Raw genomic sequence first — 230,686 nt, 5'->3', positions numbered from 1 at the left:
GAGTTCGGCGCCGACACCCATTCGGCGCCCCACAGCCACCCCTGGGGCCAGCTCAACTACGCCTCCCACGGGGTGATGCAGCTGGACGTCGGCGGCCAGCGCTTCCTCTCGCCGCCGCAGTACGCGGTGTGGGTACCGCCGGGCGTGGAGCACGGCTGCTACAACCGCGAGGCGATCGTCTACCGCTCGCTGTACGTCAGCGCCGAGTTGTCCCGCCAGCTGCCGGCGGCGCCCTGCACGTTGCAGATCGGCGACATCCTCAAGGCCATCCTTTCGGATTTCGCCGCGCGCGGGGTGAACATCCCCGAGAGCGCGGCCGACAAGCGCCTGGCCCAGGTGGTGCTGGACCAGCTGCAAGCCTCGCCGCGCCACGAGGACTACCTGCCGTTCGCCCAGAGCGAGCTGCTGGGCGAACTGCTCGCCGCGCTGCAGGCCGAGCCCGGCGACAACCGTTCCCTCGCCGACTGGGCCAGGCAGGTGCACAGCACCGAGCGCACCCTGGCGCGCATGTGCCAGCGCGAGCTGGGCATGAGCTTCGGCGAGTGGCGCCAGCGCCTGCGCTTCCTCGCCGCCATCGAGGCGCTGGAGGCCGGGCGCGGGGTGCAGGAAATCGCCTTCGACCTGGGCTACAGCAGCGCCTCGGCCTTCATCGCCATGTTCCGCCGCCAGGCCGGCACCACGCCGGAGCAGTACCGCCTGGCGAGCCGGGGGTGAGAGCAGGGCCTGCCTTCTCTTGTAGGAGCGAGCTTGCTCGCGAACAGATTCCGCAGCGGGGCCCGTTCGCGAGCAAGCTCGCTCCTACAAAAGCCGGGGGGTGATGGGTATCGCTTCGCTCAACGCCATCCTACGGGGTGTTTCGTGCCGCCGCAGGAGGAGCGCGCCCTGCCCGCGAATCGCGCGCAGGGCGCGCTCCTACAGGTGGCGATGGGCGGTTCAGCGCGCTGCGGTCACCGGTTGCGCGCCCGGCACCGCGGCCTGCACGGCCTTTTCCTCGCGCGGGGTGCCTTCCGGTACCCAGCTGTAGTCCACCGGCAGGGCGCGGTACACCCAGTTGCTCACGGCATCGCCCAGCGGCGCCTTGCCGAAGTAGGGGCTGACGTATTCCCAGACGATCTCGCCGCCCGGGGTGACCTGGAAGAAGCGGCCGTTCTGCCCCTCGTCGATCAGGGTGTTGCCGTTGGGCAGGCGCCGGGCGCTGCTGATGAACGAGCTGAAGAAGGCCCAGCCCGGCTGCTTCGAGCTTTCCGCGGTGTACTGCCAGACGATCTCGTTCTTCTGCGGATCGATCTCCAGCACCCGCGAGCCGGAGATCACCCCGCGTTGCACCGAGGGGTAGCCGGCGTCGCCCTGGTTGTCGAACACCAGCAGGTTGCCGGCGCCGGGCAGGCCCTCGGGGATGAGGTGCGCGTCGTGCTGGCCGCTGATCTGGTCCACCGGGCGCGGCAGCTTCTGCGCGTTGCGCGGGTCGATCGGCGGCAGGTTCGGGCCCAGGCGCCAGACCACCTTGCCGCTGGCCTTGTCGATGATGGCGATGAAGTTGGCGTTGCGCGAATCGAACAGCAGGTTGTCCGGGGCGAAGCGCTTATCGCCGGCGGCGTGCCAGCGGTTCGGGCCCAGCGGCGCCAGGTTGTTGATGTGCAGGTAGTCCGGGTTCTTGGTCGCGTGCACCAGCTTGAGCTGTTCGGCGCCGAAGCCGAACTCGTGCAGGTGCTCGGAGGCGGTCCAGCGCCAGGCCACCTGGCCCTGCGGGGTGACCTCGTAGATCACATCGTCGATCACCTCCGGCACCTGGAAGCCCTTCACCGCATGCACGCGGTTGGCCAGCACCAGGGTGTTGCCGTTGGCCAGCCGGCGCAGGTCGTGGTGCTGGCGGGCGGCGCCGCCGGGGGCCTGGTCGCCCCATTGCCAGACGGTCTTGCCGGCCCAGTCCAGCTCGCCCACGGCCTGGTTGCGCAGGCCGTTGCCGGCGGAGGACAGCTTGCCCGGCTCGGCCAGGTCGGCGGTCTGCAGCAGCACGTGGCCGCGCTCGCCATTGGCGAGTTTCGGGTCGAGGATGGCCGAGGGGAAGCCGGGGCGGTCCCAGCGCTTGACCTCGTTGCCGTTCATGTCGATCAGGTGCGTCCTGTTGTCGGCGCCGCTGAAGATCACGTACTGGTTGAAGGCCTTCTGCGGGTCGTAGCGCGTCACCCCGGTGGGGTAGACGCTGGGCGCGGCGCTGACGGCGGCGGCCAGCAGCGGGGCGGAGAAGGCGAGCAGGGCGGTGGCGCGGGCATGCTTCATGGCAGTGGTCCTCGGGTCAGAAGTCGTAGCGGGCGGTCACGCCCAGGGTGCGCGGGGTGCCCAGCACGCCGGCGTAGCCGCCGTTGGCCGAGTTCCACAGGCTGGTGTAGTAGGTCTTGTCGAAGGCGTTCTTCAGCCACAGCGACAGGTCCCAGCGGCCGTCGCCGTAGTCGCCGCGCAGGCCCAGGGCGGTGTTGACGATGGCGTAGCTGGGGATCTGCCCGTAGTCGGAGTCGTCGATGGTGCCCACGGCCTTGGAGCGGAAGGCGTAGCTGGCGGTGACGTAGGGCTCCAGGTTGTCTTCCAGGCGCCACTTGTATTCGCCGTTGGCGTTGAAGATGTACTTGGAGGCGCCCACCACCTGGTGCCCGCTGAGGTCGCAGGAGGCCGGCGCGCCGCTCTGGAAGGAGACTTCCGGCGGGCAGGGCGCGTTCTTGTACGACAGGTAGCGCACGTCGTTGTACGAGCCGTTGAGGTTCAGCGTCAGCCCGCGGACGGGCAGGGCGGTGGCCTCGAACTCCACCCCGCGCGAGCGCACGTCGCCGGCGTTGGTCAGGTAGGAGGTGCGGGTGGCCTCGTCGTAGGCGTTGGCCTGGTAGCCGTGGACCACGGTGGCGAACAGGTTGGCGTTGAGGATCAGGCGGTGGTCGAACAGCGTGCTCTTGATCCCCAGTTCGGCGTCGTTGGCCCGCTCGCTGCCCACCAGCAGGGAATCGGCGCCGGCGGTGGGGGCGCTGGCCACGGTCAGGTTCACCCCGCCGGACTTCTCGCCGTGGGACAGCGAGGCGTAGCCCATCAGGTTGTCGTTGAAGTGGTAGTTCAGGCTGAGCAGGCCCGAGGGCGAGAAGCTGTACACCGAGAGGTCGCCGGAATCGTAGGCGCCGGCCCGGCCGTTGCGCGCGGCCAGGGCTGCTCCGCTGACGGCGGCCCCGCCGAGGGGCGCGTCGCGGCTGACCCAGGCGGATTTCTCCTCGTAGGTGCCGCGCAGGCCGGCGGTGAAGTCGAGCCTGTCGGTGAGGTGCCAGGTGCCCTGGGCGAACAGCGCGTAGCTGTCGGTGTCGATGTGGCCGTCGCCCAGGCTGGTGACGTTGGCCAGCGCGCCGCTGGCGGTGCCGTTCCAGATGTCCGCCTGCGGGCCGTAGAGGTTGAAGGAGTGGTTGTCCAGGTCCTGGCCGAAGTAGTAGGCGCCCAGCACGTAGTCGAAGAAGCCGCCGGTGGGCGAGGCCAGGCGCAGCTCCTGCGACCACTGCTTGTCGCGCACCGAGACGCCGGCGTTGTAGGACGCCGCCACGTTCAGGCCGTCGTCGTTGCGCGGGGTGAAGTCCCACCAGCGGTAGGAACTGATGGAGGTCAGCGAGAAGTCGTTGGCCAGCTTCCAGTTGGCTTCCAGCGAAGTGCCGCCCTGGAACACGGTGACGCGCTGGGCGGCGTCGAAGTTGACCTTGCGGTCGTCGCCGTACACCAGCGTGGCGCCGGCGGCGCGGGCGCGCTGCTCGTAGCGGTTGACGCCATTGATGGTCGGCCCGGTGCTGAACAGGGTGAGGATGCCGTTGCTGGAGTTCTCCTCGTTGTAGTCGCCGATCCAGCGCAGGCTGAAGTCCTCGTCGGGCTTGTACAGCAGCTGGCCGCGGAAGCCCTGGCGGGCGCCGCCGTTGAGGGTGTTGCCGTCGAAGACGTTCTTCACGTAGCCGTCGTCGCGGGTGCGGTAGGCCGAGAAGCGCCCGGCCAGCTCGTCGGTGAGCGGCCCGGAGACCGTGGCCTTGCCCTGGAAGTAGCCGTCCTCGCCGCCGGACACCTCGACGCTGCGCTCGGGGGTGAAGCTGGGCAGGCGGGTGGAGATGTTGATCACCCCGGCGGTGGTGTTCTTGCCGAACAGCGTGCCCTGGGGCCCGCGCAGCACCTCCAGTTGCTCGATGTCCAGCAGGTCGAAGGAGGCCATGCCGGGGCGGCCCAGGTAGACGTTGTCCAGGTACAGCCCGACGCTGCCTTCCAGGCCGTCGCTGGCCGGGTTGTTGCCCAGGCCGCGGATGGACACGCTGGACTGCCGCGCGTGGACGTAGGCGACGTTGGTGCTGGGCACCAGCTGCTGCAGGTCCTGCACGCGGTAGATGCGCTGGCTTTCCAGCGTCTCGCCGCCGAGCACGCTCATGGCGGTGGGCACGTCCTGGGAGTTCTCCTCGCGGCGCCGCGAGGTCACGGTGACGGTGCCCAGGGTGCTGGCCTCGCCCTGGGCTTGGGCGGCGGCCTCCTGCGGGGTGGCTTCCTCGGCGTGCAGGGCGCCCATGGCCAGGCCGCCGGTGGCCAGCAGGATGGACAGCGGCAACAGCCGGCGGCGGAAACGGGGCGCGGAATCTCGGTGGTGCATGGAAAGGTCCTGGAGAAGAGGTCGTGTCGCGCAGGACCGGTTTGGCCTGCAATCTTTTTATTCCGTATCGATCTTTATTTATGTATTTCGATTTATTTACGGAATAAGAGATTGCCTTTATAAGAAGGCCGTCCACCTTCGGACAATTGCATTTGCCCAATATTTTTTATGTAGAAAATGCATATAGACCTTCGCCAGCTCCGCCACTTCATCGCCCTTGCCGAGCACCGCAGCTTCGTCGCCGCGGCCGACGCCGTGTGCCTGTCGCAATCGGCCTTCAGCCGCAGCATCCAGGCCCTGGAACACAGCGCCGGCTGCCGCCTGGTGGACCGTGCGAGCAAGGAACTCAACCCCACCAAGCAGGGCCTGATCGTCCTGGAGCACGCGCGCCGGCTGGTCAGCGGCGCGCACAAGCTGGCCAACGAAATCGCCCTGTTCAACGGCCTGGAAGCGGGCGAACTGCGCTTCGGCGCGGGCCCCGCGCCGGCGGCCTGGCTGGTGCCGCGGGCCATCGCCGCGTTCAACGGGCGCTACCCCAAGGCGCGGGTGGCCTTCCAGGTGGAGCACTGGCAGGTGCTGGGCAAGCGCCTGCAGGCCGAGGACTTCGAATTCTTCGTCGCCGACACCCGCCATTTCGAGGCCAACCCCGAGTACCGCACCCTGCGCCTGAAGCCGCGCAAGTGGCACTTCTGCTGCCGCCCCGGCCACCCGCTGGCTGGCCAAGAGCAGGTGAGCGCGGCGCAGCTGCTGAGCTATCCCATTGCCACCAACCTCAGCCCGCCGAATATCCGCAAGGTGCTGGTGGACCTCAGCGGCCGCCCCGACTTCCGCCCGGACATCGAATGCGAGAACGGCCACGGCCTGAACGCCGTGGTGCTGGCCTCCAACGCCATCGGCATCGCCAGCGGCCCGGGCCAGGGCACCGGCGAGCCGCTGGTGGCGCTGACGGTGGCGGAGCTGCCGGAGGACCTGGAGGAGCTGCACACCCGCTACGGCATCGTGCACCGCGCGGGGTACAGCCTGTCGCCGCTGGCGGAGGCGATGATCGGGGAGTTGCGGCGGATCGATGAGGAGACGGTTTAGGGCTTTGCGGCTTTTTGTCTTTTCGTAGGAGCGAGCTTGCTCGCGAACAGAGTTTACCGGCGGCTATGGCGTATTGGGTTTACTCCGCCCCCTCTCCCCAGCCCTCGGCTGCGCGCCCCGCCCTGAAGGGAGAGGGGGCTTGTCCGTGCCGAGATAAGGAATGGTTCCAGCTGGAAACCGCCGTGCTAGCCGGCTGACTCAGGAAAACCAAACCGCGCCGAACGGTCCCCTCTCCCTTCAGGGAGAGGGTTAGGGAGAGGGCGCTCTCAACCCCAACACCAGCTCAACCGGGAAACTCCATTCGCGACCAAGCCCGCCCCCACACCACCCCCCCCATGCATTCCACGCATGCAAATCTTGCTGCAAATGCGTTTGCCAGAACGCCCCCGCGCCCCGCGAAATGACCGCTCCATCCGTCAACCCGAACGCCCCATGAGCCAGCCCCAGCCCATCCGCAACGTCCTCTACATCATGTGCGACCAGCTGCGTCGCGATTACCTGTCCTGCTACGGCCACCCGCACCTGCACACGCCGAACATCGACCGCCTGGCCGCCGAGGGCGTGCGTTTCGCCCGGGCCTATACCCAGGGCACCATCTGCGGGCCTTCGCGCATGTCCTCGTATACCGGGCGCTACGTCAGCAGCCACCAGGTGAGCTGGAACGCCGTGCCGCTGCCGCTGGAGGAGCTGACCCTCGGCGACTACCTGCGCCCGGCCGGCATCCGCACCGCGCTGGTGGGCAAGACCCACGCCACCGCCAACCTCGAAGGCATGCAGGCGCTCGGGGTGGACCCGCAGAGCGAGCGCGGCCAGCAGCTGGCCGAGGCCGGCTTCGAGCCCTATGACCGCAACGACGGCATCTACCCCGACGGCGAGCTGTTCGCCGACAAGCGCGAAAGCGCGCCCTACACCCATTACCTGCGCGGCCTCGGCTATACCGGCGACAACCCCTGGCACGACTGGGCCAACGCCGCCGAAGGCGCCAACGGCGAGGTGCTCAGCGGCTGGCAGATGCGCAACGCCGGGCTGCCCACGCGCCTGCCGGAGCCGCACAGCGAAACGGTCTACGCCACCAGCCGCGCCATCGACTTCATGCGCGAGCAGGGCGATAGGCCCTGGTGCCTGCACCTGTCGTACATCAAGCCGCACTGGCCCTATATCGCGCCCGCCCCGTACCACGCGCTGTACGGCCCCGGGCAGGTGCTGCCGGCCCTGCGCGCGGCGCCGGGGGAGGAGAGCGAACACCCGGTGTACAAGGCCTTCCAGCAGCACCAGGAGAGCCTGAACTTCTCCCGCGAGGACGTGCGCAACACCGTGATCCCCACCTACATGGGGCTCATCAGGCAGATCGACGACCAGCTCGGCCGGCTGTTCGACCACATGCAGTCCAGCGGCCGCTGGGACGACACCCTGATCGTCTTCACCAGCGACCATGGCGACTACCTGGGCGACCACGGCCTGGGCGAGAAGGAGTTCCTGCTGGAACCGGCGGTGGGCGTTCCGCTGCTGATCCGCGACCCGCGCGCGGCGGCCGACGCCAGCCGCGGCACGGTGGAGCAGGCCCTGGTGCAATCCATCGACGTGCTGCCGACTCTGCTCGACGCCTTCGCGGTACCGCTGGCGGCGCACCGCGTCGAGGGCCGCTCGCTGCAGCCGCTGCTGCATGGGCAAAGGCCGGCGGACTGGCGCGACTACGCCATCGCCGAATACGACTACGCCTTCCAGGCCCCGGCCCGCGAGCGCCTGGGTCGGCCCATCGACGCCTGCCGCATGTACATGGTGCGCAGCGAGCGCTGGAAGTACCTGGCCTACGACGGCTTCCGCCCGCAGCTGTTCGACCTGCAGGCGGACCCGGGCGAGCTGCGCGACCTGGGCGCCGACCCGGCCTGCGCGAACGTCCGCGAGCAGCACCAGCGCTACCTGTTCGACTGGCTGCGCGGCCTGAAGCGGCGCACCACCATCAGCCACGAGGAGATCGACCTGCGCGGCCAGGCCTTCCGCTATGGCGAGCCGGAAGGCGGCAAGCTGGTGCGCATCGGCGAGTGGTAGCGGCTCAACCCAGTTCGCGCAGGTACGCCCAGGGGTAGATGCCGCGTTCGTGGCCGTCGTCGAACACCAACTGCACGCCGTAGCCCTGCGGGTTCACGGCGCGCAGTCCGACCTCGGCGCCGACCACCGTGATGCGTCCCTGCAGGCGCGCCGCGCGGCACTGCGAGCAGGGGCAGGCGCCGCGTAGGCGGGCGAAGGCGATGCGCTGCACTTCGCCTTCGCCCCAGTCGATGCGCAGCTCGCGCTCGCTGCTGGAACGGTGCAGGGCGCGGGGCGCGTTCATGCCGGCGCGCCCAGTTGGGTGAGGGCGATGCGCACGGCCTTGCGCACCTCCGGGTCGCCGTCGGCCTGGGCTGCCTGGAGCGCGGGCAGGGCGCGGATGTCGCCCAGCTCGCCCAGGGCCAGGGCGGCTTCCTTGCGCAGGTTGCTGATGGCGTGGCCGAGCAGGCCCTGCAAGGCTTCGCGGGCGGCCTGGTAGCGCAGGTTGCCGAGGGCCCGCGCGGCGCGCAGGCGCACCTGCCAGAAGTCGTCTTCCAACGCTTGCAGCAACGCCTCGCCGGCCTCCTGCAGGCCCAGCTTGCCGAGGGTGGCGGCGGCTTCCTCGCGGACCTTCCAGGCCTTGTCGCGCAATGCCGCGCCCAGCGCCGGCAGCACGCTGGCGTCGCTGGCCAGGCCGAGGGCGCCGGCGGCGGCGCGGCGCACTTCGCTGTCGGCATCGTCGCTGGCCAGGGCGGCCAGGCGCGGCAGGGCCTCGATGCGCTTGAGCCAGCCGAGGATGCCCACCGCCTCGCGGCGCACGCCGGCATCGGCGTCGTCCAGGGCGGCCAGGGCCGGGGTCACGCTTTCTTCCAGGCGCAGTTCGCGCAGGGCGCGCAATGCGCTGCGGCGCACGAAGGTGTCGGCGTGGGCCGCCCAGGGCAGCAGCAGGCGCCCGGCCCCGGCGGTCTTCAGTTCGCTGAGGCTTTGCGCGGCGGCTTCGCGCACGCTTTCGTCGCTGTCGGCCAGGGCCTGGCACAGGGCCTGGACCACTTCGGGTTCCTCCCAGGCTTCCAGCAGGCGCGCGGCCTCGGCGCGCACGGCGGCGGCCGGATCAATGGTCAGCGCCCGGGCCAGCCAGGGCAGGGCCTCGGGATCCTCCAGGTCGGCCAGTTCGATCAGGGCGATGCGGCGCACGCCGGGGTCGGCGTGCTGCAGGCGCGGTTGCAGGTCGAGGATGTCGGGGTTGTCTGTGCTGAGTTCGGTCATATGGCGAATCGCGGTCGGTTGTGTTCGTCGTTCGGCAGGCCCAGGGGCGTCAGGCGCGGCAGTTGGCGGCCGTCCTCGTGGCGCAGCAGTTCCAGGCAGTGGCGTTTGAGGCGGGCGAAGCTGGCGCTGGTCAGCAGCTCGGCGTGGCGCGGGCGCGGGAAGTCCAGGCGGATTTCCTCGAGGATGCGCCCCGGCCGCGGGCTCATCACCAGGATGCGGTCGGCGAGGAACAGCGCTTCGTCGATGTCGTGGGTGATGAACAGCACGCTGGTGCGCAGGCGCGTCCAGATGTCCAGCAGCAGCTCCTGCATCATCATCCGCGTCTGCGCGTCGAGGGCACCGAAGGGTTCGTCCATCAGCAGCAGGCGCGGCTGGTTGATCAGCACCCGGGCGATCTCCACGCGCTGCTGCATGCCGCCGGAAAGCTGCGACGGCCAGCGGTTGGCGAAGCCCTCCAGGCCCACCAGCTGGAGCATTTCCTCGGCCCGGGCGTGGCGTTCGGCGCGTGGCACGCCGCGCATCTTCAGGCCGAAGGCGACGTTGTCGCGCACCCGCCGCCAGGGCAGCAGGGTGTGCTGCTGGAACACCATGCCGCGCTGCGGCGAGGGGCCGCCCACCGGCTGGCCGTCCACTTCCAGGCGCCCGCCGCTGGGGCGCAGGTGCCCGGCCAGGGCGCCGAGCAGGGTGGACTTGCCGCAGCCGGAGGGGCCGAGCACGCAGACGAACTCCCCAGGCTCGATGGCGAAGCTCAGCGAGTGCACCGCTTCGAAGGCATCGTGGCCGCTGCCCAGGTGGATCGACAGGCCCTCGACGCGCACGTGCCCGGCGGGCAATTGTTCGGGCAGGCTCATGACTTGCCTCCGGCCTGGCGCTGCCAGGGGGTGGCCAGGGCGCCGAGCTGGCGCACCAGCAGGCTGCTGGCCATGCCGAGCACGCCGATGAGCAGCATGCCGACGACGATGTCGGGGTAGTTCTGCAAGGTGTAGGACTCCCAGGTGTAGTAGCCGATGCCCCATTGCCCGGAGATCATCTCGGCGGTCACCAGGCAGAACCACGAGGTGCCCATGCCGATGGCAAGGCCGGTGACGATGCTCGGCAGGGCGCCGGGCAGCACCACCTCGCGCAGCAGCGCCAGGCGGTTGGCGCCGAGGCTGCGGGCCGAGGCGAGCAGGCGCGGGTCCACCGCCTCGACGCCGTGGATGGTGTTGAGCAGGATAGGGAAGAGCGCGCCGGTGAAGGTGATGAAGATCATCGACAGCTCGGCGCTGGGGAACATCAGGATCGCCAGCGGGATCCAGGCCACCGCCGGGATCGGCCGCAGCACTTCCAGCGGCGGCAGCAGGCCGTCGCGGGCCCAGCGGCCGCGGCCGATGGCCAGGCCCAGGAGCACGCCGGCGACGGCCGCCAGCAGGTAGCCGGCGAGCACCCGCGCCAGGCTCGCGCCCAGGTGCCGGCCGAGCTTGCTGGACTGCGCCAGTTGCACGGCGGCGTCCAGCACCTCGCCGGGGCCGGGGACGTTGGCGAAGGTGACCAGGCCGAGGTTCAGGTGCCGGGCGCTGGCCAGCTGCCAGAGCGCCAGGCAGGCCAGCAGCGAGGCCAGGCGCAGGCTCCAGCGGGACAGGGTTGTGAGGTTCATTTTCGTGGCTCCGCAAGGGCCCGGCGCGCAGGGCGCCGGGCGTGGACGTCAGCGGCTGGCGACGGCCTGCTGGCTGGCACCGGCGAAGTCGCGCACTTCGCCGCCGTTGCTCTGCGCGTAGCGCTCGGCCTGCTCCTTGAGCAGGAAGGCGTCCAGCGCGCCGTCCTTGCCCTGGACGAACCAGGCCTGGCTGGCCAGCAGCTTGATGCCGCTGTCGCTGGCCTGGGCGTAGACGGCGCGGATGTCCTTGCCCTGCTGCTTCAGCTTGGCCGTTTCGCCCAGGGCTTCCCGCGCCGAGGCGTAGCTGCGCACCTTGGGTTCGCCGCGCACCCAGACCTGCGCCACGTGGCGCGGGTCGGCGATGGCCTTGCCGGTCAGCGCGTCCGTGGCCGTTAGCGGCTGCTGGGCATAGTTCTTCAACGCGGCGTCGTAGTCGGCGCCGGCGGCCTTGAAGGCGACGCGGATGTAGCGGTCGTCGACGAACTGCTCGACGTTCAGCCCGCGGTCGGCCTTCTTCAGCAGCTTCAGGGTGTCGATGGCGGTGGTCACGGCCTGGCGGTACTCCGGCTTCCAGGTCAGGTCGCGGGTCTGCAGGCCGAGCGGGCCGTGGAACAGGTAGTTCACCTCGGCGGGGATGCCGGCGACCTTCTCGATCAGCTCGCTGTACTTCTCCGGTTCCGCGGCCAGCAGCTGGTTGGCCTCGTAGGTGGCGCGCAGGTAGGCCTCGACGATCTCCGGGTACTTCTGCGCGTAGTCCGCCTCCACCAGCGCGCCGTGGAAGGTCGGCGCCTTGGCCTGCGAGCCGTCGTAGATCTTGCGGGCGATGCCGCGGCTCTCGAACAGCTCGGCGAAGGGCACGAAGTCGGCATGGGCGGCGATCTTGTTGGCCTGCAGCGCGGAGCCGGCGACTTCCGGCGGCTGCGCGATGATGGTCACGTCCTTGTCCGGGTCCCAGCCCTGGGCGGCGATGGCGCGCAGCAGCAGACCGTGGGCGGTGGAGGCGAAGGGCACGGAGATGGTCTGGCCCTTCAGCTCGGCCAGCGACTGCACCTTGGAAGAGGCCGGCACCACGATGCCGTTGCCGCTGCCCTCGATGCTGCCGGAGAGCACGCTGATGAACAGGCTGCGCTTGCCGGCGGCTTCATGGGCCACGCCGTTGAGCGAGCCGGGGAAGTCGGCCATGGCGCCGAAGTCCAGCTTGCCGGCGACCATCTCGTTGGTCAGCGGCGCGCCGCTGGTGAAGTTCTTCCACTGGATGTCGTACTGCGCGTCCTTGTACTTGCCGTCGTGGGGCAGGTACTTGGGCAGCAGGTTCAGCTCGCGGACCAGCAGGCCGCCGGCGGCGCAGTTGATGGTGGTGTCCTGGGTGCCGATGGCCACGCGGAGGGTCTCCGAATGGGCGGAAAGGCTGGCGATGGCCAGCGCGAGGCCGGCCAGGGTGGTGCGCAAGGTCATGGGTGTTCCCCTCGAATCATGAGTGTTGGAATCGTCTCCGCCGCCGGTGTGCGGTGGGAAACGAGGGGCGTTGCATCAGGCGTCCGGTGGCGTGTCCGGTGGCTTTTCGTAGGAGCGAGCTTGCTCGCGAATCGCGGGCAGGGCCCGCTCCTACAGGAAGCTGTCGTAGCCAAGGCACTGGGCTCCCGCGTTCGCGGGAGTGACGGGATGAAATTCGGTGTGTTGATCGTCATCCCCGCGAACGCGGGGAACCAGCGACTTCAGCGGTTCAACGCAGCAGGTAGGGAATCTCCACCTTCACCGCGCCGGTCGGGCAGTCCTTCTCGCAGGGCATGCAGTACCAGCATTCGTCGAAGGCCATGTAGGCCTTCCGGGTGGCCGGGTTGATCGCCAGCAGGTCCATCGGGCAGACCTCGACGCAGACGGTGCAGCCCTTGTCGGCGATGCACTTGTCCTCGTCCACGGTGACCGGGGCGCTGGAGCGGAAGAAGATTTCCTGGGGTTGGTGGGGCATGGCACGGTTCCTCGTGGTGTTGCTGGCCGGTCTTGGTGCCGGTGGTTTGGTGGTTCCGGGGAGGATTCGGCGCTGGGCTCGGCACCCTCTCCCTTAAGGGAGAGGGGACTGTCCTGAGCGATGAAGAGTCCAGTGCCTACCGGCGGGCTCCGTTATCGCGACTCGCGCCGAACAGCTCCCTCTCCCGCTTGCGGGAGAGGGCGGGGGGAGAGGGGCTCCTAGGGCTCTCAGGCCGCCTCGTTCTTCACCCGCAACCGCTCATAGGCCTTCTGCTCCTCGTCGTCCAGGGCGATCAGGTACGGCTCCACCGGCTTCTTGAAACTGGTCATCTCGCCGTTCCCGTCCTTCTTCAGGTGCGCATGGCAGAACCACTCGGCATCGTTGCGCTGCGGATAGTCCACGCGGTGGTGGTACAGGCCCCAGCGGCTCTCGGTGCGGAACAGCGAGGCGCGGGCGGCCATCTCGGCGCAGTCGCGGATCACGCTGACCTCCATGGCGCGCATCAGCTCGTGGGCGTTGTTCGCCTTCAGCTGCTCCAGGTCGCGGCTGATCTCGGCGAAGCGCTGCAGGCCGATCTCCATCTTCTTCGTCACCTTCGGCGGCTGCAGGTAGTCGTTGACCATGCGCCGCAGCTTGTACTCCACCTGGGCCGGCGGCAGGCCGTGCTTGCGCCTGAGCGGGGCGAAGACGCGTTCGCGCTCGCGCTCCACCTGGGCCTGGTCGACTTCGCTGAAGCCCCGCTCGGCCACGTACTGCGCGGCGTTGCTGCCGGCGAACCAGCCGTAGGTGAAGGCGCCGAGCATGTAGTTGTGCGGCACCGCGGCCATGTCGCCGGCGGCGTACAGGCCCTTGACGCTGGTCTCGGCCTTCTCGTTGACCCACACCCCCGAGGCCGAGTGGCCGGAGCAGAAACCGATCTCGGAGATGTGCATCTCGACCATCTGGCTGCGGTAGTCGGTGCCGCGGTTGGCGTGGAATTGGCCGCGGCTGGGGCGCTCGTTGCCGTGGAGGATTTCCTCGATGGTCTGGATGGTCTCCTCGGCCAGGTGGTCCAGCTTGAGGAACACCGGGCCGTTGCCGCCTTCCAGCTCCTGGTGGAACTCCCACATCATCTGCCCGCTCCAGTAGTCGCACTCGATGAAGCGCTCGCCCTTGGAGTTGGCCGTGTAGCCGCCCAGTGGCCCGGTGACGTAGGCGCAGGCAGGGCCGTTGTAGTCCTTGATCAGCGGGTTGATCTGGAAGCATTCCAGGTTCGAAAGCTCCGCGCCGGCGTGGTAGGCCATGGCGTAGCCGTCGCCGGCGTTGGTCGGGTTCTCGTAGGTGCCCATCAGGTAGCCGGAGGCGGGCAGGCCCAAGCGCCCGGCGGCGCCGCAGGCGAGGATCACCGCCTTGGCGCGGATCACCTGGAACTGCGCGGTGCGGCAGTCGAAGCCGAGCACGCCGTTGACCGCGCCCTCGGCGTCGGTGAGCAGGCGCGTGGCGACCAGGCGGTTGGTGATCTCCACCCGCGTGCGCTTGAGCTGGCGGTAGAGCACCTTCTTGATGTCGTGGCCCTCGGGCATCGGCAGCACGTAGGCACCCATGTGATGGACCTTCTTCACCGCGTAGTCGCCCACCTCGTCCTTCTCGAACTTCACGCCCCAGCGGTCGAGCTGCTCGATGGTCTCGAAGCTGTGGGTGGCATAGGCGTAGACGGCGGCCTGGTTGACGATGCCGTCGTTGGCCACGGTGATTTCCTTGGTGTACTGCTCGGGCGTGGCGTGGCCGGGGATGACGGCGTTGTTCAGGCCGTCCATGCCCATGCTGATGGCGCCGCTGCGCTTGACGTTGGCCTTGTCCACCAGCAGCACGCGCAGCTCGCGGTTGGCTTCCTTGGCCTTGATCGCCGCCATGGGGCCGGCGGTGCCGCCGCCGATGACGACGATGTCGTAGGCGCTTTCTTTGTCTTCGGGGAGGTCGCTGTGGCTCATGCTCGGGGGCCCTTGTGACGGTCGATGCGCAGGCGGTACTGGAAGGCGTCGCCGCGGTAGTAGAGGTGTTCGTAGTCCAGCGGCTGGCCGTCGGCGCCGTGGGTGAGGCGTTCGATGCGCATCACCGGCGAGCCTTCCTCCACCTCCAGGGCGGCGGCCAGCTCGGCGTCGGCGAGGATGGCGTCGATGGCCAGGTCGGCATGACCCAGGGGCAGGCCGCAGTCGTTCTCGAGGATCAGGAAGATGTCGCGGCTCACCAGGTCGGCCTTCTCCAGCCGGCGGCCGACGGCCTCGGGCAGGTAGGTGACCTCCAGCGACACCAGCTCGCGGTTGACCAGGCGCGCGCGCTTGATCTGCGCCACGCTGTCGCCCTCGGCCACCTGCAGGCGCGCGGCCACCTGGGCGTCGGCCGGCACGAAGCGGAAGCTGCGCAGGCGGTTGATCACCTCGTAGCCGCGCTCGCCCATGGACTCGGCCAGGCCCTGCAGGGTGCTGACGTTCTGGAACGCCTTGGGCCGGGCGACGAAGGTGCCCTTGCCGTGGATCTTGAAGATCAGGCCTTCCTTCTGCAGGTCGCCCAGGGCCTGGCGCACGGTGATGCGGCTGACGCCATGGGCCTTGCCCAGCTCGGCCTCGGAGGGCATGCGGCTGAGCGGCGGGTAGCTGCCGTCGAGGATGCGCGTGCGCAGCAGCTCCTTGAGCTGGCTGTACAGCGGGACGGGGGAGAGGGGGAGCAGTTCGGTCATGGCTATGACTTGTTATGACGAGTTGTGGGGCGACTATAGAGGAATAAGAATCCGGGTGTGAAAGACCGGATTTGCATATGGATATGCGCGGGGCAGGGGGAGTTCGCTCCCAGCATACCCGCGGGCACGGCTTCTCGTAGGAGCGAGCTTGCTCGCGAACGGATTTCGCAGCGGGGCTTGTTCGCGAGCAAGCTCGCTCCTACGAAAAGCGCCTCGGCGCAGGAGAGTAGGGCGTCTTGGCGCCATGCCCCACTATTCGTCCAACGAATGGAAATGACGCCGTCACACCCGTACTGCTAGCGTCCCGACAAAACCCCGGAGATTCCCCATGCCCTCCATCGAGCGACGCCTGCTGCCGGTCAACGGCATCCACCTGTGCGTACACATCGCCGGCCCCGCCGATGGCCGCCCGGTCTGGCTGCTGCACGGTTTCCCCGAATGCTGGCACTCCTGGCGCGCGCAGATTCCGGCGCTGGTGCAGGCCGGCTACCGCGTGCACGTGCCGGAGATGCGCGGCTACGGCCGCAGCGACGCCCCCGAGCCCATCGAGGCCTACGACCTGCAGAGCCTGTGCGGCGACGTCCTCGGCGCCATGGACGCCCTCGGCCAGGGCCGCGCGGCGGTGCTCGGGCATGACTGGGGCGCCCTGGTGGCCTGGCACCTGGCGCTGCTGGCCCCGGAGCGGGTGGCGGCCCTGGCCGCGCTGTCGGTGCCCTATGCCGGGCGGCCCAAGCGGCCGGCCACGGAGATCCTCCGCGAGGTCTTCGCCGGGCGCTTCAACTACATCCTCTACTTCCAGCAGCCGGGCGTGGCCGAGGCCGAACTGGACGCCGACATCGAGCGCAGCCTGCGCCTGTTCTTCCGCGATGCCGGCGACAACGACCCCTTCCTCCAGGACAAGCCCGCTGACGCCCGTCTGTTCGAAGGCCAGCCCACGCCTCGGCAACTGCCGGCCTGGTGCAGCGAGGCGGACCTGGCCTACTACATCGAGACCTTCGCCGGCCGCGGCTTCCGCGGGGCGCTCAACTGGTACCGCAACTTCGAGCGCAACTGGCGCTTCAGCGAGCCCCTGGCCGGCCGCCAGGTCGGCCAGCCGACGCTGTTCCTGGTGGGCGACCGCGACCCGGTGGCGAGCCTGGAGGCCTATACCCTCAAGCGCATGCCCGAGGTGGTGGCGGACCTCGAACAGCACCGCCTGGAAGGCTGCGGCCACTGGGTCCAGAACGAGCGCCCGGCCGAGGTCAACGCCTTGCTGCTGGACTTCCTGGCGCGCCGCTACCCGGCCTGAACGGTGTCGGCGGCGGGCTCCGGCCACAGCGCCACCAGCACCAGCAGGGCGCCGACCAACAGGTACGGCAGGCGCGGCTCGACGCCATAGAGCAGGCTGCCGGCCAGCGGCCCGAGCACCACGCCCAGGCCCTGGGCTGCGCCCATGGAGCCGGCGGTGGAGCCTTGCTCGTCGGCGTTCACCGCGTTGGCCGCCAGCGCCGAGAAGGCCGGGAACACCCAGCCCATGCCCGCCGCGGCGACGAAGAAGGCCAGCCACAACTGCCAGGCCTGCAGCGCCAGGCTGGTGCCGGCGAAGCCGATGCCGGCCACCAGCGCGCCAACGCGGATCAGCCGCTGCGGCGCCCAGTCCAGGCGGCGCACCAGCAACTGGGCGAGGATCAGCGCCACGCCCACGGTGGTCAGCGCCACCCCGGCGGCCTGGGCCGCCGCGCCCGGCGCCAGGCCCAGGCGGTCGAGGGCGAAGAAGCCCACGGTGATCTGCGCCACCGCCACGCAGAACATGGCGACGAAGGCCACCAGCATCGGCCGGCGCAGGCGCGCATCGCCCAGGCGGATGCTCTGCGCGACGCGCTGCAGGTGGTGCTCCTGGCGCTGCAGGCGGGTGAGCAGCGCCAGGAACCCCAGTAGCGGCAGCACGCTCATGGCGTACAGCGGCAGGCTCAGGCTGTGCCGGGCGAGCAGGGCGGCGATGGCCGGGCCCAGCACCATGCCCACGGCATTGGCCGCGCCCAGGCTGGCCAGGGCGGCGGCGCGCTGGCGCGGCGGGTAGTTGTCGGCGATCAGCGCCTGCCCGGCGGCCGGCAGCGCGGCGTAGAAGGCGCCCACCGCGCCACGCCCGAGCAGCAGGCCGAGGAACGACAGCGCGGCGATAGGCTGCAAGCGCAGCGCGGTATCGACGAAGACCGCCAACAGCACGTAGGACAAGGTCACCCCGGCGCTGCCCAGCAGCAGGATGCGCCGTCGCCCCAGGCGGTCGCTGGCATTGCCCCAGGGCCGCGCCAGCAGCAGCCAGAGCACGCCGGACACGGTGACCGCCGCGCCGGCCTGCCAGGCCTGCAGGCCGAGCAGCCGGGCGATGGGCCCGACCAGCGAGACGAAGGCCATCATCGCCATGGTCCCGGCCATGGTGGAGAACAGCAGCGGGCGCAGGTCGAAGGGCGTGCCGGCGGAGGCCTGGGCGGCTTCGGGGGTTTCGGACATGGGGGGACTCCTGGGGGTGGTGGAAAGTGGGATCAGGGCCGCAGGCGGCCCTCGACCAGCAACAGGTTGCGGCCGCGTACCCGTTCGACGCTGCCATGCACGCCGTACACCTCGCGCAGCAGGCGTGCGTCTATCACCTCGGCGGGCGGCCCGGCGGCGGCCAGGCCGCCCTGGTGCAGGACCAGCACCTGGTCGGCGCAGGCCAGCGCCAGGTTGATGTCGTGCACCACCATCAGGCTGATCAGCCCGCGCGCCCGGGTGACTTCGACTATGGCCTCGGCCACCTGGCACTGATGGTACAGGTCCAGGGCGCTGGTCGGCTCGTCGAGCAGCAGCACCCGCGGCTGGCGCACCAGCGCCTGGGCCAGGCCGACCAGTTGGCGCTGGCCGCCGGACAGGGCATCGATGGGACGGTCCGCCAGCGCCGACAGGTCCAGCGCTTCCAGCACCTGCTCGATGCCGCGCAGGGTCTGCGCGTCGGGGTGGCCTCCGCCCAGCAGCGACAGGCTGCGCCCGGCCATGGCCGCGGCGAGTACCGCTTCGAAGGCGCACAGGCGGGTGTGCTGCGGCAGGCTCTGCGGCAGGTACACCACCTGGCGCGCGCGCTCGGCCAGGGGCAGGCGGCCGAGGTCGACGCCATCCAGCAGCACCCGCCCGGCGATCGGCTGCAGGCCGGCGATGCCCCGCAGCAGGGTGGACTTGCCGGCGCCGTTCGGGCCGATCAGGGCGGTCAGGCTGCCCGGCGGCAATGCCGGCAGGTCCAGCTCGCGCAGGATGCGCCGGGCGCCGTAGCCCATGCTCAGCCGTTCGATGCCCAGTCCGTCGATGCGCGGGGCGTTCATCGCAGGCCTCCGCGCTGGCGCAGGACGATGGCCATGAAGAAGGGAATGCCGACCAGCGCCGTGACTATGCCCACCGGCACCAGCACGCCCGGCACCAGGGTCTTGCTGGCCACCGAGGACAACGACAGGATCAGCGCGCCGGCCAGGGCGCTGGCGGGGATGAACAGGCGATGGTCCTCGCCCACCAGCAGGCGCGCGATATGCGGCGCCACCAGGCCGATGAAGCCGATGGTGCCGACGAAGGACACCGCCAGCGCCGCCAGCAGGCTGATGCGCAGCAGGCTGAACAGGCGCAGGCGGCCGACGTCCACGCCGAAGCTGCGGGCGCGCTCCTCGCCCAGGCTCAGGGCGGTCAGCGCCCAGCTCTGGCGCAGGGCGAAGGGCAGGCACAGCAGCAGCGCCAGGGCCATGGCGGCGAGCTTCTCCCAACTGGCCCGGGCCAGGCTGCCGAGGGTCCAGAACACCAGCTGCTGCAGGCTGTCCTGGCTGGCGACGAACTGCAGCAGCGCCACCAGGGCGTTGAAGGCGAACACCAGCGCAATGCCGAACAGCACCAGGCTCTCCACGCCGAAGCCGCGCCAGCGCGCCAGGGCATAGAGCAGGGCCACCGAGGCGAGGGCGAAGACGAAGGCGTTGGCGGAGATCAGGTACTGCGCCGGCACGCCCGGAATGCCCATTTGCAGGACGATGGCCAGGGCCGCGCCGAACGAGGCCGCCGCCGACACGCCCAGGGTGAAGGGGCTGGCCAGCGGGTTGTCGAGCACCGTCTGCATCTCCGCGCCGGCCAGCGCCAGGCCGGCGCCGACCAGCACCGCCATGAGCGCGTAGGGCAGGCGCACCGACCAGACGATCACCGCTTCCACCCTGGGCACCGACTCCGGCGCCCAGAGAATCTGCAGCAGGCGCGACAGCGGCAGCGCCGAGGGGCCGCTGGCGATGTCCAGGGCCAGGCTGGCGAGCAGCGCCAGGCCCAGGAGCAGCAGCGCCAGGCGGCGCCGGGCGAAGCGGCGCCGGTAGCCGGCCGCGGCGCCTTCGTGGGCAAGCGGCAGGCTCATGGCTGCAGGCTGACGGTGAACACGCCGCTGGCGGGGATCGGCATGAAGCGCCGGTACAGCTCGGCGCGGGTGCGTTCGGGGTCGAGGTCGGCGAACAGTTCCGGGTGCAGCCACTTGGCCAGGGCCTGGACGGCGACCAGGTGTTCCGGCGAGTCGTAGAAGATGTGCCACATGGCGTGCACGTGGCCTTCGCGCACCGCGCGCAGTTCGTTCAGCGGCGCCCGTCGGGCGATCTGCGCCAGGCTGTCGCGGGCCTGCTGCGGGGTGGCCGTGTAGCCCAGGGTGACGCCGCCGCGGCCGGCGCCGAAGACGCCGGTGGCCACGTATTGCTGCGGGTCGCTGGCGAGGATGTATTCGGGGTTGAGGGTGCCGATGGCGCCGGGGATGCGCCCGGCGCCGATGTTCTGCCCGCCGGCCAGCTCGATCAGCTCGCCGAAGTTGCCGCGCCCGGGCGAGCCGCAGCAGTCCTGCAGGCCGGCGAGCATGTCGACGAACAGCCTCGGGCGCTCCAGTTCGCCGCGCGCCTCGGCGCCGGCCAATGGCTCGCGCACTGCCTCGATGGCCTGCTGGTAGAAGTCGATGAACTCGGCGGCGCGCTGCTGGCGCCCCAGGGCCTCGCCGAGCAGGCGCATGCTGGGCACGGTGTTGAGCAGCGGGTGCTCGCTGAAGTCGACGAACAGCACCGCCACCCCGGCCGCTTCCAGCTGGCGCAGCGCCTCGCTGCCCGGCCCCGGGCCGTGGCCGCCGCTGAGCGCCAGCAGCACCAGGTCCGGGTGAACGGCCAGGGCCTTCTCGACGCTGAAGGTGTCGGCCGAGGTGCCGCCCACCAGGGGCACCTGGTCGGCCTGCGGGAAGCGCGCCCGGTAGGCCGCGTAGCCCTGCACGTCGAGGCCGCGGAAGTCCCCCTGCCAGCCGGCGACCCGGGCGAAGGGATCGGCGCCTTCGAGCAGCGACAGCGAGTAGATCATGCGGCCTTCGCCAAGCAGCACGCGCTTGACCTGGGCCGGCACCTCGACCTTGCGCCCGGCGAGGTCGGTGAGCGGCGCGGCCAGCGCCGGCGCGCACAGGAGGAACAGCAGCAGGCCGCGGCAGGCCTGTTTCAGGAGGCTAGTCATGGGACGGGTTTCCTTGCGTGGAGGGGAGGGCCTGGCGGGCCGGGCGGCGGCGCCACCACAGCAGCAGGCCGGTGATGTAGAGCGCGGGCAGGGCCAGCCCGGCGAGGAAGGCGACGGCCATGCCCGCGATGCCGAGGCCCAGCCGTCCGTGCAGGGCCGAAAGCAGCGCCTTGGCTGGCGCGGCGCCGGCGAGCCCGGGCGGCAGCGCCAGCCAGGTGCCGGTCAGGGCGATCAGCAGCAGCGGCAGGTACAGCCAGCTGGCGCACAGGTTGTGCCATTCCCGCAGTCGTCGCGTGCCCTGGCTGCCGCGCCGCAGGCTGGCCGCGGCCCACCAGTTGCGGCGGCCCGGCCACCACAGGTACAGGCCGCTGAGCAGCGACAGGCAGAGCGCCGCGCCACACGCCGCCAGCAAAGGCACGCCGAGTGGCGGCGGCAGCAACAGGCTGCGGTGCAGCGCGACCACCTTGGCCAGCCACAGGTCGTCGAAGACGAAGAAGGCCCGTGGCTCGCCGTCGTAAGGGTCGAGCATGGCCACCGCGGTGCCCGCGCGGTCGCCCAGGGTGCCGAAGACCAGGGCGTTGTCGCTGGTCAGGAAGCCCTGGCGTGGCCCCGCGCTGCCGAGGATGCGGGCGAAGCGCGGGTAGGCTTGCCGGGCGCGTTCGCGCAGTGCCGCGTCGTCCAGGGCGACGGCGTCGGCGGCATGGGGCTTGGCGCTGAGCGCGGCGGCGCCCAGCTCCCAGCGCAGGATGGGCCCGCGCAGCTCCAGCAGCGCGCCGCTGGCGCCCAGCAGCGCCAGCGGCAGGCCGACCAGCAGCGCCAGCCAGCGGTGCAGGGCCAGCCAGGCGCGACGCCGGCCGGCCCAGGTCGATGCAACCCGACAGGTCATCGGCGGCCTACCAGCGGTAGCTCAGGCTGGCGATCAGGCTGCGGTCCTCGCCGATGGTGCAACTGCTCGCGCTGCAGCCGTTGTAGTAGTGCTTGTCGGTCAGGTTGCTGGCGTTGAGCGACAGGCGCAGCCCCTTGGCCTCGCGGAACAGCTGGCCCAGCTCGTAGTGCACGGCGGCGTCCAGCAGGGTGTAGGAGGGCACCGTGATGGTATTGGCCGCGTCTGCCTCGGTGCGCCCGAGGTAGCGCACCCCGGCGCCGAAGCCCAGGCCGGCGAGGGGGCCGTCGGGCTGGGTGTAGTCCAGCCACAGCGAGGCCATCTTGCGCGGCGTGTTGGTCGGCCGGTGGCCCTTCTCCACGGGGTTGTTGCTCCTGGTCACCTCGGCGTCGTTGTAGGTGGCGCTGCCGATCAGGTCCAGGCCCCGGGCCAGGCTGGCCTTGCCCTCCAGTTCCAGGCCGCGCACCCGCACCTCGCCGGTCTGCACCTGGTTGAGGTTGTTGTTGGGGTCGGTGGTCAGCACGTTCTCCTGGGTCAGCTCGTAGGCGGCCAGGGTGACGAAACCGTCGTAGCCCTTGGGCTGGTATTTCACGCCGACCTCCGACTGCTTGGCGGTCAGCGGCTTGTAGGCGTTGCCGTAGAAGTCGGTGCCCAGGGAGGGGTTGAACGAGGTGGAGTAGCTGAGGTAGGGCGCCAGGCCGTTGTCCGCCAGGTAGACCAGGCCGGCGCGGTAGGTGAACTTCTCGTCGCGCTGCTTGCTGCCGCTGTCCGCCAGGCGATTGTCGGTGCGCGCGCTGGAGCTGTCCTGGCGGCCGCCGAGGCTGAGCACCCAGTGCTTGTCGAAGGTGAACTGTTGCTGGGCGTAGACGCCGACCTGGTCGGCGCGTTGCTGGGTCTGCGCCATGGGCCGGTCGATGGGGCCGAAGCCCTGGCCGTACACCGGGTTGAAGATGTCGATGGAGGCGACCTTGCCGGCGCGCAGGTAGTAGTCCTCGCGGGTGCGCCGGTAGTCCAGGCCCAGCAGCGAGGTCATCTCGGTGTCGCCGATGTTCCAGCGCGCCTGGGCGTTGTTGTCCAGGGCATAGACGTCGCCGATGATGCGGAAGCGGTAGGCGCTGCGCATCAGGGTGCGCTGGTCCGCGGCCAGGCCCATGCCGCTGGCGGTATTGGTGAGCAGGTTGACGTGGCTGTAGCGCGCGCTGGAGTGCAGGCTCCAGACGTCGTTCAGGCGGTGGTCCAGCAGGTAGCCGAGGGCGTACTGGGTGCGGTGGTTGTCCAGCCCGGGCTCGTCGAGGAACTGGTTGTGCTTGATCTTGCCGTTGGGGTTGGACAGCAGGCTGCCGCGCAGCGGCACGAACACCCTTGGCGCGCCGAACTCGTCCTCGGCGTACTCGGCCAGCACGGTCAGGTCGGTGTCCTCGTTGGGGCGCCAGGTGAAGGCCGGGGCGACGAAGGTCTTGCGGTCGACGATGTGGTCGGTCTGGGTGTCGCTGTCGCGGCCCAGGCCGGTGAGCCGGTAGAGGAACTTGCCTTCGTCGTCCAGCGGGCCGCTGAAGTCGAACTGGCCCTGGCGTCGGTCGTGGTTGCCGCCGACCACTTCCACCTCGTGGAAGGGTTGGTCCAGCGGGCGCTTGCTGACCTGGTTGACCACCCCGCCGGGGGCGTTCTGCCCGTAGAGCACCGAGGCCGGACCCTTGAGTACCTCGACCCGCTCCAGGCCGTAGGGCTCGACCTTCGGCCAGGCCTGGGTGGTGGTGCCGCGCAAGCCGTCGCGCAGCATGCCGGTGCTGGAGACATCGAAGCCACGGATCTTGATCGAGTCGAAGCGCTGCGAGGCGGCGCCGGTGCTGTCCTGCACGCCGGCGGTGTAGCGCAGCGCCTCGGCCACCGACTGCGCCTTCTGTTCGTCCATCTCCTTGCGCGTGACCACCGACAGGGCCTGCGGCACCTCGCGGATCGGCGTGTCGGTCTTGGTGCCGCTGAGGCTGCGCTGGGCCACCACGCCGGGCACCGGGCCCACCGGGCTCTCGCCGGCTCCGAGCACGGTGCTGCTGTCCAGCGACAGCACGTCCAGCTCCTGGCGCTCGTCGTCCGCGGCCTGGGCCTGGCCTGGCAGGCTCGCCAGGCCGATGCCCAGGGCCAGGGCGTGTATCGCCCCGGCCAGGCGCAGGCCGCGCGGCAGCAGGTGGGAAGGGAAGTGTAGGGGGCTGATCTGCCTGGGGCCGGTTGCCATGTTTCGCTCCATGCTGAGAGGGGTTCAAAAATGCGAATGCGAACTTATCTCAACAAGCATTCATGGCGCCGGGGGAAAACATTGGATTGCGCGACCATTTCTTTCGATCGGGAAAAACCGCGGAACCTGCGCTCCGCCACGGGCTCAGCGCAGCTCCCGGGGCGACACCCCGAAGCGCTTGCGGAAAGCGATGGAGAAGTGCGCCGGGCTGTAGCCGACGCGGTAGGCGGCGCTGGAGACGTTGCTCTCGCCGCTGGCCAGCAGGCGGTAGGCCTCGCTCAGGCGGACCTCCTGCAGGTAGGCATAGACGCTGCTGCCGAACAGCTGGCGGAAGCCTTCGGTGAGCTTGCGCGCGTTCAGCCCCACCTGGCGCGCCAGCGTGGCCAGCGGCGGCGAATGCTGCAGGTCGCGGCACAGCAGCTCGCGGGCAGCCTGCACCCGCTCCAGGTCGGCGGAGTTCAGGCGTGCCTCGGCGGCGCTGCCCGGGGGCTGGTCGGCGAGCAGGTCCTCCAGGCCCAGGGCGGTCATCTCCAGCGCCTTGCCGCCGAGGTAGAAGGCGCGGGAAGGGCCGTGCAGCGGGCAGGTGGCGATCTGCCGGGCCAGGGCCAGCAGCGAGCGCGAGGCGGGGCGGCAGAACAGCACCGGCCCGCCGTCGTGGCGCTGGCGGAACAGCCGCTCGGGCTCCAGGCCGACACTGCGGATCGCCGGGAAATCCAGCTGCACCGTGGTGTAGCGCACCGGCACGCCGCTGGCGAACAGGTGGTCGCCGCAGAACTCGCCCTGGTTGGCCACCGCGCACAGGGTGGGGCCGCGGATCTCCACCGGGGGCAGGCCCTCGACGCGGCAGTCGAGGCGGCCGCTGAGCACCAGGATCAGCTTCAGGCCCTTCCATAGCGGCTCCTGCATCCAGCCCTGGGTCTGGACCACCACGGTGCCGGCGGACAGGGTGATGTCCGCCGCGGCCTCGCCCGCCGGAGTGGCGCCGCAGCCGGGCACGCTCAGGGTGAAGTCGCTGGGCACGCTGCGCTGCATGGCCTTGCTGCTGGACATCCTTCTCTCCTTGCCTGGCGGATGGAGGCCCCAGGCTAGCACGGCGAAGTCGATCCATGAATGAGAATTATTATTGTTTGTGCCGGGCCAGGCCGTCATGTCCCGGCCCGCGGGCCCTGCGCGCGCCGTGGCGGTGGGCGCGGGTTCCACGATCCAAAGAAAAAGGCGCGGGATCGAAGGCGGCGGTCCTTGCCGCTGGCGGATCGCCGGGATATTGATAATCACTCGCAACAATCGGAGAGGGACCTCCCCGCAGCATTGCCCGGGTGCGCCCGGCGCACCGAAGCGGCACGCCTTGCCGCCACCCATACCCCGCAGACGCCCTGTACGGCCTTCCCCGCAAGGCCGCAGGCCCGCTCATGCCCGCAACCAGCGAGGAAGCAAGATGACCACCCGCGACGACCGCATCGACTGCCCCGATTGGCCCGAGGCCTATGTCCAGCGCTACCGGGATGCCGGCTACTGGCGCGAGGAGACCTTCTCCGGCCTGCTGCGCGAGGCCGCCCGGCGTTTCGCCGAACGCGAAGCGCTGGTGGAAGGGGAGCGGCGCCTGAGCTACCGCGAGCTGGACGCGCGGGTCGACCGCCTGGCCGCCGGCCTGCACGGCCTGGGCCTGCGCGCCGGGGACAACGTGCTGCTGCAATTGCCCAACGGCATCGCCTTCGTCGAGGCCTGCTTCGCCCTGTACCGCCTTGGCGCGCGGCCGATCTTCGCCCTGCCGGCGCACCGCGAGCTGGAGCTTTCCAGCTTCTGCCGCTTCGCCGGGGCCCGCGCCTACATCTGCGCCGACCGCGCCGCTGACTTCGACTTCCGCGCGCTGGCCCGGCGGCTGCAGGCGGAGCAGCCGCAGCTGCGCCACGTGCTGGTGGCCGGCGAGGCGCAGGAGTTCGTCGCCCTGGCCGACCTCTATCGCGCCGAGCCCCTGGCGTTGCCCGAGCCGGCGCCGGAGGCGGTGGCCTGCTTCCAGCTGTCCGGCGGCTCCACCTGCGTGCCCAAGCTGATTCCGCGGCGGCACCGGGAATACCTCTACAACCTGCGCGCCAGCGCCGAGCTGTGCGGCCTGGGGCCGGACAGCACCTACCTGGCGGCGCTGCCCATGGCGCACAACTTCCCCATGTGCTGCCCGGGGTTCATGGGCACCCTGTACAGCGGCGGGCGGGTGGTGACCGCCGCGCAGCCGACGCCGGAATGCTGCTTCCCGCTGGTCGAAGCCGAGGGCGTGAGCCATACCGCCCTGGTGCCGCCGCTGGCCCTGGTGTGGATGGAGGCCGCCGAGCTTCGCGGGCGCGGCCTGCCCGGCCTGCTGCTGCAGGTGGGCGGCGCGCGGCTGAGCGAGGCGGCGGCGCGGCGCGTCGGGCCGACCCTGGGCTGCCGCCTGCAGCAGGTGTTCGGCATGGCCGAAGGGCTGATCTGCTACACCCGCCCGGACGACGACGCCGAGCACCTGCTGCGCACCCAGGGCCGGCCGTTGTCGCCGGCGGACGAGGTGCGGGTGGTGGACGAGCAGGGCAACGACCTGCCGCCCGGGCAGGTGGGCCTGCTGCTGACCCGCGGGCCCTACACCATCCGCGGCTACTACCGGAACCCCGGGCAGGACGCCGAGTGCTTCACGGCCGACGGCTTCTACCGCTCCGGCGACCGCGTGGCGCTGACCGCCGACGGCTACCTGGTGGTGGAAGGGCGCGACAAGGACCTGATCAACCGCGGTGGCGAGAAGATCGCCGCGGAGGAGGTGGAGAACCTGCTGCTGGCGCACCCCGCGGTGCTGGACGCGGCGCTGGTGGCGATGCCCGACGGTTTCCTCGGCGAACGCAGCTGCGCCTTCGTGATCCGCCGCTCGGCGGCCGCCGCCGCTGAACTCAAGGCCTACCTGCGCGGCTGCGGGCTGGCGGCGTTCAAGCTGCCGGACCGCTTCGAGTTCCTCGAGGCCTTCCCGCAGACCGGCGTCGGCAAGGTCAGCCGCCGGCACCTGCGCGAGACCCTCCAGCGGCAGTACTTCACCCCGCAGGAGGCGAGCGCGCGTGGCTGAGGCGGGCTTCTCCCTGGCGGCGCTGCTGCGCCCCGTGCGCGGCCGCCTGCTGCTGGCGGTGGCGTTGCAGGCCGTGTCGGCGCTGGCCGGCATCCTGCCCTTCGTGGCCCTGGCCGAACTGGCGCCGGCGCTGCTCGCCGGGCACCTCGATGACGGCCGGGCGCCGCTCCTGGCCCTGGCCGGCGCCGCCGCGCTGCTGCTGCGCCTGCTGGGCCTGAGCTGCGCGCTGCACATGACCCACCTGGCCGACAGCGACCTGCAGCTGCACCTGCGCCGCCGCCTGGCCGCCCATCTCGGGCGCCTGCCCCTGGGCTGGTACGCCGGGCGCAACCTGGCGCGGCTGAACCGGGTGCTGGTGGACGACGTCGGCGCCCTGCATCACCTGGTGGCGCACCTGCCCAACAACCTGGCCGCGGCGCTGGTGGCGCCGGCTGCCTGCCTGGCCTACCTGGCGCTGAAGGACTGGCGCATGACCCTGGTGGTGTTGCTGCCGCCGCTGCTGGCGCTGTGGCGCCTCGCCGCGCTGCGCTCGGCCGCCTACCGTGCCGACCGCCAGGCCCTGGGGGCCGCCATCGGCGGCCTGTCCCAGGCGACCCTGGGCTTCGTCCAGGGCATCGCCATGGTCAAGTCCTTCGGCCGTTCCGGGCAGGTGCAGGGCGCCTTCTTCGCCGCCGTGGAAGACTTCGCCCGCTTCTTCTCCGCCTGGGTCGGACGCTGGGCCGGGCTGGGCGCCAGCGTCGAGGTACTGCTCTCGCCACTGCTGATGATCGCCCTGGTGCTGCTGGCCGGCAGCGGCCTGGTGCTGGCCGGCGAACTGCAACCGGTGCAGCTGCTGCCCTTCGCCTTGCTCGGCCCGGCGCTGGCCGCGCCCGTGGCGGCGCTGGGGCACGGCGGCGACGCCATCGTCCAGGGCCGCGAGGCCGCGCGGCGCATTGGCGAATTGCTGGCCACCGCGCCCTTGCCGCAACCGGCGCGGCCGCGCCAGCCCCAGGGCAGCGAAGTGCGCTTCGATGCGGTGAGCCTGAGGCGCGCCGACGGCAGCCTGGCCCTGGACGGCATCGACCTGGTGCTGGCGCCGGGCACGCTGACCGCCCTGGTGGGCGAGTCCGGCGCCGGCAAGTCGACGCTGGCCAGCCTGCTGCCGCGCTTCGCCGACGTCAGCGGCGGTGCCATCCGCATCGGCGGCGTGGACCTGCGCGAGATGGACGCCGCCACCCTGTACCGGCAGGTCGCCTTCGTTTTCCAGGAAGTCCGCCTGCTGCGCGCCAGCGTGCTGGACAACCTGCGCCTGGCGCGGCCCGAGGCCACCCTCGACGAGGTCAGGGCCGCGGCGCGGGCCGCGCAGATCGACGCGCGCATCGAACAATTGCCCCAGGGCTACGCCACCGTGCTGGACGGCAGCCAGGCGTTGTCCGGCGGCGAGCGGCAGCGCCTGGCCATCGCCCGCGCGCTGCTGGCCGATGCCCCTATCCTGGTGCTGGACGAAGCCACCGCCGCGGCCGACCCGGAATCCGAGGCGGCCATCCAGCAGGCCCTGTCGGTGCTGGCGGCCGGCCGCACGCTGCTGGTGATCGCGCACCGCCTGGCCAGCCTGCGCGACGCCGAGCAGATCGTCGTGCTCGGTGGCGGCCGGGTGCTTGAGCGGGGGCGCCACGAGGCGCTGCTGCAGCAGGGCGGGACCTACGCCCGGCTGTGGGCGGCGGAGCAGGGGGGCGGCGCATGATCGTCGAACTGCTGCGCTGCCTGCAGCCGGCCCAGGCCCGGCGCCTGCGCCTGGCGGTGCTGGCCATGGCCGCCGCGGCTGGCGCCCAGGGGCTGGCCCTGGGCTTGCTGCCGCTGGCCTTCGGCGAGCTGTTCGGCGACGCGCCGGCGTGGCACTGGCCGCCGGCCTTCGCCGGGCTGGCCATGCTCTGCCTGTGGCTGCGCCGGCACGCCCAGTTGCTCGGCTACCGCGCCGGCGCCGAAGCCGCCCGCGGGCTGAACCGGCGCCTCGGGCAGCACCTGGCGCGGCTGCCCCTGGAGTGGTTCGTCGAGCGCCGCGCCGCCGAGCTCAACCGCCTGGTCACCTACAACGTCCTGCAGGTGATGAGCGTCCCGGCGCACCTGTTGCAGCCGCTGCTCAACGCGGTGCTGACGCCGCTCGCGCTGCTCGGCGTGCTGGCCTTGCAGATGCCGCGCCTGGCCCTGGCAGGATTGGCCGCGGCGCTGCCGCTGTGGCTGTTCTACCGCTGGGGCGTGCGCTGGGGCGGCGAGGCCGAGGAGGGTGGCGAGCGGGCGGGCACCGAGGCGGCGGCGCGGGTCCTGGAGTTCGTTCGCCAGCAGGCGTTGCTGCGCGTCAGCGGGCGCACCGAGGCCGGCTTCGCCCTGCTCGAACAGGCCCTGGAGGAACAGCGCCGCGCCCAGCGCCGCGCCCATTGGCGCACCTTCCCGGCCGCGCTGGGCCTGGCCGGCGCGTTGCAGGCGCTGTACACGTTTTTGTTGCTGGGCGGGCTGCACGCGGTGCTCGGCGGGCAGCTGGCGGCCACCGAGTTCCTCGCCCTGGGGCTGCTGGCGACCTGCCTGGTGGAGCCCATGGGCACGCTGGTGAACCTGGGCGCCACCTTGCGCCAGACGCGCCACGGCCTGCGCCAGTTGCGCCAGGTGCTGCAGGTGCCGCCGTTGCCCGAGCCCGCCCGGCCGCGGCTGCCCGCCGACCCGCGTCTGCAGGCCCACGGCCTGGGCCTGGTGCGCCAGGAACGGCGGGTGCTGGACGGCATCGAACTCGACCTGGCGCCCGGCTCGCTCAACCTGCTGGTGGGCGCCTCCGGGGCTGGCAAGTCGAGCCTGCTGCGCCTGCTGGCGCGTTGCGCCGACCCGGATGCGGGCAGGGTGCTGCTGGGCGGCGTCGACCTGCGCGAGGTGGCCGCCGCCGAACGCGATCGCTACCTGGCGTTGCTGCCGCAGGACTGCGGGGTCCTGCCCGGCAGCCTGCTGGACAACCTGCGCCTGGGCGACCCCGCGGCCAGCGATGCGACCCTGCTGGCGACGGCCCGCGCCTGTGGCCTGGAAAGCCTCGCGGCACGCCTGGCCGAGGGCTGGCATGGCCCCCTGGGCGAGGCCGGGGCCGGCCTGTCCGGCGGCGAGCGGCAGCGCCTGGCCCTGGCCCGCCTGCTGCTCAAGGGCGCCCCCGTGCTGCTGCTGGACGAACCCACCGCGGCCCTGGACCCGGCCAGCGAGGCGCGCATCAACCGCCTGCTGCTCGGCCTCGCCGGCCGCCACACGCTGCTGCTGGCCACCCATCGGCCGAGCCTCGCCGAACACGCCGCGCAGATCCTCGTGCTCGACCAGGGCCGCCTGGTGCAGCGCGGCACCCACCGTCAGCTTCTGGCCCTGCCGGGCCGTTACCGAGAGCTGTTCCACGAGCGCGAAGCGGTCAACCGCTGGCGCCTGCGCGGCCCCATCCACCCCGCTTCCGCAAGGATTGCCCACCATGAACGATGACCCAGCACTGGCATGCGCTCATTCACCCCGGGCGCGCCCCGGCGATTGCCTCGCCGGCACCGATCCACACAGCCTGCGCGACTGGCTCGCGCCGGCCCTGGGCTGCGACGCCGCCGACATCGACGCCGAACTGTCGCTGATCGAACAGGGCCTGGACTCCATCAACCTCATGCGCCTGCCCACGCTGCTGGCCCGCCACGGCGTGCGCGTCGGCGTTGCCGAACTGATGGAGCGGCCGACCCTGCAGGCCTGGCTGCGCCTGTTCGCCGAGCGCGCCGGCGAGGTGGCCGGGCCGTCGCCGGTTGTGCCCGAGACGGGCGAGGGGTTCGAACTGACAGCCCTGCAGCAGGCCTACTGGCTGGGCCGCGACGAGCAGCGCAGCCTTGGCGGGGTGGCCTGCCAGCTGTACCAGGAACTGGACGCCGGCGAGCTCGACCCGCCGCGCCTGGAAGCCGCGGTACGCGCGCTGTGCCAGCGGCACGCCATGCTGCGTGCGCAGTTCCTCGCCGACGGGCGCCAGCGCATCCGCGGCGAACCGGCCTGGGCCGGCCTGCGCGTGCATGACCTGCGCCGCCTCGAGCGGGCCGAGCGCGAAGCGCGCCTGGCGCAACTGCGCGAAGCGCTGGCGCACCGCTGCCTGGACGTCGCCAGCGGGCAGGTCTTCGACCTGCAACTGAGCCTGCTGCCCGATGGCCGCAGCCGGCTGCACCTGAACCTGGACCTGCTGGTCGCCGACGTGCTCAGCTTCGCCATCCTGCTGCGCGACCTGGCAGCCTTCTACCGGGGCGAGGGCGAGACGCTGCCGATGCTGGGCATGGACTTCCCGGCCTACCTGGCGGCCCAGCGCGAGCTGCGCCGGCCGCAGCTGGCCAGTGCGCGCGAATACTGGCGTGCGCGCCTGGACACGCTGCCCGGCCCGCCGCAACTGCCCCTGGCCCAGGCCCCCGAGTCACTGGGCCGGCCGCGCTTCCGCCGCCTCCAGTTCCTGCTGCGGAAGCCGCGCCTGGCGCGCCTGGAAGCCCGTGCCCGGGCGCACGGCCTGACACTGGCCAGCATGCTGGCCTGCGCCTACGCCCAGGTCCTGGCGCGCTGGAGCGCCAGCCAGCGTTTCCTCCTCAACCTGCCGTTGTTCGACCGCCAGCCGCTGGACAGCGGCGTGGCGCACATGGTCGCGGACTTCTCCAACCTGGTGCTGCTGGAGGTGGACCTTTCCCGCGCGGGCAGCTTCGCCGGGCAGGCCGCCGCCCTGCAGGCGCAACTGCACCGGGACCTGGGCCACGCGGCCTGGTCGGGCATGGAGGTGCTGCGCGAGCTGGCCCAGCGCCAGGACGGCGAAGGCCTGGGCGCCCCCGTGGTGTTCGCCTGCAACCTCGGCGAGCCGCTGGTGGACGCGCGTTGCCGCGAAACCCTTGGCCGTCCCGGCTGGGCGCTGTCGCAGACGCCCCAGGTCTGGCTCGACCACCAGACCTACCCGCTGGAGGAGGGCCTGTTGCTGAACTGGGATGCGGTCGAGGGACTGTTTCCCGACGGCCTGCTGGAAGCCATGTTCGCCGCCTATGAGCGCCTGCTCGAAGGTTTGGCCGAGCAGGACTGGGGCCAACCCGTGTCGCTGGAACTGCCGGCGGCGCAAGCGCAGGTGCGCTACCAGGTCAACGACACCCGCGCGGACCTGGAGCCCGGCGTGCTGCACCAGGGCTTCTTCGCCCAGGCGCGGAACAACCCCCATAACCTGGCCCTGGTGGCCCACGACGAGCAGGAACGCCAGTACAGCTACGCCGAACTGGCCGAGGCCGCCCTGCGCCTGGCCGCGGCGCTGCGCGAATGGGGCGTGGCGGCCGGCGACGGCGTGGCCATCACGCTGCCCAAGGGGGCGGCCCAGGTGATTGCCGTGCTGGGCGCGCTTGCCGCCGGCGCGTGCTACGTCCCGGTGGGGATCGAACAGCCGCCGGCGCGGCGCGCGGCCATCCTGCGCCAGGCCGGCGTGCGCCTGGTGCTGACCGACGCCGAGCGGGCCGGGGAGGACGCCTGGCCAGCCGGCACGGTAGTGCGCGAGCTGGCCGCCAGCCAGGCCTACGAGCCCCTGGCCAAGCCCTTGCCGGTGGAACCCTCGGCTGTCGCCTATGTGATCTTCACCTCCGGCAGCAGCGGCGAGCCCAAGGGCGTCGAAGTGAGCCACGGCGCCGCGCAGAACACCCTGGATGCGCTGCGCCGGCGCTACCGGTTGGCGGCCAGCGACCGCCTGCTCGGAGTTTCGGCGCTGGATTTCGACCTCTCGGTATTCGACCTTTTCGCCGTGCTCGGCGTCGGCGGCACCCTGGTCCTGCCGGCCGAGGCCCTGCGCAAGGAACCGACGCACTGGCTGCAGCTGCTGCGCCGGCACGGCGTCACCCTGTGGAATTCGGTGCCGGCGCTGCTCGACATGCTGCTGCTGCGCAACCGCGGCGGCCTCGGCCTGGGCGGCCTGCGCCTGGCCCTGGTCTCCGGCGACTGGATCGGCCTGGACCTGCCGCCGCGTCTGCGCCAGGTCGCCCCCGGCTGCCGCTTCGTGGCCCTGGGCGGGGCCACCGAGGCGGCGATCTGGTCGAATGCCCAGGAAGTCGCGGAGGTGCCGCCGCAGTGGCGTTCGATCCCCTACGGGCGGCCGCTGGAAAACCAGCGCTACCGGGTGGTCGACGGCCTTGGCCGGGACTGCCCGGACTGGGTCCCCGGCGAGCTGTGGATCGGCGGCGCCGGCGTCGCCCTGGGCTATCGCGGGCAAGCGGCGCTGACCCGCCAGCGCTTCGTCGAACAGGGCGGCGAACGCTGGTACCGCACCGGCGACCTGGGCCGCTACTGGCCCGACGGCACCCTGGAATTCCTCGGCCGCCTGGACCAGCAGGTGAAGCTGCGCGGCCACCGGGTGGAACTCGCCGAAGTCGAGGCGGTGCTCGAACGCCACCCGGCGCTGGCGCGCGCCGTTGCGTTGGTGCTGCCCGGCGCCCGGGCCAGCCTGGTCGCCGCGGTGGTGCCGGCCGGCGGCCGCGAGACGCCCGCGGAAGAACAGCTGCGTGGCTGGGCCGCTGACTGGCTGCCGCCCCACATGCTGCCCGAACGCATGCTCGCCTTGCCCCGGCTGCCCCTGAGCGGCAACGGCAAGGTGGACCGCAAGGCCCTGGCCTGGCTGCTGCAGGAGCAGCTCCAGGGCAGCGCCCTGGCGCCGGACGAGGAGCCGCAGGGCGAACTGGAAAGCGCGGTCGCCCGGCACTGGCAGGCGCTGCTGGAGGTGCCGCGGGTGGGCCGCCACCAGGGCTTCTTCGCCCTGGGCGGCAACAGCCTGCTGGCCACCCGCCTGATCGAGCGCCTGGTCAGTGGCTTCGGCGTGGAACTGACACTCAAGGACTTTTTCGGCGCCGCCAGCGTCGCCGCCCAGGCCGCCCTGGTGGCGGCCCGGCAGGCGCAGCGGCGGGCGGGCGCCAACCCACTGGAGGAAGGGGCACTATGAATATCCACGCATTGCGCAACGAGCTCGACATGCTGGGCGTCGAGCTATGGGAAGAGCACGGCCTGCTGCGTTACCGGGCCCCGGCCGGGGCCCTGGACGAGGCGCTGCTGCAGCGCCTGCGCCAGGCCCGCGACGAATTGCTGCGCGCCCTGGCGGCGGAACGCGAGCAGGCCTTGCAGGGCGATCCGGCGGAGCAGGGCGAGCCCTTCCCGCTGACCGACGTGCAGGCCGCCTACCTGCTCGGCCGCAGCACGGCCTTCGCCCACGGCGGCGTCGCCTGCCACGGCTACCTGGAGTTCGCCTTCCCCGGCCTCGAGGTCGCGCGCCTGGAACGGGCCTGGAACCAACTGATCGAACGCCATCCCATGCTCCGCGCCGTGGTCAGCGCCGAGGGCCACCAGCGCATCCTGGCCGAGGTGCCTTGCTACCGGCTGGCGGAGCACAGGCTGGATGCCGAAGGGCGCCGCCTGGCCGAACTGCGCGAACGCATGGAGCTGCGCCGCGCCGGCCCGGACTGCTGGCCGCTGGTGGAGCTGTGCGTCAGCCACGGCGCTGCCGGCGACTTCCTGCACCTGTCGGTGGACCTGCTGGTGTGCGACTACCAGAGCGTGCGCATGCTGCTCGGCGAACTGCACCAGCTGTACCACGGCGGCACCCTGGCGGAGCCGGCGCGGATCAGCTTCCGCGACTACGTCCTGGCCGAGCGCCGCCTGCGCGAAGGGCCGCGCTACGGCCGCGACCGCGACTACTGGCTGGCCCGCATCGACGGCCTGCCCGGCGCGCCCGAGCTGCCCCTGGCCGACGCGCAGCCGGGGGCGCGCTTCCGCCGCCTGGCTTTGCAGGTGGACGAGCGCGACTACCGCGCCCTCGGCCTCAACGCCGCCGGCGCCGGCATCGGCGTCTCCGCCGCGGTGCTCGCCGCCTATGCGGAAACCCTGGGGCGCTGGAGCCGGCGCGGCGACTTCTGCCTGAGCCTGACGTTGCTCAATCGCCTGGCGCTGCATCCCCAGGTGGAGCGCCTGGTGGGCGACTTCAGCTCGGTGGAGGTGCTGCAGGTGGACACCCGCCAGGCCGGCAGCTTCGCCGAGCGCGCCGCGCAACTGCAGGCGCGCCTGTGGGAGGACATGGACCACCGCTTGTTCTCCGGCATCGAGGTGCTGCGCGAGCTGGCGCGCCGCCGGGGGCGCGACGCCGCGCTGCTGCCCTACGCCTTCACCAGCACGCTGGGCGCCGGCGGCGAGGCCGGCCGCGGCCCGTTCATGCCCGGCGCCGAGCTGGTCCATGGCATCAGCCAGACGCCCCAGGTGCTGATCGACTGCCAGGTCTCCGAGCGCGACGGCGGCCTGTGGCTGAACTGGGACTACCGCGAAGGCGCCTTCGCCGAGCCCGTGCTGCGCGCCATGTTCGATGCCTTCTGCGCGCTGCTGCTGCGCCTGGCGCGCGAACCCTCGGCCTGGGCGCTGGACGACTGCCTGGAGCTGCCCGCCACCCAGCGCCTGGCGCGCGAACTGGCCAACCAGACCGATGCGCCGCTGCCCGAGGGCCTGCTGCACGAGCCGGTGTTCGCCCGGGCGCGCCTGGCGCCCCGGCACCCGGCCCTGGTGCAGGGCGGGCGGAGCCTGGACTTCGCCGAACTGGCCGCGCGCGCCGAGGCCGTCGCCGCCACCTTGCTCGACGCCGGCTGCCAGCGCGGCGAGCGCGTCGCGGTGTGCATGGACAAGGGCATCGAGCAGATCATCGCCGTGCTCGGCATCCTGCGGGCCGGCGCCGCCTACCTGCCGCTGGACACCAGCCAGCCCGAGGCGCGCCGCGAGCTGATCCTGGAGAATGCCGGGGTGTGGCGGGTGGCCACCCATTCGGCGCTGGAGGGCCGCCTGGCCTGGCCGGCGCGGATCGTCCAGGCGCTCGCCGTGGACCGCCTGCAGCCTTATGCCGGCGCGCCGCTGCCGGCCTCGCCCGCGCAGCCGGGGGAGCTGGCGTACGTCATCTACACCTCCGGCTCCACTGGCGTCCCCAAGGGCGTGATGATCAGCCACCAGGCGGCATTGAACACCCTGGCGGACATCAACGAGCGCTTCCAGGTCGACGCCGACGACCGCATCCTGGGCCTGGCCAGCCTGGGCTTCGACCTGTCGGTCTACGACATCTTCGGCGCGCTGGCCGCCGGCGCCACCCTGGTGCTGCCCGACGCGCAACGGCGCGGCGATCCCTCCCACTGGGCGGCCTGCGCCCGCGAGCAGGGCGTGACCCTGTGGAACTCGGTGCCGGCGCAACTGCAGATGCTCCTGCACTACCTGCGCTCGGAGCCCGGTGCGGCGCCGCAGCGCCTGCGCCTGGCGCTGCTCTCCGGCGACTGGATTCCGCTCAACCTGGCGGCGGAGAGCGCCGCGTCGCTGCCGCGCCTGCGCCTGGTGGGCCTGGGCGGCGCCACCGAGGCGGCGATCTGGTCGATCATCCAGCCACTGGACGAGGTGCCGCCGCACTGGCGCAGCGTTCCCTACGGCCGGCCGCTGGCCAACCAGCGCTTCCATGTGCTCGACGAGCGCCTGCGCGACCGCCCGGACGGCGTGGCCGGCGAACTCTACATCGCCGGCGAGGGCCTGGCCCTGGGCTACCTGGGCGATGCGCAGAAGACCGCGGAGCGTTTCATCCGCCACCCCGTCAGCGGCGAGCGCCTGTACCGCACCGGCGACCTGGGGCGCTACCTGGCGGATGGCAGCATCGAGTTCCTCGGCCGCGAGGACTTCCAGGTGAAGGTGCGCGGCCACCGCATAGAACTGGCCGAGGTCGAGAGCGCCTTGCTCGACTACCCGGGCGTGCAGTCCGCGGTGGTGGTGGCCCAGGGCGAGGAGGCCCTGGAGCGGCGCCTGGTGGCCTTCCTCTGCGCCGCGCCCGCAACGACTCCGGCGGCCTGGCCCGGGGACCTGGCCGGGCAGGCGCGGGCGGCCGGGCAGGGCGTCGGCGCCGGGCTGGACCCAGGGCATATCCGCGAGATGTCGGAGCAGGTCGAGCGCGCCGCGCTGCTGGCCATGGCCGCCGCGTTGAAGCGGCCGGGGCTGTTCGACGACGACGGCCGCGGGCACTCCCTGGACGACATCTGCCAGGCCTGCGAGGTGGCGCCGCGCAACCGCCGGCTGATCCGCCGCTGGCTGCGCGCCCTGGTGGAGGAGGGCCTGCTGGCCTTCGACGAGGCCCGTGGCGGCTACTGCCGCCTGCAGGTCCGCGAGGACGCGTTGCGCCAGGCCTGGGCCCGCATCGACGAGCTGGAGCCGAAGGTAGGCTGGGGGACCGAGGTGCTGCGCTACCTGCGCGAGAGCCAGGAGCGCCTGCCCGAGCTGATGAGCGACCGGCTGGACCCGCTGCACCTGCTGTTCCCCGAAGGGCGCACCGAGGTGGCCGACGGCGCCTACCGGCGCAACCTCATCAGCCAGTACCTGAACCGCGCGGTGTGCGCCGCGCTGCGCCGCATCGCCGCCGACTTCGACGCCGAACGGCCGCTGCGCCTGCTGGAGATAGGCGCCGGCGTCGGCGGCACCAGCTGCGACCTGATCCCGGCGCTGGCGGGGCTGCCGGTGGACTACCAGTTCACCGACCTCTCGCAGTATTTCCTCAACGAGGCCCGCGAACGCTTCGCCGACTATCCCTGGGTGCGCTACGGCCTGTTCGACCTCAACCAGGAGCCCTGGCGCCAGGGCATCGCCGACAACTCGCTGGACGTGATCCTCTGCGCCAACGTGCTGCACAACGCCCGCGATGCCGGCCGGGTGCTGGCGCGCCTGCGGCGCATGCTGGCGCCGGGCGGCTGGCTGGTGTTCATCGAGGCCACCCGCGACACCTACCAGATCATGGCGTCGATGGAGTTCAAGGAAGGCCTCACCGAGTTCGAGGACCTGCGCCGCGAGCTGGACACCACCTTTCTGCGCCGCGAGCAATGGCAGGCCCTGCTGGCCGAGGCCGGGGCCGAAGCGCCGCTCTGCCTGCCGGAGGCCGGGGAGGCCATGTCCTGCATCGGCCAGCACCTGTTCATCGCCCGCTTCAAGGCCGACCGCCAGCGCCTGGAGCCGGCGGCGCTGCGCGAGCACCTGGCCCTGCGCCTGCCGCAGTACATGCTGCCGGCGGAGCTGCTGGTGCTCGACGAACTGCCGCTGACCGCCAACGGCAAGGTCGACCGCCAGGCCCTGGCCTCGCTGCGCACCCGCGGCGCCGAGCAGTCCGCCGCCAGCGGTGAACCGCCGCGGGACGAGCTGGAGCGCGCCATCGCCGAGGTCTGGCAGGAAACCCTGCGGGTGCCGGCGGTAGGCCGCGAGCAGGGTTTCTTCGAACTGGGCGGCGACTCGCTGCTGGTGGCCCAGGTGGTCGGCCGCCTGCGCGAACGGCTGCCGGCATTGCGCAGCGTGCAGTGGGACCAGTTGCTGCGCCAGTTGATCAACCAGCCGACGGTGGCCGCGCTGGCCGATTTCGTCCGCGCCCGCGACGAGCTGCGGCCGGGTTCGCCGCTGGTCTCGATCCGCGAACAGGCGGCAGGCCACAAGCGCATCTTCGTCCACGACGGCAGCGGCACCCTGGCGCCCTACCGCGCGCTGTTCGGCGCCCTGGAAGGCGGCGCCGACGGGCTGGTGCTGGCCGACGTGGCCGGCTACCTGGCGCTGGAGCCCGAGCAGGCCATCCGCCGACTGGCCGAAAGCTATGCCGACACCCTGCAAGCCGCCGGGCTGCGTAGCCTGAGCATCGTCGGCTACTGCCTGGGCGGCCTGCTGGCCAGCGAGCTGGCGAGCTGCCTGAAGGCGCGGGGCGTGGCGGTCGAGGCGCTGACGGTGATCAGCAGCTACCGCGTGCCGTTCCTGATCGAGGACGACCTGCTGGCTGAATACGTGTTCGCCCGGGTGATGCAGGCCGACCCACGCGCCTTGGGCTACCCGCTGGACGAAGCCGGCCTGGAGCAGGCCATCGCCGAGGCCCTGCAGCGCACCCCGGGGCGGGTGACGCGGGGCGTATGGCAGGAACTGGAGGAGCGCCCGCAGACCCGCGACGCCCTGGCGGCCATGCGCCGGCTGGCGGCGCGCTCGCCCGGGCAGCGCCTGCAGGCCATCGCCCTGGCCATGCGCCATGCCGGCTCGCAACTCAGCGACCTGGACTGGCTCGGCGAGCAGCTGCGCGTGTTGCGCCACAGCCTGGCGGCGGTGGCGTTGCACCAGGCCACGCCCTACGACGGCGACATGCTGTTCGTGCGCCAGACCGGCGAGGTCCAGGTGTTGCCGGGCATGCATCGCGACATGAGCGCCTACTGGCGCGAGCTGTGCCTGGGCCGCCTGCAGGTGGTCGACGTGCCCGGCGACCACTTCAGCTGCATGCAGGCGCCCCACGTCCAGGCGGTGGCGCGGGCCTGCGGCCAACGGCAGGAGACACCGGCATGAATGACGCACCCATAGGCCTGCTGGGCGCCAGCGGCAGCGTTGGTCGCGAGGTCGTCCGGCTGTTGCGGCCGGGCCACCGGCTGCGCATCGGCGGGCGCGACCCGCAGGCATTGCAGCGCCTGGCCGGGGAACCAGGGACCGTGCAGGCGCAGCCCCTCGACCTGAACGACGAAGGCGCGCTGCGCGGTTTCGTCGCCGGCTGCCGCCTGGTGGTCAACTGCGCCGGCCCCAGCTACCGGGTGCTCGACCGCGTGGCGCGGGCGGCCCTGGCGGCAGGCGCCGACTACCTGGACGTCGGCGGCGACGACCTGCTCTGGCAGCGCCTCGAAGGCCAGGTGCCCGCGGGCCGTCGCGCGCTGCTCTCGGCCGGCATGTTGCCGGGGCTGTCCGGGCTGCTGCCGCGCTACCTGGCCGCCGGCCTGCAACGCATCGACGAGATGCGCTGCTACGCCGGCGGATTGGGGGCGCTTTCCGCCAGCGCCGCCGAGGACTTCCTGCTCAGCCTCGACCCGGCCTACGGTTTCGGGCGGGCCCGCCAGGCCTGGTGCGACGGGCGCGCAGTGGCCTGGAGCGGTGCGCCCGTCGAGGCGTTGCGGCGCCCATGGAGCGGCAACCGCGACTTGCTGGCCACGGCCTACCTGGGCGCGGAGGGGCAGCGGCTGTTCGCCTCGCTGGGCGTGGCCCGCGGCAGTGCCTTCAATCTGTTCGAGGACGGCCAGTTGCTGGCCTGCCTGCGGCGCATCCAGGGGCGCGGAGCGGCGGAAAGCGACAGGGCCGGGAGGGTTGCCGAACTGGTCGCCGCCAGCCGCCTGGACGCCGCCGGGCGCACGCCCTACCAGTTGCTGGCCGTGGAGCTGAGCGGCTGCAGCGGCGGGCGCGAGGTGCAGCGCAGCGCCTGGTTGCGCGCTGGCGACGGCTCGCGCCTGACGGCGGCCATGGCGGCCTTCGCCGTGGAGTGCCTGGATCGATTGCCGCCCGGGTTGCATTTCGCCGCCGAGGTATTGCCGCCAAGTAGCTGCCTGGAGCGCTTGCAGGCCTGGCTGCCCGAGCTGCGCCTGGGCCTGGGCGAGGCCGCCGCGGAGCGCGGCCAGGCAGTGGAGGGCGCATTGTGAGAGGGATGCCGGAAAGTCCCTGGCTGCGCCGCTTTCCCGGATTGCCGAGCCCCGGCTTCCGCCTGCTGTGCCTGCCCCATGCCGGCGGCAGCGCGAGCTTCTTCCGCGACTGGCGCAAGCACCTGGAGCCGGACGTGGAACTGCTGGCCGTCCAGTACCCGGGGCGGGAAGAGCGCCACGGCGAGGCGCCGGCGGCCAGCCTGGAGGCCATGGCCGCCTGCATCGCCGAAGCCTGCGCCGGCCTCGACGAGCGCCCGCTGGCGCTGTTCGGCCACAGCATGGGGGCGGCCGTGGCCTACGAGGTCGCCCTGGCCCTGCAGGGGCGCGGGCGGGCGCCCCTGCACCTGTTCGTCTCCGCGCACCCGCCGCCCCATCGCCAGCGTGGCGGCAGCCTGCACCGGCAGGCGGACGCGGCGCTGCTGGCGGACGTGCGCCGGCAGTCCGACGGCCTGCCCTGGGCACTGGACGAGCCGGCCGTGCGCGAGCTGTTCCTGCCGGCATTGCGGGCGGACTACCGGCTGATCGAGCGCTACCGGCGCGAGCGCGTCGAGCCGCTGGATTGCCCGGTTTCGCTGCTGCTGGGGGAGGACGACGACGAAGTGAACGATGACGAGGCCCTGGCCTGGGCCGCCGCCAGCCGCTGTGGGCTGGATGTGCGGCATTTCGCCGGCGGCCATTTCTACCTGCGCGCCCAGCGCCGCGCCGTGCTCGACCACCTCGGCGGCTGGCTCGCCAGTTACCGCGAGCCGGCCTGGCAACTGTGGCCCTGAGACCCTCGCAAGGAGCGAACGCAATGAAAACCCCGGAACAATGCAGCAGCCTCGACGATGTGCGCCTGGGCATTGACAACCTCGACCGCGAGATCATCGCCGCCCTCGGGCGGCGCCTGGCCTACGTCAAGGCGGCGGCCGGCTTCAAGCCGGACGAGGCGAGCATCGCCGCGCCGCAGCGGGTCGCCGCGATGCTGCCCGAGCGCCGCGCCTGGGCCAGCGCCGCCGGGCTGGACCCGGCGTTCATCGGCCCGCTGTATGCGCAGATCATCCAGTGGAACATCGACCAGCAGGTGCGCCACTGGCGCCATCGGCACGGGCAGCAGGAGGGCGGGCAGGCATGAGCACGGAGCCCTTCGACGAACTGCGGGCGAGCTTCAGCGCGGCCGCGAGCCAGGCCCGCGAACAGGGCCGCCCGGTGCTGGCGGTGAGCAGCACGGCCTGCGCGGAACTCGACCCCGTCCGGCTGTTCGCCGCCAACCGCCAGGTGTTCGGCCAGAGCCTGCTGTGGCGGGTCGGGGAGGGCGCCGAGGCGATGGCCGGCTTCGGTTGCACCCAGGAGATCAGCCCGCCGCCGGCCGGGCGCTTCGCCGCCAGCGCCGAGGCCTGGCGCGAGCTGCTGGCGCGCGCGAGCTGGCGCGGCGCCTGCCCGCCGCGCCTGTGCGGCGGCTTCGCCTTCGACGCCCGGGCGCCGGCTGCGCCGCACTGGCGCGCCTTCGCCAGCACCTCGCTGGTGCTGCCGCGCATCCTCTACCTGCGCCGGGCCGGACGCTCTTTCCTGGCGTTCAGCCGCTGGCTGGAGCCGGGCGCCGACGTCGACGCCGCCGTCCGTGAGCTGCGCGCCGACTGGAGCACCTTGCTGGCGCGCTACCTCCACCGCCCGCGCTGCCCGGCAGCGCTGGAGGAGGCTGAGTCGAGCGAGGCGCTGGACGCCGGGGACTGGCAGGCGCGGGTGGCGGCGGCGGTGGCGCGCATCGTCCAGGGCGAGCTGCGCAAGGTGGTGCTGGCCCGCGAAGTGCGTCTGCACGCGGCGGGCGGCTTCCCCTGCGGGCAGGTCCTGGAGCGCCTGGCCCAGGCCGGCCCTTCGGCCTGCCTGTTCGCCTTCGACCGCGGCGGCAGCTGTTTCCTCGGGGCGACCCCGGAGCGCCTGCTGCGAGTCGCCGCGGGCGAGCTGGACACCGTGGCCCTGGCCGGCACCCTGGCGCGTGGCGCCACGCCCCAGGAGGACGCCCGCCTGGGCGCCGCGTTGCTCAACAGCGCCAAGGACCGCCACGAACATGCGCTGGTGGTCGAATGCCTGCGCGAGGCGCTGTCGCCCTATTGCGAGCGCCTGCACATCGAGGCGCAGCCGCGCCTGCACCGCCTGGCGCGGGTGCAGCACCTGCTGACGCCGGTGCGTGGGCGGCTGCGCCCGGGCGTGGACGTCCTCGACCTGGTCGCCGCCCTGCACCCCACGCCGGCGGTGGGCGGCCTGCCGCGGGAGGCTGCGCTGGAACACATCCGCCGCCACGAGGGCATGGAGCGCGGCTGGTACGCCGCGCCGGTGGGCTGGCTGGATGCCGCGGGTGACGCCGAGTTCTGCGTGGCGCTGCGCTCGGCCCTGGTGCGCGGCGACACGGCGCACCTGTTCGCCGGCTGCGGAATAGTCGCGGCCTCCGAGCCGCAGGCCGAGTACCGGGAAACCTGCCTGAAGTTGCGCACCATGCAGGACGCGCTGGCGCCGCTGGCGCAGGCGCCTCAGCGCCGGCTGTCCTGATCGCGGCCGCGCCGGTACGCCCCCGGCTGCTGCCCGGTGCTCTTGTGGAAGGCGCGGGTGAAGGCCGCCACCGACTGGTAGCCGACCGCCGCGGCCACCTCGGCCACGCTCTGGTCGGCCTTGAGCAGGCGGCAGGCCTGGCCCATGCGCAAGGCCAGCAGCACCTGGCCGGGGGACTGCCCGCAGGTTTCGTTGAAGCGCTTGAAGAAGGCCGAGCGCGACAGCCCGGCGCAGGCCGCCATGTCCTCCAGCGTCCAGGGCAGTTGCGGCTGCTCGATCATGCGTTCCAGCAGGCCGGCGAACTGCGGCTGCCGGGCCAGCGCCACCAGGCCGCCAAGGCCGGGGTTGTCCAGCACCTGCTGGCGCAGCACGTAGAGGAACAGCAGGTGGCTCAGGCGTTCCAGCAACTGCTGCGAGGGTGCCGGCTGGCGCGCGCATTCCTCCAGGATGAGTTCGAACAGGCTGCGCGCGGCGCGTTGCGAGGGTTCCTCGGCGCGCAGCACCAGGTAGGCGGGCAGCGCCTCGATGATCAGCGCCGAGAGCCCGGAGTGGAAGTGGAAGAAGCCGCAGACCAGGCCGACACCGTCCTCGGCCTGCAGCTCCAGGGCGCTCATGGCCTGGCGCGGCTGGCAGGCGGCGGCCTCGGCGCTGGCGGCGTCGGACAGCCGGTAGGGCAGGTCGCGCAGCAGGAACACGGCGTCGCCGCCCTCCAGGCGCACCGGCGCCTCGCCCTCCAGGTGCAGCCAGCAATGGCCCTGCACCACCAGGTGGAAGCTGGCCCGCGCCAGGCCCTGGGTGGAGGCGTGCCAGCCGCCGCAGTAGCGGCCCACGTGGAACAGGCTGGCGTCCAGCTCCAGGCTGTCTAATAACCAATCGACAAGGGGGCTCGACGAAATCATCTAATGAAAAGACTCAGGAGCAAGTGATAGCGACTTTAGAATATTGAACGGTTTTCTTATTACCAACAGACTTTTTCGACACCTACCGCACACGGAGTCGAACCCATGTCCCGCCTGCCCATCCAGACCCTCGACAGCGCCCCGGAAGCGGCAAAGCCGTTCCTGCAGAACGCGCTGAAGAACTCCGGCTTCATTCCCAACCTGCTCGGCGTGCTGGCCAACGCCCCGGCCGCGCTGGAGACCTACGTCACCGTCTCCGGCCTCAACGGCAAGGCCGAGCTGGGCCTGGCCGAGCGCGAGGTGGTCCAGCTGATCGCCGCCACCACCCACGGCTGCGACTTCTGCGTGGCCGGGCACACCGCGGTGGCGGCCAACAAGGCCAGGCTCCCTGAGGAAGTGATAGCCGCCCTGCGCGAACAACGCGAACTGCCGGAGCCGCGCCTGGAAGCCCTGGCCGCCTTCGCCCGCGAGGCCATCGCCAGCCGCGGCGCGGTCAGCGACGCGGGGCTCGCGGCCTTCCGCGCCGCCGGCTTCAGCGACGGCAATGCCCTGGAAGTGTTGCTGGGCATCAGCCTGGCGACCCTCTGCAACTTCGCCAACGTGCTGGCGCAAACGCCGCTCAACCCCGAGCTGGGCAAGTACCGCTGGGAAAAGGCCTGAGTTGCGCATGACCGGGTGGCTGCCCCGCGGCTGCCCGCCAAAAGGAGAGCGACCATGCTCGATCCGACCCTGAGCCACTGGCTCGACGCCCAGGCCGAGGCTCTCGACCTCGGCCATGCCGACCCGCAGTCGGTGCTGCCGCAACTGGCCAGCGCCGGGCTGTTCGGCATCGGCGTGCCCGAGGCGCGCGGCGGCGCCGGCGGCAGCCTGCTCGACGCGGTGGAGGCCATCGCTGCGGTGGCCGGCCATTCGCTGACCGCCGCCTTCGTCTTCTGGGGCCAGCGCGCCTTCATCGAATACCTGCTGCAGAGCCCCAACCAGGCGCTGGGCGAGCGCCTGCTCGGCGAGCTGCTGGACGGCCGCCTGGCCGGCGCCACCGGGTTGTCCAACGCCATGAAGTTCCTCTCCGGCATCGAGAGCCTGCAGGTGCGGGCCACCCCGGCCGACGACGGCTGGACCCTGGACGGCCGCCTGCCCTGGGTGACCAACCTGCGCAAGGGCCACTTCGTGGTGGCCGCGGCCATCGAGCGCGAGGGCGCGGCGCCGCTGGTGGCGGCCATTCCTTCGGCCAGCGCCGGCCTGGAACGCTCCGACGACCTGCAACTGCTCGGCCTGCAGTCGAGCAACACCGCCGCCCTGGACTTCGACGGCGTGGCGCTGCCCCGCGAGTGGTTGCTGCACGACGACGCCCGGCGCTACCTGCCGCAGGTGCGCCCGGCCTTCCTCGGCCTGCAGTGCGCCATGACCATCGGCCTCGCGCGCCGGGCCCTGGAAGCGGTGCGCGAGCACCTGGGCGGCAGCCGCTCGGTGCTGCGCGAGGAAGAGGAACGCCTGCGCGGCGAACTGGACGGCCTGGTCGAGCGCCTGCGCGCGGGGCTTTCCAGCGGTGAGTTCGCCAGCGAGCCGGCGCGGCTGTTCCGCATCCGCATCGGCCTGGCCGAGGGCGCCGCCGCGGCGGTGCAGCTGGAGCTGCAGGCCAGCGGCGGCAAGGCCTACCTCAGCCGCCACGGCGCGGCCTTCGCCCGGCGCTGGCGCGAGTCGGCCTTCGTGCCCATCGTCACGCCCAGCCTGGTGCAACTGCGCGCCGAGCTGCAGCGCCAGGAGGCGCGGGCATGAGCGAGGTGCTGCTGCAGGCCGCCGGCGTCGCCCTGGGCTACCCCGAGGGCAAGGGCTGGCGCAGCGTGCTGGAAGGCTTCGAACTGAGCCTGGCGCCGGGGGAGGTGGTGTCCATCCTCGGCCCCAGCGGCGTCGGCAAGTCCAGCCTGCTGCGCGTGCTGGCCGGGTTGCAGAAGCCGGCGGCGGGCAGCGTGCGCCTGCTCGGCGAGGCCATCGACGGCCCGCACCCGCGCGTCGCCGTGGCCTTCCAGGACCCGAGCCTGCTGCCCTGGCTGAGCCTGGAGAAGAACGTCGCCTTCGGCCTGGACTTCGCCCGCCAGCCGAAGCTGGACAAGGCCACGCTGCACCAGCGCGTCGACCAGGCGATCGCCGCGGTCGGCCTGCAACAGGCGCGCGGCTACCTGCCGGCGCAGCTTTCCGGCGGCATGGCCCAGCGCGCCGCGCTGGCCCGCTGCCTGGCGCGCCAGCCGCAGGTGCTGCTGCTGGACGAACCCTTCGGCGCGCTGGACGAAGTGACCCGCGCCGACATGCAGCAACTGCTGCTGCAGGTGATCCACGAACGGCGCACCGCCGCCGTGCTCATCACCCACGACATCGACGAGGCCCTGCTGCTCTCCGAACGCATCCTGCTACTGGGCGACACCCCGGCGCGGACGTTGGGCGAATGGCGCATCGACCTGCCGCAACCCCGTGCGGAACTGGTCGAGGAACTGGGCGCGCTGCGGGTCGAGATCCTCAAAACCCTACGGCGGGCGAGCCGATCCCACGCGAATTCCCACCCTGCGCCGGAGGCTGCCCATGTGCCTGGACGATCCCACTCATTCTCGACGTGACATTCTCAAACTCGCTGCGCTGCTCTCCGCGGCCGGCGCGCTGCCGCTGCTGACCAGCCTGCGCGCCCGCGCCGCCGCCGAACCGGACGCCCCGGTGCGCATCGGCTACCTGCCGATCACCGACGCCACGCCGCTGCTGGTGGCCCACGCCAACGGCCTGTTCGAGGCCGAGGGCATCAAGGCCGAGCGCCCGGTGCTGCTGCGCAGTTGGGCGCAGGTGATCGAGGCCTTCATTTCCGGCCAGGTCAACGTCATCCACCTGCTGTCGCCAATGACCGTCTGGGCCCGCTACGGCAGCAAGGTGCCGGCCAAGGTGGTGGCCTGGAACCACGTCGGCGGCTCGGGCCTGACCGTGGCGCCGGACGTGACCGAGGTGAAGCAGCTGGGCGGGCGCACCCTGGCCATCCCGTTCTGGTACTCGATCCACAACGTGGTGCTGCAGCAACTGCTGCGCGACAACGGCCTGGCGGCGGTGAGCAAGCCGGCCGACGCGGCGCTGGCGGCCAACGAGGTCAACCTGGTGGTACTGCCGCCCTCGGACATGCCGCCGGCCCTGGCCAGCGGGCGCATCGCCGGCTACATCGTCGCCGAGCCGTTCAACGCCCTGGCGGAGAACCTCAAGGTCGGGCGCATCCAGCGCTTCACCGGCGACGTCTGGCGCAACCACGCCTGCTGCGTGGTGTTCATGCACGAGCACGACCTGAACGGCCGTCCGGAGTGGTCGCAGAAGGTGGTCAACGCCATCGTCAAGGCCCAGCTGTGGACCCGCGACAACCGCGCCGAGGCGGCGAAGCTGCTGTCCAAGGACGGCGCCAACCGCTACACCCCGCACGCGCCGGAAGTGCTCGGCCGGGTGCTGGCCCCGGCGCCCGGCGAGCGCGAACGCTACCTGGCCGACGGCGCCATCCGCCATGCCGACTGGCACGAGGAGCGCATCGACTTCCAGCCGTACCCGTTCCCCAGCTACACCGAGGAGCTGGTGAAGCGCCTGAAGGACACCCTGATCCAGGGCGACAAGGGCTTCCTCGCCGCGCTGGACCCGGCGCACACCGCGCAGGACCTGGTGGACGACCGCTTCGTGCGCAACGCCCTGGCCCAGGTCGGCGGCCTCGGCGCCTTCGGCCTGCCCGAGGGCTTCGCGCGCAGCGAGGAGATCGCCACGTGACGGCGCCGGCACTCTCCGGCCGCCGCCACTGGCTGCTGGGCCTGGCCGGGCTGCTGGCGCTGCTCGGCCTGTGGTGGAGCGGCGTGCGCCTGTTCGGCGGCGACGGCCTGGGCCAGCTGTTCTCGCCCCAGGCGACCCTGGCCAGCCTGGGCGAGCTGCTGGGCCGCGCGGAGCTGTACCAGCACGTGCTGGTGAGCCTCAGGCGCGTGCTGCTCGGCCTGCTCCTGGCGCTGGCGGTGGGCGTGCCCCTGGGGTTGCTGGTGGGCGCCTCGCGCAACCTGGAGGCGGCCACCACGCCGGCCTTCCAGTTCCTGCGGATGATCTCGCCGCTGTCGTGGATGCCCATCGCGGTGATGCTGATGGGCGTGGGCGACCAGCCGATCTACTTCCTGCTGGCCTTCGCCGCGGTCTGGCCGATCCTGCTCAACACCGCCGCCGGCGTGCGCCAGCTCGACCCGCGCTGGCTGCAGCTCTCCCGCAGCCTCAGCGCCACGCCCTGGGAGACGCTGCGCAAGGTGATCCTGCCCGGCGTGCTCGGCCACGTGCTGACCGGCGTGCGCCTGGCCATCGGCATCCTCTGGATCGTCCTGGTGCCCTGCGAGATGCTCGGCGTCAGCGCCGGGCTGGGCTACTACATCCTCGACACCCGCGACCGCCTGGCCTACTCGGAACTGATGGCCATGGTCCTGCTGATCGGCGCCCTGGGCTTCGCCCTCGACGCCCTGGCGCGCAGCCTGTACCGCCGGCGGACGGGCTAGGCCATGCATTTTCCCGGCACTGCGTCTATATACAGGCAATGAGCCGGCGCCATCGCGCCGGGCAGCCGAGGAGGGTGGGCCATGCGCATTCTGGTGGTCGGGGCGGGTTCCACGGGTGGTTTCTTCGGCGCGAGCCTGGCCCGGGCCGGGCGCGACGTGACCTTCCTGGTGCGCGCCGGGCGGGCGCACCAACTGCAGCAGGAAGGCCTGCAGGTGTTCAGCCCCCACGGCGATTTCGTGCTGACGCCGCAACTGGTCGGCGCCGGGCACCTGGACGGGCCCTACGACCTCATCCTGCTGACGGTGAAGGCCTATGCCCTGGAGGCGGCGCTGCGCGACATCGCCCCGGCGGTGGGGCCGGGCACGATGATCCTGCCGGTGCTCAACGGCATGCACCAGGTCGATGCCATCGTCGATCACTTCGGCCGCGGGCCGTTGCTGGGCGGCGTGTGCAAGATCGCCAGCACCCTGGACGAGCGCGGCCGCATCGTCCAGTACGGCACCCTCAACGAACTGTCCTACGGCGAAATGGACGGCGCCCGCAGCGAGCGCATCCTGCGCCTGGATGTGCTGCTGCAGGACGCCGGCTTCGACGCCCGCCTGAGCCCCGATATCCACCGCGAGATGTGGGAGAAGTGGGTGCTGCTGGCCGCCCTGGGCGGCATCACCTGCCTGATGCGCGGCAACGTCGGCTCGGTGGTCGCCGCGCCCCAGGGCGAGGCCTTCGTCAACCGCCTGCTGGACGAGGTGGTGGCGGTGGTCCGCGCGGTGGGACTGGAACCACGCGAAGCCTTCCTCGCCGAGGCGCGCCGGCAACTGACCCTGCACGGCTCGCCGCAGACCTCGTCGATGTACCGCGACCTGGTCGGCGGCCGCCCGGTGGAGGCCGAGCAGATCATCGGCGACCTGCTCGGCCGCGGCCAGGCGGCCGGGCTGGACCTGCCGCTGCTGCAGGCGGCCTTCGTGCACCTGGCGGTGTACGAGCAGGGGATGGGGTGATTGGCGTAGTCGGGGTGGCGATTTCCTGCACTTGGATTGGCCGGGAAGCTAACCCAGTCATCAGGCCGCATCACGGGCTATAAGCGCTCTTCCAGGCTGTTGGCTGCGCTCAGCGCGGGTTCGTTGGCCAGTAACTTGGCGTGCCAGGCGGGTATCTCGCTGTCCTCGACATCCAGGCGCTTGAGCCACTGATCGGCGGACCAGCCGACCAGGCGCAACTCGCCGTCGTGCGAACCGCCGTGCAGCGAACCCACGGTTTCGTAGCGGATGCCTTTGAGCAGGTGATTGAGCACAACGTAGGTGGCGGGTCTTGGGTCTTCGGCATCACCGCCGAGATAGGGGTAGGCACCGGCCTGGATCACTACGCCGCCATCGTAGTCGTAGAAAGCGAAATGACTGGGTGGTAATTGCGAACGCAAAGCCTCCAGGCCACCAACCAGCTCCAGGCGTGCCTGATCGAGCACGGTCAACCAACTCACGGTCTTGATCTTGGTGGGTCTGAACTCGGGAATATTGGCCAACAGTGCGGCTGTTCCCACATCCAGACCTGGCATGCGCGCAGCCATAAAGGCTTCGGTCGGCTCATTGTTGTCTCGGTTGGTCGGCGACAGATTGTAGGCGTGCCCGGCATAGCCCTGCGTCGGAGCCAATCGACGTGCGAAGTCGAGGAACAGGCGCAGGAAATTCAGCGGATTCTGCTCTTGGTACAGCAGCGGCACGGAGAAATCTAGAACGCTAAGATCACGCCCCTTCTTGGCCTGCCAGCCTCGCTTGCCAAAAACATCGAAGAGCCAGGCGCTGGCATCTCGAGATTGCTTGCCGCTGGTGTAGCAGAAGCTGAGATGGTCGTCTTCATCCATTACCCCCATCATCTCGCGCAGCGACTTGGTGTCAGCGTAAGCGGTCAGTGGTTTTCCCTGCGGGGGTTCCTCGCGCCAGAGCCAGGTCAGGTGGGGCTCAGCCAGTCGCTTGAACTCGTCGAAGCACTGGCACAGCGCTTCGCGTACCAGAGGGGTATGGGCCTCCTTGAAATAGAGAGTGCCGCGCAGGCAGAGCACGGCGCCGATATAGTCCTCGGGACCGCCTTTCATCAGCAGATTGCCGGGCACCGGCGGCGGCTCTACGTACTTTGCCTGCATGCTCTCACCTTGCCTTGCAAGGCACTCAAGCAGTTGATCCGCCAAACGCTGCCGCTCGTTCATAGACGCTCCGGCAAGGTGTTGGCCGTGCTCAGAGCGGGTTCGTTGGCCAGCAACTTGGCGCGCCAGGCCGGTATCTCGCTGTCCTCGACATCCAGGCGCTTGAGCCATTGATCGGCGGACCAGCCGACCAGGCGCAACTCGCCATCATGGGAGCCGCCGTGCAGCGAACCCACGGTTTCGTAGCGGATGCCTTTGATCAGGTGATTGAGCAGCACGTAGGTGGCGGGTTTTGGGTCTTCGGCATCACCGCCGAGATAGGGGTAGGCACCGGCCTGGATCACCACGCCGCCAGCGTAGTCGTAGAAAGCGAAATGACTGGGTGGTAGTTGCGCACGTAAAGCTTCCAGGCCTCCGGCCAGGTCCAGGCGCTGCTGATCGAGCAAGGTCAGCCAACTGACGGTCTTGATCTTGACGTGTTTGAACTTCGGGCGGTTAGCCAGCAAACCAGCCGTTCCCACATCCAAACCTGGCATACGCGCAGCCATAAAGGCTTCGGTCGGCTCGTTGTCGTCCCGGCTCGTTACCGAAAGGTTGAAGGCATGTCCTGCATAGCCCTGCTCCGGAATCAGTCGACGTGCGAAGTCGAGGAACAGGCGTAGGAAGTTCAGAGGGTTCTGCTCCTGGTACAGCAGTGGTACGGAAAACTCCAACACACTCAGGTCATCTCCTATTCTTGCCTCCCAAGCTGATCTTCCAAAAATCTTGAAAAGCCAAGAGCTAGCATCGTTAGGTTGCTTACCGCTGATGTAGTAGAAGCTCAGTGGATAGTCCTCATCCATACCCGCCAGCATCACACGCAATGGCTTTGCATCACTGTACGCAGTCAGCGGCTTGCCCTCTGGCGGTTCCTCGCGCCAGAGCCAGGTGAGATGGGGCTCGGCCAAACGCTTGAACTCGTCAAAGCACTGACACAGCGCCTCGCGCACCAAAGGGGTATGGGCCTCCTTGAAGTAGAGCGTGCCCCGCAGGCAGAGCACGGCGCCGATATAATCCTCGGGGCCACCCTTCATTAGCAGGTTGCCGGGCACCTCCAGCAGATGCGGCTGCTTGGCCAATTCATCAGCCAGGTTGAATTCTGGTTCCATAAGATGTTTCTCCGAATCAGTAGGCTGGAATCATTGGTCGAGGAGAGCGGCCGCGGGTCAGGATAAGCATCACGCCACTGGCGATAGCTGCGGCCCACCCCAGTTGCTCCACCGGAACCTTGGACTGCTGATTTTCCTGGCCACAGTCGCAGTCAGTGGACTTCATCTCAACGACCTTGCGCTCATCTCCAGCGATCTTCTCGTAGGCAAGTACCTGGGTTTCGTTGTGCGGATCCGGTGGAAACTTCATCTCGACCACCTGCTTGATATTGTCCTGGGACGGCGGCTTGGTCGGGTCTTGGACGATCACCACGTCAGGCCGACGAATCATGCCTCGGCCTGGCTTGAACGGCGGATGCTCCGGGTCTTCGTCCCAGTATTTACTGATCCAGCCCGGTATCCAGCCGTGTGCGCCGGTGCCCGTCTGACTGTCGAGAATCGGCTGCGGCGGGTTCTTGGTCATGTCGTAACTGACCTCGGGCTTGTACGGGCTACGGCCTTGCAGGATTTCGTCCAGCTCGCCCAGGCGCTGGGCCACGCAGGTCTGCTTGAGGTTCTTGCCATCCTGGCTGACGTTGGGCGTGCTGCTGCAATAGCAGATCGCCGAGCACAATACCTTCTTGTCCTGCGGGGCGAGTTTGGGTTCCAGGATGTTCAGCGGATTGTTCTGGCCTTCCGGGCTCATGCCGCCCTGGGCGAGGCTGGGCTGATCGCTCATGCTTCGCCCCTGGGCAGCAGGTCGATGTAGATGTTTTCCGCCGTCTCGTGCCTGACCCATGACGTCATGCCTTCGGCATCCGTGGTGTCGATGGCGGACCAGCCGGCGCTGGACCAGAGCTTGACCCTGCGGCCGGCGACGGGCCTGCCCGTTTCCTGGTCGATCAGCTGAAAGCGCCCGGAGTACGGCGCGGTGCTGCCAGGGAACGGCGCCACGGGAGTAACCGGCGCGGGGGTGAACGTATCGCCGATGATGACGGTGCCCGAGCCTCCGATGATGACGTTGCCGTGCGCACCCAGGCTGCCCAGTGTGGCGGCGGGCTTGCCATTGATGAACACGCTCGATGAAACGCCGGAGACGATCGGGCTGCCGCAGGCGCTGACATCGCCTTGTCGCGCCGCGGACAGGCCGTCGAAGATAACGTCAGGCGAGCCGCTGACGATGGGGTTGGTGCCGTGGCCTGGTAGTGGACAGGCCGTTGGATCGGTGACGCGGGCTGCGGGTTTCCCACTCATGTGCGATTCCTTGCGATAGCCAGAGATGGAGGACGAAACGCTGTCGGCTAGTCAGGCTTTACAACCTGGTAGTCCGGCTGAAGCAGGCCGGGGATGCCGTCATCGTCGGCGTATTCGCGAATCTGCCCGGAGCTTTGCAAGCTGTTGACGATGGTGTCGCCGTTGTCGGTGGCGCTGCCCACGATGGCCATCGGTTGGCCGTTGTGAGAGAGCGCCGCACCGGCACCGGAGACGATCCTGCTTTCGCTGTTGTCCGGATAGCGCACCAGGTCGCCCACGCAGGCAATCGGGTAGCCATGGATTTTCACGCTGGTGCTGGCCGTAGCGACTTCACCGCCCAAACGGGTACGGGCGCCCAGCGTGGCAAGGTCATAGGTGGCCTTCACGGGCCGTGCGGCGAGCTTCGCCATGGACTCGGAAACCAGACGTCGTGCTTCCTCTACGGTGTAATTCACGGCACATCCTTCCTGTGGGGCGAGCGCACTTTCGTGCGCAAATATAGGGAGTGCGAAAGTAACAAAGCTAAAGTGCGCAACTTCTTGCGCGCCTCCCCTCTAGCTCGCATGGATAGGATGCAAGAGAAATTTGTAACTCTTTATTCATGCCTGGCCGGCGTGGGCGGATCGCACTTTTGAGCGTCCCGGCAACCTTCCCGCACCAGAAAAGGGGTTAGCCGTTCTTACAGGAGCAGCCTGTTCGCGAACCCGCCCCTCCGATAGTTCACGAATCTCTGAACTGATTATTTGCCCGCCGCTATTTTTCCCCCGCCCCCTACCTGCGACAACTGCACCGACGCCAGGCCAGCCCTGGCGCCGGCGCAGCGGAGCCCCCACAACATCCGCGCGCCGCGCTGTTCCTTACTGCCCAAGCACGCCCGGCCCCAGGCCAGGCGCACAACAACAATCGGCGGGCACCAGCCCGTCAATGCTGCCGGTCTGTCAGAGGAATACCACCGTGTCCATGCTTGCGCGCTTTTCCCGCTTCCCCGCTTCGCCGCCACTCCCTGGACCGGCAACCGTCTCCATACCCCTGAATTCCGTCCTGTCGCGCTAAGACGCGGCTCGCCTTTCGCCATGCCCGACGGCGCGGCTCATCCTGCCCGGAGTTCGTCCATGCGACTCGATATCTTCCGCACCCTGTGGGGCTACGCCCATGGCTGGCCGCAGGCCATCGCCGAACTGCGCGAGGCCGGTTTCGATGGCCTGGAGGCGCGCCTGCCGCTCGACCCCGCCGTGCGCGCCGACTACGCGCGGCTGCTGGCGGAGGAGGGCGTGCCCTACATCTGCACGCTGTTCACCGCCCACGACGTGCTGCCCGACCAGGCGGCCACGCCGCAGGTCCACCTCGACGACCTGCAGCGCAAGCTGGGCCTGGCCGCGGAGCTGGCGCCGCGTTTCGTCAACGTGCTCGGCGGCAACGACCGCTGGCCGCTGGCGGCCCAGGTGGAGTTCTTCGGCCGCGCCCTGGAGCTGGCCGCGAGCCAGGCGCTGACCTGCTGCTTCGAGATTCACCGCGCCCGCTCGCTGTACAGCCCCTGGGTGACCCTGGAGCTGATCCGCCAGGTGCCCGGGCTGCGCTTCACCAGCGACATCAGCCATTGGGTGGTGGTCTGCGAGCGCCTGCTGGACGACGCGGCCGATGACCTCGGCCCCTTCGTCGAGCGCGTGCACCACATCCAGGCACGCGTCGGCTACGACCAGGGCCCGCAGGTGCCGCACCCGGGCGCGCCGGAATACGCCGCCGCGCTGGCGTTCCACCAGCGCCACTGGGAAGCCGTGTGGCGCGCCCAGCAGGCGCGCGGCCTGCAGGTGACCACCCTGACCCCGGAGTTCGGCCCGGACGGCTATTTGCATCGGCTTCCCTTCACCGGGGCGCCGATCGCCGACCTGTGGGACCTCAACCGCTGGATGGCCACGGAAGAACGCCGCCATTTCCAGACCTTCCTCGAATCCTGAGCCGGAGCACGACCCATGCAGGAGCATGCAAGCAAGGCCTTCCAATCCATCCCCGTCGTCGACATTGCCGGGCTGTTCAGCGCCAGGCTGGAGGACCGCCGGGCGGTGGCCGCCGAACTGGGCAAGGCGGCCCGCGAGGTGGGCTTCCTGTACATCCGCAACCACGGCCTGGACCCGGCGCTGATCGAGGGCCTGCAGGCCGCCGCGCGGGACTACTTCGCCCAGCCGCTGGAAGCCAAGATGCGCCACTACATCGGTGCCTCGGAAAGCCACAAGGGCTTCGTCCCGGAAGGCGAGGAGGTCTATTCCAAGGGCAAGCCGGACCACAAGGAAGCCTTCGACGTCGGTTTCGAAGTGCCTGCCGACGACCCGCTGGTGCTGGCCGGCACGCCGCTGCTGGGGCCCAACCGCTGGCCCGAGGTGCCCGGCTTCCAGGCGCGGGTCAGCGCCTACTACCAGGCGGTGTTCGCCCTCGGCCGCAAGCTGTTCGACGGCTTCGCCCTGGCCCTGGGCCTGGAGGAGGGCTACTTCGACCCGCTGGTGAGCCGCCCGCCGTCCAAGCTGCGGCTGATCCACTACCCGTTCGACGGGCAGGCCCAGGACGCCCCGGGCATCGGCGCGCACACCGACTACGAGTGCTTCACCATCCTCCACGCCACCGAGCCGGGCCTGGAAGTGATGAACGAGGACGGCCAGTGGATCGACGCGCCGCCGGTGCCGGGCGCCTTCGTGGTGAACATCGGCGACATGCTGGAGGTGATGAGCAACGGCGCCTTCGTCGCCACCGCCCACCGCGTGCGCACGGTGCGCGAGGAGCGCTATTCCTTCCCGCTGTTCTATGCCTGCGACTACCACACGCAGATCCGCCCGCTGCCGCAGTTCGACGACGGCGGCCAGGGCTACGAAACCATCGCCATCGGCGAGCACATGTGGAGCCAGGCGCTGCAGACCTACAGCTACCTGCGCCGCAAGGTGGCCGACGGCGAGCTGAAACTGCCGGAGCGGGCGCGCAAGCCGTCCAGCTTCGGCCACCTGAAAAAGCAGACGCAGCCTTCCTGAACTGCGCATTCCCCCTCGACCCTGGAGCAATCACGATGAAGACCCCCCGCACCCTCCTGGCCGCCGGCGCGCTCGGCGCGGCCCTGCTGGGCACCGTGCACGGTGCCTGCGCCGCCGTCACCGCCACGCCCGGCCAACTGAAGATCGGCATGGAAATCACCTACCCGCCGTTCGAGTCCTACGACGGCGACAAGGTGGTGGGTTCCGACCCCGAGCTGGCCGCGGCCCTGGCCCGGCACATGGACCTGGAGCCCAGCTACCTGAACACCAAGTTCTCCGGGCTGATCCTCGGCCTCAACGCCGGGCACTTCGACGCGGTGATCTCCGGCATGTACATCACCCCCGAGCGCACCGCCCAGGCCATGGCCATCCCCTACGCGCAGACCGGCGCGGCCATCATGGTGCCGGCCGGCAGCGAGCTGAAGCCGGAGAAACCCGAGGACCTCTGCGGCCTGAAGGTCGGCCTGGAGCAGGGCACCACCTGGGTGGCCAAGTTCGCCGAGCTGTCGAAGAGCTACTGCGAACCCAACGGCAAGGGCGCCATCACGGTGAGCGAATACCCGTCCGCCCCGGAAGTGACCCAGGCCCTGCTGTCCCGGCACGTGCAGGCCCAGGTGGAGATTTCCGGCGCCGCGCACATGATCGCCGAGCGCTCCAAGGGCCGCGTGGTGGTCACTTCCAAGGAGCTGATCTACAAGCAGACCCTGGGCATGTACGTGAAGAAGGGCAACCAGGCGCTGTACGACGCGCTCAAGGTCGCCTTCCAGAAGACCAAGGACAGCGGCGAGTTCGCCGCCATCCTGCAGAAGTACGCCCTGGAAGAAGCCGCGGCCGAGTAATCCGTTTCAACGCAAGATGAGAGACGGGCCCGGCGCCGGGCCCGTCCGCCGAGGTGCCCATGCAGTTCGACTGGTCCTATTTCTTTTCCCTGTTCTCCCTCCCGGATTTCTGGAAGGCCTGCGTCACGGTGGTCGAGCTGAGCGCCCTGGCCTGGCTGATCGGCATGCTCCTGGGCTTCCTCCTGGCCAGCGCCAAGCTCGCCGAGTCGCGCTGGCTGCGGGTGCCGGCGGGGCTGTACATCTGGTTCTTCCGCAGCGTGCCGCTGCTGGTGCTGGTGGTGTTCGTCTACAACCTGCCGCAGTTGTTCCCCAGCACCGGGGCGCTGCTGTCCAACCCGTTCATCTCCGGGCTGCTGGCCCTGGTGCTGACCGAGGCCGCGTACATGGCCGAGATCCACCGCGGCGGCCTGCTTTCGGTGAGCAAGGGGCAGAAGGAGGCCGGTCGCGCGCTGGCCGTCGGCGCCCTCGGCATCCAGCGCCTGATCGTGATTCCCCAGGCCTTCCGCATCGCCCTGCCGACGCTGATCAACGAATACGTCACGGTGGTCAAGCTGACCTCGCTGGTCTCGGTGATCTCTCTCACCGAGCTGCTGATGGTCGGGCAGAAGCTCTACGCGCAGAACTTCCTGGTGATGGAAACCCTGTCGGCGGTGGCCATCTACTACGTGCTGATCGTCACCCTGTTCGGCTGGTTGCTGCAGTACCTGGAACACCGCCTGGACCTCAACGCGCGCAAGCCGGAGACCCTCGGCGAGGCCGCCGTCGGGCGACTGCGCGCCAGCCTGGCGCAGCCGGCCGCCGCGCGCCGCGAGGCGCCCGCGCCGGGCATGCCGCCGGCGCTGCACCTGCGCGACATCCGCAAGAGCTACGGCGCCCACCCGGTGCTCAAGGGCGTGTTCCTCCAGGTGGCCAGCGGCGAGGTGGTGTCGATCATCGGCCCCTCGGGTTCCGGCAAGACCTCGCTGATCCGCACGGTCAACGGCCTGGAGGGCATCGACGGCGGCGAGGTCGTGCTGTTCGGCGAGTCCTACATCAAGGCCGGCCAGCCGGACCCGGCGCGCCTGCGCCGCGGCGTGCGGCACATCGGCATGGTGTTCCAGGGCTTCAACCTGTTCCCGCACCGGACCATCCTCGACAACGTCACCCTGGCGCCGCGCTTCCACGGCCTGGACGGCCGCGAGGTCTGCGAGCAGCGGGCCCTGGCGCTGCTCGACAAGGTCGGCCTGCTGGCCCACGCGCACAAGTACCCGCACCAGCTCTCCGGCGGCCAGCAGCAGCGCGTGGCCATCGCCCGCGCGCTGGCCATGGAGCCGGACATCATGCTGTTCGACGAACCCACCTCGGCGCTCGACCCGGAGCTGGTGGGCGACGTGCTCAACGTCATCCGCGACCTGGCGAAGGAGGGTATGACCATGGTCATCGTCACCCACGAGATGGACTTCGCCCTGTCGATCTCCGACCGCGTGGTGTTCATGGAGCACGGCCAGGTGCAGGTGGACGCGGCGCCCGCGGCCATCCGCAACGGCGAATGCGGCGAGCGGGTGATGCGCTTCATCGGCCTGGAGCGCTCGTCGAGCCCGGCCCAGGGGCAGGCCCAGGCGACCGCCGCCGGCTGAGCCGGGCACTTCCCGCTCGGCAGGCGGGCGCGCATCGGGTAAGGTGCGCGCTCGCCTTGTCGTCCGGGAGGGACCATGTCGTCAGACCCCGCGCAGCCACGCCTGCGCCGCGCCGATAATGATTCCCGCCGCGCCGCCCAGGTCCTCGGCCTGTGCCTGCCCGGCGACGTGGTGCTCTACCTGCTGCTGCCCATGTACGCCGCCGACTTCGGCGTCAGCCTGGCCCAGGCGGGCATCCTGCTGGCGGCCAACCGCCTGGTGCGCATCGTCGGCTACGGCTGGGTGGTGCGCTTCTACGCCCGCCACGGCGACCGCGCCACCTGCAGCCTGGCGGCCTGCGCCTCGGCGCTGTGCGCGCTGGGCTATGCGACGCTCTCCGGCGTCGCCGCGTTGCTGGTGCTGCGCCTGATGTGGGGCCTGAGCTACGCCAGCTTCAACCTCAGCACCCAGACACTGGCCACCGCCGAGGCCCAGGGCGCCGCGCGCCGCGCCGGGCGTTCGCGGGCGACCATCTCCATCGGGCCGATGCTGGCGCTGCCGCTGGCGGCGCTCATGGCCCAGGCCTGGGGACCACGCAGCGTGTTCTTCGTGCTCTGCGCCAGCGCGCTGCTGGGCCTGTGGCGCGCGCGCTCGCTGCCGGCCCAGGGGCACGACCTGCACACCCCGAGCGGGCGCCGCCTGCGCCTGCCGGACAGCATCGCCACCTGGTCCTTCATCGAGGGCGTGACCCTCGACGGCCTGTTCATCTTCGGCCTGTCGCTGTACGCGGAAAGCCACCTGGGCGGCACCGGCGTGCTGGTGGCGGGCATTCTGATGGCGGTGCGCTACCTCAGCGAGATGCTCTTCAGCCCCTTCGGCGGGCGCCTGGCCGACCACTTCGGCGCGCTGCGCATGCTGGTGACGCTGTCCCTGGCGACCTCGCTGGCGCTGCTGATCTTCGGCAGCCACTGGCTGTTCGCCGGCGCCTTCCTGGTCCTGCTGCTGCGCGCCCTGCAACTGCCGCTGGTGATGACCCTGGTGGCCCAGCGCAACCCGCAGAACCGCATCCAGGCCCTGGCCGGCAACGCCATCTGGCGCGACATAGGCGCAGGCCTGGGGCCGATGCTGGCCGGCGTGCTGCTGCCGGTGGTGCCGGCCTTCTGGGCCTACGCCGGCGCCGCGGCGGTGCTGGCGCTCAGCGCGCTGGGGTGTGCCTGGCGGCGTTGATCGTGTGGGTTCGATCGCGGACGGAGTCCGCTTCTGCGCATGCCTCACGACAATTGTAGGAGCGCGCCCTGTGCGCGATTCGCGGGCAGGGCCCGCTCCTACAGGGAATGGTGCGGGTGGGGCGGCGTAGGAGCGGATCTCATCCGCGAATCGCACCGGAATCTCCGGCTATCGCGGACAGAGTCCGCTCCTACGATCGTGTTTCCCTGGAACCGTAGGAGCGGACTCCGTCCGCGATGCTCTAAGGGCTGGCCTCGATATTGACCGTGGCGGTCATGCCGGCGCTGAGGTGGATGTCCTTCGGCACCTCCAGCAGCTCGATGCGCACCGGGATGCGCTGGGCCAGGCGCACCCAGTTGAAGGTCGGCTCGACGTTGGCCAGCAGCTGGGTGTCGGGCAGGGCGTTGCGGTCGGTGATGCCGCTGCTGATGCTCTGCACCCGGCCCTTGAGCACGCGTTCGCCGCTCATCAGCGTTACCCGCGCGCGCTGGCCGACGTGGATGCCGGGCAGCTTGGTTTCCTCGAAGTAGGCGGTGACGTAGAACGAGCCCTGGTCCACCAGGGCCATGGCGGCCTGGCCGGTCTGCGCGTAGTTGCCCTGGGCCAGGCGCAGGTTGGTCACCTGGCCGTCGCGCGGGGCGCGCACCTCGCTGCGCTGCAGGTTGATCTCGGCCAGGTGCGCCGCGGCCAGGGCTTCCTGGTACTGGCTGTTGGCGATGTTGGCGTTGAGTTGCGCGGTCTCGCGGTCCTCGGCGCTGATCGCCGCGCTGGTCAGGCGCTTGCGGCGGTTGGCCTCGCTCTGTCGCAGCAGGTATTCCTGCTTGCGCGTCTCGGCCAGGGCGCGGGCCTGGTCGAGGTTGGCCTGGTAGCGGTCGCGGTCGATGCGCATCAACAGGTCGCCGGCCTTGACCTTCTGGTTGTCGACGACGGGCAGCTCGGTGACCCAGCCGGACACGTCCGGGGCGATCACCACCACGTCGGCACGCACCCGGGCGTCCCGCGTCCAGGGCGAGAGCATGTAGTAGCGCCACAGCCAGAGCCCCGCCAGCACGGCGGCGGCGACCACCAGCAGGGTGGTCAGCACTCGCAGGAAGCCTCGCACGCAACGCTCCTCTTTATCCGTTGACGACGCCGGCGCACCAGGTGACGGCGGCCAGCAGCAGGGTGAACAGGGCGCAGTCGAACAGCGCCTCGTGCCAGATCCAGCGCCCCGCCGGCGTGGCCTGCAACAGCTTGCGCAGCACGATGGTCAGGGCCAGGGCGAGCAGCGCGTAGAGGAACATCGGGCTGATGTAGACGCCGCCCAGGGGCAGCTCAACCAGGTCCATGCTCGTCCTCCAGGTGGCACCAGGTGCGCCAGGTGTTGCTCAGCTGGCGCAGCGCGGCGCGGGCCAGGCGGTTGTTCTCGGCCTGGTGGCCAGGGTCGCTGCGCAGGGCGGCGTCCAGGTCGTCGCAGAGTGCGTCCAGGCGCGCCTCGCGCCCCGGGGCCGGGCCGGCCTGGAACAGGTCGCCCAGGCTGCCGAGGAAGACCTGCCGGCGCTTGCGCAGCACGCCGCGGGCGCCGGCCAGGCAGTGGCGCAGGTGCAGCAGCTCGCTGCCCATGTCCAGCGCCAGCAGGCCGTCGAGCCAGCGCCGCTGCATGGCCTGGGGCAGCAGCGCGTAGTGCCGCGCCAGGCGTATCAGGCGGTCGGCCATGCGCCCGCCGAACCAGCTTTCCGCCTGGTCCAGCGGGTAGCGGGTGAGGCGCCCCAGGTCCAGCGCCATGGCCTGGCCCAGGCGGCGGATCACCCAGTCCGGCGGCAGCGCCAGCAGGCGGAACACCATGGCGGCGAAGCCCACGCCGATGACCGTGGCCTGGGCCGAGTTGAGCAGGCTGGCGAAGTCGTAGTGCATGTCGTTGCGCGGCGCGATGAAGGTGATGAACTGGATGGCGAAGGTGGTGGCGGTGCCGATCAGCGCCGGCGGCCCTGCCATGCCCAGGGCGGCGAAGAACAGCGGCACGCCCAGGGCCATGCACAGCAGGGGGAAGCCGTTCCACTGCGGCAGCAGCCACTGGTCCACCACTATGGCGGCCAGCAGCGCGTAGAGGATGCCGCGCAGGAAGCTCATGCTCAGCTCCACGGCGTTGTCGCGGTTGGCGAACAGGCTGCAGAGGATGCCGGCCATGAGCATGCCGCCCACCGCCGCCGGCCAGGCGCTGGCCAGCCAGAAGGCGGCGATGCCCAGCAGCGCCAGGGCGCTGCGCAGACCGTAGAACAGCGCCATCAGCCAGTCGCGGTGCCAGGACAGGCCGCTGCTGGCGGCGCCGCTGAACTCGCCGCTGGCCACTCCGGCGGCGGCCGTTTCGGCGGCTTCGACCTTGATCAGCAGCACCGCGCAGCGCGCCAGGCAGTAGCGCAGGTCGTTGTCCAGGGCCTCGTCGGCGCTGGCCTGCAGCAGGCGGTCGCGCAGCGCCTGCAACTGTTCGGGGGCGTGGCGCGGCAGCAGCGCCAGCAGTTCATCGAGCCAGGGTTGCAGCTGCGCCTGCGCTTCGGGCGACAGCACCTGCCGCTGGCGCGACGCCCCGCGGGCGGTGCGCAGCAGGCTCAGCACGTCGCGCGACAGGGTGCGCAAGGCCAACGCGCGGCGCTGGCCCTGGTGGCCTTCGAACCAGGCGTGGTCGCGCTGGGCGTCGGCGGCGACGATCCGGCCGAGCAACTGGAGAATGCCCTCCGGCTCGCGGGCCTGGCCGCGCAGCGCGTTGGCCGCCGCCTGTAGCGCCGCGTCGAGGGTTTCGCAGGCGACCCGCGCGAGGTTTTCCTCGACCCGCTGCGGCCACAGGGTGGCGCTGACCACCGAGGCGCAGACGATGCCCAGGCAGATTTCCGTGCAGCGCGCCACGGCTTGGTCGAACACCTGCAGCGGCACGTTGATCGCCGGCAGGGCGATGATCGCCACCGTGTAGCCGGACAGCACGAAGGCATAGGAGACGTGGTTGCGCAGCAGGGTCGAGGCGGCGGTGCACAGGCCCATCCACAGCGCGACCACCAGCAGGAACAGCCAGGGCGTCTGGGCGAACAGGGCCATGATGAGCACCGCCATGCTGGTCCCCACCAGGGTGCCGAGCAGGCGGAACAGGCCCTTGGCGACGACCATCCCGGACAGCGGCTGGGACACGATGAACACCGTCATCAGCGCCCATTGCGGTTGTTCCAGGTCCAGGCGGAAGGACAGCCAGAGGGCGATGCCGCCGGCCAGCAGGGTCTTGCCGGCGAAGCGCAGGGCAGGGCCGCTGGGGGCGATGAAAGCGGTCAGGGCAGGGCTGGCTAACACGGCGTCGACAGGCTCCGGCTGAGGCTTGCGGCCCGCTCAGGTGGCGCGGCCCCGTTATCGGGAAGCATAGTCGATGGGGGCGGTTCGCTCGGTGCATGGGGGTTCAGAGGGCGGGTTCGGTAGTGGTGTGTCGGCGGAGTCCGTTGCCCTCACCCCAGCCCTCTCCCGGAGGGAGAGGGAGCCGTTCGGAGTGGCTGGCGAGGACGGAGTTGTCCTGGGGCGCCTGTGCGCCCTGCGGGGCACCATTCCCATGTAGGAGCGCGCCCTGCGCGCGATTCGCAGGCCGCACCGGGGGGCTCTTCGTAGGAGCGAGCTTGCTCGCGAACAAACGCGCTGCCATGCGGTTCGCGAGCAAGCTCGCTCCTACGAAAAGCGTTGATAGCCGGCGGCGCGGATCACAGCAATAGCGTTCGGATGTCTCCCAGCAGTTCGCCCAGGCGTTTGGTGAAGCGCGCCGCGGCGGCGCCGTTGATCACGCGGTGATCGTAGGATAGCGACAGCGGCAGCATCAGGCGCGGCTGGAAGGCCTTGCCGTCCCACACCGGCTGCAGGGTGGCCTTGCTCACGCCCAGGATCGCCACTTCCGGCGCATTGACGATCGGCGTGAAGCCGGTGCCGCCGATGTGGCCGAGGCTGGAGATGGTGAAGCAGGCGCCCTGCATGGCGTCGGCCGAGAGCTTCTTGGTGCGTGCCTTCTCCGCCAGTTCGGCGGCTTCGGCGGCCAACTGCAGCAGGCTCTTGCGGTCGACGTCGCGGATCACCGGCACCAGCAGGCCGTCCGGGGTGTCCACGGCGAAGCCGAGGTGCACGTACTTTTTGCGGATCAGCGCCTTGCCGCTGGGGGCCAGGGAGCTGTTGAAGTCCGGCAGTTCCCTGAGCAGGTGCGCGCAGGCCTTGAGCAGGATCGGCAGGATGGTCAGCTTGGTGCCGGCCTTTTCCGCCACCGCCTTCTGCGCCACGCGGAAGGCTTCCACCTCGGTGATGTCGGCCGACTCGAACTGGGTCACGTGGGGCACGTTCAGCCAGCTGCGGTGCAGGTTGGCGGCGCCGACCTGCATCAGGCGGGTCATGGCCACTTCTTCCACTTCGCCGAACTTGCTGAAGTCGACTTCCGGGATCGGCGGGATGCCCGCGCCTGCCGACGCCGCGCCTTTCGGCCGTTGCAGCTGCTGCTTGACGAAGAGCTGCACGTCTTCCTTGAGGATGCGGCCTTTCGGGCCGGTGGCCTGCACTTCGGCCAGCTCGACGCCGAACTCGCGGGCCAGCATGCGCACAGCCGGGCCGGCGTGGACCTTGGTGCCGTCGCGGCTGGGCGCGCCCACCGGTGGCGGCGTCTCGGCCTTCGCCGGCGCGGCGGCGGGCTTGGCTTCCGCCGCAGGTGCCGCCGATGGGGCTGGTGCCGAGGGTGCTGGCGCCGGGGCCGCATCGCCCTCGGCTTCCAGTTCGAGGATTTCATCGCCTTCCTTCAGGGTGTCGCCGAGCTTCACCTTGAGGGCCTTGACCACGCCAGCGGCGGGCGAGGGGATTTCCATGCTGGCCTTGTCGGATTCCAGGGTCAGCAGGCTCTGGTCGGCCTCGATGCGCTCGCCGACCTTGACCATCAGCTCGATGATCTCTCCCTGGCCGTTGCCGATGTCCGGCACGCGCACCGTCTGCACGCCGCCACCACTTGCCCGCGGCGCCGGCTCGGACGCTGCGGCCGGCGCCGCCTTGGGTTCCTCGGCGGCAGGGGCGGGGGCCTCGGCCTGGGTTTCGGCGGCGCCTCCCTCGGCCTCCAGTTCGAGGATTTCGTCGCCTTCCTTCAGGGTGTCGCCCACCTTGACCTTGATGCTTTTCACCACCCCGGCCTTGGGCGCGGGGATTTCCATGCTGGCCTTGTCGGATTCGAGGGTCAGCAGGCTCTGCTCGGCCTCGACCTTGTCGCCGACCTTGACCAGCAACTCGATGACTTCACCCTGGCCGTTGCCGATGTCGGGTACGCGGATCAGCTCACTCACGATGCTTCTCCTCAGCAGTCCAGGGGGTTGCGCTTGTTCGGGTCGAGGCCGAGCTTGACGATGGTCTCGGCGACCACCTTGGGCTCGATGTCGCCGCGGTCGGCCAGGGACTCCAGCGCGGCCAGGACGATCCAGCGGCGGTCCACCTCGAAGAAGTCGCGCAGCTTGCGGCGGCTGTCGCTGCGGCCGAAGCCGTCGGTGCCCAGCACCTTGTATTCCTTGCCCGGCACCCACTGGCGGATCTGCTCGGCGTACAGCTTCATGTAGTCGGTGGAGGCGATGACCGGGCCCTTGCGACCTTCCAGGCATTGCTCGACGTAGCTCAACCTGGGCTTCTGCTCCGGGTGCAGGCGGTTCCAGCGTTCGGTGGCCAGGCCGTCGCGGCGCAGCTCGTTGAAGCTGGGCACCGACCAGACGTCGGCGCCGATGCCGAAGTCCTCGCGCAAAATCTTCGCCGCGGCTTCCACCTCGCGCAGGATGGTGCCCGAGCCCAGCAGTTGCACATGGTGAGCGGCGTCCTTCCTGTCCTCCTCCAGCAGGTACATGCCGCGGATGATGCCTTCCTCCGCGCCGGCGGGCATCGCCGGGTGCGGGTAGTTCTCGTTCATCACGGTGATGTAGTAGAAGATGTTTTCCTGCTCCTGCAGCATGCGCCGCGCGCCGTCGTGGATGATCACCGCCAGCTCGTAGGCGTAGGTCGGGTCGTAGGTGCGGATGTTCGGGATCACCCCGGCGAGCACGTGGCTCTGCCCGTCCTCGTGCTGCAGGCCTTCGCCGTTCAGGGTGGTGCGCCCGGCCGTGCCGCCGAGCAGGAAGCCGCGGACCATGGCGTCGCCGGCGGCCCAGGCCAGGTCGCCGATGCGCTGGAAGCCGAACATCGAATAGAAGATGTAGAACGGCAGCATCGGCTGGCGGTAGTTGCTGTAGGCGTTGCCGGCGGCGATGAACGAGGACATGGCGCCGGCCTCGGTGATGCCTTCCTCGAGTATCTGGCCCTTCTTGTCCTCGCGGTAGAACATCAGCTGTTCCTTGTCGACCGGCTCGTACAGCTGGCCCACCGAGGAGTAGATGCCGAGCTGGCGGAACATGCCTTCCATGCCGAAGGTGCGCGCCTCGTCGGGGATGATGGGGACGATGCGCGGGCCCATCTCCTTGTCCTTGATCAGCTGCGAGATGATCCGCACGAAGGCCATGGTGGTGGAGATTTCGCGGTCGCCGGTGCTGTCGAGCAGGGCCTTGAGGGTGTCCAGCGGCGGCACCGGCACGCTGAAGGCGTTGCCCGGGCGGTGCGGCACCGAGCCGCCGAGCGTGGCGCGGCGTTCGGCCAGGTACTTGGCCTCGGCGCTGCCGGGCTCGGGCCGGTAGAAGGGCACCTTCTCCAGGTCGGCATCCTTGACCGGGATGTCGAAGCGGTCGCGGAAAGCGCGCAGGCTGGCCACGTCGATCTCGTGGATGTTGTGGGCGATGTTCTTCGCCTCGCCGGTGCCGGTGCCGTAGCCCTTGATGGTCTTGGCCAGGATCACGCTCGGCTGGCCCTTGTGGTTCACCGCCGCGTGGTAGGCCGCGTAGACCTTGTAGGGGTCGTGGCCGCCGCGATTGAGGTTCCAGATTTCCTCGTCGGAGAGGTCCTTGACCATCTCCAGCAGCTCCGGGCGGGCGCCGAAGAAGTGTTCGCGCACGTAGGCGCCGTCTTTCGCCTTGTAGTTCTGGTAGTCGCCATCCACCGCCTCGTCCATGCGCGCCTGTAGCAGGCCGGCGGTGTCCTTGGCGAACAGCGGGTCCCAGAAGCGGCCCCAGATGACCTTGATGACGTTCCAGCTGGCGCCGCGGAACACGCCTTCGAGTTCCTGGATGATCTTGCCGTTGCCGCGCACCGGGCCGTCCAGGCGCTGCAGGTTGCAGTTGACCACGAAGATCAGGTTGTCCAGCTTCTCGCGCCCGGCCAGGGAGATGGCGCCGAGGGATTCGGGCTCGTCGGTCTCGCCGTCGCCGAGGAAGCACCACACGCGCTGCTGGCCCGCAGGGATGAAGCCGCGGCTTTCCAGGTACTTCATGAAACGCGCCTGGTAGATCGCCTGGATCGGCCCCAGGCCCATGGAGACGGTGGGGAACTGCCAGAAGTCCGGCATCAGCCACGGGTGCGGGTAGGACGACAGGCCGTGGCCGTCCACCTCCTGGCGGAAGTTCTCCAGCTGCTCCTCGCTCAGGCGCCCCTCGATGAAGGCGCGGGCGTAGATGCCGGGGGAGGCGTGGCCCTGGAAGTAGATGAGGTCGCCGCCGTGTTCCTCGGTGGGGGCGCGGAAGAAGTAGTTGAAGCCGATGTCGTAGAGCGTCGCCGAGGAGGCGAAGGTGGAGATGTGCCCACCCAGGGACGGGTCCTTGTGGTTGGCGCGCATCACCATGGCCAGGGCGTTCCAGCGCACCAGCGAGCGGATGCGCCGTTCCATGAACAGGTCGCCGGGCATGCGCGCTTCGTGGGTCACCGGGATGGTGTTGCGGTACGGGGTGGTGATGGCGTAGGGCAACTGGGTGCCGGTGCGGCTGGCCAGCTCGCCCATGCGCGTCATCAGGTAGTGGGCGCGCTCTTCGCCTTCGCGGTCGAGCACCGACTCCAGGGCGTCCAGCCACTCCTGGGTTTCAACGGGATCGATATCGTGCATTGCGGAATACCTTGCCGGTTGCGATAGGTCCACGCTTGTTCAGCGCCCCGGGGCAATCCCCCGGCCGAAGGGGCCGGAAAGCCGCTGGACCAATCGCCGGCAGGGCCGACGTCCCGGCTTGCGGGAGGCTGCTGGTCGCTGCGAAAGAAACCCGGGTGGTCGCTATAGCCTAGCTGGCAAGACGCGGGGCGCCACCGGCAATAAGTCGCAGAAGGCCCTTCAGGACGCGCCCGGCGCTTCGTCGCGCAGCGCCAGGCTCAGCTCCTGCAGGCGCTGTTGCAGGGCCTGCAATTGCCGGGACTGCTCGCGGCCGTGCTGTTCCAGGCGCGCCAGTTCCTCGCCCTGGGCCAGGTTGCGCTGCTCCAGCACCGAGCGGGCGCCTTCGGCCTGGGCCCGCTCCTGGCGCAGGGCTTCCATCGCCAGGGTGTGGCGGGCCAGTTGTTGCTGCTGTTCCTGCTGCTGGTCGCGCAGCAGGCGCGCCTCGGTGAGCAGGCGCTCGTTGTCGCGGTTCAGCCGCGTCAGCTCGTCCTGGCGCGCGGCCAGGTGCTGCTGCGACTGGCGCAGTTCTTCCGTCAGTTGCTGCAGTTGGGCCTGGTGCTGGCGTTGCTCCTGCTCCTGCTGTTCCTTCATGGCCTGGCGCTGCTGCTCCAGGGCGAAGCGGGCGTGGTTGTGCTTTTCCTCCAGCGAGGCGATCTGCGCGTCACGTTCGCGCAGGCGGGTTTCCAGGTCGCCGGCGGCCTGGCGCAGGCGCGCGCTGGTCAGCTCGCCCTGGTGCTTCTGCTGGCGCGTCTGTTCCAGCTGCTCGCGGGTTTCCCGCAGTTGCACCTCCAATGCCTGGTTCTGTGCCTGCAACTGCTCGATGCGCGCCTGGGCGCTGCGGACCTGCTGCTGGTAGTCCAGGCGCTCGCGGGACAGCCGGGCGCGGTCCTCGGCCACCGAGTCACGGGCTTCCTGTTGCAGGCGCTCGGCCAGCTGCGCCACCAGGTTGCCCAACTCTTCGCTGAAGGCGAGGGGATGCCCGGCCGTGCCGCCGGCCTCGGCTTCCAGTTCCTTCAGGTAGCGATGGATGGTGGTCTTGGAGCCGGTGTTGCCCAGCTCGACGCGCAGGGCATCGATGCTCGGGTTTTCCCCGCGGGCCAGTATGGCCATGCGTGCTTTCTGTACCAGCGCCTTGTTGATTCCGCCCCGTGCCATGGCCGCTCCGCTCGTTTCGTACCGTACTATGTAGTATGTAATTACATACTAAAAATGCGCAATGCGAAAGCGCCCAATGCGCCGCCCGTGAGGACGGCGCGCAGGGGATGGGCTTCGAAGGGCGATGAGTAGCGTGGGCGGGCGTGGCGCCGGTTCAGCGCCGGCGGCTCACCAGGCAGACGGCGGCCAGCGCTCCGCAGGTGGCGGCGAGGATGAGCGCGACCTGCCAGGGATGCTCGCTGGCATAGTCGCCGCCGCGGCGCAGAGCGCGCCGGCCCTGGTAGGCCAGGCGGTCGCCGATGGCCTGGCAGTCGTCGGTCAGGTGGCGCAGGCGTGCCTTGAACGCGGGGATGTCCTTGGCGGCCAGCTCGCGGCCGCCATCGAGCAGCTCCGTCAGCTCGTCGACCAGGCTCTGCAATTCGGCCACGCTGTCGTGCCGGCGGGAGGGAAACCATCGATGCGGGGTCATGGGGTTCTCCTGTGTCTTCATGGGCCTGCTCCGGACCTTCTTGCACTGCCCGGAGCCATCGTCCCCTGTAGGTGTAGCCGGTTTCGTCCGATGGCGGCCGGCGCTCGACGAGGATTCGGCGATACGCCACTCAGCCGTCGCCATGGGCCTCGGCCAGCTGGCGGGCCATCTGCAGGTGCAGGCGCAACACCGCCAGGTTGTTCTGGGCGAATTGCCGCAGGTCCTCGTCCGCGGTCTGTTGCGCCGCTTCGCTGAACAGCTGCAGCGCCTCTTCCTGGGCGCGGACCTGGCTGCTGGCGAAGGCCGCGTCGAAGTCGTCCTGGCGCGCCTCCAGGTCCTTCAGCCTGGCGCGGCTGGCCTCGTCGGGCCCATCCGCCAGTTGCAGCTGGCGGCTTTCGGCCAGGGTCTTGAGCTGGACCTGGGCCTTGGTGTTGTCGTCGATGAGGTGGACTGCGAAGGTCTTCACGTCCGCCGAGCGGCTCTTGCTCAGCGCCATTTTCGCCGCGTCTATGGTGGCCAGGCCGGTGGCCGAGGCCCGGCTGACGAAGTCCTGCACCCCGGTATCGGCCGCCAGCAGCGGTGCGGATACCAGCAGGGCGCCCCAGAGCAGGACGCCGCGGAGGATGCCAGTGCCTTTCATGTTCGATGCTCCTTCCTCGTTGCGTTGTGACTACTGGGTTGACGGGCGCAGGCGCCCTGGGGTTCCGGAGGCTTGCCGGGGAAATGCCGCGGGAAGTCGCCGGGCGGAGATTGCAAGTGGAAAACAGGAAGCATTACCATTTGCTGATTCTTCGCGTTTATTCCTCCCATGCCCGCCAAACCCCCGCGCAAGCCTGGCCTCTTCGAACACTACGAGGAGCTCATCGGAGCCTGGACCCGCCGCCTGCGCAATCGGCACGAGGCGGAGGACCTGGCCCACGACACCTACCTGCGCCTGCTGGAAACCCCGCAGGCCACGGTGGCGCAGCCGCGCGCCTACCTGCACCGCACGGCGCGCAACCTGGCCATCGACGCCTTCCGCCGCGAGCAGGCGCACCCGCCGGTGGGCATGGAGCACCTGGACGAGCACGAAGCGCCCGACGGCGACCCGGAGACCACCATGCACGCGGTACAGCTGGCCAGTTCCATCGAACGCGCCCTGGCCGAGCTGCCGGCCAATTGCCGCAAGGTATTCGTCTGGCAGAAGCTGGAGGGGCTGTCCCAGGCGGAAATCGCCGAGCGCCTGGGGTTGAGCAAGAACATGGTGGAAAAATATATGATCCGTACCCTGCGCCACCTCAGGGACCGCCTGGGCGACACACCGTGATGAAGGACCAGCCAGTGAAACCGAGCCCAAGCACCTCGCCGGGGAGCGCCCCATGGCGTTGACCGAACAACCGCGCGACGCCGCCGCCCGCTGGTTCGCGCGGGTGCAGGACGGCGCCCTGGACGCCGCCGAGCAGGCTGCCTTCGACGCCTGGCTGGCGACGCCGGAACACCGCCACGAATTCGAGCAACTGCAGCGCCTGTGGGGCGCCGCCGACCTGATTCCGGCGCAGCGCCTGCGCGAGCTGGCCGCCGACGAGCCGGTCGCCTTGCGTCCGCAAAAGACCCGGCGGCGCTGGCCGGCGTTCGCCGCGGCGGCCTGCGTGGCCGGGCTGGCCGCCGGCGTCGCGCTGTTCAGCGGCTGGGGCCGCGACTACAGTGCCGAGTTCCACACCGCCCTGGGCGAACGCCGCCAGGTGGAGCTGCCCGACGGCAGCCAGCTGGAACTCAACGGCAATACCCGCCTGCAGGTGCGCTTCCACGACCAGCGCCGCGACGTGACCCTGGAACGCGGCGAGGCCATGTTCAGCGTCGCCCATGCCGCCGACAGGCCCTTCGTGGTCGATGCCGGCCTGGGCGCGGTGACCGTCACCGGCACGCGCTTCGACGTGCGCCGCGACGCCGACGAGGTGCGGGTGGCGGTGGAGGAGGGCAAGGTACGGGTCGCCGGGCGTGAAGCGGCCAGCGCCGAGCAACTGCTGACCGCGGGCCTGGGCACGCACATCGACGCCCAAGGCCGGGTGGCGCCGGCCGCGGCCACCGACGTCGCCGCGCAGACCGCCTGGCGCGACGGGCGCCTGGTGTTCAATGGCGCGAGCCTGGCCGAAGTGGCCCGCGAGGTTTCCCGCTACCGCGCCCAGCCGCTGCGCGTCGGTAGCCCGGAAGTGGCGAAGATGCGCCTGACCAGCGTGTTCCGCGTGGACGACACCAACGCCTTGCTGATGGCGCTGCCGCACCTGTTGCCGGTCAAGGTACAGACCTTGGCCGACGGCTCAAGCGAAATAATTCTCCGTTAGATTCAGGTTTTCATCGCCCTGTTTCGTCTTCCCCGGCAAAGGCTCGCAAGGCCCGTTTCCTGCGAGCCGCCATTGGGACCTCAAGGAACAGGAACATCGTGACTAACCCTTCGCTCCGCCGCTCCAACCGCACCGCCCGCCACCTGCTGCCGCTGGCCCTGAGCCTGGCCATCGCCGCCGCCATCGGCCAGGCCCAGGCCGCCCAGGTGGACATCCGCCCGATGCCGCTGAACGACGCGCTCAAGCAACTGGGCCAGCAGACTTCGCTGCAACTGTTCTTCACCCCCGACCTGGTGGAAGGCAAGCAGGCCCCGGCGGTCAGCGGCGAGCTGACTCCGGAACAGGCCCTGGAACGCCTGCTGCAGGGCAGCGGCCTGGACTACGAAGTTGTCGGCAACGGCATCGTCCTGCGCAAGCGCGCGGCCGGCGCCGACGAACCGCTGCAGATGGAATCCTCCGAGGTGAAGGTGGTCGGCGACTGGCTGGCCGACGCCCAGGAGCGCGACGTGCAGAACCACCCCGGCGCGCGCACCGTGGTGCGCCGCGAGGCCATGCAGGAGAAGGGCGTGGTCAGCGTGCGTGAAGCCTTGCGCGGCATTCCCGGCGTGCAGGTGCAGGACAACAACGGCACCGGCGGCAGCGACGTCTCCCTCAACGTCGGCGTGCGCGGCCTGACCTCGCGCCTGTCGCCGCGTTCGACCATCCTCATCGACGGCGTGCCGGCCGCGGTGGCGCCCTACGGCCAGCCGCAGTTGTCGATGTTCCCCGGCGTGGCCGGCAGCTACGACAGCATCGACGTGGTCCGCGGCGCCGGCTCCGTGCGCTACGGCCCGCAGAACGTCGGCGGGGTGATCAACTTCGTCACCCGCGCCATCCCCGAGAAGTTCTCCGGCGAAGTCGGCACCACCGTCGAGCACGCCGGCCACGGCGGCTGGAAGCAGATGCAGAACGCCTTCATCGGCGGCACCGCGGACAACGGCATCGGCATGGCCCTGCTGTATTCCGGGGTGAAGGGCGACGGCTACCGCGACAGCAACAACCATAACGACATCGACGACGTCACCCTGAAGACCCACTGGGCGCCCACCGACGCCGACGATTTCGCCCTGAACCTGCACTACTACGACGGCACCGCCGACATGCCCGGCGGCCTGACCCAGGCCCAGTACGACCACGACCCGTACCAGTCGGTGCGCGACTACGACAACTTCCGCGGCCGCCGCAGCGACGGCTCGTTCAAGTGGACGCGCAAGATCGACGACCTGACCCAGCTGGAAGTGCTGACCTACTACAGCGACAGCTTCCGCGGCAGCGACATCGCCAACCGCGACCTCAAGACCCTCGCGTCCTATCCGCGCGACTACCACACTTTCGGCTTCGAGCCGCGCCTGTCGCGAATCTTCTTCGTCGGCCCGACCACCCAGGAGGCGAGCATCGGCTACCGCTACCTGAAGGAAGACATGGAAGAGCGCGCCTCCCAGGTGGCCCTGGTGAACAACGTGCCGACGCCGCAGCCCGGCGCCGACGGCCACATCTACCAGGACCGCACCGGCGGCACCGAGGCCAACTCGCTGTACATCGACGACAAGATCGACGTCGGCAACTGGACGGTCACCCCCGGCATCCGCTTCGAGCGCATCTCCACCGACTGGCAGGACCGCCCGGTGCTGGACAACAAGGGCAAGCCGGTGCAGGCGAAGAACCGCAGCAAGGACTACAACGAGCCGCTGCCGGCGCTGAGCGTGATGTACCACGTCTCCGACGCCTGGAAGCTGTTCGCCAACTACGAGACCTCCTTCGGCAGCCTGCAGTACTTCCAGCTCGGCCAGGGCGGCCGCGGCGACCAGACCGCCGACGGCCTGGAGCCGGAGAAGGCGCGCACCTACGAGATCGGCACGCGCTACGACGACGGCGCCTTCGGCGGCGAGGTGACGCTGTTCTACATCGACTTCGACGACGAGCTGCAGTACATCAGCAACGACGTGGGCTGGACCAACCTGGGCGCCACCAAGCACCAGGGCATCGAGACCTCCGCGCACTACGACCTGGCCGCGCTGGACCCGCGCCTGGAAGGCCTGACCGCCTACGGCACCCTGACCTACACCCGCGCCACCTACGAAGGCGAGATTCCCGGCTTCAAGGGCCGCGACCTACCGTTCTACTCGCGCCAGGTGGCGACCCTGGGCCTGCGCTATGTGCGCGACCGCTGGACCTACAACGTCGACGCCTTCGCCCAGTCCGCCCAACGCGCCCCCGGCCCGAGCACCAATGCCGACGGCAGCTTCACCCACAACTACATCACCGAGCCGACCGCCGACGGCCAGTACGGCGACATCCCCGGCTACGCCCTGTGGAACGCCCGGGTGGGCTACGACTTCGGCCCGCAACTGTCCAACCTCAAGCTCGGCGCAGGGGTGAAGAACCTCTTCGACAAGGAGAGCTTCACCCGCTCCAGCGACAACAACGCCGGCATCTACGTCGGCCAGCCGCGGACGTTCTTCGTGCAGGCTAGTGTGGGGTTCTGAGGGGACAGTTCGGCGTCAGCCGGAAACTCCGATGTTGCCGGCTGGCACGGCGTTTCGCCTGAGCACGGAAGCCCCCTCTCCCTTCAGGGAGAGGGCTGGGGAGAGGGAGCGGAGCTTGATCCGAGGCATGGTGTTTCTCCTGACGCCATGTTTCCCCCTCCCTAACCCTCCCCCGCAAGCGGGAGAGGGGACCGTCCGGTGTGAACAGGAAGTCCTGAGTCAGCCGTATAGGTCTGCACCGCGCTTGCGCTCCGTAGGATGGGTTGCTGTCCTTGGCTCCGGTGCTCGGGCCAACGGCGTATAACCGCGAACGGTTATACGCCCTACGTTCGCGGAAATGGCGGAGGTCCGTAGGATGGGTTGAGTTTGCGAAACCCATGCGGTCATGGCGATGGGTATCGCTCCGCTCAACCCATCCTACGCCGGGGTTTCGGCTAGCACGGCTTCTCGTAGGAGCGAGCTTGCTCGCGAATGAGCCCCCGCTGCGGAGATGTGTTCGCGAGCAAGCTCGCTCCTACGAAGAGCACCCTCGGCACGGCATGCAAGACAGTTGTTCCTCCGGCCGTGCCTCCCTGGCGGAATACTATTGCCAGGTCCGTAGGATGGGTTGAGTTTGCGAAACCCATGCGGTCATGGCGATGGGTATCGCTCCGCTCAACCCATCCTACGCCGGGGTTCCGGCTAGCACGGCTTTTCGTAGGAGCGAGCTTGCTCGCGAATGAACCCCCGCTGCGGAGTTTGTTCGCGAGCAAGCTCGCTCCTACGAAGAGCACCTTCGGCACGGCATGCAAGACAGTTGCTCCTACACGCTGAACCGTCGAATCGCCTCCAGCACCGTATCGCGATCACCACGCAAGGGCTGCCTGCCCAGGTATTCGACGAACCGCGGATCATCCAGCAGGGCCAGGAAACGCTTGCCATCTTCGGTCAGGCGTTCGCCGTCGCTGGGAGTGCCGACCTCGTTGCCGTGGTACAGACCCTCCAGCAGCCCCAGGCGGCGCAGCAGGTCGGTGAGGATCAGGGCGTTGGCGATGACCACGTCGGCATCCGGCGTTTCCGCGCCCAGGCGGCGGTGCAGTTCGGCGTGGTAGTGGCGGGCGATGGCCTCCACCGGGAAGGGCCCGCCGTCGGCGCGAAGGGCGCCGTCGAGCAGGCGCCGGGTCAGTTCCAGGTCGATCATGGCTTGGCCTCCGTCACTGCGCGCGGTCTCCTCGCGTGGGTGTTTCAGTGGCTCCGCGGCTCCCTGGAACGGCGGGCCGGCCCTGCTCGTAGTAAAGCAGGCGCCAGGGTGGCCGTCAGCGCAGGTGCCGGCGGCGCCGGGCTGCGGTAGGCTGGCGAACCGTCATCGCCCGAAGAACCCCCGCCATGCCGACGCCACCCGTGGAGTACCGTCTGACGACCCGCGACGCCGTGCTGGTGCGCCCCAGCCTGGCGCTCTGCGAGCCCTTGCGCCGGGCGTTGCAGGACAGCTACGCGGAGCACGCGCCCTTCCTCGACTGGGTGACCCCGCAGGTGAGCGCCGAGCAGGTGCTGCGCTCGCTCAAGGGCGCCATCGCCAACTACGCCGCGCCATTGGCGGAGAAGCGCCTGTTCCTGCTGTCCGCCGACCGCGCCGAGGTGATCGGCTGCATCGGCCTGCAGCCGCGGGGCAGGGGCGACAGCTACGTGATCGGCTACTGGGCCAGTTCGCGCTTCGCCGGCCAGGGCTACCTGAGCGCGGCGCTGCGCGAAGTCTGCGGGCAGTTGCCGCGGGCCCGGCTGTACCTCACCACGTCCTCGGCCAACCCGCGCAGCCAGCGCCTGGCCGAGGCCGCCGGCTTCCGCCTGGTGCGCACCCTGCGCGGGGTGCGCCGCGATGCCTGGCACGGCACCCAGGACACCCTCATCTACCGCCGCGAGCCGCCGGCCTGACGCACGCAGGCGGCGAACAGCGGGTCCTGCAGGTAAGCGACGTTCAGGCGCATCCAGGGGTTGGCCTGACCGCGGTCGGTGCTGAAGATCGCGCCCGGCGCCAGGGCCAGGCCCTGGGGCAGCGCATCGCGGGTGAAGGCCTCGGCGTCGTCGATGTGCGGGAAGCGCGCCCATAGGTACAGGCTCTGCTGCGGGCGGCACAGCACTTCGGCGCCCAGAGCGTCCAGCACCGCCAGCCCGGTATGGGTGGCGGCGGCGACCTGGGCCTGCAGGCGGGTGAGGTGGCGCAGGAAGTAGCCTTCGCCCAGCGCCACGTCCACCGTGCGCTCGCACAGCTCCGAGCAACTGGTGTGCAGCAGCATCTTCAGGTCCGCCAGTTCCTCGATGCGCTCGCGGCTGCCGGCGATGAAGCCGACCCGCAGCGAGGCCGAGATCGACTTGGAGAAGCTGCCGACGTAGAGCGTGCGGCGTAGCTGGTCGAGGGTGGCGACCTTGATCGCCGAGCTGGGCTTGAAGTCGGCCATGGCGTCGTCCTCGACCAGCAGCAGGTCGTGCTCGTCGGCCAGTTTCAGCAACTGGTGCGCCTTCACCGGCGAGATGTCCGAGCCGGTGGGGTTGTGCCCCACCGACTGCAGGAAGAACAGCTTCGGCCGCTCGCGGCGCAGCAGTTGCTCCAGCGCTTGCAGGTCCGGCCCGTCGGCCAGGCGCGGCACGCTGAGCATGCGCGCGCCCTGCAGTTGCAGCTTGCCGAACAGCGGGTAGTAGCCGGGGTTCTCCACCAGCACCGCGTCGCCGGGGGCGACGAAGCGCCGGACGATCAGGTCCAGCGCATGGTTGGCGCCGTGGGTGGTGAGGATCTGCCGCGGGTTGCCGTCGATGGCGTAGCCGGCCAGGCGGCGCACCAGGCTCTGGCGCAGGGCCGGGTTGCCCAGGCGGTTGCCGTAGCGGAACAGCGAATTGGCGTCGGTGCGCAGCACCTGGCGGGTGAAGCGGTCCAGGCGCATGTCCTGCAGCCAGGCCACCGGCGGGAAGCCTTCGCCCAGCGGCGCCCGGGCCGGCTCGCGGACGAACTGCTGGCGCATCATCCAGATGGTGTCCAGGGCGCGGGTGTAGGGCAGGGGCTCCTCGGCCTCGCTGTTGCGCGGGGCGCTGGCGCGGACGAAGAAGCCCTTGCCGTGGCGCGCCTCCACCAGGCCCTGGGCGGCCAGCAGCTCGTAGGCGGTGATCACGGTGTTCTTCGAGTGGCCGTGCAGGCGCATGTATTCGCGCAGCGAGGGCAGGCGGTCGCCGCGCTGCAGCGCGCCTTCGCGGATCTGCCGGGCGAGGGACTGGGCGACCTGTTCGGCGAGGGTCTGGCGGGGCACGGCGGTCTCCGGGCTGTCATGGGTACAGTGTGGGTACTGTTGGGGCGAACTGTACCTTCAACGGCGGGACCAGTCATAGCACCTTGGGGCCTCGGGCGGCCCGTCGCCGCCCGCATCCCACAAGAGCGACGCACAAGAATGACAATGGACGCCCCGATGCTCATCGATTCCCGCCTTCCCGAATTCCGCAACCTGTCGCCACGCCAGCGCCTCGACCACCTCGAGGCCCTGCTGCAGCTGCCCGAGCTGCAGCACCTGGGCACACCCGGCGCACTGCCGCTGGCGGTGGCCAACGGCATGATCGAGAACGTGCTCGGCACCTTCGAGCTGCCCTACGCGGTGGCCAGCAACTTCGTGGTCAACGGCCGCGAGCTGCTGGTGCCGATGGTGGTGGAGGAGCCGTCGATCGTCGCCGCCGCCTCCTACATGGCCAAGCTGGCCCGCGCCGGCGGCGGCTTCCAGACTTCCAGCAGCGCGCCGCTGATGCGCGCCCAGGTCCAGCTGGTGGGCCTGGGCGACCCGTTCAACGCGCGCCTGGCGCTGCTGCGGCACAAGGACGAGATCGTCGAGCTGGCCAACCGCAAGGACCAGTTGCTCAACAGCCTGGGCGGCGGCTGCCGCGACCTGGAAGTGCACTGCTTCGCCGACGGCCCGCGTGGGCCGATGCTGGTGGCGCACCTGATCGTCGACGTGCGCGACGCCATGGGCGCCAACACGGTGAACACCATGGCCGAGGCCGTGGCCCCGCTGATGGAACGCATCACCGGCGGCCAGGCGCGCCTGCGCATCCTCTCCAACCTCGCCGACCTGCGCCTGGCCCGGGCCCAGGTCCGTATCGCCCCACAGCAGTTGCAGTCGCCGGACTACAGCGGCGAGGCGGTGATCGAGGGCATCCTCGACGCCTACTGCTTCGCCGCCGTCGACCCCTACCGCGCGGCCACACACAACAAGGGCATCATGAACGGTATCGACCCCCTGATCGTCGCCACCGGCAACGACTGGCGCGCCGTGGAGGCGGGCGCCCACGCCTACGCCTGCCGCAACGGCCACTACGGCTCGCTGAGCACCTGGGAGAAGGACGCCGAAGGACACCTGGTGGGCAGCATCGAGATGCCCATGCCGGTGGGCCTGGTCGGCGGCGCCACCCGCACCCATCCGCTGGCCCAGCTGTCGCTGCGCATCCTCGCCGTGCGCAGCGCCCAGGAACTGGCCGAGATCGCCGTGGCCGTGGGCCTGGCACAGAACCTCGGGGCCCTGCGCGCCCTGGCCTGCGAAGGCATCCAGCGCGGCCACATGGCCCTGCACGCGCGCAACATCGCCCTGGTGGCCGGCGCCCGCGGCGAGGAAGTGGACTGGCTGGCGCGGCGCCTGGTGGAAGCCGGCGACGTGCGCGCCGACCGCGCCGTGGAACTGCTGCGCGAAAGGCGCGGCGCATGAGCGGCTTCGTCAGGATCGTCGAGGTCGGCCCGCGCGACGGTCTGCAGAACGAGCCGCAGGTGCTGCCGGTGGAGGCGCGCATCGATCTGGTCCGGCAACTGGCGGACGCCGGGCTGCGGCACATCGAGGCCGGTGCCTTCGTCTCGCCGCGCTGGGTGCCGCAGATGGCCGGCAGCGACGAGGTGCTGCGGCGCCTCGGGCACCGGCCCGGGGTGCGCTTCAGCGCCCTGGTGCCCAACCTGGTGGGCCTGGAGGCGGCGCTGGCGGCGGGCTGCGAGGAGGTGGCGGTGTTCGCCGCCGCCTCCGAGGCCTTCTCCCAGCGCAACATCAACTGCTCCATCGACGACAGCCTGCTCCGCTTCGAGCCGGTGCTGGCCCTGGCCCGCGAGCGGGGCGTGCGGGTGCGCGGCTACGTGTCCTGCGTGCTCGACTGCCCCTACAGCGGCCCGGTGGCGCCGCAGCAGGCCGGCGAGGTGGCCGAGCGCCTGCATGCCCTGGGCTGCTACGAGATCAGCCTGGGCGACACCCTTGGCAAGGGCACCCCGGACGCCACCGCGCGGCTGCTGGAGCATTGCGCCCAGCGCCTGCCGCTGACGGCGCTCGCCGGGCACTTCCACGACACCTTCGGCATGGCCCTGGCCAACCTGCTCGCGGCGCTGCAGGCCGGGGTGCGCACCTTCGACAGTTCCCTGGCCGGCCTCGGCGGTTGCCCCTATTCGCCGGGGGCCGGCGGCAACGTCGCCACCGAGGACGTGCTGCACCTGCTGCACGGCATGGGCTACGCCACCGGTATCGACCTGCCGGCCGTGGCCCGCCTGGGCACCCTCATCAGCCGCCGCCTGGGCCGGCCCAACGCCTCGCGGGCCGGCCGCGCCCTGGTGGCCGCCGAGCGGCAGCCGCGAACCTGCGCGACCGCACCATAACAACAAGAGCCCGGCAGGGCAGGAGCCACACCATGAACATCCACGAAACGGCGCCGCTGCCAGCGCCGAACCCCCAATCCGACTCCCGGCTCTACGAAGTCTGGGGCGACACCGTCGACAGCCGCCACCTGGCCGGCGCCATCGCCATTGGCGCGCTGGTCAGCCTGGGCGCCTTCCTGCTCGCCGAGCGGCTGTTCCTCGGCGTCGTCGAATCGGCGCAGATGGCCCGCGCCTACGCCATGCTGGTGGGCATCCTCGGCTGCCTGGCCGGCGGGGCGATCAGCGCCGTGCTGTTCAAGCCCAAGCGCCGGGTGGTCGAACACGTGGCCGACGCCGCCTGGCGCGAGCGCGCCCTGCGCGAGCTGGAGGCCGAATACGGCGGCCTCGGCGAGCTGGGCGACCTGCCGCCGGAAGTGCTGGCGGAGCTGAAGGAAGTCCAGCTGTACGAGCTGTTCGCCCAGGCGAGCGCGCCCCGGGAGAAGCCCGCGCCCGCCGTGGCGCCGGCAACGGGAGGGGCGGCCTGATGGAGCTTTTCATCGAGCAGTTGCCCATCGCCCTGCTGATGGCCGTGACCGGGGCGCTGCTGTTCGCCGCCATCGGCCTGGTCTCCGGCAGCGACGAAACCACCACCCTGGCGCCGCTGACCCTGCTGGTGGTGCTGCTGGGCGTGGCGCCGGCCGGGGTGTTCGCCTTCTTCCTCGCCGGCGCGGTGGCCAAGCACATGACCCATGCGGTGCCCACGGCGCTGCTGGGCATCCCCGGCGACACCATGGCCACGCCGCTGATGCGCGAGGCGAACTTCCTGCGCAACCTCGGCGTGCCGCACATCGCCCTGCGCAAGATGATCTCCGGCGCGGTGCTGGCGGCGTTCATCGCCGTGCCCCTGGCGGTGTTCTTCGCGGTGCTGCTGGCGCCCTTCGGCGCGGCCATCAAGCAGGCGGCGCCCTGGGTGTTCCTCTGCGCGGCCCTGGCCATCGCCTGGTTCTCCGCCGGGCGCTGGGCGGCGCTGCTGGCCCTGGGGCCCTTCGTGCTGCTGATCGTGGCGCTGCAGACGCTGACCGCCCAGCACGGGGTGAAGCTGGCGGTCAGCTACTTCCTCGGCATCGCCGTGGGGCCGCTGATCGTCTCGCTGTTCGCCCTGCTGGCGCCCGCCGAGCGCCAGCGCATGCGCCGCAGCGAACCGCGCACCTTCGCCCTGGCGCCGGACGTGAAGGGCTGGGACGGCTACTTCCCCAACCCGCTGAAAGTGCTCGACCGCCGCCAGACCGGCTGGACCCTCGGCACCGCCGCGCTGTCCAGCGCCACCTTCGTGTTCAGCCCGGTGGCCATGACGGTGATCCTCGGCGAGGTCGTCGGTTCGCGCATCCGCCACGCCTACCACCGCCTGACCTCGGTGCTGGCCGTGCGCAACGGGGTGACCGAATCCACCTACATCGCCGAGGCGATGATCCCGCTGATCGCCTTCGGCCTGCCGCTCAGCCCGGTGGCCGCGGGCCCGGCGGCGCCGCTGTTCAACGCGCCGCCGCGCTTCCACGTGGACGCCGCCAGTGGCCAGGTGCACAACCTGCACAGCCTGATGGGCCCCTGGGAGTTCCTCGTGGTCGGCCTGCTGGCGGTGCTGGTGGCAGCGCTCGTCGCCTATCCCTTCGCGATGAACTTCACCCACCGCGCCGCCGCGTTCGTCTCGCGGCGCGTCAGCCACGAGGCGGTGATCGCCACCTTCGTCGGCCTGATCCTGGTGGTCGGCCTGTGGGAGGGTGGGCTGCTGGGCCTGCTGGTGATCCTCAGCATGGGCCTGGTCGGCGGCTTGCTCGGGCGCTTCCTCGGCTTCAACATCGGCGTGCAGTTCATGGGCTTCTACACCGCCGTCCTCAGCGTGCCGGCGCTGCTCGTGCTGGCCGGCTGACGCCCCTGGTCGGCCCGCTGCCCGCGCCGGGGCGGCGGCGCTAGACTGGAGCAAACGGGGGCGGGAAGCCTCCGCCAGCCGGCCGCGCCGGCGCCACGGGGCAGTGGGGCGGCGCCGCTTCCCGGAGGTGAGCCATGAGCATGTCCAGTCGCTTGCAGAATTGCCTGTCGCAGCACCGCAGCCGCTACGACCTGTTGCCCCACGCCACGTCCATGACCACCCGCGAGGCCGCCCGCCGCGCCGGCGTGCCGCCGCAGCAGATGGCCAAGCCGGTGATCCTCGACGACTTCCAGGGCCACTGGCTGATGGCCGTGGTGCCGGCCAGCCGCCAGGTCGACCTGCACAAGGTGCACAAGCTCACCCGGCGCAACTGGCGCCTGGCCCGCGAGGGTGACTTCTCCTCGCGCTTCGAGGACTGCGCGCCCGGCGCCATCCCGGCGGTGGGCAGCCTGTTCGGCCTGGAAACCCTGATCGATGAATCCCTGGGCGAGCAGGCGGACATCTACTTCGAGGCCGGTGACCACAACGCCGTGGTGCACATGAGCGGCCGCCAGTACCTGGAGCTGATGCCCGAGGCGCGGCAAGGGCGCTTCTGCGAATAGCGGGATGGCGGGCGCCTGCGCCGCTAGGCCCCGGGCGTCAGGCCATGTCGCTGTGGGCGAAGCCCTGGCCGAGGAAGTCCAGCAAGCCGCGCACCGACGGCAGCAGGCCGCGCCGGGAAGGGTAGACGGCATGCACGATGCCGGTGCGCGGCGCCCAGTCCGGCAGCAGGTTGAGCAGGCTGCCGCCGGCCAGTTGCTCGCGCACCACCACCGAGGGCAGGTGCACGGCGCCCACCCCGGCCAGCGCCGCCTGGCGCAGCGCCATCAGGTCATCGGTGATCAGCCGTGGCTGGTAGCGGGCCTGGGCGCGTACCCCCTCGGGGCCGTCCAGCTGCCATTGGTACTCACGTTGCGGCGAGCCCCAGTGCAGCGTCGGCAGTGCCGCCACCTCGGTGGGCGAGGGGCGCTCGCCCAGGCGCTGGCGCAGGGCCGGCGCGCCCACCACCATCTGCCGGCTCTCGCCCAGCACCTTCATCACCAGCTCGCTGCCTTCCAGCGGCGGGAAGCGCACGCGCAGGGCGATGTCGAAGCCTTCCTGGATCAGGTCCACCTGGCGGTTGGTGGCCTCCACCTGCAGCTCCACCAGCGGGTAGCGCAGCATGAACTCGGCCAGCATCGGGCCGACCCAGAAGTTCAGCAGCGCCGTGGGGCAGCTCAGCCGCACCCGGCCCTGGGGCTCGGCGCGGTGGCGCTCGATGACCTCGGCGGCGCCCTCGGCCTCCACCAGCATGGCCAGGCAGTGGCGGTGGTAGTCCTGGCCGATCTCGGTCACCGAGAAGTGCCGGGTGGAACGCTGGATCAGGCGCACGCCCAGGCGTTCCTCCAGGGCGGCGATGCGCCGGCTGAGCTTCGACTTGGGCTCACCCAGGGCCCGTCCGGCGGGAGCGAAGCCGCCATGCTCGACCACCTGGGCGAAGTAGTAGAGGTCGTTGAGGTCTTCCACGGCGCTGTTCTCCATATGGAACGCTGAAGGTGATTTTCGCAGTCTACCGGCTGTAGCGTTGCAGTCCTAAGGTGTCTCCATGCACTCAGGAGGCACCCCATGAAAGACATCCTCGGCATCTACAGCGCCCCGCGTCCGCACTGGGTCGGCGACGGCTTCCCGGTCCGCACCCTGTTCTCCTACGACCGCCTGGGCGACCAGCTCAGCCCCTTCCTGCTGCTCGACCACGCCGGGCCGCAGGACTTCCCCGGCGACGGCGCCCGGCGCGGCGTCGGCCAGCACCCGCACCGCGGCTTCGAGACCGTCACCCTGGTCTACCAGGGCGAACTGGAGCACCGCGACTCCAGCGGCGCCGGTGGACGCATCGGCCCCGGCGACGTGCAATGGATGACCGCCGGTGCCGGCATCCTCCACGAGGAATACCACGCCCCGGCCTTCAGCCGCAGCGGCGGCACCCTGCACATGGTGCAGCTGTGGGTGAACCTGCCGGCCCGCGACAAGCTCGCCGCGCCGGCCTACCAGACCCTGCTGGACGCCAGCATCCCCCGCGCCGAGCTGCCCGGCGGCGCCGGCCAGCTGCGGGTGATCGCCGGCGACTACCGCGGCCATCGCGGCCCGGCCCACAGCTTCAGCCCGCTGGATGTCTGGGACCTGCGCCTGAACGCCGGCAAGGCCTTCGAGCTGCGCGTCGAGCCGGGCCGCAACACGGCGCTGGTGGTGCTGCGCGGCAGCCTGCGGCTGAACGGCGGGCAACGGGCGGAGGAGGGCCAGCTGGTGCTGTTCGAGCGCCGCGGCGATGCCATCCACATCGAGACCGAAAGCGACGCCCTGGCGCTGCTGCTGTCCGGCGAACCGCTGGACGAACCCATCGTCGGCTACGGCCCCTTCGTCATGAACAGCCGCGAGCAGATCGAGCAGGCCCTCGACGACTTCCGCCACGGGCGTTTCGGACAGATGGCCGGCTGAGCGTCACGTGCCGGACTCGGCCAGCGCCTAGTCTGGTTGGACGCCCGCCCGGGACGCGCGGGCCATTGGGGCAGGACGCCCACTTGCGAGGAAACGAAAATGAGCCGATTCGACAACGTCGCCAACTTCAACGGCCAGCGCCCGGTGATCGACCCCGACGACACCGCCATGCTGCTGATCGACCACCAGAGCGGGCTGTTCCAGACGGTCAAGGACATGCCCATGACCGAACTGCGCGCCAACGCCATCACCCTGGCGAAGATCGCGAGCCTGGCGAAGATCCCGCTGATCACCACCGCCTCGGTGCCCCAGGGCCCCAACGGCCCGCTGATCCCCGAGATCCACGAGGCCGCGCCGCATGCGCAGTACGTGGCGCGCAAGGGCGAGATCAACGCCTGGGACAACCCCGACTTCGTCGCCGCAGTGGAGAGGACCGGCAAGAAGACCCTGGTCATCGCCGGCACCATCACCAGCGTGTGCATGGCCTTCCCGGCGATCGCCGCGGTCAACGCCGGCTACCGGGTGTTCGCGGTGATCGACGCCTCCGGCACCTACTCCAAGGCCGCCCAGGAAATCACCCTGGCCCGTGTGGTGCAGGCCGGCGTGGTGCCCATGGACACCGCCGCGGTGTGCTCGGAGATCCAGCGCACCTGGAACCGCCCCGATGCCGCCGACTGGGCCGAGGCCTACAGCCACATCTTCCCGCACTACCGCCTGCTGATCGAAAGCTACACCAAGGCCCAGGCGGTGGTGAGCAACCACGAAGCGCTGGATTCGCAGCGCTGACGACACCCCTTGCCCGGCGCAGGCCGGGCGTTCCCCCAGCAAGAGGAAAGCGCAATGAGCAAGCCCTATGTTCGCCTCGACAAGACCCAGGCCGCCGTGCTGCTGGTCGACCACCAGGCCGGACTGCTGTCCCTGGTGCGCGACATCGAACCGGACAAGTTCAAGAACAACGTGTTGGCCCTGGCGGACCTGGCCAAGTACTTCAAGCTGCCGACCATCCTCACCACCAGCTTCGAGAGCGGCCCCAACGGCCCGCTGGTGCCGGAACTGAAGGAACTCTTCCCCGACGCCCCGTACATCGCCCGCCCGGGCAACATCAACGCCTGGGACAACGAGGACTTCGTCAAGGCGGTGAAGGCCACCGGCAAGAAGCAACTGATCATCGCCGGCGTAGTCACCGAAGTCTGCGTGGCCTTCCCGGCGCTGTCGGCCCTGGAGGAAGGCTTCGACGTCTTCGTGGTGGCCGACGCCTCCGGCACCTTCAACGAAGTCACCCGCGACGCCGCCTGGCGCCGCATGGAAGCCGCCGGCGCGCAACTGATGACCTGGTTCGGCGTGGCCTGCGAATTGCACCGCGACTGGCGCAACGACATCGAAGGTCTGGCGGCGCTGTTCTCCAGCCATATCCCGGACTACCGCAACCTGATCACCAGCTACAGCACGTTGACTGCTGGGAAGTGAGTCTGGGGCGCGCCGGTGTAGCGGTACGTGCTCCAATCGGCCGCCGGCTGGGGACGCCCGGCTGGCGGTTCGAGGGCAAAGTCCATAACCCTCTCCCTGAAGGGAGAGGGCACCGTTCGTACCACCGGGGCGTCCGGCGTGGCCGGAGAATCCAATCGCGGACAAAGTCCGCTCCTACGCCCGTGCTTCCCAGTAACCGTAGGAGCGGACTCCGTCCGCGATTCGGCGGATAACGCCGTAGGTGTTATGCGCCCTACGGATTTCCAGAGAAACCTCCGCGCGCACCGAAACGCCCCTTCAGAAGGCCGAGCGAAACCTCCGCTCAGGAGGTCATGCGACATGGATGTCGCGAGAGCCCCGCGGGCTACAGGGACGTACCCTCGGGGCGGGCCTCCGTGGCGGGGGAGTTCGCGAGGGTAGCCCGGCTTTATCGGGCCCGTATGTCGGGGCAAGCCTTTTTGGTTCCTTTTTGCGGGGGTGGCCTTCCACCGTTTGACAAAAGGGACTCGCCCGAGGGGGCGAAACCAGAGACATCAACGCACTCGGAGCGGCGCGCTACACCCAAACAAGAAGTCTCTGGGTTCCCGCGTTCGCGGGAATGACGGGTTGGAAGGATGGTGCCTGACTTCCAGGCCACTCCGAACAGCCCCCTCTCCCTTCAGGGAGAGGGCTGGGGAGAGGGCGCTCTCAAACCAAACACCCAAGCCCCCGGCAAACCCCATTCACAAACAGCACTCCCCCCCATCCCCCACCCGCCGCAGCAACTCCACCAACGTCCGCGCACACCCCGGCAGCGCCTCGCGCTCACGCATCAACACACTGCGCTCCCGCACCACCCAGGGCTCGTCCAGCTGCAGGATGCTCAACCCCATGCTGCGCTGGTGTCGACGCGCCGCGGTTTCCGGGAGCACGCCGATGCCCACCCCGGCCTCGATCATCCGGCAGGCCGCCTCGAAGCTGGCCACCTGGATGCGCAGGTTGAGGGTGCCGCCCAGGCGCTCCACCTGTTCGCGCAGGAAGCTCTGCAGGGTGCTGCCCTCGTGCAGGCCGACGTGGAAATAGCCGAGGGTGTCGGCCAGGGTAGGGCGGCCCAGGCGTTCCAGGGCATGGCCCGGCGGCACCACCAGCACCAGGTGGTCGGTGCTGAAATGGAGGATCTCCAGGCCCTCGGCGCGCACCGGGCCGGCGACTATGCCCAGGTCCGCCGAGCCGTCGAGGATGGCGCGGACGATGTCGCGGTTCAGGCGCTCCTGCAGGTCCACGGTGACGGCGGGGCGCTCGGCGAGGAAGCCGGCCAGCACCTCCGGGAGGAACTCGGTGACCGCCGTGGTGTTGGCGAAGATGCGGATGTGCCCGGCCTGGTCGCCGCCCTGTTCGCCGAAGTCGTCCTTGAGCCGCTCCACCTGGCGCAGGATCAGGCGCGCGTGCTGCAACAGGCGCTGGCCGCTGGGGGTCAGTTCCACGCCACGGTTGTCGCGGTACAGCAGGCGGCTGTCGAGCTGGCTTTCCAAGGCCTTGATGCGGGCGCTGGCGGCGGCCGCCGAGAGGTGCGCGCGGCGGGCGCCCTGGGTCAGGCTGGGGGATTCGGCGATGTGCACGAAGAGGCGCAGGTCGGCCAGGTCGAAATGCATGATGAGGGCGTCCGGGTGGCGTTCGGTTTCGGTTAACGCCGGATTATGAAAATGCGGATTCTCGGAACGCAAGCCCCTCGGCATCCTGTTCGGAAACTTCCACGGAAGAGAAACCATGAGTGAAATGTCCTACGCAGCCTGGATAGGCCGCACCCAGGAAAGCCAGGAAGAACTGAGCACGCTGCTGGTCAGCCGCCTGGCCGCCACCCTCGGCGAGCCGGCCCCCGCCGCCGGCGAGGCGCTGCCGCCGCTATGGCACTGGGCGTTCTTCCAGGATGCCGTGCCCGAGGCCGGCCTGGGCGCCGACGGCCATCCCGCGCGCGGCGGCTTCCTGCCGCCGGCGGATGGGCGCAACCGCATGTGGGCCGGCGGCCGCCTGGAGTTTCACGAGCCGCTGCGTGTTGGCCGCGAAGCCAGCCGGGTGACCACCATCCTCAAGGTCGAGGAAAAGCACGGGCGCACCGGCGCGCTGCTGTTCGTCACCCTGCGCCACGACTACCTGCAGGACGGCCACCTGGCCCTGCGCGAAGAGCAGGACATCGTCTACCGCGAACCCAGCCCGCCCAAGCTCGGCGGCACCGAGGCGCTGCCCGAAGGCGCCTGGCGCGAGGCGGTCGAGCCCAGCCCGGTGCTGCTGTTCCGCTATTCCGCAGTGACCTTCAACGGCCACCGCATCCACTACGACTGGCCCTACGTCACCGGCGCCGAAGGCTACCCCGGCCTGGTGGTGCACGGCCCACTGATCGCCACCCTGAACCTGCGCGCCTTCTGCCGCGCCAACCCCCAGGCGCGCCTGCGTCGCTTCGCCTACCGCGGCCTGCGCCCGCTGATCAGCCCCGAGCCGTTCGAGCTGGGCGGCCGCCCCAGCGGCCCCGGCAAGGCCGAGGTCTGGGCCGGCAACGCAGCCGGCATCGCCCAGCGCGGCGAAGTGGAATTCGACTGAACCCCCATCGAGGAACCCCCATGAGCAGCACCCCGGAAGAACTGCAGGCCATCCGCGAAGGCGTGCGCGCCCTGTGCGCGGAATTCCCCGCCGAGTACTGGCGCAAGATCGATGAAGTGAAAGGCTTCCCCGAAGCCTTCGTCAAAGCCATGACCGAGGCCGGCTGGCTGTCGGCGATGATCCCCGAGGAATACGGCGGCTCCGGCCTGGGCCTGGCCGAGGCCTCGGTGATACTCGAGGAAGTGAACCACTGCGGCGGCAACTCCGGGACCATCCACGGGCAGATGTACAACATGTTCACCCTGCTGCGCAGCGGCAGCGAGGAACAGAAGCGCTACTACCTGCCGAAGCTGGCCAGCGGCGAGCTGCGCCTGCAGTCCATGGGCGTCACCGAGCCGACCACCGGCACCGACACCACCAAGATCAAGACCACCGCCGTGCGCCAGGGCGACAAGTACGTGGTCAACGGCCAGAAGGTGTGGATCTCCCGCGTGCAGCACTCCGACCTGATGATCCTGCTGGCGCGCACCACGCCGCTGGCCGAGGTGAAGAAGAAGGCCGACGGCATGTCGATCTTCCTGGTCGACCTGCACGAGGCCATCGGCAACGGCCTGACCGTGCAACCGATTGCCAACCTGGTCAACCACGAGACCAACGAGCTGTTCTTCGACAACCTGGAGATTCCCGCCAGCAGCCTGATCGGCGAGGAGGGCAAGGGCTTCCGCTACATCCTCGACGGGCTCAACGCCGAGCGCACGCTGATCGCCGCCGAGTGCATCGGCGACGGCCGCTGGTTCATCGAGAAGGCCAGCCAGTATGCCCGCGACCGCGTGGTGTTCGGCCGCCCGATCGGGCAGAACCAGGGCGTGCAGTTCCCCATCGCCGAGGCGCACATCGAGGTGGAAGCGGCCGACCTGATGCGCTGGAAGGCCTGCGCGGAATACGACGCCGGGCGCAACGCCGGGGCGGCGGCGAACATGGCCAAGTACCTGGCGGCCAAGGCCAGCTGGGAGGCGGCCAACGCCTGCCTGCAGACCCACGGCGGCTTCGGCTTCGCCAACGAATACGACGTCGAGCGCAAGTTCCGCGAGACGCGCCTGTACCAGGTGGCGCCGATCTCCACCAACCTGATTCTGTCCTACGTGGCCGAGCACCTGCTCGAACTGCCGCGCTCCTTCTGACCTGCGAGCCCAAGGACGACAAGCGATGAACAATACCCACGCCCTGGCCGAATTCCTCGCCGGCCTGCGCTACGAAGACCTGCCCGCCGCGGTGGTCGCGCGCACCGAAGACCTGTTCCTCGACTGGCTGGGCTCGGCCCTGGCCAGCCAGGGCCGTCACCCGATCCCACTGTTCCAGCGCCATGCACAACGCATGGGGCCGGCGGACGGGCGCAGCCGCGTGCTGGTCGACGGTTCATCGACTTCGGCGTACTTCGCCGCGCTGGTCAATGGCGCCAGTTCGCACCTGGTGGAACAGGACGACCTGCACAACAGCTCGGTGTTGCACCCGGCCACGGTGGTATTCCCGGCGGCCCTGGCCGCCGCCCAGGACCTGGGCAAGTCCGGCCGCGAACTGATCCTCGCGGCGGTCGCCGGCTACGAGGCGGGCATCCGCATCGGCGAGTTCCTCGGCCGTTCGCATTACCGCATCTTCCACACCACCGCCACGGTCGGCACCCTGGCCGCGGCGGTGGCGGTCGGCAAGCTGCTGGGCCTGGACGCCCGCCAGTTCGTGAACTGCCTGGGCAGCGCCGGGACCCAGGCTGCCGGGCTCTGGGAGTTCCTCCGCGACGCCGCCGACTCCAAGCAGCTGCACACCGCCAAGGCCGCCGCCGATGGCCTGCTCGCCGCCTACCTGACCGCCGATGGCCTCAGCGGCGCGCAGAACATCCTCGAAGGCGAGCAGGGCATGGCCGCCGGCATGTCCAGCGACGCCGACCCGCGCTGGCTGGTGGACGGCCTGGGCAGCCGCTGGGCGCTGGTCGAGACTTCGTTCAAGTTCCACGCCTCCTGCCGCCACACCCATCCCGCGGCCGACGCCCTGCTGGCGCTGATGCAGCGCGAGGGGCTGCAGGCCGAGGACATCGCCCGCGTCACCACCCGCGTGCACCAGGGCGCCATCGACGTGCTCGGCCGTGTGGTCGTGCCGCAGACGGTGCACCAGGCGAAGTTCTCCATGGGCACGGTGCTGGGCCTGATCGCCGTGCACGGCAAGGCCGGGCTGGTGGAGTTCGAGCAGTTCGCCCTGCAGGACCCGCGCGTGGCCGCCTTCCGCGACAAGGTGGGCATGCAACTGGATGCCGAGGTGGACGGCGCCTACCCGCAGCGCTGGCTGGGCCGCGTCGAGGTGCTCACCAGCGATGGCCGCCAGTTGCAAGGCGCTATCGACGAGCCCAAGGGCGACCCGGGCAACAGCCTCAGCCGCGCCGAGCTGGAAGACAAGTTCCGCCGCCTGCTGGCCTTCGCCGGCGCCCGCGGCGAAGCCGAGGCCACCCGGCTGATCGACGCCAGCTGGCGCCTGCACGACCTGCCAGGCCTGGCAGCCTTTGCCTGAGTAGCCCACGGCCCGGGCGGGCGGCCTCCGGAACCCGGGGGTTCACAGAGCGCGGGGCGCCGCCCGCCCGGATCGTGGATACACACCGACAGCGCCGCGCCGTCCATGGCGGCGGCGCACGAGACACTTGGAGCACCCATGAACCCGCGTCCCCTCGACGGCATCACCGTCATCAGCCTGGAACACGCCATCGCCGCGCCGTTCTGCACCCGCCAGCTGGCCGACCTCGGCGCCCGCGTCATCAAGGTCGAGCGCCCCGGCGTCGGCGACTTCGCCCGCGGCTATGACGAGCGCGTGCGCGGCATGGCCTCGCACTTCGTCTGGACCAACCGCTCCAAGCAAAGCCTGGCCCTGGACCTCAAGCAGGGCGAGGCCCACGCCGTGCTGGAGCAACTGCTGGAACAGGCCGACGTGCTGGTGCAGAACCTCGCGCCCGGCGCCGCCGCGCGCCTGGGGCTGTCGTTCGAGGCGCTGCACGAACGCTTCCCGCGCCTGATCGTCTGCGACATCTCCGGCTATGGCGAAGGCGGCCCCTACGAGCAGAAGAAGGCCTACGACCTGCTGATCCAGAGCGAGAGCGGCTTCCTCTCGGTCACCGGCGGCCCCGGCCCGGACGAGATGGCCAAGGCCGGCTGCTCCATCGCCGACATCTCCGCCGGTATGTACGCCTACAGCGGCATCCTCTCGGCGCTACTGCTGCGCGGGCGCACGGGGGAGGGCAGCCGGGTGGAGGTCTCCATGCTCGAAGGCATGGCCGAGTGGATGGGCTTCCCCATGTACTACGCCTTCGAAGGCCAGGCGCAACCGCCGCGCGCCGGCGCGGCCCACGCCACCATCTACCCCTATGGACCATTCCCCGCTGGCGACGGCAAGAACGTGATGCTCGGCGTGCAGAACGAGCGCGAGTGGAAGCTGTTCTGCGAAGTGGTGCTGCAGCGCCCGGAACTGGCGGCGGACCCGCGCTTCACCGCCACCAGCCTGCGGGTGGCCAACCGCGACGCCCTGCGCGCATTGATAATCGAGGCCTTTGCCGGGTTGAGCGCGGCGGAAGTGGTGGCGCGCCTGGAGCAGGCGCAGATCGCCAACGCCCACGTCAACGACATGCAGGGCCTGTGGAACCACCCGCAACTGCAGGCCCGCGACGCCTGGCGCGAGATCGACAGCCCGGTGGGCCGCCTGCCGGCGCTGCTGCCGCCGGCCCGCAGCAATGCCTATGCGCCGCGCATGGACGCGGTGCCGGGTCTCGGTGAACATACCGACGGCCTGCTCGCCGAGCTGGGCTACAGCGCCGCCGACATCCAGCGCCTGCACGAGCAGGGCGCGGTGTGAGCCGAACCTGACCAAGGACCCCGCATGACTCCGATCGTCCGTTCCGCCCTGTTCGTCCCCGGCAGCCGCCCGGAGCGCTTCGCCAAGGCCCTGGCCAGCGGCGCCGACGCCGTGATCGTCGACCTGGAAGACGCCGTCGAGCCCGCGCTCAAGGCCCGCGCCCGCGACGACCTGGCGGCCTTCCTCGAAGCCAACCCGCAGGCCCGCGTGCGGGTGCGGGTGAACGCCGCCGGGCACCCCGAGCACGCCGCGGACCTGGAACTGTGCCGACGCCAGCCCGGAGTGGCGGGCATCCTCTTGCCCAAGGTCGAATGCGCCGACGACCTGCGCGAAGCGGCGGCCTGCGGCAAGCCGATCTGGCCGTTGATCGAGAGCGCCCGCGGCTTGCTGGCAGTGACGGAGATCGCCGCCGGCGCCGGCGTCGAGCGCCTGACCTTCGGCGGCCTCGACCTGGCCCTGGACATCGGCATGAGCAGCGGCACCGCGGCGGCGGCCACGGTCTACGACCAGGTGCGCCTGAGCCTGCTGCTGCATTCGCGGGTCAACGGCCTGCAGGCGCCGCTGGACACCGTCTACCCGGCCTTCGACGACGCCGAAGGCTTCGCCGCGACCCTCCGCCACGGCCGCGACCTGGGCCTGGTGGGCACGCTGTGCATCCACCCGAAGCAGGTCGCCGTGCTCCATGCCGCGCTGGCCCCCAGCGCCGAGGAACTGGCCTGGGCGCGCCGGGTGCTGGCCGCGGCCGAAAGCGGCGCAGCGGCCTTCCAGGTGGACGGCCAGATGGTCGACGCCCCGGTCCTGGCCCGCGCCCGCCGGCTGCTGGCCAATGCAGGCGAGTCGTAGGGCGCATAACCGTTCGCGGTTATCCGCCGTTGGCCGGAACACTGGCGTTGCCGAGGGCCATCGCGGACGAAGTCCGCTCCTACGTCCGTGCTTCTCTGGAACCGTAGGAGCGGACTCCGTCCGCGATTGGCGGATAACGCCATAGGCGTTAGGCAAACACGAAATACTTGCGCACCGTCTCCACCACTTCCCAGGTGCCCTTGAGCCCTGGCTCGATGACGAACACGTCGCCTGCCTTCAGGTGCACCGGCTGCTCGCCCTCGGGGGTGATGATGCAGTAGCCGTCGAGGAAGTGGCAGTACTCCCACTTCTCGTAGTTCACCTCGAACTTGCCGGGGGTGCAGATCCAGGTGCCCATGATCTTGCTGCCGTCCGCCGAGGTGTAGGCGTTGAGGTTGACGGTGTGCGGGTCGCCGCCGATGCGCTTCCACTTGGTGGCATCCAGCACGGGGGTGGGGCAGGTTTCGCGCAGTACGGTGATGAAGTCGGACATGACAGTTCCAGGTCGGTGGGATGTGGCCCGTCACCATAGGGGCAACGGCCACGCCGGAGTTGCCTGGATTCGACGCCGATGTGCCTGGAAGCGCTGCGCGGTAGCGGTCAACGTCAGTTGCGCAATGGCTCCAACCCGCAATGAGCCCAGATAACGGCAGCGAGTGTGGCCATCGACAAAACGGCATGCCAGACGCCTACCCGAAGGGTCGAATCGGGTTTGATCGCCTGGATCATGGGCAACAACTCATCGGGTACGCCGATCTTCGATGCGTAGTCCTTGACGCACCTTGCTGCGATCAGGAGTTCCTCTTGGGATTCCACTACCAAGCGCCAGTTCAATATGGCGAAGACTGCGAAAGCCGCTGCGAGAGGTAACAGCAACTGGCCGTTTTCGAATCTATCGCGGGACCAGGCGAAAGCTGCGGTAGCCGAGGCTACCAACTGGAAGTAGCCCCAGAACTTATGGTTCTTGTCCAAGGTTGCGCGATAGTGCGACAAAGCATCGGGCAGTGTGAATGACATCTTTGCTCCCCCCTGTGGCGTTGCTTCCTGCGCTGCCCAAGCCCGCATAGGCTTCCCGCAGCATCAAAGCTCTCCACAGACATATTCGCTTGCCTTGCGGGTTTTTCCAGCTGCTGTCGTTGCGGAGTACACCTGTGGGACGGATTTCGCAGCGCATCGTCGATCGAGGTTCCGCCTCGATAAGTCGGCCATATGTTTTCGATATCGCGAATTCTCCATGCAAATACCGACCGGCCGAAGTTTGAAACCTGGCCATTCCTTGCCTAAACCTAAAGTCGAGCCAGGCTGTTCCAGCCGTGCTGGGCAGCGAAGGGGTAGGGCACGCCAACCACGTCAAACGACCAAGGAACGACATCCATGACAAGCAAACTGCTCGGCAAGAGTGCGATCTTCGCGGTTCTCGGCGCCGCCAGCCTGTTCGCCCAGGCGGACCAGGCCGGGGGCAATGGCTGCGGTTGGGGCAACATGCTGTTCGAAGGGCAGCGCGGGTTGTTCCCGCACCTGCTGGCCACTACCACCAACGGGACTTCGGGTAACGCCACCTTCGGCCTGACTTCCGGCACCAACGGCTGCAACTCCGATGCGCGGCTGGGCTATGGCGGTCGTTCGATCTTTGCCATGAACGGCATGCTCGACAACATTGCCGAGGATATGGCCAAGGGGCATGGGGATGCGTTGGATGCCTATGCCACCCTGCTGGGGGTGCAGGCTCAGGATCGTGCGCATTTCGCGCAGGTTACTCAGCGGCACTTTGGGGAGATTTTTGCCAGTAAGGATGCGACTGGGGAGCAGGTTTATGCCAATACTCTGGCGGTGATGCAGCGTGATCCGACGCTGGCGCGCTATGCCAAGCAGCCTGCCTGAGGTTCGCGTAACGAGGCTGTTCACTTAAGAAAGAATGCCGTTTCTCTTCATGAGAGAAACGGCATTTTCATGTGGGGTGGGGCTAGGGCTTCGTTTGCGGCTCTTGGGCCTGCGCTCCGACCTCAACCCCGTCATTCCCGCGAACGCGGGACGCGGCTCCATCGCGAACAGCGCTTGCGCTGGCCCGAAGGGGAATAACCCAGAGACTTGGGGGCTTGGTGTACCGCGCCGCTCCGAGTGCTCGGATGTCTCTTGTTTCGCCCCCTCGGGCGAGTCCCTTTTGTCAAACGGTGGAAGGCCACCCCCGCAAAAAGGAACCAAAAAGGCTTGCCCCAACATACGGGCCCGATAAAGCCGGGCTACCCTCGCGAACTCCCCCGCCACGGAGGCCCGCCCCGAGGGTACGTCCCTGTAGCCCGCGGGGCTCTCGCGACATCCATGTCGCATGACCTCCTGAGCGGGGGCTTCGTTCGGCCTTCTGAAGGGGCGTTCCGGAGTGCGCGGAGGTTTCTCTGGAAATCCGAATCGCGGACAGAGTCCGCTCCGGTTCCAGGAAGCACAGCTTTTCGTAGGATGGCGTTGAGCGAAGCGATACCCATCGCCGTGACCGCATGGGTTTCGCAAGCTCAACCCATCCTACGAAGAGCGGCACAAGACAGTTGCTCCTACGGTTACAGGGAAGCACGGGCGTAGGAGCGGACTTTGTCCGCGATTGGACTCACCGGCCACGCCGGACACCCCGGTGGCACGAATGGCCCCCTCTCCCGCTTGCGGGAGAGGGCTGGGGAGAGGGCGCTCTTTGCAGAGCCCCAACCTCTGCCGCAACCCCGTCGGAAATCCGTAGGGCGCATAACGCCTACGGCGTTATCCGCCGAATCGCGGACAGAGTCCGCTCCTACGGTTCCAGGGAGGCACAGGCGTAGGAGCGGACTCCGTCCGCGATTGGACTCACCGCCCCTCAGGACGGATGTGGCTGCGCCACGCCAGCCGGCCGCTCATCCGCCACCATGACGCGGTTGCGGCCGGCCTGCTTGGCCTGGTAGAGCAGGGCGTCGGCGGTCGCTAGCACCGCGCCGACGTCTGTCCGCCCCTCGCTGCTGAAGGCCACGCCCAGCGACAGGGTGACTTGGCCCACCTGCGGGAAGTCCGTGCGTTCCGTCGTCAGGCGGATGCGCTCGGCGACTTCCGCCGCCACGCCGAGCGAGGTGCCCGGCAGCAGCAGGATGAACTCCTCGCCGCCGGCGCGGCACGGCAGGTCGCCGCTGCGCGAGTTGCACCGCAGCACCTCGGCGAAGGCCTGCAGCACCTGGTCGCCGGCGGCATGGCCGAAGGTGTCGTTGACCTGCTTGAAATGGTCGATGTCCATGCTGATCACCGCGAAGGGCTCGCCGCGCGCCACCCAGCTCGCCAGGGTGGCCTCCAGCGCCCGGCGGTTCGCCAGGCCGGTCAGCGGGTCGCTCTGGGCCTGGCGGTTGAGCTGGCCGATGCGCTCCTGGGTCATCTGCCCGCCGATGATCAGCGCCCGGCGGATGCGCCAGGCCTCGAAGTACCAGGCGCGCACCCCCTCGATGCGCTCGGTGTTGTCCAGCTGCGCCGCGTAGTCGGCCAGCCGGCGCAGGGGATGGCTGATCCGCGCGGCTATCCACCACAGCAGCGGGAAGCCGAGCAGGATCATCGGCACGATCCCCGCCAGCACCTGCAGCATCAGCGCGCGCACGGCGCCGAGGGTGACGCTCAGCGGCTGCTGCGAGACCACGCCCCAGCCGCTGTCCGATACCGCCGCGTAGCCCGCGAGCATCTCCAGGCCCTCGTGATTGGTGACCTGCATGGCGCCGCTTTCGCCGCGCAGCGCGGCGTCCACCGCGGCGTTGACGCCGATCGTCTGGCCGATGCGTTCGCGTTCGGGGTGGTAGAGCAACTGGCGCTGTTCGTCCACCAGGTAGACGAAGGAGGTGTCCTCCTGGAAGTGCCGGCTGACGATGTGGTTCAGCGAATTGGCGCGGTTCAGGTAGATGGTCCCGCCGACCAGGCCGAGGTAGTCGCCGCGGGCGTTCCAGACCGGGTGGGAGACGAATACCACCCGTTCGCCGGACTGCGAATGGAAGGCCGGGCTGATCATCGCCTGGCGCATTTCCAGGGGGCGCTTGGAGAGGATCTTGCGGCCATTGGCGCTGAGCCATTGGGGAATGGCGCTGAGGATCCGCCCGGTCGCGTCGACGATGACCACGGTGTTGAAGCTGCCGTCCTGGCGGACCAGGCGTTCCACCTCGGCGCCTCGGACCGCCGCATCGGCGAAGTCGCGCCCGAGGACGGCCGCGCTGTAGGCCAGGCGGTCCAGGGACGAGGCGAGGCTCTGGTTGATGCTCAGCGCAACCTTGGCCGCATAGGCCCGGTTGTGCTCCAGCGCACTGAGGACCAGCGTCTCCCGCTGGATCCGGTAGGTGGCGAACAGGTCGTTGGCCAGGGTCGCGATGGCCGCCAGCGAGGCGAACAGAAGGATCAAGGTGCGCAGGTTGAGCCTGGGCATGGGCCCCAAGGACATGGTGGATTCCGTCGATACTGTGGAGATCGCCTCGCCATCCACCCGGCCGGACATGCCTGGCGCGAGTGCGCGTTCGAGGGACTCGACGCCATGGCTGGATGCGGGTGGATTGCGGACGTTAGGGCGCCATTATGGACAAGGCCGGGCGCCGCGCCGGGGGTATTGGCGGAGATTCAGGGGCGGGGGTGGTAAAGCGGGAAGATTCCGTCGGGAGTATGGGACGCGCCAGGGACGGCGGCCCCTTGCCCCGGCGATGCACGGCATCCGGCACCGGGGCGCAAGGGGCTTCAGGCGCGGCGGGCGGGCTGTTCGTCCTTGGCCACGCTGGCGCAGCAATGCAGCAGGGCATCGCGGATCATGAAATTGACCAGAGTCGGGGAAACCCCCAGCTCGCGGGCGATCTCCTTCTGCTGCACGCCGTGCAGGCGGTACATCTCGAAGGCGTAGCGGGTGCGCTCGGGCAGCTGGCTCAGGGCTTCGTCGATCTGCTCGAGGGTGTCGAAGTTGATGTGCAGGGTTTCCGGCGTGCCGCCGTAGGCCGCCTCGGCCTCCATCAGTTCCTGGGGCGCGCCGGTGTGGCGCTGCTCCAGCGCCTGCTTGCGGTAGTGGTCGATGGCCAGGTTGCGCACCACCTGGAACAGGTAGCTCATCTGCGCCTTCAGCGGAATGGAGGCGCCGGAGGCGTTCTGCAGGCGGAAGAAGGTGTCCTGCACCACGTCCTCGGCATGGGAACGGCAACCGAGGAAGCGCGAGGCGAACTTGACCAGGATGGAGCGATTCTCGATGAAGGTCGCGACCAACGGCGAGGCATAACGGGAGGTGGGCAGTTCATCCAGCATGAGAATCACCTAGCGGCAGTGTGGGTGGGCAATTCGCTAGTCAGGTACGCATCCAGCGAGCCGAGCCGGAAAGTATTTGAAATGAGAATCATTGTCAACAATTGTAAATGAATGTTCTTCCAGGCCGGAAAGCCCCATGCAGACTGGCTTTGTGCCATCTGCGCGAGCTCGCCGGCCTAGCTGAGAACACTAATTATTTCGAATGATCGTCCGTACACCTCTGAGAGAACCGGCTGAAGGCCCATGTGGGCTTTTTCCGGTCGATGACCAGTCGCGGTGCACTCAGCAGGAAACACACAATGGACGCGTTCGAACATCCCATCTCCATGGCCCAGGCCCTGCGCGAGCGCGCCGGCGCCCAACCCGACCGGCTGGCCCTGCGCTTCCTGGCCGAAGACGGCGCCGGCGACGTGGTGCTCAGTTACGCCGAGCTGGACCGCCGCGCCCGCTGTATCGCCTCCGCGCTGCAGGCCCGGGCGGGGCAGGGCGAGCGCGCGGTGCTGCTGTTCCCCAGCGGCCCGGACTACGTCGCCGCCTTCTTCGGCTGCCTGTACGCCGGCATCGTCGCGGTGCCCGCCTACCCGCCGGAGTCGGCGCGCCGCCACCACCAGGAGCGCCTGCTGTCGATCATCGATGACTGCGCGCCGCGCCTGGTGCTGACCCAGGCCGAACTGCGCGGGGCGCTGCTGGAAGGCTGCCCGGCGCTGTCCGGCGCCGCCGCGCCGCAACTGCTGTGCGTCGACGAACTGGACCTGGCCGGCGCCGAGGCCTGGGTGGAGACTGAGGTCCGCCCCGAGCACATCGCCTTCCTGCAGTACACCTCCGGCTCCACCGCGCTGCCCAAGGGCGTGCAGGTCAGCCACGGCAACCTGGTGGCCAACGAGCGGCTGATCCGCGGCGGCTTCGGCATCGGCGCCGACGATGTGATCGTCAGCTGGCTGCCGCTGTACCATGACATGGGCCTGATCGGCGGCCTGCTGCAGCCGGTCTACAGTGGCGTGCCCTGCGTGCTGATGTCGCCGCGCTACTTCCTCGAACGCCCGCTGCGCTGGCTGGAAGCCATCAGCCAGCACGGCGGCACCGTCAGCGGCGGGCCGGACTTCGCCTACCGCCTGTGCACCGAGCGTGTCAGCGAGTCGGCCCTGGCCGGGCTGGACCTGAGCCGCTGGCGCGTGGCCTTCTCCGGTTCCGAACCGATCCGCCAGGACAGCCTGGATAATTTCGCCGCCAAGTTCGCCGCCAGCCGCTTCGAGGCCTCCAGCTTCTTCGCCTGCTACGGCCTGGCCGAGGCCACCCTGTTCGTCAGCGGCGGCCAGCGCGGCCAGGGCATCGCCGCCCTGGGCGTGGACGAGGCGGCCCTGGCGCAGAACCGCATCGAAGCGGGCAGCGACAGCGTGCTCATGTGCTGTGGCCGCAGCCAGCCGGAACATGCGGTGATGATCGTCGACCCACAGAGCGGCGCAACCCTGGGCGAGAACCAGGTAGGCGAGGTCTGGGCCGCCGGGCCGAGCATCGCCCACGGCTACTGGCGCAACCCCGAGGCCACGGCCAAGGCCTTCGTCGAACGCGACGGCCGCACCTGGCTGCGCACCGGCGACCTGGGCTGCCTGCGCGACGGCGAGTTGTACGTCACCGGGCGCCTGAAGGACATGCTCATCATCCGCGGCCACAATCTCTACCCGCAGGACATCGAACGTGCCGTGGAAACCGAGGTGGACGCGGTGCGCAAGGGCCGCGTGGCCGCCTTCGCCGTGCAGGTCGATGGCGAGGAGGGCATCGGCATCGCCGCCGAGGTCGGCCGCGCGCTGCAGAAGCGCATCCCGGCCGACGCCCTGATCGACGCGATCCGCCAGGCGGTGGCCGAGGCCTGCCAGGAAGCACCGAAGGTGGTGGCGCTGCTCAACCCCGGCGCGCTGCCGCGCACCTCCAGCGGCAAGCTGCAACGCTCGGCCTGCCGCACGCGCCTGGCCGACGGCAGCCTGGACGCCTACGCCGTCTACCCCGGCCAGGCATCCCGGGCTGAAGCCGCGCCGGAGCAAGGCGCCGATGCCTTGCAGGCGCGCATCGCCGAACTCTGGCGCGAGCACCTGGGCGTCGAGCGCGTAGGCGCGGACGACAACTTCTTCCTGCTCGGCGGCAACTCCATCGCCGCCGCCCAGGTCATGGCCGCGCTGCGCGAGGCTTTGGGCGTCAACCTGAACCTGCGTCTGCTGTTCGAGGCGCCGAGCCTGGCCGCCTTCAGCGCCGCCGTGGCCGCTCGCCTGGCCAATGGCGCCGCGGCGGAAGCGCCCATGGCCCAGCTGTCGCGCGGCGGCGACCTGCCGCAATCCGCGGCCCAGCGCCGCCTGTGGCTGAACTGGCAGATCGAGCCCCGCGGCTGCGCCTACAACATCCCCGGCGGCCTGCTGCTGCGCGGCGAACTGGACGAAGACGCGGTCTACGGCAGCTTCGCCCGCCTGGTGCAGCGCCACGAATCGCTGCGCACGCGCTTCCTCGAACGCGACGGCCAGGCGCTGCAGCGCATCGAGCCGCGCGGCGAATTCCACTGGCAGGTGCTGCAACTGGACGCCAGCGAAGCCGAACAACGCCGCGAGGCCGAGGCCCGCGAGCCGTTCGACCTGGAGAAGGGCCCGCTGCTGCGGGTGAGCCTGGTGCGCCTGGACGACGACCTGCACCAGCTGTGGGTGACCCTGCACCACATCGTGGCCGACGGCTGGTCGCTGAACCTGCTGCTGGACGAATTCGCCCGCCTGTACGCCGAAGCGCAGGGCGGCCAGGCCGCCGAACTGGCGCCGCTGCCGGTCGGCTATGCCGAGTTCGCCAGCTGGCAGCGCCAGTGGCTGGAGGCGGGCGAGGGCGCCCGCCAACTGGCCTACTGGCGCGAACAGCTGGGCGAGGAAGCCCCGGTACTGGAACTGCCCACCGATCACCCGCGCGGCAACGCCGCCTCGCCGGCGGCGCGCCTGAGCCTGCGCCTGGACGACAAGCTCGGCCAGGCCCTGCGCGAAGCGGCCCAGGCCAACCAGGCCAGCGTCTTCATGTGGCTGCTGGCGGCCTTCCAGGCCCTGCTGCACCGCCACAGCGGGCAGGCCGACATCCGCGTCGGCGTGCCCAGCGCCAACCGCCAGCGCCAGGAAGTCCAGGGGCTGGTGGGCTTCTTCATCAACACCCTGGTGCTGCGCGCCACGCCTGCCCCGCGGCAGGCCTTCGGGCAGTTGCTGGCCCAGGTGCGCGAAGCCACCCTGGGCGCCCAGGAACACCAGGACCTGCCTTTCGACAGCCTGCTGGAAGCCCTGCCGGGCCACGGCGGCCAGCCGTTCCAGGTGCTGTTCAACCACCAGCAGCGCGACCTTTCCGCCCTGCGCCGGCTGCCCGGCCTGCTGGCCGAGGAACTGCCCTGGCACAGCCGCGAGGCCAAGTTCGACCTGCAATTGCAGACCGAGGAAGACGCCCGCGGCCGCCTGCGCCTGAACTTCGACTACGCCGCCGAGCTGTTCGACGCCGCCAGCATCCAGCGCCTGGCCGACCAGTACGTGGCCCTGCTGCGCCAGGTGGTGGCGCAGCCGCAGCTGTGCCTGGGCGACATCGCCCTGGCGACGGACGCGGAGCTGGCGCGCCTGGAGCAGTGGGGCAGCGCGCCCTGCGAGCCGGCGCGCAGCTGGCTGTCGGAGCAGCTGGAACACGCACTGCCGGCCCACGCCGAACGCGTGGCGCTGCAGTGGGACGGCGGCGAACTCAGCCACGCCGAGCTGCACGCCCAGGCCAACCGCCTGGCCCACTACCTGCGCGACAAGGGCGTGGGCCCCGACGTGCCGGTGGCCATCTGCGCCGAACGCTCGCCGCAGCTGCTGGTGGGCCTGCTGGCCATCCTCAAGGCCGGCGGCGCCTACGTGCCGCTGGACGCGGACTACCCCGCCGAGCGCCTGGCCTACATGCTCGACGACTGCGGCGCCAGCCTGCTGCTGACCCAGTCCCACCTGCTGGAGCGCCTGCCGAGCCTGGAAGGCGTCGCCACCCTGTGCTTCGACGGCCTCAAGCTGGACGGCTGGCCGAGCAGCGCGCCGGGCCTGCACCTGCACGGCGACAATCTGGCCTACGTCATCTACACCTCCGGCTCCACCGGCCAGCCCAAGGGCGTGGGCAACACCCACGCGGCCCTGGCCGAGCGCCTGCAATGGATGCAGGCCACCTACGCGCTGCAGGCCGACGACGTGCTGATGCAGAAGGCCCCGGTGAGCTTCGACGTTTCGGTGTGGGAATGCTTCTGGCCGCTGCTGGCGGGCTGCCGCCTGGTGCTGGCCGGCCCCGGCGAACACCGCGACCCGGCGCGCATCGCCCAACTGGTGCGGCAGTTCGGCGTGACCACGCTGCACTTCGTGCCGCCGCTGCTGCAACTGTTCATCGACGAGCCGGGCGTGGAGGAATGCACCAGCCTGCGCCGCCTGTTCTCCGGCGGCGAGGCGCTGCCGGCGCAGCTGCGCGACCGCGTGCTGCAACGCCTGCCCGGCGTGGCCCTGCACAACCGCTACGGCCCGACGGAAACCGCGATCAACGTCACCCACTGGCACTGCTCGCTGGAGGATGGCACACGCTCGCCCATCGGCCGGCCGCTGGGCAACGTGGTCTGCCGCGTCCTCGACAGCGAACTCAACCCGCTGCCGCCGGGCGCCGCCGGTGAGCTGTGCATCGGCGGCGCCGGCCTGGCCCGCGGCTACCTGGGCCGCCCGGGGCTGAGCGCCGAACGCTTCGTCGCCGACCCGCTGGGCGCGCCCGGCGCGCGCCTGTACCGCACCGGCGACCGCGCGCGCTGGAGCGAGCAGGGCGTGCTGGAATACCTCGGCCGCCAGGACGGCCAGGTGAAGCTGCGCGGCTTCCGCATCGAGCTGGACGAAATCCGCGCGCGCCTACTGGCCCAGCCCGGCGTGGCCCAGGCCGTGGTGCTGATCCGCCAGGCCGGCAACCTCGGCAGCCAATTGCTGGGCTACTACACCGCGACCGCCGACGCGCCCGCCGAGACCGAGCACGGCCAGGCCCTGCACACCGCGTTGCAGGCAGCATTGCCGGAATACATGGTCCCGGCGCAACTCATGCGCCTGGACAGCATGCCCCTGGGCCCCAGCGGCAAGCTGGACCTCAAGGCCCTGCCCGAACCGAGCGGGCAGCAGCGCGAGCACGTCGCCCCGCGCGACGAGCTGGAACAGCGCCTGGCCAGCATCTGGAGCGAAGTGCTGGGCCTGCCGCAAGTGGGCCTGGACGACGACTTCTTCGAACTGGGCGGCCACTCGCTGCTGGCCACCCAGATCGTCTCCCGGGCGCGCCAGGCTTTCGCCATCGAGCTGCCGCTGCGCGAGCTGTTCGACGCCAGCCGCCTGGGCGCCTTCGCCGAGCGGGTGCGCCAGCTGCGCGCCGCCGGCAGCCGCGACAGCCAGGGCGCGATCCGCCCGGTGGACCGCAGCCAGCGCGTGCCGCTGTCCTACTCGCAGCAGCGCATGTGGTTCCTCTGGCAACTGGAGCCGGACAGCCCGGCCTACAACGTCGGCGGCATGGCACGGTTGCGCGGCGCGCTGGACCTGGGCTGCTTCGAGCGCGCCCTGCAGGCCCTGGTGCAGCGCCACGAGACCCTGCGCACCCGCTTCCCCAGCGTCGACGGCGTGCCGCACCAGCAGGTGCAGGCGGACAGCGGCCTGCGCATGCAGCGCCTGGACTTCTCCCACCTCGACACCGACGCCCGCCAGCAGGCCCTGCAGCAACTGGCCGACGACGAGGCGCACAAGCCCTTCGACCTCGAACAGGGCCCGCTGCTGCGGGTGTACATGGTCCGCCTGGCCGAGGACGAGCACTACCTGGTGGTGACCCTCCACCACATCGTCACCGAAGGCTGGGCCATGGACATCTTCGCCCGCGAGCTGAGCGCGCTCTACGAGGCCTTCCTGGCTGGCGGCGAATCGCCCCTGGCGCCGCTGCCGGTGCAATACCTGGACTACAGCGTGTGGCAGCGCGACTGGCTGGAAGCCGGCGAACGCCAGCGTCAGCTGGACTACTGGACCGCCCAGCTGGGCGATGAACACCCGGTGCTGGAACTGCCCGGCGACCGCCCGCGGCCGCCAGTGCAGAGCCACCGCGGCGACCTCTACCGCTTCGACCTGGCGCCGCAGTTGGCCGAGCGGGTACGCCGCTTCAACGCCGGCAACGGCCTGACCCAGTTCATGACCATGACCGCCGCCCTGGCCGTGCTGCTGTACCGCTACAGCGGCCAGCAGGACCTGCGCATCGGCGCGCCGGTGGCCAACCGCATCCGCCCGGAGAGCGAAGGGCTGATCGGCGCCTTCCTCAACACCCAGGTGCTGCGCTGCCGCCTCGACGGGCAGATGAGCGTGGCCGGGCTGCTGGAGCAGGTGCGGCAGACGGTGATCGACGGCCAGTCGCACCAGGACCTGCCCTTCGACCACCTGGTGGAAGCCCTGCAGCCGCCGCGCAGCGCCGCCTACAACCCGCTGTTCCAGGTGATGTGCAACGTCCAGCGCTGGGAGTTCCAGCAGACCCGCCAGCTGGCCGGGATGACCGTGGAGTACTGCGTCAACGACGCCCGCGCCACCAAGTTCGACCTCAACCTGGAAGTCACCGACCTCGACCAGCGCCTGGGCTGCTGCCTGACCTACAGCCGCGACCTCTTCGACGAGCCGCGCATCGCCCGCATGGCGCGCCACTGGCAGAACCTGCTGGCGGCGATGATCGCCGACCCGCAACAGCGCCTGGGCGAGCTGCCGATGCTGGATGCCGGCGAGCAGGACGCGCTGCTGACCTGCAGCGGGCCGCAACTGAGCGACACCCTGCACGGCCTGTTCGCCGCCCAGGCCGCGGCCACGCCGCAGGCCCCGGCGCTGACCTTCGCCGGCCAGAGCCTGAGCTACGCCGAACTGGACGCCCGCGCCAACCGCCTGGCGCGCCTGCTGCGCGAACGCGGCGTGGGCCCGGAAGTGCGCGTGGGCCTGGCCCTGGAGCGCTCGCTGGAAATGGTCGTCGGCCTGCTGGCGATCCTCAAGGCCGGCGGCGCCTACGTGCCGCTGGACCCGGAATACCCGCTGGAGCGCCTGCACTACATGATCGAGGACAGCGGCGTGCGCCTGCTGCTCGGCCAGCCGGCGCTGTTCGAGGCCCTGGGCGCGCTGCCCGAAGGCGTCGGCCGCTGCTGCCCGGCGCAGGAGGGCGCGGCCCTGGCGGCGCTGGACGACGGCCCGCTGCCGGCCTTCGCCCAGCCGCAGCACCTGGCCTACCTGATCTACACCTCCGGCTCCACCGGCAAGCCCAAGGGCGTGGCGGTGTGCCACGGCGAGATCGCCATGCACTGCCGGGCGGTGATCGAGCGCTTCGGCATGCGCGCCGACGACTGCGAGCTGCACTTCTATTCCATCAACTTCGACGCCGCCAGCGAGCGCCTGCTGACGCCGCTGCTGTGCGGCGCCCACGTGGTGCTGCGGGCCCAGGGCCAATGGGGCGCCGAGGACATCTGCCAACTGATCGCCGAGCACCGGGTGAGCATCCTCGGCTTCACCCCCAGCTACGGCAGCCAGCTGGCCCAGTGGCTGCAGACCCAGGGCCGGCAGCTGCCGGTGCGCCTGTGCATCACCGGTGGCGAGGCGCTGACCGCCGAGCACCTGCAACGCATCCGACAGGCCTTCGCGCCACGCTACTTCTTCAACGCCTACGGCCCCACCGAGACGGTGGTCATGCCCCTGGCGGCCCTGGCCCCGGAGCAGGTGGAAGCCGGCGCCGGCGTGCCCATCGGCAGCCTGGTGGGCGAGCGCAGCGCCTGCCTCCTCGACGCCGACCTGGCCCTGGTGCCCCAGGGTGCCGGTGGCGAGCTGTACGTCGGCGGCGCCGGCCTGGCCCGCGGCTACCACGAACGCCCGGCGCTGACCGCCGAACGCTTCGTGCCCGACCCCTTCGGTGCGCCCGGCGGGCGCCTGTACCGCACCGGCGACCGCGTGCGCCAGCGCGCCGACGGCCAGGTGGAATACCTCGGGCGCATCGACCAGCAGGTGAAGATCCGCGGCTTCCGCATCGAGCTGGGCGAAATCGAGGCGCGCCTGCAGGAACACCCGCAGGTGCGCGAGGCCGCCGTGCTGGCCATCGACGGGCCGAGCGGCAAGCAACTGGTGGGCTACGTGGGCTGCGCAGAGGCGGGCGCCGACGAGGCGGTCCAGGCCGAGCTGCGTGAGGCGCTCAAGGCGCACCTCAAGCAGCAGTTGCCGGACTACATGGTGCCGGCGCACCTGGTGCTGCTGGAGGGCCTGCCGCTGACCGCCAACGGCAAGCTCGACCGCCGCGCGCTGCCGGTGCCGGACGCCAGCCTCGGCCAGCGCGCCTACGAGGCCCCGCGCAGCGAGCTGGAACGCCAGCTGGCGGCGATCTGGGGCGAGGTGCTGAACGTCGCCCAGGTCGGCCTGGACGACAACTTCTTCGAACTGGGCGGCGACTCCATCCTCTCCATCCAGGTGGTCAGCCGCGCCCGCCAGCAGGGCATCCAGTTCAGCCCGCGCGACCTGTTCCAGCACCAGAGCGTGCGCAGCCTGGCCGGCGTCGCCCGCAGCGCCGGCGCCAGCCTCGCCGAGCAGGGCGAAGTGCAGGGCGAGAGCGCGCTGACGCCGATCCAGCAGTGGTTCTTCGAACTGCCCCTGGAGAACCGCGCGCACTGGAACCAGTCGCTGCTGCTGGAGCCGCGCCAGGCGCTGGACGCCGAGCTGCTGCGCCAGGCCCTGCTGCAACTGATCAAGCACCACGACTCCCTGCGCCTGACGTTCCGCCAGGAGGACGGCCGCTGGCACGCCGAACACCGGGCTGCGGACGATGGCGCCTGGCTGCTCTGGCAGGCGCAGGTGGCGAGCTTCGACGACTGCGCCGAAGTCTTCGAGCGCGCCCAGCGCAGCCTGGCCCTGGACGGCCCGCTGCTACGCGCGGTGCTGGTGGACGGCCCCGGCGCCCAGCGCCTGCTGCTGGCGATCCACCACCTGGTGGTGGACGGCGTGTCCTGGCGCGTGCTGCTTGAAGACCTGCAGCAGGTTTATCGCCAACTCGCCGCCGGCGAAGCGCCGCAACTGCCGGCCAAGACCAGCGCCTTCCGCGACTGGACCGCACGCCTGCAGGCCTACGCCGGCAGCGAGCCGCTGCGCGAGGAACTGCACTGGTGGCGCGGCCAGCTGGACGGCGCCCCCGGCGCCTGGTTCTGCGACAACCCGCAAGGCCGCAACGACGAGGCCCTGGCCCGCAGCCTGAGCCTGCGCCTGGACCGCGAGCGCACCCGCCAGCTGTTGCAACAGGCGCCGGCGGCCTACCGGACCCAGGTCAACGACCTGCTGCTGACCGCCCTGGCCCGCGTGCTCTGCCGCGTCAGCGGCGAGGCCTCGGTGCTGGTGCAGCTGGAAGGCCACGGCCGCGAGGCGCTGTTCGACGACATCGACCTCAGCCGCACGGTCGGCTGGTTCACCAGCGCCTTCCCGCTGCGCCTGGCGACCGCCGGTGAACCGGGCGAGGCGGGGCTGGCAGCGTCGATCAAGGCGATCAAGGAACAGCTGCGCGCCGTGCCGCACAAGGGCCTGGGCCACGGCGTGCTGCGCCACCTGGGCGACGAGGCCGGGCGCTGCGCCCTGGCCGCGCTGCCGCAGCCGCGCATCACCTTCAACTACCTGGGCCAGTTCGACCAGAGCTTCACCGACGACGCCCTGTTCCGCCCGCTGGACGAACCCACCGGGGCCATCCACGACGCCGCCGCGCCGCTGCCCAACGAGCTGAGCGTGGACGGCCAGGTGTACGGCGGCGAACTGGTGCTGCGCTGGACCTACAGCGCCGAGCGCTACGAAGAGCAGACCATCGCCGAGCTGGCCAACGCCTACCTCGGCGAACTGCAGGCGCTGATCGCCCACTGCCTGGACGACGATGCCGGCGGCCTGACGCCTTCCGACTTCCCCCTGGCGCGCCTGAGCCAGGCGCAGCTGGACGCCCTGGCGGTGCCGGCGGCGCAGATCGACGACGTCTACCCGCTGACGCCCATGCAGGAGGGCCTGCTGCTGCACACCCTGCTGGAGCCGGGCACCGGCATCTACTACATGCAGGACCGCTACCGCATCGACAGCGAGCTGGACCGCGAACGCTTCGCCGCCGCCTGGCAGGCCGTGGTGGCGCGCCACGAGGCGCTGCGCGCGTCCTTCTCGTGGAACGCCGGCGAGGCCATGCTGCAGGTGATCCACAAACCCGGCCGGCTGCGCATCGAGTTCCTCGACTGGAGCGAACTGCCTGCCGACGGCCACGAGGAACGCCTGCAGGCCCTGCACAAACAGGAGCGCGAGGCGGGTTTCGACCTGCTTGAGGAGCCGCCCTTCCACCTGCGCCTGATCCGCCTGGGCGCGGCGCGCTACTGGTTCATGATGAGCAACCACCACATCCTCATCGACGCCTGGTGCCGCGGCCTGCTGATGAGCGACTTCTTCGAGATCTACGCCGCCCTGGGCGAGGGCTGCGCGCCGCAACTGCCGGCCGCGCCGCGCTACCGCGACTACATCGCCTGGCTGCAGCGCCAGGACCTGGAGCATTCGCGCCGCTGGTGGCAGCAGAACCTGAACGGCTTCGAGCGCGCGACCTACATCCCCAGCGACCGGCCGATCCTCCACGAGCGCGCCGGGGAAAGCGGCGGGATGATCGTCGGCGACCGCTACACCCGCCTGGACGCCGCCGACGGCGCGCGCCTGCGCGAACTGGCGCAGCGCTACCAGCTCACCGTCAACACCTTCGCCCAGGCGGCCTGGGCCCTGGTGCTGCGGCGCTACAGCGGCGAGCGCGACCTGCTGTTCGGCGTCACCGTGGCCGGGCGCCCGGTGGGCCTGCCGCAGATGCAGCGCACCGTGGGGCTGTTCATCAACAGTATCCCGCTGCGCGTGCAGCTGCCGGCGCCGGGCGCGCGGCAGACGGTGCGCGACTGGCTGACCGGGCTGTTCGAACGCAACCTGGAACTGCGCGAGCACGAGCACCTGCCGCTGGTGAGCATCCAGGAAGCCAGCGAACTGCCCAAGGGCCAGCCGCTGTTCGACAGCCTCTTCGTGTTCGAGAACGCCCCAGTGGAAGTGGCGGTGCTGGACCGCGCGCAGAGCCTGAAGGCCAGCTCCGATTCCGGGCGCACCCACACCAACTTCCCGCTCACCGTGGTCTGCTACCCCGGCGACGACCTGGGCCTGCACCTGTCCTACGACCAGCGCTACTTCGAGGCGCCGACCATCGAGCGCCTGCTCGGCGAGTTCAAGCGCCTGCTGCTGGCCCTGGCCGACGGCTTCCATGGCGACGTGGCCGAGCTGCCGCTGCTGGGGGCCGAGGAACGGCGCTTCCTGCTGGAAGACTGCAACCGTAGCGAGCACGCCTACCCGCTGGAGCAGGGCTACGTGCGCCTGTTCGAAACGCGGGTGGCCGCGCACCCGCAGCGCATCGCCGCCAGCTGCCTGGACCAGCAGTGGAGCTACGCCGAGCTGAACCGCCGCGCCAACCGCCTGGGCCACGCGCTGCTGGCCGCCGGCGTCGGCTTCGACCAGCCGGTGGCCCTGCTGGGCGAGCGCGGCCTGGACCTGCTGGGCATGATCGTCGGCAGCTTCAAGGCCGGCGCCGGCTACCTGCCGCTGGACCCGGCGCACCCGACGCAGCGCCTGACGCGCATCCTCGAACTCAGCCGCACGCCGGTGCTGGTGTGCAGCGCCGCCTGCCACGAACAGGCCCTGGCGCTGCTCGCCGAGCTGGGCTGCGGCGGCCGCCCGCGCCTGCTGGTGTGGGACGAGGTGCAGCACGGCGCGGCCGCCGAGCACGACCCGCAGCGCTACAGCGGGCCGCGCAACCTGGCCTACGTGATCTACACCTCCGGCTCCACCGGCCTGCCCAAGGGCGTGATGGTGGAACAGGCCGGCATGCTCAACAACCAACTGAGCAAGGTGCCGTATCTGGCGCTCGGCGAGGGCGACGTGATCGCCCAGACCGCCTCGCAGAGCTTCGACATCTCGGTCTGGCAGTTCCTCGCCGCGCCGCTGTTCGGCGGCCGCGTGGCCATAGTGCCGAACGCCATCGCCCAGGACCCGCAGGCCCTGCTGGAACACGTGGTGGAGCAGGGCGTGAGCGTGCTGGAAAGCGTGCCCTCGCTGATCCAGGGCATGCTCACCGAGGAACACAAGGCATTGCCCGGCCTGCGCTGGATGCTGCCCACCGGCGAGGCCATGCCGCCGGAACTGGCGCGGCACTGGCTGCAACGCTACCCGCAGGTGGGCCTGGTCAACGCCTACGGCCCGGCGGAATGCTCGGACGACGTGGCCTTCTTCCGCGTCGACGCGGCCTCCACCGAGGCCACCTACCTGCCCATCGGCAGCCCCACCGACAACAACCAGCTGTACCTGCTGGATGCCGAAGGCGACTTCGAGCTGGTGCCGCTGGGCGCGGTGGGCGAGCTGTGCGTGGCCGGCACCGGCGTCGGCCGCGGCTACGTCGGCGACCCGTTGCGCACGGCCCAGGCCTTCGTCCCGCATCCCTTCGGCGCGCCGGGCGAGCGCCTGTACCGCACCGGCGACCTGGCGCGGCGCCGCGCCGACGGCGTGCTGGAGTACGTCGGGCGCGTCGACCACCAGGTGAAGATCCGCGGCTTCCGCATCGAGCTGGGCGAGATCGAGGCGCGCCTGCACGAGCTGCAGGAGGTGCGCGAGGCCGCCGTGTCGGTGCAGGAAAGCGCCACCGGCAAGTACCTGGTCGGCTACCTGGTGCCCGCCGCGACGGTGGCCGAGGAGGGCGCCTGGCTCGAACAGGTGCGCCAGCACCTGCGCGCCGACCTGCCGGACTACATGGTGCCGCTGCACTGGCAGGTGCTGGCGCGCATGCCGCTCAACGCCAACGGCAAGCTCGACCGCAAGGCCCTGCCGGCGCTGGACATCGGCCAGGCCCTGGCGCACGCCTACCAGGCGCCGCGCACGGAGCTGGAGGCCACCCTGGCGCAGATCTGGGCCGAGGTGCTCAAGGTCGAGCGCGTCGGCGTGCTGGACAACTTCTTCGAACTGGGCGGGCACTCGCTGCTGGCCACGCAGATCGCCTCGCGGGTGCAGAAGGCCCTGCAACGCAACGTGCCGCTGCGGGCCATGTTCGAGTGCAGCACGGTGGAGGAACTGGCCAGCTACATCGAGGCCCAGGCCGCCAGCGCCATCGACGAGCGCAAGGCGGCGCGCCTGGACGACCTGATGTCGCAGCTGGAAATGCTCTAGCCCGGCACTTCCCGCGGGGCCGCCGAGGCCCCGCGGGGGTATCGCGAAACACCTGCAGCCCACGCGCGGTTCGCCGCGCGCAGGCCGCCCCGCGCCCGCGGAAAGGGCGCCGGGGCAGGGCGCGGCCGGCAGTAAATCCCGAGCGCCGCGCTGCGTTATCCACTACAGCCGCTCCGCCATCGCGGGGCACCCGTCAACCGTGGCACACCACCACGTCTCGAGGTTGAAGACATGCAAGTCGCTACCAGCGTCATCGATGACCAGCCTGCCCATGCCGAACCGGCCGCGGGCGAAACCCTCTACGAATTCAGCGAGTCGCCGCTGCTGGCGCGCCAGCGCCACCAGGAATCCAACGCGCGCAGCTACCCGCGGCGCATCCCCCTGGCGCTGAAGAAGGCCCGCGGGCTGTACGTCGAGGACGTCGAGGGCCGCCGCTTCATCGACTGCCTGGCCGGCGCCGGTACCCTGGCCCTGGGCCACAACCACCCGGTGGTGATCGAGGCGATCCAGCAGGTGCTGGCCGACGAACTGCCGCTGCACACCCTGGACCTGACCACCCCGGTGAAGGACGCCTTCGTCCAGGACCTGTTCGGCCTGCTGCCGCCACAGCTGGCGCGCGAGGCGAAGATCCAGTTCTGCGGGCCCACCGGCGCCGACGCCGCGGAAGCCGCGCTCAAGCTGGTGCGCACCGCCACCGGACGCAGCACCGTGCTGTCGTTCCATGGCGGCTACCACGGCATGACCCAGGGCGCCCTGGGGCTGATGGGCAACCTCGGGCCGAAGAAGGCCCTGGGCGCGGTGCTGGGCAACGGCGTGCAGTTCCTGCCGTACCCCTACGACTACCGCTGCCCCTTCGGCCTCGGCGGCGAGGCCGGGGTGCGCGCCAACCTGCACTACCTGGAGAGCGTGCTGAGCGACCCGGAAAGCGGCGTGCCGCTGCCGGCGGCGGTGGTGGTGGAAGTGGTGCAGGGCGAGGGCGGCGTGGTGCCCGCCGACCTGCAGTGGCTGCGCGGCCTGCGGCGCATCACCGAGAAGGCCGGGGTGGCGCTGGTGATCGACGAGATCCAGACCGGCTTCGGCCGCACCGGGCGCATGTTCGCCTTCGAGCACGCCGGCATCGTCCCCGACGTGGTGCTGCTGTCCAAGGCCATCGGCGGCAGCCTGCCGCTGGCGGTGGTGGTCTACCGCGACTGGCTGGACACCTGGCAGCCCGGCGCCCACGCCGGCACCTTCCGCGGTAACCAGATGGCCATGGCCGCCGGCTCCGCGGTGATGCGCTACCTGAAGGAACACGACGTGCCCGGCCATGCCGCGGCCATGGGCGAGCGCCTGGCCGAGCACCTGCGCATCCTCCAGCGCAGCTACCCGCAGTTGGGCGACATCCGCGGCCGCGGGCTGATGCTCGGGGTGGAAGTGGTCGACGCCGAAGGCGCCGTCGACAGCCTCGGCCGCCCGCCGGCCAACCCCGCGCTGGCCTCGCGCATCCAGCGCGAATGCCTGCGCCGCGGGCTGATCCTCGAACTGGGCGGCCGCCACGGCGCGGTGGTGCGCTTCCTGCCGCCGCTGATCATCAGCGCCGAGCAGATCGACGAAGTGGCCCGCCGCTTCGCCCGCGCGCTGGCTGCGGCGGTGCCTGCCGGCAAATTGTAGGAGCGGGCCCTGCCCGCGAAATCGCGCGCAGGGCGCGCTCCTACAGGTAGAGCTGGAGGTGGGCATGCTGTAGGAGCGGATCTCATCCGCGAACCGAGCCGGAACCTCCGGCTTTCGCGGACAAGGTCCGCTCCGGTTCCAGGATGCACGGCTTTTCGTAGGAGCGAGCTTGCTCGCGAACAGACTCCGCTGCGGGGCTCATTCGCGAGCAAGCTCGCTCCTACGAAGACGAAGAGCTTCACCACCTAATTTTCCCCCAACCCACTTCGTTAACCCATAGCGGCCACCCCCGGGCGGCCGGCCCATCCAGTTGAGGAAAGCGCAATGACTTCTGTATTCGACCGCGAAGACATCCCATTCGAAGTGGTGGTGAACCACGAGGAGCAATACTCCATCTGGCCGCAGTACAAGGAAATCCCCGCCGGCTGGCGCGCCGTGGGCAAGAGCGGGCTGAAGAAGGACTGCCTGGCCTATATCGAGCAGGTCTGGACCGACATGCGTCCGCTGAGCCTGCGCCAGCACATGGACAAGGCGGCCAACTGAATGGCCGTGAGGTTGTTCTGCCTGCCTTATTCGGGGGCCAGCGCCATGACCTACAGCCGCTGGCGGCGCAAACTGCCAGCCTGGCTGGCGTTGCGCCCAGTGGAGTTGCCCGGGCGCGGCATGCGTATGGCCGAGCCGCTGCAGATCGACCTCGGCCGCCTGGCTCGGCAACTGGCACGTGAGCTTCACGCGGAGGTGCGTCAGGAACCCTACGCGCTGTTCGGCCATAGCCTGGGCGCGCTACTGGCCTGCGAGATCGCCTATGCCCTGCGCGAGTTGGGTTGTCCGACACCGCTGGGGTTGTTCGCTTCGGGCACTGCGGCGCCGTCGCGGCGCGCGGAGTACGACCGCGGTTTCGCCGAGCCGAAGAGTGACGCCGAGCTGATCGCCGAGTTGCGTGACCTGCAGGGCACCCCGGAAGAGGTGCTGGCCAACCAGGAACTGATGAGCCTGACGCTACCGATCCTGCGCGCTGACTTCCTGCTCTGCGGCAGCTACCGCTACCAGCGCCGTGCGCCTCTGGCCTGCCCGCTGCGGGCGCTCGCCGGACGTGCCGACAAGGCCAGCCAGGAGCAGTTGCTGGCCTGGGGCGAGGAAACCCGCGCGGGCTTCGAGCTGCAGTGGTTCGACGGTGGGCACTTCTTCCTCCACGAGCGTGAGACCGAAGTACTTGCTCACCTGGAGACCCAGTTGCACGAACTGCGCGCCGGCAACGGCGGCGTGCTGCTGCAGGCCAGCGCCGCGGCGATCGGCTGAAACCCGCGCCGGCCCTTGACGACGCCGTTGCTCCGGAGAAGGAGCAACGGCGTTTTTCCTTGTGTCACGCCCTTCGCAGGAACCAGGAGCATGCCCGGTTCCTGCTCATGGACAGAATGCGCTACGAGCTGGCTCGCGAACAGACGGGCCGCCGTGGGCGTGGCTCAGCCGTTGGCCGCTGCCAGCGCCTCGACGATCCGCCCGAGGTCTTCCGCCACCGCCTGCACCGGGTCGGCCGCGTCGCTGTCGATCACCAGCAGCCGCGCGCCGCTGGCGCCGATGGCCTCGACCAGGGGCTTGGGTGGTTCGCGGTGGTGTACCACCAAGGCGACGTCCTGGGCCTTGAGTTCCTCGACGAAGGCCTGGATGCGCGCCTCGTCCCAGGCGTCGTCGGCCGGCAGCGGCAGTTCCAGCGGGTCGAGGTTGAGGCCGTCGAGCAGGTAGCCCAGGCGTTCGGAGAGGCTGACCACAGTGAGGTTCGGCAGCTGCGCCAGCCGTGCTTCCTGGCGCGCGCTGGCGTCCAGCAGTTGGCGTTTGAGCGCAGCCAGGTTGGCCTGGATGCGCGGCCGCACGGCCGGCGCCAGGCGCTCCAGGTCGGCGCCGAGCACGTCGGCCATGCGCCCGAGGTTGGTCGGGTTGAGCCAGGGGTAAGCGTGGATGTCGCTGCCCGGGCGCAGGGCGACGCCCGGCAGGGCGCCGTCCAGCGGGCGCGCGGCATCGATCTCGACAATGCGGATGTTGCTGCGCCGGGCCAGCGGGTAGAGCGGGTCCTCTGTCCATAGCGAGCGCAGGTCGATCACCGCGTCGGCCTGTCCGGCCGCCCTGGCCAGCGCCGCCGCGCCACGGCCACCGAAATAGGCGGCCTGGCGGCTGGCGGGGAGGTTCTCCGGGGCGATGAGCTGCAGGCGTACCTCGGTGCCGGCCAGCAGGCGCTCGGCCAGCGAGTAGGTCACCGGCAGGCTGGCCAGCACACTGGGCGGTGCCGCCTCGGCAGCCAGGGCGGCCGGCAGCGGGGCACCGGCGAGTGCCAGGAGGAGGACGAGGGCATGCGGTCTGAACGTCATGGGGTGGGTTCCTTTCATCCGAGGTTGCCCTTGAGCTGCGGCAGGCAGCCACGGGCGACGGCGGCGAGAGTGAAGGCCAGGCCGGCGACCAGGATGATCGCCGCGCCCGAGGGGATCGGCAGGTCGAGGGCGATGGGCAGCAGGATGCCGCTCAGGGTACTGAGGCTGGCGATCAGCACCGACAGCCAGAAGAAGCCGCGCAGCGACTGGCTGACCAGGCGCGCCGCGGCTGCCGGGATCACCAGCAGGGCGCCCACCAGGATCGCCCCGATGACCTTCACCGCGGCCACGGTGACCAGCGTCACCAGGGCCACGAACAGGTAGTCCAGGCGTTTCACCGCCACCCCGCGTACCGCCGCCAACTGCGGGTTGAAGCTGGCCAGCATGATGCGGTTGTACAGCGGCAGGGCCAGGCTTGGCACCAGCACGGCGACCACCGCGAGCACCGCGAGGTCGTGGGCGTTGACCGTCAGCACCGAGCCGAACAGTACGTTCTCCAGGATATGCACGTTGATCTTCCCGGCCAGCACCAGCAGCAGGCTGGCGCCCAGTGCCAGGGACACCGAGAGGAACACCCCGATCAGGGTGTCCGGGGCCAGCCCGGTGCGATTGCGCAGGTAGTTGAGCAGCACGCCGAATAGCAGGCAGTAGCCGAACAGGCTGCCGTAGGGGCCGGTGTAGGGCTCGCCGAGGAGGATGCCGATGGCCACCCCGGTGAGCGCGGCGTGGCCCACCGCTTCGGAGAAGAAGGCGAAGCGCTTGACCACCACCAGGGTGCCCAGGCCGCCAAGCACCGGGCCGATCAGCGCGCCGGCGAGCAGGGCATTGATGACGAAACCGTAGGCCAGGACCTGCGGCAAGTGGCCGGCCGCCGCCCAGGCCTGGATGGCTTGGCGCAAGGCCTCATAGGTGTCGTTCATCGGCTTGCCTCCGGCTTGCGCGGCAGGGTGGAGAACAGCGTGAGCAGGCGTTCCGGGGTCAGGCTGGTGGCCGCCGGGCCGTCGAACAGCAGTTGACGGTTGAGCCCGCTGACGCGGTCGGCCAGGCGTGCCACGGCCTGCAGGTCGTGTTCGATCCACAGCACCGTCACTCCGGCGCGGCGCCAGTCCTGCAGCAGGCGTTCGAAGACCTGGATGCCGCCCTCGTCGAGCGCCGACATCGGTTCGTCCAGCACCAGCAGTTGCGGCGGTGGAACCAGGCCCTGGGCCAGCAGCACGCGCTGGCGCTCGCCGCCGGACAGGGCGCCCATGCGCCGGCCGCGCTTGGCCAGCATGCCGACCCGCTCCAGCGCCGCGTCGATCGCCGGGCGCCGGTTGCGCGACAGGCCGAGGAATGCCGGGCGGCGCTGGCACAGCGCGGCCATGAAGTCGTCCACGGTCAGCGGCAGGCCACGCTCGAACTCCAGCGCCTGCGGCACGTAGCCGACGCAGCCGGGGACGCCGGGCCATTCCAGGCTCAGCTCGCCGCGGTGCGGCATCTGCCCCAGCAGGCTCTTGACGAGCGAGCTCTTGCCACCGCCGTTGGGGCCGACCAGGGCGTGCACGCTGCCGGCCGCCACCTCCAGGCGTACCTCGTCGAGGATGCGGCTGCCGCCCAGCTCCAGGCTGACCCCGGCGAACAGCACCCGTGGCCCGGGCGGCGGGCCCAGTGCCTCGACGGCGGTCATGCGCCGGACTCCTGGATGGCGCGGACCACGGTGTCGAGGTTGCGCGCCATTTCCTGCTCGTACTTGTCGGCGCTGTATTCGCCATAGGAGATGTGCGACAGCGAGTAGAGCTTCACCCCGGACTCGCGCTGGATGGTGTCGACGTAGGTGGAGGGGAAGTCGATCTCCGAGAAGATCACCTTCACGTCCAGTTCTCTGAGTTGGTCGATGGTCTTCTTCAACTGGCTCGGGCTGGGCTCGATGCCGTGGGCTGGCTCCACCACCGCGGTGACCTCCAGGCCGAACTCGCGCAGCAGGTAGTCGTAGGCGCCGTGGATGGTGGCCACGCGGAAGTCCGCCGCCGGCGCCTGGCTCAGCCGGCCCAGGGCCGCGGCACGCAGGGCACGCAGGCGCTGGCCGTAGGCGCGGGCATTGCGCGTGTAGGTGGTGGCGTTGGCCGGGTCGAGCTTGCCCAGTTCGCGGGCGATGGTGTTGACCTGGGTGATGGAGGCGCTGATGGACAGGAAGGTGTGCGGGTTGACCACCTTGCCGGCGCCGCGAGCGGCGGTGCCGGTGGCGGCCAGCAGTGGCACCCGGGCGTTGGCCTCGATGAGCGGGATGGCGGGCTTCTCGCTGGCCTGGATCATGCGCTCGGCGAAATCGTCGTGGCCCACGCCGTTGAGCACCACCACGTCCAGCGTACCGATGCGCTTGATGTCCTCGGCGCGCGGCTCGTAGGCGTGCGGATTGAAGCCGGCCGGGATCAGTGGCACCACCTCGGCCTTGTCGCCGACGATGTTGCTCACGTAGCTGTAGTAGGGATGCAGGGTGATACCGATGCGCAGGCGCTTGGCCGGCTCGGCATGGCCGACCGGCAGCGCCAGGAGCAGCGCCGCGGCCAGCAGCGCGCGGGCGGGGAGGGCGGCGGCCAGGCCGCGCAGAACACGGGAGAAGCGCATGGAAGGGAACCTTCTGTGGAGTCGCTGTGGGTCAATGGCGGTGTTGGCGGGTCACCCCGGCGTCGAACTGGCTGATTACCTGCCGCCAGCCGTCGGCGACCAGCGCCTCGGCGTTCGCCGGTGCCTGCTCTGGCGCTGGCTGCGCGCGGCTAAGCCAGACTTCGGGCTCGCCCTGCGCCGGCAGCAGCAGGAGGAAGGAGCCGATCCCCCCTGCCTGGGCGCTGCGTCCCAGGTAGCGCAGCCCGGCGGCATCGTCGGCCAGACCCCAGGCGTGGCCGCCACGGCTGGCCGCGGCAGCGTCCCGGGTGAACGGTGGGAAGCCCTCGGCGGCCAGTTCGGCGGGGCTTGGCGCGGCGCCCGCTTCGGCCAGGCGGGCCTGGATTTCTTCGGCGGCCACCTGCAGGTCGGCGTAGATACCCTGTTCGGCGGCATTCAGGTCACGCCGCGCGTCCAGCTGGTGCGCGACGGGCGCGGTGGTCGCGTGGCGTTCCTGGCGCAGGGCGATGGCGGTGGCGGCAAGCAGAACGATCAGCAGTGCGCCGAGCAGCACGTAGAGGGTTTCATGGCCGGCACCGGCCGGGCGAACGATCTGTACGCTCATGGCGTTGGAATGTCGGCGTGGTCGATTTCCACCACGTGCCCGGGGCCGGCGTCGAACAGCACGTAGAACTCGCCCTCGGGGCGCTCGAAGGTGAGGGTGGAGTCTTCGCCGAGCTTGCCCGGCACCAGGATGCGCTCGTCGTAGCCGATCACGTCGAGGGTCACCCCCGGGGCGCCGCTGCCGTCGGAAAAACCGCCCTTGCAGCGGATCTTGCCGGCGTCCACGCCTTCGCATTCGCAAACGGGGTTGTGCGCTTGGGCGGTACCGGCCAGTCCAAGCAGTAGGGCCGCCAGTGCCAGGCGGCGCAGGCGAGTGGAAGCGGCGATCATGGTTTTCCTCGTTGTTTCAGCCAGGCCAGGGTGGCCGGAGAGGCGACGGAGAGCGGCACGGCGGCCTGGTGCACCGAGCCGTCCCAGCCCTCCAGGGTGATCCACAGTTCGGCATCGCTGCCGGTGCGCGGCGGGATCGGCAGCGAGGCGCCCATTCGGTAGGGCGAGCCGAAGAAGATTGCGCCGGCAGTGCGCAGGCTGCGTGGCTTGCCTACGCGCAGGTAGGCCGCGCGCACCTGGGGAATGCATGCGGCGCAGAGCGCTGCGTTGAACTCCTTGAGGTAGCCGGCCGGGCCCTCGTTGTGCGGGGCGGCATCGTGCAGCTCGGCCAGGCGCAGGCTCCAGGGGCCGACCTGGAACTCGCCGAACTCGCGCTCGCCGAGGCCGCTGGTGCCGCGGAACAGCGCCACGTCGGCGAAGTAGCGCGGCATGAAGGCCAGCGGCACCAGCACCAGCAGCACGTTGAGATGGAAGCGCCAACGCAGCCACAGGCTCCGCAGCGGCGAGGCGGCCGGCAATGTGGCGGGTTTGTTCATGGCCGGCCCTCCAGCGCCTGGTCCATCGGCGCCGGCCCGGGCGGGCGCGGTGCCCGGCGCTGGCGCTTGACCAGCGCGGCGGTGGCCTGGGCGGTGCGCTTGCTCCAGATCAGCAGGCCGCTGAGCACCATCAGGCTGAGGATCAGGCCGAACACGAACCACACCAGCTTCAGCCAGATGCCGCCGAAGTCGCCGGTGTGCAGCGGGCGCATCGACTCGGTGACGAACTCCAGCGCGCTGCGGTCGCTGAGCAGGTGGGTGGACTCGATGCGCCCGGTGTAGGGGTTGACCGCCACCGTCTGGTACATCAGCGGGTACCAGCCGCGGCCCTCGACGTAGATCGGGCTGTAGGCGTTGGATGGCAGGGCCACGTCGCTGGCCTGAAGGCTCGGTACGCTTCGCTGGGCGATGCGCACCGCCTCGTCGAGGCTAAGCGGCGGGGCGGTTTCGCCCTGCGGCACGTCGGCTCGGGCGATTACCGGCGGCACTCCCTGGGTGGACAGGGTGACGTGGTTGTCGGCCAGCAGCGCCTGGATCAGGAACCAGGTGCCGGTGATGGAAATGACCGCGATGAACCAGATCGACCAGATGCCACCCAGCCGGTGCAGGTCGCCCCAGAAGATCCGCGCGCCCTGATTCAGGCGCAGGCGCGGGTTGAGGAAGCCGCGCCAGAAGCGCTTGTAGACCACCAGCCCGGTGACCAGCGAGGCGAGCATCGGCAGGCCCAGCACCGAGACCAGGTACCAGCCCCAGCTGTAGCCGTGGTTGAACGGCACCAGCCACCAGCCGTGCAGGGCGCGAGTGAACTGGCGGAAGTCAAAGTTCGTGCTTTGCCCCTGGATCGTCCCGCTGTAGGGGTTGACGTACAGGCTGGCGCGCGAGCCGTCGGGGAAGCTGACCCGGGCGGTGAGGGCGAAATGGTTCTCCTGCGGGAAGTTCAGCGTCTCCACGCGGATCTCCGGCTGCTGCCGGGCGATCGCCGCCAGTAACTGGTCGAAGCTGAGTTCCTGGGCGTCGGCGCTGGGCATGCTGGCGCGCACCTCCGGCTTGGCCAGCCAGACGAGTTCCTGGCTGACCACCGCCAGGGTGCCGGTCAGGCACACCAGCAGGACGAAGAACCAGATGGGCAGGGCCAACCAGCTGTGGACGAGGAACCAGAGTCTTGAACGGGACTTCTTTGCCATGGGGGTTCTGCAGGCTTTCGCTGGGGCTCATGGGCGGCATCGGTGGCTGCGCGCAATGCTCGTTATTCGGGTGAAACGAGGTGCTGCGCGGGGGATTTAGGGGTAGATGCAAAAAAACTTTTGCCTTGCATAAGTCGCTGATAGTTCGGGGAAATCCCACTGGTCGCAAGACCCGCTCCTGCCTCTCTCGCAGGGTAATTTTCCCCGTACCTGGTCCGTTCCCCCTTGAGTCCACTCGAGCCCAAGGCGCTCGCTGCCCACGTGCACGGAAGAGAACCGATGAACGCAGACCACTCCCTGAAACTCGCCCGCCGCTTTATCGAGCTGCCCCCGGAAAAACGTCGGATGTTCCTCGACAGCCTGGGCGCCGAGGGAGTCGACTTCTCGCTGTTCCCGATTCCGGCCGGGGTGGAGAGCGCCGAGCGCAAGCGGCCTTCCTACGCCCAGCAGCGCATGTGGCTGCTCTGGCAGCTGGACCCGCACAGCGGCGCCTACAACCTGCCCGGCGCCGTGCGCCTGCAAGGGGCGCTGGACCGCCAGGCCCTGGAGCGCGCCTTCGCCAGCCTGGTGGAGCGCCACGAGACCCTGCGCAGCGTCTTCGTCGCGGATGCGGACGGCACCCCGTTGCTGGCGCCCATGCCCGGCGAGCTGCAGGTGGCCTACGAGGACTTCAGCGCCCTGGCCGCGGATGAACGGGAAGCGCGCGTGCGCGAGGAAGCCCAGCGCGAGTCGCTGCAGAGCTTCGACCTGGGCCGCGGCCCGCTGCTGCGGGTGCGCCTGATCCGCCTGGGCGAGCAGGAACACGTGCTGCTGCTGACGCTGCACCACATCGTCTCCGACGGCTGGTCGATGAACCTGCTGATCGAGGAATTCGGCCGCTTCTACAGCGCCTATGCCGAGGGCCGCGAGGCGCAGCTGTCGGCGCTGCCGGTGCAGTACGCCGACTATGCCCTTTGGCAGCGCAGCTGGCTGGAGGCCGGTGAGCAGGAACGCCAGCTGGACTACTGGCGCAAGCAGCTTGGCGAGCATCACCCGGTGCTGGAGCTGCCGGCCGACCACCCGCGCCCGGCCCAGGCCAGCTACCGCGGCGCCCGCTACGAATTCGCCGTAGAACCTGCACTGGCCGAAGCCCTGCGCGCCGCCGCGCGGCAGCAGGGGCTGACGCTGTTCATGCTGCTGCTGGGCGGCTTCGACGTGCTGCTGCAACGCTACAGCGGCGAGGGCGACCTGCGCGTCGGCGCGCCCATCGCCAACCGCAACCGCGCCGAGGTGGAAGGGCTGATCGGCCTGTTCGTCAACACCCAGGTGCTGCGCGCGGTATTCGACGCGCAGACGCCGGTGCAGGGCCTGCTGGCCCAGGTGCGCGACAGCGTGCTGGGCGCCCAGGCCCACCAGGACCTGCCGTTCGAACGCCTGCTGGATGCCTTCCAGGTGGAGCGCAGCCTGAGCCACAGCCCGCTGTTCCAGGTGATGTACAACCACCAGCCGCAGGTGGCCGACATCGAGGCCCTGGACGACGTGGCGGGCCTGCGCCTGAGCCGCCTGGACTGGCAGAGCCGCACCACCCAGTTCGACCTTTCCCTGGACACCTACGAGAAGGGCGGCCGCCTGTACGCCGCGCTGACCTACGCCACCGACCTGTTCGAGCCGGCGACCATCGAGCGCATGGCGCGGCACTGGCAGAACCTGCTGCGGGCGATGATCGACGACCCGCAGCGCGCGGTCGGCGAGCTGCCGATGCTGGATGTCGGCGAGCGCGAACTGATCCTGCAGCAGTGGAACGCCACGACCACGGAGTACCCGCTGCAACGCGGCGTGCACCAGCTGTTCGAGGAACAGGCCGAGCGCCACCCGGATGCGCCGGCGCTGGCCTTCGGCGAGCAACGCCTGAGCTATGCGGAACTGAACCGCCGGGCCAACCAGCTTGCCCACTTGTTGAAAGCGCATGGCGTCGGCCCGGACAGCCTGGTCGGCATCGCGGTTGAGCGCTCCATCGAGATGGTCGTTGGCTTGATGGCGATCCTGAAAGCTGGCGGCGCCTACGTGCCGCTGGACCCGGAATACCCCGCCGAGCGCCTGGCCTACATGCTGGAAGACAGCGGCGTGAAGCTGCTGCTGAGCCAGTCGCACCTTGACCTGCCATTGGCCGAGGGCGTGCAGCGCATCGATCTGGATCAGGACGGCGACTGGCTGGAAGGCTACAGCGAGGCCAACCCCGCTGTGCCCCTGGATGGCGAAAACCTCGCCTACGTGATCTACACCTCCGGCTCCACCGGCAAGCCCAAGGGCGCCGGAAACCGCCATCGCGCATTGACCAACCGTCTGTGCTGGATGCAGGAAGCCTATGGCCTGGACGCCGGCGATGCCGTGCTGCAGAAGACGCCATTCAGCTTCGACGTCTCGGTCTGGGAATTCTTCTGGCCGCTGATGACCGGCGCGCGCCTGGTGGTCGCAGCACCGGGCGATCACCGCGACCCGGCGAAGCTGGTGGAGCTGATCAACCGCGAAGGCGTCACCACGCTGCACTTCGTGCCTTCGATGCTGCAGGCCTTCCTGCAGGACGCCGCAGTCACCAGTTGCTCCAGCCTGAAACGCATCATCTGCAGCGGCGAGGCGCTGCCGGTGGATGCCCAGCAACAGGTCTTCGCCAAGCTGCCGCAAGCCGGCCTGTACAACCTCTACGGCCCTACCGAGGCCGCCATCGACGTCACCCACTGGACCTGTGTGGAGGAGGGCAAGGACGCCGTCCCGATCGGCCAGCCCATCGCCAACCTGGGCTGCCATATCCTCGACGGCAATCTGGAACCCGTACCGGTAGGCGTGCTGGGCGAGCTGTATCTGGCCGGTGAAGGCCTGGCCCGCGGCTACCACCAGCGCCCGGCGCTGACCGCCGAACGCTTCGTCGCCAGCCCCTTCGCGGCTGGCGAGCGCATGTACCGCACCGGCGACCTGGCCCGCTACCGCGTCGACGGCGTGATCGAGTACGCCGGCCGCATCGACCACCAGGTGAAGCTGCGCGGCCTGCGCATCGAACTGGGCGAGATCGAGGCGCGCCTGCTGGAACACGAATCGGTGCGCGAAGCGGCGGTGCTGGCCGTGGACGGCAAGCAACTGGTCGGCTACGTCGTGCTCGATGCCGAGCAGGACGACTGGCGCGAAACCCTGGCCGCGCACCTGGCCAGCAGCCTGCCGGAATACATGGTCCCGGCGCAGTGGCTTGTTCTGGAACAGATGCCCCTGAGCCCCAACGGCAAGCTCGACCGCAAGGCCCTGCCCAAGCCCGACGCGACCGTGGCCCAGACCGACTACGTGGCACCGCGCAACGAGGTGGAGCAGCGCCTGGCGGCCATCTGGCAGGACCTGCTGGGCATTCCCCAGGTCGGCCTGGACGACAACTTCTTCGCCCTGGGCGGCGATTCCATCATCGCCATCCAGGTGGTCAGCCGGGCGCGCCAGGCGGGGCTGCAGCTGAGCCCGCGCGACCTGTTCCAGCACCAGAGCGTGCGCGGCCTGGCCCAGGTGGCCCAGCCCCTCGCCGCCGCGGTGGAGCAAGGCCCCGCCCGGGGCGAGGCGGCCCTGGCTCCGGTGCAGCATTGGTTCTTCGAGCAAGCCATCCCCGAGCGCCAGCACTGGAACCAGTCGCTGCTGCTGCAGGCCCGCCAGCCGCTGGACGGCGAGCGCCTGGAGCGCGCGCTGCTGCGCCTGCTGGCGCACCACGACGCCCTGCGCCTGCGCTTCCGCCAGGAAGACGGTGTATGGCGCCAAGCCTATGCCGAACAGGCCGAAAGCCCGCTGTGGCGCCGCCAGGCCGCTTCACCCGAGGCGCTGGCCGCGCTCTGCGAAGAAGCCCAGCGCAGCCTGGACCTGCAACAGGGCCCGCTGCTGCGCGCGCTGCTGGTGGACCTGGCCGACGGCAGCCAGCGCCTGCTGCTGGCGATCCACCACCTGGTGGTGGACGGCGTGTCCTGGCGCATCCTGCTGGAGGACCTGCAGCACCTGTACGCACAGCCGGACGCCGAGCTGCCGCCGCGCAGCAGCGCCTACCAGGCCTGGACCCGCCAGTTGCAGGAACAGGCCCGACAACGCCAAGGCGAGCTGGCCTACTGGCAGGCGCAACTGGCCGACGCCCCGCGCACCCTGCCATGCGACAACCCGCAAGGCGCGCTGGAAAAGCGCCACGAATGCAAGCTCGCCCTGACCCTCGATACCGAGCGCACCCGTCAGCTGCTGCAGGAAGCCCCGGCGGCCTACCGCACCCAGGTCAACGACCTGCTGCTGACCGCCCTGGCCCGGGTGATCTGCCGCTGGAGCGGCGAGGCCAGCGTGCTGGTGCAACTGGAAGGCCACGGCCGCGAGGACCTGGGCGGCGGGCTGGACCTGAGCCGCAGCGTCGGCTGGTTCACCAGCCTGTTCCCGCTGCGCCTGGCCCCGGCCGCCGACCTCGGCGCCTCGATCAAGGCGGTCAAGGAACAGCTGCGCGGCGTGCCGGACAAGGGCGTCGGCTACGGCCTGCTGCGCTACCTGGGCGGCGCCGAAAGCGCCCAGGCCCTGGCGGCGTTGCCGCAGCCGCGCATCACCTTCAACTACCTGGGCCAGTTCGACCGCCAGTTCGACGAAAGCGCGCTGTTGGTGCCGGCCGCGGAAAGCGCCGGCCAGGCCCAGGACCCGCGCGCGCCGCTGGCCAACTGGCTGAGCATCGAAGGCCAGGTCTACGGCGGCGAGCTGAACCTGAGCTGGGCGTTCAGCCAGGAGATGTTCGCAGAGGCCAGCGTGCAGCGCCTGGTGGACGACTACGCGCGCGAACTGCAAGCGCTCATCGACCACTGCCGCGACCCGCGCCACGCCGGGGCGACGCCCTCGGACTTCCCCCTGGCCGGGCTGGACCAGGCGCAACTGGACGCGCTGCCGCTGGCACTCGGCGAAATCGACGACCTCTATCCACTATCGCCGATGCAGCAGGGCATGCTGTTCCACAGCCTCTACGAGCAGGACAGCGAGCAGTACGTCAACCAATTGCGCCTGGACATCGAGGCGCTGGATCCGCAGCGCTTCCGCCAGGCCTGGCAGGCTACCCTGGATGCCCACGACATCCTGCGTACCGGTTTCCTCAGCGAGGGCGACCTGGCGCAGCCGCTGCAGGCGGTGCTGCGCCACGTCGAACTGCCGTTCGAGACACTGGACTGGCGCGGCCGCGCCGATTGCGCCGTGGTCCTCGACCGGCTCGCCGAGCAGGAACGCCAGCGCGGTTTCGACCTGCGCCAGCCGCCGCTGATGCGCCTGCAACTGGTGCGTTGCGACGAGCAGCGCTACCACCTCGTGCACACCTACCACCACATCCTGCTGGACGGCTGGAGCAATGCGCAGCTGCTCGGCGAAGTGCTGGAGCGCTACGCCGGGCGTGCCCCGGGCGGCAGCCCCGGGCGCTTCCGCGACTACATCGGCTGGCTGCAGGCGCAGGACAAGGCCGCCAGCGAGGCTTTCTGGAAAGGCCAGTTGGCCGAGCTGCAGGAGCCGACCCGCCTGGCCCAGGCCGCGGCGCCGCAGCCGCGCGCCGGCGAGGCCGGCATGCGCAGCCTGCAATGGACCCTGGAGCCGGCGCATACCGAGCGCCTGAAACGCTTCGCCGTGGGTCACCAGGTGACTCTCAACAGCCTGCTGCAGGCAGCCTGGGCGCTGCTGCTGCAGCGCTACAGCGGCCAGGACTGCGTGGCCTTCGGCGCCACGGTCGCCGGCCGCCCGGCGCAGCTGCCGGGCATCGAGCGGCAGATCGGGCTGTTCATCAACACCCTGCCGGTGGTCGGCAGTCCGGCGCCGCAGCTGACGGTGGCGGCCTGGCTGCGGGCGGTACAGGCGCAGAACCTGGCGCTGCGCGAGCAGGAACACACGCCGCTGGTGGACATCCAGCGCTGGGCCGGCCTGGGCGGCGAGGCGCTGTTCGACAGCCTGCTGGTGTTCGAGAACTATCCGGTGGCCGAGGTGCTGGCGCGCGGCGCCGGCGAGGGCCCGCGTTTCGGCGCCCTGGCCAGCCACGAGCAGACCAACTACCCGCTGACCGTTGCCCTGGGCCTGGGCGCCGGCCTCAGCCTGCAGTACAGCTACGACAGCGCGCTGTTCAGCGAGGAGGGCGTGACGCGCCTGCACCGCCACTGGCTGAACCTGATCGAGGCGTTCATCGCCGACCCGCAGCAGCCGCTGGGGCGCATCGGCCTGCTCGATGCCGACGAGCAGCGGCAGCTCCGTGCGCTCTGGGACCGGACCGGCGCCGGCTACCCGCGCCAGCGCCTGGTGCACCAGCTGGTGGCCGACCAGGCGCGGCGCACGCCGCAGGCCACCGCGCTGCTGTTCGGCGACAGCAGCCTCAGCTTTGCTGAGCTGGACCGTCGCGCCAACCGCCTGGCCCACTCGCTGATCGCCCGTGGCGTCGGCCCCGAGGCGCGGGTGGCCATCGCCCTGCCACGCAGCCTGGAAAGTGTGGTGGCCTTCCTCGGCGTGCTCAAGGCCGGCGGAGCCTACGTGCCGCTGGACATCGAGTATCCCCGCGAACGCCTGCTGTACATGATGCAGGACAGCCGCGCGCAGCTGCTGCTCAGCGACAGCCGCTTGCTGCCGCGCCTGCCGCTACCCGAAGGGCTGACCAGCCTGGCCCTGGACCGCGACCTCGACTGGCACGCCGGCCCCGACCACGAACCGCAGACGGACCTGGCCGGCGGCAACCTGGCCTATGTCATCTACACCTCCGGTTCCACCGGCCTGCCCAAGGGCGTGGCGGTGGAGCACGGGCCGCTGGCCGCGCACATCCTGGCCAACGGCGAGCGCTACGAAATGACCCCGGACGACTGCGAGATGCACTTCATGTCGTTCGCCTTCGACGGCGCCCACGAGGGTTGGATGCACCCGCTGGTGTACGGCGCGCGGGTGCTGGTGCGCGAGGACGAGCTGTGGCTGCCGGAACAGGCCTACGAGAAGCTGCGCCACTACGGGGTGACGGTGGCCGTGTTCCCGCCGGTGTATATGCAGCAACTGGCCGAGCACGCCGAGCGCGTCGGCAATCCGCCGCCGGTGCGCATCTACTGCTGCGGCGGAGACGCGGTGGCCCAGGCCAGCTACGACCTGGCCTGGCGTGCGCTGCAACCGAAGTACCTGTTCAACGGCTACGGTCCGACCGAGACGGTGGTCACCCCGCTGCTCTGGAAAGCGCGCCGCGGCGACCCCTGTGGCGCCGCCTACATGCCCATCGGCGAGCTGATCGGCAATCGTTGCGGCTACATCCTCGACCCGCAGCTCAACCCGCTGCCTATCGGCGTGGCGGGCGAGCTGTACCTGGGCGGCGAGGCCGTGGCCCGCGGCTACCTGGAGCGCCCGGCGCTGACCGCCGAGCGTTTCGTCCCGGACCCCTTCGGCGCCCCCGGCAGCCGCCTGTACCGCAGTGGCGACCTGACCCGTGGCCGCGCCGACGGCGTGGTCGACTACCTCGGCCGGGTCGATCACCAGGTGAAGATCCGAGGCTTCCGCATCGAGCTGGGCGAGATCGAGGCACGCCTGCGCGAGCTGCCGACGGTGCGCGAGGCGGTGGTGGTGGCCCAGAGCGGCGGCAGCGGCATGCAGCTGGTCGGCTACGTGGTGCCGCAGGATGCCGCCCTGGCGGCGCCGGGCGATGCCCAGGCGGCCTGCCGTACGGCGCTGCGAGAGGCCCTGCGGGAGCGGCTGCCGGAATACATGCTGCCGGCGCACCTGCTTTTCCTCGAGCGCATGCCGCTGACGCCCAACGGCAAGCTCGACCGCAAGGGCCTGCCAGTGCCCGTCGCGCAGGAGCAACAGGGCGCCTACGTGGCCCCGCGCAACGAACTGGAAAAACGCCTGGCGGCGATCTGGGCCGATGTCCTGGGGTTGCCGCAGGTGGGCGTGGACGACAACTTCTTCGAGATCGGCGGCGACTCGATCGTCTCCCTGCAACTGGTCAGCCGCGCGCGCCAGGCCGGCATCCACTTCACCCCCAAGGCGCTGTTCCAGGCGCAGAGCATCGCCGAGCTGGCACCGCTGGCCAGCCTCGGTGGCGCCGTCGGCATCGACCAGGGGCCGGTGCGCGGTGCCACGCCGCTGCTGCCGGTGCAGCGGGCGTTCTTCGCCGAGGCCATCCCTGAGCGCCACTGGTGGAACCAGTCGGTGCTGCTGAAGGTGCGTGAGCGCCTCGATGCCGGAGCGCTGGAACGCGCTCTGCAGGCCGTGGTGGAGCACCATGACGCGCTGCGTCTGAACTTCCGCGAGGAACAGGGCAACTGGCGCGCCGAGCACCAGGCCGAGGTGGCCCAGGGGCTGCTGCGCCAGGTCGAGATGGCCGGCGACGAGGTGTTGCGCCGGCACGCCGAGGCCGCCCAGCGCAGCCTGGACCTGGCCCAGGGGCCGTTGCTGCGTGCGCTGCTGGCCACTCAGGCGGACGGCAGCCAGCGCCTGCTGCTGGTGATCCACCACCTGGTGGTGGATGGGGTGTCCTGGCGCGTGCTCTTCGAGGACCTGCAAGGCGCCTACCGCCAGGCCAAGGCCGGGCGGGCCATCGTCCTGCCAGCCAAGACCAGCGCCTTCAAGCACTGGGCCGAACGCCTGCAGGCCCATGCCGCCAGCGGCGCATTGGAGGCCGAGCGTGGTTACTGGCTGGAACAGCTGCGTGGCCTTGACCTCGCCTTGCCCGGCGCCAACCCCGAGGGCGATCAGACCAACCGTCATGCCCGTTCGGTACACACCGAGCTGGATGCCGAGGCCACCCGCCGTCTGTTGCAGGAAGCGCCGGCGGCCTACCGCACCCAGGTCAACGACCTGCTGCTGACCGCGCTGGCGCGGGTGATCTGCCGCTGGACCGGGCAGCCCGAAACCGCCGTGCTGCTCGAAGGCCACGGCCGCGAGACACTGTTCGACGACATCGACCTGAGCCGCACGGTCGGTTGGTTCACCAGCGTCTTCCCGCTGCGCCTGAGCCCGGCGGGTGAGCCGGGCGAAGCGCTCAAGCGCGTCAAGGAACAACTGCGCGCGGTACCGAACAAGGGGCTCGGCTTCGGCCTGCTGCGCCATCGCGAGGGCGAGGTCGAGCTGACCGGGCTGGCGCAGCCGCGCATCACCTTCAACTACCTGGGCCAGTTCGACGCCAGCTTTGCCGCCGCCCAGGACGCGCTCTTCGTGCCCAGCGGCGAGGCCGCCGGCGCCGACCAGAGCCCCGACGCGCCCATGGCCAACTGGCTGGCGCTCAACGGCCGGGTCTATGGCGGGCAGTTGCGCATCGACTGGAGCTTCAGCGGCGAGCGCTTCGCCGAGGCCGACATCCAGGCCCTGGCCGACGCCTACGCCGAGGAACTGCGCGTGCTGCTGGCGCACTGCTGCGCGGCGCCGGGGCAGGGCGCCACGCCCTCTGACTTCCCCCTGGCGCACCTGCGGCAGGAGCAGCTGGATCGCCTGCCGTTGACCCTCGGCGAAATCGACGACCTCTACCCGCTGTCGCCGATGCAGCAGGGCATGCTGTTCCACAGCCTGTACCGGCAGGACGCCGGCGACTACATCAACCAGCTGCGCCTGGACGTGGAGGGCCTGGACCCGCAGCGCTTCCACCAGGCCTGGCAGGCCGTGCTGGACGCCCACGACAGCCTGCGCACCGGCTTCCTCTGGCAGGGCAGCGAGGTGCCGCTGCAATTTGTCCGCCGCCATGTCGAGATGCCCTGCAGCCTGGTCGACTGGCGCGGTCGCGCGGACCTCACCGAGGCCCTCGACGGCTTGGCCGCCGCCGAGCGCGAACAGGGCTTCGACCTCGGTCGCGCCCCACTGCTGCGCCTGGCGTTGGTGCGCAGCGGCGAACATGCCTGGCACCTGATCTACACCAATCACCACATCCTCATGGACGGCTGGAGCAACGCGCGCCTGCTCGGCGAGGTGCTGCAGCGCTACCACGGCGCCGAGCCGCGGCGCCCGGCGGGACGCTACCGTGACTACATCGCCTGGCTGCAGGCGCGTGACGCGCAGCGCGATGAAGCCTTCTGGCGCGAACAGCTACGTCCGCTGGAGGAGCCCACCCGACTGGCCCGCGCCCTGGTTGCCGGCGAGCTGGGTGGCAGCGGCCACGCCGAGTTCCGCTGCGAGCTGGATGCCGAGCGGACCCGCGACCTGGCCGAGTTCGCCCGGGCCCAGAAAGTCACTCTCAACACCCTGGTGCAGGCCGCCTGGCTGCTCCTGTTGCAGCGTTGCAGCGGCCAGGCCACGGTGGCCTTCGGCGCCACCGTGGCGGGTCGACCGGCAGACTTGCGCGGTGTCGAGGAACAGGTCGGGCTGTTCATCAACACCCTGCCGGTGATCGCCAGCCCGCGCGCCGAGCAGCCCCTCGGGCAGTGGCTGCAGCAGGTGCAGGAGCAGAACCTGGCCTTGCGCGAGCACGAGCACACGCCACTGTACGACATTCAGCGCTGGGCCGGGCAGGGCGGCGAGGCGCTGTTCGACAACATCCTGGTGTTCGAGAACTACCCGGTGGCCGCCGTGCTCCAGGAACAGGCCAGCGAAGGCCTGACCTTCGGCGCCATGGCCAGCCACGAGCAGACCAACTACCCGTTGAGCCTGGGCGTCAACGCTGGCAGCACCCTGGAGCTGCAGTACGGCTACGACCGTGCGCACTTCACCGCGGCCGCCATCGAGCGCCTGGACCGTCAACTGACGCACCTGCTGGCGCAGATGCCGGCGCTTGGCGCGCAGGCCGCGCTGGGCGAGTTCGAACTCATCGAGGGCGAACAACGCCAGCGCCTGCTGCGCGACTGGGCGTACAACCCCGGGCGCTACGCCGACGAGCGCGACGTCGAACTGCGCTTCGCCGAGCAGGCCGCGTGCCAGCCGACGGCCTGCGCGCTGCTGTTCGATGGCCGCGAACTCAGCTATGGCGAGCTGAACGCCCGCGCCAACCGCCTGGCGCACCGCCTCATCGAGGCTGGTGTCGGCCCCGACGTGCTGGTGGGCGTGGCCATGGAGCGTGGCCTGGAGCTGGTGGTGGCATTGCTGGCGGTGCTCAAGGCCGGCGGCGCCTACGTGCCGCTGGACCCGGACTATCCGGCCGAGCGCCTGGGCTACATGATCCAGGACAGCGGCCTGCGCCTGCTGCTGGGCCAGGCCGAGTTGCTGGCCGGCCTGGCGCTGCCGGCATCGCTGGCGTGCCTGGCGCTGGACGACGAGGCCACCTGGGCCGCCCACCCGGCCCATGACCCGGCGCCGCGCGCGCAGCCGGCCAACCTCGCCTACGTGATGTTCACCTCCGGCTCCAGCGGTCGGCCCAAGGGCGTGGCCATCAGCCGCCAGGCCCTGGCCCGCCACGTCGAAGTGGCGGCGGACTTCTACGGCATCGACCGTGAGGACCGCATGCTGCAGTTTTCCAGCTTCAGCTTCGACGCCTTCGTCGAGCAGCTCTACCCGCCACTGGCCCGGGGCGCCTCGGTGGTGCTGCGCGACGCACAGGTGTGGGACAGCGAGACGCTGTATCGGCAGATCCTCGACCTGGGCATCACAACCTTGTACCTCACTGCGGCGTACTGGGGCATGCTCGCCCGCGACTTCGCCGCGCGCGGCCCTCGCGACTATGGGCGCCTGCGCCAGGTCCACAGCGGCGGCGAGGCCATGCCGCCGGAAGGCCTGGCGGCCTGGCGCGCAGCCGGGCTGCAGCACGTGCGCCTGCTCAACACCTACGGCCCCACCGAGGCCACGGTCACGGTCACCAGTCTGGACTGCGCCGCCTACCTGAACGGCGCCGCCGCGCTGCCGGCCAGTCTGCCGATCGGCCGCACCCTGCCCGGGCGCGCCCTGTACGTGCTCGACGGCGCCGGCCAGCCGGTGGCCGAAGGCGTGGTGGGCGAACTGGCGGTGGGCGGCGAACTGCTCGCCCGCGGCTACCACGGCCGCCCGGGGCTGACCGCCGAGCGCTTCGTGCCCGATCCGTTCGGCGCTCCCGGCCGGCGCCTGTACCGCACCGGCGACCTGGCGCGCTGGAGCGCCGACGGCGTGCTGGAGTACCTCGGCCGCGCCGACCAACAGGTGAAGATCCGCGGCTACCGCATCGAGCCGGGTGAGATCGAGGCCTGCCTGGGCGAACACCCGGCCCTGGCCCGGGCCCTGGTACTGGCGCTACCCGCAGCCGGCGGCCTGCAGCTGGTGGCCTACGCGGTGCCGCGCGCGTGGCCCGGCGACACCGAGGACCTGCGCACCCGCCTGGCCGCGCACCTGCGCGAGCGCCTGCCGGAATACATGCTGCCGGCGCACCTGATGTTGCTGGAGCGGCTGCCGCTGGCGCCCAGCGGCAAGGTCGAGCGCAAGGCCCTGCCGTTGCCCGATGCCAGCACCCGCCAAGAAGACTACGTGGCTCCGCAGGGCGAGCTGGAGAACCAGGTCGCGGCCATCTGGTGCGAGGTCCTGGGGCTCGAGCGCGTGGGCCGCGACGACCACTTCTTCGAACTGGGCGGCCATTCGCTGCTGGCGGTCGGCGTGGTCTCGCGCCTGCAGCTGGAGCTGGGGCTGAAGCTCACCCCGCAGTTGCTGTTCCAGTTCCCCACCCTGGCCGTCTTCGTCGAGCAGCTGCAAGGCGCCGGCGAACAGGTCGACACATCGAAACTGAACAAGCTGGAAGCCCTGCTTGACGAAATGGAGGAAGCTTGATGGATATGAATGTCGCCCTGAGGATCGCCAGGCGCTTCATCACCCTGCCGCTCGACAAGCGCAAGGCCTACCTGCAGAAGATGCTGGAAGAGGGCGTCTCGCCGGCGAACCTGCCGATTCCCGAGGTGGCCTCGGCGTTCGACAGCCTGCCGCTGTCCTACGCCCAGGAACGCCAGTGGTTCCTCTGGCAGATGGAGCCGGACAGCCCGGCCTACAACATCCCCTCGGCGCTACGCCTGCGCGGCGAGCTGGACCTTGAGGCGCTGCGCGCCGCGCTGGCCGGCGTGGTGAGCCGGCACCAGGCATTGCGCACGCTGTTCGTCGAGGATGAGGAGCAGGACCACGCACGCCAGCTGATCCTCGCCGAGTCGTCGGTGGACCTGCCGGTGAGCGAGGTGGGCGTGGGCGACGTGGCCATGGCCATTGCCGCTTTCGTCGAGAACGAGACGCGTCAGCCCTTCGATTTGCGCAAGGGCCCACTGCTGCGCGCACGTCTGCTGCGCCTGGCGGCGGATGATCACGTGCTGACACTGACCCTGCACCACGCGGCGGCCGATGGCTGGTCCATGGGCGTGCTGGTGGAAGAGCTCATCGCCCTCTACGCTGCCCACCGCCAGGGCGGTACGGCGAATCTGGCGGACCTGCCGATCCAATATGCCGACTACGCCATCTGGCAGCGTCACTGGCTGGAAGCCGGCGAGCGCGAGCGCCAGCTGGCCTACTGGCAGGCCCGGCTGGGCGGCGTGCAACCGGTGCTGGAACTGCCCTGCGACCGACCGCGCCCGCCGCGCCAGAGCTACCGTGGCGCGCGTAGCGCAGTGCAGCTGCCGGCCGAACTGAGCGAGGCGCTCAAGGCTTTGGCGCGGCGCGAGGACGTCACTCTGTTCATGCTCCTGCTGGCATCGTTCCAGGCCCTGCTGCAGCGCTACAGCGGCCAGCGCGACATCCGTGTCGGGGTCCCGGTGGCCAACCGCAATCGGGTGGAGACCGAACGGCTGATCGGCTTCTTCGTCAACACCCAGGTGCTGCGCGCCGAGGTGGATCCGCAACGCAGCTTCCGCGAGCTGTTGCAGCAGGTGCGGCGCGTGGCGGTGGAGGCCCAGGCCCACCAGGACCTGCCTTTCGAGCAACTGGTGGAGGCGCTGCAGCCGGAGCGCAGCCTCGGCCACAGCCCGCTGTTCCAGGTGATGTACAACCACCAGGGCGTCGCCGGCCATGGCGCGCGCCTGGCCGATCTGCCGGGGCTGGTGGTGGAGCAGTTGTCGTGGGAGGCGCCCGGCGCGCCCTTCGACCTGAGCCTGGAAACCTACGAGACGGCGCAGGGTATCCGCGCCGAGTTCACCTACGCCCTGGACCTGTTCGACGCCGCCAGCGTCGAGCGCCTGGGACGCCACTGGAGCAACCTGTTGCAGGCGCTGGTGCGCGACCCGCAGCAGCGCCTGGGTGAATTGCCGATGCTCGATGCGGACGAGCGCCAGGCCCTGCTGCTCCAGTGCAACCCGGCGCCGGTCGGGTTCCCCGCCGAGTTGGGCGTGCACCAGCTGTTCGAGCGCCAGGCCGCGCTGACCCCCCACGAGCCGGCGCTGCTGTTCGGCGAGGCACGCCTGAGCTACGCGGAACTCAATGCCCGGGCCAACCGCCTGGCGCACCTTCTGCGCGAGCGTGGCGTGGGCGCCGAACAATTGGTGGGCATCGCCCTGGAGCGCGGCGTAGCCATGGTGGTGAGCCTGCTGGCGGTGCTCAAGGCCGGCGGCGCCTACGTGCCGCTGGACCCGCGCTACCCCGCCGATCGCCTGCGCTATATGGTGCAGGACAGCGGCCTGGCATTGCTGCTGACGCAGCAGCAGGTACTTGAACAGCTCGCCCTCGAGCAGCCTTGCGCGGCCCTGCTGCTGGACGACCTGGACGCGCTGCTGCAGGATCGCGCCGATGGCGACCTGGCGCCAGTGGCCGGGGCACAGAACCTCTCCTACGTGATCTATACCTCCGGCTCCACCGGCAAGCCCAAGGGCGTGATGGTACGGCATGCCGCGCTGGCCAACTTCGTCGCCAGCATGGCCCGCCAACCCGGCGTGGCGGCGGGCGACCGGTTGCTGTCGCTGACCACCTTCTCCTTCGACATCTTCGGCCTGGAACTCTACGTGCCGCTGGCCCGGGGCGCCTGCGTGGTGCTGGCCGCCAGCGACGCCGCGCAGGACCCCGAAGCACTGCTCGACCTGGTGCAGCGCCACGCCGTGAACGTGATGCAGGCCACCCCGGCGACCTGGCGCATGCTGCTGGACAGCGAGCGTGCGCCGCTGCTGCACGGCTGCCGCCTGCTCTGCGGCGGCGAAGCGCTGCCCGAGGAGCTGGCGCAACGCCTGTTGCAACAGGCGCCAGAGTTGTGGAACCTCTACGGCCCCACCGAGACCACCATCTGGTCGGCGCAGTACCGTGTGCCGGCCCAGGGCCGCCCGTACCTGGGGGCACCCATCGACAATACCGGCCTGTACATCCTCGATGAGTTTCTGGAGCCTTGCGCGCCAGGCGTCGCCGGCGAACTGCTGATCGGCGGTGAGGGGTTGGCGCGCGGCTATTTCCAGCGCCCGGCGCTCACCGCCGAACGCTTCGTGGCCAGCCCCTTCGGGCTGGGCGAGCGCCTGTACCGCACCGGTGACCTGGCGCGCTACCGCGCTGATGGAGTGATCGAGTACCTGGGGCGCATCGACCACCAGGTGAAGATCCGCGGCTTCCGCATCGAGCTGGGCGAGATCGAGGCGCACCTGTTGCAACAGGACGCCGTGCACGCCGCTGTGGTGGTGGCCCAGCCCGGCCCCGGCGGCGCTCAACTGGTGGCCTATCTGGTGCCGGCGGCCGGACACAAGGCCGATGCCCTGCCGGCGCTGCGCGAGCAGCTCAGGCAAGCCCTGCTGGCCGGCCTGCCGGACTACATGGTGCCGGCGCAGTGGGTGTTCCTGGCTGAACTGCCGCTGACCCCCAACGGCAAGGTCGACCGCAAGGCCCTGCCGCAACCCGAGGCGGTCCTGGCGCAGGCTGCCTTCAGCGCCCCACTGGGCGAGCTGGAGGAGACCCTGGCGGCGATCTGGAGCGAACTGCTGGGCGTGCAGCGCATCGGCCGTGAAGACCACTTCTTCGACCTCGGCGGGCACTCCCTGCTGGTGGCCCAGGTGGTCTCACGGGTGCGCCGCCGCCTGGGCGTCCAGGCGCCGCTGCGGCTGCTGTTCGAACAGCCGACCCTGGCCGGCTTCGCTGCCGCCCTGGGCGGGCTGGCGCCGCAGGCCGAAGCGCGCATCCCGCGGCGCAGCGGCGAGGCTGCAGCGCTGTCGTTCGCCCAGGAGCGCCAGTGGTTCCTCTGGCAGCTGGAGCCGGACAACCCGGCCTACAACATCCCCCTGGCGCTGCGCCTGCGCGGCGAGCTGGACGTGGCGGCGCTGCAGGCGGCGCTGGACGACCTGCTGCTGCGCCACGAAAGCCTGCGCAGCACCTTCGATGAGGTCGGCGGCGAGCCGCGCCAACTGATCCACCCGCGGCTGGCGCTGGCCATCGAGCAGCGCAAGCTGGCGCCGGGCACGGACGAGGCGGCGCTGCGCGCCCTGGTCGAAGCGGAGGCGCACCGGCCCTTCGACCTGCGCAACGGCCCCTTGCTGCGTGTCCTGCTGCTGGAAAGCCAAGCCGAGGACCGGGTGCTGGTCCTCACCCTGCAACACATCGTCGCCGACGGCTGGTCGCTGCAGGTGCTGGTCGAGGAGTTGCTGCAGGCCTATGCCGCGCGCAGCGCCGGGCAGGCGCCGAGGTTCGCCGAGCTGCCGATCCAGTATGCCGACTACGCCGCCTGGCAGCGCCAGTGGCTGGCCGCCGGCGAGGGCGAGCGCCAGTTGACCTACTGGTGCGAGCGCCTGGGCGGCGAGCAGCCGCTGCTGGAGTTGCCCGGCGACCGCCCGCGGCCGAGCCAGCGCAGCCAGCGTGGCAGACGCTTGCGCATCGCCCTGCCGGCCGGGCTGGAACAGGCCCTTGGGCAATTGGCGCAGGCCGAGGGCAGCACCTTGTTCATGCTCCTGCTGGCCTCGTTCCAGGCCCTGCTGCACCGCTACAGCGGCCAGGCGGACATCCGCGTCGGCGTGCCCATCGCCAACCGCAACCGCCTGGAGACCGAAGGGCTGATCGGCTTCTTCGTCAACACCCAGGTACTGCGCGCCGAAGTCGACCCGCAAACAAGCTTCCGCAGCCTTCTGGGGCAGGTGCGGCAGGCTGTGGTCGAGGCCCAGGGCCATCAGGACCTGCCCTTCGAGCAACTGGTGGACGCCTTGCAGCCGGAGCGCAGCCTTGGCCACGCGCCGCTGTTCCAGGTGCTGTACAACCACCAGCGCGAGCACCACAGCGGCGCGCGCAGCGTGGGGCCGGCCGGGCTGCGCATCGAGGACATGGTCTGGGAGGTGCGGACCGCCAAGTTCGACCTGACCTTGGACACCTGCGAGACCGCCCAGGGTCTGAGCGCCGAGCTGACCTACGCCTGCGACCTGTTCGATGCCGCCAGCGCCGAGCGCATCGGCGCGCACTGGGTCAACCTGCTGCAGGCCATGGTGGCACACCCGGAGGCGCGCATCGGCGAGCTGGAACTGCTCGACGCGGCCGAACGTGGCGCCGTGCTGCGGGCCTGGAACCCGGACCTGCGCGGTTTCCCGGTGGAGGAATGCCTGCACCAGCGCATCGCCCGCCAGGCCGCGTTGCGCCCGCAGGCGGTGGCGGTGACCTTGCAGGACCAGGCCCTGAGCTATGGCGAGCTTAACGCCCGGGCCAACCGCCTGGCGCATCGGCTGATCGAGGCCGGCGTGGGCCCGGACGTGCTGGTGGGGCTGGCCGTGGAGCGCAGCCTGGAGATGGTCGTCGGCCTGCTGGCGATCCTCAAGGCCGGCGGCGCCTACGTGCCGCTGGACCCGCGCTACCCGCAGGACCGCCTGGCCTACATGATCGAGGACAGCGCCATCGGCCTGCTGCTGACCCAGGCCGAGGTGCAGGGGCAACTGCCCGCGGCGCCCGGTGTGCAGACCCTGCTGCTGGAGGGCGGCGCCGACTGGCTGGCGGGCTACCCGGAAAGCGACCCGGCCAATCGCGCCACGGTCGATAACCTGGCCTACGTGATCTACACCTCCGGCTCCACCGGCAAGCCGAAGGGCACCTTGCTGCCGCACCGCAATGTGCTGCGTCTGTTCGAAGCCACCAACCACTGGTTCGGCTTCGGCGAGGACGATGCCTGGACGCTGTTCCACTCCTATGCCTTCGACTTCTCGGTGTGGGAAATCTTTGGCGCGCTGCTGTACGGCGGCAAGCTGGTCATCGTGCCGCACGAAATCAGTCGCTCGCCGGAGGACTTCCTGGCGCTGCTGTGCCGCGAGCGCGTCACCGTGCTGAACCAGACGCCTTCGGCGTTCAAGCAGTTGCAACAGGTGGCGTGCGACCCAGCGCGGGAGGTCGATCTGGCGCTGCGCCATGTGGTGTTCGGCGGCGAGGCGCTGGAAGTCACTGCGCTGCGTCCCTGGTTCGAACGCTTCGGCGACCAGGCGCCGCGTCTGATCAACATGTACGGCATCACCGAGACCACGGTGCACGTCACCTACCGGCCGATCACCCTGGCCGATCTGGAGGGCGGTGCCGCCAGCCCCATCGGCGAGCCCATCCCGGACCTGTCGTGGTACCTGCTGGATGCCCAGCTGGAGCCGGTGGCGCCGGGCTGCATCGGCGAACTCTACGTCGGTGGCGCCGGCCTGGCGCGGGGCTACCTGAATCGTGCGGACCTGAGCAGCACGCGCTTCGTGGCCGACCCGTTCTCCGGCGAGGGCGGGCGCCTGTACCGCACCGGCGACCTGGCGCGCTTCCGTCGCGATGGGGTGATCGAGTACATCGGCCGCATCGATCACCAGGTGAAGATTCGTGGTTTCCGCATCGAGCTGGGCGAGATCGAGGCGCGCCTGCTGGAGCAACCGCAGGTGCGCGAGGTGGCAGTACTGCCCCACGAAGGGCCGGGCGGTACGCAACTGGTGGCCTACATAGTCCCCAGTCGAGAATGCGAAGGCTTGCGCGACGAACTGCGCGCGGCGCTCAAGGCGGTCCTGCCGGAACACATGGTGCCGACGCACCTGCTGTTCCTCGGTAGCCTGCCGCTGACCGCCAACGGCAAGCTGGACCGCCGCGCGTTGCCGGCGCCGGACGCCAGCCAGGCGCAGCAGGCCTACGTGGCCCCGCGCAGCGAACTGGAAAAACGCCTGGCGGCGATCTGGGCGCAAGTGCTGAAGCTGGAGCGCGTGGGCCTGGAAGACAACTTCTTCGAACTGGGCGGCGACTCCATCATCTCCATCCAGGTGGTCAGTCGCGCACGCCAGGCCGGCATCCACCTCAGTCCCAAGGACCTGTTCCTGCACCAGACCGTCGGTGGCCTTGCCAGCGTGGCGGTGCAAGGCGCGGCGCAGGCCATCGAGCAGGGGCCGGTGCGCGGCGCCACGCCGCTGCTGCCGATCCAGCAGCAGTTCTTCGCCGAAGCCATCCCGCAGCGCCAGCACTGGAACCAGTCGGTGCTGCTGCGCGCGCTGCAACCCCTGCGGGCCGACGCGCTGGCCCAGGCGCTGCGCGCAGTGCTGCAACACCATGACGCGCTGCGCCTGAGCTTCCACGAAGAGCAGGGCAACTGGCGCGCCGAGCACCAGGGGCTGGAGGCGGCCGACGGCGAACTGCTGTGGCAGGCTCGTGCGGCGGACGCCGACGCGCTGCTGGCCCTGGCTGAGGCCGCGCAACGCAGCCTGGACCTGGCCCAGGGGCCGTTGCTGCGTGCGCTGCTGGTCGAGCTGGACGATGGCAGCCAGCGCCTGCTGCTGGCGATCCATCACCTGGTGGTGGATGGGGTGTCCTGGCGCGTGCTCTTCGAGGACCTGCAAGGCGCCTACCGCCAGGCCGAGGCCGGGCAGGCCATCGTCCTGCCAGCCAAGACCAGCGCCTTCAAGCACTGGGCCGAACGCCTGCAGGCCCATGCCGCCAGCGGCGCGTTGGAGGCCGAGCGCGGCTACTGGCTGGAACAGCTGCGTGGCCTTGACCTCGCCCTGCCCGGCGCCAACCCCGAGGGCGTGCAGAGCCTGCAACACGCGCGCTCGGTACGCACCCGACTGGACGCAGAGGCTACCCGCCGCCTGTTGCAGGAAGCGCCGGCGGCCTACCGCACCCAGGTCAACGACCTGCTGCTGACCGCGCTGGCGCGGGTGATCTGCCGCTGGACCGGGCAGCCCGAAACCGCCGTGCTGCTCGAAGGCCACGGCCGCGAGGCACTGTTCGACGACATCGACCTGAGCCGCACGGTCGGCTGGTTCACCAGCGTCTTCCCGCTGCGCCTGAGCCCGGCGGGTGAGCCGGGCGAAGCGCTCAAGCGCGTCAAGGAACAACTGCGCGCGGTGCCGAACAAGGGCCTTGGGTTCGGTGTGCTGCGCTATCTGAGCAAGGAAGCGGACCGCGCGGCGCTGGCCGCGCTGCCGCAGCCGAACATCACCTTCAACTATCTGGGCCAGTTCGACGGCAGCTTCGCCACCGAACAGGACGCGTTCTTCGTGCCCAGTGGTGAATCGCCCGGCACCGAGCGCGACCCACGGGCGCCGATGGGCGCCGGGCTGACCCTCAACGGCCAGGTCTATGCCGGCGCCCTGGTCATCGACTGGAGCTTCAGCGGCGAGTGCTTCGCCGAGGCCGACATCCAGGCCCTGGCCAACGCCTACGCCGACGAACTGCAGGCGCTGGTGGCGCACTGCTGCTCGGCTCAGGGGCAAGGAGTGACGCCCTCGGACTTCCCCCTGGCCGGGCTCGCCCAGGCCGAACTGGACAGCCTGCCGCTGGCGCCGGGGCAGATCGAAGACCTCTACCCGTTGTCGCCGATGCAGCAGGGCATGCTGTTCCACAGCCTGTACCAGCAGGACAGCGGCGACTACCTCAACCAGCTGCGCCTGGACGTGGAGGGCCTGGACCCCGAGCGCTTCCGCCAGGCCTGGCAGGCGGCGCTGGACAGCCACGCCATCCTGCGCACCGGCTTCCTGTGGCACCAGGCGCAGCCACTGCAGGTGGTGCGCAAGCGCGTCGAATTGCCGTTCAGCCTGCTCGACTGGCGCGGCCGCGCTGACCTGGGCAAGGCCCTCGACGCCCTGGCCGGGGGCGAGGCACGGCTGGGCTTCGACCTGGCCGAGGCACCGCTGTTGCGCCTGCTGGCGGTGCGCACGGGTGAACGTCGCTACCACCTGATCTACACCAACCACCACATCCTCATGGACGGCTGGAGTAACTCGCAACTGCTCGGCGAGGTACTGCAACGCTACCGTGGCCTGGAGGTCGCGCGCGGCAGTGGGCGCTACCGCGACTACATCGCCTGGCTGCAGGAGCAGGACGCAGCGCGCAGCGAAGCCTTCTGGAAGCCGCAACTGGCGGCCCTGGAGGAGCCGACCCGGCTGGCCGCGGTGCTGGCCCCGGAAGTGGCGGCGCAGCCGGGCTACGCCGACCACGCGCTGGAACTGGACGAGCGCTGGACGCAACGCCTGAACACCTTCGCCCGAGAGCAGAAGGTCACCCTCAACACCCTGGTGCAGGCCGCCTGGCTGCTGCTGCTACAGCGCTATACCGGGCAGGCCACGGTGGCCTTCGGCGCCACCGTGTCCGGGCGCCCGGCCCAGCTGCGCGGCATCGAGCAGCAGATCGGCCTGTTCATCAACACCCTGCCGGTGATCGCCAGCCCGCGCGCCGAGCAGAGCCTGGCGCAATGGCTGCAGCAGGTGCAGGCGCTCAACCTGGAGCTGCGCGAGCAACAGCACACGCCGCTGTACGACATCCAGCGCTGGGCCGGGCAGGGTGGCGAGGCGCTGTTCGACAACATCCTGGTGTTCGAGAACTATCCGGTAGCCGAGGCGCTGAACGAAGAGGCGCCGGCCGACCTGCGCGTCGAGGCATTGAGCAACCACGAGCAGACACACTACCCGCTGACCGTGCTGGTCAACCAGGGCGAGCGCCTGGAGCTGCGCTGCAGCTATGCGCGTGCGGCGTTCGACGAGCGCGCCGTCGCCACCATCGCCGGGCATTGGCTGCAGCTGTTACAGGCCATGGTGGAGGCGCCGCAGCGTTGTCTGGGCGAGCTACCGATGCTGGCCGAGGCCGAGCGTGACGCCGTACTGCGGGCCTGGAACCCGGACCTGCGCGGTTTCCCGGTGGAGGAATGCCTGCATCAGGGCATCGCCCGCCAGGCCGCGTTGCGCCCGCAGGCGGTGGCGGTGACCTTGCAGGGCCGGGCCCTGAGCTATGGCGAGCTTAACGCCCGGGCCAACCGCCTGGCGCATCGGCTGATCGAGGCCGGTGTGGGCCCGGACGTGCTGGTGGGGCTGGCCGTGGAACGCAGCCTGGAGATGGTCGTCGGCCTGCTGGCGATCCTCAAGGCCGGCGGCGCCTACGTGCCGCTGGACCCGCGCTACCCGCAGGACCGCCTGGCCTACATGATCGAGGACAGCGCCATCGGCCTGCTGCTGACCCAGGTCGAGGTGCAGGGGCAACTGCCCGCGGCGCCCGGTGTGCAGACCCTGCTGCTGGAGGGCGGCGCCGACTGGCTGGCGGGCTACCCGGAAAGCGACCCGGCCAATCGCGCCACGGTCGATAACCTGGCCTACGTGATCTACACCTCCGGCTCCACCGGCAAGCCGAAGGGCACCTTGCTGCCGCACCGCAATGTGCTGCGTCTGTTCGAAGCCACCAACCACTGGTTCGGCTTCGGCGAGGACGATGCCTGGACGCTGTTCCACTCCTATGCCTTCGACTTCTCGGTGTGGGAAATCTTTGGCGCGCTGCTGTACGGCGGCAAGCTGGTCATCGTGCCGCACGAAATCAGTCGCTCGCCGGAGGACTTCCTGGCGCTGCTGTGCCGCGAGCGCGTCACCGTGCTGAACCAGACGCCTTCGGCGTTCAAGCAGCTGCAACAGGTGGCGTGCGACCCGGCGCGGGAGATCGATCTGGCGCTGCGCCATGTGGTGTTCGGCGGCGAGGCGCTGGAAGTCACTGCGCTGCGTCCCTGGTTCGAACGCTTCGGCGACCAGGCGTCGCGCCTGATCAACATGTACGGCATCACCGAGACCACGGTGCACGTCACCTACCGGCCGATCACCCTGGCCGATCTGGAGGGCGGTGCCGCCAGCCCCATCGGCGAGCCCATCCCGGACCTGTCGTGGTACCTGCTGGATGCCCAGCTGGAGCCGGTGGCGCCGGGCTGCATCGGCGAACTCTACGTCGGTGGCGCCGGCCTGGCGCGGGGCTACCTGAACCGTGCGGACCTGAGCAGTACGCGCTTCGTGGCCGACCCGTTCTCCGGCGAGGGTGGGCGCCTGTACCGCACCGGCGACCTGGCGCGTTTCCGTCGCGATGGGGTGATCGAGTACATCGGCCGCATCGATCACCAGGTGAAGATTCGTGGTTTCCGCATCGAGCTGGGCGAGATCGAGGCGCGCCTGCTGGAGCAACCGCAGGTGCGCGAGGTGGCAGTACTGCCCCACGAAGGGCCGGGCGGTACGCAACTGGTGGCCTACATAGTGCCGAAGGAGGAGGGGGACGACCTGCGCGAGCAACTGCGCGGCGCCCTCAAGGCCAAGCTGCCGGAACACATGGTGCCGACGCACCTGCTGTTCCTCGGTAGCCTGCCGCTGACCGCCAACGGCAAGCTGGACCGCCGCGCGCTGCCGGCGCCGGACGCCAGCCAGGCACAGCAGGCCTACGTGGCCCCGCGCAGCGAGTTGGAACTGGCCCTGGCGGCCATCTGGCAGGAGGTGCTGCAACTGCAGCAGGTGGGCCTGGAGGACAACTTCTTCGAACTGGGCGGCCACTCGCTGCTGGCCACGCAGGTACTGTCGCGCCTGCGCCAGCTGCTGGACGCCCCGCTGGGCCTGCGCGACCTGTTCGAGCATCCGTGCCTGGGCGACCTGGCTGCGCACATTGCTGGCCTGGCTGGCCAGGGGGCCGCCACGGCGGTGCCGCAGCTGCGCAGCCACGGCGCCAAGACTCGCGCGCCGCTGTCGCTGGTACAGCGCCGCCTGTGGATCACCGAGCAGCTCTCCGGTGGCAGCTCCGCCTACGGCATGCCCATGGCCCTGCGCCTGCGCGGACCGCTGGCGGTGGAGCACCTGCGGCGCAGCTTCGAACTGGTCGCCCAACGCCATGAGGTGTTGCGCACCGCCTACAGCCAGGACGAGGAGGGCAACCCGCTGGCGCTGATCGCCGCGCGGGCGAGCCTGGACATTCCCTTGGAGGACCTGTCGGCGCTGGCCCCGGCCGAACGCGATGTGCGGGTGAACGAGGCCTTCCGCGCACTTTCGACCACGCCCATCGACCTCGAGCAGGCGCCGCTGGTGCGCGCCCGGTTGCTGCGCCTGGGGGCCGACGAGCACGTGCTGCTGCACTCGATGCACCACATCATCTCCGACGGCTGGTCCCTCGGCGTGCTGATCAACGACCTGGTGCAGAGTTACTCGCGCCTTCAACGCGGCGAGAGCGGCGAACTGCCGGCGCTGCCACTGCAGTACTCCGATTTCTCCCTGTGGCAGGAGCAACTGCAGGCCGCCGGCATTCTCGAACAGCAGGCCGGCTACTGGCGCGAGCGTCTGGCCGGCTACAGCGGGCAGTTGCCGCTGCCGCTGGACAGACCGCGGGCGCCCAGCGCCTCGCAGGCCGGCGGCCAGCTCGGCTTCGAGCTGCCGGCCGCGCTGGTCGCGCGCCTGCGCGAGGTCGCCCAGCGCCATGGAGTGACCCTCTACAGCCTGTTGTTGGGCTCGTTCCAGCTGTTCCTGCACCGTCTCTGCGGCAGTGACGACGTGGTGGTCGGCGTGGATGTGGCCGGGCGCGGGCATACCGACCTGGAGGCGCTGATCGGCTTCTTCGTCAACGTACTGCCGCTGCGTTCGCGGCTGCGCGACGAACTGCCGCTGGGCGGCTATCTGCGGCAGATCCAGCAGGACCTGCTGGCGGCGCTGGAGCACCAGGGCCTGCCCTTCGACATGATCGTCGAGAGTGTCGCGGTGCCGCGTTTCAAAGGCATGAACCCGCTGCTGCAGGTGCTTTTCGTGATGAACAACCTGCCGGCGCGACGGGCCGCCATCGACGGCTTGGAAGTGGAAGCGCTGGCGGCGGTGGAGGTCCACTCCAAATTTGACATGGCCTTGTTCGTTGAAGAGGAACAGGGGCGTTTGCAGGGTAACTGGCAATTCGCCTCCGAACTGTTCCAGCGCGACAGCATCCAGCGTTTCCTCGGCGCCTGGACCGCGCTGCTGGAACAGTTCGCCACCGATCAGGACAGGAAGCTGGGAGCTATCAGCATGCCAATCGACGTTCCATCCACGGGCGTTTCCACGCCCACCGCAAAGGGGCCCAAAGCCGACAAGCTGGGCAAGTTCCTCAAGCGCGCCGGCACCGCGTCGGCCGGTGGCGTCGTGCAGCCGGCCGGCATGCGCGAGACGCCGCTGGTGCCCGGTCAGCGCTTCCCGCTGCTGATGGAGCCGAGCGACAGCCAGCTCGACCTCATCGAGTGGACGCGGCACAACCGCCCGCTGCTGGAGCAGAAGCTGGCCGAGCACGCTGGCATCCTCTTCCGCGGCTTCCGTCTGGACGGCATCCAGGGTTTCGAGGCCTTCGCCGAGGCAGTGCAGCCGGGGCTCTACGGGCAGTATGGCGACCTGCCGAAGAAAGAGGGCGGGCGCAACACCTATCGCTCCACGCCCTACCCGGAGCGCAAGATGATCCTCTTCCACAACGAAAGCTCGCACCAGGACCGCTGGCCGCGCAAGCAACTGTTCTACTGCGAGCAGCCCTCGCTGAAGGGCGGCGCCACCCCGGTGGTGGACTGCCGGCTGATGTACCAGCGCCTGCCACAGGAACTGCGCCAGCGCTTCGAGGCCAAGGGGCTGCTCTACGTGCGCACCTTCGCCGACAAGCTCGACGTGCCCTGGCAGCACTTCTTCAAGACCGAGGACCGCGCCGAGGTAGAGCGCCGCTGCCGCGAGTCGGGCATCCAGTGGCAATGGCTGGGGGCCGACGAGCTGCAGATCCGCACTCCCGGCCCGGCGATCATCCGCCACCCGGTCACCGGAGAGGCGAGCTTCTTCAACCAGGTGCAGCTGCACCACATCCACTGCCTGGACCCGGACGTGCGCGAGGACCTGCTGGCCATGTATGGGCTGGAGCGCATGCCGCGCAACGTCTATTACGGTGACGGCACACCGATCGAGGACGCGGTGATGGAACTGCTCGGCGAGCTCTACGAGGCCTGCGCGGTGCGCTTCGACTGGCAGAAGGGCGACGTGATTCTGCTCGACAACATGCTGGCCGCCCACGCCCGCGATCCCTACGAGGGGCCGCGCAAGATAGTCGTCGCCATGGGCGACATGTACGAGCAGAAGGACCTGCGCGAGCGCACCGTCGCCGCGTCGGCCGCCGACACCCTGGAGGCCCAAGCATGAGCGCCGCTGAACTGATCGACGACATCGGCCTGGCGCTGACCCCGGAGCAGCAGGCCCTGGCCGCCGCCCTGCCGGAGCAGCCCAGCTGGGAGCAGGCCAGCCTGCGTCTGGCGCTGGAGATCCGCGGTACGCTGGACCCGCAGCGCCTGCGCGGCGCCCTGGCGCGCCTGGCCGAGCGCCAGCAGGCGCTGGCCGCCGTCCTGTGCCGGGTGCCGGGCTACCACGGCTGGCGCCAGCGCTTCCCGGCAAGCGTCGCGCCGCTCCTGACCGAGGTGGACGCGGCGCAGGGCGAGAGCGCACGCGCCGTCTGGTTGGCGCGCCGCTTCAGCCTGGACGCGTTGCCGGCGGCCGATGCGTTGCTACTGCAGCGTGGCGCCGAGGACTGGCGCCTGGAGCTGGGCGTGTCGCGCCTGCTGCTGGACGCGGCCAGCCTTGCCGCGCTGCCGGCGCAGCTGGCTGCGCTCTACGCCGGCGAGGATGCCGAGGCGGATGAGGAAGAGGTCGGACCGTTCAGCCAGTACCTGGCCTGGCGCGCCGAGGTGGTCCTCGACGAGGATGCCGCCGAGGCCCGCGCCTACTGGACCACGCACCTGCAGGGCGGTGCCGAGGCGCTGGCCGGCAGCCGCCTGCCGTACCGGTGTGGCCAGGCCGGTGCGCCCGCGGCGCTGCGCAAGGCCCTGTCCGAGGCGCTGCGCCAGGCGTTGGGCGCCAGTGACCAGGAGCCGGAGATGCTGCTGCAGGCCGTCTGGTGGGCGCTGCTGGCACGCATAGCCGGTACCCCGCGACTGCTGGTCGGGGTGCGGCATGACGCGCGCCACGACTACGACTACTTCGCCGGCGCCGCCGGGGTGTTCGAGCGCACCCTGCCGCTGCAACTGACCGCGCAGCCGCAGGCCGGCGCCGCCAGCCTGGCAGCGCAGCTGGCCGAGCAACTGGAGGCGCACCGCGCCTGGCAGGAATACTGGGCGCCGGATGCGCTGGCTGGCCCGGCCCTGGGCTTCGCCAGCCGCCGTCGCGCCGCGCCGGCCAGTGGCGGCGGCCTGGATTGGCAGGCGCACGAGGAAGACGCCGCGGGAGATGGCTTCGAACTGCTGCTGCAGTTGCAGCTGGACGCCAACGGCGTGCCCGAGGTCCTGATCCTGCGCAGCGACACCGGGCACTATACGGCCGACGCTCTGCTGGCCTTGCAGGAACAGTACCTGGTGCTGCTGCAGGGCGCGTTGGCTGAGCCCACCGCGCCCCTGGCCAGCCTGCCGCTGCTGGAAGAGGCGCAGGCCCGCCGCCTGCACGCCATCAACCCGCCGGCCACCCCTGCTGGCGCCGAGCTGCTGCCGCAGCGGTTCGCCCACTGGCTGCAGCAGACGCCCGAGGCCCTTGCCGTCAGCGATGCCAGCCAGTCACTGAGTTATGCGCAACTGGCCGCGCTGGTCGAACGCCTGGCCGCCGGTCTGCAGCGTCTGGGCGTGGCCCCCGGCGCCACGCTGGCGTTGGCCCTGCCGCGTTCGGTGGCGCTGCTTGGCGGCATCCTCGCGGCCTGGCGCCTGGGTGCCGCCTACCTGCCGCTCGACCCGCAGTGGCCGCCGGCCCGCCAACTGCAATTGATCCGCCAGACCGGCGCCAGCGTAGTGCTGGGCGCGGAGCCGCTGGTGGCGGATGGTCTGCGCGTCTGCACGGTGGAGGAACTGCTGGCGGCGCCGGCCGCGGCAGCGCCGCCGGCCCACGAGGTGGCGGCGAACGACGTCGCCTATGTGCTGTTCACCTCCGGTTCCACCGGCACGCCCAAGGGGGTAGTGATAGAGCACGGGCAACTGCTCAACTACGTGGCCGGCGCCTCCGAGGTACTGGGCTTGGAGCGCTGCGCCAGCTTCGCGCTGAGCTCCTCGGTGGCGGCCGATCTGGGCAACACCACGCTGTATGGTGCGCTCTACAACGGTGCCGCTCTGCACGTGGCGGACGAGGCGACCATGGGCGACGCGCGGCGCTTCGCCGCCTTCCTCGCCGAGCGTCGCATCGACTGCCTGAAGATCGTGCCCTCGCACCTGGCCGCGCTGCTCGACGACCAGCCGCTGGCGATGCCGACGACCCTGGTGCTGGGCGGCGAGCCCTGCGCCCCGGCGCTGCTGCGGCGGTTGCGCGCCGAGGCGCCGGCTAGCCGCCTGTTCAACCACTACGGCCCGAGCGAGGCCTGCGTAGGGGTGATGGTGCACCCGCTGCACGGCGACGAGGAGGTCGCGCCGCTGAGCCGGGTGCTGCCCAACAACCGTGTCTACGTGCTCGACGAACAGCTGCGCCTGGCACCGGTCGGCGTGCTGGGCGAGGTCTACCTGGGTGGCGCGCAGCTGTGTCGTGGCTACCTGGGCGGGGAGGGCGCGGCGGCGTTCGTCGAGGACCCCTTCCACCCCGGCCAGCGCCTGTACCGCACCGGCGACCTGGCGCGCTACCGTCCGGACCTCGCTGTGCAGCTACAGGGCCGGCGCGACCAGCAGGTGAAGATTCGCGGCTTCCGCGTCGACCTGACGGAGATCGAAAGCGAGCTGCTGCGCCTGCCAGCGGTCGCCGAGGCAGTGGTGCTGCCCGGTGCCGATGGCGAGGAGGGGACCTCGGCGTTCGTGGTGCTGCGGGACGCCGCCGACGACGCCACGGTGCTACGGCAACAGCTGGCCGAGCGACTGCCGGCGGCTATGGTGCCCCGCCAGGTGCGCTCCCTGACGCAGCTGCCGCGTCTGCCCAACGGCAAGCTCGACCGCCAGGCCCTGCAGCGCCTGTGCGCCAGCGAAACGGAAGAGTACGTGGCGCCCGCCGATCCCCTCGAGCAATGGCTGGCCGCACGGATGGCCGCCTTGCTGGGTCGGGAGCGGCTGGGCGTGCAACAGGACTTCTTCGCGATGGGCGGCCACTCGCTGCTGGTGATCAAGCTGGTGGCGGGGATACGCAATGCTCTGAAGTGCGAGATCCAGCCGGCGGACCTGTTCGAGCACCCCAGCGTCGCCGGTCTCGCCCAGCGGCTGCGCGACCGCGAGGCAACGCCGGGCCAGTTGGTCAGGCTGGCCCGCGCCAGGTTGCAGCTGGACGCCATGAGCCCCGAGGAGAAGGCCCGCCTGCAGGAGCGCGCGCGCGCCGGGCAGGCGCCCGCCTGACAGCCGACCAGGCGCCTGCGCGCTGGCGTAGGCGCCGTTCCCTCTCACCACGCGGGCAGGGCATTCGCATCGGTACCGAGTCAGCTACCCCATGAGCCGACACCAACGCCGTTTCCCCGTGTGGGAAGCGGCGTTTTTCCTTGTCCGATCGCTATCGATCCGTCGTCTTTGCCAGACACATGGCGCAAATGATGGCTATTCGCCTTATTTTTGGCTTCAGGGGTAAATCCGCCGAGCGTGGCTACGTTCTATCGGCGAGCACTTGCCCGCGCCCTCCCAGGGCGCGGGCGGCACGTCCTGCCGTGTCCGGGGGATCCGCTTGCACAGGCACGCGGGGTGGTCACGGATCAAAGGGGGGCGAAGGTGCGACCTACCTTCGGCTACAACGACAAGCAGAGAATGCAAATGCCAGCAGTCAATCAATTGAAACCCTTGTTCAGGGCCCTGATCACCGCCAGGGCCGTCGGTGCCCGCGGGCACGTCGCAGGCCTAGGTATGGCCTGCCTGGTACCGCTGTCGGCGCAGGTGTGGGCCGCCGACATCAACTTCGACATCTCCGCGCAGCCACTGCGCCAGGCGCTGCAGCAGTTCGGCGAGCAGAGCAACACCCAGGTGATCTACAACGCCGTCGACCTGGAAGGCCTGCGCAGCGGCACGGTCAAGGGCCGTATGGGCGTCGACGAGGCACTGTCGCGGCTGCTGGGGGGGCACAGCAGCATCAGCTACCACTTCCAGGGCGACATGCTGATCCTCACCCGCCCCGGCGCCGACAGACTGGACCTGGGCGCCACCACCATCCGTTCCAGTACGCTCAACGCCACCACCGAGGGCAGCAACTCCTATACCTCTGGCGCGGTGTCCCTGGGCAAGGGCGTGCAGCGCCTGAAGGACATCCCGCAGTCGGTGACGGTGGTGACCCGCAAGCAGATGGATGACCAGAACACCGAAACCATCTCCGACCTGGTCAACCGCACCCCCGGCCTGACCGCCACCAAGTCGCCCGGCTCGGGCCTGTTCATCTTTTCCCGCGGCTTCAGCATCGACACCATCCAGTACGATGGCGTGCCTATCCCGCGCAACACCTATTCCCTGGGCAGCTACCTGACCGAGGACCTGAGTTTCTACGACCGCGCCGAAGTGCTGCGCGGCCCGGCGGCGTTGCTGCAGGGCGGCGACAGCCCGGGCGGGGCGCTGAACCTCGTGCGCAAGCGCGGCCAGCAGAAGGCCACCGTCAGCCTGACCGGCAAGGCCGGCTCCTGGGACCGCTACGGCATGCAGCTGGACGCCGGCGGTCCGCTGAACGAGAGCGGCACCCTGCGTGGCCGTACCGTGGTCAGCTACAACGACAGCGACTCGTTCATCGACTATGTGCGCGGCTGGAACCAGACCGTTTACGGCGCCGTCGACTACGATTTCACCCCGGACTTCACCGTCGGGGTGGGTGTGGCCAACCAGAAGGGCCATTCGCGTCCGCCGATGCTCGGCCTGCCGCGCTACGCCGATGGTGGGAACCCCGACTGGTCGCGCTCCACCTACGTCGGCGCCGATTGGAACCGTTCGGACAACGACCAGACCAGCGTCTTCCTCGACGCCACCTACCGGCTCAACGACGACTGGCGCATCAAGGGTTCCAGCGTGTACATGAGCGAGCACAACGGCGCTACCTACCAGGCGCTGTGGGACGCGCTGCCCACCGATGGCTCCACCGACAACACCTACATCGACTGGAGCACCGACTTCACTACTCACAGCAAGGGCCTGGATCTGTATCTGGACGGCCAGTTCACCGGCTTGGGCTTCGAGCAGACCTTTCTTCTGGGCGCCAACTACTCGCGGATCAAGACCGATGACCGCTGGGCACGTGCCCCCACTTTCGGCGCCGACTCCTCCAACGTCGACCACCACCGGCCGATGCCGGACATCTATGACCTCGCCAGCCGCGGCTTGGGCCGTCTGACTGACTACGACGTGGAGCAGAAGGGCTTCTATAGCCGCTGGTCGATCAACCTGACCGACCCGCTGAAGCTGATCCTTGGCGCACGCACCAGCTGGTACGACTACACCTACGGCGCCGAAACCTTCGCCCACACCGGGCGCAGCGAATCCACCACCACCAGTACCGGCAAGGTCTCGCCCTATGCCGGCCTGGTCTACGAGCTGGACCCGCAGTGGTCGGTCTACGCCAGCTACACCGACGTGTTCCAGCCGCAGACCAGTCGCACCGCCTCCGGCTCCATCGTTGAGCCGATCACCGGTACCAACTATGAGCTGGGCCTGAAAGGCGAACTGCTCGATGGCGCGGTCAACACTTCGGTGGCGCTGTTCCGCTACGATCAGGAAAATCGCGCGGTGCTCGACCTCAGCGGACCGATGGACTGTGACGGTTGGTACTGCTCCAAGCCCTCGGGCAAGGTGCGCAGCCAGGGCCTGGAAGCGCAGATCAGCGGCGAGGTGCTGACCGGACTGCAGCTGATGGCCGGCTACGTCTACAACACCACCAAGTACCTCAAGGACAACGACTACAAGGACAAGGTGTTCAGTACCTGGACGCCCAAGCACCAGCTCAAGCTGTGGGGCGACTACACCCTGCCGGGTGACTGGAACCGCGTGTCCCTGGGCCTGGGCACCACCGCGGTCAGCGGCACCACCTCGTACGACCACAAGTTCGACCTGCCCGGCTACGCCATCTGGGATGCGCGGGTTGCGTACAAGCTGAGCGACGAGATCACGGTGGCAGCGAACATGAACAACCTGTTCGACAAGAAATACTACGTGCCCGCGTACAACACCATCGACTACAACAACTACTACGGCGACCCGCGCAACGTGATGTTCAGCGTGAAATACACGCCGGAACTCTGAGCCGCACCGCCAACCCGCCCTTCCCCGGGCAAGCCCCCGCAGAGACCGGATGATGCCGGCCCTCGCGGGGGCTTTTTCATGGGCGCTGGCAGCACCGCCCCGAAAGCCTCGCTCATCCAGCTCAGCAGGCGCGGGCTTGCTCGCGAGGCTGCCTCCTGGTGGCTGCTTGGTCCGGAAACCTTTCGGGAGAGGGCATGGAGGCCGCTGTAACCGCGAGGCTCGGGGAGGCTCTCTTGACCTGTGAAGCCCGCGGCCATCCGTCCCTGCCACCTTGCTCGCCCGGCAGGGACGAGTGGTTCGCGAAGCGGATTGCCCCGCGTCGGACTCCAGCCCCTTTCCTGTGGCGGGAGAGGAGGGGGCTGGGCGTCAACCGCGCACGAGCTGCAGGGTAATCACCCTCGCCGCGCAAGGCAGGTGTTATTGGCGGAGCAGCGCCTCGCGCACCGACTCCACCAGCTCGGCGTGGAACACCATGCTGGCATGGGGCAGCGGCGAGTGGACCGACAGGGCCAGGCGGCCCTCGTGGTTGCAGCCTCCGATCAGGCCCTCGAGGAAGGATATCTCCTGCGCCGACTTGTGGTCGGTGGACCACCAGCAACTGGGCCGGACCGCCAGGCGCGGCAGGTGGAAGTCCTCGAAGCTGGCCACCAACTGGTCGTGGATGTCGTAGGCGTTGGAGGCCATGATCTCTTCCTTGATGCCCTCCAGGGCCGCTGCCAGGTCGTCCTCCCCGGTGCCGCTGGTTAGCCCGGCGGCCCATTGGTGGAAGGCCTTCATCTCGGCCGCGGGGTGCTCGCGGAGGAATTGCCGGGTGCGCTCGGCCAGGTGCGGGTAGAGCAGGCCGAAGAACTCCGCGGCGCGCTCCAGTTCGCTCTGCTGGCCGGGGCGGATCTCGCCGTCGTCGCCGGGGTTGCGCCGCACCAGGTCGCGCGGGTAGTCGCGGGCGTGGACGCTGCCGTCGATCAGACCGAGGAAGGCCACATGCTCGCCCTGGGCTTCCAGGCGCGCGGCGATGTCCATGGCGATGGGCCCGCCGAGGGACCAGCCGAGCAGGTGATAGGGCCCCTGCGGCTGCGCTTCGCGGATCCGCCGGCAATAGTCTTCGACCATCTCCGCCCAGCTCTGGCGCTGGCCGTCGCTGCCGGCGTAGCCCTGGTACATCAGACCGCGCACCCGCACCTCGTCCTTAAGACGCCGGGCCAGCGGCTGGTAGCAGAACACCACGCCGCCGCTGGGGTGCAGGCAGAACAACTGAGGCGCCGAGGCCGGCGCGGCGTTCAGCGACACCAGGCACTGGCCCTTGCCGGCCTCGCGGTTGGCGATGAAAGCGCACAGCTGCGCCACGCTGGGGTTGGCCAGCAGCTCGGCCAGCGCCACCTTGATCGATAACTGGCGCTTGAGGCTGGCCAGCAGTTGCAGGGCGAGGATGGAGTGGCCGCCCAGCTCGAAGAAATTGTCTTCCACGCTGATGCGCTCCAGCCCAAGTGTCTGCGCCCAAAGGCCGGCAACCTCGCGCTCGAGGGTCGAGCGCGGCACCACTTGGCTGCGTTCCAGCTCGTCGTTGCCGGGCGCCGGCAGGGCCTTGCGGTCGATCTTGCCGTTGGGCGAGAGAGGGAAACGTTCCAGCACGCAGAGGAAAGCCGGCTGCATGTACGCCGGCAGGCGCTCGCGCAGGTGTTCGCGCAGCTGCGCCTTGAGCGTGTCGGCGTCGTGCTCCGGCTCGGCCACCACGTAGGCGGCCAGTTGCGCGCCGCTGGCTGCCTGGTTGGCGACCACCAGTGCCGCGCGCAGGCGCGGGTCCTCCTGCAGGCAGGCCTCGATCTCGCCCAGCTCGACGCGGAAGCCACGGATCTTCACCTGGTGGTCGATGCGTCCGACGTACTCGAGCACGCCGCAGGTGTCCTGGGAGGCCAGGTCGCCGCTGCGGTACATGCGCCCACCGTGCTTGGAGAAGGGGTCGGGGAGGAAGCGTTCGGCGGTCAGCGCCGGGCGCTTGCAGTAACCGCGCGCCAGCAGGTCGCCGGCGATCATCAGCTCACCCACCACGCCCGGCGCGGCGGCCTGGCCGGCGTTGTCCAGCACGTACAGCGCGCGCGCCGGCAGGGCGCGGCCGATGGGAATGCGCGGCGCCTCGCCGCCGGCCAGCTCGGTGCAGTCGAACAGGGTGGCGCTGACGGTGGCCTCGGTTGGGCCATAGGTGTTGAGCAGGGTGACGTGGCCCAGGCCGGCCTTGCGCCAGGCCTGTAGCGACTCGGCCGGCATCGCCTCTCCGCCGACGTTGACCCGGCGCAGGCGCCCATAGTCACGCGGGCCGCCGCTGGAGAAGTCGTTGACCAGCAGGTTCCAGTAGGCGGTGGTGAGATCGACGATGCTGATGCGCTTGTCCAGCAGTTCGGCGTGGAAGCGCTCGCTGTCCCACAGTTCGTTGCCGCGCAGCACCACGCAGGCGCCGCAGGTGAGCGCCGGGTAGAGCTGCTCGACGAAGGCATCGAAGTTGAAGGTGGCGAACTGCAGCACGCGATCCTCGGCGGTCACGTCGAGGAACTCGCGGGCCACCTGGGCGTGCCGCGCCAGCGATTGCTGGTCGATGGCCACGCCCTTGGGCCGGCCGGTGGAGCCGGAGGTGAACATCAGGTAGGCGAGGTTGGCCGGCAGCACCCGGCACGGAGGGTCGTGCTCGGCGAGGGCGTCGGAGAGTTCCTCGTCCACCAGCACCACCGCCAGCGTCTCCGGCAGCGGCAAGCGCGGTAGCAGGTGGCGTTGGCTGAGAATGAGCTTCAGGTCGCTGTCCTCAATCATCCAGCCCAGGCGTTCGGCGGGGTATTCCGGGTCCAGCGGTACGTAGGCGCCGCCAGCCTTGAGCACCGCCAGCAGGCCGACGATCATTTCCGCCGAGCGCTCCACGGCGATGCCCACCGTCACCTCGGGGCCGACCCCGCAGGTTATCAGGCGGTGCGCCAGGCGGTTGGCCTGACGGTTCAGCTCGGCGTAGTCGAGCCGCTGCGTGCCGCAGATCAGCGCCGGAGCGTTCGGCGTGCGCCGCGCCTGGCGTTCGAACAGGCGCTGCACGCAGTCGTCATAGGGGTGCTGATCCTGGTTGCGCGCCGCGGCTAGCAGGGTGCGCTGCCAGTTCGCCGCGGACAGGAAGTGCAGTTCGCCGCAAGGCGCCAGCGGCCGTTCGGCAATGCTCTGCAGCAGGTTGCCCCAGTGCTCGGCCAGGCGCTCGATGCGTCCGGCGCAGAATAGTTCGCGGCGGTATTCGAACACAGCTTCCAGGCCGTCGTCGGCGTAGTCGACGTCCAGCGACAGGTCGAACTTGGCCTCGTCGGCACTGGTGCCCAGCAGCTCCACCTCCAGTTCGCCCAGGTACAGGTGGTCGCGCCCGGGGCGCGCCACGCGCCAGTCGAACAGCACCGGGTGGGCGTTGACCAGTTTCAGCTGGCGGTCGTCAAGGGCCAGTTCCAGCGGGCATTCCGCGTGCTCCAGGCAGGCCATGGACTCCGCGCGCAGGCGCTGCAGGAAGTCGCGCACCGGCATACATGGATCGACGCGCGCGCGGTACACCTGGGTGCTGACGAAGTAGCCGACCAGTTCCTGCAGCTCCTCGCGGCCGCGGGTGGCGCCGGGCACGCCGATGCAGAAGTCTTGCTGGCCACAGTGCCGTGACAGCAGCAGTTGCCAGGCGCCGAGGGCGAGCACGAAGGGCGGCAGGCCCTGTTCTTGGCAGAAGCGCCTGAACCCCTGCAGCTGCGCCGCCGACAGGCGCAGGGCGACGCGGCCGGCGGCGGCGCCGCGGGCGCGGGCACGGGGGAAATCGGTGGGCAGGTCGAGGTTGCTCTCCAGGCCCTGCAGATAGGCGCGCCAGTACTCCTGGCTGGCGCGGCAGGTGGGGCTGGCCGGGTAGTCCTGGCGCTGCCAGGCGGCGTAGTCGGCGTACTGAATCTCCGGCCGGCGTAGCGCCTGCGGCTGCCCGGCGCTGGCCTGGGTATAGGCCTGGATCAGGTCAGCGACGATGATCTCGTTGGACCAGCCGTCGGAGAGGATGTGATGCATGTTCAGCAACAGCACGTGCTCGGTCGCGTCCAGGCGCAGCAGACGGCTACGGATCGGAGGCGCCGCGGCCAGGTCAAAGGGAGTGTTGGCGTCCTTGCCGATGCGCTCGGCGAGCGCGCCCGCGCGCCAGTCGGCCGGCAGCGCGGTGAGGTCCTCCAGCGGCAGCGCCAGGCGGAACTCGGGGCACAGGCACTGGACCGGCTCGCCGTCTTCCTCGCTGTAGCGGCTGCGCAGCACGTCGTGACGTTGCAGCAGGGCGTTCAGCGCGCGCTCCAGTGCCTCGCGGTCGAGCGGGCCGCGCAGGCGCAGGGCCCGCGGCAGGTTGTAGGCCGGGCTGTCCGGGTCGAGTTGCTGTTGCATCCAGATACGCCGTTGGGCGAAGGTCAGCGGCGCCTGGGCAAGGCCACGGCGGGCGATGCGCTGCGTGTCGTCGGCGTCCTCGTGCAGCAGCAGGGCCAGCAGGTCGTCGTCGAGGTCGAGGGTGTCGTTCATCGGGGGCTCGCTATCGCAGGCAGGTCATTCGGTGGTCGCGGCGACGCGCTGGCTGGCCACGCGGCCATATTCCATGCGCACCAACTGGTCGGCGACATCGAAGTAACGGTCGTCGTGAGAGATGACAATGATGGTCTTGCCCAGCGCCTTCAGTTCCGGCAACAGCTCGGTGTAGAAGATTCGGCGGAACATCGGGTCCTGGTCCGCGGCCCATTCGTCGAACACCAGCACCGGGCGTTCCTCCAGCCAGGCGTTGAGCAGAGCCAGGCGCTTGCGTTGGCCGGTGGACAGGTCGGTGGTGCTGAAAGCGCCGTCGCGGATGCTCACCTTGTGTGCGATCTCCAGGCGCTCCAGGTAGCGCCCGGCGGCCTGCGCAGCCTGGGGGTCGGCCTGCAGCAGCTCGTCGAACAGGTAGTAGTCGGCGAAGATGGTGCTGAACAGCTGGCGGTAGTCATCGCGCTCGTGCGCCTCCACCGACCGGCCGTTGAGCACGATCTCGCCGTGCTGCGGCGCGTACAGGCCCAGCAGTAGCTTGATCAGGGTGGTCTTGCCGCCGCCGTTCTCGCCGACGATGAAGACGATGTCGCCCTCGCGAATCGACAGGTTCACCGGGCCCAGGGTGAACGGCGGCTGGCTGTCCACCGGCGGGAAGCCGTAGTACACGTCACGCAGCTCCAGGCTGTGTACCGCCTGCGGGCGCTGTTCGGCGTCGTTGAGCAGCAGGTGCGGCTCGGGCGAGGAGAACTGCTCGGCCAGGTCAGCGATGCGACGGAAGGCGATGTTCGCCCGGCTGATTACCGGCAGCGTGGCCACCAGGTACTCCAGCGGCCCCTTCATGTACAGCAGCACCAGCACGAAGCCGCTGAGCACCCCTGGTTCGGCCAGCGGCCAGAGGCTCTGCACGGCGAGCACCAGGCCGATAACCACGAAGAACAGCGTCGAGCCCAGCGCCTTGGCGACCACGAAGGTATTGATGGCGCGGATGTGGGTGTTGCAGATGTGGTCGGCGGTGTGCTCGATGCGCTGGCGGAACATGCGCTGGCGGCGCAGGCGGTGGATGCGCAGTTCCTTGGCGCCGCCGACGATGGCGTTATAGTGCCGCTGCAGTTCGTCCTCGGCATTGCGCGCGGTCTCGAAGCCTTCGATGCCGCGGGTCCGGGCCACGTACTGGATGGCCGTGCCCAGTGCGGTGGCCAGCACCGTCAGGGCGAACATCGGCAGCGACAGCCAGGCCAGGTAGCCCAGGCAGCCAAGGGTGACGGTGAAGGCGATCGCCAGCGGGGCGAAGCAGAAGGCGAAGTTGCTGGCCGTGTCGACGTCATGGGTGAGGATCGGGATCAGGCGGTGGCTGCGGAACCGCTCGATCTGCTCGATGGGCGCCAGCAGCACCTTCTCGCCGAGGGTCTTGCGCAGGCTGGCGATGACGTGCTGGCCGACATAGTTGGTGCCGATGTCCGAGGCGATGGAACTGCCCAGGGCCAGCAGGCACAGCGCGGCGAAGCCGGCCAGCATTCCCTGGCTGAGCCCGCCGCTGGCGTGCAGGGCATCGTTGATCAGCGCCAGCAGCAGGGTGATGGCCAGGCCGCCGAGCATGCCCAGGACGATGGCGGCGGTCATGAGGACGCGGAAGGGCCGCAGGCGGACGAGTAGTTCACGCAGGGCGCCGGGCTTGGGCTGGGTCATAGGGGTTCCCATTTCCTCGCTGTTTCGGTGGGACGGCGGTTCAGATTTCGCGGGCGACGCGGAAACCGATCCAGTCGCCGCGTACGTCCTTGTAGGCATTGTTGCGGTTGCCCGAGCGGGAGAAGATCGGCGCCTCGCCCCAGTCGTTGCCGCGGATCTGCACCAGCTTGCAGTCGCTGTCGATCCAGGCGCTGCCGTCGCTGGGCGCGCCGTCGTAGTTGTCGTGCCAGCAGTCGGCGACCCATTCGTAGACGTTGCCGTGCATGTCGTACACGCCGAAGGCGTTGGGCGGGAAGCTGCCCGCCGGCGAGGTGAAGTTGTAGCCGTCCGAGGCGCCGTAGGTGTTGGCGTGCTTGGCGATGCTGTAGTCCTTGCCTTCGTCGAAGGGGAACGGGAAGGGCCCGGCGCTGCCGGCGCGGGCGGCATATTCGCGTTCGGCTTCGCTGATCATCCGGTAATGCTGGCCGGTCTTCTTCGACAGCCAGGCCGCGTAGCGCTTCACGTCCTCGTAGTCGACGCACACCGCCGGCTGGCGCGGGCCCTGCTGGTAGCGCGGCTTGCCGGCGATGCATTCGCGGCCGGGGCGGGTGTCGCCGTCGGCCAGGCGCACGCCTGTGGCCTTCAGGTAGGCGTCCAGCTCGGCGGCGGTGACCTGGTAGCGGCTGATGGCGAAGGGCTGGGCGAAGGTCACGGTGTGCAGCGGGCCTTCGTCCGGCTGGCGGCCCACCTCGTCGTCCGGGGTGCCCATGGTGAAGCTGCCGGCGGGCAGCACCACCATCTCGGGGCAGTCCTTGCAGTCCTTGAACACGGCGCCCGGCTTGTGCGCCTCGGCGGCGAAAGCGGTGGGGGCGGCCAGGAGCAGGGTGGCCAGGGCCAGGGGCGGTAATGCGTGCATGGCGGTTCTCGTGAAGTGGGAAGCGGGTCAGGCGAGCTGCGGGGCGAGGATGTCCATCACCCGGTCGATCTGCGCCTCGTCGTTGAGCAGGCTGGGCGCCAGGCGTACCACCGGGCCGACGTCGCGGTCCACGGCGTCGCTGATCACCTTGTGCGCCATCAGGTGCCGGGCCACGGCGTCGCAGTCGCGGCCGTCGACGCGGAAGAAGGTGAAGCCGGAGGAGAGTTCCGGACTGGTCGGCGTGACCAGGCGCACTTTCGTGTGCTCGGCCAGGCGCTGCTTGAGGTAGCCGTTGAGCTGGTGGATGCGCGCCTGGACGTCGGCCTTGCCCAGCTGCAGGTGCAGCTCGAAGGCCTTGCCCAATGCCAGGCGGTGTTCGAAGGCGTGGTAGCCGCCGGGGGTCATCAGGGTGCCGAAGTTGTCGGCGCGGGTGAAGGTGGGGATGCTCGGCACCAGGTGGTCCTGCAACTGCTCCTCGCGGGCGATGATGATGCCGGTGCCACGCGGGCCGAACAGCCACTTGTGGGTGCCGGCGATGAAGTAGTCGCAGCCGAAGTCGGCGAAGTTCGCGTCCTCCACGCCGAAGCCGTGCACGCCGTCGACCACGTAGATGATCCGCTCGGCGGCATCGCGGTTGCGGTTGGCCTCGGCCACCAGTTGGCCGATTTCGCGCACCGGCAGCTTCACGCCGCTGCCCGACTGCACCCAGGTCATGCCCAGCACCCGCGTCTCGGGGCGGATGTTGCGGCGGATGCTGGCGAGGATTTCGTCGGCCGAGGCCCGGTGCGGGTCCTTGAACAGGGGAATCTTGCGCACCTGGGTGCCCATGCGCTTGTGGCGGTATTCCAGGGTGGTGTAGGTGGAATAGTGCTCGTGGACGCTGGTGAGGATTTCCTTGCCCGGCGCCACCAGCAGGCCGCCGTAGATGGCGGCGAGGCCGTCGGTGGTGCTGCCGGTGAGGGCCACCTGCGCCGGCTTGACGCCGAAGTAGCGGCCGGCCCAGGCGCGCGTCTCGTCCTCGTATTTCCAGACTTCCTCGCGGTCCCAGTCCACCGCCTCGCCGGGGTTGGTGTTGAAGCGCGCGCGTAGCGCATCTATGGCCTGCTGCACCGGGCGCGGGTGCGAGGTCAGCAGGAAGTTGGCGAAGTGCAGGTAGTCCGGGGCAAGGTCGAATTGCCGGCGCAAGGCCTGCCACTTGTCCTCGCCGGCCGGCGCGGTGGCGGCCAGGACCAGGTCGGAAGTCTGCAGCAGGGGCAGGCTGGCGGCGAGCAGCCCGGCCTGCTTGAGGAAGGTACGGCGGTCGTTCATGGAATGTCCTTGGCGCGGTTCAACGAGTGGCGACGGGAGGCTTGGCGCGCTTCTGCACCTCGCCCCATGCGCGCAGGAAGTTGCCGCCCCAGAGCTTGGCGATGTCGGCATCGGAGTAACCGCGGGTGATCAGCTCGGCGGTGACGTTGCGGATTTCGCTCTCGTCCTTCCAGCCGTCCAGGCCGCCGCCGTCGTTGAAGTCGGAGCTGATGCCGACGTGGTCGATGCCGACCTTCTTCACCGTGTAGTCGATGGCGTTGACGAAGTCCGCCAGGCCGGCCTTGGGTTCTTCTTCGAGGATGCCGTAGAGGCTGCTGGCGTATTCGCCGAACTTCTTCTCCGGCCAGATGGCGATCACCGGGTCGCCGGGCATCAGGGCGAAATCCAGGCCGGCCAGCGGCGGCAGGTCGAAGCGCGCGCGCAGGGCGTCGAGCTTCTCCAGGGTGGGCTTGCTCAGCGGGCGCAGATAGGCCGGGAAGCCGACCACCTGGATGACCCCGCCGCTGTCCTTGATCAGTTGCATCTCGTGGTCGCTGAGGTTGCGGCGGATGTCCACCAGGGCGCGCGGCGCCGAATGCGAGGCGACGATGGGCGCGCGGCTGAGGGCGGCGACCTGCTCCAGGGCCTTGGTCGACATCTGCGAGACGTCGATGATCACCCCCAGGTCGTTGAGCCGTTGCACCGCCTGCTTGCCCAGGGGCGAGAGGCCGCCGAGGGCGTCGACGGAATCGTTGAAGAAGGGCAGGGGGCGGGAGGAGTCGGACCAGCTGTTGTTGCCCACGTAGTTGAAGCCGAACATGCGCATGCCGCGGGCCGCCCACAGGTCCAGCTGGGACAGGTCGTCACCCAGCGGGTAGGCGTTGAGCATGCTCATGACGATGGCGAACTTGCCTTCCATGGCCAGGCGGCGGAAATCCTCCGGCGTGTAGGCGATGCCCACCCGCTCGGGGAAGTCGCGGACCATGCCGGTGAGAATCCTGTAGCGGATTTCCTGCTGGTGCCGCGCCTCGTCGACGAAGCCCGGCGTGGGCTTGTGCGGGGCGTCGGGGCCGCTCCACATCTCCGGCCAGCCGAAGATCGCCAGGGCCGCGCCGGACAGGCGGCCGCGCCCGGCCTTGACCAGGTCCAGCTGCGAGGGGCCGTCGCGGTCGGCCTCGTGGCCTTCGGTGCCGAAGTCCAGGGGTATGGTCACCCGGCTGTCGAAGGACAGGATGCGCTCGTGCAGCGCCTCGGCGTGGGCCATCACCTCGCGCGGGTAGGGTTGGGCGCGGACCAGCAGCAGCCAGGCCGCGGCGCCCGCCACGAGGGCCAGTACGAGCAGGGGCAGGGTGAGCCAGAGGATCTTTTTCGTGCGGGTGCTAGTCATTGCCGTCCCAGTCAGCGTTGGAGTCGGATGGCAGCCCGGGGCAGGGCATCGCCTGTGGGGGAGGACGAGGCGTGCGGGCGGAAATTTAGCGCCGGCGCACCGCTAAATTTGCCGCCGGGCCGACCGTTCTAGCCTCGGTACAGCCTGCTTGGCGACGGACACAGGACGGACGATGACGGTTTCTCGACGCGGTTTCATGGCGGCCCTGGCAGTGACGGGGGCGGCGGCGTTGCCGACGGCGGCTTACTTCGGCTACCGCGAACTGCAACGCCGCGAGCTGGACGCGCGGGAGCCGGAGACGCCCGGCGAAGCCAGCCTGGAAACCAGCGCCGGCGCCGAGCTGCGCCTGGCCGACCGCCTGCGCGGCATCTGGGACCTACGCCTGCTCGATGCCGGGCAGGGGCTGCCGGGCCTGCCCGCCGAAGGCCTGCAGTTGATCCTCGACTGCGGCCCCCGCGGGCGCGGGCTGATCGGCTGGCTGGATACCCCGGAGCGCCTGCGCGGCACGGAACCGCCGCGCTACCGGGTGCTCGGCGACCTGGTCGGCGCCAGCTCGGCGAACATCCGCTGGCGCCTGCTGGGCGAAGGCAACACGCCCAGTCACGAATGCAGCGCCGTGTTCGACGAGGTGTGGGACAACTTCGCGAATGCCGGCGACGGCACCCTCAGCGGCCGCCTGCAGCGCCTGGACCGCGACCTGGCCCTGCCGCAGCAGGACTGCCGCTTCGTCGCCAGGAAGCAGCCCTTTCCCCTGGCCCGCGAGCGCCTGCCGCTCAACGAGGCGCTGCTGGCCTGGCTGGTGTCGCCGCAGCACCGCCTGTTCCACCAGCTCTGGCACGCCTCGCGGGACAAGTGGCACCACCTCGACGAGGCCCAGCGCAACGCCCTGCGCGGCGTGGGCTGGCAACCCGGGCCGCTGGACGCCGAGCGCGACGCGCGCGGCCGGCACAAGGACCGCAACGCCTCGGGCATCGATTTCCTCTTCATGCACCGCCGCATGCTGGCCAAGGCCCGCTCGCTGCAGGACCTGCCGTCCTGGCAGCGCCTGCCGCCGCCGGCGGTGCCGCTGGAATACGACCGCGCCGGCTTCATCCGCTACTTCGAGAACGCCGACGGCTGCTCGGTGCCGCCGGCCTGGGTGGCGGTGGACGATGACGAATACAGCCAGTGGCTGCACGGCCTGAAGAGCGCCGATGCCTACCACGGCAACTTCCAGGTCTGGGAATCGCAGTACCAGGACCCGGCCTACCTGGCGAAGCTCACCCTGGGCCAGTTCGGCTCGGAGCTGGAGCTGGGCATGCACGACTGGCTGCACATGCGCTGGGCCAGCGTGACGCGCGACCCGTCCAACGGCGCGCCGCTGATGACCGACCGCAACTACGCCGACTTCGCGCCGCGCTGGTTCCTGCGCGAGAACGACTTCCTCGGCGACCCCTTCTCCTCCCATGTGAACCCGGTGTTCTGGTGCTTCCACGGCTGGATCGACGACCGCATCGAGGACTGGTTCCGCGCCCACGAGCGCTTCCACCCGGGCGAAGTGCGCCGCGCCGAGGTGCTGGGCATGCCCTGGTTCGCCCGCGGCCGCTGGGTGGAGATCGACTCTCCCTGGCTGGGCCCGTCCACCCACGGCTGCGGCCTCTCCGACCTGCAGGCGAGCAGCAGCGACGTGACCCTGGACGTGGAGACCATGAAACTGGCGCTGCGCGTCATCCTCACCGAGGACGACGAGCGCAAGGGCTGGCTCAAGCGCGCGCCGCGGCGGCCGTGGTATGCGCGCAACCTGAAGCTGGCGGAGCGCTGAGCGGGGCGGAAAGCGCTGGCGCGCCAGGGTGGCGCGTTTCAGACATCCAACCCCGCTCTCGCTCCAGATCGATCAATCGGGTAGTAGGGCCGTCGGTGCGCAGCCGCTCGCGGACCCGTTCGGGCCATTGGCGGCGATGTCGTAGGTGAACTTCTGGATGGCGAACATGGGAGCAAGAAGAATGCTGCCCACTATGCCTGCAACATCGTTGCACCCAAGATAGTTACGGCCTTTGTTGGCCTTGTAGCTTTCGACGAGCAGTGCCCAAAAGGCGCCTATGGGCTGACGAGTCCGTACTTATCAAATCTCGTATCAACGCATCACTATCATTACCGCTGAGCCAATGCTGTACTCGCCAATATCAAGAAACACCTCGTTCTTACGCCAGATGGTATTAAGCACATCCCTTGGGGGCTGGCCGGTGGGAATGGCCGGTGGCGCCAGGTAGTCCTCGCGGGAGAACAGGCCCTTCTTCTGGCTGCCGGCGGGGGGCAAGGTCACGTCGCAGCCTTCCCTGCCAACTCCGCCTCACGTTGTCGAATGGCTTCGTCCCACTCAGGGGAGCGTTTGGCCCATTGTTCGGATGGCAGGGGTTTGGACCATTCGACTATGGCGGGGTCGGTCAGATCGGGAGGCGGCGCCAGCTTCCAGGTTTGCAGCATGGCTGCCAAGGGGGTCCCGAAGGCGACAATCGTAAATATCAGCCATAGTGCTTTACCGAACTCCTTGGCGAGCAAGTGCTTTTTTATGCCGGCATAGAACATCCAGATACTTCCCCAGATGGCTCCCCGCCCTCCCAATAGTTTTCGTGTGCCTTCCAGGTCATTTTCCAGCGGCACCGCTTCCGGCCCTATTTCCATATAGCTGCGCATGCATTCCCACAAGCGCATCGCCGTTGTGCCGCCACCACAACTGAATCCCATACTGCAATCCCGTTCGCCTTCCTTCGCATTCGGGTCCGGGTTCTTGAAGCCCACCACCAGCATGCCTTGGGTCGTCTTGCCATGGCGCCCCACCGAGTCCATGGCAATGGCCTGCGCCACCACGGTTTCCCAGGGCACTATCCAGTAACTACCGTCTTTCTGCGGTACACAGACTTCGCGGCGTTGGCGGTTGAAGCGGGTGGGAGGAGGGACAGGTTGCGTCAAGCTATAAAGCACGAAAGACGAGGGAATCCCAACGATAATCAAGCCACCGATCGTCATGCCGAGGGAGAAACCAGGCAGTGTTTCTCTAAATGCCAGTGCCCCCCAGAGAAAGAGTAAGAACATCGGCCAGGCCATCATCACGAACGAGCCAATGCTGTACTGGCCAATATCGAGAAAAACTTCGTTCTTACGCCAGATGGTATTAAGCACATCCCTTGGGGGCTGGCCGGTGGGAATGGCCGGAGGTGCCAGGTAGTCCTCGCGGGAGAACAGGCCCTTCTTCTGGCTGCCGGCGGGTGGCAAGGTCACGTCGCAGCCTTCCCTGCTAACTCCGCCTCACATTGTCGAATGGCTTCGTCCCACTCAGGGGAGCGTTTGGCCCATTGTTCGGATGGCAGGGGTTTGGACCATTCGACTATGGCGGGGTCGGTCAGGTCGGGAGGGGGGATCAGCTTTCGCTCTTGTAGATAAAAACCTAGCGGAGCGCCTAGAAAGAAGGTGAAGAAAACATCCTTGAGCGCGGACTTGACGTTTCCCTTCAATAGGGAACGAATGGCATCGCCCATGATGCTCAAGAACCAACCCAGTAGACTTCTACCGGTTTTCTCTCCTTCGAAATGGCATTTAGGCACCGCCTCGGGACCGATCTCCATATAACTGCGAATACACTCCCACAGACACATCGCCGTAGTACCGCCACCGCAACTGAACCCCATGCTGCAGTCCCGTTCGCCTTCCTTCGCATTCGGGTCCGGGTTCTTGAAGCCCACCACCAGCATGCCTTGGGTGGTCTTGCCATGGCGTCCCACCGAGTCCATGGCAATGGCCTGCGCCACTACGGTTTCCCAAGGCACTATCCAGTAACTGCCGTCTTTCTGCGGTACGCAGACTTCGCGGCGTTGGCGGTTGAAGCGGGTGGGAGGCGGAGGAGATTGGGCTAATACACAGATCAATAAGAAGATGGGAAATACGCATAGACAGAAGATTGCGAACCCAAGAGCAACTTGTAAATCTAGCGAGTCGTTAAAAGAAGGCAGTGGAACGAAGAAAAAGCCAATTAGTACAATCGGCCAAGCCATCATTACCGCTGAGCCAATGCTGTACTCGCCAATATCAAGAAACACCTCATTCTTGCGCCAGATGGTATTAAGCACATCCCTTGGGGGCTGGCCGGTGGGAATGGCCGGTGGCGCCAGGTAGTCCTCGCGGGAGAACAGGCCCTTCTTCTGGCTGCCGGCGGGGGGAAGTGTCATCGAGTTTCCTTGGGATGCAGGTGGCTCTCACCAGTCAGGCGGTAGGTTTGCGCACGGTCCAGTTCCGGGGTGGGTTCGCCGGGACGCAATGTGACAGGTGCATTTTCCGCCGTCAGAACATAGGCCACGCCCTGTCTTCCGCCGATGGTCGTGATGCCGGCCAGATCCACCAGTGGGTTGCGGTAGCGCAGGCGTAGCGAGAGACGCACCTGGGCCTGGCGGAAGGCGCCGCTCAGGCGCAGGCCCTGGCCTTGGTCCGCCGGTATCCAGGTGCATTGGCTGCGCTCCAGCCAGAGATCGCCAATATCCAGGTTGGGCTGGTCGTTACTGCGGAGCATGCGGAAGTGGTCGGGTATGGGACTGCCAATCAGGCCCAACTCCAGTTCGACACTGGACGGCTCGGCACCCGGCAAGTCGATGGTCAGGCGCTGGATGGCTTCCAGGCTGACGGTGTCGCCCAGGGAGCCGGGCACCCGCTGGGACTTGCTGTCCACGCTGACGCGTGGCTGGTAAAGCAGTATCAGCAACTGGTCGAACTCCCGTTGCTGCTGCTCGGCGGGAATGGGATCGGTATTGCCGGCGCGAGCCTTGGACCAGCAGCAGTTGGCCAGGTACTGCTGCAGCGGTGTGGATTGCCGCCACCAGGCGTACAGGTACACACCTCCCAGCGCGAGCAGTAGTAGATTGATCGGCCCCATGCCCAGGCGGAAGCGGCGGATGGCTGTGGGGGTATCGATCCGGTTGAGCAGGCGCATGCTGGTCAATCCCAGGCCTAGGGCAGCCTGGGTGCCAAAAGCGGCGATCTGGCCTGTTACTGCCAAACGACGGATTTCCACCCAAGGATCAATTTTGCTTTGAGCGGTTTCGAATTGCTCCTGCATAGCTATGAACTCTGCGAGAGCAGCAGTGAATGACAGTCCCCCCACAAATCCACCAAACAGCGTCAGGGCTGGTGCAATGAAGGAAGAATTACCGAAAGGCGCAGCCCTGATTTCCCCGATGCCCTTCCCTACGATCACCCAATTCTGCACTACCGCCACCAATGCCGCTCCCGCATAGAGCGTGGCCGAAATGGTCTCGGCCCGCCGCCGGGTATCCATCCGCTCCAGGGCATGGGCCTGCGCCAGGTAGCTCTCGGCATTGAGCGCGTTGACCAGCAGCGCCGCCAGCGGCAGCAAGCCGCCGCTATTCTGCACCGCGGGGCTTTGCAGGATGCCGGCGGCGCGGCCCTGGCCGATGGCCTGGGCGGTGTTGTTGACCCACTGGCCGAGCTGTTGCGCCTGCTGGCCGAGCAGGCGCCAGGTGGCCACGCCGTTGTTCAGGGTGCGGACCAGCGGGGCGCCGGCGCTCAGGCGGGTGACCAGCAGGGTGCCCAGCCACTGCCCCGGCAGGACGCCCTTCTGCTGCAGCGCCAGCAGCACGGCGCCCAGGCGGGCCACGGTGAGGCTCCAGTAGCCGTCGATGTCGCTGGCCAGGCGCTGCAGCGCCTGCACGGTCGCGGCGCCGAGCAGGTGGGTCAGGGCCTCGTGGGTGGCGCTCAGGTTGTCCTGGGCGAGCGCCGCCTGCAGTTCGCCCAGGCGCGCGGTGTTGTTCACCGCCGCTTCCAGCGATGGGCTCCAGCCCAGGAACAGCAAGCGGAAGACGCCGCCGTCCTTGGCGCGCAGGAAGTCGCCGAACTGCTCGACGCCCTGGCGGCGATGGCACTGGGCGCTGAGGCAGGCGTCGGCCAGTTCGTCCAGCCAGCACTGGTGCTGCGGGTTGTCGTGCTCGACGAACCAACTGCCCAGGTCGTGGCGCGGCAGGAAGGCCTGGCGGTCGGCATAGAGGCTGGCATGGCGGGCCTCGACCTGGCGGAAATGCGCCGGGGCCTGCTCGTCCAGCCAGCGATCCATGCGTTCCAGGTCGATGTATTCGGCGACCTTGGCGCTGGCCCGGCCGCCGGCGAGCTGGCTGGCCTTGTCCTGGCGGTAGTCGCGCACGATGTCCTGTACCTGCTGCTGCAACTCGGCGGGGATGAAGGCGCGCAGCGGCGCCAGGCGTTGTTCGCGACGGTGGGCGATATCCGCGATGCGCTCGTCGGCGGCGGCGTGACCGATGCGCTGGCGCTCGTGGACGTTGACCTGGGTCTCTTCGTCCAGCAGGGCCTTGAGGGGCGCCTGGGCGGCGAGCAATTGCTCGCCCTGCTCGGGGGTGAGCTGGATGTCGTGTTCGCGGTAACGGTAATTGAGCAGGCTGGCCAGCTCGCCACCGTCCTCGCGGACCAGGCTGCGGATGAAGCCGCCGACGTTCTGGCGCAGGTTGTTGTCGGCCATCCAGGCTTCGTGGCGGGCTTCCAGCTGTTCCTGCTCGTGGTTGAGGTCGCGCAGTACGCCCAGGTCGTCGTCGAGCACGGCGAGCACCGCATGCAGTTCCCCGGCCTCGCTGCGTGCGCTGTCCAGCCACGCCGAGGTGGCGGGCACTTCCCACACCTGGGCGCTCCAGGCGCCCGGCGCGTCCTCCTGCTCGGCCTGGGGGTGGCGCATGGCGGCTTGCGAGCGGGCGTTGTACCACTCCATGGCGTGGATATAGGCGCGCACGTTCTCTTGGGTGGGGGCGGCGTTCATCCGCTCGGCCAGTTCCCGGGTCCGTCGTTTGTCCGCCTCGCGGTTCTGCGCATGCTCCTTGGCCAGAACGCGTTCGCGGACCTCCGGCATCAGTTCGGCCAGCAGCGTTTCACTTGCGTCGAGCGGGGGGCAGTGCGGTGCCTGCAGGCGCAGGGCGACCTCGCCCAGGGCGACGTGGCGCATGCGCCGCTGGCGAATGCCGGCCTCCGCCAGTTGGGCGCAGGCGTCTGCGCCGAGGGGGATTTCGCTGTACAGGAGCCAGGCATCGCGGCGCTTGTCCAGGGCGAAGCCGGCCTGGCTGCCGTGCAGCAGGACGCTCTCGTCGGCCGTCAGCGGTTGTAACCGCAGCAACCCGTCGGCGGCCACGGCATAGCGTTGCAGCGGCCCCTGCGCATGCCAGAGGTAGAGGAAGCCACCGCGCAGGCGGCGCAGGGCCATGGGGTGGCTGCTGGCGCGCACGGCCGGTTGCAGGCTGGCGTGGCGGGCGGGGTGCTCGGCCAGGGCGTAGCGCGCCGGGACGACGTACAGCTCGTTCTGGCGCGCCGGGCAACTGGCTATCGGGTTGCGGGCGTCGTCATGGCTCATGCCGTGCAGGCGGTTGGGGTTGCTGATCATGAAGCGCTCCTTGCTTGCAGGACGATGGCGTAGGCGAGGTCCGCGGCAGCCTCCAGGCGCCGGGATGGCGTTTGGCTGGACGTCGTGTCGAGCAGTGCGGCTATCTCCGGGTAGTCCTGCAGCGCTTGCTCGCCCAGCAGACCGAAGAGGTTGGCATAGCGGGCAATGTCGACTTCGCTATATAGGCCTCTGGCGTGGGCCTGCTCGGCCAACCCGCGCAAATGGGCGCAGCGCGCCGACCTGTCGCAGTCCGCGGCGTAGTGCGGGAAGGCCTGCCGCAGGTGCGCATCCAGTTGTTCCACGACACGTTGCCAGCGCACTTCGCCCAGGCGTTCCAGTTCTTCGTCGTCAAGTCGGTACGGGCCGTCCTGTCGAGCCGGCACAGGCCCCGCGGGGCGACGGTGACATAGCCAGGAGCGGGTTTCGCCATCGAAGGCGAGGATGGTTTCGAATGGGCCGAACAGGCAGGCATCGCCATTGGCCACGGCCCGCCCCAGCAGCGCATTGGCTACCGCCGGATCGGCCAGGCGCAGGAGCATTTCCTCGCCCTGGGGATGGCGTACGTTGAGCAGCCAGCGCAGATGGGCGAGCCGTTCATGCCAGGGGGCCTGGCCGAACAGCAGGTAGCCCCAATCCCCCTGGCCCTGAGCCAGAAAGGCGTCGAGCAACGCATCGTCCGGCCCGTTCAGCTGGACGAGGCAGGGGGAGATATCGACCAGCTCGTCCCATCGCGTCTGGGTGTAGAGGAGCTGGAAGGTCGTGGTCCCGCTCCATTGCCGCAGCCATTGGGGGAGCTCTGCGAGGCTGGCGCCATCCAGCAGCAGGCTGGCCCCTTCGGCCCATGGCAGGCCGACTGGCAGCGGCGGCAGGTAGCGAACCTCGGCGTTCATGCTTGCGCTCCCGCCGCCTGGGCGCAGATGGCGCACACCGGCAACTTGCGCAGCAGGGCCTGGCGCTGCGCGGCGATCAGCAAGGCTCCGGGCTTGTCCTGGTCCGCCTGTTGCAACGGCCCGGGCAGCAGGGGCGCGGCCGGCGTGCCGACACCGGGACTGCCGCCGCTGTTGAGCATCACCTCGGCACCGCTGAGGGTGACGCCGCCGGGGTCGAGCTTGACGAAGCTGCCGCCGGCCTTGAGCGTCAGTTCCTGGCCCGCGTCGATCGTCACCTTCTCGCCGGCGTAGTAGTGGATTTCGTTGCCGGCCTCGATGAACTGGCCACTGCCGAGCTTCAGGTGCTGGTCGTTGCCCACCGTCAGGTGGTCGTCGGCGCGCACCTCGACCTTGCGGTCGCCATGGGTGGTGCGGTGTTCCTCGGCCTTGAACTCGCTGTAGGCGTTGGCTTCCACCGTGTCGTGGCGTTTGTGGCCGACGCGGATCTTCTGGTCGCGCTCGATGTTCTCGTCCCAGTCGCGCTGGGCATGCAGGTAGATCTGCTCCTGGCCCTTGCGGTCCTCGATGCGCAGTTCGTTGTAGCCACCGCCGCCGGGGCTGGAGAGCGTCTTGAACAGGCTGCGGGTCTTGTTCGCCGGCAGCTCGTAGGCCGGCAGGTGCTCGGCGTGGTACAGGCAGCCGCTGATCAGCGGCTGGTCCGGGTCGCCTTCGAGGAAGGTCACCAGCACTTCCATGCCGATGCGCGGAATGGCGATGGCGCCGTACTGCTTGCCGGCCCAGTTGGAGGCCACGCGCAGCCAGCAACTGGTCTTGTCGTCGGCCGCACCGATGCGGTCCCAGTGGAACTGCACCTTGACCCTGCCGTAGCGGTCACAATGGATTTCCTCGCCCTTCGGCCCCGTCACCACGGCGGTCTGGCTGCCCAGCACGCGCGGCTTGGGATGCGCCAGCGGCGGGCGGTAGGGCACGTCCCAGGGCGTGGCGAGGAAACGGTTGCGGTAGCCTTGGTGGAAGTCGTCCTTGCCGTCGCGGGCGTCGCTGGTGACCGACTCTTCCAGCACCTGCGGCTGCTTGCCTTCGTGCAACACTTCGGTGAGCAACCAGAGGTCGTTCCACTCATCGCGCGGGTGCTCGCGCAGGGGCAGGAAATGGCCGCTGCGCAGGCTCGGCTGGTCGCTGCGGCCCTCGGCCTGGCGGTAGTCGGCGCGGTGCCTTTCCAGGCTGCGCTGGCTCAGCAGTTTGCCGCGCTCGCGCTCGGTGAAGCGGCCGGGGTAATCGTAGTCCTCGAGGTCCGGACGACTGTCGCTGCGGGCCATGCTTTCCAGTTGCAGCCTGGGCTTCTCGATGTCGTAGTCGCGGCGGCTGACGCGGGCGGTACGGGTTTCCAGGCGCTGGCCAAAGCGCTTGATCACCGGCAGGTCGGCAACCAGGCCGGAGTCCTGCTGGTAGGCCACCGGGGCCAGCTTGGGGAAGGCCGTCTGGTCGTCGCCGAACACCAGCAGGTGCCCGTCGGGGCCGTGCTCGAAGTGGTAGTGGAGGCCTTCCTCTTCGCACAGGCGCTGGACGAAGTGCAGGTCGCTCTCGTCGTACTGGGTGCAGTAGTCGCGCGGCGGGTAGACGGTGGGGCCGAGCTGGAAGCGCTGGGCATCGGCGAGGATGCCGTGTTCCTCCAGCACCTGGGTGATGATCTGCGGCACCGTCAGCTGCTGGAAAATGCGCTGGTTATGCCGATGCGCGAGGTAGGCCAAACGTGGCACCAGGCTCACTTGGTAGCGGGTCAGGCGCTGGCCGGATTCGCCCTGGGCCACCCGGTGCAACTGGCCATGGATGCCGTGGCCCTGCCCCAGGTCCAGGTAGGCGCCCTTGTGCAGCAGGCTTTCCAGGTCCAGGTCGGGACGTTCGCTGACCAGCTCGATGTCGAAGCGGTAGGGCTGGTTCAGGGCTTCGCGGCCATGGAATTCGAGCACCTGCAGGTCGCCGTCGAGGCCGTCGATATTCAGGCTGAAATGGGGCTGGTTGGCGGGGGAGAACATGGCTGGCTTCCTTTCCAAGGGAAGCCGCTATCACAGCAGGTCCGCACTAGGCAGGCCTGTAGGGGGTATCCGTCAACGGAGGATGAATCGGCTGAAGAAGGCAGGAGTGCCAGTGCCTGGGTGTGAAGAGCGCGGCGTCAGGGTCGTCGGGCGAGGCTGCCGCTCTCTTCCCAGCCGCCCCCCAGGGCCTTGAACAACCCCACCGCCGCCTGCAGGCGCGCCAGGCGCAGCTGCACCGCAGCGTCCTGCGCCTGGTAGAGGGTGCGCTGGGTGTCCAGCACCGTGAGCAGGGTTTCCGCGCCGGCCTGGTAGCGGCTGTCGGAGAGTTCGAAGGCGCGCTGCGCCTGTTCCAGTTCCTGCTGCTGCCAGTGCAGCTGGCGGTCGATGCCGTCGATGCCGTTCAGCGAGCGCTCGGTGTCGGCGAAGGCGCCGAGGATGGCCTTGCGGTAGTTTTCCAGCAACTCGCGCTGCAGCGCCAGGCGGCGGTCGCGCTCGGCGCCCAGGCGGCCGTGGTTGAAGATGGGCGCGAGCAGGTTGGCGCCCAGGTCGTAGTAGGAGGTGCGCAGCAGGTCGGAGGCGTGGTTGGCGCCGGAGGACAGGTTGGCCGTCAGCGTCAGGCTGGGCAGCATGGCGGCGCGGGCCACCTGCACGTCGGCCTGGGCCGCCGCCAGTTGCGCTTCGGCGCGGGCGATGTCCGGGCGGCGGGCGAGCAGTTCGCTGGGCAGGCCGGCGCCGACCTGCGGCCACTGCACGCTGTCGAACGGCTGGCCGCCCAGTTTCAGGGCCGGCAGCGGTTCGCCGATCAGGGTGGCCAGGGTGACCTGGGCATCTCGTTCCTGCTGCAGCAACAGCGGCAACTGGCGCTGTTGGGCGGCCACCAGACCGCTCTGCTGGGCCACCTCCAGCTCGGTGGCGGAGCCGGCCTCGCGGCGGCTGCGCACCAGGCCCAGGACCTGCTCGGCGTTCTCCAGGTTGAGCCGGGCGATGCGCTGCTGTTCGCGCAGCGCGAGCACCTGCAGGTAGGCGTCGGCTACCCCGGCCACCAATGTCAGTTCCACGGTGGCGCGGTCGTATTCGCTGGCCTTGAGGCTTTGCAGCGCGCTGCGGTAGGCGGCGCGGCGGCCGCCCCAGAAGTCCACTTCGTAGCTGGCGCTGAGGCCGGCGCTGAAGGTGTCCACCGCCTCATTGTCCTCGCTGGCGTCGATGCCGCTGTAGCCAGTGCCGTGCAGCAGCTTCTCGCGGGTGACGCCCAGTTGCGCGTTGACCTCCGGCAGCAGCGGCGCGCCGGCGATCACCGCGCTGGCGCGGGCCTGGTCGACGCGGGCGATGGCCGCCGCCAGGTCCTGGCTGTTGTCCAGGGCACGCTGGATCAGGCCGTCCAGCTCGCCGGCGCCGAAGCGCGTCCACCAGCGCTGCAGCTCGCCGCGGCGGGTGTCGCCGGCGCCATACTGCCAGGCGGGTGGGGTGACGATGCCGCTGTCGAGGGGGGCCGGGGCGCCGGCGCAGGCGCCCAGCAGCAGGCAGGCGGGCAGTAGGCTCAGGGCTTTCATTCGGGTGTCCGTCATTGGCTGGCCAGGGCGGCCACCGGGTCGAGGCGGGCGGCCTTGCGCGCCGGCATGAAGCCGAACACCAGGCCGGTGGCCAGGGCGCAGGCGAAGGCGCCGAGGATGGCCGCCGGGGAGAACGCCACCGCCACCTTGCCCAGCAGCAACGCGCCGCCGATGCCCAGGGCGATGCCGACGCCGACCAGGCCGCCGACCACCGAGAGCAGCGTGGCCTCGGTGAGGAACTGGCGCAGGATGTCGCTCTGCCGCGCGCCGGTGGCCATGCGGATGCCGATCTCGCGGGTGCGTTCGCGCACGGTCATCAGCATCACGTTCATCACCCCGATGCCACCCACCAGCAGGGAGATGGCGGCGATGGAGCCGAGCATCAGCGACAGGGTGTTCTGGGTGTGCGCCTCGGCCTGGATCAGCGCGGCGTTGTTGGTCAGCTCGTAGTCGCGCTGGCCGCGGTGCAGGCGCTGCATCAGGCGGTCGATGGCCTTCTCCGTCTCGTGCACGCGGCGCGCGTCGGCGGCGGCGATGATCACGTATTCCGGGTTGCGCGTGCCGAACAGGCGGATGCTGGCGGCGGAGTAGGGCACGGCGATGCGGTTGTCGGCATCCTGGTCGCCGGAGCTGGAGCCCTTGGCCTGCAGCACGCCCACCACCTGGAAGGGTACGTTCTCGATGAGGATGTAGCGGCCGATCGGGCTGCTGGCACCGAACAGCTTCTCGCGCACCTTGGCGCCGATCACCGCGACCGTGGCGGCATTGGCTTCGTCGCGTTCGGTGAAGTAGCTGCCTTCGCTCACCGGCCAGTTGAGGATCGCCGGGAAGTCGGTGTTGTTGCCGCCGACGTAGGCGTGGTAGTCGAGGCTGCCGTGGCGCACCACCAGTTCGCCGCCGTTCACCGGCATGGCCATCTTCACCTGGGGCAGGGTGGCGATGGCCGCGACGTCGTCCAGGCTGACGACGCCCATGGGCGTGCGCGGGTTGGGCGAGTAGCCGCTGAGGTAGATGATGTTGGAGCCGAAGGCGCCCATCTGCGCCATCACCTGGCGCTTGCTGCCTTCGCCGACGGCGAGCATCACCACCACCGAGGCCACGCCGATGACGATACCCAGCAGGGTGAGGGCGGTACGGAAGCGGTTCAGCCACATCACCCGCCAGGCGGCGCGGATGGCTTCCAGCAGTTCGGCGCGCCAGGCCCCGGCGGGCTCGGCGCTGCCCTGCTGCAGGCGCTCGCGCAGCTCCTCGGCGCGCAGGCCGGGGGTGGCCGGCTGCGACGGCGCGCCATTGGCGCTGTCGCTGACGATCTCGCCGTCGAGCACCTCGATGACGCGCTTGGCGCGGGCGGCGACGTCGCGGTCGTGGGTGATCAGGATCACCACGTGGCCCAGGGCGGCCAGCTCGTCGAGCAGCGCCATGACCTCGGCGCCGCTGTGGCTGTCGAGGGCGCCGGTGGGTTCGTCGGCGAGGATGATGTGGCCGCCGTTCATCAGGGCGCGGGCGATGGAGACGCGCTGCTGCTGGCCGCCGGAAAGCTGCTGCGGGCGGTTGCCGGTGCGCTCGCCCAGGCCCAGGCGCTCCAGCAACTGGCGAGCGCGGCCGTGGCGCTGCAGGGCCGGGGTGCCGGCATAGATGGCCGGCATCTCGACGTTTTCCTGGGCCGAGGCCGAGGGGATCAGGTGGTAGCCCTGGAACACGAAGCCGAAGGCCTCGCGGCGCAGCCAGGCCTGCTCGTCGCTGTCCAGCTCGGCGACGTCGCGCCCGGCGAACAGGTAGCGGCCGCTGCTGGGGCGGTCGAGGCAGCCGAGGATGTTCATCAGCGTCGACTTGCCGGAACCGGAGGCGCCGACGATGGCGACGAACTCGCCGGGGTGGATACTCAGGGAGATGCCGCGCAGCACCTCGACCTCGGGGCTGCCGTTGCCGCCGTAGCGCTTGCGTACGTCGCGCAGTTCGATCAGCGGGATGTCCTGGAGGGTTTCGCTCATTCAGCCCTCGCCATTGTCCGGGGCGGCCATCAGCAGGCGTTCGCCTTCCTGCAGGCCGGACAGCACCTGGACGTGCAGGCGGTCGCTGATGCCGGTCTCGACCTTGCGGCTCTCCGGCTTGCCGTTGCGCCCGACCACCCAGACGTGGCGGCCGCCCTGGCCATCTTCATGCAGCGCGGCCACGGGCGCGGTGAGGGTGCCCTGGGCGGTGGCGGCGACGAAGAACACCTGGGCGGTCATTTCCGCCATCAACTGGTGGTCGCTGTTGTCCACGTCCACCAGCACCGTGTACAGCACCACCCGGCCGCTGCCGCTGGAACCGCCGGCGGAGCCGCTGCCGGTGCTTTCCTGGTTGTTCGGGTCCAGAGGCTTGGGCGGCACCGGGAGGATCTGCCGCACCGTGCCGCTCCAGCGCCGCTGCTCGCCGGCGAGGGTGGTGAAATAGGCCGGCATGCCCGGCTTGACGCGGCCGATGTCGGCCTCCGAGACCTGGGCCCAGACGGTCATCGGCGAGAGCTTGGCGATGCGCAGGATCAGCGGCGTCTGCTGCTGGGCGTTGAGCGTCTGGCCCTCGCGGGCGTCCACCGCCACCACGGTGCCGGACATGGGCGCATAGATGCGCGTGTAGCCCAGCTCGGCCTCGTCGCTGCGCAGGGTGGCCTTGGCCTGGTGGATCTGCGCCTGGTACATGTCTATCCGCGCCTGGGTCGCCTGCACCTGCGCGTAGGCGGTCTGCACGTCTTCCTCACGGGTGGCGCTGGCGGCGGCCAGGCGCTGCTGGCGCTGGTATTGCTGGCGCGCGAGCAGGTGCTGGGCGCGCTGCTCGGCCAGTTGCGCCTTGAGCACCTCGATGGAATAGCGGCCGGCGTCGACCCGCGCCTGCTGGGTGGAGGGGTCTATCTCCACCAGCAGCTGGCCTTCCTTGACCTCGTCGCCGGGCTCCACGTGCAGTTTGAGTATCTGCCCCGATGCCTGGGCGCCCACGTCCACGTAGCGCCGCGGCTGCAGGGTACCGAGGGCGGTGACGCTGCTTTCGATGTCGCCACGGGCGACCGGGGCGGTGATCAGGTCATCGCCGCCGAAAGGGTGGGTCTGCCAGGCGGCGACGGCGAGCAGGGAGGTGAGGAGGGCTGCGATCAGCAGCGTGCGACCAGTACGACGGGGGCGTTTCATTCGGGGTTCCGGCCAGGGCTTGGAAGGCATGCCGCCGCGGGATCGCGGCCAGGCATGCGCTTTCGGGAAGACGGATGATGCCCAAGGAAATTTAGCGCCGACAGGGCTCGCGGAGCTTTATTCGCGCGCTGTTACAACTGCGCGTAGCGGCTGCTGATGCGGATGCTGCCGTTGTCCAGGCGCTGTAGCTCGACCGGCAGCACCCGGGGCAGGGCATTGACCAGTTCCTGCAGGTTGCGCGTGCGGTAGGTGCCGCCGATGCGCAGGTTGGCCACCGTCTGGTCGGCCAGCACCAGCGGGGCGTCCAGATAGCGGTTGATCAGCGGCAGGGCGGCGCCCAGCGACAGGTCGTCGAGCACCAGGCGGCCGTCGCGCCAGGCCAGGACCTGGGCGGGGTCGGCGCTGGCCACCAGGGGCTGGAGCATGCCGGCGCGGTAGCTGGCCTGCATGCCGGGGGTCAGGCTGCTGTCGTTGCCGTCCTTCTCGCTGCGCACCCGCACCGAGCCTTCGGTGACGGTCACGGTGACCTGGTCCTGGTACTTCCACACGTCGAAGCGCGTGCCGGTAACGGTGATGCTGCCCTTGGCGGCGCGCACCACGAAGGGGTGGCTGGCGTCGTGGCTGACGTGGAAATAGGCCTCGCCGTGGTCCAGCACCACCCGGCGCACGTCGCGGAAATTGGCATAGGACAGGCGGGTATTGAGGTTCAGCTCGACCTCGCTGCCGTCGGGCAGCACCACTTTGCGCAGGGTGGCGTCGGCCTGGTAGCGGTGGTAGCTGTCCGGCACCCAGCCCTGCAGCCAGCCCAGGTAGCCAGCGGCCGGCAGTACCAGCAGGGCGAGGGCGGCGGCACGCAGCTGCTTGCGCCAGGAACGCCGGCGGCGCCCGGCCTGCGCGGGCGGACGCGGCAGCGGCGGACGGCGGCCGGTAGTGCGCGGGGTGGGGCGGGCTTCCAGCAGGTGCGCGCTGAGCTTCCAGATCTTTTCCACTTCGGCGTACTTGGCCGCGTGCCGCGGGTCGCTTTCCAGCCATTGCTGGAACTCCGCACGCTCGGCATCGCTGCAGTCCTGCTCGTGCAGGCGCATGCACCAGTGCGCGGCGGCTTGCGCCACGGGATCGCTCGAAGGGGAAGGGGGGGTAGTCATGAAGGGGCCGGTTGAACCTTGCCGCGCCTGGATCCGGCGCCGCCATGGCGGAGGGATGATGGGCGCAATTATAGGAGAGCTCGCATCCTACGGAAAGCCGCGGCCGGGCGCCAGCCACCCCGATCCAGCCTTGCCCGGGCGCATACGGCGGGCGCCGGTAAAGTTTCCCGGGCGCGCTTCGTTCCCTGAATGCCGGTGTTCTGGGCGGAGCATTCATGCCGCCGAAGGCCGCGACTTCCCGTCGTCCTGCGCCATCCGCGGCGCGCTCGTACAGAGATGAATCGATGCAAAAGCGCACCCTCGTGGCCGGCCTCGCCGGCGCCTTGCTCGGCCTGCTGCCCCAGGCCCACGCCGACAGCGCCCGCCCGGCCGCCCTGGCCGCCGACATCCGCTGGACCGCCTACGGCGTACCGCACATCCGCGCTACCGACGAAGGCGGCCTGGGCTTCGGCGTCGGCTACGCCTACGCCCGCGACAACGCCTGCCTGCTGGCCGACGAGATCGTCACCGCCCGCGGCGAGCGCTCGCGCTATTTCGGCGCCGAGGGCGAATCCTCGGCGCAGGTCGGCAACCTCGCCTCGGACGTCTTCTTCACCTGGCTCAACCGTCCGGAATCGGTGGAGGCCTTCCGCAAGGCCCAGTCCGCGGAAGTGACGCAACTGCTGGAAGGCTACGCGGCGGGCTTCAACCGCTTCCTGCGGGAGGCCAGCACCGACACCACCAGTTGCCTGGGCCAGCCCTGGCTGAAGCCGATCGACAGCAGCGACCTGGTGCGCCTGACCCGTCGCCTGCTGGTGGAGGGCGGTGTCGGCCAGTTCGCCCAGGCCGTGGTGGCCGCGGCGCCGCCGGGCGCTGCCAGTGCAGCCCTGACCGGCGCGGAGGGCTTCCGCCTGGCCGAGCAGCGCCGCGAGCGCTTCCGCCTGGAACGCGGCAGCAACGCCATCGCCGTCGGCTCGGAGCGCTCGGCCAGCGGCCACGCCCTGTTGCTGGCCAACCCGCATTTCCCCTGGCAGGGCGCCATGCGCTTCTACCAGCTGCACCTGAGCATCCCCGGCAAGCTGGACGTCATGGGCGCGGCGCTGCCCGGGCTGCCGATGGTGAACATCGGCTTCAACCGGCACCTGGCCTGGACGCACACGGTGGACACCTCCAGCCACTTCACCCTCTACCGCCTGGAACTGGACCCGCAGAACCCGCTGCACTACCGCCTGGACGGACGCTGGCAGCCGCTGGAGAAGCTCGTGGTGAAGGTCCAGGTGCGCGGCGCCGACGGCCAGTTGCAGACGGTCGAGCACAACGTCTACGAGTCGGTCTACGGCCCGGTGCTGGTCTGGCCCGGCAAGCTCGACTGGAGCGCCGGCGAAGCCTATGCCCTGCGTGACGCCAACCTGGGCAACACGCGGGTGCTGCAGCAGTGGTACTCGATCAACCAGGCGCGCGACGTGGCGGACCTGCGCCAGCGCGTGGAATCCCTGCAGGGCATCCCCTGGGTCAATACCCTGGCCGCCGACGAGCACGGCGACGTGCTCTACCTGAACCAGTCCGTGGTGCCCAACCTGACCCCGGGGCAGCTGCAGGCCTGCGCCATTCCCGCGCTGGTCGCCGAGGGCCTGCCGGCGCTGCAGGGCAACCTCGGCCGCTGCGGCTGGAGCCGCGACCCCGGCGCGGCGCAGCCCGGCATCCAGCCGGCCACACAGTTGCCGGCGCTGGTGCGCCGCGACTTCGTGCAGAACTCCAACGACAGCGCCTGGATGACCAACCCGGCGGCGCCGCTGGAAGGCTTCTCGCCGCTGGCCAGCCGCCAGGACCAGCCCCTGGGCCTGCGCGCCCGCTTCGCGTTGCAGGCCCTGCAGGGCAAGGGCGCTATCGATGAACCGCTGCTGCAGCGGCTGGTCACCGGCAACCACGTCTACGCCGCCGACCTGGTGCTGCCCGACCTGCTGCAACTGTGCCGCCAGGCGCAGGAAGCAGCGCTGTCGTCCGCTTGTGGCAGCCTCGCCAAGTGGGACCGCAGCGCCAACCTCGACGCCGGCCCGGGCTTCGTCTACTTCCAGCGCTTCATGACCCACTTCGACGGTCTGGAGGGCGCCTGGAAGGTGCCCTTCGACCCCGTGCGCCCGCTACAGACGCCCAGCGGCATCGCCCTGGACAAGCCGCAGGTGGCGAAACAGGTGCGCGAGGCACTGCTGGCCGCGACGAAAGAGGTGCATGAACTGGGGCTCGACCAGCGCCAACGCTGGGGCGAAGTGCAGGTCAGCAGCACAGCCAAGCCGCCGATCCCGATCCCCGGCGGCGACGGCCACCTGGGCATCTACAACGCCATGCAGAGCGTGCCCCACGGCGACCATCTGGAGGTGGTGAGCGGCAGCAGCTACATCCAGCTGGTCAGCTTCACCGCCGAGGGCCCGCAGGCCAAGGGGTTGCTGGCGTTCTCCCAGGCCAGCGAGCCGCGCTCGCCGCACCACGCCGACCAGACCCGGCTGTTCTCGCGCCAGGCCTGGTCGCCACTGCCCTTCACCGAGGCGCAGATCGACGCGGACCCCACACTCCGGGTGGTGCGCCTGGCGCAATGAAAGGAGGCGGACTCCCATGATTTCCAACGAGTTTCAGGCACCTGCGGAACGGATTCGACCATGCAAGAGGAGGGCGGCGCACCCTGACCACTGGCTGCGCCCGGCCCAGGGGGACAAGGAGAAGCCAATGACCCAATCCAGAGCCAGCGAGCCCGCGCGGCGGATTCTGGCCCATGCCGGCCTGCGCACCAGCCTGCCGCGGCTGGTGGTGTTGAGCGCCTTCCACGAGCAGGACGCCTACACGGTGGAAGAGCTCTACCAGCGCCTGCGCGAACCGACCAACTCCATCACCCAGGCCTGCGTGCAGAGCACCCTGCGCAGCCTGGGGCGCAGCGGCGTGCTGGTGCGCGATGCACAGCGCCGCTACCGCCTGGCGCCCTCGTTCTCGTTCTCGATGGCGCTGGACGAAGAGGGCGAGGCGCGCCGTCTGCAGTGATGCGTCGCTAGAGATTCCTACAGAAAACGCTAATAGGACGCATTCTAAATTTCCGCAAAGCGGTCTCGTCTTTCAGAAACAAGGCGCCGATGCGGCGTCCCCATGGGCCGGCGGACCGCCACCGCGCCTCCTGGCAAACGGGCTAAGGATATTGGCAGCATGAACCAGATGATCACCCCCACCTACGACGTTCTCGGCATCGGTTTCGGGCCTTCCAACCTGGCGCTGGCGATCGCGCTGCAGGAGCAGGCGCAACGCGAGGGCCTCGACTACCATGCGCTGTTCCTCGACAAGCAGGGCGACTACCGCTGGCACGGCAACACCCTGGTGGCGCAGAGCGAACTGCAGATCTCCTTCCTCAAGGACCTGGTGAGCCTGCGCAACCCCACCAGCCCCTACAGCTTCGTCAACTACCTGCACAGCCAGGGGCGCCTGGCGGACTTCATCAACCTCGGCACCTTCTACCCGTGCCGCATGGAGTTCAACGACTACCTGCGCTGGGTCGCCCGGCACTTCGCCGAGCAGGCCCGCTACGGCGAGGAGGTGCAGCACGTGGAGCCGGTCGCCGGCGCCCACGGCATCGACCTGCTCAAGGTGGTCTCGCGTGACGCCGAAGGCCACGAGAACTACCGCCTGGCACGCTCCATCGTCCTCAGCACCGGCGGCACGCCGCGCATCCCGCAAGCCTTCGCCAGCCTGCGCGGCGATGCGCGGGTGTTCCACCATGCGCGCTACCTGGAGCGCATGGCCGAGCAGCCCTGCGTGCGCCACGAGCCGATGCGCATCGCCGTGGTCGGCGGCGGGCAGAGCGCCGCCGAGGCCTTCATCGACCTCAACGACAGCTACCCCTCGGTACAGGTCGACATGATCCTGCGCGCCGCCGTGCTCAAGCCGGCTGACGATAGCCCCTTCGTCAACGAAATCTTCGCGCCCGACTACACCGACCTGGTGTTCCAGGAGCCGGAAAGCGAGCGCGAGAAGCTGATCGCCGAATATCACAACACCAACTACTCGGTGGTGGACCTCGACCTGATCGAGCGCATCTACGCCATCTTCTACCGCCAGAAGGTCTCCGGGCAGGCCCGCCACGGCTTCCTCTGCCGCCGCCACGTCGAAGGCGTGCGCGCCGACGCCGCCGGCGTGCACCTGAGCCTGCGCGACAGCGCCACCGGAGAGGTGGAACAGAAGCAGTACGACGCGGTGATACTGGCCACCGGCTACGAGCGCAACTCGCACCGCGAACTGCTGGCGCCGCTGCAGGCGCACCTGGGCGACTTCCGCGTCGACCGCGACTACCGCCTGCAGACCGACGCGCAACTGCGCGCGCCCATCTACTTGCAGGGCTTCAGCCAGGCCAGCCACGGCCTCAGCGACACCCTGCTGTCGGTCCTGCCGGCCCGCGCCGAGGAGATTTCCACGTCGCTGTTCCGGCACCTGCAGGCGCAGCCGGCAGCTCGCACAGTCGCCGCCGAGACCGCCTGAGCCCATGGGCCCGTTGCCGCCCCCATCGGGGCGGCGCCTCCAAGCGAGAGTATCCGCATGTCCAGTCCGCTTCCCGAATCCATCCTGCCACTACCCGACGGCCGCCAATTGAGTGCCGAGACGCAGGGGCGACGCCTGACGCTGTCCCTCGATGGCGCGGGGCTGCTTGCCCTGGAAAGCGATGGCCATACCTGGCAGCTGCTGTCCGAGGTGTCACCCTTCGCGCTCTGGGCCTTCGCCTACTGGTGCTTCGCCCATGACGAACAGCGCCAGGTAATCCTCCTGCAAGGCGCCGGCTGCCCGGCGCAGGCCTACACCGAAGGGCTGCTCAGCCGCACCGGCGACGGCCTGGCGCAAGTGGAGCGCAGCGCCTTCTGGCAACTGCCGCAGCCCTGGTTGCGCCAGCCCCTTGAGGTGGCGTTCCCCCAGGTGTTCCGCATGGACGCCGGCAAGCGTCACCCGCTGCGCCCGCCCAAGCCCGAAGGCGAGGTCTACCGGCGCTTCGATGCCCGCCTGGGAAGCTGGATATCCCTGCGCACCCTGGATATCGACGCCGACCTGGAGCGCTTCAACCGCTGGCAGAATCATCCGCGCGTGCTGGAGTTCTGGCAGGAGGGCGGCAGCCTCGCGCAACACCGGGCCTACCTGGAAAAGCTCGCGCTCGACCCTCACGCGCTGACGCTGATCGGCTGCTTCGACGACCAGCCCTTCGCCTATTTCGAAGCCTACTGGGCCAAGGAAGACCGCATCGCGCCGTTCTACGCAGCGGACGACTACGACCGCGGCATCCACATGCTGGTGGGCGAAGACAGCCAGCGCGGCCCGCACAAGGTACAGAGCTGGCTGGATGCCCTGGTCCACTACCTGCTGCTGGACGAACCGCGCACCCAGCGCATCGTTGCCGAGCCCCGCGCGGACAACGCGCGCATGATCGGCCACATGCAGCGCCTGGGCTTCTGGCGGGAAAAGGAATTCGACTTCCCGCACAAGCGCGCGGCGCTGATGGTGCAGAGCCGGGAAAGCTTCTTCGAGCGCTGCGCGCTGCGCTGACCGCCTCAGCCCCGGGGGCGCTCCAGGCGGGGCCTGCTTTTCTACGGGGCTACGGGTTTACGACGGTGTTGAGGCAGAGGTTAAAGAGCGCCCTCTCCCCAGCCCTCTCCCGCAAGCGGGAGAGGGGACCATTCGTGCCACCGGGGTGTCCGGCGGGGGCGTTGAATCCAATCGCGGACAAAGTCCGCTCCTACGCCCTCCGGCAAACATCAGACCTGTAGGATGGCGTTGAGCGAAGCGATACCCATCACCACGACCGCATGGGTTTCGCCAAGGCTCAACCCATCCTACGAAAAGCGCCTTGGCGCAGCCGGCAAGACAGTTGCTCCTACGCCCGTGCTTCCTGGAACCGTAGGAGCGGACTCTGTCCGCGATTCGGCGGATAACGCCGTAGGCGTTATCCGCCCTACGGATTTCCAGAGAAACATCCGAGCACTCGGAGCGGCGCGCTACACCAAGCCCCCAACCCCACCCCACATGAAAATGCCGTTCCCCTCATAAAGAGAAACGGCATTTTTCCTTGACTGAACAGCGTCCAGGGCTTTGTCGTTCGCCGCTCAGAACTTGTAGTTCAAGGTGGCCAGGACGTTGCGGGGGGCGCCCCAGATGCCCTGGCCGTACCAGTTCACCGCGGTCTGGTACTTCTCGTCGAACAGGTTGTTGACGTTCAGCTGCGCCGAGATTTGCGGGGTGATGTCGTAGCGGGCCATCAGGTTGGCGACCAGGTAGTCGGACTGCTCCTGGCGCTGGCCCTGGGGACCCACGCCGTCGTAGTAGATGCGGCTCTGCCAGTTGGCGCCGCCGCCCACCGTCAGCTGCTTCCATTGCCCCGGCAGGCGGTAGGTGGTGAACAGGCGTGCCATGGTGCGCGGCAGCTGGGTGTTCACGTCATTGTCGTCGGAGTCCTTGGCGCTGTAGTGGGTGGCGAAGAAGAAGGCGTTCCAGTTCTCGGTGAGGGCGCCGGACAGTTCGAACTCCACGCCCTTGGAGGTGGCGCCGTCGGTGGCGTAGTAGGCCGGGCTGTCGGGGTTGCCGGGCACGGAGTAGCCGACGTCCTGCTGGCCGAGGTTGTCCTGGACGATCCGGAAGGCGGCCAGGGAGGCGTTCAGCCTGCCGTCGAGGAATTCGCCCTTGATGCCGGCCTCGTAGGCGTCGCCGGTGACCGGGTCGAGCCAGGCGCCGTTGCGGTCGCGGTAGTCCTGGAAGTTGAAGATGCTGGTGTAGCTGGCGTACAGCGAGTAGTTCTGGTTCAGGTCGTAGACCAGGCCGGCGTAGGGGATGAACTTGTGGTCGCTGTAGTCGTATTCGCCCGAGGAGGCCCAACCGGCGCCTTCGCGGTCGTACTGGGTGAAGCGGCCGCCGAGGATCAGCTTCAGCGGGTCGGCCAGGGACAGGCGCAGGGCGGCGTAGCCGGCCTTCTGCTTGGTGTGGTTGCGCTCGGAGAGCTCGCGGTTCTCGTAGTCCCACTCCGGTTCCGCCACGTGGCCGAAGTCGTACACGCTGACCGGGGATTGCCAGGGCGTCTTGTTGCCGATCCAGTCGAACGAGTACTTGTGGTCGAAGTAGGTGGCGCCGACCACGGCCTCGTGGGTGCGGCCGAACAGTTCGAACGGGCCGGACAGGCGCAGGTCGGTGCTCTGCTGCTTGCGCTCGCCGGGGAAGCGCGACTGCGAGGGTTCGGCGTCGATCAGGCCGGTCTCCGGGTCGGGAAAGCCCCAGTTGAAGATCCGCGCGTTGTCCACCTCGTTGCGGTTGTGCATGACGCGGAACTGCGCCAGCCAGTCGTTATCGAAGCGGTGCTCGAGGTTGGCGAAGAAGTTCTTGACCTCGACTTCCTCGGTGTTCCACTTCGGCGCGATGCTGAACGAGCGGCTGTAGTGGGTCTTCGAGCCGTCGCTGTTCCACAGCGGCACGCCGCCGTAGGTCAGGCCGTCGGCGTCGGACTTCTGGTAGCTGGCGCCCAGGCTCAGGGTGGTGGCGTCGGTCAGGTCCACGTCGACCACGCCGTAGATCACGTGGCCCTCGCGGGAATAGCGGTCGAAGAAGTTCTTCTTGTCCTGGTAGGCGCCCACCAGGCGGCCGCGCACGTTGCCGGTGGGCGTCAGCGGGCCGGACAGGTCCAGGGTGCTGCGGTAGTTGTCCCAGGAGCCGGCGCTGACCTGCGCCTCGCCGCGGAATTCCTTGCTGTCGGCGCGCTTGCGCACCAGGTTGACCGAGGCCGAGGGTTCGCCGGCGCCGGTGAGCAGGCCGGTGGCGCCGCGGACGATCTCGATGCGGTCGTAGATGATGGCGTCCAGCTCGGACTCGCCCGCGGCGTAGTTGCTCTTGTAGTAGCTGGAAATTCCGTCGTACTGCAGGTCGTTGATGAAGAAGCCGCGCGAGGCGAAGACGGTGCGCTCGCTGTCCAGCTGCGGCGCGGAGATGCCCGGCGCGTTGGCCAGCACGTCGCCGAGGGTGGTCATGTTCTGGTCGTCCATCCGCTGGCGGGTGATGACGCTCACCGACTGCGGTGTCTCGCGCGTCGACAGCGGCAGGCCGGTGGCGGAGGCGGTGGCGCCGGTGGTGTAGGAGCCGGTGCCTTCGGTGGTGGTGCCCAGGGGGCTGGAGATGACCTGGGTAACGCCCAGGTTTACCGGCTCTTCCGAGACCGGCTTCATGGTGTAGCGGCCGTCGCTGTCCTGCTCGGCCTGCAGGCCGGAGCCATCGAGGAGCCGTTGCAGGGCTTGCTGCACGCTGTAGCGGCCGTCCAGGCCGTGGCTCACGCGGCCGTCGGTCAGCGCCGGGTCGAAGGAGATCAGGACCTTGGCTTCGGTGGCGAAGCGCGTCAGCACTGCGCCCAGGTCGCCTTTGCCGATGTGGTATTCGCGCACGTCGGCGCCATCGGGTTCGGCCTGGGCGGGGACGCCCAGGCCCAGTACGGCGGAAAACAGCAGCGCCTGGGCCAGCGCCAGGGGGAGGGGACGTGGGGCGAAGGGTGCTCTCATGGTGGTGTCGTGCTCTTCCAGGTTGGCAGTGGGGCGTTTGCCCTCTGCTTGATGAGTCGAAGGAGCACGGGGAAACCTATCAGCGGCCCGCAGAAATTTTCAGCGAGGCACGACCTTGACCCAATAGCGGGTGCGCTGGACGACCCGCACCGGCAGGCTGGAGGCCACCGCCCGCAGGGCCTTGTCGGTGTCGTCCAGGGAGAAGGTGCCGCTGATCCTGAGCCCCGCCACGGCGGGGTCGCAATGCAGCCAGCCGCTGCGATAGCGAGCCAGCTCGGCCAGGAACTCATCCAGCCGCTGCCGGTTGGCGACCAGCAGCCCGGTGCTCCAGGCATCCTGTCCCGGAGAAACGGGGAAAGGCCTGCCGGCAGCATCGGCGCTGAGCGAGCACTGCTGGCCGGCCTCGAGCAACAGCGGCTGCCCGTGGGCCGGCGTGAGGCGGACACGGTGCTCGAAGACCGCGACCTGGGCGCTGTCGTCCTGCAGGCGCACGGCGAAGCGGGTGCCCAGCGCCTGCACCGTTCCTTGCGGCACCTGGACGAGGAAGGGGCGGTTCAGGCTATCGGGGGCCGTGGTCACCAGCAGCTCGCCGCGACGCAGGATCAACTGGCGCTGGTGGGCGTCATAGGCGACATCCACCGCGCTGTCGCTGTTGAGCTGTACGCGGGTGCCGTCAGGCAAGGTAGTGCCGAACCGCTCGCCCAGCGGGCTACGCAGGTCCGCATCCCATCCCGCCGTCCTGGTGTAGCGAAGGCCGCCATAGCCCAGCGCCGTGCTGCCCGCGACGAGCACGAAGCCCTTGAGCAGCGTGCGTCGGTTCAGGCGTCCGTTCCGCTCGGCCTGGAGCAGGGCCCGGGGCGCGAGCGAAGCGGGCAGGCGGCCGAACTGGCCAAGCGTCAGCTCCACCTGGCGCCAGGCCCAGGCGTTCTCGCCGCGCTCTTCCAGCCAGCGCTGCCAGGCATTGCGGTCGTGCTCGGTGGCGTGTTCGCTCTGCAGCAGGCTGTGCCAGGTGGCGGCCTGCTCCAGCGCTTCGCGCTGCTGTCGGTCGAGGCGGTCCAGGAGGCTCAGGGCAGGGCTCCCAGGCGGAAGAGCATGCAGTGATGGGTGGCCTTGGCGATGTAGCGGGTGATGGTGACCTCGCTGAGGCCTTCGGCTTCGGCGATCTTCCGGTAGGTCATGCCCTCGAGTTGGGAGAGCAGGAAAGCGCGCCGCACCTTCGGGCCCAGCCCGGCCAGCATACGGTCCAGCTCGCAGAGCGTTTCGAGCAGGATGGCCCGGTCCTCTTCGCTGATTTCCAGCGCCTCGGGCTGGCCGGCCAGCTCCGCGAGCCAGGCGCGCTCCAGGCGGTCGCGCCGGTAGTGGTCGATCATCAGCCTACGCGCGATGGTGGCCAGGTAGCCCCGGGGCTCGCGTACCTCCTGCAGGCGATCCGGGGCGTCCTGGGCGGTCAGGATGCGGATGAACACATCCTGCACCAGGTCCCGGGCAAGCTCGGTGCAATTGACCCGCGGCCGCAACCAGCCGAGCAGCCAGCGGTGATTGTCTTGATAGAGGTGACTCACCAATTCCCTGGTACGCGATGCCGACATGGATAGTCCGGGTCATGAAATTGAGACTTATTACCATCTTATGATTTTCGCCAGGCCTCCGGCAAGGCTGGCACGGAAGAGAGGATGCCTGTTTGGCAGGCTTGTTTTGCGTGTGGCAGCCAGGTTATAAATGATAACTATTGCCATTTGACAATCCCTCCCTGCGCTCCTCCAGCAAACACGAGGCCACCAATGTCCGTCGCCGAGCTTCCCGGGCAGCAGGGGCTGCATTTGCTGTATAGCGATCACCACGGCTGGCTCAGGGGATGGCTGCACAAGCGCCTTGGCAATGCAGCCGATGCAGCGGACATGACCCATGACGTGTTCTTGCGTCTGCTGCTCAAGCCTGCCTCGCGTGGCTTCTCCAGCTCGGTGGATGCGCGTGCCTACCTGTGCACGATGGCCCGCGGGATGTGCATCGACCTGTGGCGCCGGCGCGAGGTGGAGCAGGCCTGGCTGGACACGCTGGCGGCCCAGCCGGAGCCTTTCGAGCCCTCGCCCGAGTTCCGCCTGCTGGTGATCGAGACGATCCTGGAGGTTGGTGCCGTGCTCGCTCGTCTCTCCGACAAAGCCCAGCAGGCATTCGTGATGGCGCAGATACATGGCCTGCCTACGCGGGAGATCGCTGCCAACCTTGCCGTATCCGAGCGCATGGTCCAGAAGTACCTGGCGCAGGCCATGCTGCAACTGGCCCTGGTCGATGCCGGCCTGGCCCACTGAAGCATGGACGACAGGGCCGCAATGACGCTGCGTGACGACGAGGTCAAAGCCGATTTCGCCAGCCTGGAAGCTGCGGCGCAGTGGTACGCGGCGCTCTATGCCGAGGGCTCCACGGGGGCCGAGCGGCGTGCCTGGGAGCAGTGGCTCGCGCAATGCCCGGAGCACCGCCAGGCCTGGCGGCATATCGAGGCCGTCAGTGCCCGTTTCGTCCCCCTGCGTGGCGATGGCGTGCGCGAAGCGGCCGCCGCGGCGGTGGGCGCCGCGACCAGCAAGGACCTGGAACGGCGCCTGGTGCTGCGCGGCCTGGCCGCGCTCGCCGGAGTGGGGTTGTGCGCCTGGCTGGGGTGGCGTTATTCGCCGCTGCCGGGGCTGGTCACGGCCTGGCGTTCGGACTTCAGCACCGGTATCGGCGAGCGACGCGACCTGAAGCTGGCCGACGGCACGCGAGTCTGGTTGAACACCAGGAGCGCGCTGGACGTCGCCTACGACACCAGCCAACGCCTGCTGACCCTGGCGATGGGCGAAATACTCATCGATACCGCGAAGGACGACTTGCGCCGGCCCTTCTTCGTCCGCACCGATTTCGGCAGCCTGCAGGCACTGGGGACGCGCTTCAACGTCCGCCAGACGTCGACCCATACGCTGCTGGCGGTCTTCGAGGGCAGCGTCAGGATCCGCAATGCGGCGGGCGAGACGCAACTGGTCACGGCCGGCCAGCAGCGCCAGTTCACGGCCACGGCCATCACCCCGACGATGCCTGCCGAGCCCATGCGGGAGGCCTGGACGCGGGGTGTCGTCCTGGCCGACAACATTCCGCTGGGCGTGCTGGTGGAGGAGCTGGGACGCTACCGGCAAGGTCATCTTGGCGTGGCGCCGGAGGTGGCCGAGCTGAAGGTCGTGGGACGTTTCCCCATCGACGATCCCGATCATGCCCTGGCCATGCTCGAACGCAATCTGCCCGTGCGGGTACGCCATACCTTGCCTTGGTGGACGAGCATCGAGCCGCGTTGAGCGGCGAGCGGCAGAAGCCTCGCGAATTTTTTTCATCGCGACGGTTCGTTTTTCAGCGCCTCGTTCGATTCCGTAGATGACAGAGGAGCATTCGGGAGCATGAGCGCCCGAGCGCGCCCGGCAGACGAGCCCACCCAGACGGCCGCTGCCAGGGCTCTGGCGCCTGCCGTAGCGGCGCTGGCCCTCGCCTTGCCAACCGTCATTCCAGGGAAATCGTCCTATGTTCTGCCCATCGTTTCGGTCGCGAGCTTCCTCCACCGGCCGCTCCCGCCTGCTCCTGCACTTCGTGCGTCGCCCCCTTTCGCTGGCGGTGCGCTGCGCGCTGTTGGGCGCCGTCACCGTGGCGGCCACGGGGGCGAGCGTCTCCACGCGGGCCGAGGCCGCCGTCAGCGCCGGGCGGACCGCGGCGAAGCGTTTCGACATCGCGGCCGGGCCGTTGTCGGCGGCGCTCAACCAACTGGCGGATCAGGCCGACGTGCTGCTGAGTGTTCCCGGCGCGGTGACGACGGGCAAGAACAGCGCCGGTTTGCATGGAACCTACAGGCTGGACGAAGCCTTCGACCTGTTGCTGTCCGGTACGGGGCTGCAGGCGGTGGAGCAGGGCGACGGCAGCTACACGCTGCAGGCCATTCCCACCACCGGCGCGGCGGAGTTGTCGCCGATGACGGTGGTCGGTAGCGAGCCCGACGCGATCGCGCAGAGGGTCAACCCCGCCACCACGGTTGGCTCGAAGACGCCGCTGAGCCAGCGCGAGATACCGCAGTCGGTCAGCGTGGTCGGCCAGCAACAGATCCAGCAGCAGAAAATGAAGAACCTCGACGACGCCATGCGCCAGAGCCCCGGGGTGACCGTCAGCCTGGCCAACCCGATGGCCACCGACTACTACGCGCGCGGCTTCCCGATCGGCACCTTCCAGCTCGACGGCGTGCCCACGGCGATCCCCGCCGGCGGCGCGGCGACCATCGCCGATAGCCTGGCCATGTACGAGCAGGTCGAGGTGCTGCGCGGGCCGGCCGGGCTGTTCAACGGCTTCGGCGGCGATGGCGGGGTGGTGAACCTGGTGCGCAAGCACGCGCCGGCGCAGTTCCAGGGTTCGGCGGAAGTGCTGGCCGGCAGCCGCAGCACTCACCGCGAGCAACTGGACGTGGGCGGGCCGTTGAACGATGAAGGCAGCCTGCGCGGGCGCTTCGTCGGGCTGACCGGCTATGGCCATCAGATGCAGGATGGCACCTGGCAGCGCGACCAGCAGTTCTACGGCACCCTGGAGGTCGATCCCGACCCGGACACCACCCTGCGCACCGGCATCAGCCATAGCGAAACCACCGCCAAGCCCATGTACGGCCTGCCCGGATACTCGGACGGGCACCTGCTCGACGTGTCCCGCTCGACCTACCTGGGCGCCAGCTGGAACGCCCTGAGCAACCGCCGCAGCAACGCCTTCGCCGAGGTCGAGCGGCAACTGGCCAACGAGTGGAAGGCCAAGCTCACCTACAACTACCTCATCATCGACACCCACTTCCTCAATGGCATTCCCGGCGGCCCGCTGGAGCCGGGCACCAACATCGGCAACCCCTACAGCTACAACTACCAGAGCGAGGATCGCCAGCAGGCCGTGGACACCTACGCCAGCGGGCCGTTCTCGCTGTTCGGCCGCGAGCACCAGCTGACCTTCGGCGCCAACTACCTGCACGAGAACACCCACAACACCCAGCGCTTCATCAACACCGAGACCAGCGGCCTGGACGACTGGGGCGACTACTTCGAGGACGTGTTCAGCAGCAACTCGCTCTACTCGAAGGACTTCGCCGGCGGCCGGCACAACGAGAACTGGACCCTGATCGAGCAGTACGGGGTCTACGGCAACGTGCGCCTGCACCTGGCCGACCCGCTGACGCTGGTCGCCGGTGGGCGGATGACCTGGTGGCATGCGCGCATCAAGCCCGCCGACGCCTATGACAACTACTTCGGCACGCCGCCCTCCGATACGCACGTCAAGGGCAAGTTCTCGCCCATCGTCGGGCTGGTCTATGCGCTCGACGACACCTATTCGGCCTATGCCAGCTACACCTCGATCTTCAAGCCGCAGAGCGGCTTCTACACCGAGGCCGGCAGCCTGATCGAACCCGTCGAGGGCAAGCAGTACGAGCTGGGCATCAAGGGCGAATACCTCGGCGGCCGGGCCAACGCCTCGGCGGCGCTGTTCCAGATCGACGAGAGCAACCGCGCTCTGTCCGACCCGCGTTTCCCCGGCTACTACCTGGCCCAGGGCAAGGCACGCAGCCAGGGCCTGGAGCTGCAGGTCAGCGGCATGCTGCTGCCGGGCTGGACGCTCTCCGCCGGCTACACCTACGACGACGTCAAGTCGCTGGACGACAGCACCAATGCCGGCGCGCCGTTCAGCATGGTGGCCCCCAAGCACCTGTTCAAGCTGGCCTCCGACTACCAGCTGCCCGGTGCCTGGCGCCAGTGGAGCATCGGCGGCGCGGCCTACGCCACCAGCTCCACCGGCTGGAAGGACAGCAGCGGCGAGTGGAACGGCGGCGGCTATGCGACCCTGGATGCCCACGTGGCCTACCAGTTCCTGCCCGACTGGAGCGTCGGCCTGTACGGCAGCAACATCCTGGACCGCAAGTACTACCAGTCGATCGCCGGCGCCGCCGGCAACTACTACGGCGAGCCGCGCACCCTGCTGGCCTCGCTGCGCACTACCTTCTAACCCGCTGCAAGCCCGCCCCGGTGCCGCCGCGCCGGGGCGGGCGGCCAGCCTGCCGGTGCCTGGCAACCGGCATACCCTGGCGCGGCCCACGGGCTGCGCTTCGCTGCCACGAGGTCGTCGATGCTCCCCCGCCGCAACCCTTTCCTCCGCTTCCTGCCCTTCCTGGTTCCGCTGGCGCTGCTGCTCGGGCTGCTCTGGTGGACGCTGCTGCGCACTGTGCAGACCGTCGACAGCGTGCCCGTCGGCTACGGCGACATCGAAGCCAGCGTGAGCGCCGTGGGCACCCTGCAGCCGCAGAGCTACGTAGACGTGGGCGCCCAGGCCTCGGGCGCGATCCGGCGCATCGCGGTGCACCCCGGCAGCGTGGTGCGCAAGGGCGAACTGCTGGTGGAGATCGACCCGTCGCTGCAGCAGGCCAAGGTCGATGCCGACCGCGCCGCGCTCGACAGCCTGCGCGCGCAGCTGGCCGCGGCGCAGGCGCAGCGCGACCTGGCCCAGCAGGACGCGCAACGGCAGCAGCAGATGCACGTCCATGGCGCTACCCGACTGGAGGACCTGCAGTCCGCCGAGGCCGGCCTGCGCGTGGCGGTGGCGCGGATCGCCGACCTCACGGCGCAGGTCGTCGGGGCGCAGTCCACCTTGACGGGCGACCTGGCGCAGCTGGGCTACACCCGTATCTACGCGCCGATGGCCGGCACCGTCGTCACCCTCGATGCGCGCGAGGGCCAGACCCTCAACGCCACCTACCAGACGCCGAACCTGCTGCGCATCGCCGACCTGTCGCAGATGACGGTGTGGACCGAGGTGTCCGAGGCCGACATCGGCCGCATCCACCCCGGCATGCCGGTGTACTTCACCACCCTGGGCAGCCAGACCGAGAGCGGCGTGCGGCGCTGGCGCGGCCGGGTGCGCCAGGTCCTGCCGGCGCCGCCGAACCCGCCGGGGCAGGCGCGCGAGCAGGGCGGCGCCCAGGCCACGACGGCGCCGCCGGCGGGCAAGGTGGTGCTCTACACCGTGCTGTTCGACGTGGACAACGCCGATGGCGCGCTGATGCCGCAGATGAGCGCCCAGGTGTTCTTCGTGCAGGCCGGCGCCAGCCATGTGCTGCTGGCGCCCCTGGCGGCGCTGAAGGCCGGCGCCGGCAAGGCGGATGCCTACACTGCGCAGGTCCAGGTCGGCGGCGGTATCGAAACGCGCCAGGTGCGCATCGGCGTGCGCGACCGCCTGCATGCCGAGGTGCTCTCCGGGCTGGCGGTCGGCGAACGGCTGGTCACTGCGATCCACCGCCAGCACGCCGGCGCCGGGAGGTTCCGGTGGTAGCGCCGCTGATCGAACTGGGCGGCATCCGCAAGACCTACGGCGGTGGCGACAGCCCGGAGTTGGAGGTGCTGCATGGCATCGACCTGTCGATCGGCGCCGGCGAGTTCGTCGCCATCATGGGCGCATCCGGCTCGGGCAAGTCCACGCTGATGCACATCCTCGGCTGCCTGGACCGGCCCAGCGCGGGCAGCTACCGCTTCGCCGGGCAGGACATCGGCGCCTTCGACGCCGACCAGCTGGCCTGGCTGCGCCGCGAGGCGTTCGGCTTCGTGTTCCAGGGCTACCACCTGATCCGCACGCTGGATGCCCTGCGCAACGTCGAGATGCCCGCCGTCTATGCCGGCGTGCCCGCGGCCGAGCGCGACGGCCGCGCTCGCCAGCTGCTCGAACGCCTGGGCCTGGGCGAGCGGCTGGGCAACCGTCCCCACCAGCTCTCCGGCGGCCAGCAGCAGCGGGTGTCGATCGCCCGCGCGCTGATGAACGGCGGGCGCATCATCCTTGCCGACGAGCCGACCGGCGCCCTGGACAGCAAGAGCGGCGCCGAGGTGATGGCGCTGCTGGCAGAACTGGCGGACGCCGGCCACACGATCATCCTCATCACCCACGACCGCGACGTGGCGGCGAAGGCGCGGCGCGTGGTGGAGATCCACGACGGGCGCATCGTCAGCGATTCCGCCGGCGCCGCGGTGGAGCAGGGCGGGGCTGGGCATGACTTCATGGCGGCGATGGCCGAGGGCGTGGCGCGCGCGGCTTCGCCGTGGACCGATGCGCGCGAGGCCATCCGCAGCGCCTGGCGGGTGATGTGGCTCAACCGCTTCCGCACCCTGCTGACGCTGCTCGGCATCGTCATCGGCGTGGCTTCGGTGATCGTGATGCTGGCCGTGGGCGCCGGCACCCAGGAACAGGTCATCGCGCGGATGGCGATCTTCGGCACCAACCGCCTCTACGTGGTGCCCGGCGGCGACAGCGCGCGCGGCCCCGGCGGCACGCTGAGCGAAGCCGACGCGGCGCTGCTGCGGCAGGTGCCCAACGTCAGCGTGGCGATGCCCTTCGTCCAGGGCCAGGTGACGCTGCGCGCCGGCAACGTCGATACGCTCGGCCCGCTGTGGGCGGTGACGCCGGATGCGCAACGGGTGCTCAACTGGAAGCCGGCCCGCGGACAGTTCTTCACCTGGGAAGACGAGCGCACCCTCGCGCCGGTGCTGCTGCTGGGCAAGAAGGTGCGCGAGCGCCTGTTCGGCGACCTCGATCCGCTGGGGCGCTACGTGCTGGTCGACAACGTGCCGTTCCAGGTCATCGGCGAGCTGGAGGAGAAGGGCGCGCTGTCGGGGGATGCCGACGACGACGACGTGGTCATGGCGCCGTTTTCCACCGGTAGCCGCCGTGTGCTCGGCCGCCTCGACCTGTCGTGGATTTCGGTATTGATCGATGACCTGGAGCAGTCCATGGCCACCGCCCGGCAGATCACCGCGACCTTGGCGGACGCCCACCACGTGCAGGATTTCCACGTCTACGACCGCGCGGTCTCGGTCAAGGCGCAGCAGGACACCCAGCAGACGCTGACCCTGCTGCTCGGGCTGATCGCCGCGGTATCCCTGGTGGTGGGGGGCATCGGGGTGATGAACATCATGCTGATGACGGTCCGCGAGCGCACGCGCGAGATCGGCATCCGCCTGGCGACCGGGGCCCGCCAGCGCGACATCCTGCGCCAGTTCCTCAGCGAGGCCATGCTGGTGTCGCTGGTCGGCGGCGTGGCGGGCACGGTGATCGGCCTGGGCCTGGGCGCGGCGCTGATCCTCTGGGAGGTGCCGATCATCTTCTCGCTGCGGGGCATACTCGCCGCCTTCGTCTGTGCCCTGGGCACCGGGCTGCTGTTCGGCTTCATGCCGGCCCGGCAGGCGGCGCGGCTCGATCCGGTGGTGGCGCTGGCGAGCGAATGAGGGCTCCGGGGCGCTCGATGAGAGCGGGCCCAGGTGCTCCCCGCAAGGCGGCATGGGCGGCCTTTTGCGGACATCTCTAGGGGAGCCGCGGCGGGAGGTTCCCGGCACCGCGAAGCCCTCGCTTGCCGCCCTGGCGGGCCAGCCACAGGTAGACGCCGCTGCCGAGCACGACGATGGCGACGATGTCGAATGCCGCCCAGATGAGCTTCAGCGGCAGGCCGCCGTAGTTGCCGAAGTGCAGGGGGCGCGAGAGTTCCAGCGCGACTATGTACCAGCGCGGCTCGGCGACGGCGCTGAGCTTGCCGCTGCGCGCCTCGACCAGCACCGGCTGGAGAATCTCCGAGGTCAGCGGCGTGCGCCCGCGCATGAAAACCGCATAGTGCTGCGGGCTGCTGAAGAAGGTGCCGGGCATGGCCAGGAATTCCGGCTGGCTGCCCGGCAGCGCCTGTGCGGCGACACGTAGCGCCGCACTGGGCGGCACGGGGTCGGCGACGCGCGGCTGGCCCCGGTATGGCGCCACCAGTTGCGCCAGTTGATCGCTCTGCCAGTGCTGAAACAGCGGAATGGCCAGGGTATTGAGCACGCCGGTCAACCCCACCACCAGCAACCAGACCAGGCTGACGATGCCCAGCAGGTTATGCCAGCCCAGCCAGCGTATGCGCGCATTCCTGTGGCGATGCATTTCGGCGAAGCCCAGGCGACGCATGAAGGGCGCGTAGACCACGCAGCCGCTGACCAGCGACACCGCCAGCAGCAAGCCCATGAAGCCGAGCAGCAGGCTGCCCGGCAAGCCGGCGAGCAGGTCGGTGTGCAGATCGAGAATGAACTCCAGTAGCGCATTGTCGTCGGGCAGTTGTGAACCGCTGTAGGCATCCAGGGTGAAGATGCGGCTGTTGCCGCGCGGTGTGTCGAGGGCCTGGTCGAAATTCAGCTTGATCCGTCCTGGCGCCCGGTGATCCCAGATCAGGTAGCGCAGCACCAGGCCGGGCGCCCGGGCCTGACCGAGGGCGACCAGTCGCTCCAGGGGCAGAGGTTCCGCCCCGGGCGACTGGTCGATTGCTGGTTGCAACGCGTGCTCGATCTCTTCCTGGAAAACCAGCGGCAGCCCGGTCAGGCACAGCAACAGCAGGAACAGGGTGCAGACCAGGCTGGACCAACGATGCAGCCATAGCCAGTGCTTCAGCGACATGCGCGCGGGCTCACCAGCTGTATTTCACGCTGGCCAGCACGCTGCGCCGGCCGCCCCAGAAGCACTTGGTGGCGGTAGCGCAGGCCGAGACGTACTCCTTGTCCGCCAGGTTGTTCACCGTGGTCTCCACCTGCCAGCCGGCCAGGCTCGGGTCCAGTGCCGCCAGGTCATAGTGCGCGCCAACGTCCAGCAGGGTATAGGCGGGCACCTTGAGGGTGTTCAGCGCGTCGGCGTAGCTGGTGCCGATGTAGCGCACCCCGGCGTTGACGCCGAAGCGATCCAGTGCGCCGCCGTGGAAGCTGTAGTCGGCCCACAGCGAGGCCATGTGTTGCGGGATGTAGGTGATGCGCTTGCCTTCGTTGCCGTCGTTGCTGTGGGTGACCTCGTTGTCCAGGTAGGTGTAGGCGCCGATCAGGCTGAGCGACCGGGTCGGCTCCAGATGCCCTTCCAATTCCACGCCACGCGAGCGCGCCTCACCAGTCTGGGTGCTGAAGTTGGGGTGATCGGCATCGGAGGTGAGCACGTTCTGCTGGGTCAACTGGTACACCGCCAGGGTGACGAAGCCGTTCTGCTTCGGCGGCTGGTACTTCACGCCGGCCTCGTACTGCTCGCCCTTGCTCGGCTGGAAGGCGCCGCCCTGGTAATCGGTGCCGGCGGTGGGCTGGAACGAGCGCGAATAGCTGACGTAGGGAGCCAGGCCACTGTCGAACTGGTAGACCAGGCCGCTGCGCCAGGTGAAGGCACGGTCGCCCTGGTGGGTGGACTGGTCGTTGCGACGGTCGTCGGTATCGGTGGAGGCCACGTCCTCGCGGCCGCCCAGCAGCAGCGACCAATTGCCCAGGTGCATCTGGTCCTGCAGGTAGAGCCCGGTCTGCTCCTGGACCTGGCGTGTGCGCAGGGTTTCCGCCGGCTTGCCGATGCCCTGGTGGTAGTCGGGGGCCGTCACGCTCAGCGATGGGGCGCTGGCCAGGCCCTGCTGTTCGCGGGAGCTCAGGTGCTGATAATCGATGCCGAGCAATGCCGTGTGGCTCAGCGCGCCGGTGGTGAAGTCGGCCTGCAGCTGGTTGTCCAGGGTGTAGGCGTCGAGCTGGTCCTCGTCGAACATGGCGCGACGGGTGAGCAACTGCTGGGCCGTGTTCACCCCGGCGGTGAAGACGCTGCGGTAGTCGGTGTCCATGTGCATGTAGCGGAAGTTCTGGCGCACGCTCCAGACCTCGTCGAAGCGATGCTCGAAGAGGTAGCCGAGGGACTGCTGGGTGCGGCGGAAGCGATCGAAGCCGGCGTCGCCATCGAAGAAGTGCGTGGACAACCGGCCGCTGGCCAGTGGCTTGACCGTGCCCTGGTAGGGCAGGAAACCGTAGTAGCCGCCGTCCGGATCATCCTGGTAGAGCGCCTGCAAGGTCAGGCGGGTGTCTTCGTCGGGCTGCCAGGTCAGCGACGGCGCCAGGGCCAGGCGTTCCTCGCGGGAATGGTCGACCTGGCCGTCGGCGGTGCGCTTGAGCGCAATGACGCGGTAGGCCAGGCGGCCCTCGTCGTCCAGCGCACCGGTGCTGTCCAGGCCCAGTTGGTAGCGGTCATGGCTACCCACCTGGAGTTCCACCTCGTGGGCGGCCTCGGTGCTTGGGCGCTTGCTCACCAGGTTGACCATGCCGCCCGGAGTGGCCTGGCCGTACAGCACCGACGAGGGACCGCGCAGCACCTCGACGCGCTCCAGCAAGTAGGGGTCGACCTGCGGGACCGCGTAGTTGCTACCCAGCAGGCGCATGCCGTCGAGGTAGCCGTAGTCGTAGTTCACGCCGCCGCCGAAGCCGCGGTAGAGGATGGTGTCGTAGCGGCTGCCACCGGTTCCGCGGTATTCGGGGAGTACGCCGGGCACGTAGCGCAGGGCCTGGCGGACGCTCTGCACGTTCTGCCGGTCCAGTTGCTGGCGACCGACGACCGAGATCGATTGCGGGGTGTCCAGCAGGGCAGCATCGGTCTTGGTTCCGGTGGCGCTGCGCTTGGCGCTATAGCCCTGCACCGGGCCCCAGGCCGATTCGCGCTGGGCGGTTACGGTGGCGTCAGGCAAGGCCAGGGCCTGGTCGTCGCCACGGCGCAGGAGGAACCCGCCGCCAGGTTGAGCCTGGGCTACCAGACCGCTGCCGGCCAGCAACCGGGCCAGCGCCTGGGTGGCGTCGAAGCGGCCGTGCAGGCCCGGGCTGGCGAGGCCATCGAGCTGGTGTGCGGCGAAAGCGATGTTGACGCCCGACTCGTGGGCGAAGCGGGTAATTGCGCTGTCCAGCGAGCCCGCGGGAATGTCGTAGGCGCGCACGCTTTCACTCGACAGCGGGGCGGCCTGGAGCCCGGCCAGGGGCGCTGCGGCCATGGCCAGGTGCAGCGCAAAACGGAGGGAACGGGCGCCACGTGCCACGCTGGCTGGCGGGCAGAAGGCTGGCAGACTGCGGAAGGCGTTCATGCAACGGCTCTCGGCAAGGAGTGGATGTCACTGTCTCTACCGAAGCAGATCGCCAATCCCCTCAAAAAAATTTCAAGAACCTCGCAAGGGCGCTCAAGCCGGGCCGATGTTGACCCAGAAACGCGTGCGGTAGCTGAGCTGCAAGCCGTGGGTGCGGGCCAGGAAACGCAGCGTCTGGTCGGTGTCGGCGAGCTGGTAGTTGCCGCTGATGCGCAACTCGGCGATCCGTGGGTCACAGGCCAGGCGGCCGACCCGGTAGCGTCCCAGTTCGTCGAGGAACTCGACCAGCCGCATGTCGCGTGCTGCCAGGATGCCCTCGGCCCAGGCGCCTTCGGCAAAGGGCCTGGCCGGCGCTGGCTCGGCCCGTGTCGCGCGTAACCACCAGTCCTGCCCCGTTTGCGCCTGGCGCGGCGGCGCCCCGTTCGCCGGCAACAGGCTGAGCTCGCCATGGCTGACGCTGACCCATGCGCAGTCCGGGTACAGGCGCACGCAGAACCGCGAATCCATCGCCTGCAGCAGGCCGAAGGGCGTCTCCACGCGGAACGGCCGCCGCGGGCTGGAGGTATCGGTAGCGGTACTGACCAGCAGCTCGCCACGGCGCAGTATCACGCGCCGTTCTGTGGCACTGAAGCGCGTGCTGATGGCAGTGTCGGTGTTGAGCACCAGGCGGGAGCCATCGGCCAACTCGATGTGGCGCACCTCGCCGGTGGCGGTGCTGTACTCGGCCAGCAGTCGTTGCCAGGGTGCCTCGCGATAGGCCAGCCAGGCCGGCGCCGCGCTGGCGCCCAGCAGCATCAGCAACTTGAGCGCCTGGCGTCGGTTCAGGCTGGTGGCGGGCAGCTTCTCCAGCACCTGCCGGGTGAGTTGCGGGGAGACCCGCCGGAAATCCTCGCCCAGCGACTGCACGCGTTGCCAGGCCAAGGCATGCTCGGTGTTGCTGGCATGCCATGCCTGAAAAGCCGAGAGGGTTTCCTCGCTGGGTTCGCCGAACTGAAGCTTCACCGCCCAGCCGATAGCGTCGTCGATGGTCCGGTTGGACAGGGGAGCGGGCGCGCTCATTGCCTCACTCCTCGAAATACAGGGCGTAGCAGGCGCGCAGGGCGGTAGCCAGGTAGCGCTCGACGGTGGCCAGGGATACCTCCAGGCGCTGGGCGATCTGCGGGCAGGTCAGGCCCTCCAGCTGGGCCCAGATGAAGGCCTGGCGAACCTTGGGCTTGAGCCGGTCGAGCAGGCGGTCGATGCGTATCAGGCTTTCCAGCATGAGCAGGTGGGCTTCCGGCGATGGGGCTTCCGCTTCCGGTAACTGTGCGACCACCTCCAACCAGGCCTGCTCCAGCTGTTGCCGGCGCCAGTGGTCGATGACCAGCCCGCGAGCGATGGTGGTGAGGTAGGCGCGTGGCTGGTCGAGGTAAACCGCTGCGCCACGGGCACGCGCCAGCAGGACTCTGAGAAAGGTGTCCTGGGCCAGGTCGGCGGCGCGCTGGGAACAGCCGGTCTTGCCCCGCAGCCAACCCTGGAGCCAGCCATGATGCTCGGTGTAAAGCTTGTGCAGATCGCACTCCGCAAGCTGGGAACGGCCAAGACTGGACACTGGGGCACCACGTGCAATTGATAATCGATCTTATTATATTTTTCTGATGGCATCTCGCAATAGCCATGAGGGCGGTGGCCTCGGGAGTTCCTCAGGCGAGATGAGTGAGCCTGGGTGGGGCAGGGTTTGGTCAGAGTTCAGCCAGGCATGGCGCGCGGATCCCTTGGGGACGTTGAGGCTGACCAGGCTGATCAGGCCCTGGTTGCACCGGAGTATTAGCGGGTGTTCAACGGTAAGAGTGGTGCGCCCGCGCTTGAAAGTTCGGGGAGTGCTTTTCCTGGATATCAGCGCTTGATTTTCAGCCCCTTCACCGAATGCGCGCGCTGTTCGTCCAGCGAGTTGTAGTAGGTGTTCTGCGTGGTGCTCAGGCTGTTGTGGCGCAGGTCGGCCTGCAGGTCCTTCATGTCGCGCAGCGGCGCGTCGAAGGTGGCCGAGGTGTGGCGTAGCCAGTGCAGCGAGACCGAGCGCAGCTGGTCCACTTCGTCGTCGCTCCAGCCTTCGGCCGCCATGCGTTGCAGCGCGCGGTCGAACAGCGCCTGCAGGAGCAGCCGCACATGGCGGTCGGATAACCCGGCGCGGCCCTTGAGGGTGCCGATCAGCGGCGTCCGTTCCTGGGGCGAGGGCAGGGGAGGCAGGCCCAGGTGGCGGCGGTAGCGGGCCAGGTAGCCGTGCACGTAGTCGTCGCGCACGCTGATGCGCGCGGCCTTGTTGCCCTTGCCGACCACGTGGAGCCACCAGTTGCCGGTGGTATCGCGGCGGAAGTCGCCCATGCTCGGCGTCCAGTTGTCGCGGCCGATCAGGTCGGAGATGCGCAGGTACATGGCGAACAACGTGGCCACGATGAACAGCGTGCGTTCGTGGCTGGCGTCCTCGGCGGCCATCAGTTCGGCCGTCTCGATGACGTAGCTCCATTGCAGTTGCGTCAGCGAACGCGAGGCCACGTTCAGGGTGTTGCGCTGCTTGTAGACGGACTTCTGCTTCACCGCGCGGAACGGGTTCACCTCGGTCAGCCCTTCGTCCATGGCGTGCTGGAAGAAGCTGCCGCACACGGCGAAGACCTGCGCCACTGAGCCCTGGGACATGCGGTACGGGCGCGAGGGCAGGGGGCTCATGGCTTCCGTGGCGAGCTTGCGCTCGCGCTTGGCCAGGGTGCTGCTGAAGGGGCGCCAGGCGGGGTTCAGCACATGGCTGTCGGACTCCAGCTGCTTGCGGCCGCCAACACGCACGAAGCGCGACTTGACGACCGGGCCGACCCATTCGGCAGGCGGGTTGAGGCAGAACTCCATGAAGGCCTCGGCATCGCGCCGGCGCAGGTCGAGCAGCGGCTTGCCGGCCACCAGCAGGGCCCACAGCAGCAGGCGCTCGACGTGGGTGCGATAGGAGGTATAGGTGGCCTCATTGCCGCCATAGGACTTGAGGAAGCCCCGCACGGCGAAGTAGCCCTCGATGGCCCGCAGGTCTTCAGCGAACGCCTGCAGGTAGTCGCGCACCGCGGGCAGTTCTTCGCTCAGCTGCATGAAATTCAGTTCATGGAAACGCGCGAAGGTCTCGAACAGCGGCTGTGGCGATTGCGGCATCGTGAAGGCTGGAAATGGAAAAACGGCGGTCGCGCCGGGGTGCCGTGCAATATCCAGGTCTGGCTGTTATCGGATATTGCTTGCGCGCTAAGGAGTTGGCCCGGCAGGGCGAGAAGCGACAAGCCGAAGGCTCGGCAAGACGCATTCTAGACAGCTTAGGCCGCAAAGGTCGAGGGCTGCCGATGGATTTCTCGCAAGCGTCGTTCCGTCGTCCATGGACGTTTCAGATTGACTGGCGCAAGGCACGCGAGCGCATCTGAGCCGATTGGCTCAAGGCCTGGAGAATTGGTGCCAGGTCCAGCCTTGGGCCTGGGGCCGAATCGATGAATGCGCCGGCTCAAAAGCTGGTGCCGCATGGATCGCTGCAGGTGCAGTCCGGCGCATGAGCGTCGTACGTTGCACGAATAGCTGCTGCGTTTACGTGAAAAGCGTGACGAGGATTGGCCGCGAGGTTCGCAGATTTCACGTAGCGTCGCGTTGGTGTTGGTGTTGGCAGCGTCGAATGGGTTGCCTGCGAATCCGTTTGGGGAAACGTGGAATGATCGAGCGCCGAGTCTGCGGTGAACCGACAACCGAGAGATCGAGCTTCAGATCGGCGGACTGGGAATACGAAGTCGGTTCGTAACCGGGAGCGAGGCCAGGTGCGGACATGAATGCCGATCGAGCGGAGCTGCCACGGCAGATCGACGGATCGACTCGGGGAAGATGCCGAAGCGGGCAAACGAGCGGTTTTCCCTGGTGAATTCTGCAAGGGCCATCTGCAGCTGCGCTTACCCATGACTTCGCATAATATCGTGACGTTACGTTAAGTCGGCTCCGGACAATGCTGATAAGCTCCGGGGCCGATTTAGCGTAATGTCCATTATGCGATGCCCGCCCTAGACATCCCCGAATATCTGTTACGTGACGCAAAACTCTGGTTCCCGGGGCGCGATGCCCTGGACTCGGTTTGCTGCATGCTTGAGGACTACCCGCGCCTGGCGGGTGAGATTCGACAACTGAGGCGCCGGGTTGCCCAGCTGGACGAGGAGGGGAGTCTGTTGGATGACCGCCTGGAAGCGCTCCAGGCGGCTTGCCGGGCTATTTTGGAGCTTTAGGCCAGTAGATCATTCCTTTGAACGTGCCGGCTGTGCAGCGAGCTCTCCAGTTGTCGTCCTGACCTGTTCCTGATGTGAACTGCATGTAGTCCACGCTTCCCTTTGCCGCGTCCCAGCTTGATTCCGGTGCGTCACCTGATTTCTCCCATTTCTTGGTGCCGCGTTCCTTCCTTTCGACTATCCAGGTGCCTGGGATTTTGCCGTTCGTGATCTCTTTTTCGTTACGAGACGCCAATTCCTTTTTCAGCTCATGGCATTCGCGGATCAGGCTGTCGCGTTGCTCCAGTAGCTTCTGTACCTGTTCATGCAATTCATCCCTGTGATGCTCGGCCAGTGCGCACCTGTCGCTAATTTCTATCGTTATGGCGTGTAGCTTTTCGTACTTCGCCCTAGATACCAGGTCTGTGCCGTTTTCTGTTTTTTCGTTACGTTGCGCTTTTGCCCGCTCGCGGTAAGCGCGCTGCCGCTCGGCGTTGCTCATGGCTTTGCCGGTGCTGGGTCGGCCCCGGCGGCGCTTGGCCTCGCCGAGGTCCAGGGGCTGAGTGCTGTTGTCCTTCGGATCGATCATGGCGGTGTGCTCCGTGCTGGTTGCATGGAGTAATTATAGTTACGTAACGATAAATAGACCAGCGTAACGTAACGATAAATCGACCGTTCGTCGTTAATGTTCGTTACGTAACGATAACTTGGCTCGCCTCGCTCGGCGGCTGGCTCGCGAGGCGCCGGATTCGTCTCGGCACAAGCCCACCCCGCGCCATGATTACCCCTCCTGGGCGTATCGCGGCCCGTCACAGAGCACCGCATCTGGTGCGCATTGCGTGCTGACAGATCTCCGCGGAATGTCCAGGCCGTCTAGCCCAGCGAGCAGCGCTGCCGGGCTTCCCGTCGGCTACAGCCAGAGAATTACTGCGATGGCGATGGTCACGGCGACGCCTACGATGGCCCATGAGGGCGCTTTCAGGCTGCGTGGCTGTTTGGAGTGCTGGATGGGTTTCTTTGGCTTCTTGGGCGCTTTGCGCGCCTCGTTGAACCATTCCCGGTCCTGTAGGCCCATGGTCGTCTCCGTGGCTGGGCAGGGTGGGGGTGCTGTAACACCCCCAATTCACCCCGGACTTCCATGGTTTGCTCTTGGCACCAGCTTCCATTCGGGGTGTATGACGCTGTCTGGCGTGGGTGTTATGATGTAGCAATCTACCGTCGCCTCACGCCCTATTCGTTGGGCGTGCTCTCTGATTACGATCTGAAGCCCTCGGCATTCGTTTTCCGTTGGCTTTAGGTAGACCTTTGGCTCTGGGTCCCCCTGGAACGCTACGACCAGTGCCCAGGCCATCATGCTGCGGTTTTCCTTGCCGCCTCTTCTTCCAGGCTTGCCAGGATTGCGCTGATCATTCCTCTTGCCATGGGCTTTAGGTTGTCTGGCAGGTCATTAAAACGCCGGAATAACGCTCTCATTTCTGGTGATATGTCGCGCTCGTGCTTGTCCATCAGAATCTCGTCGGTTGAGCACCCGAAGAGTTTGGCCATTGCGGCAACCTTGTCGCCTGGTGGTGGGTTTTTGTCTTTCTCCCAGCCGACCACTGTGTTTTCGCCGCTGCCTATCGCTTCTCCAAGCTTCTTTTGTGACAGGCCGTGCGCCTCTCTTTGGCGCTTTATGTTCTCGCCGATGCTCATGGCTGCCTCTTCTGTTACGGGGTTGTCCATGCACCCTATCTCCTGTTTGTTTATCCAATACCGATAAATGGTGTCTTTGACCGCAAGATTTCGTTTGCATTCGATCCGCGAAAAGCTGTAGCTTCTACCGCAATATTTGGGTGGTTGACAGCTTTTGAGGCTTCCATGGGGCGACAGCAGAGCAGGATGTTCTACGACTACCTCGCGGTCGAGCAGGTCTTTCCGTTCGAACTGCCGCAGGTGTCGGACACCCGTATTTGCTACTACGACAAGCGCACCGGCGAGCGCCTCAAGGTGACGGAACCGGGTTGGAAGCATGAGGGCAGCTACTCCACGTCGATCTCCATCCGCGCCGACGGCAACAAGCTGGTGGTGAAGGGCAATCCGAGCGCGGTTAACCGGCTGGATAACCTCGACGGGTTCCGCACTCTTGACGAGTGCATTGCGGTCTTCAACGAGATCGTCACGTCGTATACCGATGAGTATGGCTTCCGCCGGCTACCGCGCTTCACCAAGTGCACCGAGTGGGGCCTGCGCCAGGGCGAGGACGGCACTAAGTCGAGCATGGTCGGCAATGGCGCCCGCATCCGTCGTATTGACCTGACAACGAACCGGACAGTAGGGAAGGGCAACGACCTGGCCTACATCCGGGCGCTTTCAACCCAGCTGTGGAAGCGCAAGGTGGGCCATCTCTATGAGGACGGGCGAACCGTCGACTGGAAGGCTCGCGACCACTACGAGAAGGCGTATCAGAAGTCGCACGCCATTCGTAAGTTCCTGTTCCCAAAGTGCAAACGGAATTTTGGCGAGGACTCGCCCGAATTTCGCTACCTGCAGTCGCTGGCCAATTTCTGCGATGAGCATGGCGTGGTGCGGATGGAGCAGGAACTGAAAGCGGAATACCTGCAACGGGAGCGCCTGGAGTGGTGGGGGCTCTTTGATGAGTCCCGTTTCCGCGACATCCACGCGGAATTTTTGGCGATAGATCAGAAGCTTGAGGTGATGGGTATGGACTACAGCACGATTGCGCAGACGCTGAAAGAGAAGGGCATTGTTGCCTCCACTCAGTCCGCCAATGCGACCGCCAACATTGCTATGCAGTGGATGCACTGCCCGGGCATTCAGTTCGATTTTAAGAAGTCGCAGATGGAGGTTTACGCCTCTCGTCTCAACAAGATCGGCATCAACATCCGCATGCCCTACGACGTCACCCGGCATACCGCTGTGCTGGTTCGTCGTGCGACCGAAATCGTCACTAACGACAACCTGGTGCTGCCGAGTTTCTACCGGCACGCCCAGGCACCGCGCACCCAGCTGCGCCTGGTGGCCTGACGTGGCTCTCTTCGATCTTGCCGAGATGGATCGGTTGCCCAAGTGGGACGTTGTTTACCAGGGCATTTTTTGCCTGACCGTCTCCGCCGCCAGTGTTGAGGAAGCGTTTCAGATGGCTATGCATGCCCTCGGCGTCGACTCCGATGATGACGTTGAAGTTTGGGAGGTGGACTGATGCGCACCGTCTCCTTCCAGGGCGTCCAGCTTTCGGCCTCTGAGCGCGCCCGTGTAGCCCTCCAGGCATCGCTGCGCAGCTCCATTGTGGCCAACCCTGCCTTGCTCGAAATGCCCGTCCTGCAGCCTGCGCCGTATGAGTCTCGCGAGGACCGCGAGTGCCGGCGTTACTGGGAAATCGTGGCCGAGTTCAAGCGCTATGCCCGTACCGAAATTTGGTCTGACGGCACGCCCTGGGTGGGTGATGCCTTCGGCTTCTAACGCCCATCCGGGCACACGTTGAGAGAGGAAAGACGATGGATATTCAGGTTGAGATTGAGAGCGCCGAGGTGGTGGTCAAGTCGGGCAATTCGGCCAAGACCGGCAAGCCCTACCAGATCCGCGAGCAGAAGGCCTACGTCACCCTGCCGGGGCAGAAGTACCCGCAGCACATCAAGGTCACCCTGGATGACAACGCGGCTCCGTACGCGCCTGGTCTCTATACCGTCGGCCCGGACAGCTTCTACGTGGGGCGGTTCGAGGACCTGCAGATGCGCCTGCGCCTGGTGCCGCTGCAGAAAGCGCCTGTGCGCGCTGCCAGCTGATCGGGGAGGGCGCCTGGATGCTGATCGCTGAGCTTCTCGCCTGGTACGTCGCTGCCGGCGTCGTCGTTCACGGCCTCGGCCGCTGGGCTCGGTCGTGACCACGTACACGGTCGCCTGCGATGGCGAGATTCAGGTGCTCAGTGACGGCGCGCCCAGCTGCTCCACCCCCTGGGTGCTTGTTGAGTCGCACCAAGATTTCGACCCCTCCACGCTCGACCCTGTGGCACTTGCCCAGGCGTTCGGGGTCGGCTTCGTCTTCGTCGGCGTACCGCTAGCCGTCGTGTTCGGAGCCCGAGCAATCCTTAAGATGATTCGGAGTTAAGTCTATGAAACTGAACAAAAAAGGTGTCGTCGCCCTGGGCTCGCTCATGGCTGCTGCTGGTTCCGGTCTGGCTGCTGCTGCCGGTCCGGACTTCTCGGCCATTACGTCTGGCGTGGACTGGTCCACTGTCGTGACCGGCATCCTGGCAGTGGCTGCCCTGGCTGCTGCGGTCTACGTCGCCGTCCGTGGCGCCAAGATGCTGCTCGGCATGATCAAAAGCGCCTGACCGGGCCGCGTGTACAAGGGGCGGCTTCGGCCGCCCTTTTCTTTGGGGAGGGCGAAAGCATGGCTGATCTTTATTACTTCGTATCGTTCTTTTTCGGCGGCATGTCGGCCCTATGTTTCTTCTGGAGTCTTTGATATGCGCCGCATAATCTCTATATTCTTTCTTTTTCTGTGCGGTAGTGTTAACGCCGCCGATTATTATTGGACCAATTATTCCGGCATAAGTGCGGCATCACCGTTTCTTGCCTGTCATCAGAGTTATACAAGCCAGGTTAATGATTTGACGTCTCAGGGCAAGATTGTTGCTGACGGCTCTTCTAGTGTTCGTATAACAATGCAGAGTTCCACAAGGGCTCTTTGTTATTGGGCGACTACTTATAAGAATTCCCCGGGTGGCTCTGATCAGCCTTTGAGTGTTAATGGTTCGGTTTTTGATCGCCTTGGCGATAGTTGTGCCTCTGGTCTTACTTATAATTCTCAGACTGGTGCTTGTGAAACACCTGCAGGCGAGGATGGAACTCTTTGCGGCAATACCACTTGGCAGTCTACCGTTCCTTATGTTTGGTCGTCTGGCGAGTGCATCCGCGTTTATGATTCGCCTCCTGCTGTTATGTGTAAGGCGTTTTCTTCTCGCGACGGCGGTTCTGTGTCGCAGCTTTCTATTCATCTTGATACGCCTGAGAAGGGGCCTATTAATGGGCAGACCGTTGCATATCCGAATATCGGCTGCTCGGTTAGTGTCAAGTCTTCTCAGTGCACGGTAAATGCGGATGGCCAAGGTTCCGTTTGCGTGGTTGACGGCGTTTACACTGGCGGCGTTGGCGGTGGCACTGACAACCCCAAGGATCAGGACTGCCATGCGCTTGGTGGTTGCGAGGCGCCCGATTTAACTCCTAAGACCGATACCAATAATCAGCCGTGTAATTATTCGACGGGCGCTGACGGCTCTCAATCCTGCACGTCGAAACAAGAGACTAAAACGTCGGGCTCGCAGAACTGTGGCACGGCGAACGGCGTATTTAGTTGCGATTGGAAATCGCCTACTTCCAAGGGCATTGATATCGCCACGAACATCAGTACGACGACGAACGCCGATGGCTCTACCACGTCCGTGAAGACGGATGTTTCGACCAAGACTGTGTGCACCGACATGAATGTGTGCAGCAGCTCCACGACGACGACCAAAACCACGACGACTAAGGATGGCACGGGCGTGGTGACCTCTACGCAATCGACCTGCAGCGGCGCCGCCTGTGGTACTGGCTCGGCCTCTAATGGCAGCGGTACGGGCTCTGGCGGCACAGGGGAGGGCGAGGGCGGTGGTGACTGTGTGACGGCCGAGGAATGCAGTGACGGCTCTAGTCCGGACACGCCGAAGCTCGATGACGTGGACGATTACCAGACTACGACACAGAAGTTCTACGACACGGTGAAGTCAAGTCCGATTGCAACAGCGGTTGGCAATATATCGGCGCCTGATACTGGAACGGCTCCGACATTAACTACGCCTGCACTTCAGGTCCTGGGCGGGGCTTCATTGGACTACGGCATTATTCGCGACCTGAAGTCCACGATTGACGATGTTCTGCAGCCGACCATGCGAGCCTTCTGGTGTTTCGTGGCGGTTATGATTTTCCTCATGGCGTGAGGTGATTGATATGTTGGATTGGCTGAAAAGTTGGCTTAACGACATTCTGAAGTGGTTTGTTGATTGGGCAGAGTGGATACCGAAAAAGATTTACTCGGTAGCCATGGAAGGTATCGGTAAGTTCCTGAATGCTATTCCGGTGCCCGACTTCATGTCGCAGGCCGGCGGTGCGTTTGCGGGCATTCCTTCCTCGGTAATGTGGTTCGCCTCGACGTTTGAATTGAGCTTCGGCATTAAGGTGTGCCTGGCCGCATTGTTGGCTCGGTTTATCCTGCGCCGTATTCCGTTCATAGGGTGACGTCATGCCTATTGATGCGTATGTGGGCAAGCCTGGTCACGGTAAAAGTTATGGCGTTGTCCAACACGTGATTATTCCGTCGCTTAAACAGGGGCGGCATGTGGTAACGAATATCCCGCTGCAGGTGGATATGCTGCTGGAAGACTTCCCGCAGGGCTCTATCGATCAATTGCCGGCTGACTGGGATAAGCGTGACGACTTGGCGGACCTGGCTCCTCCGGGTTCTGTTCTGGTGCTCGATGAACTTTGGCGGCGTTGGCCGTCCGGGTTAAAGGCAACTGCCGTGCGCGAACAAGATAAGGCGCTGCTGGCCGAACATCGGCACCGTGTCGATAAGAACAATAAGTCGATGCGTATTGTGTTGGTCACCCAGGACCTGAGTCAGATTGCGTCGTTTGCCAGGGCGCTGATTGAGCAAACTTATCGGGTGGTAAAGAAGACTAAGAAGGCGTACCGCGTTGATATCTACAGCGGTGCGGCGACGGGGGATCGTCCGCCTAAGAGTCAGATGCAGCGGCAGTCGTTCGGCACGTATAAGCCCGAGGTCTACCGTTACTACAAGTCCGCCACGCAAAGCGAAACGGGCGACGTGGGCGACGAATCCAAGGCCGATAACCGCGGCAACATCTGGCGTTCGCCGGCTCTGTGGGGCCTGGTGGTGGCCATCCCTGTGCTGGTCCTGCCCGGCGTCTGGGGCGTGCATCGGTTCTTCGATCCGGAGGCGCGTGGTCTGCACGTGCAGAGCGAGCTCGTGAACCCGCCGCCAGCTGCTGCAGCGCCGGTACAGCAGGTGAGGGCGTCTGCCGATCGTGTTGTACAGGCGGTGACGGGTGTTTCGGTCAGCGGCGCGGCGCCTATGAGTGCGACCTGGCGCGTCGCCGGCTGGCTTGGCTGCTCGGTGCCGGTCGAGGGCGATCCGTCCAGGGTGAAGCCCTGCGGGGCCTCTGTGACCGGTGCTGGCTCGGTTAGTCGCACGTCGAGCGTTGTGCTGACGGATGGCTCGTCCAGGCGAATCGTGCCGATGGCTGAGTGCCGCTGGATTGAGCGTGACTTGTACGTGCTCTGCGATGTGGACGGCGAACGAGTGACGCCCTGGACCGGTCGCGGCGCGGTGACGAAGGTCGTGGATCCGGAGGCCTCTGTGCAGGCCCGGCAATCGGCTGTGAGCAGCGAGCGGAGCGACCTGCGATCAGCCGATGCCAGGCCGGTTCCTGCATCCGTTCAGCGGCCCTCGACGCCGCACGCTACAGCGACAGTCGTAACCGTTGTGCCGGACAGCGAATATGCTTCGCGTCCCTGGAGAGGCCAGGATGATTGAGCCTGCAGACGTGTTCGTTACGGCGTGCCTGGCGGCGCCGTTGCTGGTCCTGAACATCCTGGCGGTTTCCGAGGCGCTGGGCTTCATCGCTCGGTGCCTAGGCTTCGCATAATATCGTGACGTTACGTTAAGTCGGCTCCGGACAATGCTGATAAGCTCCGGGGCCGATTTAGCGTAATGTCCATTATGCGATGCCCGCCCTAGACATCCCCGAATATCTGTTACGTGACGCAAAACTCTGGTTCCCGGGGCGCGATGCCCTGGACTCGGTTTGCTGCATGCTTGAGGACTACCCGCGCCTGGCGGGTGAGATTCGACAACTGAGGCGCCGGGTTGCCCAGCTGGACGAGGAGGGGAGTCTGTTGGATGACCGCCTGGAAGCGCTCCAGGCGGCTTGCCGGGCTATTTTGGAGCTTTAGGCCAGTAGATCATTCCTTTGAACGTGCCGGCTGTGCAGCGAGCTCTCCAGTTGTCGTCCTGACCTGTTCCTGATGTGAACTGCATGTAGTCCACGCTTCCCTTTGCCGCGTCCCAGCTTGATTCCGGTGCGTCACCTGATTTCTCCCATTTCTTGGTGCCGCGTTCCTTCCTTTCGACTATCCAGGTGCCTGGGATTTTGCCGTTCGTGATCTCTTTTTCGTTACGAGACGCCAATTCCTTTTTCAGCTCATGGCATTCGCGGATCAGGCTGTCGCGTTGCTCCAGTAGCTTCTGTACCTGTTCATGCAATTCATCCCTGTGATGCTCGGCCAGTGCGCACCTGTCGCTAATTTCTATCGTTATGGCGTGTAGCTTTTCGTACTTCGCCCTAGATACCAGGTCTGTGCCGTTTTCTGTTTTTTCGTTACGTTGCGCTTTTGCCCGCTCGCGGTAAGCGCGCTGCCGCTCGGCGTTGCTCATGGCTTTGCCGGTGCTGGGTCGGCCCCGGCGGCGCTTGGCCTCGCCGAGGTCCAGGGGCTGAGTGCTGTTGTCCTTCGGATCGATCATGGCGGTGTGCTCCGTGCTGGTTGCATGGAGTAATTATAGTTACGTAACGATAAATAGACCAGCGTAACGTAACGATAAATCGACCGTTCGTCGTTAATGTTCGTTACGTAACGATAACTTGGCTCGCCTCGCTCGGCGGCTGGCTCGCGAGGCGCCGGATTCGTCTCGGCACAAGCCCACCCCGCGCCATGATTACCCCTCCTGGGCGTATCGCGGCCCGTCACAGAGCACCGCATCTGGTGCGCATTGCGTGCTGACAGATCTCCGCGGAATGTCCAGGCCGTCTAGCCCAGCGAGCAGCGCTGCCGGGCTTCCCGTCGGCTACAGCCAGAGAATTACTGCGATGGCGATGGTCACGGCGACGCCTACGATGGCCCATGAGGGCGCTTTCAGGCTGCGTGGCTGTTTGGAGTGCTGGATGGGTTTCTTTGGCTTCTTGGGCGCTTTGCGCGCCTCGTTGAACCATTCCCGGTCCTGTAGGCCCATGGTCGTCTCCGTGGCTGGGCAGGGTGGGGGTGCTGTAACACCCCCAATTCACCCCGGACTTCCATGGTTTGCTCTTGGCACCAGCTTCCATTCGGGGTGTATGACGCTGTCTGGCGTGGGTGTTATGATGTAGCAATCTACCGTCGCCTCACGCCCTATTCGTTGGGCGTGCTCTCTGATTACGATCTGAAGCCCTCGGCATTCGTTTTCCGTTGGCTTTAGGTAGACCTTTGGCTCTGGGTCCCCCTGGAACGCTACGACCAGTGCCCAGGCCATCATGCTGCGGTTTTCCTTGCCGCCTCTTCTTCCAGGCTTGCCAGGATTGCGCTGATCATTCCTCTTGCCATGGGCTTTAGGTTGTCTGGCAGGTCATTAAAACGCCGGAATAACGCTCTCATTTCTGGTGATATGTCGCGCTCGTGCTTGTCCATCAGAATCTCGTCGGTTGAGCACCCGAAGAGTTTGGCCATTGCGGCAACCTTGTCGCCTGGTGGTGGGTTTTTGTCTTTCTCCCAGCCGACCACTGTGTTTTCGCCGCTGCCTATCGCTTCTCCAAGCTTCTTTTGTGACAGGCCGTGCGCCTCTCTTTGGCGCTTTATGTTCTCGCCGATGCTCATGGCTGCCTCTTCTGTTACGGGGTTGTCCATGCACCCTATCTCCTGTTTGTTTATCCAATACCGATAAATGGTGTCTTTGACCGCAAGATTTCGTTTGCATTCGATCCGCGAAAAGCTGTAGCTTCTACCGCAATATTTGGGTGGTTGACAGCTTTTGAGGCTTCCATGGGGCGACAGCAGAGCAGGATGTTCTACGACTACCTCGCGGTCGAGCAGGTCTTTCCGTTCGAACTGCCGCAGGTGTCGGACACCCGTATTTGCTACTACGACAAGCGCACCGGCGAGCGCCTCAAGGTGACGGAACCGGGTTGGAAGCATGAGGGCAGCTACTCCACGTCGATCTCCATCCGCGCCGACGGCAACAAGCTGGTGGTGAAGGGCAATCCGAGCGCGGTTAACCGGCTGGATAACCTCGACGGGTTCCGCACTCTTGACGAGTGCATTGCGGTCTTCAACGAGATCGTCACGTCGTATACCGATGAGTATGGCTTCCGCCGGCTACCGCGCTTCACCAAGTGCACCGAGTGGGGCCTGCGCCAGGGCGAGGACGGCACTAAGTCGAGCATGGTCGGCAATGGCGCCCGCATCCGTCGTATTGACCTGACAACGAACCGGACAGTAGGGAAGGGCAACGACCTGGCCTACATCCGGGCGCTTTCAACCCAGCTGTGGAAGCGCAAGGTGGGCCATCTCTATGAGGACGGGCGAACCGTCGACTGGAAGGCTCGCGACCACTACGAGAAGGCGTATCAGAAGTCGCACGCCATTCGTAAGTTCCTGTTCCCAAAGTGCAAACGGAATTTTGGCGAGGACTCGCCCGAATTTCGCTACCTGCAGTCGCTGGCCAATTTCTGCGATGAGCATGGCGTGGTGCGGATGGAGCAGGAACTGAAAGCGGAATACCTGCAACGGGAGCGCCTGGAGTGGTGGGGGCTCTTTGATGAGTCCCGTTTCCGCGACATCCACGCGGAATTTTTGGCGATAGATCAGAAGCTTGAGGTGATGGGTATGGACTACAGCACGATTGCGCAGACGCTGAAAGAGAAGGGCATTGTTGCCTCCACTCAGTCCGCCAATGCGACCGCCAACATTGCTATGCAGTGGATGCACTGCCCGGGCATTCAGTTCGATTTTAAGAAGTCGCAGATGGAGGTTTACGCCTCTCGTCTCAACAAGATCGGCATCAACATCCGCATGCCCTACGACGTCACCCGGCATACCGCTGTGCTGGTTCGTCGTGCGACCGAAATCGTCACTAACGACAACCTGGTGCTGCCGAGTTTCTACCGGCACGCCCAGGCACCGCGCACCCAGCTGCGCCTGGTGGCCTGACGTGGCTCTCTTCGATCTTGCCGAGATGGATCGGTTGCCCAAGTGGGACGTTGTTTACCAGGGCATTTTTTGCCTGACCGTCTCCGCCGCCAGTGTTGAGGAAGCGTTTCAGATGGCTATGCATGCCCTCGGCGTCGACTCCGATGATGACGTTGAAGTTTGGGAGGTGGACTGATGCGCACCGTCTCCTTCCAGGGCGTCCAGCTTTCGGCCTCTGAGCGCGCCCGTGTAGCCCTCCAGGCATCGCTGCGCAGCTCCATTGTGGCCAACCCTGCCTTGCTCGAAATGCCCGTCCTGCAGCCTGCGCCGTATGAGTCTCGCGAGGACCGCGAGTGCCGGCGTTACTGGGAAATCGTGGCCGAGTTCAAGCGCTATGCCCGTACCGAAATTTGGTCTGACGGCACGCCCTGGGTGGGTGATGCCTTCGGCTTCTAACGCCCATCCGGGCACACGTTGAGAGAGGAAAGACGATGGATATTCAGGTTGAGATTGAGAGCGCCGAGGTGGTGGTCAAGTCGGGCAATTCGGCCAAGACCGGCAAGCCCTACCAGATCCGCGAGCAGAAGGCCTACGTCACCCTGCCGGGGCAGAAGTACCCGCAGCACATCAAGGTCACCCTGGATGACAACGCGGCTCCGTACGCGCCTGGTCTCTATACCGTCGGCCCGGACAGCTTCTACGTGGGGCGGTTCGAGGACCTGCAGATGCGCCTGCGCCTGGTGCCGCTGCAGAAAGCGCCTGTGCGCGCTGCCAGCTGATCGGGGAGGGCGCCTGGATGCTGATCGCTGAGCTTCTCGCCTGGTACGTCGCTGCCGGCGTCGTCGTTCACGGCCTCGGCCGCTGGGCTCGGTCGTGACCACGTACACGGTCGCCTGCGATGGCGAGATTCAGGTGCTCAGTGACGGCGCGCCCAGCTGCTCCACCCCCTGGGTGCTTGTTGAGTCGCACCAAGATTTCGACCCCTCCACGCTCGACCCTGTGGCACTTGCCCAGGCGTTCGGGGTCGGCTTCGTCTTCGTCGGCGTACCGCTAGCCGTCGTGTTCGGAGCCCGAGCAATCCTTAAGATGATTCGGAGTTAAGTCTATGAAACTGAACAAAAAAGGTGTCGTCGCCCTGGGCTCGCTCATGGCTGCTGCTGGTTCCGGTCTGGCTGCTGCTGCCGGTCCGGACTTCTCGGCCATTACGTCTGGCGTGGACTGGTCCACTGTCGTGACCGGCATCCTGGCAGTGGCTGCCCTGGCTGCTGCGGTCTACGTCGCCGTCCGTGGCGCCAAGATGCTGCTCGGCATGATCAAAAGCGCCTGACCGGGCCGCGTGTACAAGGGGCGGCTTCGGCCGCCCTTTTCTTTGGGGAGGGCGAAAGCATGGCTGATCTTTATTACTTCGTATCGTTCTTTTTCGGCGGCATGTCGGCCCTATGTTTCTTCTGGAGTCTTTGATATGCGCCGCATAATCTCTATATTCTTTCTTTTTCTGTGCGGTAGTGTTAACGCCGCCGATTATTATTGGACCAATTATTCCGGCATAAGTGCGGCATCACCGTTTCTTGCCTGTCATCAGAGTTATACAAGCCAGGTTAATGATTTGACGTCTCAGGGCAAGATTGTTGCTGACGGCTCTTCTAGTGTTCGTATAACAATGCAGAGTTCCACAAGGGCTCTTTGTTATTGGGCGACTACTTATAAGAATTCCCCGGGTGGCTCTGATCAGCCTTTGAGTGTTAATGGTTCGGTTTTTGATCGCCTTGGCGATAGTTGTGCCTCTGGTCTTACTTATAATTCTCAGACTGGTGCTTGTGAAACACCTGCAGGCGAGGATGGAACTCTTTGCGGCAATACCACTTGGCAGTCTACCGTTCCTTATGTTTGGTCGTCTGGCGAGTGCATCCGCGTTTATGATTCGCCTCCTGCTGTTATGTGTAAGGCGTTTTCTTCTCGCGACGGCGGTTCTGTGTCGCAGCTTTCTATTCATCTTGATACGCCTGAGAAGGGGCCTATTAATGGGCAGACCGTTGCATATCCGAATATCGGCTGCTCGGTTAGTGTCAAGTCTTCTCAGTGCACGGTAAATGCGGATGGCCAAGGTTCCGTTTGCGTGGTTGACGGCGTTTACACTGGCGGCGTTGGCGGTGGCACTGACAACCCCAAGGATCAGGACTGCCATGCGCTTGGTGGTTGCGAGGCGCCCGATTTAACTCCTAAGACCGATACCAATAATCAGCCGTGTAATTATTCGACGGGCGCTGACGGCTCTCAATCCTGCACGTCGAAACAAGAGACTAAAACGTCGGGCTCGCAGAACTGTGGCACGGCGAACGGCGTATTTAGTTGCGATTGGAAATCGCCTACTTCCAAGGGCATTGATATCGCCACGAACATCAGTACGACGACGAACGCCGATGGCTCTACCACGTCCGTGAAGACGGATGTTTCGACCAAGACTGTGTGCACCGACATGAATGTGTGCAGCAGCTCCACGACGACGACCAAAACCACGACGACTAAGGATGGCACGGGCGTGGTGACCTCTACGCAATCGACCTGCAGCGGCGCCGCCTGTGGTACTGGCTCGGCCTCTAATGGCAGCGGTACGGGCTCTGGCGGCACAGGGGAGGGCGAGGGCGGTGGTGACTGTGTGACGGCCGAGGAATGCAGTGACGGCTCTAGTCCGGACACGCCGAAGCTCGATGACGTGGACGATTACCAGACTACGACACAGAAGTTCTACGACACGGTGAAGTCAAGTCCGATTGCAACAGCGGTTGGCAATATATCGGCGCCTGATACTGGAACGGCTCCGACATTAACTACGCCTGCACTTCAGGTCCTGGGCGGGGCTTCATTGGACTACGGCATTATTCGCGACCTGAAGTCCACGATTGACGATGTTCTGCAGCCGACCATGCGAGCCTTCTGGTGTTTCGTGGCGGTTATGATTTTCCTCATGGCGTGAGGTGATTGATATGTTGGATTGGCTGAAAAGTTGGCTTAACGACATTCTGAAGTGGTTTGTTGATTGGGCAGAGTGGATACCGAAAAAGATTTACTCGGTAGCCATGGAAGGTATCGGTAAGTTCCTGAATGCTATTCCGGTGCCCGACTTCATGTCGCAGGCCGGCGGTGCGTTTGCGGGCATTCCTTCCTCGGTAATGTGGTTCGCCTCGACGTTTGAATTGAGCTTCGGCATTAAGGTGTGCCTGGCCGCATTGTTGGCTCGGTTTATCCTGCGCCGTATTCCGTTCATAGGGTGACGTCATGCCTATTGATGCGTATGTGGGCAAGCCTGGTCACGGTAAAAGTTATGGCGTTGTCCAACACGTGATTATTCCGTCGCTTAAACAGGGGCGGCATGTGGTAACGAATATCCCGCTGCAGGTGGATATGCTGCTGGAAGACTTCCCGCAGGGCTCTATCGATCAATTGCCGGCTGACTGGGATAAGCGTGACGACTTGGCGGACCTGGCTCCTCCGGGTTCTGTTCTGGTGCTCGATGAACTTTGGCGGCGTTGGCCGTCCGGGTTAAAGGCAACTGCCGTGCGCGAACAAGATAAGGCGCTGCTGGCCGAACATCGGCACCGTGTCGATAAGAACAATAAGTCGATGCGTATTGTGTTGGTCACCCAGGACCTGAGTCAGATTGCGTCGTTTGCCAGGGCGCTGATTGAGCAAACTTATCGGGTGGTAAAGAAGACTAAGAAGGCGTACCGCGTTGATATCTACAGCGGTGCGGCGACGGGGGATCGTCCGCCTAAGAGTCAGATGCAGCGGCAGTCGTTCGGCACGTATAAGCCCGAGGTCTACCGTTACTACAAGTCCGCCACGCAAAGCGAAACGGGCGACGTGGGCGACGAATCCAAGGCCGATAACCGCGGCAACATCTGGCGTTCGCCGGCTCTGTGGGGCCTGGTGGTGGCCATCCCTGTGCTGGTCCTGCCCGGCGTCTGGGGCGTGCATCGGTTCTTCGATCCGGAGGCGCGTGGTCTGCACGTGCAGAGCGAGCTCGTGAACCCGCCGCCAGCTGCTGCAGCGCCGGTACAGCAGGTGAGGGCGTCTGCCGATCGTGTTGTACAGGCGGTGACGGGTGTTTCGGTCAGCGGCGCGGCGCCTATGAGTGCGACCTGGCGCGTCGCCGGCTGGCTTGGCTGCTCGGTGCCGGTCGAGGGCGATCCGTCCAGGGTGAAGCCCTGCGGGGCCTCTGTGACCGGTGCTGGCTCGGTTAGTCGCACGTCGAGCGTTGTGCTGACGGATGGCTCGTCCAGGCGAATCGTGCCGATGGCTGAGTGCCGCTGGATTGAGCGTGACTTGTACGTGCTCTGCGATGTGGACGGCGAACGAGTGACGCCCTGGACCGGTCGCGGCGCGGTGACGAAGGTCGTGGATCCGGAGGCCTCTGTGCAGGCCCGGCAATCGGCTGTGAGCAGCGAGCGGAGCGACCTGCGATCAGCCGATGCCAGGCCGGTTCCTGCATCCGTTCAGCGGCCCTCGACGCCGCACGCTACAGCGACAGTCGTAACCGTTGTGCCGGACAGCGAATATGCTTCGCGTCCCTGGAGAGGCCAGGATGATTGAGCCTGCAGACGTGTTCGTTACGGCGTGCCTGGCGGCGCCGTTGCTGGTCCTGAACATCCTGGCGGTTTCCGAGGCGCTGGGCTTCATCGCTCGGTGCCTAGGCTTCGCATAATATCGTGACGTTACGTTAAGTCGGCTCCGGACAATGCTGATAAGCTCCGGGGCCGATTTAGCGTAATGTCCATTATGCGATGCCCGCCCTAGACATCCCCGAATATCTGTTACGTGACGCAAAACTCTGGTTCCCGGGGCGCGATGCCCTGGACTCGGTTTGCTGCATGCTTGAGGACTACCCGCGCCTGGCGGGTGAGATTCGACAACTGAGGCGCCGGGTTGCCCAGCTGGACGAGGAGGGGAGTCTGTTGGATGACCGCCTGGAAGCGCTCCAGGCGGCTTGCCGGGCTATTTTGGAGCTTTAGGCCAGTAGATCATTCCTTTGAACGTGCCGGCTGTGCAGCGAGCTCTCCAGTTGTCGTCCTGACCTGTTCCTGATGTGAACTGCATGTAGTCCACGCTTCCCTTTGCCGCGTCCCAGCTTGATTCCGGTGCGTCACCTGATTTCTCCCATTTCTTGGTGCCGCGTTCCTTCCTTTCGACTATCCAGGTGCCTGGGATTTTGCCGTTCGTGATCTCTTTTTCGTTACGAGACGCCAATTCCTTTTTCAGCTCATGGCATTCGCGGATCAGGCTGTCGCGTTGCTCCAGTAGCTTCTGTACCTGTTCATGCAATTCATCCCTGTGATGCTCGGCCAGTGCGCACCTGTCGCTAATTTCTATCGTTATGGCGTGTAGCTTTTCGTACTTCGCCCTAGATACCAGGTCTGTGCCGTTTTCTGTTTTTTCGTTACGTTGCGCTTTTGCCCGCTCGCGGTAAGCGCGCTGCCGCTCGGCGTTGCTCATGGCTTTGCCGGTGCTGGGTCGGCCCCGGCGGCGCTTGGCCTCGCCGAGGTCCAGGGGCTGAGTGCTGTTGTCCTTCGGATCGATCATGGCGGTGTGCTCCGTGCTGGTTGCATGGAGTAATTATAGTTACGTAACGATAAATAGACCAGCGTAACGTAACGATAAATCGACCGTTCGTCGTTAATGTTCGTTACGTAACGATAACTTGGCTCGCCTCGCTCGGCGGCTGGCTCGCGAGGCGCCGGATTCGTCTCGGCACAAGCCCACCCCGCGCCATGATTACCCCTCCTGGGCGTATCGCGGCCCGTCACAGAGCACCGCATCTGGTGCGCATTGCGTGCTGACAGATCTCCGCGGAATGTCCAGGCCGTCTAGCCCAGCGAGCAGCGCTGCCGGGCTTCCCGTCGGCTACAGCCAGAGAATTACTGCGATGGCGATGGTCACGGCGACGCCTACGATGGCCCATGAGGGCGCTTTCAGGCTGCGTGGCTGTTTGGAGTGCTGGATGGGTTTCTTTGGCTTCTTGGGCGCTTTGCGCGCCTCGTTGAACCATTCCCGGTCCTGTAGGCCCATGGTCGTCTCCGTGGCTGGGCAGGGTGGGGGTGCTGTAACACCCCCAATTCACCCCGGACTTCCATGGTTTGCTCTTGGCACCAGCTTCCATTCGGGGTGTATGACGCTGTCTGGCGTGGGTGTTATGATGTAGCAATCTACCGTCGCCTCACGCCCTATTCGTTGGGCGTGCTCTCTGATTACGATCTGAAGCCCTCGGCATTCGTTTTCCGTTGGCTTTAGGTAGACCTTTGGCTCTGGGTCCCCCTGGAACGCTACGACCAGTGCCCAGGCCATCATGCTGCGGTTTTCCTTGCCGCCTCTTCTTCCAGGCTTGCCAGGATTGCGCTGATCATTCCTCTTGCCATGGGCTTTAGGTTGTCTGGCAGGTCATTAAAACGCCGGAATAACGCTCTCATTTCTGGTGATATGTCGCGCTCGTGCTTGTCCATCAGAATCTCGTCGGTTGAGCACCCGAAGAGTTTGGCCATTGCGGCAACCTTGTCGCCTGGTGGTGGGTTTTTGTCTTTCTCCCAGCCGACCACTGTGTTTTCGCCGCTGCCTATCGCTTCTCCAAGCTTCTTTTGTGACAGGCCGTGCGCCTCTCTTTGGCGCTTTATGTTCTCGCCGATGCTCATGGCTGCCTCTTCTGTTACGGGGTTGTCCATGCACCCTATCTCCTGTTTGTTTATCCAATACCGATAAATGGTGTCTTTGACCGCAAGATTTCGTTTGCATTCGATCCGCGAAAAGCTGTAGCTTCTACCGCAATATTTGGGTGGTTGACAGCTTTTGAGGCTTCCATGGGGCGACAGCAGAGCAGGATGTTCTACGACTACCTCGCGGTCGAGCAGGTCTTTCCGTTCGAACTGCCGCAGGTGTCGGACACCCGTATTTGCTACTACGACAAGCGCACCGGCGAGCGCCTCAAGGTGACGGAACCGGGTTGGAAGCATGAGGGCAGCTACTCCACGTCGATCTCCATCCGCGCCGACGGCAACAAGCTGGTGGTGAAGGGCAATCCGAGCGCGGTTAACCGGCTGGATAACCTCGACGGGTTCCGCACTCTTGACGAGTGCATTGCGGTCTTCAACGAGATCGTCACGTCGTATACCGATGAGTATGGCTTCCGCCGGCTACCGCGCTTCACCAAGTGCACCGAGTGGGGCCTGCGCCAGGGCGAGGACGGCACTAAGTCGAGCATGGTCGGCAATGGCGCCCGCATCCGTCGTATTGACCTGACAACGAACCGGACAGTAGGGAAGGGCAACGACCTGGCCTACATCCGGGCGCTTTCAACCCAGCTGTGGAAGCGCAAGGTGGGCCATCTCTATGAGGACGGGCGAACCGTCGACTGGAAGGCTCGCGACCACTACGAGAAGGCGTATCAGAAGTCGCACGCCATTCGTAAGTTCCTGTTCCCAAAGTGCAAACGGAATTTTGGCGAGGACTCGCCCGAATTTCGCTACCTGCAGTCGCTGGCCAATTTCTGCGATGAGCATGGCGTGGTGCGGATGGAGCAGGAACTGAAAGCGGAATACCTGCAACGGGAGCGCCTGGAGTGGTGGGGGCTCTTTGATGAGTCCCGTTTCCGCGACATCCACGCGGAATTTTTGGCGATAGATCAGAAGCTTGAGGTGATGGGTATGGACTACAGCACGATTGCGCAGACGCTGAAAGAGAAGGGCATTGTTGCCTCCACTCAGTCCGCCAATGCGACCGCCAACATTGCTATGCAGTGGATGCACTGCCCGGGCATTCAGTTCGATTTTAAGAAGTCGCAGATGGAGGTTTACGCCTCTCGTCTCAACAAGATCGGCATCAACATCCGCATGCCCTACGACGTCACCCGGCATACCGCTGTGCTGGTTCGTCGTGCGACCGAAATCGTCACTAACGACAACCTGGTGCTGCCGAGTTTCTACCGGCACGCCCAGGCACCGCGCACCCAGCTGCGCCTGGTGGCCTGACGTGGCTCTCTTCGATCTTGCCGAGATGGATCGGTTGCCCAAGTGGGACGTTGTTTACCAGGGCATTTTTTGCCTGACCGTCTCCGCCGCCAGTGTTGAGGAAGCGTTTCAGATGGCTATGCATGCCCTCGGCGTCGACTCCGATGATGACGTTGAAGTTTGGGAGGTGGACTGATGCGCACCGTCTCCTTCCAGGGCGTCCAGCTTTCGGCCTCTGAGCGCGCCCGTGTAGCCCTCCAGGCATCGCTGCGCAGCTCCATTGTGGCCAACCCTGCCTTGCTCGAAATGCCCGTCCTGCAGCCTGCGCCGTATGAGTCTCGCGAGGACCGCGAGTGCCGGCGTTACTGGGAAATCGTGGCCGAGTTCAAGCGCTATGCCCGTACCGAAATTTGGTCTGACGGCACGCCCTGGGTGGGTGATGCCTTCGGCTTCTAACGCCCATCCGGGCACACGTTGAGAGAGGAAAGACGATGGATATTCAGGTTGAGATTGAGAGCGCCGAGGTGGTGGTCAAGTCGGGCAATTCGGCCAAGACCGGCAAGCCCTACCAGATCCGCGAGCAGAAGGCCTACGTCACCCTGCCGGGGCAGAAGTACCCGCAGCACATCAAGGTCACCCTGGATGACAACGCGGCTCCGTACGCGCCTGGTCTCTATACCGTCGGCCCGGACAGCTTCTACGTGGGGCGGTTCGAGGACCTGCAGATGCGCCTGCGCCTGGTGCCGCTGCAGAAAGCGCCTGTGCGCGCTGCCAGCTGATCGGGGAGGGCGCCTGGATGCTGATCGCTGAGCTTCTCGCCTGGTACGTCGCTGCCGGCGTCGTCGTTCACGGCCTCGGCCGCTGGGCTCGGTCGTGACCACGTACACGGTCGCCTGCGATGGCGAGATTCAGGTGCTCAGTGACGGCGCGCCCAGCTGCTCCACCCCCTGGGTGCTTGTTGAGTCGCACCAAGATTTCGACCCCTCCACGCTCGACCCTGTGGCACTTGCCCAGGCGTTCGGGGTCGGCTTCGTCTTCGTCGGCGTACCGCTAGCCGTCGTGTTCGGAGCCCGAGCAATCCTTAAGATGATTCGGAGTTAAGTCTATGAAACTGAACAAAAAAGGTGTCGTCGCCCTGGGCTCGCTCATGGCTGCTGCTGGTTCCGGTCTGGCTGCTGCTGCCGGTCCGGACTTCTCGGCCATTACGTCTGGCGTGGACTGGTCCACTGTCGTGACCGGCATCCTGGCAGTGGCTGCCCTGGCTGCTGCGGTCTACGTCGCCGTCCGTGGCGCCAAGATGCTGCTCGGCATGATCAAAAGCGCCTGACCGGGCCGCGTGTACAAGGGGCGGCTTCGGCCGCCCTTTTCTTTGGGGAGGGCGAAAGCATGGCTGATCTTTATTACTTCGTATCGTTCTTTTTCGGCGGCATGTCGGCCCTATGTTTCTTCTGGAGTCTTTGATATGCGCCGCATAATCTCTATATTCTTTCTTTTTCTGTGCGGTAGTGTTAACGCCGCCGATTATTATTGGACCAATTATTCCGGCATAAGTGCGGCATCACCGTTTCTTGCCTGTCATCAGAGTTATACAAGCCAGGTTAATGATTTGACGTCTCAGGGCAAGATTGTTGCTGACGGCTCTTCTAGTGTTCGTATAACAATGCAGAGTTCCACAAGGGCTCTTTGTTATTGGGCGACTACTTATAAGAATTCCCCGGGTGGCTCTGATCAGCCTTTGAGTGTTAATGGTTCGGTTTTTGATCGCCTTGGCGATAGTTGTGCCTCTGGTCTTACTTATAATTCTCAGACTGGTGCTTGTGAAACACCTGCAGGCGAGGATGGAACTCTTTGCGGCAATACCACTTGGCAGTCTACCGTTCCTTATGTTTGGTCGTCTGGCGAGTGCATCCGCGTTTATGATTCGCCTCCTGCTGTTATGTGTAAGGCGTTTTCTTCTCGCGACGGCGGTTCTGTGTCGCAGCTTTCTATTCATCTTGATACGCCTGAGAAGGGGCCTATTAATGGGCAGACCGTTGCATATCCGAATATCGGCTGCTCGGTTAGTGTCAAGTCTTCTCAGTGCACGGTAAATGCGGATGGCCAAGGTTCCGTTTGCGTGGTTGACGGCGTTTACACTGGCGGCGTTGGCGGTGGCACTGACAACCCCAAGGATCAGGACTGCCATGCGCTTGGTGGTTGCGAGGCGCCCGATTTAACTCCTAAGACCGATACCAATAATCAGCCGTGTAATTATTCGACGGGCGCTGACGGCTCTCAATCCTGCACGTCGAAACAAGAGACTAAAACGTCGGGCTCGCAGAACTGTGGCACGGCGAACGGCGTATTTAGTTGCGATTGGAAATCGCCTACTTCCAAGGGCATTGATATCGCCACGAACATCAGTACGACGACGAACGCCGATGGCTCTACCACGTCCGTGAAGACGGATGTTTCGACCAAGACTGTGTGCACCGACATGAATGTGTGCAGCAGCTCCACGACGACGACCAAAACCACGACGACTAAGGATGGCACGGGCGTGGTGACCTCTACGCAATCGACCTGCAGCGGCGCCGCCTGTGGTACTGGCTCGGCCTCTAATGGCAGCGGTACGGGCTCTGGCGGCACAGGGGAGGGCGAGGGCGGTGGTGACTGTGTGACGGCCGAGGAATGCAGTGACGGCTCTAGTCCGGACACGCCGAAGCTCGATGACGTGGACGATTACCAGACTACGACACAGAAGTTCTACGACACGGTGAAGTCAAGTCCGATTGCAACAGCGGTTGGCAATATATCGGCGCCTGATACTGGAACGGCTCCGACATTAACTACGCCTGCACTTCAGGTCCTGGGCGGGGCTTCATTGGACTACGGCATTATTCGCGACCTGAAGTCCACGATTGACGATGTTCTGCAGCCGACCATGCGAGCCTTCTGGTGTTTCGTGGCGGTTATGATTTTCCTCATGGCGTGAGGTGATTGATATGTTGGATTGGCTGAAAAGTTGGCTTAACGACATTCTGAAGTGGTTTGTTGATTGGGCAGAGTGGATACCGAAAAAGATTTACTCGGTAGCCATGGAAGGTATCGGTAAGTTCCTGAATGCTATTCCGGTGCCCGACTTCATGTCGCAGGCCGGCGGTGCGTTTGCGGGCATTCCTTCCTCGGTAATGTGGTTCGCCTCGACGTTTGAATTGAGCTTCGGCATTAAGGTGTGCCTGGCCGCATTGTTGGCTCGGTTTATCCTGCGCCGTATTCCGTTCATAGGGTGACGTCATGCCTATTGATGCGTATGTGGGCAAGCCTGGTCACGGTAAAAGTTATGGCGTTGTCCAACACGTGATTATTCCGTCGCTTAAACAGGGGCGGCATGTGGTAACGAATATCCCGCTGCAGGTGGATATGCTGCTGGAAGACTTCCCGCAGGGCTCTATCGATCAATTGCCGGCTGACTGGGATAAGCGTGACGACTTGGCGGACCTGGCTCCTCCGGGTTCTGTTCTGGTGCTCGATGAACTTTGGCGGCGTTGGCCGTCCGGGTTAAAGGCAACTGCCGTGCGCGAACAAGATAAGGCGCTGCTGGCCGAACATCGGCACCGTGTCGATAAGAACAATAAGTCGATGCGTATTGTGTTGGTCACCCAGGACCTGAGTCAGATTGCGTCGTTTGCCAGGGCGCTGATTGAGCAAACTTATCGGGTGGTAAAGAAGACTAAGAAGGCGTACCGCGTTGATATCTACAGCGGTGCGGCGACGGGGGATCGTCCGCCTAAGAGTCAGATGCAGCGGCAGTCGTTCGGCACGTATAAGCCCGAGGTCTACCGTTACTACAAGTCCGCCACGCAAAGCGAAACGGGCGACGTGGGCGACGAATCCAAGGCCGATAACCGCGGCAACATCTGGCGTTCGCCGGCTCTGTGGGGCCTGGTGGTGGCCATCCCTGTGCTGGTCCTGCCCGGCGTCTGGGGCGTGCATCGGTTCTTCGATCCGGAGGCGCGTGGTCTGCACGTGCAGAGCGAGCTCGTGAACCCGCCGCCAGCTGCTGCAGCGCCGGTACAGCAGGTGAGGGCGTCTGCCGATCGTGTTGTACAGGCGGTGACGGGTGTTTCGGTCAGCGGCGCGGCGCCTATGAGTGCGACCTGGCGCGTCGCCGGCTGGCTTGGCTGCTCGGTGCCGGTCGAGGGCGATCCGTCCAGGGTGAAGCCCTGCGGGGCCTCTGTGACCGGTGCTGGCTCGGTTAGTCGCACGTCGAGCGTTGTGCTGACGGATGGCTCGTCCAGGCGAATCGTGCCGATGGCTGAGTGCCGCTGGATTGAGCGTGACTTGTACGTGCTCTGCGATGTGGACGGCGAACGAGTGACGCCCTGGACCGGTCGCGGCGCGGTGACGAAGGTCGTGGATCCGGAGGCCTCTGTGCAGGCCCGGCAATCGGCTGTGAGCAGCGAGCGGAGCGACCTGCGATCAGCCGATGCCAGGCCGGTTCCTGCATCCGTTCAGCGGCCCTCGACGCCGCACGCTACAGCGACAGTCGTAACCGTTGTGCCGGACAGCGAATATGCTTCGCGTCCCTGGAGAGGCCAGGATGATTGAGCCTGCAGACGTGTTCGTTACGGCGTGCCTGGCGGCGCCGTTGCTGGTCCTGAACATCCTGGCGGTTTCCGAGGCGCTGGGCTTCATCGCTCGGTGCCTAGGCTTCGCATAATATCGTGACGTTACGTTAAGTCGGCTCCGGACAATGCTGATAAGCTCCGGGGCCGATTTAGCGTAATGTCCATTATGCGATGCCCGCCCTAGACATCCCCGAATATCTGTTACGTGACGCAAAACTCTGGTTCCCGGGGCGCGATGCCCTGGACTCGGTTTGCTGCATGCTTGAGGACTACCCGCGCCTGGCGGGTGAGATTCGACAACTGAGGCGCCGGGTTGCCCAGCTGGACGAGGAGGGGAGTCTGTTGGATGACCGCCTGGAAGCGCTCCAGGCGGCTTGCCGGGCTATTTTGGAGCTTTAGGCCAGTAGATCATTCCTTTGAACGTGCCGGCTGTGCAGCGAGCTCTCCAGTTGTCGTCCTGACCTGTTCCTGATGTGAACTGCATGTAGTCCACGCTTCCCTTTGCCGCGTCCCAGCTTGATTCCGGTGCGTCACCTGATTTCTCCCATTTCTTGGTGCCGCGTTCCTTCCTTTCGACTATCCAGGTGCCTGGGATTTTGCCGTTCGTGATCTCTTTTTCGTTACGAGACGCCAATTCCTTTTTCAGCTCATGGCATTCGCGGATCAGGCTGTCGCGTTGCTCCAGTAGCTTCTGTACCTGTTCATGCAATTCATCCCTGTGATGCTCGGCCAGTGCGCACCTGTCGCTAATTTCTATCGTTATGGCGTGTAGCTTTTCGTACTTCGCCCTAGATACCAGGTCTGTGCCGTTTTCTGTTTTTTCGTTACGTTGCGCTTTTGCCCGCTCGCGGTAAGCGCGCTGCCGCTCGGCGTTGCTCATGGCTTTGCCGGTGCTGGGTCGGCCCCGGCGGCGCTTGGCCTCGCCGAGGTCCAGGGGCTGAGTGCTGTTGTCCTTCGGATCGATCATGGCGGTGTGCTCCGTGCTGGTTGCATGGAGTAATTATAGTTACGTAACGATAAATAGACCAGCGTAACGTAACGATAAATCGACCGTTCGTCGTTAATGTTCGTTACGTAACGATAACTTGGCTCGCCTCGCTCGGCGGCTGGCTCGCGAGGCGCCGGATTCGTCTCGGCACAAGCCCACCCCGCGCCATGATTACCCCTCCTGGGCGTATCGCGGCCCGTCACAGAGCACCGCATCTGGTGCGCATTGCGTGCTGACAGATCTCCGCGGAATGTCCAGGCCGTCTAGCCCAGCGAGCAGCGCTGCCGGGCTTCCCGTCGGCTACAGCCAGAGAATTACTGCGATGGCGATGGTCACGGCGACGCCTACGATGGCCCATGAGGGCGCTTTCAGGCTGCGTGGCTGTTTGGAGTGCTGGATGGGTTTCTTTGGCTTCTTGGGCGCTTTGCGCGCCTCGTTGAACCATTCCCGGTCCTGTAGGCCCATGGTCGTCTCCGTGGCTGGGCAGGGTGGGGGTGCTGTAACACCCCCAATTCACCCCGGACTTCCATGGTTTGCTCTTGGCACCAGCTTCCATTCGGGGTGTATGACGCTGTCTGGCGTGGGTGTTATGATGTAGCAATCTACCGTCGCCTCACGCCCTATTCGTTGGGCGTGCTCTCTGATTACGATCTGAAGCCCTCGGCATTCGTTTTCCGTTGGCTTTAGGTAGACCTTTGGCTCTGGGTCCCCCTGGAACGCTACGACCAGTGCCCAGGCCATCATGCTGCGGTTTTCCTTGCCGCCTCTTCTTCCAGGCTTGCCAGGATTGCGCTGATCATTCCTCTTGCCATGGGCTTTAGGTTGTCTGGCAGGTCATTAAAACGCCGGAATAACGCTCTCATTTCTGGTGATATGTCGCGCTCGTGCTTGTCCATCAGAATCTCGTCGGTTGAGCACCCGAAGAGTTTGGCCATTGCGGCAACCTTGTCGCCTGGTGGTGGGTTTTTGTCTTTCTCCCAGCCGACCACTGTGTTTTCGCCGCTGCCTATCGCTTCTCCAAGCTTCTTTTGTGACAGGCCGTGCGCCTCTCTTTGGCGCTTTATGTTCTCGCCGATGCTCATGGCTGCCTCTTCTGTTACGGGGTTGTCCATGCACCCTATCTCCTGTTTGTTTATCCAATACCGATAAATGGTGTCTTTGACCGCAAGATTTCGTTTGCATTCGATCCGCGAAAAGCTGTAGCTTCTACCGCAATATTTGGGTGGTTGACAGCTTTTGAGGCTTCCATGGGGCGACAGCAGAGCAGGATGTTCTACGACTACCTCGCGGTCGAGCAGGTCTTTCCGTTCGAACTGCCGCAGGTGTCGGACACCCGTATTTGCTACTACGACAAGCGCACCGGCGAGCGCCTCAAGGTGACGGAACCGGGTTGGAAGCATGAGGGCAGCTACTCCACGTCGATCTCCATCCGCGCCGACGGCAACAAGCTGGTG

At 68.3% G+C, this 230,686-nt stretch carries 165 protein-coding genes and 2 pseudogenes (1 of these 167 cut by a window edge); 85 read left to right on the top strand and 82 right to left on the bottom strand.

All coding sequences use genetic code 11. From position 1 onward, the window contains the following. On the top strand, positions 1–714 hold the 3' portion of the coding sequence (locus tag M8R19_RS00835) for an AraC family transcriptional regulator (protein WP_249916736.1). 78 nt of this gene lie to the left of the window's left edge; only the last 714 of its 792 coding nucleotides appear in the window; its start codon lies off the left edge, out of view; the stop codon is at positions 712–714. A 219-nt stretch (positions 715–933) separates the two neighbouring features. Here M8R19_RS00835 and M8R19_RS00830 read toward each other — a convergent pair whose 3' ends face one another. Next, positions 934–2,280, bottom strand: a complete 1,347-nt coding sequence (locus tag M8R19_RS00830; RefSeq protein ID WP_249916735.1) for an aryl-sulfate sulfotransferase — start codon at positions 2,278–2,280, stop codon at positions 934–936. Positions 2,281–2,296: 16 nt separating this feature from the next. After that, positions 2,297–4,645 carry a TonB-dependent receptor gene (locus tag M8R19_RS00825; protein ID WP_249916734.1) on the bottom strand — a complete coding sequence of 783 codons (2,349 nt, stop codon included), beginning with the start codon at positions 4,643–4,645 and terminating at the stop codon, positions 2,297–2,299. Between the two features lie 177 nt (positions 4,646–4,822). On the opposite strand from M8R19_RS00825, the gene M8R19_RS00820 reads away from it, so the two are divergent. Together M8R19_RS00820 and M8R19_RS00815 are read left to right on the top strand one after the other, a co-directional pair. Beyond that, entirely contained in the window at positions 4,823–5,728 is a 906-nt protein-coding gene (locus tag M8R19_RS00820) for a LysR family transcriptional regulator (RefSeq protein WP_249916733.1), read from the top strand. Between the two features lie 432 nt (positions 5,729–6,160). Beyond that, positions 6,161–7,777 (top strand): alkaline phosphatase family protein, encoded by a 1,617-nt coding sequence (locus M8R19_RS00815; protein ID WP_249916732.1) that lies wholly within the window; start codon positions 6,161–6,163, stop codon positions 7,775–7,777. A gap of 4 nt (positions 7,778–7,781) precedes the next feature. On the opposite strand, the gene M8R19_RS00810 is transcribed toward M8R19_RS00815, so the two are convergent. The 8 genes from M8R19_RS00810 to M8R19_RS00775 all read right to left on the bottom strand — a co-directional run bounded on the left by M8R19_RS00810 (position 7,782) and on the right by M8R19_RS00775 (position 15,343). Further along, on the bottom strand, positions 7,782–8,060 hold the full coding sequence (locus M8R19_RS00810) for a gamma-butyrobetaine hydroxylase-like domain-containing protein (protein ID WP_249916731.1): 279 nt from the start codon (positions 8,058–8,060) through the stop codon (positions 7,782–7,784). Then, on the bottom strand, positions 8,057–9,022 hold the full coding sequence (locus M8R19_RS00805; RefSeq protein WP_249916730.1) for a HEAT repeat domain-containing protein: 966 nt from the start codon (positions 9,020–9,022) through the stop codon (positions 8,057–8,059). Before M8R19_RS00805 ends, M8R19_RS00810 begins: the two co-directional genes overlap by 4 nt. Next, entirely contained in the window at positions 9,019–9,873 is an 855-nt protein-coding gene (locus M8R19_RS00800) for an ABC transporter ATP-binding protein (RefSeq protein WP_249916729.1), read from the bottom strand. Before M8R19_RS00800 ends, M8R19_RS00805 begins: the two co-directional genes overlap by 4 nt. Beyond that, a complete protein-coding gene (locus tag M8R19_RS00795; RefSeq protein WP_249916728.1) occupies positions 9,870–10,658 on the bottom strand; it encodes an ABC transporter permease in 789 nt (262 codons plus the stop codon). The genes M8R19_RS00800 and M8R19_RS00795 overlap by 4 nt, the downstream gene beginning before the upstream one ends. A gap of 48 nt (positions 10,659–10,706) precedes the next feature. Next, the gene (locus M8R19_RS00790) at positions 10,707–12,113 is read right to left on the bottom strand and encodes an ABC transporter substrate-binding protein (protein ID WP_074979225.1); all 1,407 of its coding nucleotides are present in this window, start codon (positions 12,111–12,113) and stop codon (positions 10,707–10,709) included. Between the two features lie 268 nt (positions 12,114–12,381). Then, positions 12,382–12,627, bottom strand: coding sequence for a 4Fe-4S dicluster domain-containing protein (locus M8R19_RS00785; protein WP_089393694.1), 246 nt, complete (start codon positions 12,625–12,627; stop codon positions 12,382–12,384). A 227-nt stretch (positions 12,628–12,854) separates the two neighbouring features. Next, positions 12,855–14,597 carry a fumarate reductase/succinate dehydrogenase flavoprotein subunit gene (locus tag M8R19_RS00780; RefSeq protein WP_249916727.1) on the bottom strand — a complete coding sequence of 581 codons (1,743 nt, stop codon included), beginning with the start codon at positions 14,595–14,597 and terminating at the stop codon, positions 12,855–12,857. Beyond that, the gene (locus tag M8R19_RS00775; RefSeq protein WP_058071272.1) at positions 14,594–15,343 is read right to left on the bottom strand and encodes a GntR family transcriptional regulator; all 750 of its coding nucleotides are present in this window, start codon (positions 15,341–15,343) and stop codon (positions 14,594–14,596) included. The genes M8R19_RS00780 and M8R19_RS00775 overlap by 4 nt, the downstream gene beginning before the upstream one ends. 328 nt (positions 15,344–15,671) lie before the next feature. Here M8R19_RS00775 and M8R19_RS00770 point away from each other — a divergent pair, with 328 nt between their 5' ends. Continuing rightward, complete coding sequence (locus M8R19_RS00770) at positions 15,672–16,631, top strand: alpha/beta fold hydrolase (protein ID WP_249916726.1); 960 nt, start codon at positions 15,672–15,674, stop codon at positions 16,629–16,631. On the opposite strand, the gene M8R19_RS00765 is transcribed toward M8R19_RS00770, so the two are convergent. The 7 genes from M8R19_RS00765 to M8R19_RS00735 form a co-directional block, all read right to left on the bottom strand. After that, the gene (locus M8R19_RS00765; protein WP_116423462.1) at positions 16,619–17,833 is read right to left on the bottom strand and encodes an MFS transporter; all 1,215 of its coding nucleotides are present in this window, start codon (positions 17,831–17,833) and stop codon (positions 16,619–16,621) included. The two genes, M8R19_RS00770 and M8R19_RS00765, sit on opposite strands and share 13 nt — an antisense overlap. A gap of 32 nt (positions 17,834–17,865) precedes the next feature. Continuing rightward, the gene (locus tag M8R19_RS00760) at positions 17,866–18,675 is read right to left on the bottom strand and encodes an ABC transporter ATP-binding protein (protein WP_249916725.1); all 810 of its coding nucleotides are present in this window, start codon (positions 18,673–18,675) and stop codon (positions 17,866–17,868) included. Next, complete coding sequence (locus tag M8R19_RS00755) at positions 18,672–19,730, bottom strand: FecCD family ABC transporter permease (RefSeq protein WP_069865109.1); 1,059 nt, start codon at positions 19,728–19,730, stop codon at positions 18,672–18,674. Before M8R19_RS00755 ends, M8R19_RS00760 begins: the two co-directional genes overlap by 4 nt. Next, positions 19,727–20,845, bottom strand: a complete 1,119-nt coding sequence (locus M8R19_RS00750) for an ABC transporter substrate-binding protein (protein ID WP_069865107.1) — start codon at positions 20,843–20,845, stop codon at positions 19,727–19,729. Before M8R19_RS00750 ends, M8R19_RS00755 begins: the two co-directional genes overlap by 4 nt. Then, on the bottom strand, positions 20,838–21,731 hold the full coding sequence (locus tag M8R19_RS00745; protein ID WP_074979215.1) for a PepSY domain-containing protein: 894 nt from the start codon (positions 21,729–21,731) through the stop codon (positions 20,838–20,840). The genes M8R19_RS00750 and M8R19_RS00745 overlap by 8 nt, the downstream gene beginning before the upstream one ends. Positions 21,732–21,738: 7 nt before the next feature. Continuing rightward, the gene (locus tag M8R19_RS00740; protein WP_249916724.1) at positions 21,739–23,961 is read right to left on the bottom strand and encodes a TonB-dependent siderophore receptor; all 2,223 of its coding nucleotides are present in this window, start codon (positions 23,959–23,961) and stop codon (positions 21,739–21,741) included. A 144-nt stretch (positions 23,962–24,105) separates the two neighbouring features. Beyond that, entirely contained in the window at positions 24,106–25,011 is a 906-nt protein-coding gene (locus tag M8R19_RS00735) for a helix-turn-helix domain-containing protein (protein WP_082936770.1), read from the bottom strand. Between the two features lie 385 nt (positions 25,012–25,396). Between M8R19_RS00735 and M8R19_RS00730 the strand changes: the two genes are divergently transcribed. Genes M8R19_RS00730 through M8R19_RS00690 form a run of 9 tightly spaced genes read left to right on the top strand, consistent with a single transcriptional unit; the run spans position 25,397 to position 43,053 of the window. Next, positions 25,397–27,040, top strand: a complete 1,644-nt coding sequence (locus tag M8R19_RS00730) for a (2,3-dihydroxybenzoyl)adenylate synthase (protein WP_249916723.1) — start codon at positions 25,397–25,399, stop codon at positions 27,038–27,040. Then, positions 27,033–28,763, top strand: coding sequence for an ABC transporter ATP-binding protein (locus M8R19_RS00725; protein WP_249916722.1), 1,731 nt, complete (start codon positions 27,033–27,035; stop codon positions 28,761–28,763). The genes M8R19_RS00730 and M8R19_RS00725 overlap by 8 nt, the downstream gene beginning before the upstream one ends. Then, complete coding sequence (locus M8R19_RS00720) at positions 28,760–30,520, top strand: ABC transporter ATP-binding protein (RefSeq protein WP_249916721.1); 1,761 nt, start codon at positions 28,760–28,762, stop codon at positions 30,518–30,520. The genes M8R19_RS00725 and M8R19_RS00720 overlap by 4 nt, the downstream gene beginning before the upstream one ends. Beyond that, positions 30,510–34,001, top strand: coding sequence for a non-ribosomal peptide synthetase (locus tag M8R19_RS00715; RefSeq protein ID WP_249916720.1), 3,492 nt, complete (start codon positions 30,510–30,512; stop codon positions 33,999–34,001). Before M8R19_RS00720 ends, M8R19_RS00715 begins: the two co-directional genes overlap by 11 nt. Further along, entirely contained in the window at positions 33,998–39,415 is a 5,418-nt protein-coding gene (locus M8R19_RS00710) for a non-ribosomal peptide synthetase (protein WP_249916719.1), read from the top strand. Before M8R19_RS00715 ends, M8R19_RS00710 begins: the two co-directional genes overlap by 4 nt. Next, the gene (locus tag M8R19_RS00705; protein WP_249916718.1) at positions 39,412–40,527 is read left to right on the top strand and encodes a saccharopine dehydrogenase NADP-binding domain-containing protein; all 1,116 of its coding nucleotides are present in this window, start codon (positions 39,412–39,414) and stop codon (positions 40,525–40,527) included. The genes M8R19_RS00710 and M8R19_RS00705 overlap by 4 nt, the downstream gene beginning before the upstream one ends. A gap of 5 nt (positions 40,528–40,532) precedes the next feature. Continuing rightward, on the top strand, positions 40,533–41,297 hold the full coding sequence (locus M8R19_RS00700; protein ID WP_249916717.1) for a thioesterase II family protein: 765 nt from the start codon (positions 40,533–40,535) through the stop codon (positions 41,295–41,297). Between the two features lie 23 nt (positions 41,298–41,320). Beyond that, positions 41,321–41,641 (top strand): isochorismate lyase, encoded by a 321-nt coding sequence (locus tag M8R19_RS00695; RefSeq protein WP_249916716.1) that lies wholly within the window; start codon positions 41,321–41,323, stop codon positions 41,639–41,641. Further along, entirely contained in the window at positions 41,638–43,053 is a 1,416-nt protein-coding gene (locus M8R19_RS00690) for an isochorismate synthase (RefSeq protein WP_249916715.1), read from the top strand. Before M8R19_RS00695 ends, M8R19_RS00690 begins: the two co-directional genes overlap by 4 nt. Here M8R19_RS00690 and M8R19_RS00685 read toward each other — a convergent pair. Beyond that, on the bottom strand, positions 43,035–43,952 hold the full coding sequence (locus M8R19_RS00685; RefSeq protein ID WP_058489590.1) for an AraC family transcriptional regulator: 918 nt from the start codon (positions 43,950–43,952) through the stop codon (positions 43,035–43,037). The genes M8R19_RS00690 and M8R19_RS00685 overlap by 19 nt on opposite strands. Before the next feature lie 105 nt (positions 43,953–44,057). Here M8R19_RS00685 and M8R19_RS00680 point away from each other — a divergent pair, with 105 nt between their 5' ends. The 6 genes from M8R19_RS00680 to M8R19_RS00655 all read left to right on the top strand — a co-directional run bounded on the left by M8R19_RS00680 (position 44,058) and on the right by M8R19_RS00655 (position 49,483). Further along, positions 44,058–44,612, top strand: a complete 555-nt coding sequence (locus tag M8R19_RS00680; RefSeq protein ID WP_009622140.1) for a carboxymuconolactone decarboxylase family protein — start codon at positions 44,058–44,060, stop codon at positions 44,610–44,612. Positions 44,613–44,666: 54 nt separating this feature from the next. Beyond that, the gene (locus M8R19_RS00675; protein ID WP_249916714.1) at positions 44,667–45,728 is read left to right on the top strand and encodes an acyl-CoA dehydrogenase family protein; all 1,062 of its coding nucleotides are present in this window, start codon (positions 44,667–44,669) and stop codon (positions 45,726–45,728) included. Then, positions 45,725–46,561, top strand: coding sequence for an ABC transporter ATP-binding protein (locus M8R19_RS00670; RefSeq protein WP_061561722.1), 837 nt, complete (start codon positions 45,725–45,727; stop codon positions 46,559–46,561). The genes M8R19_RS00675 and M8R19_RS00670 overlap by 4 nt, the downstream gene beginning before the upstream one ends. Further along, on the top strand, positions 46,527–47,726 hold the full coding sequence (locus M8R19_RS00665) for an ABC transporter substrate-binding protein (RefSeq protein ID WP_116423472.1): 1,200 nt from the start codon (positions 46,527–46,529) through the stop codon (positions 47,724–47,726). The genes M8R19_RS00670 and M8R19_RS00665 overlap by 35 nt, the downstream gene beginning before the upstream one ends. Then, complete coding sequence (locus tag M8R19_RS00660) at positions 47,723–48,484, top strand: ABC transporter permease (RefSeq protein ID WP_370310831.1); 762 nt, start codon at positions 47,723–47,725, stop codon at positions 48,482–48,484. The genes M8R19_RS00665 and M8R19_RS00660 overlap by 4 nt, the downstream gene beginning before the upstream one ends. Before the next feature lie 81 nt (positions 48,485–48,565). Then, a complete protein-coding gene (locus M8R19_RS00655) occupies positions 48,566–49,483 on the top strand; it encodes a ketopantoate reductase family protein (protein WP_249916713.1) in 918 nt (305 codons plus the stop codon). Between the two features lie 77 nt (positions 49,484–49,560). Here M8R19_RS00655 and M8R19_RS00650 read toward each other — a convergent pair whose 3' ends face one another. The 5 genes from M8R19_RS00650 to M8R19_RS00630 are packed head-to-tail and all read right to left on the bottom strand — an operon-like array spanning position 49,561 to position 53,458. After that, entirely contained in the window at positions 49,561–50,622 is a 1,062-nt protein-coding gene (locus tag M8R19_RS00650; protein ID WP_249920116.1) for a DUF3396 domain-containing protein, read from the bottom strand. Positions 50,623–50,681: 59 nt separating this feature from the next. Next, positions 50,682–51,770 (bottom strand): DUF3396 domain-containing protein, encoded by a 1,089-nt coding sequence (locus M8R19_RS00645; RefSeq protein ID WP_249916712.1) that lies wholly within the window; start codon positions 51,768–51,770, stop codon positions 50,682–50,684. Positions 51,771–51,786: 16 nt separating this feature from the next. After that, positions 51,787–52,488 (bottom strand): VRR-NUC domain-containing protein, encoded by a 702-nt coding sequence (locus M8R19_RS00640; protein ID WP_249916711.1) that lies wholly within the window; start codon positions 52,486–52,488, stop codon positions 51,787–51,789. Continuing rightward, the gene (locus M8R19_RS00635; RefSeq protein ID WP_116423476.1) at positions 52,485–53,003 is read right to left on the bottom strand and encodes a PAAR domain-containing protein; all 519 of its coding nucleotides are present in this window, start codon (positions 53,001–53,003) and stop codon (positions 52,485–52,487) included. Before M8R19_RS00635 ends, M8R19_RS00640 begins: the two co-directional genes overlap by 4 nt. 47 nt (positions 53,004–53,050) lie before the next feature. Beyond that, positions 53,051–53,458 (bottom strand): PAAR domain-containing protein, encoded by a 408-nt coding sequence (locus tag M8R19_RS00630; protein ID WP_181925975.1) that lies wholly within the window; start codon positions 53,456–53,458, stop codon positions 53,051–53,053. A gap of 657 nt (positions 53,459–54,115) precedes the next feature. On the opposite strand from M8R19_RS00630, the gene M8R19_RS00625 reads away from it, so the two are divergent. From M8R19_RS00625 to M8R19_RS00605, 5 genes are all read left to right on the top strand, one after another. Continuing rightward, positions 54,116–54,958: a sugar phosphate isomerase/epimerase family protein gene (locus M8R19_RS00625; protein WP_249916710.1), complete on the top strand. Its 843-nt coding sequence runs from the start codon at positions 54,116–54,118 to the stop codon at positions 54,956–54,958. 15 nt (positions 54,959–54,973) lie between these two features. Next, entirely contained in the window at positions 54,974–56,017 is a 1,044-nt protein-coding gene (locus M8R19_RS00620) for an isopenicillin N synthase family dioxygenase (protein ID WP_116423479.1), read from the top strand. Positions 56,018–56,052: 35 nt separating this feature from the next. Continuing rightward, positions 56,053–56,856: an ABC transporter substrate-binding protein gene (locus M8R19_RS00615; RefSeq protein WP_249916709.1), complete on the top strand. Its 804-nt coding sequence runs from the start codon at positions 56,053–56,055 to the stop codon at positions 56,854–56,856. 59 nt (positions 56,857–56,915) lie between these two features. Further along, entirely contained in the window at positions 56,916–58,472 is a 1,557-nt protein-coding gene (locus M8R19_RS00610) for an amino acid ABC transporter permease/ATP-binding protein (protein WP_249916708.1), read from the top strand. A 75-nt stretch (positions 58,473–58,547) separates the two neighbouring features. Further along, a complete protein-coding gene (locus tag M8R19_RS00605) occupies positions 58,548–59,678 on the top strand; it encodes an MFS transporter (RefSeq protein WP_249916707.1) in 1,131 nt (376 codons plus the stop codon). Between the two features lie 241 nt (positions 59,679–59,919). Here the strand turns inward: M8R19_RS00605 and M8R19_RS00600 are convergent, their stop codons facing one another. From M8R19_RS00600 to M8R19_RS00565, 8 genes are all read right to left on the bottom strand, one after another. Beyond that, the gene (locus tag M8R19_RS00600; protein WP_249916706.1) at positions 59,920–60,780 is read right to left on the bottom strand and encodes an efflux RND transporter periplasmic adaptor subunit; all 861 of its coding nucleotides are present in this window, start codon (positions 60,778–60,780) and stop codon (positions 59,920–59,922) included. Between the two features lie 13 nt (positions 60,781–60,793). Beyond that, on the bottom strand, positions 60,794–61,006 hold the full coding sequence (locus tag M8R19_RS00595) for a DUF1656 domain-containing protein (RefSeq protein ID WP_249916705.1): 213 nt from the start codon (positions 61,004–61,006) through the stop codon (positions 60,794–60,796). Then, positions 60,993–62,990 (bottom strand): FUSC family protein, encoded by a 1,998-nt coding sequence (locus tag M8R19_RS00590; RefSeq protein WP_249916704.1) that lies wholly within the window; start codon positions 62,988–62,990, stop codon positions 60,993–60,995. Before M8R19_RS00590 ends, M8R19_RS00595 begins: the two co-directional genes overlap by 14 nt. Before the next feature lie 395 nt (positions 62,991–63,385). Then, entirely contained in the window at positions 63,386–64,987 is a 1,602-nt protein-coding gene (gene aceF / locus M8R19_RS00585) for a dihydrolipoyllysine-residue acetyltransferase (protein ID WP_249916703.1), read from the bottom strand. An 11-nt stretch (positions 64,988–64,998) separates the two neighbouring features. Further along, complete coding sequence (gene aceE / locus M8R19_RS00580) at positions 64,999–67,647, bottom strand: pyruvate dehydrogenase (acetyl-transferring), homodimeric type (protein WP_074979160.1); 2,649 nt, start codon at positions 67,645–67,647, stop codon at positions 64,999–65,001. Positions 67,648–67,866: 219 nt separating this feature from the next. Further along, positions 67,867–68,841: a DNA-binding protein gene (locus M8R19_RS00575; protein WP_249916702.1), complete on the bottom strand. Its 975-nt coding sequence runs from the start codon at positions 68,839–68,841 to the stop codon at positions 67,867–67,869. Positions 68,842–68,995: 154 nt separating this feature from the next. Next, complete coding sequence (locus M8R19_RS00570; protein WP_249916701.1) at positions 68,996–69,310, bottom strand: hypothetical protein; 315 nt, start codon at positions 69,308–69,310, stop codon at positions 68,996–68,998. A gap of 130 nt (positions 69,311–69,440) precedes the next feature. Next, positions 69,441–69,950, bottom strand: a complete 510-nt coding sequence (locus tag M8R19_RS00565; RefSeq protein WP_249916700.1) for a DUF4142 domain-containing protein — start codon at positions 69,948–69,950, stop codon at positions 69,441–69,443. 168 nt (positions 69,951–70,118) lie between these two features. Between M8R19_RS00565 and M8R19_RS00560 the strand changes: the two genes are divergently transcribed. From M8R19_RS00560 to M8R19_RS00550, 3 genes are all read left to right on the top strand, one after another. Next, complete coding sequence (locus tag M8R19_RS00560) at positions 70,119–70,616, top strand: sigma-70 family RNA polymerase sigma factor (RefSeq protein WP_043272738.1); 498 nt, start codon at positions 70,119–70,121, stop codon at positions 70,614–70,616. 52 nt (positions 70,617–70,668) lie between these two features. After that, a complete protein-coding gene (locus M8R19_RS00555) occupies positions 70,669–71,631 on the top strand; it encodes a FecR family protein (RefSeq protein ID WP_116423487.1) in 963 nt (320 codons plus the stop codon). A gap of 164 nt (positions 71,632–71,795) precedes the next feature. Then, the gene (locus M8R19_RS00550; RefSeq protein ID WP_488408625.1) at positions 71,796–74,156 is read left to right on the top strand and encodes a TonB-dependent siderophore receptor; all 2,361 of its coding nucleotides are present in this window, start codon (positions 71,796–71,798) and stop codon (positions 74,154–74,156) included. An 802-nt stretch (positions 74,157–74,958) separates the two neighbouring features. Here M8R19_RS00550 and M8R19_RS00545 read toward each other — a convergent pair. Next, the gene (locus M8R19_RS00545) at positions 74,959–75,336 is read right to left on the bottom strand and encodes a hypothetical protein (RefSeq protein ID WP_249916698.1); all 378 of its coding nucleotides are present in this window, start codon (positions 75,334–75,336) and stop codon (positions 74,959–74,961) included. A gap of 185 nt (positions 75,337–75,521) precedes the next feature. On the opposite strand from M8R19_RS00545, the gene M8R19_RS00540 reads away from it, so the two are divergent. After that, positions 75,522–76,067, top strand: coding sequence for a GNAT family N-acetyltransferase (locus M8R19_RS00540; RefSeq protein ID WP_249916697.1), 546 nt, complete (start codon positions 75,522–75,524; stop codon positions 76,065–76,067). On the opposite strand, the gene M8R19_RS00535 is transcribed toward M8R19_RS00540, so the two are convergent. After that, the gene (locus M8R19_RS00535) at positions 76,043–77,431 is read right to left on the bottom strand and encodes an aminotransferase-like domain-containing protein (RefSeq protein ID WP_116423490.1); all 1,389 of its coding nucleotides are present in this window, start codon (positions 77,429–77,431) and stop codon (positions 76,043–76,045) included. The two genes, M8R19_RS00540 and M8R19_RS00535, sit on opposite strands and share 25 nt — an antisense overlap. A gap of 138 nt (positions 77,432–77,569) precedes the next feature. Here M8R19_RS00535 and M8R19_RS00530 point away from each other — a divergent pair, with 138 nt between their 5' ends. The 5 genes from M8R19_RS00530 (at position 77,570) to M8R19_RS00510 (ending at position 82,299) form a co-directional block, all read left to right on the top strand. Continuing rightward, positions 77,570–78,868, top strand: coding sequence for a hydroxymethylglutaryl-CoA reductase, degradative (locus tag M8R19_RS00530; protein WP_283939432.1), 1,299 nt, complete (start codon positions 77,570–77,572; stop codon positions 78,866–78,868). Next, positions 78,865–79,791 carry a hydroxymethylglutaryl-CoA lyase gene (locus tag M8R19_RS00525; protein WP_249916695.1) on the top strand — a complete coding sequence of 309 codons (927 nt, stop codon included), beginning with the start codon at positions 78,865–78,867 and terminating at the stop codon, positions 79,789–79,791. Before M8R19_RS00530 ends, M8R19_RS00525 begins: the two co-directional genes overlap by 4 nt. A gap of 32 nt (positions 79,792–79,823) precedes the next feature. Beyond that, the gene (locus M8R19_RS00520) at positions 79,824–80,315 is read left to right on the top strand and encodes a hypothetical protein (protein ID WP_249916694.1); all 492 of its coding nucleotides are present in this window, start codon (positions 79,824–79,826) and stop codon (positions 80,313–80,315) included. Continuing rightward, a complete protein-coding gene (locus M8R19_RS00515) occupies positions 80,315–81,697 on the top strand; it encodes a tripartite tricarboxylate transporter permease (RefSeq protein ID WP_249916693.1) in 1,383 nt (460 codons plus the stop codon). The genes M8R19_RS00520 and M8R19_RS00515 overlap by 1 nt, the downstream gene beginning before the upstream one ends. Before the next feature lie 134 nt (positions 81,698–81,831). Next, positions 81,832–82,299, top strand: coding sequence for an aminoacyl-tRNA deacylase (locus M8R19_RS00510; RefSeq protein ID WP_249916692.1), 468 nt, complete (start codon positions 81,832–81,834; stop codon positions 82,297–82,299). A 37-nt stretch (positions 82,300–82,336) separates the two neighbouring features. On the opposite strand, the gene M8R19_RS00505 is transcribed toward M8R19_RS00510, so the two are convergent. After that, complete coding sequence (locus M8R19_RS00505) at positions 82,337–83,257, bottom strand: LysR family transcriptional regulator (RefSeq protein ID WP_249916691.1); 921 nt, start codon at positions 83,255–83,257, stop codon at positions 82,337–82,339. Between the two features lie 84 nt (positions 83,258–83,341). On the opposite strand from M8R19_RS00505, the gene M8R19_RS00500 reads away from it, so the two are divergent. The 3 genes from M8R19_RS00500 (at position 83,342) to ycaC (ending at position 85,675) form a co-directional block, all read left to right on the top strand. Next, positions 83,342–84,208, top strand: a complete 867-nt coding sequence (locus M8R19_RS00500) for a pirin family protein (protein WP_249916690.1) — start codon at positions 83,342–83,344, stop codon at positions 84,206–84,208. Between the two features lie 99 nt (positions 84,209–84,307). Beyond that, the gene (locus M8R19_RS00495; RefSeq protein ID WP_249916689.1) at positions 84,308–84,994 is read left to right on the top strand and encodes a hydrolase; all 687 of its coding nucleotides are present in this window, start codon (positions 84,308–84,310) and stop codon (positions 84,992–84,994) included. A 54-nt stretch (positions 84,995–85,048) separates the two neighbouring features. Continuing rightward, positions 85,049–85,675 (top strand): isochorismate family cysteine hydrolase YcaC, encoded by a 627-nt coding sequence (gene ycaC, locus M8R19_RS00490; RefSeq protein WP_069865036.1) that lies wholly within the window; start codon positions 85,049–85,051, stop codon positions 85,673–85,675. A gap of 722 nt (positions 85,676–86,397) precedes the next feature. Here the strand turns inward: ycaC and M8R19_RS00485 are convergent. Then, complete coding sequence (locus M8R19_RS00485; RefSeq protein ID WP_249916688.1) at positions 86,398–87,306, bottom strand: LysR family transcriptional regulator; 909 nt, start codon at positions 87,304–87,306, stop codon at positions 86,398–86,400. Positions 87,307–87,421: 115 nt separating this feature from the next. Here M8R19_RS00485 and M8R19_RS00480 point away from each other — a divergent pair, with 115 nt between their 5' ends. From M8R19_RS00480 to M8R19_RS00460, 5 genes are all read left to right on the top strand, one after another. Then, complete coding sequence (locus tag M8R19_RS00480; protein WP_249916687.1) at positions 87,422–88,249, top strand: HTD2 family dehydratase; 828 nt, start codon at positions 87,422–87,424, stop codon at positions 88,247–88,249. 20 nt (positions 88,250–88,269) lie between these two features. Continuing rightward, positions 88,270–89,430 carry an acyl-CoA dehydrogenase family protein gene (locus tag M8R19_RS00475; protein WP_249916686.1) on the top strand — a complete coding sequence of 387 codons (1,161 nt, stop codon included), beginning with the start codon at positions 88,270–88,272 and terminating at the stop codon, positions 89,428–89,430. Between the two features lie 25 nt (positions 89,431–89,455). Continuing rightward, entirely contained in the window at positions 89,456–90,805 is a 1,350-nt protein-coding gene (locus tag M8R19_RS00470) for an MmgE/PrpD family protein (RefSeq protein ID WP_249916685.1), read from the top strand. Between the two features lie 138 nt (positions 90,806–90,943). After that, positions 90,944–92,134 (top strand): CaiB/BaiF CoA transferase family protein, encoded by a 1,191-nt coding sequence (locus M8R19_RS00465; RefSeq protein ID WP_249916684.1) that lies wholly within the window; start codon positions 90,944–90,946, stop codon positions 92,132–92,134. Between the two features lie 24 nt (positions 92,135–92,158). Continuing rightward, positions 92,159–92,977 (top strand): HpcH/HpaI aldolase/citrate lyase family protein, encoded by an 819-nt coding sequence (locus M8R19_RS00460; RefSeq protein WP_249916683.1) that lies wholly within the window; start codon positions 92,159–92,161, stop codon positions 92,975–92,977. Between the two features lie 148 nt (positions 92,978–93,125). Here the strand turns inward: M8R19_RS00460 and M8R19_RS00455 are convergent, their stop codons facing one another. Both M8R19_RS00455 and M8R19_RS00450 read right to left on the bottom strand, forming a co-directional pair. Next, positions 93,126–93,470 (bottom strand): cupin domain-containing protein, encoded by a 345-nt coding sequence (locus tag M8R19_RS00455; protein ID WP_009622067.1) that lies wholly within the window; start codon positions 93,468–93,470, stop codon positions 93,126–93,128. Between the two features lie 113 nt (positions 93,471–93,583). Then, positions 93,584–93,994: a hypothetical protein gene (locus tag M8R19_RS00450; RefSeq protein ID WP_074986535.1), complete on the bottom strand. Its 411-nt coding sequence runs from the start codon at positions 93,992–93,994 to the stop codon at positions 93,584–93,586. Between the two features lie 357 nt (positions 93,995–94,351). On the opposite strand from M8R19_RS00450, the gene M8R19_RS00445 reads away from it, so the two are divergent. Next, positions 94,352–94,858, top strand: a complete 507-nt coding sequence (locus M8R19_RS00445) for a DUF3015 domain-containing protein (protein WP_009622065.1) — start codon at positions 94,352–94,354, stop codon at positions 94,856–94,858. 958 nt (positions 94,859–95,816) lie between these two features. On the opposite strand, the gene M8R19_RS00440 is transcribed toward M8R19_RS00445, so the two are convergent. Next, positions 95,817–97,400, bottom strand: a complete 1,584-nt coding sequence (locus M8R19_RS00440; protein ID WP_249916682.1) for a sensor domain-containing diguanylate cyclase — start codon at positions 97,398–97,400, stop codon at positions 95,817–95,819. Positions 97,401–97,687: 287 nt separating this feature from the next. Beyond that, positions 97,688–98,239 (bottom strand): RNA polymerase factor sigma-70, encoded by a 552-nt coding sequence (locus tag M8R19_RS00435; RefSeq protein WP_074985195.1) that lies wholly within the window; start codon positions 98,237–98,239, stop codon positions 97,688–97,690. 299 nt (positions 98,240–98,538) lie between these two features. Here M8R19_RS00435 and M8R19_RS00430 point away from each other — a divergent pair, with 299 nt between their 5' ends. The 4 genes from M8R19_RS00430 (at position 98,539) to M8R19_RS00415 (ending at position 114,459) form a co-directional block, all read left to right on the top strand. Continuing rightward, positions 98,539–111,510: a non-ribosomal peptide synthase/polyketide synthase gene (locus M8R19_RS00430; protein WP_249916681.1), complete on the top strand. Its 12,972-nt coding sequence runs from the start codon at positions 98,539–98,541 to the stop codon at positions 111,508–111,510. A gap of 231 nt (positions 111,511–111,741) precedes the next feature. Beyond that, a complete protein-coding gene (locus M8R19_RS00425; protein ID WP_249916680.1) occupies positions 111,742–113,160 on the top strand; it encodes an aspartate aminotransferase family protein in 1,419 nt (472 codons plus the stop codon). 324 nt (positions 113,161–113,484) lie between these two features. Beyond that, positions 113,485–113,703, top strand: coding sequence for an MbtH family protein (locus M8R19_RS00420; protein WP_074985188.1), 219 nt, complete (start codon positions 113,485–113,487; stop codon positions 113,701–113,703). Then, a complete protein-coding gene (locus M8R19_RS00415; RefSeq protein WP_074985185.1) occupies positions 113,704–114,459 on the top strand; it encodes a thioesterase II family protein in 756 nt (251 codons plus the stop codon). Positions 114,460–114,623: 164 nt separating this feature from the next. Here the strand turns inward: M8R19_RS00415 and M8R19_RS00410 are convergent, their stop codons facing one another. The 8 genes from M8R19_RS00410 to M8R19_RS00375 are packed head-to-tail and all read right to left on the bottom strand — an operon-like array spanning position 114,624 to position 120,777. Beyond that, the gene (locus M8R19_RS00410) at positions 114,624–115,523 is read right to left on the bottom strand and encodes a metal ABC transporter solute-binding protein, Zn/Mn family (RefSeq protein WP_074985183.1); all 900 of its coding nucleotides are present in this window, start codon (positions 115,521–115,523) and stop codon (positions 114,624–114,626) included. Positions 115,524–115,537: 14 nt separating this feature from the next. Further along, positions 115,538–116,443 (bottom strand): metal ABC transporter permease, encoded by a 906-nt coding sequence (locus M8R19_RS00405; protein ID WP_074985181.1) that lies wholly within the window; start codon positions 116,441–116,443, stop codon positions 115,538–115,540. After that, positions 116,440–117,189, bottom strand: coding sequence for a metal ABC transporter ATP-binding protein (locus M8R19_RS00400; RefSeq protein ID WP_249916679.1), 750 nt, complete (start codon positions 117,187–117,189; stop codon positions 116,440–116,442). Before M8R19_RS00400 ends, M8R19_RS00405 begins: the two co-directional genes overlap by 4 nt. After that, entirely contained in the window at positions 117,186–118,127 is a 942-nt protein-coding gene (locus M8R19_RS00395; protein ID WP_116423509.1) for a metal ABC transporter solute-binding protein, Zn/Mn family, read from the bottom strand. Before M8R19_RS00395 ends, M8R19_RS00400 begins: the two co-directional genes overlap by 4 nt. Positions 118,128–118,158: 31 nt before the next feature. Beyond that, positions 118,159–118,728, bottom strand: coding sequence for a DUF6162 family protein (locus M8R19_RS00390; RefSeq protein ID WP_074985174.1), 570 nt, complete (start codon positions 118,726–118,728; stop codon positions 118,159–118,161). Next, positions 118,725–119,057 (bottom strand): hypothetical protein, encoded by a 333-nt coding sequence (locus M8R19_RS00385; RefSeq protein ID WP_283939431.1) that lies wholly within the window; start codon positions 119,055–119,057, stop codon positions 118,725–118,727. The genes M8R19_RS00390 and M8R19_RS00385 overlap by 4 nt, the downstream gene beginning before the upstream one ends. Beyond that, on the bottom strand, positions 119,054–119,593 hold the full coding sequence (locus tag M8R19_RS00380) for a PA2404 family protein (RefSeq protein ID WP_249916678.1): 540 nt from the start codon (positions 119,591–119,593) through the stop codon (positions 119,054–119,056). Before M8R19_RS00380 ends, M8R19_RS00385 begins: the two co-directional genes overlap by 4 nt. Then, on the bottom strand, positions 119,590–120,777 hold the full coding sequence (locus M8R19_RS00375) for a PepSY-associated TM helix domain-containing protein (RefSeq protein WP_074985169.1): 1,188 nt from the start codon (positions 120,775–120,777) through the stop codon (positions 119,590–119,592). The genes M8R19_RS00380 and M8R19_RS00375 overlap by 4 nt, the downstream gene beginning before the upstream one ends. Before the next feature lie 279 nt (positions 120,778–121,056). Here M8R19_RS00375 and M8R19_RS00370 point away from each other — a divergent pair, with 279 nt between their 5' ends. The 4 genes from M8R19_RS00370 (at position 121,057) to M8R19_RS00355 (ending at position 152,941) form a co-directional block, all read left to right on the top strand. Further along, complete coding sequence (locus M8R19_RS00370) at positions 121,057–133,440, top strand: non-ribosomal peptide synthase/polyketide synthase (protein ID WP_249916677.1); 12,384 nt, start codon at positions 121,057–121,059, stop codon at positions 133,438–133,440. Beyond that, the gene (locus M8R19_RS00365) at positions 133,440–146,942 is read left to right on the top strand and encodes a non-ribosomal peptide synthase/polyketide synthase (protein ID WP_249916676.1); all 13,503 of its coding nucleotides are present in this window, start codon (positions 133,440–133,442) and stop codon (positions 146,940–146,942) included. Before M8R19_RS00370 ends, M8R19_RS00365 begins: the two co-directional genes overlap by 1 nt. Next, complete coding sequence (locus M8R19_RS00360; protein ID WP_249916675.1) at positions 146,939–150,079, top strand: non-ribosomal peptide synthetase family protein; 3,141 nt, start codon at positions 146,939–146,941, stop codon at positions 150,077–150,079. Before M8R19_RS00365 ends, M8R19_RS00360 begins: the two co-directional genes overlap by 4 nt. Positions 150,080–150,484: 405 nt before the next feature. Next, the gene (locus tag M8R19_RS00355) at positions 150,485–152,941 is read left to right on the top strand and encodes a TonB-dependent siderophore receptor (protein WP_249916674.1); all 2,457 of its coding nucleotides are present in this window, start codon (positions 150,485–150,487) and stop codon (positions 152,939–152,941) included. A gap of 417 nt (positions 152,942–153,358) precedes the next feature. Here M8R19_RS00355 and M8R19_RS00350 read toward each other — a convergent pair whose 3' ends face one another. The 5 genes from M8R19_RS00350 to pvdM are packed head-to-tail and all read right to left on the bottom strand — an operon-like array spanning position 153,359 to position 162,738. Then, positions 153,359–157,486, bottom strand: a complete 4,128-nt coding sequence (locus M8R19_RS00350; RefSeq protein ID WP_249916673.1) for a non-ribosomal peptide synthetase — start codon at positions 157,484–157,486, stop codon at positions 153,359–153,361. Between the two features lie 24 nt (positions 157,487–157,510). Next, complete coding sequence (locus M8R19_RS00345) at positions 157,511–159,169, bottom strand: cyclic peptide export ABC transporter (RefSeq protein ID WP_249916672.1); 1,659 nt, start codon at positions 159,167–159,169, stop codon at positions 157,511–157,513. A 40-nt stretch (positions 159,170–159,209) separates the two neighbouring features. Continuing rightward, positions 159,210–160,064 carry a dihydropyoverdine dehydrogenase gene (gene pvdO / locus M8R19_RS00340; protein WP_249916671.1) on the bottom strand — a complete coding sequence of 285 codons (855 nt, stop codon included), beginning with the start codon at positions 160,062–160,064 and terminating at the stop codon, positions 159,210–159,212. Positions 160,065–160,091: 27 nt separating this feature from the next. Continuing rightward, positions 160,092–161,372 (bottom strand): pyoverdine-tailoring periplasmic protein PvdN, encoded by a 1,281-nt coding sequence (pvdN, locus tag M8R19_RS00335; protein WP_249916670.1) that lies wholly within the window; start codon positions 161,370–161,372, stop codon positions 160,092–160,094. Positions 161,373–161,391: 19 nt separating this feature from the next. Beyond that, positions 161,392–162,738, bottom strand: a complete 1,347-nt coding sequence (gene pvdM / locus M8R19_RS00330; RefSeq protein ID WP_249916669.1) for a pyoverdine-tailoring dipeptidase-like protein PvdM — start codon at positions 162,736–162,738, stop codon at positions 161,392–161,394. A 172-nt stretch (positions 162,739–162,910) separates the two neighbouring features. Between pvdM and pvdP the strand changes: the two genes are divergently transcribed. Further along, a complete protein-coding gene (gene pvdP / locus M8R19_RS00325; protein WP_249916668.1) occupies positions 162,911–164,539 on the top strand; it encodes a pyoverdine maturation tyrosinase PvdP in 1,629 nt (542 codons plus the stop codon). Between the two features lie 321 nt (positions 164,540–164,860). Here the strand turns inward: pvdP and M8R19_RS00320 are convergent. From M8R19_RS00320 to M8R19_RS00275, 10 genes and pseudogenes are all read right to left on the bottom strand, one after another. Then, positions 164,861–165,040 (bottom strand): annotated as a pseudogene (locus M8R19_RS00320) (hypothetical protein); the annotation flags it as partial. Further along, positions 165,037–165,996, bottom strand: a complete 960-nt coding sequence (locus M8R19_RS00315) for a hypothetical protein (protein ID WP_249916667.1) — start codon at positions 165,994–165,996, stop codon at positions 165,037–165,039. The pseudogene M8R19_RS00320 and the gene M8R19_RS00315, both read right to left, overlap by 4 nt. Further along, the gene (locus tag M8R19_RS00310; protein WP_249916666.1) at positions 165,993–166,940 is read right to left on the bottom strand and encodes a hypothetical protein; all 948 of its coding nucleotides are present in this window, start codon (positions 166,938–166,940) and stop codon (positions 165,993–165,995) included. The genes M8R19_RS00315 and M8R19_RS00310 overlap by 4 nt, the downstream gene beginning before the upstream one ends. After that, positions 166,937–170,158 carry a toxin VasX gene (locus M8R19_RS00305; RefSeq protein ID WP_249916665.1) on the bottom strand — a complete coding sequence of 1,074 codons (3,222 nt, stop codon included), beginning with the start codon at positions 170,156–170,158 and terminating at the stop codon, positions 166,937–166,939. The genes M8R19_RS00310 and M8R19_RS00305 overlap by 4 nt, the downstream gene beginning before the upstream one ends. Then, a complete protein-coding gene (locus M8R19_RS00300; protein ID WP_249916664.1) occupies positions 170,155–171,048 on the bottom strand; it encodes a DUF4123 domain-containing protein in 894 nt (297 codons plus the stop codon). The genes M8R19_RS00305 and M8R19_RS00300 overlap by 4 nt, the downstream gene beginning before the upstream one ends. After that, positions 171,045–173,081 carry a type VI secretion system Vgr family protein gene (locus M8R19_RS00295; protein ID WP_249916663.1) on the bottom strand — a complete coding sequence of 679 codons (2,037 nt, stop codon included), beginning with the start codon at positions 173,079–173,081 and terminating at the stop codon, positions 171,045–171,047. Before M8R19_RS00295 ends, M8R19_RS00300 begins: the two co-directional genes overlap by 4 nt. A 137-nt stretch (positions 173,082–173,218) precedes the next feature. Next, the gene (locus M8R19_RS00290) at positions 173,219–174,631 is read right to left on the bottom strand and encodes an efflux transporter outer membrane subunit (protein ID WP_074983731.1); all 1,413 of its coding nucleotides are present in this window, start codon (positions 174,629–174,631) and stop codon (positions 173,219–173,221) included. Between the two features lie 11 nt (positions 174,632–174,642). Beyond that, positions 174,643–176,622, bottom strand: a complete 1,980-nt coding sequence (locus tag M8R19_RS00285) for a MacB family efflux pump subunit (RefSeq protein WP_249916662.1) — start codon at positions 176,620–176,622, stop codon at positions 174,643–174,645. Beyond that, entirely contained in the window at positions 176,623–177,795 is a 1,173-nt protein-coding gene (locus M8R19_RS00280) for an efflux RND transporter periplasmic adaptor subunit (RefSeq protein WP_074983736.1), read from the bottom strand. A gap of 131 nt (positions 177,796–177,926) precedes the next feature. Beyond that, positions 177,927–178,940 carry a FecR family protein gene (locus tag M8R19_RS00275; protein ID WP_249916661.1) on the bottom strand — a complete coding sequence of 338 codons (1,014 nt, stop codon included), beginning with the start codon at positions 178,938–178,940 and terminating at the stop codon, positions 177,927–177,929. Positions 178,941–179,224: 284 nt separating this feature from the next. Here M8R19_RS00275 and pvdQ point away from each other — a divergent pair, with 284 nt between their 5' ends. The 4 genes from pvdQ (at position 179,225) to M8R19_RS00255 (ending at position 184,481) form a co-directional block, all read left to right on the top strand. Beyond that, positions 179,225–181,513, top strand: a complete 2,289-nt coding sequence (gene pvdQ / locus M8R19_RS00270; protein WP_249916660.1) for a bifunctional acylase PvdQ — start codon at positions 179,225–179,227, stop codon at positions 181,511–181,513. 127 nt (positions 181,514–181,640) lie between these two features. Further along, on the top strand, positions 181,641–181,949 hold the full coding sequence (locus M8R19_RS00265; RefSeq protein WP_074983741.1) for a transcriptional repressor: 309 nt from the start codon (positions 181,641–181,643) through the stop codon (positions 181,947–181,949). Between the two features lie 159 nt (positions 181,950–182,108). Then, positions 182,109–183,431, top strand: a complete 1,323-nt coding sequence (locus M8R19_RS00260; RefSeq protein ID WP_249916659.1) for a lysine N(6)-hydroxylase/L-ornithine N(5)-oxygenase family protein — start codon at positions 182,109–182,111, stop codon at positions 183,429–183,431. A gap of 57 nt (positions 183,432–183,488) precedes the next feature. Continuing rightward, positions 183,489–184,481, top strand: coding sequence for a GNAT family N-acetyltransferase (locus M8R19_RS00255; RefSeq protein ID WP_249916658.1), 993 nt, complete (start codon positions 183,489–183,491; stop codon positions 184,479–184,481). A gap of 557 nt (positions 184,482–185,038) precedes the next feature. On the opposite strand, the gene fhuE is transcribed toward M8R19_RS00255, so the two are convergent. The 3 genes from fhuE to M8R19_RS00240 form a co-directional block, all read right to left on the bottom strand. Continuing rightward, positions 185,039–187,465: a ferric-rhodotorulic acid/ferric-coprogen receptor FhuE gene (gene fhuE, locus M8R19_RS00250; protein WP_249916657.1), complete on the bottom strand. Its 2,427-nt coding sequence runs from the start codon at positions 187,463–187,465 to the stop codon at positions 185,039–185,041. A gap of 99 nt (positions 187,466–187,564) precedes the next feature. Continuing rightward, a complete protein-coding gene (locus tag M8R19_RS00245; protein ID WP_083426832.1) occupies positions 187,565–188,491 on the bottom strand; it encodes a FecR domain-containing protein in 927 nt (308 codons plus the stop codon). 38 nt (positions 188,492–188,529) lie between these two features. Beyond that, on the bottom strand, positions 188,530–189,054 hold the full coding sequence (locus tag M8R19_RS00240) for a sigma-70 family RNA polymerase sigma factor (RefSeq protein WP_074983755.1): 525 nt from the start codon (positions 189,052–189,054) through the stop codon (positions 188,530–188,532). Between the two features lie 192 nt (positions 189,055–189,246). On the opposite strand from M8R19_RS00240, the gene M8R19_RS00235 reads away from it, so the two are divergent. The 5 genes from M8R19_RS00235 to M8R19_RS00215 all read left to right on the top strand — a co-directional run bounded on the left by M8R19_RS00235 (position 189,247) and on the right by M8R19_RS00215 (position 196,761). Beyond that, the gene (locus tag M8R19_RS00235; RefSeq protein ID WP_249916656.1) at positions 189,247–189,774 is read left to right on the top strand and encodes a sigma-70 family RNA polymerase sigma factor; all 528 of its coding nucleotides are present in this window, start codon (positions 189,247–189,249) and stop codon (positions 189,772–189,774) included. A gap of 21 nt (positions 189,775–189,795) precedes the next feature. Continuing rightward, entirely contained in the window at positions 189,796–190,785 is a 990-nt protein-coding gene (locus tag M8R19_RS00230) for a FecR domain-containing protein (protein ID WP_249916655.1), read from the top strand. A gap of 286 nt (positions 190,786–191,071) precedes the next feature. Beyond that, positions 191,072–193,501, top strand: a complete 2,430-nt coding sequence (locus M8R19_RS00225) for a TonB-dependent siderophore receptor (protein ID WP_249916654.1) — start codon at positions 191,072–191,074, stop codon at positions 193,499–193,501. A 120-nt stretch (positions 193,502–193,621) separates the two neighbouring features. Beyond that, on the top strand, positions 193,622–194,821 hold the full coding sequence (locus M8R19_RS00220) for an efflux RND transporter periplasmic adaptor subunit (RefSeq protein ID WP_249916653.1): 1,200 nt from the start codon (positions 193,622–193,624) through the stop codon (positions 194,819–194,821). Beyond that, on the top strand, positions 194,815–196,761 hold the full coding sequence (locus M8R19_RS00215; protein ID WP_249916652.1) for a MacB family efflux pump subunit: 1,947 nt from the start codon (positions 194,815–194,817) through the stop codon (positions 196,759–196,761). The genes M8R19_RS00220 and M8R19_RS00215 overlap by 7 nt, the downstream gene beginning before the upstream one ends. 76 nt (positions 196,762–196,837) lie before the next feature. Here M8R19_RS00215 and M8R19_RS00210 read toward each other — a convergent pair whose 3' ends face one another. The 8 genes from M8R19_RS00210 to M8R19_RS00175 all read right to left on the bottom strand — a co-directional run bounded on the left by M8R19_RS00210 (position 196,838) and on the right by M8R19_RS00175 (position 206,371). Then, complete coding sequence (locus tag M8R19_RS00210; RefSeq protein ID WP_249916651.1) at positions 196,838–197,950, bottom strand: PepSY-associated TM helix domain-containing protein; 1,113 nt, start codon at positions 197,948–197,950, stop codon at positions 196,838–196,840. Positions 197,951–197,960: 10 nt separating this feature from the next. Beyond that, the gene (locus tag M8R19_RS00205) at positions 197,961–200,405 is read right to left on the bottom strand and encodes a TonB-dependent siderophore receptor (RefSeq protein WP_249916650.1); all 2,445 of its coding nucleotides are present in this window, start codon (positions 200,403–200,405) and stop codon (positions 197,961–197,963) included. Between the two features lie 93 nt (positions 200,406–200,498). Next, entirely contained in the window at positions 200,499–201,464 is a 966-nt protein-coding gene (locus tag M8R19_RS00200; RefSeq protein ID WP_249916649.1) for a FecR domain-containing protein, read from the bottom strand. Positions 201,465–201,468: 4 nt separating this feature from the next. Further along, entirely contained in the window at positions 201,469–201,996 is a 528-nt protein-coding gene (locus tag M8R19_RS00195; protein ID WP_249916648.1) for a sigma-70 family RNA polymerase sigma factor, read from the bottom strand. A 284-nt stretch (positions 201,997–202,280) separates the two neighbouring features. Further along, positions 202,281–203,573: a tyrosine-type recombinase/integrase gene (locus M8R19_RS00190; protein ID WP_249916647.1), complete on the bottom strand. Its 1,293-nt coding sequence runs from the start codon at positions 203,571–203,573 to the stop codon at positions 202,281–202,283. Between the two features lie 1,080 nt (positions 203,574–204,653). Continuing rightward, positions 204,654–205,238: a hypothetical protein gene (locus tag M8R19_RS00185; RefSeq protein ID WP_249916640.1), complete on the bottom strand. Its 585-nt coding sequence runs from the start codon at positions 205,236–205,238 to the stop codon at positions 204,654–204,656. 321 nt (positions 205,239–205,559) lie between these two features. Then, positions 205,560–205,724 carry a hypothetical protein gene (locus tag M8R19_RS00180; protein ID WP_249916639.1) on the bottom strand — a complete coding sequence of 55 codons (165 nt, stop codon included), beginning with the start codon at positions 205,722–205,724 and terminating at the stop codon, positions 205,560–205,562. Between the two features lie 275 nt (positions 205,725–205,999). Continuing rightward, positions 206,000–206,371: a helix-turn-helix domain-containing protein gene (locus M8R19_RS00175; RefSeq protein WP_249916638.1), complete on the bottom strand. Its 372-nt coding sequence runs from the start codon at positions 206,369–206,371 to the stop codon at positions 206,000–206,002. Between the two features lie 156 nt (positions 206,372–206,527). Between M8R19_RS00175 and M8R19_RS00170 the strand changes: the two genes are divergently transcribed. The 8 genes from M8R19_RS00170 (at position 206,528) to M8R19_RS00135 (ending at position 212,242) form a co-directional block, all read left to right on the top strand. Next, positions 206,528–207,673 (top strand): phage/plasmid replication domain-containing protein, encoded by a 1,146-nt coding sequence (locus tag M8R19_RS00170; RefSeq protein ID WP_249916646.1) that lies wholly within the window; start codon positions 206,528–206,530, stop codon positions 207,671–207,673. Between the two features lies 1 nt (position 207,674). Beyond that, on the top strand, positions 207,675–207,848 hold the full coding sequence (locus tag M8R19_RS00165; RefSeq protein ID WP_249916645.1) for a hypothetical protein: 174 nt from the start codon (positions 207,675–207,677) through the stop codon (positions 207,846–207,848). Continuing rightward, entirely contained in the window at positions 207,848–208,108 is a 261-nt protein-coding gene (locus M8R19_RS00160; RefSeq protein ID WP_249916644.1) for a hypothetical protein, read from the top strand. Before M8R19_RS00165 ends, M8R19_RS00160 begins: the two co-directional genes overlap by 1 nt. Positions 208,109–208,143: 35 nt before the next feature. After that, positions 208,144–208,431, top strand: coding sequence for a single-stranded DNA-binding protein (locus M8R19_RS00155; protein WP_043272796.1), 288 nt, complete (start codon positions 208,144–208,146; stop codon positions 208,429–208,431). A gap of 326 nt (positions 208,432–208,757) precedes the next feature. Then, a complete protein-coding gene (locus tag M8R19_RS00150; RefSeq protein WP_249916643.1) occupies positions 208,758–208,979 on the top strand; it encodes a hypothetical protein in 222 nt (73 codons plus the stop codon). Positions 208,980–209,114: 135 nt separating this feature from the next. Next, positions 209,115–210,626 (top strand): hypothetical protein, encoded by a 1,512-nt coding sequence (locus M8R19_RS00145; protein WP_249916642.1) that lies wholly within the window; start codon positions 209,115–209,117, stop codon positions 210,624–210,626. 10 nt (positions 210,627–210,636) lie between these two features. After that, complete coding sequence (locus M8R19_RS00140) at positions 210,637–210,924, top strand: hypothetical protein (RefSeq protein ID WP_058491135.1); 288 nt, start codon at positions 210,637–210,639, stop codon at positions 210,922–210,924. Positions 210,925–210,928: 4 nt separating this feature from the next. After that, positions 210,929–212,242: a zonular occludens toxin domain-containing protein gene (locus M8R19_RS00135; protein WP_249916641.1), complete on the top strand. Its 1,314-nt coding sequence runs from the start codon at positions 210,929–210,931 to the stop codon at positions 212,240–212,242. Between the two features lie 402 nt (positions 212,243–212,644). On the opposite strand, the gene M8R19_RS00130 is transcribed toward M8R19_RS00135, so the two are convergent. The 3 genes from M8R19_RS00130 to M8R19_RS00120 all read right to left on the bottom strand — a co-directional run bounded on the left by M8R19_RS00130 (position 212,645) and on the right by M8R19_RS00120 (position 214,362). Then, positions 212,645–213,229: a hypothetical protein gene (locus M8R19_RS00130; protein WP_249916640.1), complete on the bottom strand. Its 585-nt coding sequence runs from the start codon at positions 213,227–213,229 to the stop codon at positions 212,645–212,647. A gap of 321 nt (positions 213,230–213,550) precedes the next feature. Beyond that, complete coding sequence (locus M8R19_RS00125) at positions 213,551–213,715, bottom strand: hypothetical protein (RefSeq protein WP_249916639.1); 165 nt, start codon at positions 213,713–213,715, stop codon at positions 213,551–213,553. Positions 213,716–213,990: 275 nt separating this feature from the next. Then, entirely contained in the window at positions 213,991–214,362 is a 372-nt protein-coding gene (locus tag M8R19_RS00120) for a helix-turn-helix domain-containing protein (RefSeq protein WP_249916638.1), read from the bottom strand. Between the two features lie 156 nt (positions 214,363–214,518). Between M8R19_RS00120 and M8R19_RS00115 the strand changes: the two genes are divergently transcribed. The 8 genes from M8R19_RS00115 (at position 214,519) to M8R19_RS00080 (ending at position 220,233) form a co-directional block, all read left to right on the top strand. Beyond that, complete coding sequence (locus M8R19_RS00115) at positions 214,519–215,664, top strand: phage/plasmid replication domain-containing protein (RefSeq protein WP_249916646.1); 1,146 nt, start codon at positions 214,519–214,521, stop codon at positions 215,662–215,664. Position 215,665: 1 nt separating this feature from the next. Next, positions 215,666–215,839 (top strand): hypothetical protein, encoded by a 174-nt coding sequence (locus M8R19_RS00110; protein ID WP_249916645.1) that lies wholly within the window; start codon positions 215,666–215,668, stop codon positions 215,837–215,839. Continuing rightward, positions 215,839–216,099 (top strand): hypothetical protein, encoded by a 261-nt coding sequence (locus tag M8R19_RS00105; RefSeq protein ID WP_249916644.1) that lies wholly within the window; start codon positions 215,839–215,841, stop codon positions 216,097–216,099. Before M8R19_RS00110 ends, M8R19_RS00105 begins: the two co-directional genes overlap by 1 nt. 35 nt (positions 216,100–216,134) lie before the next feature. Continuing rightward, a complete protein-coding gene (locus M8R19_RS00100; protein WP_043272796.1) occupies positions 216,135–216,422 on the top strand; it encodes a single-stranded DNA-binding protein in 288 nt (95 codons plus the stop codon). A gap of 326 nt (positions 216,423–216,748) precedes the next feature. Beyond that, complete coding sequence (locus M8R19_RS00095; RefSeq protein ID WP_249916643.1) at positions 216,749–216,970, top strand: hypothetical protein; 222 nt, start codon at positions 216,749–216,751, stop codon at positions 216,968–216,970. Between the two features lie 135 nt (positions 216,971–217,105). Beyond that, positions 217,106–218,617, top strand: coding sequence for a hypothetical protein (locus tag M8R19_RS00090; RefSeq protein WP_249916642.1), 1,512 nt, complete (start codon positions 217,106–217,108; stop codon positions 218,615–218,617). Positions 218,618–218,627: 10 nt separating this feature from the next. Continuing rightward, positions 218,628–218,915 (top strand): hypothetical protein, encoded by a 288-nt coding sequence (locus tag M8R19_RS00085; RefSeq protein WP_058491135.1) that lies wholly within the window; start codon positions 218,628–218,630, stop codon positions 218,913–218,915. A 4-nt stretch (positions 218,916–218,919) separates the two neighbouring features. After that, on the top strand, positions 218,920–220,233 hold the full coding sequence (locus tag M8R19_RS00080) for a zonular occludens toxin domain-containing protein (RefSeq protein WP_249916641.1): 1,314 nt from the start codon (positions 218,920–218,922) through the stop codon (positions 220,231–220,233). A 402-nt stretch (positions 220,234–220,635) separates the two neighbouring features. On the opposite strand, the gene M8R19_RS00075 is transcribed toward M8R19_RS00080, so the two are convergent. The 3 genes from M8R19_RS00075 to M8R19_RS00065 all read right to left on the bottom strand — a co-directional run bounded on the left by M8R19_RS00075 (position 220,636) and on the right by M8R19_RS00065 (position 222,353). Continuing rightward, complete coding sequence (locus M8R19_RS00075) at positions 220,636–221,220, bottom strand: hypothetical protein (protein WP_249916640.1); 585 nt, start codon at positions 221,218–221,220, stop codon at positions 220,636–220,638. 321 nt (positions 221,221–221,541) lie between these two features. Then, positions 221,542–221,706 carry a hypothetical protein gene (locus M8R19_RS00070; protein WP_249916639.1) on the bottom strand — a complete coding sequence of 55 codons (165 nt, stop codon included), beginning with the start codon at positions 221,704–221,706 and terminating at the stop codon, positions 221,542–221,544. 275 nt (positions 221,707–221,981) lie between these two features. After that, a complete protein-coding gene (locus M8R19_RS00065; RefSeq protein ID WP_249916638.1) occupies positions 221,982–222,353 on the bottom strand; it encodes a helix-turn-helix domain-containing protein in 372 nt (123 codons plus the stop codon). 156 nt (positions 222,354–222,509) lie between these two features. Between M8R19_RS00065 and M8R19_RS00060 the strand changes: the two genes are divergently transcribed. The 8 genes from M8R19_RS00060 to M8R19_RS00025 all read left to right on the top strand — a co-directional run bounded on the left by M8R19_RS00060 (position 222,510) and on the right by M8R19_RS00025 (position 228,224). Further along, entirely contained in the window at positions 222,510–223,655 is a 1,146-nt protein-coding gene (locus M8R19_RS00060) for a phage/plasmid replication domain-containing protein (protein ID WP_249916646.1), read from the top strand. Position 223,656: 1 nt separating this feature from the next. Beyond that, complete coding sequence (locus tag M8R19_RS00055) at positions 223,657–223,830, top strand: hypothetical protein (RefSeq protein WP_249916645.1); 174 nt, start codon at positions 223,657–223,659, stop codon at positions 223,828–223,830. Further along, positions 223,830–224,090, top strand: a complete 261-nt coding sequence (locus M8R19_RS00050; RefSeq protein WP_249916644.1) for a hypothetical protein — start codon at positions 223,830–223,832, stop codon at positions 224,088–224,090. Before M8R19_RS00055 ends, M8R19_RS00050 begins: the two co-directional genes overlap by 1 nt. 35 nt (positions 224,091–224,125) lie before the next feature. Then, entirely contained in the window at positions 224,126–224,413 is a 288-nt protein-coding gene (locus M8R19_RS00045) for a single-stranded DNA-binding protein (protein WP_043272796.1), read from the top strand. Positions 224,414–224,739: 326 nt separating this feature from the next. Next, the gene (locus tag M8R19_RS00040; RefSeq protein ID WP_249916643.1) at positions 224,740–224,961 is read left to right on the top strand and encodes a hypothetical protein; all 222 of its coding nucleotides are present in this window, start codon (positions 224,740–224,742) and stop codon (positions 224,959–224,961) included. A gap of 135 nt (positions 224,962–225,096) precedes the next feature. Next, positions 225,097–226,608 carry a hypothetical protein gene (locus M8R19_RS00035; RefSeq protein WP_249916642.1) on the top strand — a complete coding sequence of 504 codons (1,512 nt, stop codon included), beginning with the start codon at positions 225,097–225,099 and terminating at the stop codon, positions 226,606–226,608. A 10-nt stretch (positions 226,609–226,618) separates the two neighbouring features. Beyond that, the gene (locus tag M8R19_RS00030; RefSeq protein ID WP_058491135.1) at positions 226,619–226,906 is read left to right on the top strand and encodes a hypothetical protein; all 288 of its coding nucleotides are present in this window, start codon (positions 226,619–226,621) and stop codon (positions 226,904–226,906) included. 4 nt (positions 226,907–226,910) lie between these two features. Then, positions 226,911–228,224 (top strand): zonular occludens toxin domain-containing protein, encoded by a 1,314-nt coding sequence (locus M8R19_RS00025; protein ID WP_249916641.1) that lies wholly within the window; start codon positions 226,911–226,913, stop codon positions 228,222–228,224. 402 nt (positions 228,225–228,626) lie between these two features. Here M8R19_RS00025 and M8R19_RS00020 read toward each other — a convergent pair whose 3' ends face one another. The 3 genes from M8R19_RS00020 to M8R19_RS00010 all read right to left on the bottom strand — a co-directional run bounded on the left by M8R19_RS00020 (position 228,627) and on the right by M8R19_RS00010 (position 230,344). Beyond that, entirely contained in the window at positions 228,627–229,211 is a 585-nt protein-coding gene (locus M8R19_RS00020; protein ID WP_249916640.1) for a hypothetical protein, read from the bottom strand. Positions 229,212–229,532: 321 nt separating this feature from the next. Further along, the gene (locus M8R19_RS00015) at positions 229,533–229,697 is read right to left on the bottom strand and encodes a hypothetical protein (RefSeq protein WP_249916639.1); all 165 of its coding nucleotides are present in this window, start codon (positions 229,695–229,697) and stop codon (positions 229,533–229,535) included. Positions 229,698–229,972: 275 nt separating this feature from the next. Next, positions 229,973–230,344 (bottom strand): helix-turn-helix domain-containing protein, encoded by a 372-nt coding sequence (locus M8R19_RS00010; RefSeq protein WP_249916638.1) that lies wholly within the window; start codon positions 230,342–230,344, stop codon positions 229,973–229,975. A gap of 156 nt (positions 230,345–230,500) precedes the next feature. Here M8R19_RS00010 and M8R19_RS00005 point away from each other — a divergent pair. Next, positions 230,501–230,686: pseudogene (locus tag M8R19_RS00005) on the top strand (phage/plasmid replication domain-containing protein); the annotation flags it as partial.

The organism is Pseudomonas sp. R3.Fl (assembly GCF_023516765.1).
GTDB lineage: Bacteria > Pseudomonadota > Gammaproteobacteria > Pseudomonadales > Pseudomonadaceae > Pseudomonas > Pseudomonas citronellolis.
Note: the sequence above shows the minus strand (reverse complement) of the source record. Positions and strands in the feature narration are given on the sequence as shown.

Excerpts from the sequence above, each read along its gene's own strand:
- M8R19_RS00745 (WP_074979215.1), bottom strand. The coding sequence starts at position 21,731 with ATGACCTGTCGGGTTGCATCGACCTGGGCCGGCCGGCGTCGCGCCTGG.
- M8R19_RS00285 (WP_249916662.1), bottom strand. The coding sequence starts at position 176,622 with ATGAGCGAAACCCTCCAGGACATCCCGCTGATCGAACTGCGCGACGTA.
- M8R19_RS00485 (WP_249916688.1), bottom strand. The coding sequence starts at position 87,306 with ATGCATTTCGACCTGGCCGACCTGCGCCTCTTCGTGCACATCGCCGAA.
- M8R19_RS00395 (WP_116423509.1), bottom strand. The coding sequence starts at position 118,127 with ATGCGCTTCTCCCGTGTTCTGCGCGGCCTGGCCGCCGCCCTCCCCGCC.
- M8R19_RS00230 (WP_249916655.1), top strand. The coding sequence starts at position 189,796 with ATGACGCTGCGTGACGACGAGGTCAAAGCCGATTTCGCCAGCCTGGAA.
- M8R19_RS00755 (WP_069865109.1), bottom strand. The coding sequence starts at position 19,730 with ATGAGCCTGCCGCTTGCCCACGAAGGCGCCGCGGCCGGCTACCGGCGC.
- M8R19_RS00810 (WP_249916731.1), bottom strand. The coding sequence starts at position 8,060 with ATGAACGCGCCCCGCGCCCTGCACCGTTCCAGCAGCGAGCGCGAGCTG.
- M8R19_RS00170 (WP_249916646.1), top strand. The coding sequence starts at position 206,528 with ATGTTCTACGACTACCTCGCGGTCGAGCAGGTCTTTCCGTTCGAACTG.
- M8R19_RS00645 (WP_249916712.1), bottom strand. The coding sequence starts at position 51,770 with ATGGAACCAGAATTCAACCTGGCTGATGAATTGGCCAAGCAGCCGCAT.
- M8R19_RS00375 (WP_074985169.1), bottom strand. The coding sequence starts at position 120,777 with ATGGCAAAGAAGTCCCGTTCAAGACTCTGGTTCCTCGTCCACAGCTGG.
- M8R19_RS00020 (WP_249916640.1), bottom strand. The coding sequence starts at position 229,211 with ATGATCGATCCGAAGGACAACAGCACTCAGCCCCTGGACCTCGGCGAG.
- M8R19_RS00410 (WP_074985183.1), bottom strand. The coding sequence starts at position 115,523 with ATGACGTTCAGACCGCATGCCCTCGTCCTCCTCCTGGCACTCGCCGGT.
- aceE (WP_074979160.1), bottom strand. The coding sequence starts at position 67,647 with ATGCACGATATCGATCCCGTTGAAACCCAGGAGTGGCTGGACGCCCTG.
- M8R19_RS00085 (WP_058491135.1), top strand. The coding sequence starts at position 218,628 with ATGTTGGATTGGCTGAAAAGTTGGCTTAACGACATTCTGAAGTGGTTT.
- pvdO (WP_249916671.1), bottom strand. The coding sequence starts at position 160,064 with ATGCACGCATTACCGCCCCTGGCCCTGGCCACCCTGCTCCTGGCCGCC.
- M8R19_RS00750 (WP_069865107.1), bottom strand. The coding sequence starts at position 20,845 with ATGACTAGCCTCCTGAAACAGGCCTGCCGCGGCCTGCTGCTGTTCCTC.
- M8R19_RS00700 (WP_249916717.1), top strand. The coding sequence starts at position 40,533 with ATGCCGGAAAGTCCCTGGCTGCGCCGCTTTCCCGGATTGCCGAGCCCC.
- M8R19_RS00635 (WP_116423476.1), bottom strand. The coding sequence starts at position 53,003 with ATGAGTGGGAAACCCGCAGCCCGCGTCACCGATCCAACGGCCTGTCCA.
- M8R19_RS00455 (WP_009622067.1), bottom strand. The coding sequence starts at position 93,470 with ATGTCCGACTTCATCACCGTACTGCGCGAAACCTGCCCCACCCCCGTG.
- M8R19_RS00180 (WP_249916639.1), bottom strand. The coding sequence starts at position 205,724 with ATGGGCCTACAGGACCGGGAATGGTTCAACGAGGCGCGCAAAGCGCCC.
- M8R19_RS00030 (WP_058491135.1), top strand. The coding sequence starts at position 226,619 with ATGTTGGATTGGCTGAAAAGTTGGCTTAACGACATTCTGAAGTGGTTT.
- M8R19_RS00595 (WP_249916705.1), bottom strand. The coding sequence starts at position 61,006 with ATGGACCTGGTTGAGCTGCCCCTGGGCGGCGTCTACATCAGCCCGATG.
- M8R19_RS00015 (WP_249916639.1), bottom strand. The coding sequence starts at position 229,697 with ATGGGCCTACAGGACCGGGAATGGTTCAACGAGGCGCGCAAAGCGCCC.
- M8R19_RS00280 (WP_074983736.1), bottom strand. The coding sequence starts at position 177,795 with ATGAAACGCCCCCGTCGTACTGGTCGCACGCTGCTGATCGCAGCCCTC.
- pvdQ (WP_249916660.1), top strand. The coding sequence starts at position 179,225 with ATGCAAAAGCGCACCCTCGTGGCCGGCCTCGCCGGCGCCTTGCTCGGC.
- M8R19_RS00365 (WP_249916676.1), top strand. The coding sequence starts at position 133,440 with ATGGATATGAATGTCGCCCTGAGGATCGCCAGGCGCTTCATCACCCTG.
- M8R19_RS00790 (WP_074979225.1), bottom strand. The coding sequence starts at position 12,113 with ATGACCTTGCGCACCACCCTGGCCGGCCTCGCGCTGGCCATCGCCAGC.
- M8R19_RS00825 (WP_249916734.1), bottom strand. The coding sequence starts at position 4,645 with ATGCACCACCGAGATTCCGCGCCCCGTTTCCGCCGCCGGCTGTTGCCG.
- M8R19_RS00505 (WP_249916691.1), bottom strand. The coding sequence starts at position 83,257 with ATGGAGAACAGCGCCGTGGAAGACCTCAACGACCTCTACTACTTCGCC.
- M8R19_RS00730 (WP_249916723.1), top strand. The coding sequence starts at position 25,397 with ATGACCACCCGCGACGACCGCATCGACTGCCCCGATTGGCCCGAGGCC.
- M8R19_RS00555 (WP_116423487.1), top strand. The coding sequence starts at position 70,669 with ATGGCGTTGACCGAACAACCGCGCGACGCCGCCGCCCGCTGGTTCGCG.
- M8R19_RS00290 (WP_074983731.1), bottom strand. The coding sequence starts at position 174,631 with ATGAAAGCCCTGAGCCTACTGCCCGCCTGCCTGCTGCTGGGCGCCTGC.
- M8R19_RS00470 (WP_249916685.1), top strand. The coding sequence starts at position 89,456 with ATGAACAATACCCACGCCCTGGCCGAATTCCTCGCCGGCCTGCGCTAC.
- M8R19_RS00405 (WP_074985181.1), bottom strand. The coding sequence starts at position 116,443 with ATGAACGACACCTATGAGGCCTTGCGCCAAGCCATCCAGGCCTGGGCG.
- M8R19_RS00685 (WP_058489590.1), bottom strand. The coding sequence starts at position 43,952 with ATGATTTCGTCGAGCCCCCTTGTCGATTGGTTATTAGACAGCCTGGAG.
- M8R19_RS00515 (WP_249916693.1), top strand. The coding sequence starts at position 80,315 with ATGGAGCTTTTCATCGAGCAGTTGCCCATCGCCCTGCTGATGGCCGTG.
- M8R19_RS00065 (WP_249916638.1), bottom strand. The coding sequence starts at position 222,353 with ATGGACAACCCCGTAACAGAAGAGGCAGCCATGAGCATCGGCGAGAAC.
- M8R19_RS00160 (WP_249916644.1), top strand. The coding sequence starts at position 207,848 with ATGCGCACCGTCTCCTTCCAGGGCGTCCAGCTTTCGGCCTCTGAGCGC.
- M8R19_RS00075 (WP_249916640.1), bottom strand. The coding sequence starts at position 221,220 with ATGATCGATCCGAAGGACAACAGCACTCAGCCCCTGGACCTCGGCGAG.
- M8R19_RS00430 (WP_249916681.1), top strand. The coding sequence starts at position 98,539 with ATGGACGCGTTCGAACATCCCATCTCCATGGCCCAGGCCCTGCGCGAG.
- M8R19_RS00545 (WP_249916698.1), bottom strand. The coding sequence starts at position 75,336 with ATGATCGACCTGGAACTGACCCGGCGCCTGCTCGACGGCGCCCTTCGC.
- M8R19_RS00460 (WP_249916683.1), top strand. The coding sequence starts at position 92,159 with ATGACTCCGATCGTCCGTTCCGCCCTGTTCGTCCCCGGCAGCCGCCCG.
- M8R19_RS00040 (WP_249916643.1), top strand. The coding sequence starts at position 224,740 with ATGAAACTGAACAAAAAAGGTGTCGTCGCCCTGGGCTCGCTCATGGCT.
- M8R19_RS00830 (WP_249916735.1), bottom strand. The coding sequence starts at position 2,280 with ATGAAGCATGCCCGCGCCACCGCCCTGCTCGCCTTCTCCGCCCCGCTG.
- M8R19_RS00765 (WP_116423462.1), bottom strand. The coding sequence starts at position 17,833 with ATGTCCGAAACCCCCGAAGCCGCCCAGGCCTCCGCCGGCACGCCCTTC.
- M8R19_RS00310 (WP_249916666.1), bottom strand. The coding sequence starts at position 166,940 with ATGACACTTCCCCCCGCCGGCAGCCAGAAGAAGGGCCTGTTCTCCCGC.
- M8R19_RS00770 (WP_249916726.1), top strand. The coding sequence starts at position 15,672 with ATGCCCTCCATCGAGCGACGCCTGCTGCCGGTCAACGGCATCCACCTG.
- M8R19_RS00240 (WP_074983755.1), bottom strand. The coding sequence starts at position 189,054 with ATGTCGGCATCGCGTACCAGGGAATTGGTGAGTCACCTCTATCAAGAC.
- M8R19_RS00010 (WP_249916638.1), bottom strand. The coding sequence starts at position 230,344 with ATGGACAACCCCGTAACAGAAGAGGCAGCCATGAGCATCGGCGAGAAC.
- M8R19_RS00380 (WP_249916678.1), bottom strand. The coding sequence starts at position 119,593 with ATGAACAAACCCGCCACATTGCCGGCCGCCTCGCCGCTGCGGAGCCTG.
- M8R19_RS00530 (WP_283939432.1), top strand. The coding sequence starts at position 77,570 with ATGACAATGGACGCCCCGATGCTCATCGATTCCCGCCTTCCCGAATTC.
- M8R19_RS00690 (WP_249916715.1), top strand. The coding sequence starts at position 41,638 with ATGAGCACGGAGCCCTTCGACGAACTGCGGGCGAGCTTCAGCGCGGCC.
- M8R19_RS00265 (WP_074983741.1), top strand. The coding sequence starts at position 181,641 with ATGACCCAATCCAGAGCCAGCGAGCCCGCGCGGCGGATTCTGGCCCAT.
- M8R19_RS00200 (WP_249916649.1), bottom strand. The coding sequence starts at position 201,464 with ATGAGCGCGCCCGCTCCCCTGTCCAACCGGACCATCGACGACGCTATC.
- M8R19_RS00260 (WP_249916659.1), top strand. The coding sequence starts at position 182,109 with ATGAACCAGATGATCACCCCCACCTACGACGTTCTCGGCATCGGTTTC.
- M8R19_RS00220 (WP_249916653.1), top strand. The coding sequence starts at position 193,622 with ATGCTCCCCCGCCGCAACCCTTTCCTCCGCTTCCTGCCCTTCCTGGTT.
- M8R19_RS00045 (WP_043272796.1), top strand. The coding sequence starts at position 224,126 with ATGGATATTCAGGTTGAGATTGAGAGCGCCGAGGTGGTGGTCAAGTCG.
- M8R19_RS00615 (WP_249916709.1), top strand. The coding sequence starts at position 56,053 with ATGAAGACCCCCCGCACCCTCCTGGCCGCCGGCGCGCTCGGCGCGGCC.
- M8R19_RS00525 (WP_249916695.1), top strand. The coding sequence starts at position 78,865 with ATGAGCGGCTTCGTCAGGATCGTCGAGGTCGGCCCGCGCGACGGTCTG.
- M8R19_RS00665 (WP_116423472.1), top strand. The coding sequence starts at position 46,527 with ATGTGCCTGGACGATCCCACTCATTCTCGACGTGACATTCTCAAACTC.
- M8R19_RS00185 (WP_249916640.1), bottom strand. The coding sequence starts at position 205,238 with ATGATCGATCCGAAGGACAACAGCACTCAGCCCCTGGACCTCGGCGAG.
- M8R19_RS00740 (WP_249916724.1), bottom strand. The coding sequence starts at position 23,961 with ATGGCAACCGGCCCCAGGCAGATCAGCCCCCTACACTTCCCTTCCCAC.
- M8R19_RS00400 (WP_249916679.1), bottom strand. The coding sequence starts at position 117,189 with ATGACCGCCGTCGAGGCACTGGGCCCGCCGCCCGGGCCACGGGTGCTG.
- M8R19_RS00295 (WP_249916663.1), bottom strand. The coding sequence starts at position 173,081 with ATGTTCTCCCCCGCCAACCAGCCCCATTTCAGCCTGAATATCGACGGC.
- M8R19_RS00150 (WP_249916643.1), top strand. The coding sequence starts at position 208,758 with ATGAAACTGAACAAAAAAGGTGTCGTCGCCCTGGGCTCGCTCATGGCT.
- M8R19_RS00355 (WP_249916674.1), top strand. The coding sequence starts at position 150,485 with ATGCCAGCAGTCAATCAATTGAAACCCTTGTTCAGGGCCCTGATCACC.
- M8R19_RS00760 (WP_249916725.1), bottom strand. The coding sequence starts at position 18,675 with ATGAACGCCCCGCGCATCGACGGACTGGGCATCGAACGGCTGAGCATG.
- M8R19_RS00115 (WP_249916646.1), top strand. The coding sequence starts at position 214,519 with ATGTTCTACGACTACCTCGCGGTCGAGCAGGTCTTTCCGTTCGAACTG.
- M8R19_RS00135 (WP_249916641.1), top strand. The coding sequence starts at position 210,929 with ATGCCTATTGATGCGTATGTGGGCAAGCCTGGTCACGGTAAAAGTTAT.
- M8R19_RS00620 (WP_116423479.1), top strand. The coding sequence starts at position 54,974 with ATGCAGGAGCATGCAAGCAAGGCCTTCCAATCCATCCCCGTCGTCGAC.
- M8R19_RS00205 (WP_249916650.1), bottom strand. The coding sequence starts at position 200,405 with ATGAACGCCTTCCGCAGTCTGCCAGCCTTCTGCCCGCCAGCCAGCGTG.
- M8R19_RS00385 (WP_283939431.1), bottom strand. The coding sequence starts at position 119,057 with ATGATCGCCGCTTCCACTCGCCTGCGCCGCCTGGCACTGGCGGCCCTA.
- M8R19_RS00650 (WP_249920116.1), bottom strand. The coding sequence starts at position 50,622 with ATGCAGGCAAAGTACGTAGAGCCGCCGCCGGTGCCCGGCAATCTGCTG.
- M8R19_RS00565 (WP_249916700.1), bottom strand. The coding sequence starts at position 69,950 with ATGAAAGGCACTGGCATCCTCCGCGGCGTCCTGCTCTGGGGCGCCCTG.
- M8R19_RS00060 (WP_249916646.1), top strand. The coding sequence starts at position 222,510 with ATGTTCTACGACTACCTCGCGGTCGAGCAGGTCTTTCCGTTCGAACTG.
- M8R19_RS00190 (WP_249916647.1), bottom strand. The coding sequence starts at position 203,573 with ATGCCGCAATCGCCACAGCCGCTGTTCGAGACCTTCGCGCGTTTCCAT.
- M8R19_RS00680 (WP_009622140.1), top strand. The coding sequence starts at position 44,058 with ATGTCCCGCCTGCCCATCCAGACCCTCGACAGCGCCCCGGAAGCGGCA.
- M8R19_RS00415 (WP_074985185.1), top strand. The coding sequence starts at position 113,704 with ATGGCCGTGAGGTTGTTCTGCCTGCCTTATTCGGGGGCCAGCGCCATG.
- M8R19_RS00080 (WP_249916641.1), top strand. The coding sequence starts at position 218,920 with ATGCCTATTGATGCGTATGTGGGCAAGCCTGGTCACGGTAAAAGTTAT.
- M8R19_RS00305 (WP_249916665.1), bottom strand. The coding sequence starts at position 170,158 with ATGATCAGCAACCCCAACCGCCTGCACGGCATGAGCCATGACGACGCC.
- M8R19_RS00425 (WP_249916680.1), top strand. The coding sequence starts at position 111,742 with ATGCAAGTCGCTACCAGCGTCATCGATGACCAGCCTGCCCATGCCGAA.
- fhuE (WP_249916657.1), bottom strand. The coding sequence starts at position 187,465 with ATGAGAGCACCCTTCGCCCCACGTCCCCTCCCCCTGGCGCTGGCCCAG.
- M8R19_RS00440 (WP_249916682.1), bottom strand. The coding sequence starts at position 97,400 with ATGTCCTTGGGGCCCATGCCCAGGCTCAACCTGCGCACCTTGATCCTT.
- M8R19_RS00420 (WP_074985188.1), top strand. The coding sequence starts at position 113,485 with ATGACTTCTGTATTCGACCGCGAAGACATCCCATTCGAAGTGGTGGTG.
- M8R19_RS00050 (WP_249916644.1), top strand. The coding sequence starts at position 223,830 with ATGCGCACCGTCTCCTTCCAGGGCGTCCAGCTTTCGGCCTCTGAGCGC.
- M8R19_RS00640 (WP_249916711.1), bottom strand. The coding sequence starts at position 52,488 with ATGAGCGATCAGCCCAGCCTCGCCCAGGGCGGCATGAGCCCGGAAGGC.
- M8R19_RS00155 (WP_043272796.1), top strand. The coding sequence starts at position 208,144 with ATGGATATTCAGGTTGAGATTGAGAGCGCCGAGGTGGTGGTCAAGTCG.
- M8R19_RS00610 (WP_249916708.1), top strand. The coding sequence starts at position 56,916 with ATGCAGTTCGACTGGTCCTATTTCTTTTCCCTGTTCTCCCTCCCGGAT.
- M8R19_RS00675 (WP_249916714.1), top strand. The coding sequence starts at position 44,667 with ATGCTCGATCCGACCCTGAGCCACTGGCTCGACGCCCAGGCCGAGGCT.
- M8R19_RS00450 (WP_074986535.1), bottom strand. The coding sequence starts at position 93,994 with ATGTCATTCACACTGCCCGATGCTTTGTCGCACTATCGCGCAACCTTG.
- M8R19_RS00070 (WP_249916639.1), bottom strand. The coding sequence starts at position 221,706 with ATGGGCCTACAGGACCGGGAATGGTTCAACGAGGCGCGCAAAGCGCCC.
- M8R19_RS00480 (WP_249916687.1), top strand. The coding sequence starts at position 87,422 with ATGAGTGAAATGTCCTACGCAGCCTGGATAGGCCGCACCCAGGAAAGC.
- M8R19_RS00175 (WP_249916638.1), bottom strand. The coding sequence starts at position 206,371 with ATGGACAACCCCGTAACAGAAGAGGCAGCCATGAGCATCGGCGAGAAC.
- M8R19_RS00350 (WP_249916673.1), bottom strand. The coding sequence starts at position 157,486 with ATGAACGACACCCTCGACCTCGACGACGACCTGCTGGCCCTGCTGCTG.
- M8R19_RS00255 (WP_249916658.1), top strand. The coding sequence starts at position 183,489 with ATGTCCAGTCCGCTTCCCGAATCCATCCTGCCACTACCCGACGGCCGC.
- M8R19_RS00370 (WP_249916677.1), top strand. The coding sequence starts at position 121,057 with ATGAACGCAGACCACTCCCTGAAACTCGCCCGCCGCTTTATCGAGCTG.
- M8R19_RS00275 (WP_249916661.1), bottom strand. The coding sequence starts at position 178,940 with ATGACTACCCCCCCTTCCCCTTCGAGCGATCCCGTGGCGCAAGCCGCC.
- M8R19_RS00300 (WP_249916664.1), bottom strand. The coding sequence starts at position 171,048 with ATGAACGCCGAGGTTCGCTACCTGCCGCCGCTGCCAGTCGGCCTGCCA.
- M8R19_RS00125 (WP_249916639.1), bottom strand. The coding sequence starts at position 213,715 with ATGGGCCTACAGGACCGGGAATGGTTCAACGAGGCGCGCAAAGCGCCC.
- M8R19_RS00095 (WP_249916643.1), top strand. The coding sequence starts at position 216,749 with ATGAAACTGAACAAAAAAGGTGTCGTCGCCCTGGGCTCGCTCATGGCT.
- M8R19_RS00445 (WP_009622065.1), top strand. The coding sequence starts at position 94,352 with ATGACAAGCAAACTGCTCGGCAAGAGTGCGATCTTCGCGGTTCTCGGC.
- M8R19_RS00435 (WP_074985195.1), bottom strand. The coding sequence starts at position 98,239 with ATGCTGGATGAACTGCCCACCTCCCGTTATGCCTCGCCGTTGGTCGCG.
- M8R19_RS00805 (WP_249916730.1), bottom strand. The coding sequence starts at position 9,022 with ATGACCGAACTCAGCACAGACAACCCCGACATCCTCGACCTGCAACCG.
- M8R19_RS00100 (WP_043272796.1), top strand. The coding sequence starts at position 216,135 with ATGGATATTCAGGTTGAGATTGAGAGCGCCGAGGTGGTGGTCAAGTCG.
- M8R19_RS00720 (WP_249916721.1), top strand. The coding sequence starts at position 28,760 with ATGATCGTCGAACTGCTGCGCTGCCTGCAGCCGGCCCAGGCCCGGCGC.
- M8R19_RS00710 (WP_249916719.1), top strand. The coding sequence starts at position 33,998 with ATGAATATCCACGCATTGCGCAACGAGCTCGACATGCTGGGCGTCGAG.
- M8R19_RS00540 (WP_249916697.1), top strand. The coding sequence starts at position 75,522 with ATGCCGACGCCACCCGTGGAGTACCGTCTGACGACCCGCGACGCCGTG.
- M8R19_RS00105 (WP_249916644.1), top strand. The coding sequence starts at position 215,839 with ATGCGCACCGTCTCCTTCCAGGGCGTCCAGCTTTCGGCCTCTGAGCGC.
- M8R19_RS00345 (WP_249916672.1), bottom strand. The coding sequence starts at position 159,169 with ATGACCCAGCCCAAGCCCGGCGCCCTGCGTGAACTACTCGTCCGCCTG.
- M8R19_RS00495 (WP_249916689.1), top strand. The coding sequence starts at position 84,308 with ATGAGCCGATTCGACAACGTCGCCAACTTCAACGGCCAGCGCCCGGTG.
- M8R19_RS00800 (WP_249916729.1), bottom strand. The coding sequence starts at position 9,873 with ATGAGCCTGCCCGAACAATTGCCCGCCGGGCACGTGCGCGTCGAGGGC.
- M8R19_RS00140 (WP_058491135.1), top strand. The coding sequence starts at position 210,637 with ATGTTGGATTGGCTGAAAAGTTGGCTTAACGACATTCTGAAGTGGTTT.
- M8R19_RS00475 (WP_249916686.1), top strand. The coding sequence starts at position 88,270 with ATGAGCAGCACCCCGGAAGAACTGCAGGCCATCCGCGAAGGCGTGCGC.
- M8R19_RS00775 (WP_058071272.1), bottom strand. The coding sequence starts at position 15,343 with ATGACCGAACTGCTCCCCCTCTCCCCCGTCCCGCTGTACAGCCAGCTC.
- M8R19_RS00820 (WP_249916733.1), top strand. The coding sequence starts at position 4,823 with ATGCATATAGACCTTCGCCAGCTCCGCCACTTCATCGCCCTTGCCGAG.
- M8R19_RS00390 (WP_074985174.1), bottom strand. The coding sequence starts at position 118,728 with ATGAGCGTACAGATCGTTCGCCCGGCCGGTGCCGGCCATGAAACCCTC.
- ycaC (WP_069865036.1), top strand. The coding sequence starts at position 85,049 with ATGAGCAAGCCCTATGTTCGCCTCGACAAGACCCAGGCCGCCGTGCTG.
- M8R19_RS00695 (WP_249916716.1), top strand. The coding sequence starts at position 41,321 with ATGAAAACCCCGGAACAATGCAGCAGCCTCGACGATGTGCGCCTGGGC.
- M8R19_RS00605 (WP_249916707.1), top strand. The coding sequence starts at position 58,548 with ATGTCGTCAGACCCCGCGCAGCCACGCCTGCGCCGCGCCGATAATGAT.
- pvdP (WP_249916668.1), top strand. The coding sequence starts at position 162,911 with ATGACGGTTTCTCGACGCGGTTTCATGGCGGCCCTGGCAGTGACGGGG.
- M8R19_RS00780 (WP_249916727.1), bottom strand. The coding sequence starts at position 14,597 with ATGAGCCACAGCGACCTCCCCGAAGACAAAGAAAGCGCCTACGACATC.
- M8R19_RS00210 (WP_249916651.1), bottom strand. The coding sequence starts at position 197,950 with ATGTCGCTGAAGCACTGGCTATGGCTGCATCGTTGGTCCAGCCTGGTC.
- M8R19_RS00625 (WP_249916710.1), top strand. The coding sequence starts at position 54,116 with ATGCGACTCGATATCTTCCGCACCCTGTGGGGCTACGCCCATGGCTGG.
- M8R19_RS00575 (WP_249916702.1), bottom strand. The coding sequence starts at position 68,841 with ATGGCACGGGGCGGAATCAACAAGGCGCTGGTACAGAAAGCACGCATG.
- M8R19_RS00360 (WP_249916675.1), top strand. The coding sequence starts at position 146,939 with ATGAGCGCCGCTGAACTGATCGACGACATCGGCCTGGCGCTGACCCCG.
- M8R19_RS00655 (WP_249916713.1), top strand. The coding sequence starts at position 48,566 with ATGCGCATTCTGGTGGTCGGGGCGGGTTCCACGGGTGGTTTCTTCGGC.
- M8R19_RS00560 (WP_043272738.1), top strand. The coding sequence starts at position 70,119 with ATGCCCGCCAAACCCCCGCGCAAGCCTGGCCTCTTCGAACACTACGAG.
- M8R19_RS00570 (WP_249916701.1), bottom strand. The coding sequence starts at position 69,310 with ATGACCCCGCATCGATGGTTTCCCTCCCGCCGGCACGACAGCGTGGCC.
- M8R19_RS00035 (WP_249916642.1), top strand. The coding sequence starts at position 225,097 with ATGCGCCGCATAATCTCTATATTCTTTCTTTTTCTGTGCGGTAGTGTT.
- M8R19_RS00465 (WP_249916684.1), top strand. The coding sequence starts at position 90,944 with ATGAACCCGCGTCCCCTCGACGGCATCACCGTCATCAGCCTGGAACAC.
- M8R19_RS00705 (WP_249916718.1), top strand. The coding sequence starts at position 39,412 with ATGAATGACGCACCCATAGGCCTGCTGGGCGCCAGCGGCAGCGTTGGT.
- M8R19_RS00510 (WP_249916692.1), top strand. The coding sequence starts at position 81,832 with ATGAGCATGTCCAGTCGCTTGCAGAATTGCCTGTCGCAGCACCGCAGC.
- M8R19_RS00235 (WP_249916656.1), top strand. The coding sequence starts at position 189,247 with ATGTCCGTCGCCGAGCTTCCCGGGCAGCAGGGGCTGCATTTGCTGTAT.
- M8R19_RS00815 (WP_249916732.1), top strand. The coding sequence starts at position 6,161 with ATGAGCCAGCCCCAGCCCATCCGCAACGTCCTCTACATCATGTGCGAC.
- M8R19_RS00520 (WP_249916694.1), top strand. The coding sequence starts at position 79,824 with ATGAACATCCACGAAACGGCGCCGCTGCCAGCGCCGAACCCCCAATCC.
- M8R19_RS00090 (WP_249916642.1), top strand. The coding sequence starts at position 217,106 with ATGCGCCGCATAATCTCTATATTCTTTCTTTTTCTGTGCGGTAGTGTT.
- M8R19_RS00785 (WP_089393694.1), bottom strand. The coding sequence starts at position 12,627 with ATGCCCCACCAACCCCAGGAAATCTTCTTCCGCTCCAGCGCCCCGGTC.
- pvdN (WP_249916670.1), bottom strand. The coding sequence starts at position 161,372 with ATGAACGACCGCCGTACCTTCCTCAAGCAGGCCGGGCTGCTCGCCGCC.
- pvdM (WP_249916669.1), bottom strand. The coding sequence starts at position 162,738 with ATGACTAGCACCCGCACGAAAAAGATCCTCTGGCTCACCCTGCCCCTG.
- M8R19_RS00025 (WP_249916641.1), top strand. The coding sequence starts at position 226,911 with ATGCCTATTGATGCGTATGTGGGCAAGCCTGGTCACGGTAAAAGTTAT.
- M8R19_RS00735 (WP_082936770.1), bottom strand. The coding sequence starts at position 25,011 with ATGTCCAGCAGCAAGGCCATGCAGCGCAGCGTGCCCAGCGACTTCACC.
- M8R19_RS00145 (WP_249916642.1), top strand. The coding sequence starts at position 209,115 with ATGCGCCGCATAATCTCTATATTCTTTCTTTTTCTGTGCGGTAGTGTT.
- M8R19_RS00670 (WP_061561722.1), top strand. The coding sequence starts at position 45,725 with ATGAGCGAGGTGCTGCTGCAGGCCGCCGGCGTCGCCCTGGGCTACCCC.
- M8R19_RS00130 (WP_249916640.1), bottom strand. The coding sequence starts at position 213,229 with ATGATCGATCCGAAGGACAACAGCACTCAGCCCCTGGACCTCGGCGAG.
- M8R19_RS00795 (WP_249916728.1), bottom strand. The coding sequence starts at position 10,658 with ATGAACCTCACAACCCTGTCCCGCTGGAGCCTGCGCCTGGCCTCGCTG.
- M8R19_RS00120 (WP_249916638.1), bottom strand. The coding sequence starts at position 214,362 with ATGGACAACCCCGTAACAGAAGAGGCAGCCATGAGCATCGGCGAGAAC.
- M8R19_RS00715 (WP_249916720.1), top strand. The coding sequence starts at position 30,510 with ATGAACGATGACCCAGCACTGGCATGCGCTCATTCACCCCGGGCGCGC.
- M8R19_RS00500 (WP_249916690.1), top strand. The coding sequence starts at position 83,342 with ATGAAAGACATCCTCGGCATCTACAGCGCCCCGCGTCCGCACTGGGTC.